General features: G+C 60.1%; 228 protein-coding genes, 1 tRNA gene, 2 pseudogenes and 3 riboswitches. Of the genes and pseudogenes, 21 read left to right on the top strand and 210 right to left on the bottom strand.

Annotation, left to right across the window (positions count from 1 at the left end):
- From I8J29_RS08380 to I8J29_RS08270, 23 genes and pseudogenes are all read right to left on the bottom strand, one after another.
- Positions 1-607 (bottom strand): annotated as a pseudogene (locus tag I8J29_RS08380) (hypothetical protein); the annotation flags it as partial.
- 266 nt (positions 608-873) lie between these two features.
- A complete protein-coding gene (locus tag I8J29_RS08375; protein ID WP_208847138.1) occupies positions 874-1,488 on the bottom strand; it encodes a ribonuclease HII in 615 nt (204 codons plus the stop codon).
- A gap of 412 nt (positions 1,489-1,900) precedes the next feature.
- A complete protein-coding gene (ylqF, locus tag I8J29_RS08370) occupies positions 1,901-2,773 on the bottom strand; it encodes a ribosome biogenesis GTPase YlqF (RefSeq protein ID WP_208847137.1) in 873 nt (290 codons plus the stop codon).
- Between the two features lie 14 nt (positions 2,774-2,787).
- The gene (lepB, locus tag I8J29_RS08365) at positions 2,788-3,489 is read right to left on the bottom strand and encodes a signal peptidase I (RefSeq protein WP_090637674.1); all 702 of its coding nucleotides are present in this window, start codon (positions 3,487-3,489) and stop codon (positions 2,788-2,790) included.
- A 208-nt stretch (positions 3,490-3,697) separates the two neighbouring features.
- Positions 3,698-4,039 carry a 50S ribosomal protein L19 gene (gene rplS / locus I8J29_RS08360; protein WP_090637675.1) on the bottom strand — a complete coding sequence of 114 codons (342 nt, stop codon included), beginning with the start codon at positions 4,037-4,039 and terminating at the stop codon, positions 3,698-3,700.
- 160 nt (positions 4,040-4,199) lie between these two features.
- Positions 4,200-4,970: a tRNA (guanosine(37)-N1)-methyltransferase TrmD gene (trmD, locus tag I8J29_RS08355; protein ID WP_208847136.1), complete on the bottom strand. Its 771-nt coding sequence runs from the start codon at positions 4,968-4,970 to the stop codon at positions 4,200-4,202.
- A 3-nt stretch (positions 4,971-4,973) separates the two neighbouring features.
- Complete coding sequence (gene rimM, locus I8J29_RS08350) at positions 4,974-5,492, bottom strand: ribosome maturation factor RimM (protein WP_208847135.1); 519 nt, start codon at positions 5,490-5,492, stop codon at positions 4,974-4,976.
- Between the two features lie 81 nt (positions 5,493-5,573).
- Entirely contained in the window at positions 5,574-5,804 is a 231-nt protein-coding gene (locus I8J29_RS08345) for a KH domain-containing protein (RefSeq protein ID WP_090637681.1), read from the bottom strand.
- A 27-nt stretch (positions 5,805-5,831) separates the two neighbouring features.
- Positions 5,832-6,104: a 30S ribosomal protein S16 gene (rpsP, locus tag I8J29_RS08340; RefSeq protein WP_208847134.1), complete on the bottom strand. Its 273-nt coding sequence runs from the start codon at positions 6,102-6,104 to the stop codon at positions 5,832-5,834.
- Positions 6,105-6,151: 47 nt separating this feature from the next.
- The gene (gene ffh / locus I8J29_RS08335) at positions 6,152-7,525 is read right to left on the bottom strand and encodes a signal recognition particle protein (RefSeq protein WP_208847133.1); all 1,374 of its coding nucleotides are present in this window, start codon (positions 7,523-7,525) and stop codon (positions 6,152-6,154) included.
- A gap of 23 nt (positions 7,526-7,548) precedes the next feature.
- A complete protein-coding gene (locus I8J29_RS08330; protein WP_208847174.1) occupies positions 7,549-7,917 on the bottom strand; it encodes a putative DNA-binding protein in 369 nt (122 codons plus the stop codon).
- A gap of 108 nt (positions 7,918-8,025) precedes the next feature.
- The gene (gene ftsY / locus I8J29_RS08325) at positions 8,026-9,030 is read right to left on the bottom strand and encodes a signal recognition particle-docking protein FtsY (protein WP_208847132.1); all 1,005 of its coding nucleotides are present in this window, start codon (positions 9,028-9,030) and stop codon (positions 8,026-8,028) included.
- Between the two features lie 102 nt (positions 9,031-9,132).
- Entirely contained in the window at positions 9,133-12,708 is a 3,576-nt protein-coding gene (smc, locus tag I8J29_RS08320) for a chromosome segregation protein SMC (protein WP_208847131.1), read from the bottom strand.
- 206 nt (positions 12,709-12,914) lie between these two features.
- Positions 12,915-13,607: a ribonuclease III gene (rnc, locus tag I8J29_RS08315; protein ID WP_090637691.1), complete on the bottom strand. Its 693-nt coding sequence runs from the start codon at positions 13,605-13,607 to the stop codon at positions 12,915-12,917.
- A complete protein-coding gene (fabF, locus tag I8J29_RS08310) occupies positions 13,597-14,838 on the bottom strand; it encodes a beta-ketoacyl-ACP synthase II (protein WP_208847130.1) in 1,242 nt (413 codons plus the stop codon). The genes rnc and fabF overlap by 11 nt, the downstream gene beginning before the upstream one ends.
- Positions 14,839-14,986: 148 nt before the next feature.
- The gene (acpP, locus tag I8J29_RS08305; RefSeq protein ID WP_090637695.1) at positions 14,987-15,223 is read right to left on the bottom strand and encodes an acyl carrier protein; all 237 of its coding nucleotides are present in this window, start codon (positions 15,221-15,223) and stop codon (positions 14,987-14,989) included.
- Positions 15,224-15,318: 95 nt separating this feature from the next.
- On the bottom strand, positions 15,319-16,068 hold the full coding sequence (gene fabG / locus I8J29_RS08300) for a 3-oxoacyl-[acyl-carrier-protein] reductase (protein WP_208847129.1): 750 nt from the start codon (positions 16,066-16,068) through the stop codon (positions 15,319-15,321).
- Between the two features lie 100 nt (positions 16,069-16,168).
- Positions 16,169-17,095, bottom strand: coding sequence for an ACP S-malonyltransferase (gene fabD / locus I8J29_RS08295; RefSeq protein WP_208847128.1), 927 nt, complete (start codon positions 17,093-17,095; stop codon positions 16,169-16,171).
- A gap of 60 nt (positions 17,096-17,155) precedes the next feature.
- Complete coding sequence (locus I8J29_RS08290; RefSeq protein ID WP_208847173.1) at positions 17,156-18,142, bottom strand: beta-ketoacyl-ACP synthase III; 987 nt, start codon at positions 18,140-18,142, stop codon at positions 17,156-17,158.
- A 14-nt stretch (positions 18,143-18,156) separates the two neighbouring features.
- Entirely contained in the window at positions 18,157-19,146 is a 990-nt protein-coding gene (gene plsX, locus I8J29_RS08285; RefSeq protein WP_208847172.1) for a phosphate acyltransferase PlsX, read from the bottom strand.
- Positions 19,130-19,747, bottom strand: coding sequence for a transcription factor FapR (gene fapR / locus I8J29_RS08280; protein ID WP_208847127.1), 618 nt, complete (start codon positions 19,745-19,747; stop codon positions 19,130-19,132). Before fapR ends, plsX begins: the two co-directional genes overlap by 17 nt.
- 265 nt (positions 19,748-20,012) lie before the next feature.
- Entirely contained in the window at positions 20,013-20,186 is a 174-nt protein-coding gene (gene rpmF, locus I8J29_RS08275; protein ID WP_090637702.1) for a 50S ribosomal protein L32, read from the bottom strand.
- A gap of 55 nt (positions 20,187-20,241) precedes the next feature.
- Positions 20,242-20,754 carry a YceD family protein gene (locus I8J29_RS08270; protein ID WP_208847126.1) on the bottom strand — a complete coding sequence of 171 codons (513 nt, stop codon included), beginning with the start codon at positions 20,752-20,754 and terminating at the stop codon, positions 20,242-20,244.
- Positions 20,755-20,866: 112 nt separating this feature from the next.
- On the opposite strand from I8J29_RS08270, the gene I8J29_RS08265 reads away from it, so the two are divergent.
- Both I8J29_RS08265 and I8J29_RS08260 read left to right on the top strand, forming a co-directional pair.
- Complete coding sequence (locus I8J29_RS08265; RefSeq protein WP_208847125.1) at positions 20,867-22,111, top strand: nucleotidyltransferase; 1,245 nt, start codon at positions 20,867-20,869, stop codon at positions 22,109-22,111.
- Between the two features lie 96 nt (positions 22,112-22,207).
- Complete coding sequence (locus tag I8J29_RS08260) at positions 22,208-23,386, top strand: nucleoside recognition domain-containing protein (protein ID WP_208847124.1); 1,179 nt, start codon at positions 22,208-22,210, stop codon at positions 23,384-23,386.
- Here the strand turns inward: I8J29_RS08260 and coaD are convergent.
- The 20 genes from coaD to I8J29_RS08160 all read right to left on the bottom strand — a co-directional run bounded on the left by coaD (position 23,383) and on the right by I8J29_RS08160 (position 40,547).
- A complete protein-coding gene (gene coaD / locus I8J29_RS08255) occupies positions 23,383-23,922 on the bottom strand; it encodes a pantetheine-phosphate adenylyltransferase (RefSeq protein ID WP_208847123.1) in 540 nt (179 codons plus the stop codon). The genes I8J29_RS08260 and coaD overlap by 4 nt on opposite strands.
- A 3-nt stretch (positions 23,923-23,925) precedes the next feature.
- Positions 23,926-24,507, bottom strand: a complete 582-nt coding sequence (gene rsmD, locus I8J29_RS08250) for a 16S rRNA (guanine(966)-N(2))-methyltransferase RsmD (RefSeq protein WP_208847122.1) — start codon at positions 24,505-24,507, stop codon at positions 23,926-23,928.
- Positions 24,508-24,705: 198 nt separating this feature from the next.
- Positions 24,706-25,671, bottom strand: coding sequence for an ABC transporter ATP-binding protein (locus I8J29_RS08245; protein ID WP_208847121.1), 966 nt, complete (start codon positions 25,669-25,671; stop codon positions 24,706-24,708).
- Positions 25,668-26,666: an ABC transporter ATP-binding protein gene (locus tag I8J29_RS08240; RefSeq protein ID WP_208847120.1), complete on the bottom strand. Its 999-nt coding sequence runs from the start codon at positions 26,664-26,666 to the stop codon at positions 25,668-25,670. The genes I8J29_RS08245 and I8J29_RS08240 overlap by 4 nt, the downstream gene beginning before the upstream one ends.
- Positions 26,667-26,690: 24 nt before the next feature.
- Positions 26,691-27,608 carry an ABC transporter permease gene (locus tag I8J29_RS08235; RefSeq protein WP_208847119.1) on the bottom strand — a complete coding sequence of 306 codons (918 nt, stop codon included), beginning with the start codon at positions 27,606-27,608 and terminating at the stop codon, positions 26,691-26,693.
- Positions 27,605-28,540 carry an ABC transporter permease gene (locus tag I8J29_RS08230; RefSeq protein ID WP_090637720.1) on the bottom strand — a complete coding sequence of 312 codons (936 nt, stop codon included), beginning with the start codon at positions 28,538-28,540 and terminating at the stop codon, positions 27,605-27,607. The genes I8J29_RS08235 and I8J29_RS08230 overlap by 4 nt, the downstream gene beginning before the upstream one ends.
- Positions 28,541-28,627: 87 nt before the next feature.
- Positions 28,628-30,250 (bottom strand): peptide ABC transporter substrate-binding protein, encoded by a 1,623-nt coding sequence (locus I8J29_RS08225; protein WP_208847118.1) that lies wholly within the window; start codon positions 30,248-30,250, stop codon positions 28,628-28,630.
- Positions 30,251-30,515: 265 nt separating this feature from the next.
- Positions 30,516-31,718: a peptidylprolyl isomerase gene (locus tag I8J29_RS08220; RefSeq protein WP_240545975.1), complete on the bottom strand. Its 1,203-nt coding sequence runs from the start codon at positions 31,716-31,718 to the stop codon at positions 30,516-30,518.
- Positions 31,719-31,873: 155 nt separating this feature from the next.
- Positions 31,874-32,563, bottom strand: coding sequence for an LrgB family protein (locus I8J29_RS08215; protein WP_208847117.1), 690 nt, complete (start codon positions 32,561-32,563; stop codon positions 31,874-31,876).
- Complete coding sequence (locus tag I8J29_RS08210) at positions 32,553-32,897, bottom strand: CidA/LrgA family protein (protein WP_208847116.1); 345 nt, start codon at positions 32,895-32,897, stop codon at positions 32,553-32,555. The genes I8J29_RS08215 and I8J29_RS08210 overlap by 11 nt, the downstream gene beginning before the upstream one ends.
- A gap of 25 nt (positions 32,898-32,922) precedes the next feature.
- Entirely contained in the window at positions 32,923-33,885 is a 963-nt protein-coding gene (locus tag I8J29_RS08205) for a D-2-hydroxyacid dehydrogenase (RefSeq protein WP_208847115.1), read from the bottom strand.
- Positions 33,886-34,360: 475 nt separating this feature from the next.
- Positions 34,361-35,614: a phage major capsid protein gene (locus tag I8J29_RS08200; RefSeq protein ID WP_208847114.1), complete on the bottom strand. Its 1,254-nt coding sequence runs from the start codon at positions 35,612-35,614 to the stop codon at positions 34,361-34,363.
- 2 nt (positions 35,615-35,616) lie between these two features.
- Positions 35,617-36,090, bottom strand: coding sequence for a helix-turn-helix domain-containing protein (locus tag I8J29_RS08195; protein ID WP_208847113.1), 474 nt, complete (start codon positions 36,088-36,090; stop codon positions 35,617-35,619).
- Positions 36,091-36,341: 251 nt separating this feature from the next.
- Positions 36,342-36,800 carry an NUDIX domain-containing protein gene (locus I8J29_RS08190; RefSeq protein WP_240545974.1) on the bottom strand — a complete coding sequence of 153 codons (459 nt, stop codon included), beginning with the start codon at positions 36,798-36,800 and terminating at the stop codon, positions 36,342-36,344.
- Between the two features lie 412 nt (positions 36,801-37,212).
- Positions 37,213-37,581 carry a hypothetical protein gene (locus tag I8J29_RS08185; protein ID WP_208847112.1) on the bottom strand — a complete coding sequence of 123 codons (369 nt, stop codon included), beginning with the start codon at positions 37,579-37,581 and terminating at the stop codon, positions 37,213-37,215.
- On the bottom strand, positions 37,578-37,943 hold the full coding sequence (locus tag I8J29_RS08180; protein ID WP_208847111.1) for a hypothetical protein: 366 nt from the start codon (positions 37,941-37,943) through the stop codon (positions 37,578-37,580). Before I8J29_RS08180 ends, I8J29_RS08185 begins: the two co-directional genes overlap by 4 nt.
- Positions 37,940-38,869 carry a DnaA ATPase domain-containing protein gene (locus I8J29_RS08175; RefSeq protein WP_208847110.1) on the bottom strand — a complete coding sequence of 310 codons (930 nt, stop codon included), beginning with the start codon at positions 38,867-38,869 and terminating at the stop codon, positions 37,940-37,942. Before I8J29_RS08175 ends, I8J29_RS08180 begins: the two co-directional genes overlap by 4 nt.
- Complete coding sequence (locus tag I8J29_RS08170) at positions 38,769-39,554, bottom strand: hypothetical protein (protein WP_208847109.1); 786 nt, start codon at positions 39,552-39,554, stop codon at positions 38,769-38,771. The genes I8J29_RS08175 and I8J29_RS08170 overlap by 101 nt, the downstream gene beginning before the upstream one ends.
- A 405-nt stretch (positions 39,555-39,959) precedes the next feature.
- Positions 39,960-40,301, bottom strand: a complete 342-nt coding sequence (locus tag I8J29_RS08165) for a helix-turn-helix domain-containing protein (RefSeq protein WP_208847108.1) — start codon at positions 40,299-40,301, stop codon at positions 39,960-39,962.
- A gap of 33 nt (positions 40,302-40,334) precedes the next feature.
- Positions 40,335-40,547 (bottom strand): helix-turn-helix domain-containing protein, encoded by a 213-nt coding sequence (locus I8J29_RS08160; protein WP_208847107.1) that lies wholly within the window; start codon positions 40,545-40,547, stop codon positions 40,335-40,337.
- 237 nt (positions 40,548-40,784) lie between these two features.
- Between I8J29_RS08160 and I8J29_RS33695 the strand changes: the two are divergent.
- Positions 40,785-41,015, top strand: a pseudogene (locus tag I8J29_RS33695) (helix-turn-helix domain-containing protein); the annotation flags it as partial.
- An 807-nt stretch (positions 41,016-41,822) separates the two neighbouring features.
- Complete coding sequence (locus tag I8J29_RS08150) at positions 41,823-43,019, top strand: tyrosine-type recombinase/integrase (RefSeq protein WP_208847105.1); 1,197 nt, start codon at positions 41,823-41,825, stop codon at positions 43,017-43,019.
- Between the two features lie 612 nt (positions 43,020-43,631).
- Here the strand turns inward: I8J29_RS08150 and I8J29_RS08145 are convergent.
- A complete protein-coding gene (locus I8J29_RS08145) occupies positions 43,632-43,946 on the bottom strand; it encodes a WGxxGxxG family protein (RefSeq protein ID WP_240545973.1) in 315 nt (104 codons plus the stop codon).
- Positions 43,947-44,139: 193 nt separating this feature from the next.
- Between I8J29_RS08145 and I8J29_RS08140 the strand changes: the two genes are divergently transcribed.
- From I8J29_RS08140 to I8J29_RS08125, 5 genes are all read left to right on the top strand, one after another.
- Complete coding sequence (locus I8J29_RS08140) at positions 44,140-44,706, top strand: CBO0543 family protein (RefSeq protein WP_208847104.1); 567 nt, start codon at positions 44,140-44,142, stop codon at positions 44,704-44,706.
- Entirely contained in the window at positions 44,646-45,329 is a 684-nt protein-coding gene (locus I8J29_RS08135; RefSeq protein ID WP_208847103.1) for a hypothetical protein, read from the top strand. Before I8J29_RS08140 ends, I8J29_RS08135 begins: the two co-directional genes overlap by 61 nt.
- 2 nt (positions 45,330-45,331) lie before the next feature.
- Positions 45,332-45,460 (top strand): hypothetical protein, encoded by a 129-nt coding sequence (locus I8J29_RS34165; protein WP_276316264.1) that lies wholly within the window; start codon positions 45,332-45,334, stop codon positions 45,458-45,460.
- Between the two features lie 28 nt (positions 45,461-45,488).
- Positions 45,489-45,971: a hypothetical protein gene (locus I8J29_RS08130; protein ID WP_208847102.1), complete on the top strand. Its 483-nt coding sequence runs from the start codon at positions 45,489-45,491 to the stop codon at positions 45,969-45,971.
- A gap of 131 nt (positions 45,972-46,102) precedes the next feature.
- Complete coding sequence (locus tag I8J29_RS08125) at positions 46,103-46,420, top strand: metal-sulfur cluster assembly factor (protein ID WP_208847101.1); 318 nt, start codon at positions 46,103-46,105, stop codon at positions 46,418-46,420.
- Between the two features lie 92 nt (positions 46,421-46,512).
- On the opposite strand, the gene I8J29_RS08120 is transcribed toward I8J29_RS08125, so the two are convergent.
- Both I8J29_RS08120 and I8J29_RS08115 read right to left on the bottom strand, forming a co-directional pair.
- A complete protein-coding gene (locus tag I8J29_RS08120; protein ID WP_177222031.1) occupies positions 46,513-46,680 on the bottom strand; it encodes a hypothetical protein in 168 nt (55 codons plus the stop codon).
- 18 nt (positions 46,681-46,698) lie between these two features.
- Positions 46,699-46,772, bottom strand: a riboswitch (cyclic di-GMP riboswitch).
- 27 nt (positions 46,773-46,799) lie between these two features.
- Positions 46,800-47,033, bottom strand: coding sequence for a hypothetical protein (locus I8J29_RS08115; protein ID WP_208847100.1), 234 nt, complete (start codon positions 47,031-47,033; stop codon positions 46,800-46,802).
- A gap of 362 nt (positions 47,034-47,395) precedes the next feature.
- Between I8J29_RS08115 and I8J29_RS08110 the strand changes: the two genes are divergently transcribed.
- The 3 genes from I8J29_RS08110 (at position 47,396) to I8J29_RS08100 (ending at position 49,086) form a co-directional block, all read left to right on the top strand.
- Positions 47,396-47,866 carry a hypothetical protein gene (locus I8J29_RS08110; protein ID WP_208847099.1) on the top strand — a complete coding sequence of 157 codons (471 nt, stop codon included), beginning with the start codon at positions 47,396-47,398 and terminating at the stop codon, positions 47,864-47,866.
- A gap of 31 nt (positions 47,867-47,897) precedes the next feature.
- A complete protein-coding gene (locus I8J29_RS08105; RefSeq protein WP_208847098.1) occupies positions 47,898-48,062 on the top strand; it encodes a hypothetical protein in 165 nt (54 codons plus the stop codon).
- Positions 48,063-48,645: 583 nt separating this feature from the next.
- Complete coding sequence (locus I8J29_RS08100) at positions 48,646-49,086, top strand: hypothetical protein (protein WP_208847097.1); 441 nt, start codon at positions 48,646-48,648, stop codon at positions 49,084-49,086.
- A 183-nt stretch (positions 49,087-49,269) separates the two neighbouring features.
- On the opposite strand, the gene I8J29_RS08095 is transcribed toward I8J29_RS08100, so the two are convergent.
- A complete protein-coding gene (locus tag I8J29_RS08095) occupies positions 49,270-50,037 on the bottom strand; it encodes a glycoside hydrolase family 73 protein (RefSeq protein WP_208847096.1) in 768 nt (255 codons plus the stop codon).
- 171 nt (positions 50,038-50,208) lie between these two features.
- Between I8J29_RS08095 and I8J29_RS08090 the strand changes: the two genes are divergently transcribed.
- Positions 50,209-51,606, top strand: coding sequence for a hypothetical protein (locus I8J29_RS08090; protein WP_208847095.1), 1,398 nt, complete (start codon positions 50,209-50,211; stop codon positions 51,604-51,606).
- Between the two features lie 112 nt (positions 51,607-51,718).
- Entirely contained in the window at positions 51,719-52,465 is a 747-nt protein-coding gene (locus I8J29_RS08085; protein WP_208847094.1) for an MBL fold metallo-hydrolase, read from the top strand.
- Positions 52,466-52,653: 188 nt separating this feature from the next.
- Here the strand turns inward: I8J29_RS08085 and I8J29_RS08080 are convergent, their stop codons facing one another.
- From I8J29_RS08080 to I8J29_RS07945, 28 genes are all read right to left on the bottom strand, one after another.
- The gene (locus I8J29_RS08080; protein WP_090637744.1) at positions 52,654-53,097 is read right to left on the bottom strand and encodes a Fur family transcriptional regulator; all 444 of its coding nucleotides are present in this window, start codon (positions 53,095-53,097) and stop codon (positions 52,654-52,656) included.
- Positions 53,098-53,320: 223 nt separating this feature from the next.
- Positions 53,321-54,139 (bottom strand): TatD family hydrolase, encoded by an 819-nt coding sequence (locus I8J29_RS08075; protein ID WP_208847093.1) that lies wholly within the window; start codon positions 54,137-54,139, stop codon positions 53,321-53,323.
- A 34-nt stretch (positions 54,140-54,173) separates the two neighbouring features.
- A complete protein-coding gene (locus I8J29_RS08070; protein WP_420831101.1) occupies positions 54,174-54,950 on the bottom strand; it encodes an ABC transporter ATP-binding protein in 777 nt (258 codons plus the stop codon).
- Positions 54,947-55,723, bottom strand: a complete 777-nt coding sequence (locus I8J29_RS08065; RefSeq protein WP_208847092.1) for an ABC transporter permease — start codon at positions 55,721-55,723, stop codon at positions 54,947-54,949. The genes I8J29_RS08070 and I8J29_RS08065 overlap by 4 nt, the downstream gene beginning before the upstream one ends.
- Complete coding sequence (locus I8J29_RS08060; protein WP_090637752.1) at positions 55,713-56,015, bottom strand: thiamine-binding protein; 303 nt, start codon at positions 56,013-56,015, stop codon at positions 55,713-55,715. Before I8J29_RS08060 ends, I8J29_RS08065 begins: the two co-directional genes overlap by 11 nt.
- A gap of 3 nt (positions 56,016-56,018) precedes the next feature.
- Positions 56,019-57,110 carry an ABC transporter substrate-binding protein gene (locus tag I8J29_RS08055; RefSeq protein WP_208847091.1) on the bottom strand — a complete coding sequence of 364 codons (1,092 nt, stop codon included), beginning with the start codon at positions 57,108-57,110 and terminating at the stop codon, positions 56,019-56,021.
- Between the two features lie 259 nt (positions 57,111-57,369).
- Positions 57,370-57,479: riboswitch (TPP riboswitch) on the bottom strand.
- A gap of 122 nt (positions 57,480-57,601) precedes the next feature.
- Complete coding sequence (locus tag I8J29_RS08050) at positions 57,602-58,315, bottom strand: DnaD domain protein (RefSeq protein WP_208847090.1); 714 nt, start codon at positions 58,313-58,315, stop codon at positions 57,602-57,604.
- A gap of 54 nt (positions 58,316-58,369) precedes the next feature.
- Positions 58,370-59,665 carry an asparagine--tRNA ligase gene (gene asnS, locus I8J29_RS08045; protein ID WP_208847089.1) on the bottom strand — a complete coding sequence of 432 codons (1,296 nt, stop codon included), beginning with the start codon at positions 59,663-59,665 and terminating at the stop codon, positions 58,370-58,372.
- A 26-nt stretch (positions 59,666-59,691) separates the two neighbouring features.
- Positions 59,692-60,900 (bottom strand): acetate kinase, encoded by a 1,209-nt coding sequence (locus tag I8J29_RS08040; protein ID WP_208847088.1) that lies wholly within the window; start codon positions 60,898-60,900, stop codon positions 59,692-59,694.
- Positions 60,897-61,772: a 3-hydroxyacyl-CoA dehydrogenase family protein gene (locus I8J29_RS08035; protein ID WP_276316263.1), complete on the bottom strand. Its 876-nt coding sequence runs from the start codon at positions 61,770-61,772 to the stop codon at positions 60,897-60,899. Before I8J29_RS08035 ends, I8J29_RS08040 begins: the two co-directional genes overlap by 4 nt.
- 93 nt (positions 61,773-61,865) lie before the next feature.
- Positions 61,866-63,386 carry an AAA family ATPase gene (locus I8J29_RS08030; RefSeq protein ID WP_208847087.1) on the bottom strand — a complete coding sequence of 507 codons (1,521 nt, stop codon included), beginning with the start codon at positions 63,384-63,386 and terminating at the stop codon, positions 61,866-61,868.
- A complete protein-coding gene (locus tag I8J29_RS08025; RefSeq protein ID WP_208847086.1) occupies positions 63,379-63,915 on the bottom strand; it encodes a hypothetical protein in 537 nt (178 codons plus the stop codon). The genes I8J29_RS08030 and I8J29_RS08025 overlap by 8 nt, the downstream gene beginning before the upstream one ends.
- A 121-nt stretch (positions 63,916-64,036) precedes the next feature.
- Positions 64,037-64,525 carry a cell wall elongation regulator TseB-like domain-containing protein gene (locus I8J29_RS08020; RefSeq protein ID WP_208847085.1) on the bottom strand — a complete coding sequence of 163 codons (489 nt, stop codon included), beginning with the start codon at positions 64,523-64,525 and terminating at the stop codon, positions 64,037-64,039.
- Between the two features lie 32 nt (positions 64,526-64,557).
- Entirely contained in the window at positions 64,558-65,859 is a 1,302-nt protein-coding gene (locus tag I8J29_RS08015) for an amidohydrolase (protein WP_208847084.1), read from the bottom strand.
- Entirely contained in the window at positions 65,840-66,499 is a 660-nt protein-coding gene (locus I8J29_RS08010; RefSeq protein ID WP_208847083.1) for a redox-sensing transcriptional repressor Rex, read from the bottom strand. Before I8J29_RS08010 ends, I8J29_RS08015 begins: the two co-directional genes overlap by 20 nt.
- Positions 66,496-69,390 (bottom strand): ATP-dependent DNA helicase DinG, encoded by a 2,895-nt coding sequence (dinG, locus tag I8J29_RS08005; RefSeq protein WP_208847082.1) that lies wholly within the window; start codon positions 69,388-69,390, stop codon positions 66,496-66,498. Before dinG ends, I8J29_RS08010 begins: the two co-directional genes overlap by 4 nt.
- 158 nt (positions 69,391-69,548) lie before the next feature.
- Positions 69,549-70,316, bottom strand: coding sequence for a tetratricopeptide repeat protein (locus I8J29_RS08000; protein ID WP_208847081.1), 768 nt, complete (start codon positions 70,314-70,316; stop codon positions 69,549-69,551).
- A gap of 132 nt (positions 70,317-70,448) precedes the next feature.
- Complete coding sequence (gene panD, locus I8J29_RS07995) at positions 70,449-70,832, bottom strand: aspartate 1-decarboxylase (RefSeq protein ID WP_208847080.1); 384 nt, start codon at positions 70,830-70,832, stop codon at positions 70,449-70,451.
- The gene (panC, locus tag I8J29_RS07990) at positions 70,783-71,715 is read right to left on the bottom strand and encodes a pantoate--beta-alanine ligase (RefSeq protein WP_208847079.1); all 933 of its coding nucleotides are present in this window, start codon (positions 71,713-71,715) and stop codon (positions 70,783-70,785) included. Before panC ends, panD begins: the two co-directional genes overlap by 50 nt.
- Positions 71,712-72,626, bottom strand: a complete 915-nt coding sequence (gene panB / locus I8J29_RS07985; protein WP_208847078.1) for a 3-methyl-2-oxobutanoate hydroxymethyltransferase — start codon at positions 72,624-72,626, stop codon at positions 71,712-71,714. The genes panC and panB overlap by 4 nt, the downstream gene beginning before the upstream one ends.
- Before the next feature lie 351 nt (positions 72,627-72,977).
- Positions 72,978-73,964, bottom strand: coding sequence for a biotin--[acetyl-CoA-carboxylase] ligase (locus tag I8J29_RS07980; RefSeq protein WP_208847077.1), 987 nt, complete (start codon positions 73,962-73,964; stop codon positions 72,978-72,980).
- On the bottom strand, positions 73,961-75,382 hold the full coding sequence (locus I8J29_RS07975) for a CCA tRNA nucleotidyltransferase (RefSeq protein WP_208847076.1): 1,422 nt from the start codon (positions 75,380-75,382) through the stop codon (positions 73,961-73,963). Before I8J29_RS07975 ends, I8J29_RS07980 begins: the two co-directional genes overlap by 4 nt.
- 33 nt (positions 75,383-75,415) lie before the next feature.
- Entirely contained in the window at positions 75,416-76,576 is a 1,161-nt protein-coding gene (gene bshA, locus I8J29_RS07970; RefSeq protein ID WP_208847075.1) for an N-acetyl-alpha-D-glucosaminyl L-malate synthase BshA, read from the bottom strand.
- Positions 76,577-76,685: 109 nt separating this feature from the next.
- Complete coding sequence (gene bshB1, locus I8J29_RS07965; protein ID WP_240545972.1) at positions 76,686-77,381, bottom strand: bacillithiol biosynthesis deacetylase BshB1; 696 nt, start codon at positions 77,379-77,381, stop codon at positions 76,686-76,688.
- Entirely contained in the window at positions 77,381-77,797 is a 417-nt protein-coding gene (locus tag I8J29_RS07960; protein WP_208847074.1) for a methylglyoxal synthase, read from the bottom strand. The genes bshB1 and I8J29_RS07960 overlap by 1 nt, the downstream gene beginning before the upstream one ends.
- 67 nt (positions 77,798-77,864) lie before the next feature.
- Positions 77,865-78,671, bottom strand: coding sequence for a 4-hydroxy-tetrahydrodipicolinate reductase (gene dapB / locus I8J29_RS07955; RefSeq protein WP_208847073.1), 807 nt, complete (start codon positions 78,669-78,671; stop codon positions 77,865-77,867).
- 4 nt (positions 78,672-78,675) lie between these two features.
- Positions 78,676-79,221: a tetratricopeptide repeat protein gene (locus I8J29_RS07950; RefSeq protein WP_208847072.1), complete on the bottom strand. Its 546-nt coding sequence runs from the start codon at positions 79,219-79,221 to the stop codon at positions 78,676-78,678.
- 55 nt (positions 79,222-79,276) lie between these two features.
- Positions 79,277-79,612: a nucleotide pyrophosphohydrolase gene (locus tag I8J29_RS07945; protein ID WP_256252586.1), complete on the bottom strand. Its 336-nt coding sequence runs from the start codon at positions 79,610-79,612 to the stop codon at positions 79,277-79,279.
- Between the two features lie 150 nt (positions 79,613-79,762).
- Here I8J29_RS07945 and I8J29_RS07940 point away from each other — a divergent pair, with 150 nt between their 5' ends.
- Positions 79,763-80,629, top strand: a complete 867-nt coding sequence (locus tag I8J29_RS07940) for a YitT family protein (RefSeq protein WP_371263642.1) — start codon at positions 79,763-79,765, stop codon at positions 80,627-80,629.
- A 52-nt stretch (positions 80,630-80,681) separates the two neighbouring features.
- Here the strand turns inward: I8J29_RS07940 and I8J29_RS07935 are convergent, their stop codons facing one another.
- The 59 genes from I8J29_RS07935 to I8J29_RS07645 all read right to left on the bottom strand — a co-directional run bounded on the left by I8J29_RS07935 (position 80,682) and on the right by I8J29_RS07645 (position 128,353).
- Entirely contained in the window at positions 80,682-81,602 is a 921-nt protein-coding gene (locus tag I8J29_RS07935) for a sporulation protein YpjB (protein WP_208847071.1), read from the bottom strand.
- A gap of 42 nt (positions 81,603-81,644) precedes the next feature.
- The gene (locus I8J29_RS07930; protein ID WP_338113089.1) at positions 81,645-82,280 is read right to left on the bottom strand and encodes a DUF1405 domain-containing protein; all 636 of its coding nucleotides are present in this window, start codon (positions 82,278-82,280) and stop codon (positions 81,645-81,647) included.
- A gap of 84 nt (positions 82,281-82,364) precedes the next feature.
- Positions 82,365-83,255, bottom strand: coding sequence for a menaquinol-cytochrome c reductase cytochrome b/c subunit (locus tag I8J29_RS07925; RefSeq protein WP_090637799.1), 891 nt, complete (start codon positions 83,253-83,255; stop codon positions 82,365-82,367).
- A gap of 22 nt (positions 83,256-83,277) precedes the next feature.
- Positions 83,278-83,949 (bottom strand): menaquinol-cytochrome c reductase cytochrome b subunit, encoded by a 672-nt coding sequence (gene qcrB / locus I8J29_RS07920; protein ID WP_090637800.1) that lies wholly within the window; start codon positions 83,947-83,949, stop codon positions 83,278-83,280.
- A gap of 17 nt (positions 83,950-83,966) precedes the next feature.
- Complete coding sequence (locus I8J29_RS07915; protein WP_090637802.1) at positions 83,967-84,494, bottom strand: Rieske (2Fe-2S) protein; 528 nt, start codon at positions 84,492-84,494, stop codon at positions 83,967-83,969.
- 256 nt (positions 84,495-84,750) lie between these two features.
- Positions 84,751-85,170: a DUF2487 family protein gene (locus I8J29_RS07910; RefSeq protein ID WP_208847069.1), complete on the bottom strand. Its 420-nt coding sequence runs from the start codon at positions 85,168-85,170 to the stop codon at positions 84,751-84,753.
- Positions 85,171-85,397: 227 nt separating this feature from the next.
- The gene (locus I8J29_RS07905) at positions 85,398-85,580 is read right to left on the bottom strand and encodes an IDEAL domain-containing protein (RefSeq protein WP_090637806.1); all 183 of its coding nucleotides are present in this window, start codon (positions 85,578-85,580) and stop codon (positions 85,398-85,400) included.
- Between the two features lie 298 nt (positions 85,581-85,878).
- Positions 85,879-87,126, bottom strand: a complete 1,248-nt coding sequence (locus tag I8J29_RS07900; protein ID WP_208847068.1) for a hypothetical protein — start codon at positions 87,124-87,126, stop codon at positions 85,879-85,881.
- A gap of 203 nt (positions 87,127-87,329) precedes the next feature.
- Positions 87,330-87,923, bottom strand: a complete 594-nt coding sequence (locus I8J29_RS07895; RefSeq protein WP_208847067.1) for a histidine phosphatase family protein — start codon at positions 87,921-87,923, stop codon at positions 87,330-87,332.
- 79 nt (positions 87,924-88,002) lie between these two features.
- Positions 88,003-88,605, bottom strand: a complete 603-nt coding sequence (locus tag I8J29_RS07890) for an anti-sigma factor family protein (protein ID WP_208847066.1) — start codon at positions 88,603-88,605, stop codon at positions 88,003-88,005.
- Positions 88,602-89,198: an RNA polymerase sigma factor gene (locus I8J29_RS07885; protein WP_090637813.1), complete on the bottom strand. Its 597-nt coding sequence runs from the start codon at positions 89,196-89,198 to the stop codon at positions 88,602-88,604. The genes I8J29_RS07890 and I8J29_RS07885 overlap by 4 nt, the downstream gene beginning before the upstream one ends.
- A gap of 461 nt (positions 89,199-89,659) precedes the next feature.
- Positions 89,660-90,751: a prephenate dehydrogenase gene (locus I8J29_RS07880; protein WP_208847065.1), complete on the bottom strand. Its 1,092-nt coding sequence runs from the start codon at positions 90,749-90,751 to the stop codon at positions 89,660-89,662.
- Between the two features lie 4 nt (positions 90,752-90,755).
- The gene (gene hisC, locus I8J29_RS07875) at positions 90,756-91,853 is read right to left on the bottom strand and encodes a histidinol-phosphate transaminase (RefSeq protein WP_208847064.1); all 1,098 of its coding nucleotides are present in this window, start codon (positions 91,851-91,853) and stop codon (positions 90,756-90,758) included.
- Between the two features lie 249 nt (positions 91,854-92,102).
- Positions 92,103-92,924: a tryptophan synthase subunit alpha gene (trpA, locus tag I8J29_RS07870; RefSeq protein WP_208847063.1), complete on the bottom strand. Its 822-nt coding sequence runs from the start codon at positions 92,922-92,924 to the stop codon at positions 92,103-92,105.
- Positions 92,924-94,120 (bottom strand): tryptophan synthase subunit beta, encoded by a 1,197-nt coding sequence (trpB, locus tag I8J29_RS07865; RefSeq protein ID WP_208847062.1) that lies wholly within the window; start codon positions 94,118-94,120, stop codon positions 92,924-92,926. The genes trpA and trpB overlap by 1 nt, the downstream gene beginning before the upstream one ends.
- Positions 94,117-94,809 carry a phosphoribosylanthranilate isomerase gene (locus I8J29_RS07860; protein WP_208847061.1) on the bottom strand — a complete coding sequence of 231 codons (693 nt, stop codon included), beginning with the start codon at positions 94,807-94,809 and terminating at the stop codon, positions 94,117-94,119. The genes trpB and I8J29_RS07860 overlap by 4 nt, the downstream gene beginning before the upstream one ends.
- Complete coding sequence (trpC, locus tag I8J29_RS07855) at positions 94,806-95,603, bottom strand: indole-3-glycerol phosphate synthase TrpC (protein ID WP_208847060.1); 798 nt, start codon at positions 95,601-95,603, stop codon at positions 94,806-94,808. The genes I8J29_RS07860 and trpC overlap by 4 nt, the downstream gene beginning before the upstream one ends.
- A complete protein-coding gene (gene trpD, locus I8J29_RS07850; protein ID WP_208847059.1) occupies positions 95,593-96,645 on the bottom strand; it encodes an anthranilate phosphoribosyltransferase in 1,053 nt (350 codons plus the stop codon). Before trpD ends, trpC begins: the two co-directional genes overlap by 11 nt.
- A 7-nt stretch (positions 96,646-96,652) precedes the next feature.
- Entirely contained in the window at positions 96,653-98,203 is a 1,551-nt protein-coding gene (gene trpE / locus I8J29_RS07845) for an anthranilate synthase component I (RefSeq protein WP_208847058.1), read from the bottom strand.
- A 297-nt stretch (positions 98,204-98,500) separates the two neighbouring features.
- Positions 98,501-98,869, bottom strand: coding sequence for a chorismate mutase (gene aroH / locus I8J29_RS07840; RefSeq protein WP_208847057.1), 369 nt, complete (start codon positions 98,867-98,869; stop codon positions 98,501-98,503).
- Entirely contained in the window at positions 98,866-99,978 is a 1,113-nt protein-coding gene (gene aroB, locus I8J29_RS07835; protein ID WP_208847056.1) for a 3-dehydroquinate synthase, read from the bottom strand. Before aroB ends, aroH begins: the two co-directional genes overlap by 4 nt.
- Positions 99,978-101,147, bottom strand: a complete 1,170-nt coding sequence (gene aroC, locus I8J29_RS07830) for a chorismate synthase (protein WP_208847055.1) — start codon at positions 101,145-101,147, stop codon at positions 99,978-99,980. Before aroC ends, aroB begins: the two co-directional genes overlap by 1 nt.
- 197 nt (positions 101,148-101,344) lie before the next feature.
- On the bottom strand, positions 101,345-101,512 hold the full coding sequence (locus I8J29_RS07825; protein ID WP_177222035.1) for a hypothetical protein: 168 nt from the start codon (positions 101,510-101,512) through the stop codon (positions 101,345-101,347).
- 85 nt (positions 101,513-101,597) lie between these two features.
- Positions 101,598-102,380, bottom strand: a complete 783-nt coding sequence (locus I8J29_RS07820; RefSeq protein ID WP_208847054.1) for a CheR family methyltransferase — start codon at positions 102,378-102,380, stop codon at positions 101,598-101,600.
- Positions 102,381-102,422: 42 nt separating this feature from the next.
- Complete coding sequence (ndk, locus tag I8J29_RS07815; RefSeq protein WP_208847053.1) at positions 102,423-102,866, bottom strand: nucleoside-diphosphate kinase; 444 nt, start codon at positions 102,864-102,866, stop codon at positions 102,423-102,425.
- 22 nt (positions 102,867-102,888) lie between these two features.
- Complete coding sequence (locus I8J29_RS07810) at positions 102,889-103,863, bottom strand: polyprenyl synthetase family protein (RefSeq protein WP_090637843.1); 975 nt, start codon at positions 103,861-103,863, stop codon at positions 102,889-102,891.
- Positions 103,860-104,735 (bottom strand): menaquinone biosynthetic enzyme MqnA/MqnD family protein, encoded by an 876-nt coding sequence (locus tag I8J29_RS07805; protein ID WP_090638744.1) that lies wholly within the window; start codon positions 104,733-104,735, stop codon positions 103,860-103,862. The genes I8J29_RS07810 and I8J29_RS07805 overlap by 4 nt, the downstream gene beginning before the upstream one ends.
- Positions 104,725-105,354, bottom strand: a complete 630-nt coding sequence (locus I8J29_RS07800; protein WP_208847052.1) for a UbiX family flavin prenyltransferase — start codon at positions 105,352-105,354, stop codon at positions 104,725-104,727. The genes I8J29_RS07805 and I8J29_RS07800 overlap by 11 nt, the downstream gene beginning before the upstream one ends.
- On the bottom strand, positions 105,348-106,223 hold the full coding sequence (locus tag I8J29_RS07795; protein WP_208847051.1) for a UbiA-like polyprenyltransferase: 876 nt from the start codon (positions 106,221-106,223) through the stop codon (positions 105,348-105,350). The genes I8J29_RS07800 and I8J29_RS07795 overlap by 7 nt, the downstream gene beginning before the upstream one ends.
- Positions 106,220-106,939 (bottom strand): demethylmenaquinone methyltransferase, encoded by a 720-nt coding sequence (locus I8J29_RS07790; RefSeq protein ID WP_208847050.1) that lies wholly within the window; start codon positions 106,937-106,939, stop codon positions 106,220-106,222. Before I8J29_RS07790 ends, I8J29_RS07795 begins: the two co-directional genes overlap by 4 nt.
- Before the next feature lie 11 nt (positions 106,940-106,950).
- Positions 106,951-107,823 (bottom strand): heptaprenyl diphosphate synthase component 1, encoded by an 873-nt coding sequence (locus I8J29_RS07785; RefSeq protein WP_208847049.1) that lies wholly within the window; start codon positions 107,821-107,823, stop codon positions 106,951-106,953.
- A 78-nt stretch (positions 107,824-107,901) separates the two neighbouring features.
- Positions 107,902-108,435 carry a hypothetical protein gene (locus I8J29_RS07780; protein WP_090637857.1) on the bottom strand — a complete coding sequence of 178 codons (534 nt, stop codon included), beginning with the start codon at positions 108,433-108,435 and terminating at the stop codon, positions 107,902-107,904.
- A 77-nt stretch (positions 108,436-108,512) separates the two neighbouring features.
- Complete coding sequence (gene mtrB, locus I8J29_RS07775; protein ID WP_090637859.1) at positions 108,513-108,737, bottom strand: trp RNA-binding attenuation protein MtrB; 225 nt, start codon at positions 108,735-108,737, stop codon at positions 108,513-108,515.
- Between the two features lie 131 nt (positions 108,738-108,868).
- Positions 108,869-108,945, bottom strand: a tRNA-Pro gene (locus I8J29_RS07770).
- Between the two features lie 163 nt (positions 108,946-109,108).
- Positions 109,109-109,384 (bottom strand): HU family DNA-binding protein, encoded by a 276-nt coding sequence (locus tag I8J29_RS07765; protein WP_090637862.1) that lies wholly within the window; start codon positions 109,382-109,384, stop codon positions 109,109-109,111.
- A 323-nt stretch (positions 109,385-109,707) separates the two neighbouring features.
- Positions 109,708-111,186 carry a stage IV sporulation protein A gene (gene spoIVA / locus I8J29_RS07760; RefSeq protein WP_090637865.1) on the bottom strand — a complete coding sequence of 493 codons (1,479 nt, stop codon included), beginning with the start codon at positions 111,184-111,186 and terminating at the stop codon, positions 109,708-109,710.
- Positions 111,187-111,523: 337 nt separating this feature from the next.
- Positions 111,524-112,255, bottom strand: coding sequence for a hypothetical protein (locus I8J29_RS07755; RefSeq protein ID WP_208847048.1), 732 nt, complete (start codon positions 112,253-112,255; stop codon positions 111,524-111,526).
- Positions 112,256-112,270: 15 nt separating this feature from the next.
- The gene (locus I8J29_RS07750) at positions 112,271-112,618 is read right to left on the bottom strand and encodes a 2Fe-2S iron-sulfur cluster-binding protein (protein ID WP_208847047.1); all 348 of its coding nucleotides are present in this window, start codon (positions 112,616-112,618) and stop codon (positions 112,271-112,273) included.
- Between the two features lie 30 nt (positions 112,619-112,648).
- Complete coding sequence (locus I8J29_RS07745) at positions 112,649-113,224, bottom strand: nucleotidyltransferase family protein (protein ID WP_208847046.1); 576 nt, start codon at positions 113,222-113,224, stop codon at positions 112,649-112,651.
- Positions 113,225-113,241: 17 nt separating this feature from the next.
- A complete protein-coding gene (locus I8J29_RS07740; RefSeq protein WP_090637873.1) occupies positions 113,242-113,538 on the bottom strand; it encodes a 2Fe-2S iron-sulfur cluster-binding protein in 297 nt (98 codons plus the stop codon).
- A 44-nt stretch (positions 113,539-113,582) separates the two neighbouring features.
- A complete protein-coding gene (locus I8J29_RS07735; protein WP_208847045.1) occupies positions 113,583-113,762 on the bottom strand; it encodes a DUF2768 family protein in 180 nt (59 codons plus the stop codon).
- Positions 113,763-113,938: 176 nt separating this feature from the next.
- A complete protein-coding gene (locus tag I8J29_RS07730) occupies positions 113,939-114,220 on the bottom strand; it encodes a stage VI sporulation protein F (protein ID WP_208847044.1) in 282 nt (93 codons plus the stop codon).
- Positions 114,221-114,320: 100 nt separating this feature from the next.
- The gene (locus I8J29_RS07725) at positions 114,321-115,343 is read right to left on the bottom strand and encodes an NAD(P)H-dependent glycerol-3-phosphate dehydrogenase (RefSeq protein ID WP_208847043.1); all 1,023 of its coding nucleotides are present in this window, start codon (positions 115,341-115,343) and stop codon (positions 114,321-114,323) included.
- A gap of 13 nt (positions 115,344-115,356) precedes the next feature.
- A complete protein-coding gene (gene plsY, locus I8J29_RS07720; RefSeq protein WP_090638746.1) occupies positions 115,357-115,956 on the bottom strand; it encodes a glycerol-3-phosphate 1-O-acyltransferase PlsY in 600 nt (199 codons plus the stop codon).
- A gap of 143 nt (positions 115,957-116,099) precedes the next feature.
- Positions 116,100-117,422 carry a ribosome biogenesis GTPase Der gene (gene der, locus I8J29_RS07715; RefSeq protein WP_208847042.1) on the bottom strand — a complete coding sequence of 441 codons (1,323 nt, stop codon included), beginning with the start codon at positions 117,420-117,422 and terminating at the stop codon, positions 116,100-116,102.
- A 153-nt stretch (positions 117,423-117,575) separates the two neighbouring features.
- Complete coding sequence (locus I8J29_RS07710) at positions 117,576-117,761, bottom strand: capping complex subunit for YIEGIA (RefSeq protein WP_090637886.1); 186 nt, start codon at positions 117,759-117,761, stop codon at positions 117,576-117,578.
- Positions 117,754-118,692, bottom strand: coding sequence for a YIEGIA family protein (locus I8J29_RS07705; RefSeq protein WP_208847041.1), 939 nt, complete (start codon positions 118,690-118,692; stop codon positions 117,754-117,756). The genes I8J29_RS07710 and I8J29_RS07705 overlap by 8 nt, the downstream gene beginning before the upstream one ends.
- A 3-nt stretch (positions 118,693-118,695) precedes the next feature.
- A complete protein-coding gene (locus tag I8J29_RS07700; RefSeq protein WP_208847040.1) occupies positions 118,696-119,325 on the bottom strand; it encodes a YphA family membrane protein in 630 nt (209 codons plus the stop codon).
- A 163-nt stretch (positions 119,326-119,488) separates the two neighbouring features.
- Positions 119,489-120,748, bottom strand: coding sequence for a 30S ribosomal protein S1 (gene rpsA, locus I8J29_RS07695; protein ID WP_208847039.1), 1,260 nt, complete (start codon positions 120,746-120,748; stop codon positions 119,489-119,491).
- A 107-nt stretch (positions 120,749-120,855) separates the two neighbouring features.
- On the bottom strand, positions 120,856-121,431 hold the full coding sequence (locus tag I8J29_RS07690; protein WP_208847038.1) for a lysophospholipid acyltransferase family protein: 576 nt from the start codon (positions 121,429-121,431) through the stop codon (positions 120,856-120,858).
- 3 nt (positions 121,432-121,434) lie between these two features.
- Entirely contained in the window at positions 121,435-122,136 is a 702-nt protein-coding gene (cmk, locus tag I8J29_RS07685; protein ID WP_208847037.1) for a (d)CMP kinase, read from the bottom strand.
- Positions 122,137-122,269: 133 nt separating this feature from the next.
- Positions 122,270-122,446 (bottom strand): hypothetical protein, encoded by a 177-nt coding sequence (locus I8J29_RS07680; protein WP_208847036.1) that lies wholly within the window; start codon positions 122,444-122,446, stop codon positions 122,270-122,272.
- A 126-nt stretch (positions 122,447-122,572) separates the two neighbouring features.
- Positions 122,573-123,226, bottom strand: a complete 654-nt coding sequence (locus I8J29_RS07675; protein ID WP_208847035.1) for a flagellar brake protein — start codon at positions 123,224-123,226, stop codon at positions 122,573-122,575.
- A gap of 107 nt (positions 123,227-123,333) precedes the next feature.
- A complete protein-coding gene (gene ypeB, locus I8J29_RS07670) occupies positions 123,334-124,674 on the bottom strand; it encodes a germination protein YpeB (RefSeq protein WP_208847034.1) in 1,341 nt (446 codons plus the stop codon).
- 102 nt (positions 124,675-124,776) lie between these two features.
- Complete coding sequence (locus tag I8J29_RS07665; RefSeq protein ID WP_208847033.1) at positions 124,777-124,935, bottom strand: hypothetical protein; 159 nt, start codon at positions 124,933-124,935, stop codon at positions 124,777-124,779.
- 68 nt (positions 124,936-125,003) lie between these two features.
- Positions 125,004-125,702, bottom strand: a complete 699-nt coding sequence (gene prsW, locus I8J29_RS07660; protein ID WP_208847032.1) for a glutamic-type intramembrane protease PrsW — start codon at positions 125,700-125,702, stop codon at positions 125,004-125,006.
- 65 nt (positions 125,703-125,767) lie between these two features.
- Positions 125,768-127,018, bottom strand: coding sequence for a Glu/Leu/Phe/Val family dehydrogenase (locus tag I8J29_RS07655; RefSeq protein WP_208847031.1), 1,251 nt, complete (start codon positions 127,016-127,018; stop codon positions 125,768-125,770).
- A 148-nt stretch (positions 127,019-127,166) separates the two neighbouring features.
- Positions 127,167-127,772, bottom strand: coding sequence for a genetic competence negative regulator (locus I8J29_RS07650; protein ID WP_090637911.1), 606 nt, complete (start codon positions 127,770-127,772; stop codon positions 127,167-127,169).
- Positions 127,773-128,038: 266 nt separating this feature from the next.
- Complete coding sequence (locus tag I8J29_RS07645) at positions 128,039-128,353, bottom strand: hypothetical protein (RefSeq protein WP_208847030.1); 315 nt, start codon at positions 128,351-128,353, stop codon at positions 128,039-128,041.
- Between the two features lie 186 nt (positions 128,354-128,539).
- Here I8J29_RS07645 and I8J29_RS07640 point away from each other — a divergent pair, with 186 nt between their 5' ends.
- Positions 128,540-129,547 carry a polysaccharide deacetylase family protein gene (locus tag I8J29_RS07640; protein WP_208847029.1) on the top strand — a complete coding sequence of 336 codons (1,008 nt, stop codon included), beginning with the start codon at positions 128,540-128,542 and terminating at the stop codon, positions 129,545-129,547.
- Here I8J29_RS07640 and I8J29_RS07635 read toward each other — a convergent pair.
- Genes I8J29_RS07635 through I8J29_RS07625 form a run of 3 tightly spaced genes read right to left on the bottom strand, consistent with a single transcriptional unit; the run spans position 129,489 to position 131,258 of the window.
- Entirely contained in the window at positions 129,489-130,361 is an 873-nt protein-coding gene (locus I8J29_RS07635) for a metallophosphoesterase (protein ID WP_208847028.1), read from the bottom strand. The two genes, I8J29_RS07640 and I8J29_RS07635, sit on opposite strands and share 59 nt — an antisense overlap.
- Positions 130,362-130,413: 52 nt before the next feature.
- The gene (locus I8J29_RS07630) at positions 130,414-130,668 is read right to left on the bottom strand and encodes a hypothetical protein (RefSeq protein ID WP_240545969.1); all 255 of its coding nucleotides are present in this window, start codon (positions 130,666-130,668) and stop codon (positions 130,414-130,416) included.
- The gene (locus tag I8J29_RS07625; RefSeq protein ID WP_208847027.1) at positions 130,665-131,258 is read right to left on the bottom strand and encodes a CPBP family intramembrane glutamic endopeptidase; all 594 of its coding nucleotides are present in this window, start codon (positions 131,256-131,258) and stop codon (positions 130,665-130,667) included. Before I8J29_RS07625 ends, I8J29_RS07630 begins: the two co-directional genes overlap by 4 nt.
- A 114-nt stretch (positions 131,259-131,372) precedes the next feature.
- Between I8J29_RS07625 and I8J29_RS07620 the strand changes: the two genes are divergently transcribed.
- Positions 131,373-132,299 carry a hypothetical protein gene (locus I8J29_RS07620; protein ID WP_208847026.1) on the top strand — a complete coding sequence of 309 codons (927 nt, stop codon included), beginning with the start codon at positions 131,373-131,375 and terminating at the stop codon, positions 132,297-132,299.
- Between the two features lie 27 nt (positions 132,300-132,326).
- Here the strand turns inward: I8J29_RS07620 and I8J29_RS07615 are convergent, their stop codons facing one another.
- Complete coding sequence (locus I8J29_RS07615) at positions 132,327-132,653, bottom strand: rhodanese-like domain-containing protein (RefSeq protein WP_208847025.1); 327 nt, start codon at positions 132,651-132,653, stop codon at positions 132,327-132,329.
- A gap of 264 nt (positions 132,654-132,917) precedes the next feature.
- Between I8J29_RS07615 and serA the strand changes: the two genes are divergently transcribed.
- The gene (gene serA / locus I8J29_RS07610) at positions 132,918-134,510 is read left to right on the top strand and encodes a phosphoglycerate dehydrogenase (protein ID WP_208847024.1); all 1,593 of its coding nucleotides are present in this window, start codon (positions 132,918-132,920) and stop codon (positions 134,508-134,510) included.
- A 280-nt stretch (positions 134,511-134,790) separates the two neighbouring features.
- Here the strand turns inward: serA and I8J29_RS07605 are convergent, their stop codons facing one another.
- From I8J29_RS07605 to ald, 33 genes are all read right to left on the bottom strand, one after another.
- Positions 134,791-136,209 (bottom strand): HAMP domain-containing sensor histidine kinase, encoded by a 1,419-nt coding sequence (locus I8J29_RS07605; RefSeq protein ID WP_208847023.1) that lies wholly within the window; start codon positions 136,207-136,209, stop codon positions 134,791-134,793.
- Positions 136,210-136,926 carry a response regulator transcription factor gene (locus I8J29_RS07600; protein ID WP_090637935.1) on the bottom strand — a complete coding sequence of 239 codons (717 nt, stop codon included), beginning with the start codon at positions 136,924-136,926 and terminating at the stop codon, positions 136,210-136,212.
- A 94-nt stretch (positions 136,927-137,020) separates the two neighbouring features.
- Positions 137,021-138,280 carry a cytochrome c biogenesis protein CcsA gene (gene ccsA, locus I8J29_RS07595; RefSeq protein WP_208847022.1) on the bottom strand — a complete coding sequence of 420 codons (1,260 nt, stop codon included), beginning with the start codon at positions 138,278-138,280 and terminating at the stop codon, positions 137,021-137,023.
- A complete protein-coding gene (gene resB / locus I8J29_RS07590) occupies positions 138,277-139,941 on the bottom strand; it encodes a cytochrome c biogenesis protein ResB (protein ID WP_208847021.1) in 1,665 nt (554 codons plus the stop codon). The genes ccsA and resB overlap by 4 nt, the downstream gene beginning before the upstream one ends.
- Positions 139,942-139,960: 19 nt before the next feature.
- Complete coding sequence (locus tag I8J29_RS07585; protein ID WP_208847020.1) at positions 139,961-140,488, bottom strand: redoxin domain-containing protein; 528 nt, start codon at positions 140,486-140,488, stop codon at positions 139,961-139,963.
- A 95-nt stretch (positions 140,489-140,583) separates the two neighbouring features.
- Entirely contained in the window at positions 140,584-141,324 is a 741-nt protein-coding gene (locus I8J29_RS07580; protein WP_208847019.1) for a pseudouridine synthase, read from the bottom strand.
- Positions 141,325-141,490: 166 nt separating this feature from the next.
- Positions 141,491-142,027: a spore maturation protein gene (locus I8J29_RS07575; RefSeq protein ID WP_276316261.1), complete on the bottom strand. Its 537-nt coding sequence runs from the start codon at positions 142,025-142,027 to the stop codon at positions 141,491-141,493.
- Complete coding sequence (locus I8J29_RS07570) at positions 142,020-142,724, bottom strand: nucleoside recognition domain-containing protein (RefSeq protein ID WP_208847018.1); 705 nt, start codon at positions 142,722-142,724, stop codon at positions 142,020-142,022. The genes I8J29_RS07575 and I8J29_RS07570 overlap by 8 nt, the downstream gene beginning before the upstream one ends.
- A 41-nt stretch (positions 142,725-142,765) precedes the next feature.
- Positions 142,766-143,911 carry a D-alanyl-D-alanine carboxypeptidase family protein gene (locus I8J29_RS07565; RefSeq protein ID WP_208847017.1) on the bottom strand — a complete coding sequence of 382 codons (1,146 nt, stop codon included), beginning with the start codon at positions 143,909-143,911 and terminating at the stop codon, positions 142,766-142,768.
- Between the two features lie 140 nt (positions 143,912-144,051).
- Entirely contained in the window at positions 144,052-144,510 is a 459-nt protein-coding gene (ytfJ, locus tag I8J29_RS07560; RefSeq protein ID WP_208847016.1) for a GerW family sporulation protein, read from the bottom strand.
- A gap of 82 nt (positions 144,511-144,592) precedes the next feature.
- Positions 144,593-145,291: a DUF2953 domain-containing protein gene (locus I8J29_RS07555; protein ID WP_208847015.1), complete on the bottom strand. Its 699-nt coding sequence runs from the start codon at positions 145,289-145,291 to the stop codon at positions 144,593-144,595.
- 70 nt (positions 145,292-145,361) lie between these two features.
- Complete coding sequence (gene scpB, locus I8J29_RS07550; protein WP_208847014.1) at positions 145,362-146,066, bottom strand: SMC-Scp complex subunit ScpB; 705 nt, start codon at positions 146,064-146,066, stop codon at positions 145,362-145,364.
- On the bottom strand, positions 146,032-146,814 hold the full coding sequence (locus tag I8J29_RS07545; protein WP_208847013.1) for a segregation and condensation protein A: 783 nt from the start codon (positions 146,812-146,814) through the stop codon (positions 146,032-146,034). Before I8J29_RS07545 ends, scpB begins: the two co-directional genes overlap by 35 nt.
- Before the next feature lie 103 nt (positions 146,815-146,917).
- Positions 146,918-147,388, bottom strand: coding sequence for a 6,7-dimethyl-8-ribityllumazine synthase (gene ribH, locus I8J29_RS07540; RefSeq protein WP_090637965.1), 471 nt, complete (start codon positions 147,386-147,388; stop codon positions 146,918-146,920).
- Between the two features lie 41 nt (positions 147,389-147,429).
- Positions 147,430-148,686 (bottom strand): bifunctional 3,4-dihydroxy-2-butanone-4-phosphate synthase/GTP cyclohydrolase II, encoded by a 1,257-nt coding sequence (locus tag I8J29_RS07535; RefSeq protein ID WP_208847012.1) that lies wholly within the window; start codon positions 148,684-148,686, stop codon positions 147,430-147,432.
- Between the two features lie 45 nt (positions 148,687-148,731).
- A complete protein-coding gene (ribE, locus tag I8J29_RS07530) occupies positions 148,732-149,406 on the bottom strand; it encodes a riboflavin synthase (RefSeq protein ID WP_208847011.1) in 675 nt (224 codons plus the stop codon).
- A gap of 52 nt (positions 149,407-149,458) precedes the next feature.
- The gene (ribD, locus tag I8J29_RS07525) at positions 149,459-150,595 is read right to left on the bottom strand and encodes a bifunctional diaminohydroxyphosphoribosylaminopyrimidine deaminase/5-amino-6-(5-phosphoribosylamino)uracil reductase RibD (RefSeq protein WP_208847010.1); all 1,137 of its coding nucleotides are present in this window, start codon (positions 150,593-150,595) and stop codon (positions 149,459-149,461) included.
- A gap of 152 nt (positions 150,596-150,747) precedes the next feature.
- Positions 150,748-150,954: riboswitch (FMN riboswitch) on the bottom strand.
- 148 nt (positions 150,955-151,102) lie between these two features.
- A complete protein-coding gene (locus tag I8J29_RS07520) occupies positions 151,103-151,534 on the bottom strand; it encodes a peptidylprolyl isomerase (protein ID WP_208847009.1) in 432 nt (143 codons plus the stop codon).
- A 25-nt stretch (positions 151,535-151,559) separates the two neighbouring features.
- Complete coding sequence (gene lysA / locus I8J29_RS07515; protein WP_208847008.1) at positions 151,560-152,888, bottom strand: diaminopimelate decarboxylase; 1,329 nt, start codon at positions 152,886-152,888, stop codon at positions 151,560-151,562.
- Positions 152,889-153,038: 150 nt separating this feature from the next.
- Positions 153,039-155,087, bottom strand: coding sequence for a spore germination protein (locus tag I8J29_RS07510; protein WP_338113083.1), 2,049 nt, complete (start codon positions 155,085-155,087; stop codon positions 153,039-153,041).
- Between the two features lie 48 nt (positions 155,088-155,135).
- The gene (locus tag I8J29_RS07505) at positions 155,136-155,576 is read right to left on the bottom strand and encodes a stage V sporulation protein AB (protein ID WP_208847007.1); all 441 of its coding nucleotides are present in this window, start codon (positions 155,574-155,576) and stop codon (positions 155,136-155,138) included.
- Complete coding sequence (locus I8J29_RS07500; protein ID WP_208847006.1) at positions 155,569-156,243, bottom strand: stage V sporulation protein AA; 675 nt, start codon at positions 156,241-156,243, stop codon at positions 155,569-155,571. Before I8J29_RS07500 ends, I8J29_RS07505 begins: the two co-directional genes overlap by 8 nt.
- Before the next feature lie 139 nt (positions 156,244-156,382).
- Positions 156,383-157,138 carry an RNA polymerase sporulation sigma factor SigF gene (gene sigF, locus I8J29_RS07495; RefSeq protein WP_090637986.1) on the bottom strand — a complete coding sequence of 252 codons (756 nt, stop codon included), beginning with the start codon at positions 157,136-157,138 and terminating at the stop codon, positions 156,383-156,385.
- 20 nt (positions 157,139-157,158) lie between these two features.
- Positions 157,159-157,605, bottom strand: coding sequence for an anti-sigma F factor (spoIIAB, locus tag I8J29_RS07490; protein ID WP_090637988.1), 447 nt, complete (start codon positions 157,603-157,605; stop codon positions 157,159-157,161).
- On the bottom strand, positions 157,602-157,955 hold the full coding sequence (gene spoIIAA / locus I8J29_RS07485) for an anti-sigma F factor antagonist (protein ID WP_090637991.1): 354 nt from the start codon (positions 157,953-157,955) through the stop codon (positions 157,602-157,604). The genes spoIIAB and spoIIAA overlap by 4 nt, the downstream gene beginning before the upstream one ends.
- 202 nt (positions 157,956-158,157) lie before the next feature.
- Positions 158,158-159,342: a D-alanyl-D-alanine carboxypeptidase family protein gene (locus tag I8J29_RS07480; protein WP_208847005.1), complete on the bottom strand. Its 1,185-nt coding sequence runs from the start codon at positions 159,340-159,342 to the stop codon at positions 158,158-158,160.
- Positions 159,343-159,511: 169 nt separating this feature from the next.
- A complete protein-coding gene (locus I8J29_RS07475; RefSeq protein ID WP_208847004.1) occupies positions 159,512-160,840 on the bottom strand; it encodes a pyrimidine-nucleoside phosphorylase in 1,329 nt (442 codons plus the stop codon).
- 49 nt (positions 160,841-160,889) lie between these two features.
- The gene (locus I8J29_RS07470; RefSeq protein WP_208847003.1) at positions 160,890-161,066 is read right to left on the bottom strand and encodes an aspartyl-phosphate phosphatase Spo0E family protein; all 177 of its coding nucleotides are present in this window, start codon (positions 161,064-161,066) and stop codon (positions 160,890-160,892) included.
- Between the two features lie 119 nt (positions 161,067-161,185).
- Entirely contained in the window at positions 161,186-162,004 is an 819-nt protein-coding gene (locus I8J29_RS07465; RefSeq protein ID WP_208847002.1) for a purine-nucleoside phosphorylase, read from the bottom strand.
- A gap of 78 nt (positions 162,005-162,082) precedes the next feature.
- The gene (deoB, locus tag I8J29_RS07460; RefSeq protein WP_208847001.1) at positions 162,083-163,258 is read right to left on the bottom strand and encodes a phosphopentomutase; all 1,176 of its coding nucleotides are present in this window, start codon (positions 163,256-163,258) and stop codon (positions 162,083-162,085) included.
- 125 nt (positions 163,259-163,383) lie between these two features.
- The gene (locus tag I8J29_RS07455) at positions 163,384-164,283 is read right to left on the bottom strand and encodes a tyrosine recombinase (RefSeq protein WP_208847000.1); all 900 of its coding nucleotides are present in this window, start codon (positions 164,281-164,283) and stop codon (positions 163,384-163,386) included.
- 115 nt (positions 164,284-164,398) lie between these two features.
- Positions 164,399-164,635 carry a DUF4227 family protein gene (locus I8J29_RS07450; RefSeq protein ID WP_208846999.1) on the bottom strand — a complete coding sequence of 79 codons (237 nt, stop codon included), beginning with the start codon at positions 164,633-164,635 and terminating at the stop codon, positions 164,399-164,401.
- Between the two features lie 199 nt (positions 164,636-164,834).
- On the bottom strand, positions 164,835-165,977 hold the full coding sequence (gene ald / locus I8J29_RS07445) for an alanine dehydrogenase (RefSeq protein WP_208846998.1): 1,143 nt from the start codon (positions 165,975-165,977) through the stop codon (positions 164,835-164,837).
- Positions 165,978-166,194: 217 nt separating this feature from the next.
- On the opposite strand from ald, the gene I8J29_RS07440 reads away from it, so the two are divergent.
- Positions 166,195-167,466: a S8 family peptidase gene (locus I8J29_RS07440; RefSeq protein WP_338113095.1), complete on the top strand. Its 1,272-nt coding sequence runs from the start codon at positions 166,195-166,197 to the stop codon at positions 167,464-167,466.
- A 65-nt stretch (positions 167,467-167,531) separates the two neighbouring features.
- On the opposite strand, the gene fur is transcribed toward I8J29_RS07440, so the two are convergent.
- The 4 genes from fur to I8J29_RS07420 form a co-directional block, all read right to left on the bottom strand.
- On the bottom strand, positions 167,532-167,999 hold the full coding sequence (gene fur / locus I8J29_RS07435; protein ID WP_090638015.1) for a ferric iron uptake transcriptional regulator: 468 nt from the start codon (positions 167,997-167,999) through the stop codon (positions 167,532-167,534).
- A gap of 91 nt (positions 168,000-168,090) precedes the next feature.
- Positions 168,091-168,744, bottom strand: coding sequence for a stage II sporulation protein M (gene spoIIM, locus I8J29_RS07430; protein WP_208846996.1), 654 nt, complete (start codon positions 168,742-168,744; stop codon positions 168,091-168,093).
- A gap of 108 nt (positions 168,745-168,852) precedes the next feature.
- Positions 168,853-170,085, bottom strand: a complete 1,233-nt coding sequence (locus I8J29_RS07425; RefSeq protein WP_208846995.1) for an endonuclease Q family protein — start codon at positions 170,083-170,085, stop codon at positions 168,853-168,855.
- Positions 170,085-170,642 (bottom strand): NUDIX domain-containing protein, encoded by a 558-nt coding sequence (locus I8J29_RS07420; RefSeq protein ID WP_208847163.1) that lies wholly within the window; start codon positions 170,640-170,642, stop codon positions 170,085-170,087. The genes I8J29_RS07425 and I8J29_RS07420 overlap by 1 nt, the downstream gene beginning before the upstream one ends.
- 129 nt (positions 170,643-170,771) lie before the next feature.
- On the opposite strand from I8J29_RS07420, the gene mciZ reads away from it, so the two are divergent.
- Positions 170,772-170,930 (top strand): Z-ring formation inhibitor MciZ, encoded by a 159-nt coding sequence (mciZ, locus tag I8J29_RS07415; RefSeq protein ID WP_208846994.1) that lies wholly within the window; start codon positions 170,772-170,774, stop codon positions 170,928-170,930.
- A 208-nt stretch (positions 170,931-171,138) separates the two neighbouring features.
- Here the strand turns inward: mciZ and I8J29_RS07410 are convergent, their stop codons facing one another.
- The 6 genes from I8J29_RS07410 to lpdA all read right to left on the bottom strand — a co-directional run bounded on the left by I8J29_RS07410 (position 171,139) and on the right by lpdA (position 178,166).
- Positions 171,139-172,272: a M20/M25/M40 family metallo-hydrolase gene (locus I8J29_RS07410; RefSeq protein ID WP_208846993.1), complete on the bottom strand. Its 1,134-nt coding sequence runs from the start codon at positions 172,270-172,272 to the stop codon at positions 171,139-171,141.
- A gap of 127 nt (positions 172,273-172,399) precedes the next feature.
- A complete protein-coding gene (lipB, locus tag I8J29_RS07405; RefSeq protein WP_208846992.1) occupies positions 172,400-173,149 on the bottom strand; it encodes a lipoyl(octanoyl) transferase LipB in 750 nt (249 codons plus the stop codon).
- A 17-nt stretch (positions 173,150-173,166) separates the two neighbouring features.
- On the bottom strand, positions 173,167-174,549 hold the full coding sequence (locus I8J29_RS07400) for a dihydrolipoamide acetyltransferase family protein (RefSeq protein WP_208846991.1): 1,383 nt from the start codon (positions 174,547-174,549) through the stop codon (positions 173,167-173,169).
- A 45-nt stretch (positions 174,550-174,594) separates the two neighbouring features.
- Entirely contained in the window at positions 174,595-175,578 is a 984-nt protein-coding gene (locus tag I8J29_RS07395) for an alpha-ketoacid dehydrogenase subunit beta (protein ID WP_208846990.1), read from the bottom strand.
- A 1-nt stretch (position 175,579) separates the two neighbouring features.
- On the bottom strand, positions 175,580-176,614 hold the full coding sequence (locus I8J29_RS07390) for a thiamine pyrophosphate-dependent dehydrogenase E1 component subunit alpha (protein WP_208846989.1): 1,035 nt from the start codon (positions 176,612-176,614) through the stop codon (positions 175,580-175,582).
- Between the two features lie 127 nt (positions 176,615-176,741).
- Positions 176,742-178,166 (bottom strand): dihydrolipoyl dehydrogenase, encoded by a 1,425-nt coding sequence (gene lpdA / locus I8J29_RS07385; protein WP_208846988.1) that lies wholly within the window; start codon positions 178,164-178,166, stop codon positions 176,742-176,744.
- 167 nt (positions 178,167-178,333) lie between these two features.
- Here lpdA and I8J29_RS07380 point away from each other — a divergent pair, with 167 nt between their 5' ends.
- On the top strand, positions 178,334-178,630 hold the full coding sequence (locus I8J29_RS07380) for a DUF2627 domain-containing protein (protein WP_208846987.1): 297 nt from the start codon (positions 178,334-178,336) through the stop codon (positions 178,628-178,630).
- 252 nt (positions 178,631-178,882) lie between these two features.
- On the opposite strand, the gene clpP is transcribed toward I8J29_RS07380, so the two are convergent.
- From clpP to I8J29_RS07235, 29 genes are all read right to left on the bottom strand, one after another.
- Positions 178,883-179,476 carry an ATP-dependent Clp endopeptidase proteolytic subunit ClpP gene (gene clpP, locus I8J29_RS07375; RefSeq protein ID WP_090638041.1) on the bottom strand — a complete coding sequence of 198 codons (594 nt, stop codon included), beginning with the start codon at positions 179,474-179,476 and terminating at the stop codon, positions 178,883-178,885.
- Between the two features lie 21 nt (positions 179,477-179,497).
- Positions 179,498-180,214 (bottom strand): RNA polymerase sigma factor, encoded by a 717-nt coding sequence (locus tag I8J29_RS07370; protein WP_208846986.1) that lies wholly within the window; start codon positions 180,212-180,214, stop codon positions 179,498-179,500.
- A gap of 84 nt (positions 180,215-180,298) precedes the next feature.
- Positions 180,299-181,498 (bottom strand): MFS transporter, encoded by a 1,200-nt coding sequence (locus I8J29_RS07365; RefSeq protein WP_208846985.1) that lies wholly within the window; start codon positions 181,496-181,498, stop codon positions 180,299-180,301.
- Positions 181,499-181,623: 125 nt separating this feature from the next.
- Complete coding sequence (spo0A, locus tag I8J29_RS07360) at positions 181,624-182,433, bottom strand: sporulation transcription factor Spo0A (protein ID WP_208846984.1); 810 nt, start codon at positions 182,431-182,433, stop codon at positions 181,624-181,626.
- Positions 182,434-182,771: 338 nt separating this feature from the next.
- A complete protein-coding gene (gene spoIVB, locus I8J29_RS07355) occupies positions 182,772-184,097 on the bottom strand; it encodes a SpoIVB peptidase (RefSeq protein ID WP_208847162.1) in 1,326 nt (441 codons plus the stop codon).
- 122 nt (positions 184,098-184,219) lie between these two features.
- Positions 184,220-185,920: a DNA repair protein RecN gene (recN, locus tag I8J29_RS07350; protein WP_208846983.1), complete on the bottom strand. Its 1,701-nt coding sequence runs from the start codon at positions 185,918-185,920 to the stop codon at positions 184,220-184,222.
- Positions 185,921-185,972: 52 nt separating this feature from the next.
- A complete protein-coding gene (gene ahrC, locus I8J29_RS07345) occupies positions 185,973-186,422 on the bottom strand; it encodes a transcriptional regulator AhrC/ArgR (RefSeq protein WP_090638056.1) in 450 nt (149 codons plus the stop codon).
- Between the two features lie 17 nt (positions 186,423-186,439).
- Positions 186,440-186,901: a hypothetical protein gene (locus I8J29_RS07340; protein WP_208846982.1), complete on the bottom strand. Its 462-nt coding sequence runs from the start codon at positions 186,899-186,901 to the stop codon at positions 186,440-186,442.
- Positions 186,902-187,116: 215 nt separating this feature from the next.
- Positions 187,117-187,935, bottom strand: a complete 819-nt coding sequence (locus I8J29_RS07335; protein ID WP_208846981.1) for a TlyA family RNA methyltransferase — start codon at positions 187,933-187,935, stop codon at positions 187,117-187,119.
- Between the two features lie 21 nt (positions 187,936-187,956).
- Entirely contained in the window at positions 187,957-189,855 is a 1,899-nt protein-coding gene (dxs, locus tag I8J29_RS07330; RefSeq protein WP_208846980.1) for a 1-deoxy-D-xylulose-5-phosphate synthase, read from the bottom strand.
- A gap of 105 nt (positions 189,856-189,960) precedes the next feature.
- Positions 189,961-190,872: a polyprenyl synthetase family protein gene (locus tag I8J29_RS07325; RefSeq protein WP_420831100.1), complete on the bottom strand. Its 912-nt coding sequence runs from the start codon at positions 190,870-190,872 to the stop codon at positions 189,961-189,963.
- On the bottom strand, positions 190,869-191,141 hold the full coding sequence (gene xseB, locus I8J29_RS07320; RefSeq protein ID WP_208846979.1) for an exodeoxyribonuclease VII small subunit: 273 nt from the start codon (positions 191,139-191,141) through the stop codon (positions 190,869-190,871). The genes I8J29_RS07325 and xseB overlap by 4 nt, the downstream gene beginning before the upstream one ends.
- A 3-nt stretch (positions 191,142-191,144) precedes the next feature.
- Positions 191,145-192,497 carry an exodeoxyribonuclease VII large subunit gene (gene xseA / locus I8J29_RS07315; RefSeq protein ID WP_208846978.1) on the bottom strand — a complete coding sequence of 451 codons (1,353 nt, stop codon included), beginning with the start codon at positions 192,495-192,497 and terminating at the stop codon, positions 191,145-191,147.
- Positions 192,498-192,507: 10 nt separating this feature from the next.
- The gene (gene folD / locus I8J29_RS07310; protein ID WP_208846977.1) at positions 192,508-193,368 is read right to left on the bottom strand and encodes a bifunctional methylenetetrahydrofolate dehydrogenase/methenyltetrahydrofolate cyclohydrolase FolD; all 861 of its coding nucleotides are present in this window, start codon (positions 193,366-193,368) and stop codon (positions 192,508-192,510) included.
- A 113-nt stretch (positions 193,369-193,481) separates the two neighbouring features.
- A complete protein-coding gene (gene nusB / locus I8J29_RS07305; RefSeq protein WP_090638075.1) occupies positions 193,482-193,934 on the bottom strand; it encodes a transcription antitermination factor NusB in 453 nt (150 codons plus the stop codon).
- Positions 193,935-194,130: 196 nt separating this feature from the next.
- Positions 194,131-194,361 carry a DUF2273 domain-containing protein gene (locus I8J29_RS07300; RefSeq protein WP_420831099.1) on the bottom strand — a complete coding sequence of 77 codons (231 nt, stop codon included), beginning with the start codon at positions 194,359-194,361 and terminating at the stop codon, positions 194,131-194,133.
- A gap of 11 nt (positions 194,362-194,372) precedes the next feature.
- The gene (amaP, locus tag I8J29_RS07295; protein ID WP_208846975.1) at positions 194,373-194,936 is read right to left on the bottom strand and encodes an alkaline shock response membrane anchor protein AmaP; all 564 of its coding nucleotides are present in this window, start codon (positions 194,934-194,936) and stop codon (positions 194,373-194,375) included.
- Positions 194,937-195,087: 151 nt separating this feature from the next.
- Positions 195,088-195,498, bottom strand: a complete 411-nt coding sequence (locus I8J29_RS07290; protein ID WP_090638082.1) for an Asp23/Gls24 family envelope stress response protein — start codon at positions 195,496-195,498, stop codon at positions 195,088-195,090.
- A gap of 126 nt (positions 195,499-195,624) precedes the next feature.
- Positions 195,625-196,995, bottom strand: a complete 1,371-nt coding sequence (gene accC / locus I8J29_RS07285; RefSeq protein WP_208846974.1) for an acetyl-CoA carboxylase biotin carboxylase subunit — start codon at positions 196,993-196,995, stop codon at positions 195,625-195,627.
- A gap of 57 nt (positions 196,996-197,052) precedes the next feature.
- Positions 197,053-197,547: an acetyl-CoA carboxylase biotin carboxyl carrier protein gene (gene accB / locus I8J29_RS07280; protein WP_208846973.1), complete on the bottom strand. Its 495-nt coding sequence runs from the start codon at positions 197,545-197,547 to the stop codon at positions 197,053-197,055.
- A gap of 229 nt (positions 197,548-197,776) precedes the next feature.
- Complete coding sequence (locus I8J29_RS07275) at positions 197,777-198,553, bottom strand: SpoIIIAH-like family protein (protein ID WP_208846972.1); 777 nt, start codon at positions 198,551-198,553, stop codon at positions 197,777-197,779.
- 38 nt (positions 198,554-198,591) lie between these two features.
- Complete coding sequence (gene spoIIIAG, locus I8J29_RS07270; RefSeq protein ID WP_208846971.1) at positions 198,592-199,236, bottom strand: stage III sporulation protein AG; 645 nt, start codon at positions 199,234-199,236, stop codon at positions 198,592-198,594.
- A gap of 16 nt (positions 199,237-199,252) precedes the next feature.
- Positions 199,253-199,984, bottom strand: a complete 732-nt coding sequence (gene spoIIIAF / locus I8J29_RS07265; protein WP_208846970.1) for a stage III sporulation protein AF — start codon at positions 199,982-199,984, stop codon at positions 199,253-199,255.
- A gap of 13 nt (positions 199,985-199,997) precedes the next feature.
- Positions 199,998-201,269 (bottom strand): stage III sporulation protein AE, encoded by a 1,272-nt coding sequence (gene spoIIIAE / locus I8J29_RS07260; protein WP_208846969.1) that lies wholly within the window; start codon positions 201,267-201,269, stop codon positions 199,998-200,000.
- A gap of 5 nt (positions 201,270-201,274) precedes the next feature.
- Positions 201,275-201,670 (bottom strand): stage III sporulation protein AD, encoded by a 396-nt coding sequence (gene spoIIIAD, locus I8J29_RS07255; protein ID WP_090638100.1) that lies wholly within the window; start codon positions 201,668-201,670, stop codon positions 201,275-201,277.
- Between the two features lie 39 nt (positions 201,671-201,709).
- Positions 201,710-201,913, bottom strand: coding sequence for a stage III sporulation protein AC (gene spoIIIAC / locus I8J29_RS07250; protein WP_090638103.1), 204 nt, complete (start codon positions 201,911-201,913; stop codon positions 201,710-201,712).
- 15 nt (positions 201,914-201,928) lie between these two features.
- Complete coding sequence (gene spoIIIAB, locus I8J29_RS07245; RefSeq protein ID WP_208846968.1) at positions 201,929-202,447, bottom strand: stage III sporulation protein SpoIIIAB; 519 nt, start codon at positions 202,445-202,447, stop codon at positions 201,929-201,931.
- Positions 202,440-203,453 (bottom strand): stage III sporulation protein AA, encoded by a 1,014-nt coding sequence (gene spoIIIAA, locus I8J29_RS07240; RefSeq protein ID WP_208846967.1) that lies wholly within the window; start codon positions 203,451-203,453, stop codon positions 202,440-202,442. The genes spoIIIAB and spoIIIAA overlap by 8 nt, the downstream gene beginning before the upstream one ends.
- Positions 203,454-203,574: 121 nt before the next feature.
- The gene (locus tag I8J29_RS07235; protein WP_090638110.1) at positions 203,575-203,841 is read right to left on the bottom strand and encodes a YqhV family protein; all 267 of its coding nucleotides are present in this window, start codon (positions 203,839-203,841) and stop codon (positions 203,575-203,577) included.
- Between the last annotated feature and the right edge of the window lie 204 nt (positions 203,842-204,045).

Here is a 204,045-nt window from a genome sequence, read left to right as displayed (position 1 = left end):
GCTCCGCGCCCGTGCCGCGCCAAGCGGCAAGCCCGGCCTCCAGCGCGTCCAGCAGCGCGTGCGCCGGCGGCCCGGCAAGCACCTGCTGAAGCGCGCCGATCGTCGCGCCCGTCATCGGCAGGCCGCGCTTGAACGCCAGCGCGGCCGCCCGCAGCCAAGACTGCGCATCGCCGCCGGCAGGCAGGGCGGCCAGCGCGGCTTTGAATTGACTCGCCGCGTCGCGGGTCAAGGCGAGCCCGTCATTCCGCAGCTCGGCGACCAGCGACGCGGACGCTTTCGTATCCGGCAGCCCGAGCGCCTGGATCCACGCCTTGACGCTCGCCTCAGGCGCCGGGCCGGCATCCGGCTCCGCCTGCTTCAGCACGAGCGCGCCGTCAGCGGATTCCGGCTGCACCTGGAGCAGCACCGCCTTGCCGGGCTCGAGCGGCGCGTCCAGCTTCGCCTGGACGGCCACGCCGTTGATTTGCACGATGCCTTCCTGGTCGCCGGTCATCTTCACCAGCACGCCGCGCACCTTTTGCCCCGCCTTCAGCTCGAGCGCGCGGACGTCCCCGGCCTGCGCATCGCCGACCAAGCCTTTCATTAATTGTCCGATCGACATCGACATGTGCCGCACTTCCTTCCGCTTGCGCAAAACCTATAGCCCTTTTATCGGCCAAACCGCCGCCCGGCTGAACCCCCCGCCGCATGCGCGGCAAATCAATGGCCGAATACGCGTCGCGCAACGGTCTACTGCACAGAGCCTATGAGATCGGCCGCAGAATCCAAGCCTACGACCACCATCACGCAATTACGCAATCATCCCTTCACGCAATCACCCAGCGTGCCATCGTTGCATCCGCATCGCTTAAGCGCCGTCTTTCTTCCGGCTCCTTAAAACAATGCCTGCTGCTCCGCAAACAGCTTGCCGAGGAAGCTTTGCCGGTGCATCGGGCTAGGGCCGTAGGCGAGCAGCTTCTCGCGGTGCAGCTTCGTGGCGTACCCTTTATGTATCGCAATGCCGTAGTCGGGATACAGCTTATCCCATTCGTCGCAGCACAGCCGGTCCCGCGTCACCTTCGCGAGAATGGATGCCGCGGCGATGGATTGGCTTCTTGCGTCCCCTTTGACGATCGCCTCCTGCGGCACGTCGACGTCCACCTTCTCGGCATCGACGAGCAAGTAAGCCGGTTGAACGCCCAGCGACGCGACGGCTTGCTTCATCGCCAGCCGCGCGGCCTGTTTTATGTTGATCGCATCCACCGTCGCGGCGTCGACGCGGGCGACCGACCAGGCTTCCGCGCAGTCGACGATCTGCCAATATAAGGCCTCCCGCTTCTTCTCCGTCAGCTTCTTGGAATCGTTGACCCCTTCCAGCACCAATCCTTCCGGCAAAATGACGGCAGCCGCCACCACGTCGCCGAACAGGCATCCCCGTCCCACCTCGTCGATGCCGGCGATGCCGCGGATGCCTTGCTCCCATAACGGCTTCTCGAATTCTTCCAACATGCCGTTCTCTCCTCCCTCCACCAACGCGACGCCTAAGGGCCGCGTCTGCATGTCCCGTCCATCCGGCGGATCCCGATAGATCTCTCCCCATGCCTGCCGGATCTTCGCTATATCAATATCCGAAAACGCTTCTCCAAGCAATTATGTACGGTACACGGGCAAGCGGTTTCGCGTTCCTCTATTATCGCAAGCGCCGCCTCGTTTGTCATGACCTTGAGCTTGAATGATGGCTGGCAAATCCGCGCAAACGAACAAGTAGCTAAAGCTCCCTGGGTCGCTTTCGGCCCGCTTCTTAGATGCCTTAATGCGCTTGCCTCCATCTCCAAAGCTGCTTCTTGCTTCTCGCGCCGCCTTTCAACTCCGCATGCCAACAAAAAACGGCCGCCCCGTCTATACAAGGCAGCCGTTCTCCTTAACGCGCATCTTCCGGCGACTCGAGCGTGATGCGGCCCAAGTTCCCCGCGCGCAGCTCGCGCAAAATAATGCCCGACGCTTTCTCCAAATCGACGCGGCCGCCGCTGACGAGGCAGCCCCGCTTGCGCCCGATGTCTTCCATGACGCGCACGAGCTCCTGATTATCCTCCGGATCCCGCGGCGGCTCCGTCAGGCCGAAGCGTTCCGCGAGCGCGTCCCAATAGCGGCCCGCCAGCTCCTTGATCGCGAAGAACGCCACGTCCTCCACGTTCAGCACCTGTTCCTTGATCGCTCCGGTCATCGCCAGCTTGTAGCCGACGAGCTGATCCTCGAACTTCGGCCACAAAATCCCCGGCGTATCGAGCAGCTCCATTTCCGTGCCGACCTTGATCCACTGCTGGCCTTTCGTGACGCCCGGGCGATCCCCGGTCGCCGCGATGTTCCGGCCCGCGAGCCGGTTGATCAGCGTCGATTTGCCGACGTTCGGGATGCCGACGATCAGTCCGCGCACCGCGCGCGGCGTCATGCCTTTGGCAATTTGCCGGGCAATCTTCTCGTGCAGCAGTTCTCGCACCTTGGCCGGAATTTCATTCACCCGGCTGCCCGTCGAAGCGTCGATCGCCAGGCTGGCATAGCCTAAGTTCGCAAAATGCGCCCGCCACAGCTCCGTCGTCCGCGCATCGGCCAAATCCGCCTTGTTCAGCAGGATCAACCGCGGCTTGCCGTGCAAAATCTCGTCCACCATCGGGTTCCGGCTCGAAAGCGGTACGCGGGCATCCAGAAGCTCGATCGCGATATCGATCAATTTCAGCTTCTCTTGGATTTCCCTTCTTGCTCTCGTCATGTGGCCGGGAAACCACTGTATCGTCATGCCGAACATTCACCTCATCCTTGTTTCACGAAAGCCAATTTATCGAGCGGCCAAAAAATAACGTCCGCCCGGCCGACGATCTCTTTGTCGTCGACGAAGCCGATAATCCGGCTGTCCTTGCTGTTGCGGCGGTTGTCCCCGAAAGCGAGCACGTGGCCCGGAGGCACGACGTCCGTGTCGAAATTCGAATTCGGGAAGTTCCGTTCTTCCCCGCCGTTATTGTTGAATATCTCGCCCTTCGCCTTCGCGGCCGCGATCGATTCCTTCAAGTACGGCTCGTCGACGAGTTTGCCGTTCACGTACAGATTGTCGTCCTCGTACTTGATCTTATCCCCGGGAACGCCAATGACGCGTTTGATGAAATCGCGGCCTTCTTCCGGCACGTGGAATACGATGACTTCTCCGCGCTTCGGCTTGCGCAGCTCGAAGATCGCCTTGTCGACGATCAGCCGCTCGCCGGTGTAAAAGTTCGGTTCCATGGACGGCCCGTCCACGATGAACGGCGCGAACAGGAAGTAGCGGATGACCAGGACGAGAATCGCCGCGATGGCCAGCGCCTTGACCCATTCGAACAGCTCCTTCTGCGCCTTGCCTTTGACCGGAGGCTTGTTCGGCGAATCGGGGGCATCCGTGCCGTCAACGACATCCCGATGCTCCTCAGGCTTTACGCTTTCCTGCTCGACTTGCTGTTCGTCATTGCGATGTTGTTGGTCCATGATTACACCCTCTTCTGTGCAGGAATATTAGCCTTGCTCGCCGATGCGATACAATGGTCAGCTATGTAAGAAATAAACGGATTTTCGGCGCGGCAAGTTTCGCCAGGCTGGATTTGCCTGCTTTTTTGCCGCCGGCCGCCTTCCGAAATTTAAACGTAAAAAAGCGAAAAGGGACTTGTTTGCGCAAGTCCCCCTCTTGTCGTGTGCATTAGCGAATTTCTTTGATTCTCGCAGCTTTGCCGCGAAGATTGCGAAGATAGTACAGTTTCGCGCGACGGACTTTACCGCGGCGAGCAACCTCGATCTTCTCAATTTTCGGCGAGTTCACTGGGAACGTTCTTTCAACGCCAACGCCGTACGAAATTTTACGTACCGTAAAAGTAGCGCTGATGCCGCCGCCGCGACGCTTGATGACGACGCCTTCGAACAGCTGGATCCGTTCGCGGGATCCCTCGATGACTTTTACGTGTACCTTAAGCGTATCGCCCGGGCGAAAGCTTGGAAGGTCAGTACGAAGATTTTCTTGCGCAATAGTTTGCAAAAGATTCATTTGATTTCAACTCCTTCCACCATAGACGTTCTTATAAGCTACCGGTTTCGCTAGGAAGGCCGGATCTTCGCTTATAGCGGACCGTCCGAGTTAACAAAGCAACATCTGATATATTAACACAATCCCGCCTAGAACACAATAACGAGATCCGCCGAATCCCTTATTTTTCTGCATCGGACGCGGACTGCGCCTGAAGCTCCCGCTCCTTGATGCGTTCCGCCAGCCAAAGCCGTTCTTTTTTGCTCAACTCCGCGGTTTCGAGCAGCTCGGGACGGCGTTCCAGCGTCCGCAAAATGGATTGTTGGCGCCTCCAGGTCTCCACGTTGGCATGATGGCCGGACGTCAGCACCTCCGGCACCTCCCAGCCCCGGAAAACCGCTGGGCGCGTATAGTGCGGATGCTCCAGCAGCCCGGTGCTGAAGGAGTCCGTCACGGCTGAATTCTCGTTGCCGAGCGCGCCGGGAAGCAATCGGACGATGCTGTCGATGACGACCATGGCCGGCAGTTCCCCGCCGGTGAGCACGTAGTCGCCGACCGAAATTTCGTCGGTCACGAGATGCTGGCGAATCCGTTCGTCGTAGCCTTCGTAATGGCCGCAGACGAACACCAGATGCTCGCTTGCCGACAGCTCCTCGGCCTTCCGCTGCGTATAGGGCTCGCCTTGCGGGCAGAGCAGGACGACGCGCGGCTTCGCTCCGCCTTCCGGCACGAGATCCTCGACCGCCGCGAACAGCGGCTCGGGCTTCAGCACCATGCCCCCGCCCCCGCCGTACGGATAGTCGTCCACCGTATTATGCTTATTGTTCGCGTAATCGCGAAAGTTAACCGCGTTCAGGCTGACGATTCCCTTTTCCCGGGCTTTGCCGAGAATGCTGGCGCCGAAGACGCCTTCGAACATCTCCGGAAACAGAGTCAAGACGTCGATGCGCATGTCTTAGATCAGCCCTTCCATCAGATGAACCTTGACCGTCTTGTTCGGCACGTCGACGTCCAGCACGACCTCGTCGATGACGGGTATCAGGACCTGCTTGCCCTTCTTCGGCTGAACCACCCACACGTCGTTCGCGCCAGGCACCAAAATTTCCGTAATGACGCCAAGGTCGGCGCCTTCGTCCGTCACGACGGCGCAGCCGATGATTTGGTGATGGTAATATTCGCCTTCCTCCAGCTCGACCATGTCTTCCTTCGGGACCTTCAAGGCCCAGCCTTTATATTTCTCGACGTCGTTGATGTTGTCGTAGCCCTTCAGCTTCAAGAAGTACATGCCCTTATGCTCTCTTGCGCTCTGTACTTCCACGTCCAGCTGCTGCCCGTTCTCTTCGTTCAAGAGCGTCAGCTTGGACTTCGGCGCAAACCGTTCCTCGGGAAAGTCGGTTTGGGAGATGACCTTCACTTCGCCGCGGATGCCGTGGGTGTTGACGAGCTTCCCGACCGATAGCCATTGTTGATTCATGCGTTGTCTCCTGCCTTATTCGTATTTTGCATCGAAAAAGAGCTAGGATAGCCATCCTAGCCCTGTCTCGATGCACGATCGCTACGAAATGATATCGACCATGACGCGCTTCTGCGATTTGACGGCCGCCGAAGCGACGACCGTTCTCAGCGCTTTGGCGATCCGCCCCTGCTTGCCGATCACTTTCCCGACGTCGTCGGGATTGACCGACAGCAGGTAAACGGTGCCGCGATCGTCTTCCTTCACGTCGACGCGCACATCCTCCGGGTTATCCACTAAAGCCTTCGCTATGACAAGAATCAAGTCCTTCATCACAATAGGCCCCCCGCACCGAGTAGGTTATTTTTGAAGTTTCAGCTCGTGAAGCTTCGTCATTACGCCCGCTTTGGAAAGCAGGTTGCGGACCGTATCGGAAGCTTGCGCTCCGTTTTGGAGCCATTTCAGAGCTTTCTCTTCATCGATGCTGACTTGAGCCGGTTGAGCAACCGGATTATAAGTCCCGATTTCTTCAATGAAGCGACCGTCGCGCGGGGAACGGGAATCGGATACCACTACGCGGTAGAAAGGCGCCTTGTGCGCACCGATGCGTTTCAAACGAATACGTACTGCCATGAGAATTCACCTCCTTCAAAGAATTTCGCCTGTCCGGAACCAAGCGGTCAGAACGGGAATTTCATCCCTTTGGGAAGCATGCCCTTGAGCCCTTTCAGGCCGCCCTTCGGTCCTTTCGGCCCCATCATGGACGAAAACTGCTTCATCATTTTTTTCATGTCGTCGAACTGCTTGATCAGCCGGTTGACCTCCGCGACGGAGGTTCCGCTGCCGAACGCGATGCGCTTGCGACGGCTATGGTTGAGAATTTCGGGCTTGCGCTTCTCTTCCTTCGTCATCGATTTGACGATCGCTTCGACGCGGCCGATCTGCTTCTCGTCGACTTTGAAGTTCTTCATGTCCTTCATCTTGCCCATGCCCGGCATCATGTCGAGCAGTTGGTCGAGCGGTCCGAGCTTACGCACTTGCTCCATCTGCTCGAGGAAATCCTCGAAGGTGAATTCCGCCGTGCGCATCTTGCGCTCCATCTCCGCGGCTTTCTCGGCGTCGATGGCGGTCTGGGCCTTCTCGATCAGCGACAGCATGTCGCCCATGCCGAGGATCCGGGACGCCATCCGTTCCGGATGGAACGGCTCGAGCGGCTCGATCTTCTCGCCCGTCGCCGCGAATTTGATCGGGCAGCCGGTGACGGCTTTGACCGACAGCGCCGCGCCGCCGCGCGTATCGCCGTCGAGCTTCGTGAGCACGACGCCCGTCAGCTCGAGCTGGCTGTGGAAGCTCTGGGCGACGTTGACGGCTTCCTGGCCCGTCATCGCGTCGACGACGAGGAGCACCTCGTCGGGCTTGGTCGCTTCGTGGATGTCGCGAAGCTCCGTCATCAGCGCCTCGTCGATGTGCAGCCGGCCCGCCGTATCGATGATGACGTAGTCATGGCCGTTATCCTTTGCGAGCTGAAGCCCTTGGCGGGCGATCTCGACCGGCGACGTCTGGTCGCCGAGCGTGAAGACCGGCACGCCGATCTGTTCGCCCAGCACCTGCAGCTGCTTGATGGCGGCCGGACGGTAAATGTCGCCCGCGATCATGAGCGGCTTATGCTTTTCTTTAAGGAGCAGCTTGGCGAGCTTGGCGGACGAGGTCGTTTTGCCCGCGCCCTGCAAGCCGACCATCAGGATGACCGTCGGCGGCTTGTTCGCTTTGGCGAGCTTCGTGTTCGTGCCGCCCATGAGCTCCGTCAGTTCTTTATTAACGATGTCGACGACGACCATGCCGGGCGTGAAGCTCTTCGTCAATTCGAGGCCGATCGCGCGTTCTTTCACCTTCGCGATGAAATCCTTGACGACCTTGAAGTTGACGTCGGCTTCGAGCAGCGCCAAGCGCACCTCGCGCATCGCCTCGTTGACGTCATCCTCCGTCACTTTCCCTTTGCCGCGCAATTTGCCGAACACGTTCTGCAGCCTGCTGGATAACCCTTCGAATGCCATGGACGTCACCTCCTGAAAATAATTTATGTAGCGCTTCCGCCTTCGCCGCGAAGCCCCTGCGCGATGGCCAGGAGCTCGGCGCGCATGTCGCTGTCTCCCGCGATCCGCTCCGCCATTTGATCCAGCTTGGCCAGCCACCGCTCGGCCGCTTCATGCTTGGCGAGCAGCTGCAGCTTGCTTTCGCAGCTCTCGAGCACGGCCTCCGCGCGCTTGACATGCTCGTAGACCGCTTGGCGGCTAATATCGAACTCGGCCGCGATCTCGCCGAGCGAGTAATCGTCATGAAAATAATATTTCAGAAACGTCTGCTGTTTCTCCGTGAGCAGCGTTTCGTAAAAATCGAACAGCATGTTGATCCGGTTCGTTTTCGCCAGGGCATCGGTTTCGTGCATGTTCATGCGATCCGCTCCTTTGCGTCAAGGCAAACGCCTTTACACCATTTCCACGACGACTATCATAGCGCAGCGGCCTATGCCCTGTCAAGCTGAATTCCTTGTCACCTAATTCCGGTCCGCTTCGGCTTCGTCCTCTGCGGCTTGCAGCAGCCCGCCGAACAGCGCGTGCACGAACTGCTCGGAATCGAATTCCTGCAGATCCTGCATCTTCTCGCCCAAGCCGACCAGCTTCACCGGCAAATCCAGCTCGTTGCGGATCGCGATGACGATGCCGCCCTTCGCCGTGCCGTCGAGCTTCGTCAGCACGAGGCCCGTCACGCCGCTCTTCTCGCCGAACAGCTTCGCCTGGCTGAGCGCGTTCTGGCCGGTCGTCGCGTCGAGCACGAGCAGCACCTCGTGCGGCGCGTTCGGCACCTCGCGCTGGATGACGCGGAAGATCTTGTTCAGCTCTTCCATCAAGTTATGCTTGTTCTGCAGCCGGCCCGCCGTGTCGCACAGGAGCACGTCGACGCCCCGCTGCTTCGCCGCGTGGACAGCATCGTACATGACCGCCGCCGGATCCGCGCCGGATTCCTGCTTGATTACGTCGACGCCGACGCGCTTGCCCCACACCTCGAGCTGCTCGATGGCGCCGGCTCGGAACGTATCTCCCGCCGCCAACAGGACGGATTTGCCTTCGGACTTGAATTTATGCGCGAGCTTGCCGATCGTCGTCGTCTTGCCGACGCCGTTGACGCCGACGAACAGAATGACGGTCATCCCCTGATCCGCCATGCGCAGCGACGTCGCCGCGTTTCCCTTCAGCAGCTCCACCAGCTTCTCGGACAAAATCGGCTGCAGCTCGGACGCTTCCTCGATTTTGCGCTTCTTCACTTCCGCGCGCAGCTCGTCGATCAGCTGCATGACCGTGTTCACGCCGACGTCCGCGCCGATCAAAATCTCTTCCAGTTCTTCGTAAAACGCTTCGTCGATCTTCTTCCGGCGCAGGATCAGCTCTTCGATTCTGCCGACGAACGCGGTCCGCGTCTTGGTCAAGCCTTCCTTGAAAATGGACGTGACCGCCTCGGTCTTCTGGGCGATGCTTTCTTTCAAACGTTTAAAAAAACTCATGTTTGGACCTCCATCCCTTTACTCGCAAAAGCCGGGCCATGCGCGGCATGCGCAGGCTCCGGCTTCTTGTATACGTTCGAAACGGTTGTTCGGGTGCAGCAATTACGCGGAGACCGGTTCGTCGTCCTCCAGGCGGACGGACACGAGCTTCGAGACGCCGCCCTCTTCCATCGTGACCCCGTAGAGCACGTCGGCTTCCTCCATCGTGCCCTTGCGGTGCGTGACGACGATGAATTGGGTCAGTTCCGAGAATTCCCGTAGATACTGGGCGAAACGCGCCACGTTCGCTTCGTCGAGCGCCGCTTCGACTTCGTCCAGCACGCAGAACGGTACCGGCTTCACCTGCAGAATGGCGAACAGCAACGCGATCGCCGTCAGCGCGCGCTCGCCCCCGGAGAGCAGCTGCAGGTTTTGCAGCTTCTTGCCCGGCGGCTGCGCGACGATATCGATGCCGCTATCGAGCACCCGATCGGGCTCTACCATGATCAGGTCGGCGCGCCCGCCGCCGAACAGCTTCGCGAAGACGACGACGAAATGCCCGCGGATCGCCTCGAACGTCGTCTTGAACCGGCGGCTCATCTCGTCGTCCATCTCGCGGATGACCTGATACAGCGTCGTCTTCGCCTCGATGAGGTCGTTCTTCTGGTCGTTCAGGAACGTGTAACGCTCCTTGACGCGCTCGTATTCGTCGATCGCGCCGAGATTCACTTCGCCCAGGCCGGAGATGCGCCGCTTCAAATCGCGCACTTCGTTCTGCAGCGCGAGCACGTCCTCCGGAACGGGATAGCGCTCCTTGGCGAGCTCGTAGCTGAGCTCGTACTCTTCGCTCAGCTTGCGCAGCAGGTTGTCGAGCTCGACGTCGAGCCGGTTGACCGCGATCTCGATCTGGCGCAGCTGGTCTTCGACGCTGCGCAGCTGGGCCCGCTGCTCCTTCGTCTCGCTCTCGCCCTGCTCGAGCTCGCGGGTCAGCTCCGCGCGCGCCGCGCGCTTCAGATCCGTCTGCTCGGCGCAGCCGTCCTTCTTCAGCTTAAGCGCGTTCAGCTGCTCGAGCTGCTTGGCGCTCTCTTCGCCGTGGAGACGCAGCTCCTCGTCCTGCCGCTGCAGCATGTCGCGGATGCCCGACAGCTCCTGCTTGGCCCGTCCGATATCGGAACGGATCCGGGCGGCTTGGTCCTCGAACGACATTTTCTCCTGGTCGGTCTTCGCGAGCGAAATCTTCAGATCCGTCAGCTGATCCTGCAGCTGCTCCTTCGCGGATTCGCCGGCCTTCCGCCGTTCTTCCGCCTGGCGGATCGCTTCTTGAAGCCGCGCTTCCTCCCGCGTCAGAGCCTCGAGCCGCTCTTCCGCCGCTTTGGCGGAATGGCTCAGCTGCTGCTGCTCGGTCTTATGGCCTGCGCTGTCCGCTTGGAACAGCTGCGCCTGCTCGTCCAAAATCCGCTTTTCTTTGTCCACGGACTGCAGCTCCGCGCGCAGATGCTGCTCGTCGATGCGCAGCTTCTCGCCCAGCTCGCGCAGCTCGTCGACCTTCTGGTTGCGGATCGACTGCTCCTTGCGCAAATCGCCGATCTTGTCGCGCAGCTTCGCGAGCTGCTCGTCCGTCGTTTTGATTTCCTCGTCCAACTGCTCGATTTGGCGCTGCCGGCCGAGCAGGTTGGCGCCTTTCTTCTGAATGCTGCCCCCGGTCATGGAACCGCCGGCGTTCACGACGTCGCCTTCCAGCGTCACGACCCGGAACCGATATTGAATCCGGGAAGCGATTCGGTTTGCCTGCTCCAGCGTCTCGGAGATGAGCACGTTGCCGAGCAGGTTCTCCACGATGTTCGCGTATTTCGCGTCGCAGGACACGAGCTCGGACGCGACGCCGACGAAGCCTTCCAATCCCGCGATCGTCCGGCGGTCATGGTCCGGAATGTTCCGGCTGCGGATGACGTCGAGCGGCAGGAACGTCGCGCGGCCCAGCTGGCGCGACTTCAGGAACGCGATCGCCGCCCGCGCGCTGCGCTCGTCGTTCATGACGACGTGCTGCAACGCGCCGCCGAGCGCGGTCTCGATCGCGAGCTCCACTTTCTCCGGCACGCGGACGAGCTCCGCGACCGCGCCGTGCACGCCTTCGACCCCGCCCGTCGTGCGGCGCGACGCCTTCAGGATTTCCCGGACGCCGTGCATGAAGCCGTCCAGATCGTCCTGCATTTCCTTCATCGTATCGCGGCGGGACGTCAGCGCGTCGAACTTCTGTTCCCACTTGCGCGCGGCCGTCTGCGATTCTTCCAGCAGCTTCTGGCCGTTCTGCAGCCCTTCGGCTTCCGAGATGTAGCGGTTCCGCATCTTGTTGATGTCGGCAAGCGTCGTCTCGAGCTTATCGTTCAGTTCCGTTCGCCTTGCCGTCAGCTGCGCGTGCTGTTCCTGCCACTTGGCATGCTCGTCTCCGAGCCGATCCATGCGGCGCTGCAGCGCTTCTTCCTGCTGCATGGCGTAGCGGATCTCGTTGCGCAGCTGCGCCATCGTGCTCAGCACGTCCAGCAGCTCGCCCTTGAGCGATTCCTCCGCGTCGCCCGAAGCGGACGCGTTCGTGCCGAGCAGCTGCGCCTCTTCCGCGACCAGCTTCTTCCGCAGCGCCTCGAGCTCGTTGTCGAGCAGCGCGGCCTTGCTGCGGAACTCCGCCTCTTCCTTGGTCAAGGCGGCGATCCGCTCGTTTTGCGCCGCGAGCGATGCATCCAGCTGCGCGCGGTTGTGCTCCAGGTTGCGCTTGCGCTCCTTCAGCACCTCGCCGTAACCTTCGCATTTCTCGTATTCCTCGCTGTACTGCAGCATCGCCTCGTGCAGCCGGTCGAGCGACTCTTCCAGGTCGCGCAGCTTGAGACGGTCCTTCTCCAGCGTGGCGTCGTGCTTGCTTACGACCGTGGACAGCGCCAGCTGCTCTTCCTGCAGCTTGCCCATCCGCGCGTTCGACTCCGTCCACGTTTTGTGCACCGACTCGATGTTATGTACGTACATGGAGATTTCCGCGGTTTTCAGTTGATCGCGCAGCTGCTTGTACTGAATCGCCTTCTCCGATTGGACGCGAAGCGGTTCCACCTGATCTTCGAGCTCCGTGACCAGGTCGTGAATGCGCAGCAGGTTGGATTCCGTGTCCTCCAGCTTCTTCTGCGCCTCGCGCTTGCGGGACTTGTACTTCACGATTCCGGACGCCTCTTCGAAAATCCCCCGGCGATCCTCGGAGCGCGTGCTCAAAATCTCCTCGATCCGGCCTTGTCCGATAATGGAATACGCTTCTTTCCCGATTCCCGTATCCATGAACAATTCCGTTATATCCTTCAGTCGGCACGACTGCTTGTTGATCAAGTATTCGCTTTCGCCGCTGCGATGCACCCGGCGCGTCACGGTCACTTCGTTGTAATCGAGCGGAAGCGCCCCGTCCCCGTTATCCAGGGTCAGCGAAACTTCGCCGAAATTGACCGCCTTGCGCGCGTCGCTTCCCGCGAAGATGATATCTTCCATTTTGCCGCCGCGCAGGCTCTTCGCGCTCTGTTCGCCCAATACCCAGCGGATGCTGTCGCTGATGTTGCTCTTTCCGCTGCCGTTCGGGCCGACGACCGCCGTAATGCCGCGGACAAATTCCAGCTCCGTCTTGTCGGCAAACGATTTAAATCCAGCCAACTCTATCCTTTTCAGGAACATCGCTTACCTTCACCTCAACGCCTATTGTACCATACTTGCCGCTTCAGGGCAGGTCGAAATCCGTCGAAACCCTTGTCGAACGCGCCGGTCAGCGGTCGTTCCCAACCCCATATTTGGGAGTAAAACCCAAACATTCAAGATCGCTTGAAAAATGAAAAAATCCCGGCACCAGGGGTAACCAGAATTTTCAACATGCCGCTATTCCGTTACTTCGACAGTTTCCGCCATGCTTCCGCCGCCGCCTGCTGCTCGGCTTCCTTCTTCGTCCGTCCGCTGCCGGAGCCGTACGCCGTCTCGCCGATGAAGACTTCGACGACGAATTCGCGGTCGTGCGCGGGTCCGCGCTCCTCGACGATGCGGTATTCGATCGCGCCCATGCCCGCTTGCTGCGCCTTCTCCTGGAGCGTCGACTTGAAGTCCTTGCCGACCATGACGCCGTCGTTGTCGATATGCGGAAACAAATGCAGGGCCAGAAACGACCGGACCGTGTCCAATCCTTGATCCAAATAAATCGCGCCGACGAATGCTTCGAACAAATCCGCGAGCAGCGCGGGACGCTGCCTTCCGCCGAGCTGTTCCTCGCCGCGCCCGAGCAAAATATGCTTGCCGAGGTCGAGCATCTCCGCGAACCGCGCGAGCGACGCCTCGCACACGATCGAGGCGCGCATGCGGGTCAGCTGCCCTTCCGGCCGATCCGGAAACGTCCGGTACAAATACTCCGATACCGTCAGCTGCAAGATGGCATCCCCGAGAAACTCGAGCCGCTCGTTATGCTCCGTGCCGCTCTGCCGGTGCTCGTTGACGTACGAGGTATGCGTGAACGCCTGCCGAAGCAGCTTATTCGCACGAAAACGGAGCTGCAGGCGTTGCTGCAGCTCTTCGAAATGATCATGCTTCATATTTCTTCATCACGATCGTCGCGTTATGGCCGCCGAAGCCGAACGAATTCGACAACGCGATCTTGACGTCCGCTTGGCGCGGCACGTTCGGCACATAATCGAGATCGCATTCCGGATCTTGATTGTCCAGGTTGATCGTCGGCGCGATAATGCCGTTCGTCAAGGTCAAGCCGAGAATGACGGCTTCCACGCCGCCGGCCGCGCCTAGCAAATGGCCGGTCATCGATTTCGTGGAGCTGACCGCCAGCTTGTACGCATGCTCGCCGAACGTTTTCTTGATCGCCGTCGTTTCCGACCTGTCGCCGACCGGCGTCGACGTGCCGTGCGCGTTGATGTAATCGATCTGCGACGGTTCCAGTCCGCCGTCGCGGAGCGCCTTCGCCATGCAGCGGGCCGCGCCGTCCGGATCCGGCTCCGTCATATGATGGGCGTCGCCGCTCATGCCGTAGCCGATGACTTCGGCGTAGATGCGGGCGCCGCGCTTTTGCGCGTGTTCCAGCGATTCCAGCACCAGGATGCCGGAGCCTTCGCCCATGATGAAGCCGTCGCGGTCCGCGTCGAACGGACGGGACGCTTTCTCGGGCTCTTCGTTACGCGTCGACATGGCGCGCATGGAGCAGAAGCCCGCCAAGCCCGTAGGCCGGATCGTCGCTTCCGCGCCGCCGCAAATCATCATGTCGGCGTCGCCGCGCTGGATCAATTTATAGGAATCGCCGATGGAGTGCGTTCCCGTCGCGCACGCCGTGACGGCCGTGCTGTTCGGGCCTTTCGCCCCCGTAGTCATGGACACTTGGCCCGACGCCATGTTCGCGATCATCATCGGAATGAAGAACGGGCTGACGCGCTTCGGACCCTTCTCCAGCAGGATATTGTGCTGGTCCTCCCACGTGCCGAGGCCGCCGATGCCGGAGCCGATCATGACGCCAATGCGTTCCGCGTCGACGTCCGTACCGATGCCGATGCCGGCATCCTTGACGGCATTCTGGCTCGCGACGACCGCGAATTGCACGAAGCGGTCCATGCGGCGCGCTTCTTTCTTGTCGATCCCGTAATCTTCCGGGTTAAAGTTCTTGATCTCTGCCGCGATGCGGGTCGGATATTCGGTCACGTCGAACGCTTCGATCTGCGAAACGCCGGACTTCCCTTCCATCAAATTGCCCCAAAACGTATCCAGTTCGGAACCGAGCGAAGTCATAACCCCCATGCCCGTAACGACTACTCTCTGTTTCATGTCTATTCACCTCGAAATGGGGACTCGAAAATCCCTGCTCTATCTATAAAAACGCTAATGCGCTTTCAGCTGTTAGGAATGCAAAATCTTTCGCATCGCACCAATATGGAGAGAAGTCCCGCTTTGCAACGGGACTTGTCATTTTTTATTACTTCGCCAGAGAAGTTATGTAGTTAACGACTTCCCCTACACTCGTAATTTTCTCTGCATCTTCATCAGAGATTTCCATATCGAATTCGTCTTCCAGTTCCATGACCAATTCGACGACGTCAAGAGAGTCCGCTCCGAGATCTTCTTTAAACGAAGCTTCAAGCGTCACTTCCGACTCGTCAACGCCAAGGCGGTCGACAACGATGCGCTTTACACGATCATATACATCGGACATCCGGTTCACCTCCTCCATGGTATTATACGAGAATTGCGGACAAAATGCCATACATCAAACGGCTCGCCCGCTTTTACAGGCCATGTGCGAAAAAACTACATGTACATGCCGCCGTCGACATGAATCGTCTGGCCGGTCATGTAGGCAGCCGCCTCCGACGCCAGGAAACGGACCGCGGATGCGATATCCTTCGGATCGCCGAGCCGGGCGAGCGGAATGTCCGCCTGCAGCTTTTCGCGCATCTCCTGCGGCAGCTTGTCCGTCATGTCCGTCTGGATGAAGCCCGGCGCGACGCAGTTGACCGTGATGCCGCGCGAAGCCAGCTCGCGCGCGGACGCCTTCGTCAGACCGATGACGCCGGCTTTCGCGGCGACGTAGTTGGCCTGGCCGGGATTGCCCAGAACGCCGACGACGGACGAGATGTTGATGATGCGGCCGGAACGCTGCTTCATCATTTGGCGCGTCACGGCCTTGACGCCGTTGAACACGCCCTTCAGATTCGTCTCGATGACTTGGTCGAACTCTTCTTCCTTCATGCGCATGATTAGGTTGTCACGCGTAATGCCCGCGTTATTCACCAAAATGTCGATCGCCCCGAACGTTTCGACGACTTGCTTGACCATGCCGTCGAACTCGTCGGCTTTGCCGACGTTCCCTTTCAGCACGAGCGCGCGGCGTCCGAACGCCTGCACCGCTTCCGCGGTTTCGGACGCGGCCGCTTCGCTGCCGGAATAGTTGATCGCGACGTCCGCGCCGGCTTCCGCCAAGGCGATCGCGATCGCGCGGCCGATGCCGCGGGACGCGCCCGTGACGAGCGCGGTTTTGCCTGTAAGATCTGCGAACACTGTGATTCTCCTTCCCCCTAAATCCCCCTTCCCAGGAAGGGGGACCCCAAAGGACTCCGTCCTCTGGACACCTGAATGGTATAACGTTGGCGTGGCCGAGCTACAGCGCGGCGGCTTTCAGTGCTTCCAGGCTGTTGATCGAGACGACGCTGACGCTCTTGTCGATCTTCTTGATCAAACCGGCGAGCACCGTGCCCGAGCCGATTTCGACGAAGGCGTCGACGCCCTGCTCGATCAGATAGCGCACGCTGTCTTCCCAGAGCACCGGCGAGTAGACTTGCTCTTCGAGCAGCCCCCGAATGTCGGCGTTCGCCGTTACCGGGCGCGCCGTGACATTGGCGATCACCGGCACGGACGCATCCCGCATGGCGACGTTCGCCAGAACGTCCTTCAACCGCTCGGCGGCCGGCTTCATGAGCGAAGAGTGGAACGGTCCGCTCACCTCCAGCGGGATGACGCGCTTGGCGCCGGCTTCCTTGCCGCGTTCGACCACGGCTTGTACTCCCGCAGCCGTGCCCGATACGACGATTTGGCCCGGGCAGTTGACGTTCGCGAGCTCCACCGCGCCGGCGTCGGCCGAGACCGATGCGCACAGCGCCGCCAGCGCTTCGCGTTCGGCGCCGAGCACCGCCGCCATGGCGCCTTGGCCGCTCGGCACCGCCTGCTCCATGAATTCCCCGCGCGCGCGAACCGTGCGCACCGCGTCCGCGAAAGACAACGCGCCGGCCGCGACGAGCGCGCTGTATTCGCCGAGCGAATGGCCGGCGACGAAGTCCGGCTTCAGCGGGCCGTCCTTCAGCGCCTCGAGGAACGCGACGCTAACGGCAAGCAGCGCGGGCTGCGTGTTGACCGTTTGCTTCAGCTTCTCCTCCGGTCCTTGGAAGATCAGCTCGCTCAGCTTGAAGCCGAGCGCTTCGTCGGCGGCTTCGATTACGGCCCGGGATGCGGGAATCGCTTCATAGATATCCTGCCCCATGCCGACCGCCTGCGCGCCTTGGCCGGGAAATACGAATGCGGTTTTGCCCATCGATAAACGACCTCCGACTTTAAAATTCTGCGAATAAGATAACCGATGATTGGTCGATGATTACCAAACCAGGACCGACGCGCCCCACGTCAACCCGCCTCCGAAGCCGACCAGCACGATCGTATCGCCTTCGCCCACGCGTTGCTGTTCGACGGCTTCCGCCAACGCGATCGGAATGGACGCCGCCGAGACGTTGCCGTATTTATCGAGGTTGATCATGCACTTCTCCTGCGGCAGGTCCAATCGGTTCAGCGCCGACTGGATGATCCGGATGTTCGCCTGATGCGGCACGAGCAGGTCGATCTCGCTCTTGTCGACGCCCGCTTTGCGAAGCGCCTCTTCCGCGGCGTTGCCCATGATCCGCACGGCGAACTTGTACACCTCGTTGCCGGCCATATAGATGAAGTGCTGCTTGCCTTCGACGCTGTCCGCGGTAGACGGCATCCGCGAGCCGCCCCCGCACACGCGAAGCAGTTCGCCGCCTCCGCCGTCCGCGCCGAGCTCGAACGATTTGAACCCGCGGCCTTCGGGCACTCGGCCCAAGACGACCGCGCCCGCGCCGTCCCCGAACAGGATGCACGTGTTGCGGTCGGTATAATCCGTAATCCGTGACAAGCATTCCGCGCCGACCACCAGCACGTGCTTGTACATGCCGGTCGCGATCATGTTGCTCGCCGTCGCCAGGCCGTAGATGAAGCCCGAGCAGGCCGCCGACAGATCGAACGCCGCCGCTTTCCGAGCGCCGAGCTTATCCTGCACCAGGCAGGCGGTCGACGGGAAAAACATGTCCGGCGTAATCGTCGCGACGATGATCAAGTCGATATCCTCGGCCGTCAGCCCGGCCGCCGCGATCGCCTCGAGGGAAGCCTGGTACGCGAGGTCGGAGGTCGCCTGCTCCGGCGCGGCGATGCGCCGCTCCCGCATGCCGGTCCGCGTGACGATCCACTCGTCGTTCGTCTCCACCATCTGCTCCAGGTCTTTATTCGTCAAAATGCGTTCGGGCACGTATTTGCCGGTGCCGATGACGCCTACGGGGTGCAGCTGCATGTTCATGCTTCCACTCACTTCCTGCTAATTTCGGCGGCGATCGAAGCCACCAGGTTGCTTTCGATCGCCAATTTCGCTTGGCGGACCGTGTTTTTGACGGCTTTGACGTCGGACGACCCGTGACATTTGAAGACGAGTCCGTTGATGCCGAGCAGCGGCGCGCCGCCGTGCTCGTTGTAATCCATCTTTTTGCGGAGCAGGCGGAGCTTCGGCATGACGACCGCGGCCGCCAGCTTCGACAGCAGCGAGCTGGAAAAGACGTCGCGAAGCGTCTTGAACAACGTGCCGGCCGTGCCTTCCATCGCTTTCAGCATGATGTTGCCCGCGAAGCCGTCGCAGACGAGCACGTCGCAGTTGCGCAGCAGCACGTCCCGGGCCTCCACGTTGCCGATGAAGTGAATCGGCGCGGCTTCCAGCAGGTCGTACGCCGCCTTCGTGAGCTCGTTGCCCTTCATCGCCTCGGTGCCGACGTTCAACAAGCCGACGCGCGGCTTGTTCAGTCCGTTCATTTTGGCCCGGTAGATGCTGCCCATGATCGAGTACTGCAGGAGATGCTCCGGCTTGGCATCCATGTTCGCGCCCAGATCGAGCGCGAGCACGCCTACGTCGTCCATCGTCGGCAGCATGGAGACGAGCGCCGGGCGCTCGATGCCCTCCAGCCGTCCGACGACGAGCAGGCCGGTCGTCATGAGCGCGCCGGTGTTGCCCGCCGAGAGCATGGCTTCCGCCTTGCCTTCGCGGACCAACTGCCCCGCCATGACCATCGACGACGACTTCTTGCGGCGCACCGCCTTCACCGGCTCGTCGTCCGGGCCGATGACGTCGTCCGCGTGAACGATCTCGATGTTCGGCGGCACCTGCGCGCCGAGATGCGTCTTGATTTGTTCCGCGTCCCCTACGAGCAGGAGCCGGACGCCGGGCATTTCCGACGCTGCTTCCAAGGCGCCCTTAACGATAAGCGAGGGGGCATGGTCGCCTCCCATCGCGTCAATTGCGATCCGCACCATCCAATCCTCCTTCGATGACCGACTCGCCAGCGGAACGATAAATGAGAAAGCTGCCCTGGAACACCATTTCGTCGCTTACATAAGAAATGACTTCGACCTTCGCTTTGCTGCGGCCGCCGGAAATGGACCTTACGTATGCTTTGGCAATGCATTTCTCGCCAAGCTTGACTTGCCGGACGAAGCGGATGTCCGCTTTCGCCGTCAAGGCGATTTCATCGTTGATGACCGCGACCGCGAGCGAATTCGCCTGCGCGAACACGTGATGGCCGCGGGCGATGCCGGTTCTGGAAAAAACATGCTCGTCTTTGATTTCGAATACGGAAATGCCGCTGCGATCCAGCTGCAAATCCACGATATCGCCGATCACTTCGTGCAGCGGCAGGGAACGGACCGGATCGTACGAACGTTCGGCCATCAGCTTCATCCGCTCCCGCAGCTCGGGAATGCCGAGCTCCAGCCGGTCGAGCCGCACCGTCTGGATGCTGACTTTCAGCCTGCGCGTCAGCTCTTGGTCCGTTATGAAAGGATTGTCTTCGATCAGCGACGTCAACAGCTGGTGACGCTCTCGTTTGGGAAGCCGTTCGATGGTCCGCACCACCTTTGCCTGTTGGTCTAAGTATATGGCCCCGGTCCGCGTTCATACGCGGCGAGACCGAACCGGCGCCCGTACCCGGGAAAGACAACCGCGTTACAATCAGCTATTATAACCAGGTACTAACAGTATATAGAAGAACGCCGCTCCGCGCAATGTCGGACGGACGGCCGGCATAAAAATAGCACTTCATCCGACGATGAAGTGCCGCTCGCGCCTGCCATCAAGAAATAGCACCCCATCTTGCGATGAAGTGCTATTCGCGCTCAAACTATTGTTTGATGATTTCTCTCGATTTGTAGGTTCCGCAAACTTTGCATACGCGGTGAGCCAGTTTCAATTCTCCGCATTGATCGCATTTCACCATGCCCGGCACCGCCAGTTTGAAATGCGTGCGGCGTTTGTCACGACGCGTTTTGGACGTTCTACGTTGTGGTACTGCCATGTTTCCCACCTCCTTAACAGAATTGCATCGAACCGCGCCCAGGAGCGAAGACTCCTTAGGACTGCGAATCCTTAAACAAGTCCTTCAATGCGGCAAGCCTCGGATCGATCCGATCGTTCGAACATCCGCAATTGTGCTCATTCAGATTGGTTCCGCACGTATGGCACAGGCCCTTGCAGTCCTCGCCGCAGAGCGGCACGAAGGGCAGCGCAAGCAGCAGCATCTCTTCGAGCATCGGCTCGAGCTCCAGCTTGTCCTCCTCCACCGGCGTGACGTCTTCCGGCTCCGACCCGTCCATGCTCGCTTCCAACTTGAAGCGCTCGTGGAACGGCAGCACGACGTGCTCCTTGGTCGGCTCCAAGCAGCGGGAGCAAGACAATTCCACGTCGAGGGACAGTTCGCCCTCCACATGGGCAATCCCTTCTTCGCCCCACGCCTTCGCGTTCACGTCCATCGGACTCGCGCTCAGGACATCCTTGCGCACTTGCTTCAGCCAATCGGTGTCCAAGCTGGTCTTGAACGTCGTCGCCGTCGGTTTGGCGGCCACTTCCCGTACATGAATCTCCATGGTATCACTCCAAACAAACAAAGTTTATTATATCGATTCTCGGATCGTTTTGTCAACATTTTCACGTCGTGCTATAGTGAAAAAGATACGAAAAACGGACGGAGGTCGGACGATGCGCACGGTCGGCATCATTGTCGAGTACAACCCGTTTCACAACGGTCATCTCTATCATTTGCAGCAATCGCTGAAAATAACGAATTCCGACGCCGTGGTCGCGGTCATGAGCGGCCATTTCCTGCAGCGGGGCGAGCCCGCGCTGCTCAACAAATGGACGCGCGCCGAGATGGCGCTGCGCGGCGGCTGCGACGTCGTCATCGAGCTGCCCGTCGCCTACTCCACGCAGGCGGCGGAATGGTTCGCCTACGGCGCCGCGGCGCTGCTCGACGCGACCGGCGTCGTGGACGCGCTCTGCTTTGGCAGCGAAGCGGGCGACATCGCGCCGCTGCGCCGGGTCGCGCGGCTGCTCGCGCGCGAGCCGGCCGCCTTCGCCGGGCTCATGGCGGCCGAGCTGCGCACGGGAGCGAGCTATCCCGGCGCCTACAGCGCCGCCGTCCGGCGGTTCATGGCCGAGGCGGGCGACGCGGAAGCCGCGGACTTCCCGTTCGAGCAGCCGAACAATACGCTCGGGCTGCATTATCTGCTGGCGCTGGAGCGGCTGGGCAGCGCCATCGAGCCCTTCTCCCTGCGCCGGGAGAAGGCCGGCTACGCGCAGACGACGATTACGGACGCGCAGATCGCGAGCGCGACGGCGATCCGCAAGCTCGTCGCGGAGTCGGCATCGCCGGCGGGCGCCGCGCCGTTCGTGCCCGCCTCGACGCTCGAGCTGCTGCTGCGGGACGACGCGCTCGGCAGAGGCCGAAACGGCTGGGAACGGTACGCCCTGCAGCTGTTTCACAAATTGGCGGGCGAGCCGGCGGACGTGCTCGGCCGCTATCACGAAATGAGCGAAGGACTGGAGCACCGCGTCAAACGGCTGCTTCCCGAGCTCGATGCCGTCGCCTTCGAGCCGCTGCTCGAGCGGCTGAAGACGAAGCGCTACACGCGCACGAAGCTGCAGCGCGCCCTGCTCGCCGTCCTGCTCGGGCACGGCAAGGAACAGCTCGCGCCGGACCGGCTGCGAAGCGGCGTGCAGTACATCCGCGTGCTCGGCTTCAGCCCGCGCGGCCGCGAGCTGCTGAAGCGCATGCGCACCGCCGCCAAGCTGCCGATTCTGAACAGCGCCGCCGGAGCGCCGGGCGAATATCCGTATTTGACGCTGGACGTCCAAGCCACCTCGGTCTATGCCCTGGGCTGGCCCAACGCCGCGCCCCGGGATCTGTTCCGCGATTACTACGAGAAACCGGTCACGATCGGCTAGCGCGGAGCGAAGCAGGTCTATCCGCGCACAGACAAGCGTACACATGTAATGGCCCTGGCATGGCCAGGCCCTACCCTGTACGTGGAGCGTGGTACGATGAAACGCACCGTAACGCTTGCCCTATTATCCATCCTGCTCGTCGCGGCCATCATCATGAAGCCGGACGAAGCGTTCCGGGCCTCGCTGCAAGGCTTGACGGTCTGGTGGAATATCGTGTTCCCGGGATTGCTTCCGTTCCTGACGCTACTGGAGCTGATGACGGCGTTCGGCGTCGTCCATGCCTTCGGCACGCTCCTGCAGCCGCTGATGCATAAGCTGTTCCGCCTGCCAGGCGAAGCCGGCGTCGCCGTTGCCTTCGGATGGACCGGGGGATTCCCTTGCGGCGCCGAAGCGACGTCGTCGCTGCGCAAAAGCGGCGCCTTGACCGCCGCCCAAGGCAACCGCCTGCTGGCGCTGGCGCATATGCCCAACCCGATCTTCATCATCGTCGTGGTCGGGACGGGTTTCCTGCATCGCCCCGAGCTCGGCGTCGCCATCCTGCTCGTCGTCTGGCTCGCGGCGCTCGCGCCGGCGCTCGCGCTCGCAAGATTGGCGAAGCGCGAGCGGGCCGAGTCGGCCTCCCCGCCGCCGGCCAATCTCCTTCGCCGGGCCGCGGCCGCGATGCGGGACGCCCGAAAGCGCGACGGCCGCTCGTTCGGCAAGCTCCTGGGCGACGGCGTCACCGCCGCCGTCTACAAATTGATGGCCGTCGGCGGCTTCATGATTTTCTGCGCCGTGCTCGTAAGGCTGCTGGCGCCGGCGATTCCCGGCATCGTGCCGGCCTACGCGCTCCCCGGCTTGATCGAAAGCCACATTGGCTCCTATGCCGCCGCAACCGCTTCGTTCGCCGGCGGGCTGCCTTGGAAAGCCGCGGCGGCGGCGGCGGTGCTCAGCTGGGGCGGCTTCAGCGCCATGCTGCAGGCCGGCGCGGCGGTCATCGGCGCCGGTCTCTCCCTGCGGCTGCTGGCCGTATCCCGCGTGCTGCAAAGCGCGATTGCGTTTCTGCTTATGCTGCTGGCCTGGAAGCCAATCTCTCGGCTCACGGACGGCATCGCGCCGGCTTTCTCGGCGTTCTCCGGGCGAGAGGCGACGTCCTTCGTTCCTTCGGGCGCCGTACGCGCGTCCGAGCTGCATACGCTATGGCCGTACGCGCCCGCCGTGCTGCTCGCGTTCGTCGGCGCGCTGCTCTTGCTGTCCGCCCTCTCCGCGATCGCGGCCAAGCTGCGGCTTCGTTAGCCTTGCGGTCCGTTCGCGCCCGCGCTTTCCGAGAACTTGGCGATCAGCGCCCGCTGCACTTCGGGCGGCACCAAATCCTGCACGTTTCCGTGGAACATCGCGATCTCTTTCACGATGCTGGAGCTTAGATATGAATATTTCGGATTCGTCATCATGAATATCGTTTCGATGTCGCCGTCCAATTGATGGTTCGTCGACGCCATCTGAATCTCGTATTCGAAATCCGTCACGGAGCGGATGCCGCGCACGATAACGTCGGCCTGCCGCGACTTCATGAAATGGACGAGCAAATCGCGAAAGCTGTCGACGGTCACGTTCGGCAAATCCTGCGTCACCTCCGCTAACAGCTGCTTGCGCTCCTCGACGCTGAACAGCGGCTTCTTGCTCGTATTGTTCAGCACCGCCACGATCAAGTGATCGAACTGCTTCGCGGCACGCCGGATAATGTCCAAATGCCCGCACGTGACCGGATCGAAGCTGCCGGGATAAACCGCCACGCGGCCCCCGGGCGATCCGGTTGTTGGTGTTGCTTCCATGATTCAATCCTCCGTTGGCTCTTGCCCGTTCTCCGCTTCGTAGCGGTAAATCGTAACCGCGGTGTCGCCGTAATGCGTATGTTTGATTTGGCTGTAATGATCCATCGCTTCGGGATACAGATGCTCCGCGTCGTGCTCCACGACGAGCTTGGCGCCATCCTCCAGCAGCCCGCGCTCCGCCAACTCCCCCATCAGGACGTCCATGTCCTTCATTCGGTACGGCGGATCCAAGAACACGAGCGCGAACTTTAACTGCCGCTTGGCCAGCGCCTTGACGGCCCGCACGGCGTCGGTTCGATAAATTTCCGCGCGATCCGACATGCCCGCCGCCTGCACGTTCTGCTTCACGACTTCGATGCTGGCCCCTTCCAAATCGACGAACACGGCCCTGTCCACTCCCCGGCTCAGCGCCTCGATGCCCAATCCGCCCGTGCCGGCGAACAAATCGAGCGCCAAGCCGCCGTCGAAATACGGACCGATCATGCTGAAGATCGCTTCCTTCACTTTATCGGTCGTCGGGCGCGTGCTTTTGCCCGGCACCGCTTTTAAAGACCGGCCTTTCGCCGTGCCTGATATGACTCTCAATGCCGCGACTTCCCCTTTCCTCTGCAACCAACCCGCATACGCTAGATATCGTATCACAATTCGACCGGCAAATTAAAGAACGGGCGGTCCCGCAGCCCTAAAAAATCCGCCTCCGCCTCCGTCGCCGTTCCCTCGGTCAAAAATTAAAAAGCGTTCCGCCGAACGGCGGAACGCTTTTCTACTATAATAAGGGCGGAATTACGCGTAATGGCAAGCTGCCCAGTGGTTCGGTTCCACTTCGCGGAACGCCGGCACCTCCGCGGCGCACTTCTCCGTCGCGAACGGACAGCGCGTGCGGAACGGACAGCCGCTCGGCGGATTGATCGGGCTCGGCAGGTCGCCGGACAGGACGATGCGCTCCTTGTGATCGGCGACGTCGAGATCCGGTACCGGAATCGCCGACATCAGCGCCTTCGTGTACGGATGCTTCGGGTTCGCGTAGAGCTCTTCGCTCTCCGCGAGCTCCACCATCTTGCCCAAATACATAACGGCTACGCGGTCGCTGATGTGCTTGACCATCGCCAGGTCGTGCGCGATGAACAAGTACGTCAGGCCGAAGTCGCGCTGCAAATCCTGCAGCAGGTTGACCACTTGCGCTTGGATCGACACGTCGAGCGCGGAGATCGGCTCGTCGCAGACGATGAATTTCGGATTGACCGCGAGCGCGCGGGCAATGCCGATCCGCTGGCGTTGGCCGCCGGAAAATTCATGCGGATACCGCGACGCATGCTCCGGACGAAGTCCGACGCGGTCGAGCAGACGCTCAACCTGCAGACGGCGGTCCTTGCTTCCGTTCGCCAGGCCGTGAATATCCAAAGGTTCGGCGATCAAATTCTCGACCGTCCACCGCGGGTTCAGCGACGCATACGGGTCCTGGAATACCATCTGCATTTCGCGGCGCAGCGCCTTCAGCTTGGAGCCTTTGGCTTTCATGATGTTCTCGCCTTTGAAATTAACGGCGCCGTCCGTCGGCTCGTACAGCCGGAGAATCGTACGGCCGGCGGTGGATTTGCCGCAGCCGGACTCCCCTACCATGCCGAGCGTTTCGCCTTCGCGAATGCCGAAGCTGAGGTCGTTGACGGCTTTCAGCGTCTGATTCCCGCCGACTTGGAAAAACTTTTTCAAGTGATCGACTTCGATCAACACGTTGTCTTTCTTGCTCATGCGCTCGCACCCTCTTTCATGGCCGGGTCATGGAGCCAGCAGCGCGCCGTTTGCGTCTCGCTGATCGTGTAGTTGACCGGATCGTTGTCGACGCAGATGCGCATCGCTTCGTCGCAGCGCGCACAGAACGCGCAGCCCTTCGGCGGAGCGGACATATCCGGCGGCGTCCCGACGATCGGAATGAGCGGCTCGTCCTTGCTGTGGTCCAGGCGCGGCAGGGAACGCAGCAGGCCTCTCGTGTAAGGATGCTGCGGGTTTTTGAAGATTTCGTACTTCGTGCCCGTCTCCACGACTTTGCCGGCGTACATGACGACGACGCGGTCGCAGGTTTCGGCCACGATGCCGAGGTCATGCGTGATCAGGATGATGGACGTGCCTGTTTTCTCCTGCAGCTCTTTCATCAGCTGCATGATTTGCGCTTGAATCGTCACGTCGAGCGCGGTCGTCGGCTCGTCGGCGATCAGCAGCGCCGGGTTGCACGCGAGCGCGATCGCGATCATGACGCGCTGGCGCATGCCGCCGGAGAACTGGTGCGGGTATTGGCGCACGCGGTCTTTGGCGTTCGGGATGCCGACCAACGTCAGCAGTTCGATCGCGCGGTCCGTCGCCTGCGATTTCGTCATGTTCTGGTGCTTGATCAGCACCTCGCTTATTTGGCGCCCGACCGTGAGCGTCGGATTCAAGGACGTCATCGGATCCTGGAAAATCATGCCGATTTCATGGCCTCGGATCGCTTCCATTTCCTTCTCGGATTTCTTGAGCAAGTCTTCGCCCATGAATTCGATGGAACCTTGCTTGTATTCGCCCGGAGGCGTAGGGATCAAGCGAAGAATCGATTGGGCCGTGACGCTTTTGCCGCTGCCCGATTCGCCGACGATCGCTACGGATTCGCCGCGTTTGACATCCAGAGTGACGCCGCGCACAGCTTGTACTTCTCCACCGCGCACATGAAACGAGATATGCAAATCGTTGATGCTTAATATCGGATCGTTCATAGAGCTCACTCCCAGCGCTGAAATTTATTTTTTCATTTTCGGGTCGAATGCGTCCTGCAGACCGTCCCCGAAAATATTAAAGGCAAGCATCATGATGCTAAGCAGGGATGCCGGAATAAACATCGTCCATGGATAGAGCGTCCAGGACGAAATGGCTTCGCCGATCAAGGAACCGAGCGACGCGGCCGGCGATTGTACGCCCAGACCCAAGAAGCTGAGGAACGCCTCGGAGAAAATCGCCGACGGCACCGACAGGGTGACCGTAACGATGATCGGGCCGAGCGTGTTCGGAATCAAGTGCTTGAACAGGATGCGCGCGTTGCTTGCGCCCATCGACTGCGCCGCCAGGACGTACTCCTGGTTTTTCAGCTGCAGGATCTGGCCGCGGACGATCCACGACATCGTAATCCAGCCCGTAATCGACAACGCGATGATAATGGTCGTCAGGGACGAGCCCATAACGACGCTGAGCAGGATGACGACGAGCAAGTGCGGAATGGCGTAGAGCATTTCCGCGATTTTGTTCATGGCGCCGCCGATCCGCTTGCCGGCGTAGCCCATGATGCCGCCGTAGATAATGCCGATGATCAGATCGAACAAAGCGGCCGCGATGCCGACCGTAAGCGAGATGCGAACGCCCAGCCAAGTGCGGGTAAATAAATCACGGCCCAGATTGTCTGTTCCGAACCAGTGCTTGGCCGACGGGGCCGCGAACGTATCGTCGAGGTTATTCGTGTACGACGTATACGGCGACAGCATCGGACAAACGATGGACAGCACGGCAATGACGATCAAAATATACAAACCGGTCATGGCCCAGCTGTTGCTGCGGAGCCGTGCCCAAGTAATTTGCCAAGTTGAACGGCTCTCGGTTACGATAACCTCGGCCTCGGTATGCTTTTTTTCCAAACGTTCGAACGGAGACGGAGCAGTTTGACTCATGATTTAACTACACCTCCGCTCAATTTAATGCGTGGATCCACAAAGATGTACAGGATATCCGTAACGAAGCGTGCGGCCATCAGAATGACGGCATAAAAAATCGTAATCCCCATGATAAGCGTATAGTCACGGTTCATGACGCTGTCCACGAAGTAAGCGCCCAAGCCTGGGAGTCCGAAAATTTGTTCGACGACGACGGAGCCGGTAATGATGTTCGCGGTCATAGGTCCCAAATACGTCACGACGGGCAGAATCCCGTTGCGCAGGCCGTGCTGCCACAAAATCGCCCGCGGCGTCAAGCCTTTGGCCTTCGCGGTGCGAATATAGTCGGACGTAAGCACTTCCAGCATGGTCGAACGGGTCAGACGCGCGATAAACGCGATCGGAAGCGTACACAACGCAATCGTCGGAAGCACGTAGTCCAACGGACCTTCCAAGCCCGCAACGTGAAAAATCGGCACTTTAACCGCCAAAAAATATTGAATGATCGCGCCGATAACGAAGTTCGGCACGGAAATGCCGATAACGGCAAGAAACATCGCCGTATTGTCGACGAGCCCGCGATGCCGAAGCGCGGCCATCATGCCCAAATAAACCCCGATAATGACAGAAACAACGACCGCGATCGCACCGACTTTCGCAGACGTTCCGAAGGAATCCGATATGATGCTGGTCACCGTACGGTTTTGGCTTTTCATCGACAATCCGAGATCGAATTGAAACAGCTTCTTCATGTAGATCAAGTATTGCTCGCCCAGCGGTTTGTCCAAACCGTAGTGCGCCATGATGTTCGCCTTAATTTCCGGTGGAATAGCCTTCTCTTGGGTGAAAGGGTCCCCAGGGACTGCTTTCATTAAAAAGAAGGTTGCGGTGGCTAGAATCAGAAGGGAAAACACGATGTTGATAAGCTTACCACCCAAGTACCGAACCATCCTAAGCACTCTCCAATCATAGAGAAGGGATATATATGGGTATACCACATATATCCCTATGTCCCCTGAATTCTTATTGCTTATTTTTTATTTTTCGATCGTGATGTGCGAGTAGTCGATGTTGCCGCTGTAGTCGACTACGTAGTTCTTCACGTAAGGTTTGATCAGCTGAGCGGACGAGTAGTAGTAGATCGGCATGATCGCCATGTTGTCTCCGATCAGGATTTTCTCCGCTTTCGCCATCGCGTCTACGCGTTTTTGTTGATCGTTCGTGCTGTACGCTTCTTTAACAAGCGCATCATACTCCGGATTTTTGAAGCCGATGTCATTGTTGCCGCCTTTCGACGTGAACATGTCGATGAACGTCATCGGATCGTTGTAGTCGGCGCCCCAGCCTGCGCGAGCGACGTCGTAGTTCAGGCTTTGACGGTTTTTCAGGAACACTTTCCATTCCTGCAGCTCGAGTTTGACGTCGATGCCGAGGTTTTCTTTCCACATGTTCGCGATCGCTTCCGCAACCGTTTTATGCAGGCCTTCGTTGAAGGAAAGCGAGAATGCCGGCATCGATGTCATGCCTTCTTCTTTCAGACCTTCCGCGAGCAGTTCTTTCGCTTTCGCTACGTCTTCTTTGAAGTAGTCGTCCTTCACTTCGGAACGGTACTCGCCGCTCACGCCGTGGATACCGGTCGATACGAAACCGTAAGCGGGAACTTGTCCGGCTTTCGTGACTTTGTCGACGATGTCCTGACGGTTGATCGCCATCGAGAGCGCTTCGCGCACCTTGACGTTGTCGAACGGTTTCTTCGTGTTGTTGAAGTTGTAGTAGTACGTGCTTGCGATGCCTTTGATGGACAGCTCTTTGCTGTTTTCTTGACGGTACTTGTCCAGCTGTTCGGCCGGAATGCTGCCCGTAGGCGCGCCAGCCCAGTCGAGTTGGCCGGTTTTGTACATGTTCAGCTCGGTGTTCGGGTCTTTAACCATCGAGAATTTGACGCTCGTCAGCTTGATGTTGTCTTTATCCCAATAGTTTTCGTTCGGCACGAGCTCGATCGAGTCGCCGTGTTTCCACGATTTCATCTTGAACGGACCGTTGCCGATGTAGCCGTTTGCTTCCGCGAAGTTCGCGTCTTTTTTCACCGGATAAGCCGTGAAGAACGCCGCGATGTTCAGGAAGTAAGGCGTAGGGTTTTCCAGGTCGACTTCAAGCGTCTTGTCGTCGAGCGCTTTGACGCCGAGCTGGCTCGGATCCGTGATGTGGTTCGGATTGTCCGTCGCGATGTTGTAGTTCTGGCCGTTCTTGATGTAATAGAGCTGGTAAGCGTAAGGCGCTGGCGGGTTGAGCTTCGGGTCGAGCGTGCGTTTCCACGAGTACTCGAAGTCTTGCGCCGTTACCGGGTCCCCGTTGGACCATTTTGCATTGTCGCGCAGATGGAACGTGTATTTTTTGCCGTCCGCGGAAACGTCCCATTTCTCGGCAACGCCCGGTACGATGTTACCGTCGGCGTCCATGCGCGTGAGACCTTCGAAGAGGCCCGAAAGTACCGTAAACGATACTTGGTCTTGCGCTTGCGAGACGTCAAGACTAGGCGGTTCGGACGTCAGGTTCATCCGGAACGTTTCGCCGGAGCCCGATCCGCTCTTCCCGCAGGCAGCCAAAACTCCTGTCAGGACCAGCATGAGTGAAACTAAAAGCAGCATTTTCTTTTTCATTCTTCAGAGCCCGCCTCCATGCAAAATGTATAATTTTTTAAATCCTGTAGCCAATCATACATCCTTTTTTACAATTTGTAAAACACAATTTGAACGCTTGTAAAGATTTACTATCCCTTTATGTCAACTAAGTTGACATTTATGTAACTGGTAGCGGATTCATGGTTGATACGCCTCAGTTTCCTTATCATTATATCCGTAACGCAAAAAAGCACCGCAGGCCAAATTATGGCTTGCGGTGCTTCTACTTGCTTAATTGGCGAGCTTATTTGCTCGTCGTCGCGTTGCCTGTCGCAGCGTTGCCCGTCGGGACGTTGCCGGTCGCAGCGTCGCCCGTCGCGGCCGCGTCGGTCGAGAGCGTATTCGTGATTTGCGATTTCTTCTTCAAGTCGTCCAGCCATGCCGTCGACAGGTCGGAGACTTTCGACTGGATCAGCTGTTCCTTGATCTCGTCTTTCTTCTCGGCCAGCGTCGCCGCTTTGGCTTCGTGACGGTCCGTGACCTTGATGATGTGGTAGCCGTATTGCGATTTGACCGGCTCCTTCGTCATTTCGCCGACCTTCAGCGCGAACGCCGCTTTCTCGAAAGCCGGATCCATGGCGCCTTTGCCGAAGAATCCGAGGTCGCCGCCGTTGTCCTTCGAGCCCGTATCCGTCGATTTCTCTTTGGCCAGCGCCGCGAAGTCCGCGCCGCCTTCGAGCTGCTTGATGATCGCGTCGGCTTCTTCTTTGGTCGCGACGAGAATATGCGACGCTTTGACTTCTTCCGGCTGATCGTATTGCGCTTTGTTCTGGTTAAAATAATCTTCGACGTCCTTCTCCGTCACTTGCGCCTGCGGCTCGAGGATTTTGCGGATCCGCAGCTGCATCGGCGTTTGCGCCTTCAGGTCGTCCAGCGACATGCCGCTTTGCTGCAGCGCGCTTTCGAACTCGGCTTCCGACGGGAAGCGCTTCTTGATGTTCTCGATTTCCTTGTCGACGTCCGCATCGGAGATGGTTATGTTCTTCTTGTCGGCTTCCTGCTTGATGAGTTCGTCCTGGATCAGGTTGTCCATCGTTTGCGCGCCGCCGAGCTTGGCCATCGCGTCATAGAGCTGATCCTTCGTGATCGATACGCCGTTGACGGAACCGACCGCCTGCTTGCCCGAGCTGCCGCCGAACGGAGGCTTGATCAATACGACGATCAGAATCAGCGCGAGACCCAGGGAAATATACATCCACGCCTTGCCGCCGCGGGACGGCTTCGAGACGAATGCCGCAGGCGCCGCCCGGCGCGCGTCGTCTTCCCGCTCTTCTTCGTCCCGATCGAAAGGCTCGTCCTTATGATCGTCCGCGTCCGCGAACTCGGCCTCGTTCGCCGCTGCTTCGCGTTCGCGCGCGGTTTCTTCGGTATCTGCGCTCGCTTGGGTGGTGTCTTGCTCCAACGATTGCTCGTTGTCCTGCTTCAATTCTTTCTCTTTGTCGTTCAACTTGAAATCTCCCTTCCGGCAATTGGCTGTCGTCTTATCTCTACTGTGTCACTATAGCAGAAAAAATATCGACAAACCTTAAGAAAAGATAAAAGTTGACTCGACAGGTTTCGATCGCGGTTCGTTCGCGATCCGTTCGCGATCCGTTCGCGCGTTTAAAGCAGCCACGCATGCACGGGAAGCAGCAGCACCGGCGTAAATACCGCGCTCGCCGCCATCGCGAAGCCGCTGAGTCCGCCGCGTTCCTCCGATTCCGCGATCAACCGCGCGGAACCGATGCCGTGGGCGGCGGCGCCGATCGCAATGGAGGACGCGATCTTGCCGGAGACGCCGCACAGCCGCATCAGCCACGGCCCCGTCACGCTGCCGAACAGGCCGGTCAGCACGGTCAGCGCCGCCGTCAATGCCGGCGAACCTCCGAGCCAGCCGGACAAATCCACGGCCACCGCCGAGGTGACAGACTTCGGCAGCGCCGAGCGCAGGAAGGCGCCGGTGCCGCCGAAAGCGAGCACGCACGCGGCATTGACGAGCAGACCTAGCGCGCTCCCGGTCAGAGCGCCGAGGAGCAGCGACGGCAGCATCGCCTTCAGGCGCATGGCGTGCTTGTACAGCGGGACCGCCATCGCCACCGTCGCCGGCCCGAGGAAGAACGACACGAGATCGCCGCCGATGCGGTACGCGTCGAACGAAATGCCCGCAATCCGGAGGCAAAGGTAGACGATCAAAGGCGCGCCGATCAGCGGATGGAGCCACGGGAGCCTCCGGTATGCGAAGACGGCCGCCGCGTATGCCGCGAGCGTAAGCGTCGTTCCGAGCAGCGGATCGGCGAGCAGATTATCGTTCATGCCGCGCCGCCTCCCTTTTCTCCCGCCCGCGCATCAGCCATTTCATCGCGAGCCCCGTTCCGAACATCACGGCCGACGTGCCGGCCGTGAGGCCGACGAGCGCCGCCAGCCACGATTCTCCCAGCATCGGCGCGACCGCGGCGGCTCCCGCGAGCAGCGGCACGAAGAACAACATCATGTGCTTGGTCAAAAACGCCGCGCTGCCCTCGACCCATTCCAGCTTGATCACCCGCAGGAACAGCGCGGCCGTCAGCAGCAGCAGCCCGAGCACATGCGACGGCAGCGGCACGCCGGCCGCTTGGTGAAGCAGGAAGCCGGCCCCGTCAAAGCCCATAATGATGCAGAAGCCCCGCACGCCGTCAATTCACCCGGTTGACGGCGTTCCCGCGCAGGAACGACCGCACGTTGTTCGCGGCGACCGCCATGAGCCGGCTCCGCGCTTCGACGGTCGCCCAGCCGATGTGCGGCGTGACGAGGCAATTCGCCGCCGCGAGCAGCGGATGGCCGGGCGCCGGCGGCTCTGCGCCGAGCACGTCCAGCCCCGCCCCGGCAATGCGCCCTTCGTTCAGCGCGTCGGCCAGCTCTTGCTCGACGACGTGAGCGCCGCGCGCCGTATTGACGAGCAGCGCGTCCCGCTTCATCAGTGCCAGCGTATCGCGGTTCACGATCCCCTGCGTGTCCGGCGTGAGCGGACAATGCAGCGAGACGATATCCGCCTCGCGGAATGCGTCCTCCTTCGTCACGAACCGGACGGCTTCCAAGCCCGCGACGTCCTTCGGCGTGCGGGTATGTACGATGACCTTCATGCCGAACGCCAGCGCGATCCGCGCGACTTGTTGGCCGATGCTGCCGAATCCGATCAACGCGAGCGTCTTGCCGGCCAGCTCGCGCAGCGGCGACAGCGTGAACGTGAAATCCGGCCCGGCTGCCCAGCGGCCGCCGCGGGCGGCGTCGCTGTGAACGCCCACGCGGCTCGCGAACTCCAGCAGGAACGCGAAGACAAGCTGCGCGACCGAAGCGTTGCTGTAGTCCGGCACGTTCGCGACGACGATCTCTCTTGCCGCCGCCTCATTCAGGTCGATGATATTGTAACCGGTCGCCAATACGCCGATATAAAGCAGCGACGGCAGTTCCCGGATAATCTCCGCCGGAAGCGGCGTTTTATTGGTTAAGACCAACTCCGCCCCCGCCGCGCGGGATACGATCTCCTCGTACGAGGTGCGGTCGTATACCGCCAGTTCCCCTAATACGCTGATCTCGTCCCAGCTCAAGTCGCCCGGATTCAGCGTGTAACCGTCCAACACCACGATCTTCTTCTGCATGCGATCCCCTCTCCGCTTCCAAGTCTGGCCGTGCTCTAAGAAGATCATACAACAGGAATTCGGAAGCCGTAACGCATTTCGGGAAAAATGATTTCCAACCCGAGGTATAAGTCGCCGCAATCTGGGTATTCTGAAGATATCGGCGTCGCGAGATGCCGTAGACAACCGCGGAGAAGACTTACGTTTCCCCATAAGCTCTTCGTCCGGTTTCTCCTCTCCCATGAAAGGGGCCCTTCGAAAGAAGGGCCCCGGATTTTTAATTACCCCAGTAATATCAAGCTTTTTATCACTTTATGTTTTAACATCATCACAAAATAAATCAAATTGATGACGAATTGATGACGAAGATAAAATAAAAACAAGGGCTCAGCTGCTCTTAGATAATCGCACCTGGCCACGATTGTTCTCGCTTTCCTTCAATATAAGGTACAGACAAAAGGCCCGCACATCTTGTGCCGGCCTTGGCATGTTTTGTTTAAGCTGGAACGATTCCCTCAATGGCTACAAAGTGATTTGGCTTGGACGCCAGTACGTCTGCACGGAGGTAAGCCCTAATGACTACTTGGAGCTTACCAAACGCCCCTTCAGCCTCTCTGCTCGTTTCTAAGGTAAGGTTAGTGCGGGTACCAATGTAGAGCTTCGACCAGTCCCCCAGAAGCGCCACGCTCGCGTTATTTGTGGTACCATGTGCAAGGTTGATGGGGACTTGATTGGTCGAGTATTTCTTAAGGCTCTCAAACGACGCTGGAGCCTTCAGAGGCTGTCCCGAAGTGTCCGTAAGCCGATCTACAGCACCGGCTGTTCTCGGGGCCCATATGACCCCTGTAGCTTCTCCGTTGACATTCTGGATCATTTCAGCCGCTTGGGAAAACGGGAAATACCCTTCCAACTTGTCACCGTTAACGCCCATATCAATCTTTTGCAATCCGGAGGTACGGTACAGTCCTAGCGGTTCATCATCGATTCCAGTACCGAACAATGTGGCGCGATCCAATTCTAGGGCGAGAGCTGCCGCAAGTTCTTGTTCTATAATAGAATCAATGTTTTCCGCATCCTCGAACAATTCTACACTTAAACGCACCATTCCAACTAGCGTCTTAGCCTTCAGGTCAGCTGCACCAAAAGTTACGTCAGATTCAGCAATAGGAGCATTTTCAGCTTTCCATGCAACTGCTGGTCCGTTAATAACCTTGGCCAGCGTCAATGCATTGGATTCCATTGGGATGGTTAATGCGCCTGCCTGGATAACCCTAGCTTGGTTGCGCGCCAGGTCGATTACCTCTGTAGAAAGCAATTCCGGCACAAGTACGCCACCGCCGGTAAGTACGTTCTCGGACATTGCACGACGCTCCGCTTCTGCATTCGTCCAGTTTCCGGTTACGATCCCCTTAACGTACTTCCCTAAAGAAAGCGTGCGCTTCTGCCCGTCCATCATATAGGGCTTCGCAAGTGTACTCATACGTTGTTCTCTTTTCAGAGACCGGGTTTCGTTTAGAGCTCCTGCAGCTGGTTCGCCTCCAAGCGGATCTACTTTAGAATCGTTTGAAATTCGGCCCTGATCTACATTGTCCAATTCTTCCAGCGCTTCAATTTGTTCTTTTAAGGTGCGCATTTCTGCGGAAATTGCTCGCACCTCTTCAAGTTTATTTTCATCTGCCATCTGATTTGCCAAAGTTCGTTTCTCGGCCATTTGCTGTTTCAACGCATTAATTTTCTTCAAGTTTCTCATGGTTACACCGCCTTATTGTTTCTAGATTCGAGTACGTTTACAAGCAGTTCAAGCGATTCGAAAGATTCATCGTTATACGTACCTGCTAATGACATTACTTTGCGAATGAATGAGGATACGGAATCAGTTTCGTCCAAGCGTGTAATAACTTTTTTGAAATCAGAAATAATTGTCTCTGGTCTTGCGTTGCCACTCTTAAATGCTGTTACTGCCTTTTCTGCTACTTCGATCAGTTCGAGAAAAGTGTTTTTATAGCTGTTTTGATTAAGCGGCTGCAATACATCGATTGCGCCCCCCAGCTCCATGGCCCTGTCACCACGTTTGATTGACTCGTTAAGCATTTGGTCAATCTGCTCGTCTGATATTTCCCATGCTCCATGGTAGTTTTTCGTTGCCTTGAGACGCCCATCATCAATCATGTTGTAAATCGTTCTTGGATGCACCTTGAGTGTTTCTGCCGCTTCCCTTACTGTCATTTCATCACCTTCCTGAACATTTTTTCTACATGGATAATGCTATCATTGGTGTTTGGACAGGAAGCGGACATCGTACAGACATTTCTTCTGGATGCCGCTTGGGGACTTTTTTTCACGCTAGAGGGGGACGCGGTCTGTGGACATCCCTTCATTTTTTTGCAGCCCGCGGGGGGAAAGGCCCTGGAAAGATAAAAAGGTAGCCGACTAAAAACGTCGGCTACCTTAAATCTTTGTTAAACTATCGTCTCCCGTTAGCGTAATGCCTTACACCATCTAAGGACTGCCTCGTCAACTTCATCGATATAACCTACATTATCGGTAAAATTCCAAAATAAAATTTTGTCTGTTTCATCATTTTCTTTAAACGGAACTACCTTATCTAATTCTGCATAATAAATTGGGTTATACTTCATTGTTCCATCTGGTTTTCTAACTTTCAGTAAGCCCCTAAGCTCCATATCCTTAACGACCTGCCCTGTTTCCTCATAAAGCTCCCGAATCGCACATTCCTTCGTCGTTTCATTGCCATCTCTTCCTCCAGCAGGTACTTCCCACTGTTTTCTCAGTGTATTAAAACAAATCAGATACTTACTATCGAATCGAACTACGGCGTATGAACCTGCCAGCGGTGAGTAATGATTTAGTTCGTGTTCATTCAATGAGATGCACTCTACAAACTCGTAGCCATCTTTATTAATAATAGCTGTCAATTCGAGCCCTCCTTCCCTCAAATTGTACCATAATGTTACAGGAGACTATTAAGCAAATCTGCCCGTTAGTTTAATGCCACCCTTTAATTTTACAATATTCCCACCTATCCAGGCAGAGTAATTTTTGAAGAACGAATTACACATATCTTATATTTTGTGAAATTCGCGGCATATCGCCAAACGCTTGGGAATACTGGGTTTGAGCCGATTTCAGAAAATGAATTTCACCTATCCTGCAAATGAGTAATTGAGCGAATGAGACGTAAGTTCCACTCGTTCAATTACTCCATTTTCTAGGAGATTGGGTTGGCCATACCGGACATTCTGTTCAACTCGCTCGACTTCGCAAACGCTTAGGAATATTGATCTTTTCCTTTTTTTTTAGAACGAGTTGCACATACCCGCAATATGTTCAACTAGAGATTAAGAACTCAAAATTTCCTGTGACCTTCGCCGCGATTATCAGTTCTGTAATTCCAGTTATTATTCGCCTATCAATGGTTGAGTCAGAATACATGCCCGCAAAATGTAAAACAGTAATTTTGTGAGGCTGCCCTTTAAGATACCTGAAAGCTATGATTTTCTTAATCTCTTCATCTCCGATCAAATCGATTAAGCTTTCAATCATTTGAACTTTCTTATTAAGTTTCTCGTATTCAGCAGAATTGTTCTCACAATGCGCTTCAAAAAAACCTAATAAGGATTTGTTTTTCCGATACTGCTCCAAAGTTATTTTCATTTGGCGATATTCTGCCTTCGAAACTTCAAGCGTTTTAGTCATGCTAATTCACCCCACATTTTAAACGATCTTGCTATATCGTTAATACCTTCAGTTATCTTGCGAAGCAATGTTCTCTCGGTGTAAGCAAGCCCACTAAAGAACAACATGGTCTGAGCATAAGATTGGCCTTTTAAGTACCTATGGGTTAGTAGCCGTTTGATGTCCTCGTCCAGTATCAATTCAATTGCTCTTTCAACCAATTCAAGTAAGCGACTCATTTCAACATAAGCGGGTATTGTTTGAAGATTCTCAGGAAGTTCATGTTTTTCGAAATCTTTAACAAAGGCCTTCGTTTTCGGGATAGTCTCCAAAATAGATTTCATTTTGTTGTATTCAACTTTAGTTACCTCGTAAGTCATCATTCCGTTTCGATTCCCCTCTTCCAGATATAATCACGATCAATGGAACGCCGCCGATCCGGCCCAACCATTTCAATAAATTCGGATTGACCGGTGATACGGCTAGAAATCTTCCCGCCATTGAATGGCAGCCGGCTTTTAATCCTACCTACAGCGTAATTGCTCGAAAAAATGGTTATTCGCTTCTTCCTCCACCGCTCATCCAAAATGCCAAACAATTTACCTTCGGCCCATTCTGTGTATTGAGCCGAAAAAATATCATCGATCATAAGGATAGGCACCTGATAATAACGATGTAAAACTTCCCTTTCACTTTCAACGTTCTTTCGTTCATATGTAGCTTTAATGTCCCCGAACAACCGCTCTTCGTTCACGAAAATTCCAGGTTGTTTTCGATGTGCCAGAGCATTGGCTATACACTGCATGAGAAATGTTTTACCTGTACCGAATGCGGACATCTCTTTTACTTGCTTGTTCAAGGATTCCGCCCTTTGTGCTTCTTTGACTTGCTTGCTTAAATAATCAGCTCTGAGTTCGTCACCGAAAACGTAAAGCCATGTGCCGTTATTGATATGAGCATCCAGATTCCGAATGAATGAAATTGCCGCTTCGAATTGCTTCATGTTGTCATCATCAATCAATGCGTTTTTGAAAGTGTGGCGCAATTCCTTATTAGTAAAATCCTCTGAAGGATTAAACTCTTTAAATCGTCTTTCTTTAACGCAGCTACATGGCTCCATGCTTGAGATATAAGTTTTGGTTTCATCAGTAAATTGATAAATCACTTCATTGTCCGAGCATATCGAACATTTATATAAGCTTTGCTCTTTAGTTGTAGAGGTCTGCGTATGGATCTTCATCTGCTCGATACGGTTCGCCAGCATTCTTGCTATCTTTTCTCCTTCGTTCGGCCATTCGATTTTCTTCATGGTGCTTGGCTCCCTTCAACTCATCTTGACGTACACGATCTATGACCCAATTGAGAACGGCCCGGTAATCGCTCTTATACACTCTGCCTGAAGCTCCCTTATAGTTATCCAGTGTGCTAATACACCGCTTAGTAAAATCTTCTCCTTCCGCTTCACAAAGCTTCTGATATTCTGCTTCAGTTAATGAGACGAATTCAGAAAAATACTTCTTTATCTCTTTTTTCTTACCATTCTTTTCATTCTTATCATTCTTTACATTCTTGTTTGTGCTCACTAGCTGCTCATTTGTTGATCGTTTGTTGCTCATCGATTGCTCAAATGACTGCTCATTCTGTTGCTCGTCATTTTGGTAAAAAGACCAATTAACCACGGTAACAATGGAGAATTTGTTGCTCGAATTGATGCTCACTAAACCATGCCTTTCTAAGGTCTGTAACCATCTCCACACCGTATACTCCGCAACTTGGTCGCTTCGCTTTAATCCTCTGTTATACATGCCATGAAGGTCGAATCTACCTGTTACAAATTGTCCTGGACTGAGTGAAACTGTTTGTCTTCCGACTGGTTGTTGATGCTTTTTATGACTCGCTTCAAGTAAACAAATGCTCCACAATCTATATAGCTGAAGATCATTAAAAATTGGATTTTCCCTAATTTTTCTATGAAGCTTAATCCAACCTTCCATCCTCACTTCCTCATTTCAAGTCGTTGAATAATTGATATACTTCAACTACAATTAAGGTTGAACAATAATGATTTACTTTGCAGGTTGCCTCTATTCGCAGTAGGGGCAACCCAACTTTTTTCGATTTCCTCAACTATGTCGTAAAAGAATTTCCCACGCATGATCCTCACACCACAACAAGAACCTGATTTCGTGCATATTGGAAACACGTAAGTCCGTTCTCCAAGAGTTTGAATCATCCTCTCAGAGCAAATTTCTGCAACGTATGTCATCATGCCAAATATCACTTCCAGCTTTTCGACAGATTTCATTTCTGAATCTGTCCGAGCTAAGTTTACAAATGTCTTTATTGCGGTACGAACTCCAACTTTTTGGATGACGATCTTAACGTTACTTTTAATTTCATTATTTGAGCATCGGTTCATTTTGTACCGCTCCCTCTCCCCATCCGATACAATTTTCTTTTTCTTGTTCATGCATCCACTTATCCAAACTTCCAGCTCGGAAAAATATTTTTGGTTTTTTTGAATTTGCAGCCCCACCCCTGTAATGGGGTATTTGCTTTTGTTTACAGAGAGTATAAATCGTATCTTCAGAGAGGCCAGTATAGCGTGCAGCATCTGGAACCGTTAGACAATGATGGTACACTTCGGTGTAAATGATCGGCAGAAGCTCCCCTCGAATTTCTTCGATCAGCTTCTGTTTAATTGATTTAAAAAAATCAGATGTTTCTTTTTCAAATTGCATGAATCTTTCTCCCTTCCTGATACCTTTTGGCAATTATTTATTTAAATGAAACAACTTCTTTAGACTTGTACTTTTAAAAACGCTGATTAGGCCTGCAATAAACTCATTACCAGGCGCTCTTTGACCACGAAAGACACGGTATACTTGCGTCCGCGAGACACCAATTTCGGCTGCTAATTTCTTTTCATCCCAGCCTTTCTGCTCCATAATTTGCCTAATGGTTTCTATGTTTAAATTTAGCCTCATACCCCTTAACCTCCTCTCCACTTTGTTACCATAAGGCAACATTACCTTATGGCAATAATATAAATCCGATTAGCCAAAAGGTAAAATTGACTAATAGATGATTTTCTTGATAAAAACATATGTTCTCTCACATATACTTGCTATTGCTATCTCATTCATCATTTTTCATTTTGCCAAATGGCAACAAAAATGATATTATGCCTTTAGGTAAAGATATAACGGGAGGAGTACAAAATAATGGAGAACAGTTTCGGGGATTACCTTAAAGAACTACGGTTATCAAGAAACATGAGTATCAATCAATTGGCAGAAGAATCGGGGATCAGCAATTCGCAAATTTCAAGGATAGAAAACGGGTTGCGTGGAATTCCAAAACCTGAAACGATCCGGAAAATTGCAGATGCTTTAAAGGTTGAATACGAAGTGCTTATGAATGAAGCTGGTTATTTGCCTGATAAAAAGGACATAAATACAATAATTGAAACTGGTAAGCAATATATAGATAAAGCCAGAAGCGACGCATTAATATCATCGGAGTTTTTAGATGAAACAGAAAATATGTTAAAGCGCGTTATAGAAATTGATAGTTTTATTGAAAACAACCCAAACATTGATGTAGAAACAAAATTTAATAAATACCTGGAATTGCAAGGATATATTGAGAATGCAATTTATGGTATGGAACGTATCAATAAACGAGTTTTGATTTCGATGAACCGATCACAAGGAAATGGGCAAGTACCTGAAAACTTGAGGACTATTTCTCTAAAATATTTGAACTTAGCCAATGTACAATTAAATAAGATTCGTCCGTTTAGAAACAATACCAAAAGTGAGAATGATGAAGCTGATTATGACATCATTGTTGATTTGTGGTTAGACGATATCATCCCCTATATCTCGTTTGATGAATCTAGATTCTTCCCAGTCGTAAAGGAAGAAATTGACGATATCCTTTTTGAAGTAGCTCCAGAGATTCGAGATCAGATCGAAATTACGCCTCAAGGCTTACCTAGATCCTTAAAATCGATAGTAAAAAGTGACAGTAAGATAGTCGACAAAATCCTAAATCCTCTCAGGTTAATTGGATTCAGATATAAAGCAAATGCAATCGACAATCCAAGTTCAAAAAAATATACTCTCGATCTTGAAAAATGGTTAAAAGAAGGTTCAATTATGTATCACAATATAATTCTAAATGAAGATCAGAAGCAGCATTTATTACGGACACTAAGCTTTATGGTACAAGATGACACAAGATAAGGGGGAGTCTAGGTGGCATCGTTTCAGAAACGCGGGAAAAATTCGTGGTATATGTACGTTGAGGTAGGTACAGACTCTTCTGGCAAGCGAATTCGAAGAACACAAACTGTAAAAGTAGATGATTCACAATTATTGAAGTCGCCAAAGAAATTAAATGCATATTTGAATGAAGAATTATTAAAGTTCAAAATGCTTATAGAGTCTGGTCAGTATATAACCCCTGAAAAAATGAGTGTATCAAAATTTATTGATATATGGATTGATAAATTTGTAAACAAAAATCTTGAAGAGACAACAGCCTTCAATTATTCTTATCATGCAAATAAACGTATAAAGCCTTATTTCGGGGAAAAATCAATTGAAAAGATAAAGACTATGCATATAGTCGATTTTCTAAATGAACTTGCTGAAAACAATGTTGGAGCAGCTACACGTGTGTATATTTTCCGCGTCCTTAGAAGCATTTTTATAAAAGCTCAAGAGTGGAAGGTTATTCCTCAAAATCCGATGGAAGGTGTTTCCAAACCAAAAGAAACGCCTCAAGAGATGTCTGTATATAACGAAGATGAGGTTTTATCTTTACTAACCTCTCTCCAAACAGAAAGTATTCGTTTGAGAGTAATTATTACTTTAGCTCTTACAACTGGAATGAGAAGAGCGGAAATTCTTGGATTAGAATGGAAGCATATTGATTTAGAAAATGGAACTATCGATATTAAGCAAACTATACCTATGTTTAAAAATGGTCTCCCTATAATAAAGGGCCCAAAAAGAAAAAGCTCATTCAGAAGAATCGTTATCCCCACTTCCCTAGTATCTGAACTTAAAGCTTATCAAGCCCATATGATGAAAGTCAGATCAAACTCAGAAGTGCCTTGGAAAGGTGGGGAATACTATTTCTTATTTGCGAGTGAAAACGGTGTACCACTCTACCCGAAAACAATTAGCGATAACTGGAGAGAATATATTAAGCGCATTCCAGGAATGAAATATATACGATTTCATGATTTAAGACATACATCTGCAACTTTACTAATCAATCAAGGAATTCACGCGAAAATCATTTCGAATCGACTTGGGCACTCAAAAATCTCCACTACTATGAATGTTTATGGTCATGTTATTGAGTCTGCTGATAGGGCTGCAGCAGATACTTTTGATGCCTTATTATCAGCAAAATCAAAAAAAGCAAAACAAGAATTTCGATGACTAGGTTGATGACAAATTGATGACTTAATACACAATACATATGCCGACAACACCCAAATATACAGACTCAGTTACTTCAGAAACCCATATTTATCAAGGTTCTAAAGAATATATCGGCAATCAACAGAAATGAAAACACACATCTCCCATGAAAGGGGCCCTTCGAAAGAAGGGCCCCGGATTTTTTTTAACCCCCGAAGATCACCGCTATTTTCGAATTATTTTCGCAACCTCGGCTTCCGCTTCATCATTTCACTGCACGCTATCGCCCCATGAGCTAACTGCGCGGCGCGGCGTTAAAGCTAACCTTCGCTCGAACGTTTCCGAGTTAACGGGAGTTACGCTTATTACTGGAAATATTTCAATCCGCTGGTTTATGTCTTCTATATAAAGGATAATGAATTTACGAACGAACTCAGGCAAGCGCAACTTGCGGCCAGACGTTCGCTTTCAGGCTCATGCGCGCCCCGAACCGGCGGCCGCCGTCTGCCAGGTTCGCGTAAAGTGCCGGTCACCTAACCGGACAGCAGGCCTTCCTTTGCAAAAAACGAAAGCCCCGGCGTAAATTCGCCAGGGCTTTTATTCTTGTTGCTTGGAATCGTTAAACGCTTATTAGCTGCGTTCCGGGTGACGGTCATGGTTACGGCTTCTTAGGCCGGCCAGACCGATCAATCCCAACAATCCCAGCCAACCCCAATCAAAATCGTTGTCGTTATCCACGGCGTTGGCGCGGTAATTGCCGCCCGTCGCGGTCGAGGTCGCGTTGTAGCTGTTCGTATTCATTCCGCGCCCGTCGTACGACTGGTTATTCATAACCCCGTTGTTACTTTGGTTCGTGGCCGTTCCATGAGCGTCTAGGATGCCGGTGCCCAACATGAAAGCCAAACAGCCGACCAGCAGCGTTGCCAATCCGAATTTCTTTTTCAACTCCATCTAACTCCTCTACAGGGTAGTTTATATTTCTAACATTGGTTTTCCCGCAGCCGAGTTGAAATATTTCGGGAAATACTCCCATTCGTTTGCCCGCGTCGACTACTTGAGTAGTCGGCGCCGCATCCCATTGCATGAACGGAAAGAAACGGGAGCATAGTAAAGAAAAGCATGTTTTGAAAGGAATATTATGGATATTCCGAAATTAAACGAAATCAAAGCGCTCGAGCGTTTGCTCACGAAGCTGAAGATGCAATACCTGGTTCACGATGATTTGTTCTCCTTGCCTTGGTGGGTGCTCCTCGTGACCTTGATCGTGCCTTGGCTGATCTGGTGGAAGCTGGTGGACAAGAGCCGGATTGCAATCGTTTTGGTTTTTGGCTTATCCATTAGTCTGCTTGTTTCCCTGATGGACGAGATCGGAACCGCGTTCGGCTTGTGGTCCTACCCGACCCAGTTATTGCGGATTCTGCCCCGCTTGTATCCCGTCGATTTCTCGTTTCTTCCCGTGGTCCATATGCTGCTGTTCCAGTACTTCAAAAACTGGTGGCCGTATCTGATTTCCTTAGCCGTCGTCGGCGCCGTGTTTTCCTTTCTTGGCGAGCCGCTCTTCGTCTGGCTAGATATTTATCAACTGGATCATTGGAAGTATTATTATTCGTTTCCGATCTACATCGTCAAAGGATTATTGTTAAAATGGCTGGTCGAAGCGCTAATGGCCAAAGCCGGGAAACAGGCCGGAGGGATGAATTCGTGAGAAGGAACCCGGAGCATCGCGCGGAGAACGGAAACCGGCAGGTCAGGCGGCCCAAGCTTTCGATGTCGCCCTTCAACTCGAATAATCTCATGGTGCAGAATCCGTATATGGTGATGTGGTGGTCGGCCGCTATGCCGGGGGCGGGGCATATCATGGTCGGCAAGATCGTCAAAGGGTTCGCGCTGTTCCTATGGGAATTCGTCGTCAACACCCAGTCGAATCTGAACGAAGCCATCGGCTATTCCATGCTCGGCCGCTTTCCGGAAGCAAAGGCGTGCTTGGACTTGCGCTGGTTTTTCATGTACGTCCCCATCTTCATCTTCGCTTGCTGGGATTCTTACCGATTGACCACCGAGGTGAACCAATTCGCCGTATTGGCATACCGCGAGCAATCGCCGATTTCGGCCATGAAAGTCAATTCGATCGAAATCAATTATTTGGCGAAAACGAATCCCTGGGTTGGCGTAGGCTGGTCGCTGCTCGCTCCCGGGGTGGGCCACCTCATCGCCCGCAATACGTATCAGGGTTGCTGTGGTATATCGTTGTCGTCTACCAATCCCACGCCTTGGAAGCTCTCTATTATACGTCGGTCGGATTGTTCGGCGAGGCCGCTCGGATTCTAGACATGGAATGGGCGTTGTTCTTCCCTTCCATCTTCGGCTTCGCCGTCTGCGACTGCTACCACCGCATTATCGAAATGAATGAATTGTTCAAGCTCGAGCAAGCCCGGTTCTTAGAGGAGCATTATGCTTAATTATGCCGATTCAAGGAGAGTAACCCGCATGTACGTGGTATCGATATTCGAGCATTCGCTAAAACTGGAGTTGGCCATATCCGAGCTGGAGCAGCACCGCGTCATGCGGGAGGACATCGTGGCCGTTCCGATGAATAAACAAGCGCGCGAGAAAAGCTATTTCGATCCCTATAACACGGACGGGCTTAACATGTTCCTCGTCTCGGTTCTGGCTACCATCATGATGCTGCTCGGGGTTATTTACGGCTTCCGTCTGTATTGGGGACCGATTCTATGGGGCATGATCGGATTGGCGAGCGGTACCGCGATCGGCTTTGCGCTCGATAAAGCCGTAAAGACGGCTTCGCGCAAAAAGAAACTCAAAGCGAACATTCGCGACGTCATCCTGTTGGTCAAATGCGGAGAAAAGCATGCGCGTCTGATCGAGGACATTTTGATCTCCCACCAGGCATTGAGCGTCGCGGTGATCGCAAACAACCGTCTGGACTTGGAGGCGGCCGAATCTGAATGAAACTCGGTTCGCCCTTCGCCGCTATCCTTGTTCTTCGGAAGATCGGTCTGCGGGATAGAACGGCGGCGATAGCTTCGCATCGCCCGGGGCATGCTATAAGGTAATCGAGGAGCAAAGGAGCGGGGTACCCGATGAACAAGGAAACGGCGATCTTGTCCGCGCTGGAGGAAGTCAAGGATCCCGAGGTCGGCGCGAATATCGTGGATCTGGGGCTGGTCTACGGCATCGATGCGGAGGCGGACGGAACCGCGGTCATCCGAATGACGCTGACCATCCCGGAATGCCCGCTCGCCGGCGAAATCGTGCGGGACGTGAAAAACGCGGCATTGTCCGTGAGCGGCGTCAACGACGTGCGGGTGAAGTTGGTGTGGGAACCGAAGTGGACGCCGGCGATGATGAACGACAACGCCCGGGAAGAGATTCGCGCGCTTCGCCAGGCGGGGCACTGATTAAGCCCGGCTTCATGGAAGAACAGCTTGCCGCGGTATTCCGCCGCAGGCAAAACAAAAGCCGCCTTCCGGTCAAGCCCGGTTTGGCGGCTTTATCGTTTCGCGTTCAACTCGCTTCGGAGAAAGGCCAGGAACCGCAGCGCTTCTTCGCGCGTCAACTCCCGTTCGCCCAGCGCAAAATTGAATTGCTTCAGAATGGTCTCATCGTCCAAATGAAGCGCGTCGACTAGGTCCTGAATATGCTTGTCGATGTCAACCACGGCCAATTTCCCTCCTCATCCGGCAGCTGGCTGGCATTGAAGCCCCTATAGCTTTGCGTCACCATTTTTCAATGGTTTTGCCTTGACTTGCTTACGTTTGATCGGGAAGCGATGAATGCTTAAGGAAGACGGAGTCGTTGCGCTAACGAACGGCCCGGATTCGCGGGATAGTCATCCGGGATCTGATCGGCATTGCCCTCGCAAGTCTCTTCGTCCATGCTTATCGCAAACGCCTGGCCTTCTGTCTCTCTTGGGCCTGCTTCAACATCCAGTTCGGCGTCTTTCCACGCGTTGAATTTAACTGAACTAATCCCGAGCTGCTGTATTATATCACTTAAATCCAACTTCATCAATTTCCCTTCCTCCCATCCGCCTAAGGCATTCATGACGAACCAACGTCATTAACCATAGCAAGAATCGGACGAGGAAGTTGTCGAACGAGGTCGGCGATTTTTGTCGAAATCAACTTCATTTACCACATCGAATTTTTATTGACAATCCACCGCTTCTGTGTTCTCGAAAATATTCGCTTTTGGCGGAAAGTTCCGATCCGCGAGGCGCCCGGCTTTTTTCGGCGAGAATGCCGATTCGACAAAACAAACGGCCGCTCGCCCCTGCGGTTCGACTTACTTTTTAGCCGAGATTTAATAAAATGCTGTTATTCCGAAAACATTCATGATCAATGATACGATCAAAGGAGATTACAACCCGTCCTATGAAAACAAGAGAATGCTCCTCCCAAGCGACGTTCGAAGCACTTATTTCGCGCATGGTCATTGCGAGAACGAAAAAAGAAGCCGTCGAGAAAGCAGCCTACGAATTGAACGCGCATAACGCCGACGCCGACCGGATCACGCTGCGCGGCGAACGGGGCGAACCGTTCCTCTTCATCGTCGACAAGGTCGAACTGCTGGATTGGCATGACGCGGACCTGACGGATTGCTGCCATCAATTCAAGGTTTTCGGCCGGATGCGCTTGGCGCTTCGGCCCCAGCAGACCGCGTTCGATCCAAGCGGCGAAGGAGAACGCGGAGCCTTCCGCCTGCCCGTCACGTCCGTCGGCGACAACCCCGTGTTCGTGCTGCCGAACGGATCGGAGCCTTGTTTCTTGACGGTGCTGCAGCAAAGCATGTCCTGGGAATCTTCGCGCATCAAAAGCATCGCTCACCTTAGCAAGCTTGCTTGAACCCGAAATCATTCATCGAGGAGATGGTAACATGCGGACGATCTACGAAAACTACAGAGGCTTTACGATTTTCAAGCAAACGAACAATTACAACGCGGTCAAGAACAGTACGGACGACAATCCAAACGAAATCGTGTTCTGCCACCGGCAGCTGGGCGAAGTCCTGAACACGGTCGATAAGTATATCGAAGAATAACCGGCAGCCGGAACGAATCATCCCGCCCATGACGGATACGAATCCCATAAAGCAACCCGCGATCGCAAAGCAACCCGCGCCCGGCAGCCGTATACCGGACCGGGTTGCTTGTTTGCCTTGCGTCCCTTCGCCGAGGCGGCGTCCGGCTACACGCGCTTTCAGGCGGTTCGGAGGTCCGGCATGACGGCCAGAATCCGCGCGACGCGAAATACGCGAGGCGCCCGTTTCTCCATATCGAACGCATTGACGCGATCCCCTTGAACCGCATCCACCCGAATCCGGCGCTGCGTTATCCGGCCGGACCGATCACAGTATATCATCGTCACGACCGTACCCACGTACTTTTCGGGCATCTCCGATCCCTCCTGATCCGTTTCCGTCTTTTTCTACAGTATAGAACAGAACGCTTGTTCCTATCAAGCGTCAAACTCGTTCGTCCGTCCGGGAATTACCGGAAATCCAATTATGAATTATTTTTTCCATATTTTACTATATTAATTTTTATTATTTCGGAAGGAAAACGTTTCTTGGCAAGGAAATCATGTAGAGCGATGCAATCATGACCAGAAAGGAATGTTCGAGGTTGAAAGCATTCCATCTTGACCGGACGGGTTCGATTCGGGAACATGCCGAAATCGGGCTGTTGAAGGCGCATGGTTTGGCGGAGCCGGCCATGGCGGAGACCCTGCGCGCGCATTACCCGCACGGCCTCTCGTATCACGGACGAGCCTATTTCACGGAAAACCCGCTGCACGGCCAATTCGGAATCGAAGCGATCTTCGAATACGAACGACGCCTGCATTTCCCGGCGCTTCCCTCCCGGTTCGAATCGTTCTTCGCCGCGGCTACGCTCGAGGAGCTGATGTTTCAATGGTTCCCTCGCTTGGTGCCTCCCTACGAGAACGGGCATGTCTGGGAAATCGAGTTCGAGCATGCGTACTGGAGCGGGGAACGCAGCGATGCGCCGATGATGGAAATCATCGTCAAGCCTCCGCTTACGGCGACCCGGAAAGTGCGGTTTTAAACCGTTCGCCGGCTTAACCTGAAAGCGCTTCAACGACGAAGGACCCGCCTGGCGCCTCTTTGAAACTCGAAGCGGCCGCCGGCGGGTCCTTTTCGTATTCATGTTGCCTGCCGCGCCCGCGGCTCGCGGACGCGGGTGCTGCACCGGATTCGATAAGCGATGCGTTCTGCCGGATAACGCCGATCAGATCAATTTCGCCCGGCGCAGCACGGACAAGATCCGGTAAAAATCGTAGCTGGCGCCGTTCGGCGAATCCACCAGCTTCTCCTGCACCGCCGCCGCTACGGCCTCCTTCGCCCAAGCGGGAATCTCCTTCACCGCGTGCAGCGCTTCCAGCTGCGCCGTCCGGTCCCTGAGCGCCTGCATCGCGCCGTTCTGCTCGTCGAGCTTGCCCTGCAGCGCCGCGTTGTCCGCCGCCAGCTTCGCGACGGCCGCTTGAAGCGCGTCGAACGCCTGCCTTTCCTCCGCCGTCATCGGCTCTCCCTCCTCGCCTCTCGCGTCGCTGTCCTTCAGCCGGTTGTCGCTGATGATGCGGATGAGCTTGTCGGCATAAGCCGGATCCGTCGCGTAGCCGCTGGCCTGCAGCATCCGCGCCTGCGCCTCCGGCGTAGCGGCGTTCCGGACGGCGTCGTACCGGCTTCGCGCGTAGAGCAAATCCTGGTCCTTATAAAAATCGCCGACGCTGTCGTACGCCCGGAACGACGCCACGACCTCCACCCGCCTGCCCCCGACCGTCTCCCAGGTGCGCTTGTTCACGACGTCGCCTTTCCAATACCCGTTCGGAACGCCGCCGGCCGCTTTCAATCCGCCGAGGTTGTTCCAGGCCGGAATCGTGCCGCCGGTCTCGAGCCAGCTCTGCGCCAGCCGCACCGACGGGAAGATCGGGGAGCCTTCGGCATACAACCGCCGCGCGATCGGCCGCAGCAGCCCGAAAAACGATTGTTTGTCCATCGCGAGCCTCCCTCCGGCTTATACAAGCCTGCGGCATGTATATGCAGCCCGCGGCGCGCGCGGCACCGCTGGCGCCCGCAAGCGCCGGCCGTACGGACGAACGCCCATCTCCGCCGCTGCATACGATGTAGCACGAACACCAGGGTTTCGACTCGAAGGAGAGGGTGACACGTGGAATTGCATTTGGTTCCGCTGCATTGGGTTTACCTCGCGTTTATCGTGCTTATACTCGGCGTGCTGATCAAACGCCGGGATACGACGCTCGTCTGCGTCGTCGGCATTTTCGCTCTCGGGCTGATCGCGACCGACAGCCTGAGCGGCTCGGTCAGCGGCATTTTCAACAGCTTTATCTATGCGACGACGCAGCTCATCGGCACCATCTTCATCATCTCCGTCATCGTGGCCATGAGCCGCGTTCTGATCCGCACCGGCATCAACGAAATGATGGTCGAGCCGCTGACCCGCTTCATGCGGACGCCCGCTCTCGCGTTCTGGGGCATCGGCCTGATCATGATGGTGACGTCCTGGTTCTTCTGGCCGTCGCCCGGCGTCGCGCTCATCGGCGCCGTGCTGCTGCCCGTCGCGGTCCGCGTCGGCTTGCCCGCGCTCGGCGCGGCGATGGCGATGAACCTGTTCGGCCACGGTATCGCGCTGTCCGGCGACTATATCATCCAAGGCGCGCCGAAGCTGACCGCCGACGCGGCCGGCCTGCCCGTCGCGAGCGTCATGGAAGCGAGCATCCCGCTCGTCGTCGTCATGGGCGTCGTCACGACCGTCGCCGCTTTCTGGATGATGCGCCGCGACATCGCGAACGGCAAATGGCGCGACGGCCTCGTGGCCGGGGGCAGCCCCGCCGCGTCCGCCGGGGAAGACCGGATCGTCCTTCCGAAACGATGGATGCGGGCGCTCGCCGTGCTGATTCCGCTCCTCTTCGTGCTCGACGTCGCCGGCATGTTCGCGCTGAATCTGCAGGGCGGCGACGCGACCGCGCTCGTCGGCGGCACGGCCATCTTCATCCTGCTGCTCGTCACCATGCTCGCGCACCGGAACAAGGGGCTGGAGCAGACGACCGAATACCTGATCGAAGGATTTCAGTTCGGCTTCAAAGTATTCGGGCCGGTCATCCCGATCGCGGCGTTCTTCTACCTCGGCGACTCCGCGTTCGCGACGCTGTTCGGCGACGTGCTGCCGGCAGGCTCGCAGGGCATCGTCAACGATCTCGGCGTCGCGCTTGCCCATCACGTGCCGCTGAACCAAGCGGTCGCCTCCGTCACCCTGACCGTGACCGGCGCCATCACGGGCCTGGACGGCTCCGGCTTCTCCGGCATCTCGCTCGCCGGCTCGGTCGCCCAGCTGTTCGCGTCGGCCATCGGCTCCGGCGCGGCCACGCTGACCGCGCTCGGCCAAGTCGCCGCGATCTGGGTCGGCGGCGGCACGCTCATTCCGTGGGCGCTCATTCCGGCCGCCGCGATTTGCGGCGTCAGCCCGTTCGAGCTGGCGCGCCGCAACCTGAAACCCGTCCTTATCGGCTTGGCGGCGACGACGATCGTGGCGATGTTCCTCGTTTAGGGGTATTGACAAATAATTATTTTTATGCTATAATTAAGAATTATGTTATTGACGAAACCTTTTCCCCTCGGCTAAGATGGTCTTCGAGACTTTCTAAGCGGAGGGATTTTTTATGTTCATCGCAAACGGCATTGCCATGCTCGAACTTCGTGCCGTCGTCATGGGCCGGACAACCGCGATCCATCCGGCCTTGATCTGGCGGGACGACCGCGTATTGCTCGTCGATACCGGTTATCCGGGACAGCTGCCGCTGCTGCGGGAAGCCATGGCGGAAGCGGGGCGCCCGCTTGAATCGCTGACCGACGTGCTGCTCACCCACCAGGACATCGACCATATCGGAGGGCTTCCGGGGCTGCGCGACGGCTTGCCGGCGCGTCCCGTCACGTGGGCGTCGGCGTTCGAACGGCCCTACGTTCAAGGCGAGAAGCTGCTCGTCAAAATCACGCCGGACGCCGTCGATGCGGCCGTCGCCGCCCTGCCGCCGGAAGTGCCGGACGACAAGCGCGCCGCCTTCCGCCAGGCGCTGCTTCATCCGCCGAGCGGGCCGGTCGACCGCCTGATCGGCTACGGACAAGCCGACGCGCCTCTCGTGGACGTCGAAGCGCTGGATACGCCGGGCCATACGCCCGGGCATGTCAGCTTGTATCACCGGCCCAGCGGGACGCTGATCGCCGGCGACGCGCTCGTGCTCGAGGACGGCCGCCTGCAGCTCCCGGACGCCCGGCTGAACAGCGACCACGAGCAGGCGCGCCGTTCGCTCCGGCAGTTGGCCGGGCTCGCCGTCGAGGGCGTCGTCTGCTACCACGGCGGCTATTTCAAAGGCGACGTGCAGGCGCAGCTCCGCGAGCTGCTCGCTTGAACCGGACGCCGCGGCGGAGCGTTCGGCCCCGGTGCGTCACGACCGTCGATGGCGCGCAGCGCAAACAGCGCCGCGGTTCCTTCCCTGAGAAAGGACCGCGGCGCTGTTTTGCCTTGCCTATTCGGTTGAGGATTCGCAAGCAAGACCGGATGCCGGCTCCGCTTCCGAACCCGCCTGCCGCCGCGCGCCTATTCCTTCCGGCACGCCTCGCAGACGCCGAACACCTCGAAGCGGTGGTTGATGATTTTGAAATTGCCGGGCAGGTCGAGCGGCTGCTCCATGGGGCAATACTCGAACGTCAGCGTTTTCTCGCAGTTGATGCAGATCAGATGGTGGTGGTGATGATCAAGGCAGCTGGCCCGGAACTTCAGCCCGCCGTCCATGAAATAAAACTGCTCGAGCGCTCCCATCTCGCTCAGCAGCCGCAAATTGCGATAAACCGTATCGAAGCTGACGCCGGGGTGGGCGACCGCCATTTGATCGTAGACGTCCTTCGGGGACAAGTACCCTTCCGCCCGAGAGAAGATTTCCGCCAGCTCCCGCCGCTGCTCCGTGATCCGCCAGCCGTTGGCGGTCATGATCCCGATCATCTGCTTCACGGGATCCTGGTGCTGGTGCTGTGAATCGGCCATTTTCCTCGCCCTTCCTGTACGGACCGCCGGGTGGCCGGCGACCGCGTCATTAGACTGATAGTGCTAGTTTAGCATATTTCCCCGAAGATTCATCATTTTTTGACCAAATCGCGGAACGCGCGCACAAAAAAGCCCTTCCCGGACCGCCGGAAAGAGCATAAAACAGGCCTGGTCCGCGCTATGGCACGTTGCCCTTCCCCCGCCCCCGCCGCGACGGGCAGGCTCAGGACAAGCCGTAGAACGTCAGCGCGTTGGCCAGCAGCCGTTCCTCGACCTCCGGAACGGGCAAGCCCTTGACCGCCGCGATCTCTTCCGCGACGCGGCGCGTCATTTCCGGCGCCGTGCGGCGTCCCGCGAACGGACCTTCGAACGGCCACGGACCGTCCGTTTCCGTCATCAACAGCCCGAGGGGATACGCGCGGACCAGCTCGCGGATCTCCGCTTCGTAGAGCACGTCCGGCGTGACGGATACCGCGTACCCGTTCGCGATCATGCGCCGCACCGTCGCTTCCGGCCCTTTGAACCAGTGGAAATGCGCGCGCCGGACGCCGTAACGTTCCAGCAAGTCGCACGCCTTCGCCGCATCCTCGTAGACCGCGTGCAGGACGATCGGCCGGCCCAGCTTCGCGGCCAGCCGGACGAACCGTTCGAGCAGCGCGGCGTACGGCGCTTCGTCGAAGCGGCGGCCCGCCTCCTCGGCTTCCGTCCGCGCGTAATACGGCAGCCCGACCTCGCCGACCGCGAACGCTTCGCCCTCCGCCGCGCGCGCCTCGATCCAGGCGACCAGCGCGTCCAGCTCCGCCTCCGGCGGCAGCGGCTGCTCGGGATGAAACCCGTACGCGGGATGGACGCGGCCGGGATGCAGCCGCGCCAGCCGGCGGTTCGTTTCGCAGGAGCCCAGGTGCATCGAGACCGCGACGACGGCCGCTATGCCGCCTTCGCCAAATGCGCGCCTCAGCAGCGGTTCGCGTTCGTGCTCCTCGTACAAATCCAGATGAATGTGGGCATCCGCCCATCGCCCGTATCGCCGCAAGCGGCTCATGGCGCCGCCCCCTTTCCGATTCTTCCCCAGAACGTTAACCGCGCGCCGCGTCGGGCCGCAGCATGTCGTACAGCTCCTGCTTCAAGCGAATGAACGCCGCATCGCTCCAGAGCGCCTCCGAACGCGGCCGCGGAAACGGCACGGCCACTTCGCGCACGATCGACGCCGGCGCGGCCGACATCACCAAGATCCGGTCGGAGAGCAGCAGCGCCTCCTCGATGCTGTGCGTGACGAACAGCACGGAGCGGCGGTTGCTTTCCCAGAGCGAGAGCAGCCAGGCTTGCATGTGCTGCCGGGTGAGCGCGTCCAGCGCGCTGAACGGCTCGTCCAGGCACATGAGCCGCTGCGGCGACAGCAGCGCCCGCAGGAAGGACACCCGCTGCTGCATGCCGCCGGACAGCACGTCCGGGTACTGGTCCGCGGCCGCGTCCAGCCCGATCCGGGCCAGCCAGTCGCGGGCAAGCCCGCGCGCCTCGCGCTTGCCGAGGCCGGCGATCGTCAGCGACAGCTCGATGTTCGCCGACACGGTGAGCCACGGCATGAGCGACGCCTGCTGCGGCATGTAGGCGATATGGCCGCGCGCGCCGACCGTGCTGCGGCCGTGCAGCAGAATATCGCCCGAAGTCGGCAGTTCCAAGCCGCCGATCAGGTGAAACAACGTCGTCTTGCCGCTGCCGGACGGACCGATCAGCGTGACGAACTCGCCGTCGTCCACGCGGAACGACACGTTGTCCAGCACGGCCTTCTCCGGCGTTCCCCGCTTCCCGGGGAACCGCTTGGACAACGCGCTTACTTCCAGTACGGCGCTCACGACGGCCGTCCCTCCCTTCGCCCCTGCGCCGCGCCGCGCGCGAGAAGCCGCTCCGCGAGCGCGATGGCGCCGAACAACGCCAAGCTGAGCAGCACGATCACGCCGATGGCGGCGAATACTTTCACGGTCTCGAAGCCGTGCTGCGCGATCAGCATGAAATACCCGAGGCCGCTGTCCGCGCCGATCGCCTCCGCGTAGATGGCGCTGATGACGGCATAGGACGCGGCGATCTTGAGGCCCGAGAACAGATGCGGCACCGCCCCGGGCAGCTCCAGCCGCCAGAACAGCTGGCGCCGCGAGGCGCCGATCATGCGCATGTAGTCGTACAGCTTGCCGTCGCTCTTCGACAGGCCCGTCATCATGGCCACCGCGACGGGAAAGAACGTCACGAGCGCGATCAGGATGACGCGCGGCAGGGCGCCGAAGCCGAACCAGAGGACGAGCAGCTGGCCGATCGCCATGACCGGCACGTTCTGGCTCAGGACGAGCAGCGGGTAGAAGCCCGCGCGAACCCAGGGCAGCGCGTGCAGCAGCGCCGCGATCAGGAATCCCGCCGCCGCGCCGATGCCGAAGCCGAGCAGCGTGATACCGAGCGTCGCCCGCATATGATGCGCCAGCAGCGGCGCGGAGTCGATCGCCTGCTTGGCGATGGCGGACGGCGCGGGCAGGACGTACGCCTCCGTCCCGAAGAGCCAGACCGCCCCCTGCCAAAGCAGCAGAAAAGCCGCCATGACGATCGCTGGCGGCAGCAGGAGGGCGCGTTTATTGCCCATCCGGGTATTTCTCCAGCAGGGCGTCCATCGACGCGGTGCCTGCCGGCACGTAATACACTTTGATCTGCGAGATGATTGACGGGCAGCCCATCTCCGCCATGGCGGCGTTCATCTCCTGCACGACGGCGAGCAGCTTGTCCAGCTCGCCCTCCATCGTCGTCTCGAGCGGCGCGACGCGGTACGGCACCCCGGATGCCTTGATGACGTCGATGGCGCGGTCGACGTACGGAATGACGCTTTCCCCGTTCGGGGTGCGCGGTAAAATTTGAATGCTCAGCAGTGCGTTAGCCATGAATCAGTTCTCCTTTTCCGGCAGGAAGTCGTTGGTGAAGGCTTTCTCGGCGTCGAGCGGCTTGTCGAGCAGCTTATGGTCGTACATCCAGTCGGCGTAGTTTTTCCACACCGCCAGCTTCTGCTCGCCCCAGCGCGGCGCGTCCGCTTGGTAGCGCGGGCTCAGCCATTCCTGGCTGGCGCGGACGAGATCCGCGTTCAGCTCGGGCACGGCCTTGATCAGCACGTCCGCGGCTTCGTCCGGATGGTCGATCGCGAATCGGTAGCCTTCGGCCGCGGCCGCCATGAACGCTTCCACGGTGTCCTTGTGCCCGGCGATCATCTTCTCGTTCGTCGCCAGCACCGGCGTGTAGTAATCCAGCTTGTCGCTGTAGTCGGTCAGGTAAACCATGTTGATCTTCTCGCCCTTCAGCTCCGCCGCGACCCCGTCCCAGCCGTAGAAAATCCAGGCGAAGTCGATGTTCTTCTTCGTCGCCGTGAAGAAATCGGCGTCGCCGATGTTGGCGATCTTGACCTTCTTGAAGTCGCCCTTGTCTTCTTCCATCAGCGATTGAATGACCGCCGGTTCCGCGGGCGAGCCCCAGCCGCCGTACGTCTTGCCTTCGAACGCCTTCGGCGACGTGATGTTCTTGTCCGCCGGCGACGCGAAGCCGGAGGTGTTATGCTGGATGACCGCCGCGAGCGACACGAGCGGCACGCCTTGGATCCGCGCCTGCGTGACGCCTTCCTGGTAGCTGACGCCGAAGTCGGCGGCGCCCGTCGCGATCATCGTGTCCGCGCCCGCTTCGCCCGGCTGGATGATATCGACCTTCAAGCCGTGCTGCTCGAAGAAGCCTTTGTCGCGGGCCACGTACAGACCCGTATGATTGGTGTTCGGCGTCCAGTCGAGCACGACCTTGATCTCCTTCAGCGCGTCTCCGGCTGCGGCATTCCCGCCGTTTGCGGCCGCGTTCGTACCGCCGTTCCCCGCGCCGTTCGCGGCGCTGCCCGCGTTCCCCTCGTCGTTCTTGGCGCCGCAGCCGGCCAACGCCAGCGCCGCGATCAGCACCGTCGTCAGCGCGGCCGTCCAGCCGCTCCGTCTAATTTTGTGTACCATGTCTCGTTTCTCCCCTCGCCTGCCCTCTTGCCGGACCGCGGATAATCTGCGAATCATGCTGCCCCGAATCGTGATCTGCGCCTCTCGGACGCCCGTCGTCTGCCACCTATCGTGCCCCGAACGCCGATGCGGCATCAGGCCGCGCTTGGCGGTCGCGTGCGCCGCTCGTCCCCGAACGAACCAAAAAGGCATCCCCCTTCCGGAGGATGCCTCTATCAGCTGCTTACGGCTTGCCACGACGCCGTGCCGCGGCGTGCGCCAAGCAATAGTACGCGGTTCCTACGCTGGCATTATCCAGATCAGGTCTAGGGTCGAGATCGTGCGGAATCTCCTCTCAGCCGGCCATGCCCAGCTCCCCGTCGCTATTCGATTGGTTGCAACGAGCTTATTATAGCAGACCTTCCCGTAAAATGGCACCCCCTCCGGGAAAAAAGCCCCGCGAAGGGGATCGGGCGAGCGGAAGCCGCGCTCGCGCATGAAAAAACCGGGGGTTAAAACCCCCGGCCGTTGCGAAATTTCTGCGTATGCGCCTTCGCCTCGTCGGTATTCGTGACGCGGTTGCGGCTCCATTCGATCAAGATCCGGTCGATGTACCGGAAATGCAGCTTGCCGGCGAACACCGCTTCCTTGAGCGCGAACCGGATCAGCTCGTCCGGATACCGGTCCTGGTCGACCCAAGCGCTGATCGTCTCGCATTCCATCGGCGACAGCGGCCGGCCGAACTCCTGCTCGAACGCCGTATACAGATCCGCCGGCTTCGTCCACTCCGCCGCGTCCTGCGCGGCCGTCGGCGATCGCCCGGCTTGCGGCTCCCGTTCGGCGCCGACCGAGCGGCGCGCTTCGTCCGCCAGCCATTCGGCGCCGCGGATCAGGAAGCCCGTCCAGTTGTACCGTTCGATGACGATGCCGCTGACGGGATCGGCCTCTTCGTCGATCGCGAGCAGCCCTTCCTTGATCAAGCGGCCAAGCTGGCCGTGCGCCGTCTTCGGCGCGATGCCGAGCCGTTCCGCCAGCTGCTCGGGCGTCGGGAAATCGACGCCCTCCGCCTGCCGGAACAGCATCAGCTGCAGCATCAGCATCATGTCCGCGTCGGACAGGCCGACGCCGCGGTAAGCGCGCAGCAGACCGGCGGGAACGACGACGCTGCCGCCGTTCATGGCCGCCGCCATCCCGCGCGCGTACGCTTTCCACATGTCTTGTTTCACCGGCCGTATTCCTCCCCCTTGCATAGCCTGACCGTTGCCCGCCGCCTCCGGCGATTACGGATACAGGCGGTACAGCATCCGCGGGAACGGAATCGTCTCGCGCACGTGATCGAGCCCGCAAATCCAGGCGACCGTCCGTTCGAGGCCGAGGCCGAAGCCGGAATGCGGCACCGTGCCGTACTTCCGCAGGTCGAGGTACCATTGATAGGCCTCCGTGGACAGTTCATGCTCCGCGAAGCGCTCCGCCAGCAGCTCCGGATCGTCGATCCGCTGCGAGCCCCCGATGATTTCGCCGTACCCCTCCGGCGCGATCATGTCCGCGCACAGCACGACTTCCGGACGGTTCGGATCCGGCTTCATGTAGAATGCCTTGAACGACGTCGGGTAGTGCGTAATGAACACCGGACGGTCGTACATCTCGGCGATGGCCGTCTCGTGCGGCGCGCCGAAGTCCTCGCCCCACTGGATCTCGTGTCCCTGCTTCTGCAGATACGCGATCGCTTCGTCGTACGTGATGCGCGGGAACGGCGCCTGAACGGCCTCGAGCTTGCTCACGTCGCGGCCGATCGTCTCCAGCTCCTTGCGGCAGTTCTTCAGCACGTTCTGCACGACGAAGGAGACGAACTGCTCCTGCACGCGCAGGTTCTCTTCGTGGTCGACGAACGCCATCTCCGGCTCGATCATCCAAAATTCGATCAAGTGGCGGCGCGTCTTCGATTTTTCCGCCCGGAACGTCGGTCCGAACGAGTACACCTTGCCGAGCGCCATCGCCGCCGCTTCCATGTAAAGCTGGCCGCTTTGCGTCAGATACGCGTCTTCGTCGAAATATTTCGTATGGAACAGGTTCGTCGTGCCTTCGCACGAGGAAGGCGTCAGCACCGGCGGGTCCACCAGCGTGAAGTTCCGCTCGTCGAAGAACTGCTGGATCGAGCGGATGATTTCCGCGCGGACGACGAGAATGGCGCGCTGCTTCGGCGCGCGCAGCCACAGGTGGCGGCGGTCCATCAGGAAGTCGACGCCGTGCTCCTTCGGCGTGATGGGGTAGTCGTGCGAAATCTGAATGACCTCGATCCCTTCCACCGTCAGCTCGAAGCCGGATTGGCTCCGCGGCTCTTCCCGCACGACGCCCTTCACGTACAGCGAGCTCTCCTGGGTCAGCTCCTTCGCGGCGTCCCACGCGTCCTCCGCCACTTCGCTCTTCACCACGACGCCCTGCACGTAGCCCGTGCCGTCCCGCAGCTGCAGGAATTGGATCTTGCCGCTCGAGCGCTTGCCGTTCAGCCAGCAGCCGATCCAGACGGACTGGCCGACCGCGTCTTTCAATTGTCCGATCGTCGTTAAAGTTTTCATTCTATCGTCCTCCGTTCGATTAAACGCTATGCCTTGTCTTGCTTCGCCAGCCGGTACGTGTCGCGGGCGATCAGCAGCTCTTCGTTCGTCGGCACGACCAGCGCTTTGACGCGGGAGGCGTCGGTCGAGATGAACCGCGCTTCCTTCGAGCGGGCCGCGTTGCGCGCCTCGTCGAGCTCGATGCCGAAGAACGAGAGGTTCTCGCACACCGCCTTGCGCACCGCCGCGGAATTCTCGCCCACGCCCGCGGTGAACACGACGGCGTCGAGGCCGTTCATGCCGGCGGCATAGGCGCCGATGTACTTGCGCAGCCGGTACGTGTACATGTCGAACGCCAGCTTCGCCTGCTTGTCGCCGTCTTCCATCGCTTCGACGATCTCGCGCATGTCGCTGCCGATCCCGCTGATCGCGAGCAGCCCGCTGTGCTTGTTCAGCATGGAGTTGACCTCGTTCAGCGTCAGCTCTTCCTTGTTCATCGTGAACGGCACGATGGCGGGATCGAGATCGCCGCTGCGCGTGCCCATCATGAGCCCTTCGAGCGGCGTCAGCCCCATGCTCGTATCGTACGACTTGCCGTGCAGGATCGCCGCGCAGCTCGCGCCGTTGCCGATGTGGCAGGTCACGAGCTTCAGCGTCTCGAGCGGCCGGCCGAGCGTCTCTGCCGCCGCCTTGCTGACGTAGTCGTGGGACGTGCCGTGGAAGCCGTAACGCCGGATTTTATGACGGCGGTAGAGCACCATCGGGATGGGATACAGGAACGTCTCCTGCGGCATCGATTGATGGAACGCCGTATCGAACACGACGGCCTGCGGCACGCTCGGCAGGTTGTATTCCACCGCGGCGATCCCCATCATCGCCGGCGGGTTGTGCAGCGGCGCCAGGTCGAACAGGCGGCGGATCTCCTTCTTCACGTCCTCCGTGACGAGCGTCGACGCCTTGAAGCTTTCGCCGCCGTGCACGACGCGATGGCCGACGGCGTCGATCTCCTTCATGGACAGCAGCACGCCGTGCTCCTTATGCGTCAGCATGTCGATCAGCCGGCGCACCGCCGTGTTATGGTCCAGAATCTCGCTCACTTCGTTCACTTCCGGACGTCCCGCCGGCTCGTGCACCAGAATCGACGCGTCCATGCCGATCCGTTCCACGCGGCCCTGGGCCAGCACCGCTTCTTCTTCCATATTATACAGCTGGTACTTCAGCGAAGAACTGCCGGCGTTCATGACAAGAATGATCATATCCGTCCACCGTCCTTGTCGTATTCGAAAAAGCCGCTCCCGCTCTTCACGCCGAGCTGGCCGCCGCGCACCATCTTTTTCAGGATGAACGACGGCCGGTATTTCAGCTCCCCGTATTCGCGGAACATCCGCTCCAGCGCGGCCAGCACGGCATCGAGCCCGAACCGGTCCGCCATCTCGAACGGCCCGTGTTGGAACGCGTAGCCGATCCGCATGGCGCTGTCGATGTCTTCCGCCGACGCGACGCCTTCCTCCAGCACGTGAAGCGCCTCGTTGATGAACAGGCAGATCAGCCGGGTCGTGACGAAGCCCGGCGATTCGAACACCATGACGCCTTTCTTATGTATCGTCGTCTCCACGAACCGCTTCGTCCGTTCGAACACGTCGTCGCTCGTCTTCAGCCCGCGCACGATCTCCACGAGATCCGCCCGGTTGACGGGATAGACGAAATGCATGCCGATGACGCGGTCCGGGTTGGACGTCACGCTCGCGAGCTCCGTCAGGCTGAGCGTCGACGTGTTGCTCGCCAGGATGACGTCGGGCAGGCAGACGGCGTCCAGTTCCTTGAAAATCGCCAGCTTGCTGTCCAAGTCTTCCGTGATCGTCTCGATGACCAGCTCGCAGGACTGCAGCTCGTTCAGCGACGACTTCGGATGGATGCGGCTCAGCACGAGCTTCTTCTCCGCGGCCGTCACCGCCCACCGTTCCATCTGCTTGTCCAAGCTTAATTCGATCATGTTCAGGGCATGCGCGAGCCGTTCTTCGTTCTGCTCGGCCATATACACGTCAAGCCCATTGGCGGCGAGCATCTCGCAGATGCTCTGCCCCATCGTTCCGGCGCCTACGACGCCGACTTTACGTACTGCAGTCAATCGTGCACACCTCCAAATTTCATCTTCTAGTATACCGTTTTTGCGCGCAAATAAGAAGGCGGATGTCCATCCGCCTTCTTATCGGAACAAGTGTCATTGCGCCAGCGCCCCTGGACGCTCCGCGGTCAGCTGCCGCAGCAGCGCGCGGAACCGGTCGCCGCTCAGCGTTTCTTCCTTCACCAGCACGTCGAGCGCCGAGAGGAAGACGTCGCGGTGCGACTCCAGCAGTCCTTTCACGCCGTGCATCAGCTCGTTCAGGACGTTGCCCGTCACGGCCGCCCATTTGTCCGGCGTCATCATGGAGCCGTCGACGATGCCGAGCTCCGTCAAGCCGGATTCCACCATCGAGCGGACGATGTTCATCGCCTGCTCGAAGTCGCCGCGCGAACCCGTGCTGCGCTCGCCGTAAAACATCTCTTCGGCCGCGGCGCCGCCGAGCGCGATCATGATCTGGCCCTCGAGAAACTGCTTCGTGTACAAATACTTGTCCTGCTGCGGGTTGTGGCGGACGTAGCCGAGCGCGCCGCCCCGCGGCAGCAGCGCGACCTGCGAGACGCTGCCGGGACGGACGAGCTCCGCCGCGATCGCGTGGCCGAGCTCGTGGAGCGCGACGCGCTCCCGCTCCTCGTTCGTCGCCTCGCGGTCCGTCCGCTCGCCCATCATGACTTTGTCGATCGCCATGGACAGATGCCGCTGGCTGATCGTCTCCCCGTCCTCGCGCATCGCGTAAATCGCCGCTTCGTTCATGACGCTCTCGAGCTGCGCGCCGGAGAAGCCGAACGACTCCTCCGCGATCTTCCCGAGGTTCACGCTGACCGGATCGATCGGCTTGTTGCGGGCATGCAGATTCAGAATATGCTCGCGGCCTTTCTTATCCGGCAGGTCGACGGCGATATGACGGTCGAAGCGGCCCGGCCGAAGCAGCGCCGCGTCGAGCATTTCCTTGCGGTTCGTCGCGCCGATGAGCAGGATGCGCGGCGAGTCCGACGTGTGGATCCCGTCGAGCTCGGTCAGCAGCTGGTTGAGCGTCTGGTCGTATTCGCGCTGCTGCCCGCCGTCGCGCTTGCCGCCGATGACGTCGATCTCGTCGATGAAGATGACGGCGCTGGTCTTGCCCTGCTTGGCGGCCTTCTGGCGCGCTTCCTTGAACAAGTCGCGGATCCGGCTCGCCCCGACGCCGACGTACATCTCCACGAACTCCGAGCCCGACGCGCCGAGATAGACGGAATCGGTATAATTGGCGGCGGCTTTCGCCAGCAGCGTCTTGCCCGTGCCCGGAGGGCCCGTCAGCAGGATGCCCTTCAGCGGGCGAATGCCGAATTTGGAAATCTGGTCGACTTGCACGAGAAAATCAAGCGCTTCGATCAGCTCCTGCTTCGCCCTGTCCTGGCCGCCGATCTCTTCGAATGACATCGGCTTCAGCGGACGCGGCTTTCCTTTTCGCTCGCCGCCGACCGTCGCCAGATGGCCGCGCGAACGCGCCATGTAGATCAGCCCGCCGGCGATGACGGCCAGCATCACGAGCGGCATGACGTTGATGCCTGCCGCGAATTGCAGAAACAAAATCAAGACCGGGACGAACCCGATCAGCATTTCCTTGCCGTATTTAAGCATTTGGCCACGCTCCAATCGTATTCGCCTCTCGCGGAAGCACGACGTATTTGACCGACTGGCCGTCTTTCAGCGTAATGTAGACGTTGGCGTCGTCCATCTCGGAACCGGCTTGAATGCCGGGATGGTCGGCTTGCGCCTGCGTCATGGCGGCCGGAATCGCCGCGTATTCGCGGTGGTCCATCGCCTGGGCGACTTTGAAGAGCATGGAAGACCAGACGTCGTCCAGCTTCGCGGACGAGCCTGAAGGCTCGATATTCAGCTTAAGCGTTTTGGAACCGATGATGGCATCGCCTTTCGTGGCGATCGTATCGTATATATGCCGGAGATTCGCATCCCCGCTCAGCGTCAGATTCACGGTCACGGCGTCGCGGCCGATGACGGGCTTGGCGTTCACGACGCCGGGCGCGCCGGTCGCGATCCGGTCAAGCGGCTTCAGGTCGGCTTCGTTGCGGTACATGAACCACCCGCCGGTAAGCAGGGCGGCGGATATGACAGCCGTCAGCGCGATCGGCAACGGACGTATTTTCATGGCAAAAAGCTCCCTTCATCCTAGGATTCGCTATCCTTTCGTCTATCCATGTCGCTATACGAAAGTATATCATAATCCGTAGATTCCAGGAGCCGGGGAATGCTGGCAGGCTTGCCTGCCGCTATTGGGCCGGCAGCTTGTACATGACGAGCAGCGAGCCGTCGCGATACCGGTAAAAGTCATAAAAATGATAAACGGCGCCGCTTTGCTTGCGCGCGTAGAACACTTCCCACACCGGCTCGCCGCCGAACAGGCCGAGGCGGATATGGGCGATATCGGCATCCGGCTTCTGCTGCAGGAATGCCGTCTTGATCTCGGCTTTCGTTCGGCCTTCGCTCGCCTTAAGAGTGATGGTCGCCTCCTTCTTGAGCCAGGCGTAAGCGGGCGCGCCGCTCTCGTCCTTGCCCTTGACGACCCATACCGGCTCATCCCAGACGTACGCATACGAGCCGGTGATGTCTTTCAGTCCGCTGCGCTGCTTCGCGTCCGCTTCGGCGGACTCCTCCGCCTTCCATACCGGCGCTTGCACGTAACGGTAATACGCGTTGAACGCCACGAGCAGCAGCGCCAGCACGACGACGATCAGCGCGATCCAGCGGCCCGTCGTCATGAACGGCGCTCTCTTGAACCGGTTGACGCGCATCAGCTCGTCGACAGCCTTTCAAAGCAGCGCTGCGCCTCGGCGCGGATCCGCGCCTCGTCCAGGAAGACGCAGGCTCCGTCCTTGACGACCCGTTGGCCGTCGACCCAGACGTGGCGCACGTCCCGTCCCGTTCCGGCGTACACCAAATGCGAGACGAGATCGGTCCGCGGATAGAAATGCGGCTGTTCGATATCGAGCGCGATGAAGTCGGCCTTCATGCCTTCCTTCAGCCGGCCGATCCGGCCGTCCTGCCAGATCGCGCGCGCGCCGTGGACCGTGCCGAGCTTGAGCGCTTCCCATGCGGGAATGGCGGTCGGATCGCCCGAGACGCCCTTGTGGATGAGCGCCGCCAAGCGGATCTCGTCGAACAGGTCGAGGTTGTTGTTGCTGGCCGCGCTGTCCGTTCCCAGGCCGACGGTCACGCCCGCGCGCAGCAAGTCCGGCACACGCGCCACGCCGCTTGCCAGCTTGAGGTTGCTCGCGGGGTTGTGAGAGACGCTGACGCCGCGCTCGGCGAGCAGGGCGATCTCGCCGTCCGTCAGATGTACCGCGTGCGCTACCAGCGCCGGCCGCGAGAAGAAGCCGAGCTTGTCCAGGTGCTCGACGGGACGGCAGCCGTAATCGTTGACGTTCTGCTGCACCTCAGCGGCGGTTTCCGACATATGGGTGTGCAGCGGGAGATCCAGCTCGTGCGCCGCTTCCACGATCCGCGCGATGTAATCGGGCGGGCAGGTATACGGCGCGTGCGGGGACAGCATCGTCCGAATGCGGCCGTTCGCCCGGCCGTTCCATTCCTGCGCGAATCGCTTCGCTTCGTTCAGCTTGGCGGTTTGCGCGTCGGGCGGGCACAAGCCGATGACGCCGCGGGTCAGCAGCGCCCGAATGCCGGACTGCTCGGCCACTTCGGCGACCAGGTGCATCCGGTCGTACATGTCGACGAACGTCGTCGTGCCGGAGCGAAGCATCTCGCTGACGGCCAGCGCCGTTCCCCAACGGGCGTCTTCGTCCGTATATTTGCCTTCCATCGGCCACATCTTCTGCTCCAGCCAAACCTGCAGCGCTTCGTCGTCGGAATAACCGCGCAGCAGCGACATGGCGGCATGGCCGTGCGTATTAATGAGGCCGGGCATGAACGCATAGCCCCGTCCGTCGATGATTTCGGCGCCTTCCGGCACGGGGTCCGGCGTCTCCTCGCTCAGGTACAGGATGGTATCGCCCTCGACGACCATGTGGCCGTACACCACGGGACGGGCGTCGTCCATCGTGACGAAGGCGCCGTCTTTAATCCAGATCCGCTTCATTCTCGTTCTCTTCTCCTTCTTCGTCCAAATAATACGCGAGGCTCATCAGCTCGGTCGTGAAATTCGCATAGTGGATCCGCACGGCATCCTGCACGCGGAGGATGGTCGGGGCGAAATTCAGAATGCCGTCGACGCCGGCTTCGACGAACTTGTCCGCGACGTTCTGGGCTTCGATCGCCGGTACCGTGATGATGCCGATCCGGATGTGGCGCTCGACGATCGTCTCCTTCAGCTTCTCCATCGGCAGTACGGTCAGCCCGTTGATGGACGTGCCGATCATGGACGGATGCACGTCGAATACCGCCGTGATTTTCATATTATCCTTCAAGTACGTATTGTAATTGCACAGCGCCCGGCCGAGATTGCCGGCGCCCACGAGCGCGACGTTGAGCGGCTGGTCGAGCTTCAGGATTTGCCGGATCTTCTCGATCAGGTACGTCACGTCGTAGCCGATCCCTTTGCGGCCGAAATCGCCGAAATACGCCAGATCCTTGCGGATCTGGGCGGGATTGAGATCGAGCCGGTTGCCGAGCTCCTGCGATGAAACCGTCTGGACATCCCGCGCGCTCAAGTCGTTCAATACCTGCAAGTACACGGGAAGTCTGCGAACGACGGCCTCGGAAATTTTCATCGGTTTCATGTTTCCACTCCTTCTTCGCGCGGGGTCAGCCACTCGTGCATCCGGGGCACGATTTGGTCCACGTGCATCGTTTCGATCTTCGGACCCGGAAGCGAGTACAGAAAGTATTTGCCGTAATACGTATCGATGACGCGCGTATCGTAAATGAGGACGATGCCCCGGTCCTTCGCCGTCCGGACCAGCCGGCCGAAGCCCTGCTTGAAGCGAATGACCGCCTGCGGAATGGACAGCTTCATGAACGGGTTCTGCTTCTGCTCCTGCAGCAGCTCCGACTTGGCCTCCACGAGCGGGTGGTTCGGCGGCTGGAACGGCAGCCGGACGATGGCGAGGCACGTCAGCGCGTCGCCGGGAATGTCGACGCCTTCCCAGAAGCTGCTCGTGCCGAGCAGGATCGAAGCGGCCTGCTGCTGGAAGCGGCGCGTCAGCTTGCTGCGGTTGCTGCTGTCGATGCCTTGTCCCAGCACCTGAATCCCGTGTTCCGACAGCGCTTCTTTCAGCGGCTCGTACGCTTGCTTCAGCATTTTGTACGACGTGAACAGGATGAGCATCCGGCCATGCGTGCCGATGGCCGCCTCCGTCAGCGACGCGACGAGCTTCTCCATGAACATCGGGTCGCCCGACGCGCCCTTCAGCACCGGGAAATTGCGCGGGACGATGACGAGCGCTTGTTCCCGGTAATTGAACGGAGACGGCAGCTGAACGGTTTTCAGCCTGCCCGCTTCTTCCTCGCCGGCCAAGCCGAGCTGCTCGCAAGCGTACTGGAACGATTTCTGCACGGACAGCGTGGCCGACGTCAGGATGACGCTGCGCTTCGTATCGAAGAAATAGGTCCGCAGCTGGCTGCTGACGTCGGCGGGCACGGCGTACAGCTGCACCGACTTCGCCCGCGAATTGGCATTGGCCTCCAGCCAATATACGGTGTCGGTCTTATCCGCCTTGATGAATAGGCGCAGATCGTCCCGCGCGCGGGCCAAATCCTTCACGGTCCCGCTCAGATCGGTGACGAGTGCCGCGATGGCGGGATCGTCGATGTCCTCCTTGATGGCGGCGAACACCTTGTCGAGCGGCCGGATGATTTGAGTCAGGTAACCGTGCACCGCCTCCTCGATCAGCTGGGCTTCTTTCCACAGCTCCGGCAGCTTGCCGCCCCGAAGCCGCAGCACGAACTGTCCCGCCTCGCCGCCGGGCGAATCGGCCGCCCCGCTTCTCGCCCCGCCGCTCGCGCTCGCGAGCGCGTACAGCAGCTCGAACAGCCGGTCCCACTCGTCGCGCAGTTCGCCGAATACCGGCACCACCTCGTCGATTTCTTCGCGCCACTTCTGCGTCTGCTCGACGTTCTCGTGCGCCAGCCGGCTGTTCAGCACGATCAGCTGGCCGTTCCGGGCATCCTTGCATAGCCGGAACACCGGCTGCTGGATCCCGTAATAGGACAGCTGCGTCCCGAGATGCTTGCCCGCGACGTCCTCCAGATGATGCGCTTCGTCGAGAATGAGATGCTCGTAGCCCGGCAGCAGGCGGTGATCCGCGCGGATGTCCGTGAACAGCATGGAGTGGTTCGTGATGACGACGTCCGCGATGTTCGCTTCCTGCTTCGCGCGGTGGTAATAGCAGCGCTTGAACCACGGACAGCTTCGGTTCAGGCAGGAATCCGCGTCGCTCGCGACCGCGCTCCAGAAGTCCGCGCCCCGGTTGCCGAAGTTCAGCTCCTCCTGATCGCCGTGCTCCGTCTCGCTCAGCCAGACGACCATCTGCGAGGCCGTGATCCGATCCTCGGCCGGCGCGCCGAAATCGCCCATGTTCACTTTGCCCTCGAACTTGCGCAGGCATAAGTAGTTGCCGCGTCCTTTGAAGACGGCGGCTTTGAACGGATACGGCATGACGGCGAGCAGCAGGGGCAAGTCCCGAGACCGCAGCTGTTCCTGCAAATTGATCGTATGCGTGCTCACGACTATCTTCTTGTTGTGCTGGACACCATAGTAGAGAGCCGGAATGAGATAACCGAGCGACTTGCCCGTGCCCGTGCCGGCTTCGATGAGCAGATGCCGCTCTTCCTCGAGCGCGTCGATGACTTCCCGGAACATCATGTTCTGCGGTTCCCGTTCCTCGTAGCCCGGAATAACCGCGGCGATGCCTTGCTTGAGGTGCTCGAGAAAGGCGGGGAACGTCCAATCGGCGGCGGAAGCGGCCGCCTCCTCGTCGCTGCGCGGATGCTGCTCCTCCGTCCAGTCGCCGGCCTTCATCGCGAACTGACGGAAATACGCAAACGCATCCATGTCGATCGCCGAGGTCATCTCTTTGCGGGTCGCGAATTGCGAAACGAACCAGCCGAGATCGTCGATCTCGTCGCCGAGCAGCTGCGCAAGCCGCTGCAGCGTCAGCAGCGGAAGGCCTTCCAGTTTACGGCAGCACGCAGCGAACAGCTCCGCCGTGGCCATGGCGTCGCTGTCCGCTCGGTGATGCTGATCGTGTTCGATGCCGAATAGTTCCGTCACCGCGCCGAGCTGGTAGGTCGTCAGCGTCGGATACAGAATGCGCAGCAGGTCGATGGTGTCGAGCCGGCGGCCGTCGAATGCCACGTACCCGCTGCGGTCGAGCGCCGCGTTCAGAAACCCGGCGTCGAAGCTGACGTTATGCGCGACGAGCACCGCGTCGGAGAGCAGCGGCACGACTTCGAGCAGCACTTCCTCCAGCTCCGGGGCGTCCGCCACCATCGCTTCTTCGATGCCGGTCAGGCCCGTAATGAAAGCCGGGATCGGAATCGTCGGCTTGACGAACGAGCTGTACGTCCGCACGACCTTCATGTCCTCGTCCATCAGGACGAGTCCGACCTGTATAATATCGTCTCCGGCGCCGTGGCCGGTCGTTTCCAAATCCAATACGGCGTAATTCATCCGGTACGTATCCTCCCCAAACAAGCAAAAACGCTGCTCCCGGCAATGGCGGCGCGTAGCCGGTCAGCCCGGCCCGCGCCGCCCGGGCGCAGCGCGTTTCGTTTATAGAACGTTCAGCGAGGACCGATAGTTTCCCCTGCTCACTTGACCGTTCGAAGTTACAGCTGGCCGCTTCCGAAATAAAGCGACAGTTGGCCCGCGTGCTGCGCGCAGGATTGCATGTTCGCGAGCGGATCGGTGAAATTCGGGTCGGCTTGATGCGCCTTCTCGAAATATACGGCCGCCTGCTCCAAATTCATGCGTACCGCTTGAATGCAGCCGAGCGCGTTCAGCCCGAGCGCCCGCCATCTCGGATGCTCCGTGATCTCGACCAGCAGCTGGAAGTGCCGCTGGGCGTCATGCCATTCCTGCAGATGCATGAACGTCATGCCGAGGAACAATCGCGCTTGGTTGTTCTCGGGCGACCGGTCGACCGCCTCTTCGAAATGCGACGCCGCTTCCCGGAACATCAGCAGCTTGAAGTAGCCCTGACCCTTCGACATGGACCGGTGAAACGCGGCCGAGGCCTCCCATTCCTCGTCGTCCGCTCCCGCCAAGCCGACCCCGGCCACCGCAGGTCCCGCCGCTTGCTGGGCGGCCTGAGGCACCGCGGAAATGATTTTCGGGTACGCCGTCTCCTTGGGGCTGGCCCCGGCCGGTTGGCTTTCGCCGGCGGCCGGGCCATACCCGAACTGCTGCTGCATGTCGCGGAAGTCGGCCATCTTTTCCTCGAATTGCAGCCATTCTTCGATAAATTGATCGCTGAATTGCTTCAGCTTCGCTAACTGCTCATCCAATCGCTGGCGCTCTGTGTCGTTGGCATGCGGATAATGAATGATGATGTCTTGAAGAATGTCCTGCATCGTGTTGAAAACATGCTTGAACATGATACGCCCCCACCTTCACGCCGTAATGTAGAGAATGAAGCGAGTGTTATGCTCATTCTTTGCCCGGGCACCGCTTTTCATACTACAACCCAGACGTTTCACAGCGTTGGCATCGGGATTAGGGCGCTTTCGTTACAGCACGGTCGCGTGCAGCTCTTCGTTCGTCAATTGGACGGGCTTGTTGGCCGCGTCCAGGATGACGACCTTCGGCTTGTAGGCTCGCGCTTCCTCTTCCGTCATGACCCCGTACGAAATGATGATCACGTTGTCGCCGGGCTGCACGAGCCGCGCCGCCGCGCCGTTCAGGCAGATGACGCCGCTGCCCCGGGGGCCGGTGATGACGTACGTCTCCAGGCGCGCGCCGTTATAATTGTTGACGATTTGCACTTTCTCGTTGGGCCAAATGTCGGCCAGCTCCATCAAATCTTCGTCGATGGTGATGCTGCCCACGTAATTCAGGTTCGCTTCAGTGACTGTGGCTCGGTGAAGCTTCGATTTCATCATTGTTCTGAACATGGCGGCCACCTCCAGTCGGTTGAAATAAACGGTTATCGATCAATCGCGTGGCGCCGAATTTGACGGCGAGCGCGAGAATCAGCTGCGCGTCGGTTTCGGCAAGCGGCAGATCCGGATCGAGCGGATGCAGCGAAGGATACGTTAGCAGCTCCACGTAGTCGATCTCGGCCAGCGGCGCCGTTCGGATGCGCGCCGTCGCTTCGGCGACCAGGCGGCTTGCGGTCATGCCCGGCTCGGTCAGCAGCTTCCCCGCATCGCCGAGCGTCCGCGACAGGACGAGCGCCTGCACGCGCTGCTCCGCGTTCAGGTAGACGTTGCGGGAGCTCATCGCCAGGCCGTCCGGCTCGCGGACCGTTTCGCATGGCACGATCTCGACCGGAATGTTGAGGTCGTTCACCATTTGCTGGATGACCGCTACCTGCTGGGCGTCCTTCATGCCGAAGTAGGCGCGGCCGGGTTGAACCAGATTGAACAGCTTGCTGACGACCGTGCCGACGCCGTCGAAATGGCCGGGCCGCGAAGCGCCGCACAGCTTCGTCGTCACCTCGCTGATCAACACGCGGGTAAGCGGCTTCGCCGGGTACATCTCGGCGACCGAAGGCGCGAAGAGGAGCGCGGCGCCGTTCTTCTCCGCGAGCGCGGCATCCCGCTCCAAGTCGCGGGGGTAGCGCTCGAAATCCTCGTTCGGCCCGAACTGCAGCGGGTTGACGAATACGGATACGACCGTGAACGCGCCGTCGTCGGCCGCGCGACGCATCAGGCTCGCGTGGCCTTCATGCAGGTAGCCCATCGTCGGCACCAGCCCGATCAATCCGTTCGGCGACTGGCCGCGCCGCCTGGCGAGCTCGGCCTTCAATTCGGCGATCGTCGCGCAGATGATCATGACTGTCCGCCTCCTTTGGGCGCGCCGGCCTGATCGCGCCGCGAGCCGTTCTCTTCGGCGTTATCGGCGGCGCCGCCGTACAGCCGGCGGAGCGCTTCCTGCTCCATCGGGAAGGCATGCGCCTGCTCCGGAAACGCGCGCGACTTCACGTCGGCGACGTAAGCGCCGATCGCGCCGCGGATCGTCGTCCCGAGATCCGCGTACGTCTTCACGAAGCGCTTCTCGTAATAAGGCGAGGCGTACTGCAAAATATCGTGATACACCAGTACTTGCCCGTCGCAGCCCCGGCCCGCGCCGATGCCGATCGTCGGAATGGACAGCGCCGAGGAGATCGCTTCCGCGAGCGGCTCCGTCACGAGCTCCAGCACGACGCTGAACGCCCCGGCCGCTTCAAGCGCCTTGGCGTCGTCGATCAGCCGCTGCGCTTCCTTCTCCAGCTTGCCCTGCACTTTGTAGCCGCCGAGCTGATGCACCGATTGCGGCGTCAAGCCGATGTGCCCCATGACCGGGATGCCGGCCTTCACGAGAGCCGCGACTTCGTCCGCGACCTCCGCGCCGCCTTCCAGCTTGACGGCGTGGGCATGGCCTTCCTGCAGCAGTCTTGCCGCGTTGCGAAGCGTCGTTTCCTTGCCGAGCCGGTAGGTCATGAACGGCAGATCGGCCACGATGAACGTATGTCGAGCGGCGCGGGCGACCGCGCGCGCGTGGTACACCATATCGTCTAGCGTCACGGGAATCGTCGTGTCGTACCCCAGCACGACGTTGCCGAGCGAATCCCCGACGAGCAGAATGTCGATGCCGGCTTCCTCCGCGAGCTTGGCGGATGGATAGTCGTAGGCGGTAAGCATCGAGATCGGCTCTCCGTTTTGCTTCATTTTTTTCATCTTCGTAATCGTCAACGGTTGGGTCATGGGCTTCGTCCTCCTTAGAATTGGATGGGCGTCCGCGAGGTTCGTCATGCTAAGTTAAGCTTTCACGATCGGCGTTCGTCCTATGTGATCAACACAAAAAAACCTTCTAGCCGCCGCTAAAAAGGTTCCAATCCAAAAAGGAACATCCTGGCTAAAGCGGGCTTCCTTCTGTCTCGGTCCCTGGCGGCTCAGAGCAGAAATGCGCACTGCCTTGCAAACGAAGCGGATGATGTCATTCCGGTCCGCCGCATTGTCCCGGGTGCGGTTCGCGCGCTGCGCGATACCGCCCCATCGATGAGCATGACTGGTAAGGCGAGTATATCATTAAATCGGCGAACCGTCTATGAACGGTTACCCCTGCGGCGGCACCTGCTCGGCGGAAAAAAGCGGCACGACGGCGCCGTCGTCCATCCGCACGAGCAGGGCGCCTTGGTCGTTCAAGCCGATCGGCGTGCCCGTGGTTGCCTTGCCGCCGACGATGAGCCGCGTCGGCTTGTGCAGCGTGACGGACAGCGCCTCCCAGATCGTCTGAATGGGCGCGAAGCCTTCCCGCTGATACACGGCGTACAGCTGCTGGAATTGCGCGAAGAACGACGCGACGATCTCCGCTCTGTCGAGCTCCCGGCCCAGCTGGATGCGCAGCGACGTCGCGATGTCAAGGAGCTCCGGCGGGTAATCGTCCTCGGTTAAGTTGACGCTGATGCCGATGCCGGCGATCACGTAGCGCAGCCGCTCCTCCTCGGCCGTCGTTTCCAGCAGAATGCCGCTGATTTTGCGGCCGCCGACGAGCAAATCGTTCGGCCATTTGATGCCGATGTCGAGCGGCGCGGCTGCCGCGCGCAGGGCGCGGCACAGCGCGACGGCCGTCAGGAGCGTCAGCTGCGGCGCGAAATGGATCGGCATGCCGGGACGAAGGATGAAGCTCATCCAGATGCCCTTGCCCGAAGGCGATACCCATTTGCGTCCCATTCGGCCCCGTCCGTTCGTCTGCTGCTCGGCGATGACGAGCGTTCCTTCGGGCGCGCCTTCTTCCGCCAGCCGCTGCGCGATGTTCTGGGTCGAATCGACCTCGTCGAACAAGCGGATGCCGCCGATCATCGCGACCCCCTTCTCCCCGAGCTTGGCGCCGAGCTCGAGCGCCGTCAGCTTGGACGGACGGTCGATCAGCCGATAACCGAGCCTGCGCGACGCTTCGATTCGATAGCCCGCGGCTTCCAGCTTCTTGATCTGCTTCCAGATCGCCGTCCGGCTGACCTGAAGCGCTTGGCTCAGCTGTTCGCCCGATATGTAATGTTCGCTTCCCTGCTGCTCCAGCAGCTCGAGCAGGCGATTGTTCATGAATGGTCACCTCGCGTTTTTTGCGGCTTGTCGATTTGCGCAAGCCGGTCCGCCGCTTCGGCGAGCAGCGCCGCTTTCTCGTTCGGCACGCCCCCGAGCGCCGCGGCTTCCAGCAAGCCTTGAAGCAGCTGCCCCAGCCACGGACCCGACGGCCTGTCCGCGAGGGCCAGCAGCTCCTTGCCCTTCACGGCCAAGTCGCGGATCGCGCCCGCGGGCATGCCCCGCACCGTCGCCTCCAGCGCTTGCGCGTAAGGGCCGAGACCGGCATATCGCTGCTCTGCGGTTTGTCCGCCCGCCGCGATCAAATCCGGCATGCGCTTGACGATGCCCGTCCAGGCAAGCGCGGCGGCTTGTCCGTGACGCAGCGCGGCAAGAATCCAGCTGCGCCGCGTATCGTCCGGCAACCGCGCGGCCGCAGCGGCGTTCTCGGCCGCCGGCGAACCGGCGAGGCCGAGCAGGTCTCGTTCGGCCCGCTCCGCCATGGCGCCGTGAACGGCCAACACCGCCGCGAGCCGTTCGCCGCGGACCGCCGCGTAGCGCAGCGTCCCGAACAGCTTCGCGCCTTCGTCCCCGCCGAGCCCGAGCAGCGCGCAGAGCGCGGCCCAACGGTCCTCGGCGTCCGGGATACCGGCCAGGCCGCGGAAGCCGCTCGTCTGCGGCGCCGCTCCGGACCTGCGGCGGGCGGGCAGCGCCGCGTAAGCCGCCGCCGCGGAAGCGAAGGCTTCCGGAAGCGGCTCTTTCGTGCAGCCCAACAGCCCGCTCGCCGCGAGCAGCGCTCCGGCCCGTTCCGGTCGGCTGCCGCCGATCATTTTGTCGAACTCGAGCCCGATCCGTTCCATCGCGATATGCGCGAGCAGCCCGCGATGCCGCCGGATCGCGCGCCACGTGCCGGGGGCGATCCGCAGGTCGTAGGCCGCCGCGAACCGGACGGCCCGCACGATGCGCAGCGCGTCCTCCTGCAGCCGCGCGTCGGCCTCGCCGACGCAGCGCAGGATGCCGCGCTCGAGATCCCGGCATCCGCCGAACGGATCGACCATCGTCCCGTCGGCGCGCATGGCCATCGCGTTGATCGTGAAGTCCCTGCGCTGCAGGTCTTCCTTCAATTCGGTCACGAACCGTACCTCGGACGGCCGGCGAAAGCGTTCATAAGCCGATTCCGTGCGGAACGTGGTGATTTCGTAGGTGCCGCCTTCGTGCACGACCGTGACGGTGCCGTGCTGCAGCCCGGTCGGAATCGTCCGCGGAAACGCCGCGATAACCTCTTCGGGCGAAGCGGAAGTCGCGATGTCCACGTCCTTCAGCGGCCGACCGAGCAGCGTGTCCCGGACGCAGCCGCCCACGAAGACGGCTTCGAATCCGCGCGCTTCCAGCGCGGCAAGCAAAGGGAGCGCCTTCGTCAGCGCTTCGCTCATCGACATGGCCCTCCCTCCTTTCCTGCTATGGGTGTTGGCTTACTCGCAAACCGGCTCCGGAATATCGGCTTCGATGCCGAGCGTCTTATAGTAGATTCGCTCGTATTCGGCCGTGATCAAATCGTTGCAGAAGCGGGTTCTGGCCCGGTGCAGGCACGCTTCGCGAACCTTCCGGTAGAGCCCTTCGTTGCGCAGCAGCTGAATCGCGTTGTAGGCCATGTCGTCCGTGTCGCCGATCGGCGACAGATAGCCCGTTTCGCCGTGGGACACCAGCTCGGGAATCCCGCCGGCCGTGGAGCCGATCGTCGGCACGCCGCAGGCCATCGCTTCCAGCGCGACGAGCCCGAAGCTTTCCTTCTCCGACGGCAGCAGCATGACGTCCGCGATCGAGATGACCTGCGCGACGTCGTCCTGCTTCCCGAGGAAGTGCACGCGGTCCTGCAAGCCGAGCTGGCGGACCCAGGCCTGCACCTTCGGCAAATCCGGCCCTTCCCCAACCAGCAGCAGCCGGCTCGGCACTTCCCGGACGACCTTGGCGAATACGTCGACGACGTCCTGCAGCCGCTTCACCGGCCGGAAGTTCGAGATATGCATGAGGATTTTCTCGTCGCCCGAAGCGAAATCGCTCCGCAGCGAGCTGCATTCCCGCGGAAAGTAAACGCGTTTGTCGACGAAGTTATACGTCAGCTCGATCGGTTTGTCGATGTCGAGCAGCTCCCGCGTTTCGCGGATCAGGTCCTTGGATACCGCCGTGACGGCGTCGCTCTTGTTGATGCCCATGCGGATCAGATCCTTGAGCGACTCGTCCTGGGCCAGCACCGTGATGTCCGTGCCGTGCAGCGTCGTCACCGTGCGAAGGCCGTCGCCGACCATTTCCTTGGCCAAGTAGGCGCAAACCGCATGCGGCACCGCATAATGGACATGAAGGATGTCCAGCTCCTGCATTTTCACGACCTGCGCCATTTTGCTGGCAAGCGACAGATCGTAAGGCGGATATCGGAAGACGTAATAGTCGTTGACTTCGACTTCGTGATAGAAGATGTTCTTCTGGAATTGGCCCAGCCGGAACGGAACGCTGTGCGTAATAAAATGAATTTCATGCCCTTTCTCGGCCAGCAACTTGCCGAGTTCCGTCGCGACGACGCCGGAGCCTCCGAGCGTCGGGTAGCAGGTGATGCCGATCTTTAAGCGTCTAGCCATGCGCTGCACCTCCGATTCTTTCGTTACCTATGCCTATGCCTATGCGGCGAGCGACGGCTCAACGCGGCTTCATCAAGATATAATACGCTTGACAAGACGGGCGTTCCGTTTAAAACAACGTTACCGCATGCGGCTTCCGGAATGCAAATCCTTCGGCGTATGCCCATCCCCGCGTTTGGCCGAGCAGCATGTCCCGCGCTTCCACGCGCTGGATGTACCGGTCGGTCAGCGGCGTCCGCACCCGGTCTTCGCCTTCGGCCGGCGGCGCGAATTGCGAGCGGTAAGCCTGCAGCGCCGCGAGTTTCGTGCCGATATGATCGCTGATATCGGTGACGAGACTGACGTCCCCGCTGTCATTGATATAGTAGAAATACGTTTGCTCCACCTGAACGGGCGGCAGCTCCGGCATATAATTGCGCAGCTTCGCGTTGAAGACCGCTTCTTCGATCAATCTGCTGCAGTTGACATGGTCCGGATGGCGGTCGTTCCAATACGGCGCGAAGACGAGCCGCGGCCGCAGCCGGCGAATTTCGGCCACGATCGCCCGGATCTGCTCATCCGAACCGGTTAAACCCCGATCGGGCAAACGCAGTACGGAACGATGCGATAAACCAAGCACCGCGGAAGCGTCGGCGGCTTCCTGCCGCCTCGTTTCCACGGTGCCGTTGGAGGACATCTCGGCTTCGGTCAGGTCGCAGATCGCGACGCGGTATCCTTGCGCGACATGCTTCGCGATCGTGCCGCCCATGCCGATCTCGACGTCGTCCGGATGGGCGCCGAAGGCCAATAAATCGACGGCCTCCATTATGCCTCACCCGGCTTGTACTTGTGCACGAGCTCGCGCCACGCGAAGTCGCCGCGCTGCAGCGCGCGGACGAGCAGCTCGCCCGTCGCGACGTTGGTGGCGACCGGAATGCCCTGCACGTCGCAGAGACGCAGCAGCGCGATGATGTCCGGTTCGTGCGGCTGCGCCATAAGCGGGTCGCGCAGGAAGATGATCAGGTCCATTTCGTTCTGCGCCACGAGCGCGCCGATCTGCTGATCGCCTCCGAGCGGACCGGACATGAACCGGTGGATGTTCAGCTTCGTCTGCTCCATGATTCTAGCGCCCGTCGTCCCCGTCGAATACAAGGAGTGGCCTTGGAAAACGTGTTCGTATGCGATGACGAAATTGACCATTTCGTCTTTCTTTCGGTCGTGCGCGATAAACGCGATGTTCACCCTTGCTGCACTCCTCTCCTGTGTCCTCAAGCTCTCTTCCGCCTTGGCGGCCGGCTTGTCCGGACAGCTAGTCCATCAAATGTTCGAATCCGTAGATGAGTCCGGTATAGGTCATGATTTTCTTGCACGCGACGCTCACGCCGGGCATATACCCCGCGCGCTCGTAGGAATCGTGCCGGATTTTCAAGGTTTGGCCGTAGCCCCCGAAGACGACTTCCTGCTGGGCGAATACGCCCGGCAGCCGTACGCTATGTATGCGAAACCCGTTATAATACCCGCCGCGGGCACCCTCGATGATTTCCTTCTCGTTCGGATTGCCCTGCCGCAGCTCCTGCCGCGCCTCCGAAATCAGCTCCGCCGTTTTGATCGAGGTGCCGGACGGGGCGTCCAGCTTCTGGTCGCCGTGATATTCGATGATTTCGACGTGCGGCATATACTTGGCGGCCTGCGCGGCGAATTTCATCATCAGGATCGCGCCGATGGAGAAGTTCGGCGCGACCAGCGCGCCGAGCCCTTTTTCCTTGCAGAGCTCGTCCAGTTCGGCCATTTGCTCCGGCGTCAGCCCCGTCGTGCCGATGATCGGGCGTACGCCGTGCGCGATCGCGAGGCTCGTGTTGCCGTAAGCCGCGTGCGGAACCGTGAAATCGACCAATACGTCCGCTTCGGCGCTTTTAAGCGCGCTTTCAAGATCGGCTTGTACGTTAACGCCGCAGGGCGGCAAGCCGACAAGCGTTCCCGCGTCGACGGGACCGGCGGATGGGCTGACCGCCGCCGCCAGCGTCAGTCCTTCGTCCTGAAGCACCATCTTGACGACTTCACGTCCCATCCGCCCGTTTGCTCCCGTTACTGCTACTCGAATTTGTTCCGCTGCCATTGGGTCACCTGTTCCTTTTCCGTTTACTTCGCAGGCTGTACGCGCGAAGGGCCCTGCCCTTTCGTCTCAGCTCGGCATACAGCGATCGCGCCGCGGCATGCTCGGGATCGAGCCGTACGGCCTCCCGCGCGTAAGCCGCGCCTTCATCGTACCGCCGCAGCGAAGCGTAAGCCGAACCCAGCAGCAGCAATGCCTCCAAGTTCAGCGGATCCATCCGCGACGCTTCGATCAGCATCGTTAGCGCGCGGTCTATATCCGCTGGCGATTGCGTCAGCAGCTGCGCCGCTTCGCTGACCAGGGCTTTCGCTTTCACCGTCTGCAAGTGATAGCCGTACTCCTCATGGCCGGCATCCAACTGCACGGCCTTCTCCGCGTACTGCAGCGCCTTTTGCCATTTCCCGCTGCGAGCGCACGTAATCGAGCATTTATAATATACCGCGCCGTTATCCGGTTCCAGCTCGATCGCTTCCTCGAACCGCTGAATCGCCATCTCGTAATCGCCGTTCAGGATGGCTTCGTAAGCTTTCTTCACGCAGCTCTCTACGTCCATCCGCCCATCCTCCTTGTACACAGGTTGATGGTAACAGCATATGTAGGAAGCCGGATTACGGTTCGACGTTTTTTCTCGTCCAGCGGTCGGCGTCGCGCGTATTGAATTTATGCATGACGCGGTCATGGGCTTCCGCCAGGTCGATTCCGAGCGAATTGGCGAAACAAACGACGATGAACAAAATATCGCCGAGCTCCATCTCGATGGAATTGTCCGCCTCGTCCGCTTTCTTCGGCTTTTCCCCGAAGCGGTGATTGACTTCCCTCGCCAATTCTCCCACTTCCTCGCTCATCCGGGCGAGCATCGAGAGCGGGCTGAAATACCCTTCCTTGAACTGCGATATGTATGCGTCAACCTCTTTCTGTATGTCCGCGAGCGACTTTTGCGACACCGTCCAAGCTCCTCTCTGTGCATGAGGTTTCCCTACATATGTTATATCAAACCGTTTCCGAACACAATGCTTTTGACTTTCCCGGGAAAGAGACATACTATGTTATAGCCTTCATCTTTGCACCATTCCTCGAAAGGAGCCGGGTTCCCGTTGAAAACGAACGTTACGCAGCTGCTTCGCAATCTGATCCCGGTTATGCTGGGGACCGCGATTTACGCGTTCGGCTTGCATTATTTCCTGCTTCCCAATCAATTGATGGAGGGTGGCGTCACCGGCATCGCGATCTTGCTCAATTACGCGCTCGGCTGGCCGTTGTCGATCTCGACCTTCGTGCTGAATATCCCGCTCTTCATTATAGGCTGGCGCATTCTGGGCCGTTCCCATACGGGCTACACGGTGTTCGGAGCCATCTCGCTCTCGGTCTTTCTGGCGCTCATGGAGAAGTTCATCGCGCTGGGGTGGATCGTACCGTTCCGCACGTCGAACGATTACATACTCGCGGTGCTCTATGCCGGCGTCACGCTGGGCGTCGGCCTTGGCATCGTGTTCCGCTTCGGCGGGACGACCGGCGGCGTCGACATCGTCGCCCGCATCGCCGCCAAGCTGAAGGGCTGGAGCATGGGACAAGTCATCCTCACGCTCGACGTGGCCATCATCGCCTTGTCGCTGCTCTATATCCCGAAAGAAAAGGTATTGTACACGCTCGTCGCCGTCTTCATCGCCTCCAAAATGATCGACTTCATCCAGGAAGGCGCCTACGCGGCGAAAGAATTCACGATCATCACGGAGTTCGGCGATGAGATCGGCCGTAAAATCACCCAAGAAATGGATCGCGGCGTCACGCTCTTCCCGGCCAAAGGGGCGTATTCGGGCAAGCCGAAACAGGTCGTCTACTGCATCGTGGCGCGGCACGAAATCCGGCTGCTGCGCGCGATCGTCCGCGGCGTCGATCCGCGCGCGTTCATCGTCATCAACGACGTGCACGACGTGCTCGGGGAAGGCTTCAAAGAAGAATAACCGGCCCAGAGGGCCGGTTATTTTTTCATTCGCCGATGCAGCGACATGCCGTTTAAAATTTGTTGCGCGAGTACGGAATGCTTCCGTTTCGATCGTTCCGATATTTGCGCCAGCCGATGAACCCGAGCACGCCCATTACGAAAGCGGCAATGAACATTTCCCCGATCAGCATGGAGCCATGCCTTTGCTGTCCCACGGTCATGCCGGGCGGAAGCGCTTCCGCAGCAGCGGCCTCGCCGATCTCATTCGGATCGCGGAACAGCGCGCTCGCGGCCGACGTCAGGCCGTCAAGCGCCGATAAGACGGATTCCGGCCGCATCTGGCCGTTTTCCACGGCCGTCACGACCCCTTTGATATACCCGATGCGTTCCTTGACCGTTTCGATCGAACCGGGATCCCGCTGCATGAGCGCCGCTACCTCCAGCCGGTCGACATGCTCGCGGTAAATTCCGATTGCCGCTTCGGCCGCCAAGGCCCGATCCTCGCTTTGCGATTGCCAACTCGTCCGAATCCGCTGCGCATCATCCTTCAAAATCTCTTCGTATTGGAGCCATAACGGCGACTTCGGACGAAAAACGGCATCGCTGGCCAGCTTCAGCCGGGCCGCTTCCGTATACCAAAGCGTGGTCGTTCCTTTTTGGGGCATCGCCTTCTTGGCCGCCTGCAGGCTGAGGTCGAACGCCTGCCAGCCGACCGGCGTGCCGGTGCCGCGTACTTCGGGCACGGCGGCCAAGCCTTCGATGCGCTGCAGCAGTACGTACGCTTCCTGCCGGTTCGAGCGGTTCGCCGCCGCATAAAAGGCATCCGACCACGCGCTGAGCCGTTCCAGCGACGAATTGTTGTCCGCGTCCGCGCTTTCCGGACTTGCGTCGGCAGCCGACGCGGCGAATTGCGCGGGTTTCAGGCTGCAACCCGACGCCAGAAGGAAACAAATCCCGGCGCAAACCAGCGCAATGAACGATGATGCCTTCATGACCATCCCCCCTATTACCATCGTATGGGGGGATGTCCCATCTTAGACCTTGCGGTAGGCGATTAATAGCCATGTGATCAACAGACTGAACACCGACAACCCCATCGTGAACGTCTGGATGGCGGACAAATCGTTTTCGAGCACGTCCGGCAGCCAGGGAAACACGAAAAAGGTATAGTCGATCGTATCGTTGAGCAGCAGCCACAGCAGCGCCAAGAACGCCATGAACCGTCCGAATACCATATAACGGACGAACAGCATTGCCTCGAACGCCATGCCGAGATGGGAAACGATGAGCATATAATGCTCCCACTGCAGCTGATCGCCCTGCGCGCCGCCCGCCATGATCATCGTGACCGCCCAAATGCCGTATTTGATCGACGTGACGACGCCGAGCGCTTCGATGATCGAACGGACCGTCAAGCCTACGGTACCGGAACCCGAGAGCCGCGGGAATAATAAGAAGAGCAAGGACAGCGTAAAAAACAAGCTGGCGGTAGGACTGTCCGGTACGAAGACGACCTGCCAGGCGGATTGCGTCTCCACCGTATACGCCATCTGATTGCCATACCAGTAATAGCCGTATAGGGTCCCTAACGTGTTGACGATAAAGAGAAGCCACAATATCGTGCGATTGGTCAAGAAATCGCGGCTCCACGGCAGAACGGCTGCTTTCACGTCAATCCTCCTCGTCCTGAACTCAGGCATTGTTGCAAAAAAACCTGATCGTGGGAACGATCAGGTTTTGGATCTTTCAATGCCTTATTTTGCAGGCGCTTTTTGTTTCGCGAGCCAAGTCGTCAATTGATCGATCTCATCGGCGGTCAACTTATCCTTGAAGGCCGGCATGTTGTTCTTGCCGTTCGTCACGATGTCGACCAGCTCTTCTTTGCTGAACTTGTCGCCGATGCCGTGGAACGACGGGATGCCCGAGCTTTCGTTGCCTTTCAAGTCCGCGCCGTGACACATGACGCATTGCGCTTTCTGTTCGACCAGCGAGCTTACGACCGGATCCTTGGCGTCGACCAGCGGAATTTCCGGCGCGGGTTCGCCTGCCGGACGGCCGGCTTTCGCCGCTTCTTCCGCGGCTTCGCGCGCTTTCTCTTCCCGGAGGATTTGTTCCGGAATCGTGTTCGTGATCTTCAGCTCGTGCTGGTAGTGATCCCACGACTGCTTCGTCAGGTAGAAGCAAGAGATCAGCGACATGAACATCAGCAGCGACGCGATCGGACGTCTGTAGAAGCGGCGCTCTTTGCCCGTGTCCAGGAACGGCGCCAGCAAGAGCGAACCGAAGGCGATGCCCGGAACGCCGACCGTACCGAGCACGACGTAGCTGCCCGACACGTATTGCAATTTCAGAAATTGATACAGGAACAGGAAGTACCAGTCCGGCATCGGAATAAAAGCCGCGTTCGTCGGGTCCGCCGGATAGCCGAGCGGAGCCGCTTCGGAAATCGTCAGCACGAGGAAGCCGACGAGCACCACGACGCCGACCATCCATTCCTTCAACAGGAAGTTCGGGATGAAAGCTTCCGATTTGCCTGGATAAGAAGAATAATCCGGTGGGGTCACGGGGCCGGGAGCCGACTTCTTACGAACCCGGGAGTCACCGACGAATACGACTTTTTCGTTCGATTTATGACCGTGTGCCATTCGCAGAATGCCTCCTTTCGGCTTAGAGTGGTCCCGAAATCCCTTGCTTTCGGATCATAAAGAAGTGGGCCGCGAGGAGCGCGAGCAGCGCGCCAGGCAGGAAGAAGACGTGAATCGCGAAGAACCGCGTCAGCGTTTCCGCGCCGACGATCTCGCCGCCTTGCATTAGCTCTTTAATGTATGTACCGATCCACGGCACCGATTCGGCGATTTGAATGCCGACCTTCGTCGCGAAGTAGGCTTTGTTGTCCCACGGAAGCAGGTAGCCCGTGAAGCCGAGACCCAGCATGATGAAGAAGATCAGCATGCCGACCACCCAGTTCATTTCGCGCGGCGCTTTGTAGGAGCCCGTGAAGAACACGCGCAAGGTGTGAAGGAACATCATGACGATAACGAGACTCGCGCCCCAGTGGTGCATGCCCCGCACGATGCCGCCGAACGCAACCTTGTGCTGCAGGAAGTCAACGCTCTTGTACGCATTGATGATATCCGGCACGAAGTACATCGTCAGGAACATCCCGGACAAAATTTGAATGACCGTAATGAAAAACGTCAAGCCGCCGAAGCAATACACGAATGCGGAGAAGTGATGAGCAGGGTTGACGTGCTCCGGTACTTCGTGGTCCGCGACGTCCCTCCACATCGGCGTAATATCTAGACGTTCGTCGATCCAGTTGTAGATACCTTTCATCATCTGATTGTTACGCCTCCTTATACCCGTGTATTGGCTTTGATCGGACCGAGGTAAACCCAGCCGCTCTCGACCTTCAAGTCGTATTCGTCCAGCGGTTTAGGCGCGACGACCAAATTCTTGCCGTCCTTGGTGTAGTGGGCGCCGTGGCATGGGCAAACATACTCCTCGTTCTTCTCCGTGTTCCAGCCGATCGTACAACCAAGATGTTTACAAACCGGAGAGAGCGCGAACGGTTTGCCGTCTTGCCCTTTGGAGATCCAGGCCGTCAGCTCAGGGTCGCTGACATACCAGCCGTCCACCTGGTGGATTTTGAACTTGAATTCTTGAGGTTCGTTCGTAATTTTTGTTTCTTCTACGACTTTAATCCACGTACCGGCCGCTTTTTTTTGCAAGATCGGATCTACCGCAAAGCGGATCATCGGAAGCGTCATACCCGCTGCCATGAAAGCGCCTGCGCCGCCGAGCGTATACGACAAAAATTGACGCCGCGACATCCCGTTGCGTTTCACCGCGCCGTGCGTGTTATCGTGTTCATGGTTACTCATCTTCTGTTCTACCCCCTTTGCTGAGCCATATCTTGTGTTCTGCCGGAGAAGGCAAAACAAACGATGAACTAGGACATTACTTATAATAGCCTAGGTGATATGGAGCGTCAAGAATTTGCCAATCGAATATATGGACAGTTCAAATTGGGATTTGTCAATTGTTATCAATTTGTCACAATTGACCTTGTCTGGAATTTGTTTTACCCAATCCGCTGTCACCTTATGCAAAACGATGCAAGCTTGTCCAGCCGATGAATCAGGCGCGACCGAGCCAAAGCTTGCGAACGGACTCGCTGACGGCTCCCGGTTCTGGCGATTCGCCGTCCTCGTCCGGACCGACGGACAGGTCCGCGCCGCATGCTTCGGCGGGCGGTAGCGGAACGGCCGAGGCCAGAATGATGTATGTAAATCCGGCCGTACGCAGATTGCCGCATACCTCTCGGAGCTGTTCGGCAAGCTCGGGCGACCGCGCGCCGTACTGGATGGCGGGGTACGTGACGATTCTTCCTTTGAACGGCTGTTCGATCGTAAGCAGCACGTCGCGGAGACGTTCGAGCTTCCGCGTCGCTTCGTGCGGCATTTCCGCGCCCGTCAGTCCCGTTACCGGCAGCACCGCCGTATCGAGATACGGTTGAAGCTCCGCCCACTGCTCTGCGTTTAATTCGCTGAATTTCATTTGTTTTCCCGCTCCTCCGGTCATTAGGATATGTATGTTCGGCAAAATCCATTCTATTCAATATACCATAGGTATCCCTACTATAATGAAAGAAAATTTCCGCGCCTTCCCCGCCGGGCCCTCGGAGCAAAAAATGCCAGGACCATCGAAGCTTTCGCCCCGACATCCTGGCATCATGTAATCGATCGGCCTGCTTGCGCTGCGCGCGGGGCGCGCCGCCATCGACATCAAACGTGCAGCGACTTCAACTCGTCCGTCAACCGCTGAAAGGTATCCTTGTCGCCGGAGGCCAGCGCCGTATCGATCTCGGCGTACAGCTTATCCATGCGAAATTTGAGTACGGCTTCGTCCAGGAGCATTTCCGCGGCAAGTCCCAGCATGACTTCGTAAGAGAGTTTCATTTTGTCCATAGGATACACCTCCACCTCCAACTGAGCGTTTAAGAGATCCTATATTCCTTTCCTTACGCCTCTTGCTTCCCAATCGTCTTCTTTTCTCCGTGCCGATCGTCTAATCTGTCCGTGCCGACGACTCCCGCAGGCGACCAAGTGAAAGCATATAGGTGGTTCAAGTAAGTGCGATTCTCCCGTTCGGGGAGGGTATCGGCTCTACTAAATCATATTCAACGTACTTGAAAGAAGCTAAGGACGTTGGCCCGCCGCCGAACGAATGTGCTTCAGCCCGGCGGCATCCGTCACGCCCCGGCGGCTAACCGTTCAGTACGATCGCCTCGTCGTCGAGGCTTTGTCCCGCCACGATCGTCCGGCCGAGCGGCGTCATCCGCAGCACTTGCCCGAACTCGGCGTGCTCGCCGATGCGAAGCAATCCGAGATGCAGCATCATGCCGATGAGCCGCTGCTCGAGAATCGTTTCGGGCTGGTCGTAATAGAACGGCTTCACATAGGGCTTCAGCGTCGAGAGGACGGTGTCGATCTTCACCCATTTATTCCCCAGCTTGTCGATCCAATAAACGAGCGAGCGAATATTCGGGATCGGTCCCCTGTACAGCCGCAGCCAGAATTGATACAGCTTGTCCGGCGGCTCCGCCGACCGCAGCGCCTGGCGCTCCTTGCCCGCCGGCGACAGCTCCAGCACCTCGTTCTGCTCGACGATCCAGCCTTTGTAGTAACAGTAGTCGTACAGCAGGGACAAGCGGTTCGGGTACTCTTTGATTTTCCGCCCGTAGCCGAACCGCCATTCTCCTTTGCCCGGCAGCGGCTCCTTGACCCCGAAGAGCTCCAGCAGCTGCATGACGCTTCGCTTGTACATCGTGCCTTCCGTCGTGAGGGCGACTTCATTTAAATGGATGTACGTTAGCAGCTGCGCCACGTCATCCCCCATCAGCATCTGTTCGTCCCGGTAGGCGTGGGGCTCGTCGTCCGCGTAGACCGCGCCCGCGATCAAGCGGCGCTCCAGCGACTGCTTGAACCGCTCCTTCAAGTCGCTCGGCACTTGAAAGAGGTAGCGCTCCGGGCCGGCATAGCCGTTGAACAGCCAGCCGTATTGCTTGAACCGGGAAATCGTCTCCCGCGGCCCGGTTTCCGGTTCGGGCCGGTCCTTCGCCGACGTCTTCGATTTTGCCGGCCGCTTGCCCGAAGCTTGTGACTTCGCTGCCGGTTTCTTGGCGGCCGGCGCGGACTCGTTCGCGCTGGGCGCGGCACCCGAGGACGCCTGCTGCCCGGCTGGCGAACCGAACCGGCTCAGTTGCACCCGCGCGACTAATTCCTCCAGACTGAAGGCATCCCGCGCATCGAACAGCAGCGAATTCATGAACCTCAAATCCTCGAGCTTCAAGGCGCCGATTTGCGCTTCGAACACGTCGCGGCGATTGACCGTCGACAGAATCGACTGGATTAACTCGTGTTTCGAGTTTCCGTTGCATTCGCATTGATAGGTTGTCGCGATTCGGCTCAGTTGGCCGATGTCCGCATAACTAAGCATGTCCGCTAATTTCATCTGCCGCCCTCCGTTCCCATCTCTCTTGCAGGTGTACTACCATTATGGGAACATTGCCGTTTTTTATAACCCCGGTTGGGAGAAAAGTTCATGCCGCGCGCTTCCCGCGCCAGCGTTTCGCCTTGAACGCGCGGCCGATCGCAACGAAAAAACAGCCGCCAATCTCGCTCCGTTGCGAGAATAGCGGCTGTCGACAAGAGAACTTATCGGCAATCTTGCAGTTGTTCCAAATGCTGCGTGCAATTATGAAGCAGCGGGATCCACCCGAGACCCGAACGTTCCATGATCGAAAACGAAAGATTGTGAATCGGCTTATCCTCCAAGTCCGCGTACATCGCCCGCAGCAGCTGCGACAGCAGGCTGCCGTGGGTCACGACCAGCAGGTCGCGATCCGGCATCGAAGCGGCGGCTTCCTCGACGAACGCCAGCGCGCGAGTCCGCAGCTGCTCATCGTTCTCTTGGCCGTGGTCGAGCTTCTTCCAGTCCGCGCCCCAACGCGACAGCCGGTCCGTTTCCGTCGTGCCTTCCACGTCGCCGTAATACCGCTCGCGCAGCCGCGCGTCCGGTTCGAGCAGCGGTATGCCGAGCGCCTCCGCGATGATTTCGGCGGTTTGCCGCGCGCGCATGAGATCGCTCGAGACGACCGCATCCCACTTCAACGGCTCCGTCGTCAGGCGGTTTGCAAGCGCCCGCGCTTGCCGAACCCCTTCCTGATTGAGCGGAATATCGGTTTGGCCCTGGATTTTGCCAAGCTCGTTCCAAGCCGTCTGACCGTGGCGAATGAGTCCGATTCGCAAACCGTCTACCTTCCTTCAATGAAGATCTCCGGCGCGGAACGCCGGAGTCGAGTTCTTGCCCGTATTCAATATGTATGCGTCAGCTGCGCGTTCGTGAAAACCAGTTTAAAATGAGCAGCGTCATAATGATGCCGAGCAGCGATAACGCAACATAGTATTGCGGAACCGTCGGCACGATATTCAGCACGATGGGATCGCTGATGCTGGCGACCGGCACGTCGGCGTAAAACGCGTTCTGAATGATGTCGGGGTCGCTGGCGGCGTCCGCCGGTTCAATCAACCCGGTCAGCTTGGCCACGTTCACGGTGGACGCATCGTGATTGCCCGTTACGACGTAGAACAATCCGACCACGAACATCGCCAGGCAGCACGCGATAATCGCCGTGACGTTCCGGCGGAACGTCTTGGAAAATTGATAGGTTCGGTTCGTCACCGGCATGAACCAGGACTGTTCCGAATAAATGCGGTCCATGACGCCATGGTTGACGTGATCGACGGGACCGATCTCGTCGGCATCTTCCGAGAAGACGCGAATCAGCTGTTCGCTCTCTTCCCATATCCGAAACTCCTCCCTGCACGCCTCGCAGGTTTGGAGATGCAAATCCACGAGCAGACGTTCGCTGTCGTCTTCGGCCAAATCCCAATAGACGCCGAACGATTCCTGTACATCCTGGCAGTTCATCGCATTTTCATCCCCTCGTACTCTTCCAGCATTGGCGATTCGCCGAAATACGGTTCCAGCTGAACCTTGACGCTGCTGCGCGCACGAAACAGAAGCGATTTTACGGAGCTGACGGTCTGGCCGAGGATATTAGCGATCTCCTGATAATCCAGTTGATCGTACTCGCGTAAAATAAGCGCCGAGCGCTGCTTCTCCGGCAGGCTGTTGATGGCTTCCCGCACCATCGACATCCGCTCGTTCTTCAGCAGCCGTTGTTCCGGGACGGCATCAGGCGGCGCGACCGGGGTAAATCCGACTTCTTCGAAGGATACGTTCCCGGCCTTCTGTTTTCTCAGCTCGCTGAGCACCGTATTTCTAGCGATGGTGTACAGCCATGTTGAAAAGGAAGCATCGACTTCCCTGAACGAATGGAGGCTGCGATACGCTTTGTAAAACGTTTCCGAGCAAAGGTCTTCCGCCAGCAGTTCGAGCTTCGCGCTCTTCAGCATGTGAAAGATGAAGGCAAGGATTTTTCGTTGGTAGCGCCGCATCAACTCCGAGTACAGCTGTATGTTGCCATCCTTGATTTCGCGTATAAGCTGGGAATCGGTCATCGCGGGCGACCCTCCTTGGCCATAGGAGTGCTCCCGGATCGGTTATACATTGTACCGACACGGGAGGAAAAAGTTGCGCGATCGTAAAAATTTTGTGATCCGTGCTATTTTCTCTATCTATTTCGAGGAATGAAACCAAATTCCTGCTTCTTTCGACACGTTTCATTTCCCCACATTTTTACATAAACAACATCGATTGTAACATGCGGCGAAAGGTCGTGGGGTAAAAGTTTCTCAAAGATCCCGTAGTCCGGATGGCCCGGCACTGGTAATCGACGTAACGAACCGGCGAAAGGTTTCAATTAAGCTAATAAAAGACAAAAAAAAGACCGCCCAAGGGCGGCCCCGCAAAGATCTGCGATGGATTTGGATAGGAGTGGAGAGAAACCATACTGTACCTTTATTATATGTATCCGTTTTCATTTTGTCAATAAGCGTTTTCAAATGATTTACGATTATTTTTAAAAATGAACGGCGTAGCCGATTTCGCCCAGACGCTCCACCGCGCGGTCCAAATCTTCCTGCTTCCGGAAGCTCAGGCGCAGTACTCCGGGCACATCCTCGCGGCTCTCGATGATTTGCACGTTGCTCAGGTTGATCGCGCTGTTGCCGAGCTCCGTCGCGACCTTCCCTATAATGCCGGGATGATCGGGCACGTCGATGTAACATTCGTAGACCGAATGGATCATGCCTTTCCGCCGTTCGGGAAGCTGGCTTCGGAAGATCCCGGCTTCCCGGAAAGCCCGCTCCACCGCTTCGCCGTTCTCGCCTTCGAGCATGCCGACGAACCGGTCCATGCCCGCCTGCCACGCTTTCAGCAGCTCCAGCAGCACGTCGCGGTTGTTCATAAGAATGTCGCGCCAGACGACGGGGTCGCTGGACGCAATGCGCGTGATGTCGCGGAATCCGCCCGCGGCCAGCTGGCCGTACAGCGGGTTGTCCGCGTTGAAGCCGCGCACGAGATTCACGAGCGCCACCGCGATGATATGCGGCAGATGGCTGATCGCGCCGACGATCTCGTCGTGCTCTTCGGGATTGACGTGTACGATGTTGGCCTTCGTGTACGCGAGGAGCTGCGTCAATTGATCGACGTACTGCCGCGGCGTCGACGGATCAGGGGTCAGCACGTAGAAGGCGTTCTCGAACAGGTAGAGCGACGCGGCTTCCACGCCCGCCCGTTCCGATCCGGCCATCGGATGCCCGCCGATGAACACCGCGTCGCCGAGACGGGCTTGTCTGGCGGCCGAAGCGACCGACGCCTTCGTGCTCCCGACGTCCGTCACGATGCAGCCCGGCTTCAACTTCATCCGGCTTAAATCCTGCACGTACTGGTCCAATGCGCCCACGGGCACGCACAGAAAAATAAAGTCCGCCCCTTCTGCCGCCTCGCGAAGAGACGTCGTCGCATGATCGACGACGCCCCGCTCGAGGTATTTGGCTGCGGAAGATTCGCGCACGGAATGGCCGACGACCGTAATGCCCGGCTTGCCTTTGAAGCAGAGCGCGAGCGAGCCGCCGATCAAGCCGACGCCGAATATCGCGATTTTCGTCATGGCGTTACCCCAGCACCGCCGCTTCGGTCAGCACGGCCTCGAGCGCCGCGACGAACGCTTCGTTCTGCTCCGGGCTGCCGATCGTAATGCGGATGTAGGTCGGGTGATGCGCCCAGCGCGCGCGGGAAATCACACCGCGGCGCAGCAGGCCGTCGAATGCTTGGGCGGAAGGCATTTTGACGTCGACCATGATGAAATTGCCGTGCGCTTCGAAGTAATGCAGACCCAGACGGTCGAATTCGTCGTATAGGTAAGCTCGGCCCGCCGCGTTGCGGTCCCGGCAGCCGCCGACGAAATCCGTGTCGGCAAGCGACGCCGCGGCCGCGGCTTGCGCCATCCGCGTCGTATTGAACGGTTCCCGCACTTGATTGACCATGCGGATCAGATCGGCATGAGCGGCGCCGTAACCGATGCGAAGCGACGCGAGACCGTGAATTTTGGAGAACGTGCGAAGCAGAATCACGTTCTTGAATTCGCGCATCAGCGCCAGGCTGTCCGGGAACGCCTCGTCCGTCACGTATTCGATGTACGCTTCGTCCAGAGCCACGATGACGTTCGACGGCACTTGGCGGACGAACGCTTCCAGCTCGGCATGGCGAACGATCGTGCCCGTCGGGTTGTTCGGGTTGCACACCCAGACGATCTTGGTCCGTTCCGTGATCGCCGCGAGCATCGCGGTCAGATCGTGCACGCCGTCCTTCAGCGGCACTTCGACGATCGTCGCGCCTTCGATGACCGCGTTGTGGCGGTATTGCGAGAATGTCTCGTCCGCCATGACCGTCTCGTCGCCCGGCGTCAGGAATGCCCGCGCGAGCATCAGAATGACTTCGTCGGAGCCGGCGCCGAAAATGATCTGGTCCCGCTCGACGCCGAGGTAGGCGGCGACCGCGGCGGTCAGGTCCGTGCTGAAGCTGTCGGGATATATGCTGATGTGTTCAAGTTCTTTCATAATAGCGGCTTTCGCGTGCTCCGAAGAGCCGAACGGATTTTCGTTCGATGCCAGTTTAATGACTTCCTTCAAGCCCAATTCGCGTTTGACTTCTTCGATCGGTTTGCCGGGCTGGTAGACAGGCAGGCTGACGATACTTTGTTTCGGTTGCATTTCTATCACCTCGTCAATGTGGTTCACTGCTCAACATTTCAACATTGTCTCATAAGTCGCCCGTATTTAAAAGAGTTTCCCGGGAATTTTCTTTCGCGCTTTTAAGCTTTTATGCGCAGAAGCGTTAATTTTACCAAAATCCGTTTTCCTCCGCCTCGCGCGTTCTCTCGCCCTCGTACGGACGAACGCCAAAAAACCTCCGACAGCCGCGAAGCCCCGGAGGTTGGATCACGTTCGAAAGCCGTCCGCTCAGCCTTTCAATTCGCGGACGAAGTCGCGGATTTGCGCAAGGCCTTCCTGCTTGGTGCCCGGCGATTTGAGCAGCGGCAGCGCCTCCTCGATCTTGCGGACGATGGCGCTTCCGACGATGACGCCGTCGGCCTGCTTGCCGAACCGCTCGACCTGTTCGCGGCTCGAGATGCCGAAGCCGACCGCGATCGGCGTGTCCGTCGCGCGGCGAACCGTCGCCAAGAACTCGTCGATGCCCTGATGGAAATCGGACCGGACGCCCGTTACCCCAAGGGACGACACGCAGTACACGAAGCCGCGCGCTTTGGCCGAGATGCGCGTCACGCGGTCGTTCGACGTCGGCGCGACGAGCGGGATGAGATGGATGTTCGCCGCCTCGGCTCTCGCGCGAAGCTCGGCGTCTTCTTCGATGGGAAGATCGGGAATGATAAGTCCGCTGATGCCTTTGGCCGTCACGAGCTCGAAGAACCGGTCCAGGCCGTACTGCAGCACGGGATTATAGTACGAGAACAAGATGAACGGCAGCTTCACGCCCGCGTTGCGCGCGTTCTCGGCGACCTGAATGCAGTCCGCGAGCGTCACGCGCCCGCCGGCGAGCGCCCGCTCCGAAGCGCGCTGGATGACCGGTCCGTCGGCGAGCGGGTCCGAATACGGCACGCCGAGCTCGATCATGTCCGCGCCCGCCTGCTCCAGCGCGGCGATAATGTCGACCGACGTGTCCAGGTCGGGGTCGCCGATCGTCAGAAACGGAATGAGCGCGGTGCTCCCTTCCTCGCGCAGGCGGCCGAACGCCTCGTCGATTTCATTGAGACGGATCGCCATTATGCCAAGCCTCCTTCCAGATAGCCCATGATGGCTTGGACGTCCTTGTCGCCTCGGCCGGAGAGGTTCACGACGACGATCTGGTCCTTGCCCAGCGTCGGCGCCAGCTTCATCACCTGCGCGATCGCATGCGCGGATTCCAGCGCCGGGATGATGCCTTCCGTCCGCGACAGCAGCTGCAGCGCCTCCAGCGCTTCCGCGTCCGTGATCGGCACGTACGTCGCGCGCTCGGAGTCTTTCAAGTACGCATGCTCCGGTCCGATGCCCGGGTAATCGAGACCCGCGGAAATCGAGTGCGCCGGCTGCACTTGGCCGTACTCGTCCTGCAGCACGTAGCTGAGGGAGCCTTGGAACACGCCGTGACGGCCCTTCGTCATCGTCGCCGCGTGCTCCTCGGTGTCAACCCCGCGACCGGCCGCTTCTACGCCGATCAGCTTCACGGAAGCGTCTCCGACGAACGGATAAAACATTCCCGCGGCATTGCTGCCGCCGCCGACCGCGGCGACGATGTAATCCGGCAGGCGGCCCGCTTCCTTCTGGATCTGCTCGCGCGTCTCGTCCCCGATGATGCGCTGGAAGTCGCGGACCATCATCGGATACGGGTGCGGCCCCGTCACGGAACCGAGGATGTAGTACGTATCGTCGACGTGGCTGACCCAGTAGCGGAGCGTCTCGTTGCACGCGTCCTTCAGCGTGCGCGTGCCGGACGTGACCGGCACGACCTCGGCGCCGAGCAGCTGCATGCGGAATACGTTCAGCTCCTGCCGCTTCGTATCCTCTTCGCCCATGAACACTTTGCACTCGAGGCCGAGCAGCGCCGCCACCGTGGCCGACGCGACGCCGTGCTGGCCCGCGCCGGTCTCGGCGATGATTTTCGTTTTGCCCATCCGCTTGGCCAGCACGCCTTGACCGATCGTATTGTTGATCTTATGCGCGCCGGTATGGTTCAAATCTTCGCGCTTCAAATAGATTTGCGCGCCGCCGAGATGCTCGGACAGCCGCTGCGCGTGATAGAGGGACGTCGGACGTCCCGAATATTTGGTCAATAAATAACGGATCTCCGCGATGAAATCCGGATCCTTGGAGTAATGCTTATACGCCTCCTCCAGCTCGATCAGCGCGTTCATCAGCGTCTCTGGCACGTATCGGCCGCCGAATTTGCCGAAGCGCCCGTTCTCGTCCGGAACTTGCGTCATACGCCTTGCACCCTTTCCGCAAAAAGTCTGATTTTCGTCATGTCCTTCAGGCCCTCCGTCTCAACGCCGCTCGATACGTCCACGCCGCCGGGCGAATAACGCCTCACTAACTCTACCACATTATCGGGCTGAAGTCCCCCCGCGACATAGAGCGGAACGCCGCCCGCCGCCTCCTGGTAGCGGTCGATGACGGGCCACGCGAACGTCTTGCCCGTTCCGCCGCCCGCCGTGTCGATCAGGAACGCGTCCACGCTGCCGATGTACGGCCGCAGCCGCCTTGGGCCGTCCGAGTCCGGATCGGCGCCGTCTTCCGGCGTGACGGAAAGCACCTTCCACACCGCGATCCCGAATGCCGCCTTCGCCTCCTCGCAGAACGACGGCGATTCCTCTCCGTGCAGCTGCACGACGTCGAGCGGGGCGATCCGCAGCGTCTCGCGCAGATCGTCGAGCGTCGGATTCACGAACACGCCGACCGTCCGCGGCGCGATGCCCTCCGCGTTGCGCAGCCGCCGCACGCCGGCGATCAGCTCCGCGGCCAGCTCCGGCGCGACCTGCCGCCGGCTCTTCGCGAAGATGAAGCCGACCTCGTCGATCGGCAGTCCGTCCATCGCCCGCACGGTCGCCGCGTCGCGCAGGCCGCAAATCTTGACGCGCGTCCTGCGCGCGCTTCCTTGCTCCGGTTCCGTCATCCTGCGCTCACCGGCCCCATGAGCCGCTCGACCGCCGCGCCGACGTCCGCCTGGCGCATGAGCGACTCGCCGACGAGCACGCCTTTGGCGCCGCACGCTTGGACGAACGCGATATCTTCCGGCGTCCCGATGGCGCTCTCGCTGATGACGGTCACGCCGTCCGGCACGAGGCGGATCAGCCGCTCCGTCGTCCGCAGGTCCGTCTCGAACGTATGCAAGTTGCGGTTGTTGATGCCCACGAGCATCGCCTTGCCCAAGCCGAGGACCTCCTCCAACTCCTCTTCGTCATGCACCTCGATCAGCACGTCGAGCCCGATCGAGCGCGCGATGTCGTAGAACTCCGACAGCCGCGCCGGACGCAAGATCGCCGCGATGAGCAGGATCGCATCCGCCCCGATGAGCCGCGCTTCGTAGATTTGCCGGTAGTCGACCGTGAAGTCCTTCCGCAGCAGCGGAACGCCGACGGCGCCGGACACCGCGGTCAAGTACTCGTTGCGGCCTTGGAAATAATCCGCGTCCGTCAGCACCGAGAGGCAGTCCGCTCCCGCTTGCGCGTATGTCTTCGCCAATTCGACGGGCTCGAAATCCGCCCGGATCAGCCCTTTGGACGGCGACGCCTTCTTCACTTCGGCGATCAAGCCGACCGGCCGGTTCGTCCTGCCGGCCAGCGCGCGCTCGAAGCCGCGGGTTGCCGGAAGCGCGGCGATCCGGCGCTCGGCCTCGGCCAGCGAGAACGCTTCCGCCAGACGCTCCACTTCGTTGTTCTTGGTGGCCACGATTTTATCAAGAAACATAGCTCATCGCTCCTGTCGTTTCAATCAATTGGCGCAGCTTCGCCGCCGCGCCGCCGGAATCGATCACCGTCTTCGCCGCCTCGACGCCTTCGCGGAGCGATCCCGCCCCGCCGCCGACGAAGATGCAGGCGCCGGCGTTCGCGAGCACGATGTCGCGGTAAGCGCCGTATTCTTCGCGATCGAAGATCGAACGGATGATCCGCGCGTTCTCGATCGCGTCCCCGCCGATGATGTCGGACAGCGCGTGCGTGCGCAGCCCGAGCTCCTCCGGCGTCAGCGTGTAGGTCCGCACGGAACCGCCTTGCAGCTCCGATACCTGCGTCGCCGACGAAATGCTGATTTCGTCGAGGCCGTCATGGCTGCTGACGACCATCGCGCGTCTCAGGCCGAGATCGCCGAGCACCGCCGCGATCGTTTCCGTCTTGGACCGGTCGTAAATGCCGAGCAGCTGCCGGTCCGCGCCGGCCGGATTCGTCAGCGGGCCCAGCATGTTGAAGATCGTCCGGAAGCCGAGCTCCCGGCGCGGCGCCGCCGCATGCTTGAGGGACGGATGATACAGCTGCGCGAACATGAAGCAGATGCCGATCGCGTCGAGGCAGCGGGCGGCCTGCTCTTCGGTAAGCGCAATGTTGACGCCGAGCGCCTCGAGCGTGTCCGCGCTGCCGGATTTGCCGGACATGGCCCGGTTGCCGTGCTTCGCGACGCGCACGCCGGCGGCGGCCGCGATGATCGCCGATGCCGTGGAAATATTGAACTTATGAATGCCGCTGCCGCCCGTTCCGCACGTGTCGAGCAAGCCGTTCCGTTCGGTCGCCACATGGCGGGAATGGGCGCGCATCGCTTCCGCGAAGCCGGTAATTTCGTCGCGCGTCTCGCCTTTGAAACGAAGCGCCGTCGCGACGGCGCCGATTTGCGCGCCGGTCGCCTCGCCGCTCATGATCAGGTCCATCACGCCGCGCGCCTCTTCGCGGGACAAGTCGGCGCCGCCGATCAGCTGATTCAGCGCGCGCTGCATCGTCATGATTTCATTTGTCACCGTCATCGTCCGCTCATCCTTTCGCGTTCGCGTAATAGTCCATGTTGATCATGCTCGCCTGGCGCCCGGGCTGCGGGAAAGCCGCTTCGGCCACGCGGACCGCTTTCAGCAGCGCCATCGCTTTGTTCATCGTTTCCGTGTATTCGTTTTCCGGGACGGAATCCCAAACGATCCCCGCGCCGGACTGCACGTACGCCTTGCCGTTCTTGAAAATCATCGTGCGGATCGTGATGCACGTGTTCAGGTTGCCGCCGAAGCCGAGGTAACCGATCGCGCCCGCGTAGGCGCCGCGCGCTTCGTTCTCGAGCTCGGCGATGATTTCCATCGCCCGCAGCTTCGGCGCGCCCGACACGGTACCCGCCGGCAGGCACGAGACGAACGCGTCGAAAAAGTCGCGGTCCTCTCTTAATTTGCCTGATACGTTGGAAACGATATGCATGACGTGCGAATACCGCTCGATTTCCATGTAAGCGTCGCAGCGGACGGTGCCGAATTCGGAGACACGGCCGATATCGTTGCGGCCGAGATCGACGAGCATGAGGTGCTCCGCGCGCTCCTTCTCGTCGGCGAGCAGCTCCTTCTCCAGCGCCAAGTCCTGCTCCGGCGTCTTCCCGCGCGGCCGCGTGCCGGCGATGGGCCGCGTCTCGACGCGTTCGCCGTCGACCTTCACGAGCGCTTCCGGCGACGTGCCGACGATGACTTCGTCGTCCATCTTCAGGTAATACATGTACGGGGACGGGTTCATCGTGCGCAGCACGCGGTAGACATGAAGCGGATCGACGTCCGTTTCGATGCTGAAGCGCTGCGACAGCACCACCTGGAAGATGTCGCCGGCGCGGATGTATTCCTTCGACTTCTCGACGTTCGCCAAGAATTGCTCCTTCGTCAGGTTGGATGAAATCTCGCCGAGCTCCGGCTCGGCGGGAATCGCGCCGCCCGCCATCAGCGTCGTCGGGGTCGGCTGCTGCAGCCGCTCGATCGCCGCCTCGATCCGTCCGACCGTTTCCGCATAACGCGCTTCGATGACGGCATCCGTCGCGCCCTCCGGAATGTGCACGTTGCCGATCACCTGCACCTGCTGCTTGAAGTGGTCGAACACGATGACTTGGTCGCAGAACATGAACTGCAAGTCGTTCATCTGCAAATCGTCGATCCGGTGGGCCGGCAGCTTCTCGTAATATTGCAGCAGGTCGTAGCCGAAAAATCCGATCGCGCCGCCCGTGAACGGCGGCAGGTCCGCGACAGCCGGGCTGCGGTACGCGCGCAAATGCGCCTTCAGCAGTTCGATCGGCTTCTCGCGAAGCACCGTCGTTTCCCCGTCCCGTTCGATTACCATCTCGCCGTTCTTCCCGCGGATGAACATGAACGGATTCGTGCCGATGAACGAGTAACGGGCCCACTTGACGCCGCCCTCCACGCTTTCCAGCAGAAACGCGCGGTTCTCGCGGTAGAAATGCTGAAAGATCCGAATCGGCGTCTCCGTGTCCGCCATTACATGCCGCACGATCGGAATGAGGTTGTACGTCCCGGCCTGCCGGATGACGTTTTGCAGCTCGTGGTTCATGTCCCGTCTCCCCTTTTCTCTCCGAAAAAATAAAAAACTCCTGCTTTCGCAGGAGTTAACGTGTGTTGGAAGATGGTAAAATGAGTGTGAACGAAATAGGGAAAATAAGCGCAGGCATGATAAATCGCCCCTGCACGCTATCTTCAACGCTCTCGCTCAACTAAACTACGCTCATCTCGGCTCTACTCATCTCAACTCACTGTACTGCTGCTCGGCTCTACTGGGTACTTCACTAATCTGCTATTAACTATACAATAGCGTTCTTGCTGCCGTCAATCCCGAAAATCCCGCCGCTGTTTAGGCTTTGGCCAAATCCGGGCGAAGCGCCTTCGCGCCGCCCAAATACACGTGCTCGACCTGCTCCTGGGTCAACTCCGTGTTGACGAGCACCATCAGCCGGATGCATTTCTCCAAGCTTCCTTGCACCGGCACTTCCAACGCGCACATCAGCGGTACGAGGTCCCAGCCGTCCATCGCGCGGATGGCCCGGGCCGGGAACGTCGCGTCCAAGTCGCCGGTCACCGTGACGAACACGCTGGCGATTTCGGCCGGCTCGATGCGGTTGGCGCTCACGATGCCGTTCAATAATTCCGCCGTTGCCTCAAGGATCGGCTGTTCTTCGTTGACGACCACCGTAATGGCGCCGCGTATTCCTCTTACACTCATGCCTCGACGGCCTCCTGTTTCAGCTCTTCCACGATCTCGCGAATGAGGGCGGTCGATACCGATTTATTGATTTCCACCTTGCCGACGGCGACGGGCACGATGAACGTGATCGCGCCTTCTTGAAATTTCTTGTCGTGCATCATCGCGCTCATGATCGCGTCCGTGTCCAGGTGCGACGGCAGCCGGACGGGCAATCCGACGCGCGCGAGCACGCGCTTCGTCACGCGGTAGACGTCTTCCGGCGCGCCGAGCCGGACCGCCAGACGGGCCGCCCCCACCATGCCGATGGCGATCGCTTCGCCGTGCAGCAGCTCGCCGTAGCCGGCTACCGCCTCGAGCGCGTGGCCGATCGTATGGCCGAGGTTGAGAATGGCGCGCAGGTCGTTCTCCCGCTCGTCCTTCGACACGACCGCCGCCTTCACGCTGCAGCCCTTGTAGAGCGCGTATCCGAGCGCCTCCGGATCCAGCGCCAGCAGCTTCTCCGCGTTGGCGTCGCACCACGCGACGAACTCGGCGTCCCAGATCAAGCCGTGCTTCACGACTTCGGACAGGCCGGCCTTCACTTCGCGTTCCGGCAGCGTCTGGAGCGTATCCAGATCGTAGAGCACCAGCTCCGGCTGGTGGAACGCGCCGATGATGTTCTTCGCGAGCGGATGATTGACGGCGACCTTGCCGCCGACGCTGCTGTCATGCGCCAGGATCGTCGTCGGAATTTGGACGAACTTGATCCCGCGCATATACGACGCGGCCACGAAGCCGGCCAAATCGCCGACCACGCCGCCGCCGAGCGCGACGACCGCGGACTTGCGGTCGAGCCCGCGCTCCAGCGCCGCGCCGACGAGCTCCTCCAGGCGGCTGAGCGACTTCGACGCTTCGCCGGAAGGAATGACCGCGGAAGCGACCGTGAATCCGCTCTCGCGCAGCAAGGCTTCCAAGCGTCCCAAATGCCGCTCCGCGACACGGTTATCCGTCACGATCAGCAGCGGCGATTTTTTGCTGATTCCGTGCTCGGCGAGCCGCACGCCCGCTTCGTCCAACAGTCCTTCGCCGATGTAGATCGGATAGGACCGTTCGCCGAGGTCGACGGTCAGCTTGCGCGCGCCGCCCATTAGTAACGCCTCACTTGCGCAAGGTAGTTGTCGTAGTTCGCGCGGATTTCTTCCATCGAGTCCCCGCCGAATTTCTCCAGGAACGCCTTCGCCACTTCCCACGCCACGACGTGCTCCATGACGACGCTCGCCGCGGGCACCGCGCAGCTGTCGGAACGTTCGACCTGCGCCGTGAACGGCTCCTTCGTGTCGATGTCCACGCTTTGCAGCGGCTTGTACAGCGTCGGAATCGGCTTCATCACGCCGCGCACGACGATCTGCTCGCCGTTCGTCATGCCGCCCTCGAAGCCCCCGAGCCGGTTCGTCCGGCGATGGTAGCCCCGCTCCTCGTCGTACAGGATCTCGTCGTGCACCTGCGACCCGCGGATCGTGCCCGCCTCGAAGCCGATGCCGATCTCGCAGCCCTTGAACGCGTTGATCGACACGACGGCTTGCGCGATTCGGCCGTCCAGCTTGCGGTCGTACTGCACGTGGCTGCCGAGCCCGACCGGCACGCCTTCCACGATGCATTCCACGATCCCGCCGATGGAATCGCCCTCCGCTTTGATTTGGTCGATGTACGCGGTCATTTTCGCTTCCGTTTCCTTATCGACGACGCGGACCGGCGATTCCTCCGTCAGCCGGATCAGCTCGTCCAGCGGGAGATCGTTCGCCGGGGCTTCGATTTCCCCGATGCGGATGACTTGGCCGCCGACTTTGATGCCGAACGCCGCCAGGAACTGCCGGGCGACCGCGCCGACGGCGACGCGCGCCGCCGTTTCGCGCGCGCTGGACCGCTCCAGCACGTTGCGCAGATCCGTCAAATTGTATTTCAAACCGCCGTTCAGATCGGCATGGCCCGGACGCGGCCGGTGCACGCGGCGCTTCTCCTCGTCGCTGCCCTCGATCGGTGCGATGTTCATGACGCTCGTCCAATGCTTCCAGTCGTTGTTCTCGACGACCAGCGCGATCGGCGCCCCCGTCGTGCGGCCGTGGCGCACGCCCCCGACGATGTTGGCCGCGTCCTTCTCGATCTGCATCCGGCGCCCCCGGCCGTGGCCCTTCTGTCTCCGCTGCAGCTGAAAATCCAGTTCTTCGAAGTCCAGCTGCAGGTTGCTCGGCATCCCCTCGATAATGGCCGTCAGCTGCGGGCCGTGCGTTTCTCCTGCCGTCAAATAGCGTAAACTCAACGTAAAGCTCCTCTCTCATCCCGAACGCCGCGAAGCCCGATCTCGGAACTACATGGTCTCCCTCGAATATCTTTGCTCATTATAGTATAGCGTCCGCGGTTTGACAAGAAATCGCAACGGGCGCCAAAAGGCCGCCGAAACAGCAAAAAACCGCCCGAAACGCCTCTTGGGAAGGCGTTCGGACGGCCGGTGCCGGCTTATCCGTTGGCGGATTGTTTGCCACGCAAAGCTTGCGGATCCGCGGACAATTCGGGGTCGTTCATGAGCCCCTTCATTTGCCCCGTGTCGATGCCAAGGATTTGGGCGCATTCCTGGACGGTGATAAACCCGCGCTTGTACGCCAAAATCACTTTGCGTTTGTCCATGCTGCACCTCCTATGCGAATGGATTGCGATACGCATAGTATTGGTGAAGCTGGAAATTCCTATACCCGTCCGGAAGACGCGCGTCTTACGCCCGCCGCCGGTAGAAGAACGTCTCCGCCGATTCGAGCTCGTACTGCCCCGGCGAGAAGATCTGCTCCGTGCTCCCGACGAAGAGCAGCCCGCCGGGCTTGAGCGCCCGCGAGAACTTCCGGTACAGCCCGTGCTTGGCTTCCTCGGTAAAATAGATCATGACGTTGCGGCAGACGATGATATCGAAGCCGCCGTCGAACGGATCGTTCAGCAGGTTTTGCCGCTTGAATGCGACGATCGTCTTCAGCTTGTCCGCGACCGCGACTTCGCCCCGGCCGTGCGGCACGAAATAATCGGACCGATACGCATGCGGCACGTCGCGGACGGACCGCTCCGGATAGACGCCCTGTACCGCTTTCTGCAGGACGGCGCCGTCCAAATCCGTGGCGAGAATGGAGACCCGGTCCTGCGCGCCGAGCGCATGCACGATCATCGACAGCGTGTACGGCTCTTCCCCGGTCGAGCAGGCGGCGCTCCAGATCTTCACCCGTCCGCCCTGCTTCAGCAGCTCCGGAAGAAACTTCCGCTCCATCGCTTCCCAGCGGCCGGGATTGCGCCAAAATTCGGACACGTTGATCGTCATCCGGTCCAGAAATTCGTCCATCAGCTTGCCGTCCCGTTCCAGCTCGCGATAATAGGTTTCGAACGTCTCGAAGCCGTATTTCTGCCGAAGCGTCGTCAGCCTGCGCTTCATCTGCGCTTCCTTGTAGAGCGACAGGTCGATGGCCGTCTTCCCCTTAATGCGTTCGATAAAGAGCGAAAAGTCCTTGTCTTCCAAGGTATGATCCCCCGTGAATGCAGAAAAATCGGGCAGGTAGGACTACACCCACTGCCCGATCGTCTGCGTATAATCTAACAGCTCGTGCGGCTCGAAGAAGATCCCGATCTCCCGCTCGGCGCTTTCCGGCGAATCCGAGCCGTGAATGAGATTGAAGTTCGTGTGCACGGCGTAATCGGACCGGATCGTGCCGGGGGCCGCTTCCAGGGCGTTCGTCTTGCCGATCATGGCGCGCGTAAGGCCGATGACGTTATCCCCCTGCCACACCATCGCGAAAACGGGGCTCGACGTCACGAACTCGACGAGCGGCGGATAGAAGGGCTTCCCGACGTGCTCGGCATAGTGGCGTTCGGCGATTTCCGGCGTGATGCGCATGAATTTGGCGGCAACCAGCTTAAGTCCCTTGCGTTCGAAGCGCGATACGATTTCGCCGATCAAGCCGCGCTGCACGCCGTCCGGCTTGACCATCAGAAATGTTCTTTCCACTCGAGTTCCCTCCCAGGCGCGTTCAGTAGTTTCGTTTTCCCACGAAATGCGCGATATCGGTCAAATTCTTCTTCGCCGGAATGTTCGGCAGCCCGGCGAGCGCTTCGATCGCCTTGGCGATGTACCGCGTCGCCAACTTGTCGGCGATCGCGATGCCGGCGCTCTTCCGTATAATGTTCAACGCGCGCTTCGTTTCCCCTGCTCCGTTCGAGGACTGGATGTTGTCGATCTCCGCCTGGAGCTCCTCGGCGTTCGCCGATTCCCTCAGCGCGAGCAGCACGGGCAGCGTGATGTTGCCCTGCCGGATGTCCGAGCCCGGCGGCTTGCCGATCTGCTTCTCGGTGCCGAGCAGGTCGAGGAGGTCGTCGCGGATTTGGAACGCCATGCCGACGTTGTAGCCGAACCGGTACAGGGCGTTCGCGGTCTTGCGGTCCGCGCCGGAAGCGATCGCGCCGAGCTGGCAGCTGATCGCGAGCAGGATCGCCGTTTTGCGGCGGATGCGGAGCAGGTAATTCCGGACGGACTGCTTCGTGTTGAAGAAGTCTCGGATCTGCTCCATTTCCCCGATGCACATCTGCACCATGGCGCCGGACAAGATTTGGTGGATTTGCGGGTTTTCCAGCTCCGTCACGATGGCGAGGGCCTTGCCGTATATGTAATCCCCGGTATACATCGCGATCCGGTTATCCCATTTGGACTTGACCGTCAGCTGGCCCCGCCGGGTTTCGGCGTTGTCGATGACGTCGTCGTGCACGAGCGACGCCATGTGGATCAGTTCGAGCGGCACCGCAACCCGCTCCAGCACGCTCAGCTCGTACGTGCCGAACTTGCCGGACAGCAGGACGAACACGGGGCGGATGCGCTTTCCGCCCGCTTTAAGCAAATGCGTGGAGGTATCGGTCAGCAGCGCGTGGTCCGACGTGACGCTGCGCGCCAGCTGGCCTTCGATCGCGTCCAGGTCGCCTTTCATTTTGGCGTAAATGTCCAGTAGTTTCATTCGTTCTTCACCTTAAGAGCCGCGTGGTCCTCGAAAAAACGCATCCGTACTTCGTGCGGCAGCAATCCCAGCTGGTGCGCGTAATCGAAGTACAGCGACAGGCCCGCCTGCTCGTCCGATCCGAAATTGTAGTGTAACTCGCGAAAATAGCGGTCCCAATAAGAAGGCTCTCCGCCCAGCTGCGCGCACGCCTTGTCCACGAGCGGCTTCAGGTCGCGCAGGCTCCGCTCCTTGCTCGCGGTCAAGGCGCGAAGCACGTCCGTTACCGCTTCGGGATCGCGTTCGGCGACCTCTTTGCGCACCGCGACCAGCGCGAAGGTCATCCCGTAGCCGGTCCAGCTGTTCCAGAGCGCCCCGAGATCGATGACGGCAAGCCCCCTGTCCTTCCTTTTGTTGGCCCAGGAAGCGTGGATCGCCGTATCGCCGATCAACAGCGCGGCGTCCGCTTCGGCCAGCATGTCGTCGAGGGAAGGCTCCATCGTCACGTAGGACGGTTCGGCGCGGTAATACAGCTTCATCAAAATTTTAAGCAAATTGACCGACGTGGCGGAGGTCGCCGTCATGGCGATCCGGCCCGTCAGCACGTCCTCGAGCGGTTTCTTCAAAAAGAGCAGGATGGAATTGACGCGGCCTTTCGCGCTGACGGACAGGTCCGGCAGCAGCAGGTACCGGTCCGCATGCTCCGCGTAGGCGAAGGAGGACATTGACGTAATGTCGATCTCGCCCTGCTTCAAGGCGCGATTGAGCGCGGCCGGCACCCGCTTCTCGATGCGGAACCGCTCCGTCGGCAGCCGCTCCTCCGCGTAATGGAAGATCGGCCATACGTTCGCGTAGTCGATGCGGCCGACCGTAAGCGGGCGGCTAGTCTCCATGCCGATCATCTCCCCATCTTCTGTACAGCTCGTGCTCCAACGGAATTTGATCCAGCACTTTCCCGACCATGAAGTTGACCATCTCGTCCATGCTCTGCGGACCGTAATAAAACGCCGGCATCGCCGGGATGATTTTGGCGCCGAGCTTGGCCAGCGTCAGCATGTTCTCCAGATGAATGGCGTGCAGCGGCGTCTCCCGCGGGACGATCAGGAGCTTGCGGCTTTCCTTCAGCATAACATCCGCGGCGCGCGTCATCAAATCGTCGGAGATGCCGTGCGCGATCGACGCCAGCGTCCCCATCGAGCAAGGCATGATGATCATGCCTTCCACGCGGAACGAGCCGCTCGCGATGGAGGCGCCGATGTCGGCGTTCGGATGCAGCGTCAGCGCCCGCGATTCCGCCGCTTCGGGGAAATGCGCGGCCAGCGCGGCCTGGCGCTTCGTCGTATCCCAGCCTTGTTCTTCCTTCAGCACCCGCCAGCCCGCTTCCGTCACGACGAGATGCACGTCGACGCCGCAATCGAGAAGGCTGCGAATCAGCCGGATGCCGTAGACGGAGCCGCTCGCGCCCGTTATGCCGACGACCCAGCGCTTGCGGGGCTTTGTTTCGGTTACCATGGATGCAGCACCACCAAATCCAACAGCGTGAACGCGAACATCGTAATGCTGAGCCAGCCGTTCATCGTGAAAAATGCCGTTTGCACCCGACTGATATCGTTGGGCTTCACGAGCATATGTTCATACCAGAGGAAGCCGACCGATGCGATCGCGCCGATCAAATAAATCCAACCTAGATCCGTCAACCAATATAACGAAATGAATCCGGCCGCGGTCAATAGATGAAAGCCGCGGGCGATCTGCAAGCCGCCGGCCAGCCCGAAGCGGGCCGGAATGGAATAGACGCCTTCGCGGCGGTCGAATTCGAAGTCTTGGCATGCGTAAATGATATCGAAGCCGGCAAGCCAGCAGACGACCGAGCCGTAGAGCACCCAGACCGCCGGATCGAACGCGCCGGTAACGGCGATCCACCCGCCGAGCGGCGCGAGGCCGATCGTGATGCCGAGCACCACGTGGCACAGCCAGGTGAACCGTTTCGTGTACGAGTAGAGCACGAGGAACAATACCGCGATGGGCATGAGCTTCACGCACAGCGAATTGAGCTGCGAAGCCGCGATGAACAGCACGACAAAGGACACCGCGATGAACACGACGACCTCGCCGGCTTTCAGCAGCCCGGCCGGAATCGCCCGTTTCGCGGTGCGCGGGTTCTTGGCGTCCATCACGCGGTCGACGACCCGGTTAATGCCCATCGCCGCGCTGCGCGCACCGACCATCGCGAGCAGAATCCAGAAGATCTCCGCCCAGCTCGGCAGCCGGTGCTCCATCATCACCGCGCCGATCAGCGCGCCCATGAAAGCGAACGGCAGCGCGAACACCGTATGTTCCACCTTGATCATTTCCAATATGATGCGAGTTTTGCGTATCATCCCTTGTCCGTTCCCTTCGTCCCCGTGTGTAATGCCGCGATGCCTCCCGTCAGCGGATAAGCATGCACGTTTCGGAGACCGATGTCACGGAATTTATCCGCCAGCTGGTTGGAATCCGGGAACGCCTTAAGCGATTCCGGAAGCCATTTGTACTGTTCGTACCGTTTGGCGAACAGCTTGCCGAGCGCCGGCAAAATACGTTCGAAATAAAAATAATAGACCGATTTGAAAGGCTGCCAAATGGGCTTGGACAATTCCAGGCATATGACTTGGCCGCCGGGCTTGAGGACGCGCTTCATTTCGCGCAGCACCTGCTCCAGGTCCGGCACGTTCCGAAGGCCGAAGCCGATCGTCGCGAAGTCGAACCGGTTGTCTTCGAACGGAAGCGACATCGCGTTGCCCTGATGCAGGGAAATTTGCCGGTCGAGTCCTTCCTTGCGAACCTTCTGGGCGCCGACGTCAAGCATGTTTTGGCTGAAATCGAGACCGACGATCGCGCCGCTCCCGCTGGCGCGGGCGAGCGCGATCGTCCAGTCGCACGTGCCGCAGCACAGATCGATCGCGGTCTGGCCCGGCTGCACGTTCATCTTGCGCATCGTGAAGGCGCGCCATGCCTTGTGCCTGCGAAAGCTGAGCAGGTCGTTCATCAGATCGTACTTCGGCGCGATGCTTTCGAACACGTCGTGCACGTGTTGTTCTTTCGATTTGGATTGCACAGTCTGTCACCTTACCTTCTCTCGTTGAGGGCGGAAGCCGAAGCCGCCGGGAGGAGCGGACGCAGGAACGTCTCTCCGATCTGCTGAAGTTCGCGCACGAGCTTGTCGGAATCCAGGCGCGCGATGACGGATTGCACGGCCGCGACGGACTGCCGCAGCTTCTCGGCCAGCTCCGCGCGGATATCGTACGCCGCGAGCAATGACGCCGCGAGCGACGGCTCCTGCGGATCGTCGGCCAGCTTGCGCTTCTCTTCGTCCGTTCCGACGTGAAGCACGTGCCAATACCCCCAGCTGCCGCCGAAGCGTTCCGGCTTGTCGCTGCGCTTCAGCTCGTCCAGGACGACCTCGCAGCGGCCCACTCCCTGCAGCAGCTCGGTCCAGACGCGCGCCATCCGGTCGTCCAAAATGTCCGTAAAGACCGTGAAAAGCTCCGTCCTGATCTGCGCGCATTGGTTCAAGTAGTCTTCGGCCGTCAGCTTCAGCTGCTTCATCTTCATGTAGAAGTTGACCTTCAGCCGGTTCACTTCGCAGACGCCGTTGCTGATCCGGCGGATCATGCCGACTTGGCCGGCCTGGGCCAGCAGCTGGTAGAACCGGCTGCTGTAATAGTCGCCCGCGAGCACCTTCAACTGGCGCGAGCGCATTTCCTTCTCGGCGACGCGTCCCGATTCGTCGATCAAGTCGTGGGTGTCCATGCCCAGCTGCACCAGCGAGACGACCAAGGTGTACAGTTCGCTGTGAAGCAGCGGCGTACGTTGATTCGAAAGAAACGTAAAGAGCAGCCTGGCCCGCGAATCGGGAAACGCCGGCAGCTCCGTATGGGCTTGAATCATATCGTAATCGACGTACTTTTTGGCGATCTCGGGAACTTTGTAAGGTTTCATTGGCCTAGCCTCCGGACAAACAGCAAAGGTTAGCTGCTTTATAATCTAAATAATTATAGCACTATGTTTGTCGTTTCGCTACAACTGCGACCCCGACAAACGCAGGCGCTGGCGCCAGATTTCGTCCTGAAACGGCCTCGCGGCGCTTAAGTTTGACAGTTCTGTGGACAACCAGGCGTCCGTGCGCCGGACATCCACCGCCGCGACCACCCGGACGTCGCTCCGCGCCTCGTCCGACTCGGGCTGAAGCGGCGCCACGAACCGGACGAGCACCCGGCTCACGTTATCGGTCCGGTTGAACGCGAACTCGAACAGGCGCCGCAGGTCGTCCATCCCGCCGTCTACAGCATTCCCATATTCTTCATCCGCTAAATCCACGGTGAGCACGGACCCGTTCCATGCTACCTTCTTCACCTTCAGCGACAAATTCAAACCGAGCATCGTATCGACGATGGTGTCGGAACTGAGCCGTTTGACCGGCACGGGCCGGAACACGGAAACGTCGCCCGCCCCTTCCTTCATCCGGCGGTCGGCCGCCGGCAGCGCGGTGATCAGCAGCGTGACGGCAAGCGTCGCGGCGCAGGCCGCGAGCAGCCCTTTCCATTGCGGCATGTGGCATCCGTCCTTCGCACACAGAATATCCTGCTTCTTTTAGTGTACAAACTAAAAAAGCAGGCTATGCCTGCTTTTCACTCGACGTCCGTATCCACCGTGCCGTATTTGGTCATAATGGTCGCTTTGCCGCGGATCTTGATGGCCGACGTATGGTCCGTGAACTGACAGATGAGCACTTCGCCCTTGTCGAGCTTCTCGGTATGATGGAATTTCGTATCCTGTCCGCGCGTCAGGCCGATGACCTGCACGCCTTGCGCCTTGGCTTTCACGACGATATACTCGTCATTTCGTTCCGACATCTGGACGGGCCTCCTCTTATTCGGTGAATCTTATACTGCGGAACGCGCAAAGCCCCCGTGTCCCCGGTATTTAAAAAACTGCCCTCGAACATGGCAATTCGAGACGGCAGCCGTCGCTTGCGTATGAGAATTGGTCGGGTGTACCGGATTTGAACTGGCGACCTCTACCACCCCAAGGTAGCGCTCTACCAAGCTGAGCTAACACCCGACAAGTCTTACGGCCGCCCCTACCGGGAACCGCAAAACACAGTCTACTGGAAATGCTTACACTTGTCAATAGATCGTCCGCGGCGAAACTCGGCGCGTCCGCGGGACGAGAAACGCCCGAATGCTTGAGCATTCGGGCGTCAGCCGACGGCATTGGCCGTACCTTATTTGGAAACCAGGTCTTTCAGAGACTTGCCGGCTTTGAAAGACGGGATTTTGCTGGCCGGGATGTCGATCTCTTCGCCCGTTTGCGGGTTGCGGCCCTTGCGCGCTTCGCGGCTCTTCACCTCGAAGTTGCCGAAGCCCACCAGTTGGACTTTGTCGCCGCCTTGCAGCGAATCGGAGATCACGTCAAATACGGCGTCAACCGCTTTGGACGCGTCTTTTTTGGAAAGGTCGGTCAATTCGGCTACTTTCGCAATCAGTTCCGTTTTGTTCAATTCTTTCACCTCCCCCGTCGGCAGTTAAAAGGCACATCATTATCATTCTGTTTTACCGAAACCCCGGAAATTATACCTGCAGGCGACGGTGAGAAGAAATTCCGGTATGTGCAATTCCTGCATGCTGAACCTAGAACAGATTTATAGTAATACAGGTGCCTATCCGATTTCAAGAGGAATCGCGCGTTTCCGCGGAAGAATCGCGGCATTTGCGCGGTTTTTTCGCATTTCGGACGCGTTTCCCGGTAAAACTGACAATGAAAGGAATCTCGGAATCCCGGACAACGCAAAAAGAGACACGCCGGCTGCGTGCCTCTTCGCGCTTACAGGATGATGGCGATCAAGCCGCCGGATCCTTCGTTGATGATTCTGCCGAGCGTCTCTTGCAGCTTGTAACGGGCGTTGTCCGGCATCATGGCGATCTTGCCTTGGATGCCTTCCCTGACGATGGAATGGAGCGACCGGCCGAATATATCCGATTCCCAGATCTTGATCGGGTCGTTCTCGAAGTCCTGCATCAGGTAACGCACGAGCTCCTCGCTCTGCTTCTCCGTGCCGATGATCGGCGCGAATTCGGACTCGACGTCGACGCGGATCATGTGGATGGACGGCGCCGTCGCCTTCAGGCGGACGCCGAAGCGGGAGCCCTGCCGGATCAGCTCCGGCTCGTCGAGCGCCATCTCCGCCAGCGTCGGGGCCGCGATGCCGTAGCCCGTCGTCTTGACCATTTCGAGCGCTTCCGCGAACCGGTCGTATTCCCGCTTGGCATGGGCGAAATCCTGCATCAGCTGCAGCAGGTGATCCTTGCCGCGGATTTCGACGCCGACCACTTCCATGAGGATTTGGTCGTACAATTCATCCGGCGCGTACAGATCGATTTCCGCCACGCCTTGGCCCATGTTCATGCCGCTTAGGCCTGCCCTCGCGATGAACTCGTATTCCATGAACTGCGAGACGACGCGGTCCACGTCGCGCAGGCGGCGGATGTCCTTGACCGTGTCGCGGACGGAATTCTCGTAATTCGAGCGCAGCCAGTGGTTGTCGTTCAGCACCATGACCCAGCTCGGCAGGTTGACGTTGACTTCGTGCACCGGGAACTCGTAGAGCACCTCGCGGAGCACGGACATGACTTCTTCTTCGCCCATGGACGCCACGCTGAGCGTGATGACCGGGATATCGTACTTCGCCTGCAGCTCGCTGCGCAGTTGAAGCGCTTCGTCGCTCTTCGGACGCGTCGAGTTGACGATCAGCACGAACGGCTTGCCGACTTCCTTCAACTCGTTCACGACGCGTTCTTCGGCTTCGATGTACGAGCTTCGCGGAATTTCGGCGATCGTGCCGTCCGTCGTGACGACGACCCCGAGCGTGGAATGTTCTTGAATGACCTTGCGCGTGCCGATCTCCGCGGCTTCCTGGAACGGAATCGGCTCTTCGAACCACGGCGTCGTGATCATGCGCGGACCGTTCTCGTCTTCGTAGCCCTTGGCGCCGACGACGGCATAGCCGACGCAATCCACCAGCCGGATGTTGACGTCGAGCCCTTCGGCCACGCGCAGCTGCACCGCCTGGTTCGGCACGAATTTCGGCTCCGTCGTCATGATCGTCTTGCCCGCCGCGCTCTGCGGCAATTCGTCGATAGCGCGCACCCGATCGGCATCGTTCGTGATGTTCGGCAGCACAACCGTCTCCATGAACCGCTTGATGAAGGTTGATTTGCCCGTGCGGACCGCACCGACGACGCCGAGGTAAATATCCCCGCCGGTTCGTTCGGCAATGTCCTTGAAAATGTCCACTTTCTCCACTGAATATCCCCTCCCAATCGTATTTCGCCTGTACATGGACGTACCGTAACTGCTGCTTTCCTCCTGGTGGTTGTCGTCAGGTTTCGCCGCTACCCGCCTGCCGATGGCCCAAGGCAAGCGACGCAACTCGTACATGATTTTGGACTAGTAATAGCTTATTGCGACTGTCTCATGTTTATGACGACCGGAGAGTGAAATCTTTCGATTTTCGCGAGCTTCGCGCGGATTGACCTTCCAAGATTGAGATATATGAAAGTACGGCCTAAGCTATGCCTGGACGGCAAAAAAACTCCTGCCGCGAGAGCAGGAGCGAGTCGTTGCGCGATGGGAGCTTGGGCTATTTCAGGACGGCTTGGGGCTCGCCGTTCACGAGCTTGTAGAGAGGCGATTTGACCGGCACGAAATCCGACCCGTCGACGAGCAGCGGCCGCAGATCCGCGTTCGGCTCCGGCTTTTCGCCGCCCGGGAGCTTGCCCAACTGCTGCGTGAGATCCGGACCGTAATCCAGGTAGACGGTACCGTCCGGGTCCGTCATGGCCGTCAGGACGCTGCCGGTGAAGACGCTTCGCAGCTCGGGGTCTTTGACGCCCAGCGCCTTGAAGTCGATGGCCGCGAACGACGGATACAGCTGCTGGCCCGCGGGCAATTTGCCGCCGTGGGCGCCGGCGTAAGCTTTGACGGACGCCTGAAGGTCGTTGACCTTCTGATAGATTACGAGATTCATCAGCTTGACGGTCGGGTCTTTCTCCTCGTTGATCACGAGATAGTAGTAGCTTCCGCCCTTCTCGTACGCCGAAGCCGGAACCGCGGACAGGTAGTTCATCCGCTGCAGCTTGTCGAAATCGACTTTGAATTTCTCGTAAACCGGCGTCTGCTCGTCGCTGTTCTGGATCGGCAGGAGCCCCGTATCCTTCTGAAATTGATCGACGATCGTTTGCACGTTTAAAATGGCGTCTTTCGGCGGCTTCTGGTTCTGCTCCAGCCGGTCCCGCGGATACAGGCAGCCGGACAGCAGAACGGCCGTGCAGACGAGCACGAGGGCCGCCGCCGCGCTTCTAAAGCCTTTCATGATCCGTTTATCCTCCTACCATAATTCATCGTCTTCCGCTTGGCGCATCATCTGTTTCCGGACGGCTGCGCGAAACGGATCTTCAGGCACTTCGACGATTGCGCGCCCGAATACCCGGGTCTGGCAAGCAAGCCTTGTCCCCATGCGGTCGAGTCCCGCCAGCTTGCGGCGCTCGTTGTCGTTCGGAGGCGTCAGCCCGGCCGAACTGTGGGGAAGCGCCACTTTGCACATGAGGCAGGCCGCCTTGCCGTCGCAGCGCGTGCGGATCGGCACGCCTGCTTTCCTGGCCGCGTCCAGCACGGTCGTGCCCGCGCGCACCATGACGGTTCGTCCGGAAGGAAGGAACGTAATTTCCACATTCACCGGAATCCCTGCTTCCCTCGTTCATCTCGTTCACATCAGTAGCTGCGATACGTGTTGCCGCAATTCCGCAGACAAGCGATTCCTGGAGGCAATCAGCCTGAGGGCATCCGTATGAAGGTCTTGTTCCTTCCGCATGCGAGCGGCGATCAGCGCCACCCGGTCTTCTCTTGCCCGCAGCACGTTGAACCATAGCTCGTGCGCCAGCGGCGCCACGCCGACCGTATAAGGGCCGACCGCGACCGGCGTCCGCAGCGGGTTCAGCACGTTCTCGACTTCCACGGCGTAGCGGTTCGGGCCTGATTCGACGACAAACCCGCCGACCAGCTCGACTTGTACGCCCGACACGTTATAATGGCTGAGCACCGAACGATAGATCGGGCTCACGCTTAATTGCGGTTCGTCCACGGCGTAAGCGCGAAGCGCCTCGTGCATGATTCCGGCCGCTTCGTCGTCCGCGTAAAGATCCAGGTCCCGGGGCGGCACCGTGAGCTCCAGCCCCCGCAGCAGCAGCCCTGTACTGCCGCCGATCAGCCATCGCGCGCCGGCAGGCGCCGCGGCGCGGGCGATGATTAAGATTGCTCGGAGGAGCGGCTCGGCGTTGTCCATCGAAGCCCGCCCTTCCATTAAAAGTACGGCCGGTTCGCCGCTTTAATGGAGCCGGCTCCGGCTTTCACGACGGCTTGGCAGGCCAGCCGGTAGCCTTCCTCCAGTTCTTCCGGCTCCAGGCGGTCCCATTCCTCGTCCGTGACCTCTTCCAGAAACTCCGCGCCTTCTTCGACCAGGCAGCGGCATCTGGCGCACGTTCCCCGCGTGCAGGAGAACGCCCAGTCCAAATTATGCTTGATCGCGGCGTCGAGCAGGGTCAAGCCCGCTTCCGCCTCGACCGTCATGCTTTTCGTGCGGCTCTTCAATTCCAGCATCGGCCCATCTTCCTCTCTTCTCTCCGTAAGTTCGTTGCGTGCGGCTACATGATGGAGATCAGTCCGAGAAATCCGCCGATTACGAGGAACAGAAACGCGGCCAGCGACAGCGCCATCCGCAAAAAGCCTTTGGTCTTGAAACGGGCCAGCGTCACCAGAACGGCGGCCGCCGCCATCAAGCCGATGCCCACGAGCGACACCCACATCTTCATCATTGGATCCATGACAACTTCTACCACCTTGTACACCCGATATTCGCTTTATTATACACTAGCGGCGATGAATGGGCTACTTTTGCGCCGGGCGAACGATGGGCATACCTAGAAAAAAGACTCCCGTCCAACGCGATGGCGGCACTGCACGCGGCAATGCCGGTCGCCTGTTGCGGAAGTCCGAAAGGTTACTTCTTGAGCATAAGTTTCATCAGCATTTCCATGTTGGTGATGCTCATGCCGCTCGCTTTGACGGCACCCACGATGTCGTTGATCGTTTTTTCCGAGACGGGGACTTTGGCCATCGTCGAGACGGATTTAATCAGCTTGCGCAATTCGTCTTCGTCCTGCATCGTATTTTCATTGACGCCGTTTGCAAGCTTCTTGACCGCGTTCTCGGTAATGTTCTTGCCGGTCTTCTTGTTCACGGCGCTCAGTACGTCCTTGGCTATATCCTTCTTGCCGCTCATCGTTTCCCTCCTCCACGCTTCTGACGGCGTAAAAACTCGCGTGCCACCTGCAACAGGTTGCTGCTAGCAGTTTATGAAGGAGGGCCAATGTTGGTGTAGGCTATATGCCCGCGGATTCTTCGGTCTCGTGCGTGCGGCCTCTGCCCATCAGCGTTTCGACCGCGTCGCGCGCCGGCTTCCGCGCGAACAGCACCTGGAAGAGCTGCTCCGTGATCGGCATCTCCACGCCGTACTGCTGCGCGATCTCGCGGGCGACGCTCGTCGTCCGGACGCCTTCGACGACCATCCCCATCCGGCTCAGGACGTCGTCGAGCGACGTGCCTTCCGCCAGCATCGCGCCCGCGCGCCAATTGCGGCTGTGCCGGCTGGTGCACGTCACGACGAGGTCGCCGACGCCGGCGAGTCCCGCGAACGTGAGCGGATTGGCGCCCATGGCGATGCCGAGCCGGCTGATCTCCGCCAGACCGCGCGTCAGCAGCGCCGCCTTGGCGTTGTCGCCGAAGCCGAGGCCGTCCGACAGGCCGGCGCCGAGGGCGATGATGTTCTTGATCGCGCCGGCGACTTCGACGCCGACGACGTCCCTGTTCGTGTAGACGCGGAAATGCGGGGTGATGAACGCGTCCTGCACGAATTCGGCCGCGTCCAGGCTCGCGGACGCGACGACGACGGTCGTCGGCAGCCGGCGGACGACTTCCTCGGCATGGCTCGGGCCCGAGAGGACGACGAGCCGTCCCACGTCGGTCTTCAGCTCTTCGGCCAGCACCGTCGTCATGCGCTTGAACGTACCGGACTCGAAGCCCTTCGTCGCGTGCGCGACGACCGCGTCCCCGCGAAGATGCGGCGCGGCCTGCTTCGCCACGTCCCGCATGGCGGCGGACGGCGCCACGAACAGCACCAGCTCCGCCCCGCCAACGGCTTGCGCCATGTCCGTCGTCGCCGCGATATTCGCCGGCAGCTCCGCATCCTTCAAGTAACGGCCGTTCGTCCGGCGCGTGTTGATTTCGTCGGCTTGCGCCTCGTTGCGCGTCCACAGGGCGACGTCGTAGCCGTTGTCCGCCAGCACGGAGGCCAGCGCCGTTCCCCAGCTGCCGGCGACGAGTACCGCCGCTTTACGTTCCGTCATATGCGCGCCTCCCTTACCCTTTTCTAGCGCCGAGCTTGTTCTCTTTGCCCTGCAGCAGCTTCACGATGTTCGTCCGGTGGCGCACGAACGCCAGTAGGCAGACGACAAGGCTCGCCCACACGTACGTGTGCGGCTTGTCGCCGAAGTTCCAAATGAAGATCGGAAGCAGCAGCGCGAAGATCAGCGAACCGAGCGAGACGAAGCGCGTGATCGCGATCGACGCGATGGCGACCGCCCCGGCGATCAGCGCCGGCACGATCGCGAGCGTTGCCATGACCCCGACCGTCGTGGCGATGCCCTTGCCGCCCTTGAAGCCGAACCAGACCGGCCAATTATGCCCGGCGATCGCGGCTAGTCCACACAGCACCGGTCCCCAGTCGCCGCCTGCGACGTACAGGCCGAGAATGACGGCGACGACGCCTTTCGCGATATCGAGCAGGAAGACGGCGATGCCCGGGCCTTTGCCCAGCACGCGGAGCGTGTTCGTCGCGCCGGCGTTGCCGCTGCCGTGATTGCGGATGTCGATGCCCTTCACCCATTTGGCAATAAGGATGCTGAACGAAACCGAACCTAATAAATAACTGATGAGTACTACCAGCACGGTGACCACGATAATCTCGCCTCTTTCAACGTTGTCCTGAACGGGCCGCCGGACGGCCCTTTCCTTGCGGTGACAGGGAAACTGGTGCCCCCACGGCTCGGGCACCAGCTTCGCTTGGCGGCGAAGCCCGGGCTTCGCGGCGCTTGCGCGCCGGCCTAGTCTTCGTCGGATTTTTTACGGGTGAAGATCCGTACGGGCGTGCCTTCGAACTGGAAGGCGGCCCTGATTTTGTTTTCCAAGTACCGTTCGTACGAGAAATGCATCATTTCCGGATCGTTGGCGAACAGCACGATCGTCGGCGGCTTGACGGCCACCTGCGTCGCGTAGTTGATCCGCAGGCGCCGGCCTTTGTCGGACGGCGGCGGGTTGATCGCGATCGCGTCGGAGACGACGTCGTTCAGCAGATGCGTCGGAATGCGCATCGCGTGCTGCTCGGACACGTGCACGACGACCGGGAGCAGCTTGTGGAGCCGCTGCTTCGTCAGCGCCGAGAGGAAAATGATCGGCGCGTACGTCATGAACAGGAAGTGGTCGCGGATCTTCTGTTCGAACTGATGCATCGTCTTGTCGTCCTTCTCGACGGCATCCCATTTGTTCACGACGAAAATCGCCGCCTTGCCCGCTTCGTGCGCGTAGCCGGCGATATGCTTGTCCTGTTCGATGATGCCTTCTTCGCCGTTGATGAGCACGAGCACGACGTCGGCCCGCTCGATTGCCTTGAGCGCGCGCATGACGCTGTACTTCTCCGTCGTCTCGTACACTTTGCCGCGCTTGCGCATGCCTGCCGTGTCGATGAGCACGTATTTCTGACCGTCCCGTTCGAACGGGGTGTCGATCGCGTCGCGGGTCGTGCCGGCCACGTTGCTGACGATGACCCGCTCTTCCCCGAGCAGCGCGTTGACGAGCGAGGACTTGCCGACGTTCGGACGCCCGATGAGCGCCACGCGAATGACGTCGTCCTCGTACGGCTCCTCCACGAGTTCGGGCAGCTTTTCGACGGCCGCGTCGAGCAGATCGCCGATCCCCATGCCATGGGAGCCCGAAATCGCGATCGGTTCGCCGAATCCGAGATTATAGAATTCATAGATATCGTCTCTACGATTCAAATTGTCGACCTTGTTCACGGCGACGACGATCGGCTTGCGCGAGCGCAGCAGCATCTGGGCCACTTCGTCGTCCGCGTGCGTCAGCCCTGACTTGGCGTCGACCATGAATATGATGACGTCGGCTTCCTCGACCGCGAGCTCGGCCTGCATCCGGACGGATTTCATGATCTCGTCCTCGCCGTCGATCTCGATGCCGCCAGTGTCCACGATGCTGAACGCCCGGCCGTTCCATTCGCCGGAGCCGTACAAGCGGTCGCGCGTGACGCCAGGCTTGTCTTCTACGATGGCCAGCCGGTCGCCGATGACCCGGTTGAAGATCGTAGACTTACCCACGTTAGGCCGCCCAACGATGGCGATAATGGGTTTAGACATAGTTTCACTCCTTACTATTTAAACGGTTTCGCACCGTTGTCGTGAGCGTGCGTTCGTCGATCGCTGCTGAATGGCATCGCTAAGGCCATGAAGGGGCTTTCTTCACACTCACGCCTTTCATCATAGCAAAAAACAGCGGGAATGGCTAACATTTCATTCCGCGCTGTGGTCGACCAGAATAAAGTTGCCGTCTTTCATGTCATGCGCGACGGCGTCCAAAATCTTCTCGAGCAGGAATGCCGTCGATTCCCGTTTCACTTTGTCGGTTTCGACGAATATCGGCGCGCCGCCCCCGACATGGTCGCGGCTGTCCGTCACGATCGCCACGATTTTAGCCATGCTGCCGCTCCTTTCCCCGGTTCACCCCGGCCTCGGTCGGCATTCTTACCGCGGATTCCAGAATCGGCACCCGCTCAACGACCGCCTTCGCCTTCTCCGCGTCCTTCTCCTGCGGCAGCAGGAAAACCGCGAGCCGGCCGTCCTTGATGTCCAGCTTCGCCATCGGCACGAGCGCGGGCTCTCCGTCGTCCCGATAGACGCCGAGAATCGTGGACAGGTCGAACAGAATCGCCTGCCGCTGCCCCAAGTTGCTGAGCGTCGCCTTGGCGTTCGGATTGACCGGGTGAAGAATGATCCCGAGTCCCCGTTCCGAGATGATCTGCTGATTGGACGACAAGCCCACGTTCATGATGTAGATGTCGCCGACGTACAGATCGGGTCCGTCCACCTTCACGTCAGCGATTTCGGCGCGCGCGATGTGGGAGAGGGACTTGCCCGACTTGAGCCGATAGACGAGCAGCAGCGCTAGAAAGCCCATGACGACGCCGAACGGCAAGCCTAACGACAAGGACGCGAGACTGGTGAGGAGCGAAGTCAGGATGACGAGGTAATTCCGTCCTTCGAACACCATCGCGATGCCTTCGATATACGTCGATCCCCGCGAGACCAGCTCCATGCTGTCGATCTTGGACAGCGTCTGGCGCTCCATGTTGCGCACGTCGCGAAACTGCTGGGCGGCCAGCGTCAGGAACGTGATCGCGGTAAAATCCTTCTTGTACAGCGCGGGCACGGCCACGGCGCCGAGCGCCGCGGCGATGACGCCGAGCGAGATGTGAATGATGCGTCCATGGGGATATGTAGGGTATTGCCGGTAGTCCGTCCGCAGCATCATGAGCCGCGAGCCTAGGCCGAACGCCACGCCGAGCATGATGCCGTACACGACGTGATGCGGCTGTCCGGACTTCAAATGCGTCCAAAGATGTTCCCACATCGGTTACGAGCTGCCTCCTTGTTCGCCGGATCGGCTGTCGAGTACGCCGAGCGCTTTCTCTTTGACGAACGCCTTGACGGCGGACGTCAGTCTTGCGGCCGTTAAGGCGATGATCAAGCCGTCCCACCACGACAGGGACCCGATGAACAGCACGCCGTCATGCGCCGCCGGGCCTAAATAGGCTTGGCCGAGCGCAACGACGGCGCTAAGCGCGGCGATGACGAAGTGGGTGCGGAAGCGATCCGCGAGCAAGCCCGCGAACAGCCCGGCCAGCAGCGGACCGTCCCATGCCGGATGCACGACCACGAACACGGGATCCATGCTGTAGATATAGCCCATCCACATCCACATGAAGCCGGTGAGCAGCGCGGAGAAGAGCGTAAAGAAGATCGCGCCGGGCTTCCGCATGATCACGAGAAGCACAAGCGCCGAGCCGATCGCGAGCGCGGCGCTCCCGGTAATTTCGGCCTGCCCGCGAACCGTGACGGACATCGCGTGCAGCACGCATGTCGCGCCGATGAACGCGCCGAGCGTGCGAAGCGGCAGCCCGTCGGCGACCTGCCGCTCCCAGCCAGTGAAATAAAGAATCGCCGCCATCGATAAGAGCCAAATCGCAATAAAGCCGTCGTTCACCGCTTGATCCCTCCCGTATGCCCTTATTATGCGCTTCCGGCCCATGCAATACTCCCGGGCGACTCGCCGATCGGCGGATACGAGCACGAAAAAACCGCTCGTTCCGCGGCGATGCCTGCGGAACGAGCGGTTTGATGACGATGCCGATTCCGGATGGAATCGATTATTTCAATTTGCTCAGCTTGTCGCCGAAACGCTCGGCCAGCGTGAAGCTCATGCTTTCGTTGCTTAGGCTGACGTTCGGGTTGTTCAGCTCTACTTTCGGTCCGCGGTCGCGGCGCTCGCCACGGTCGCGGCGCTCGCCGTGTTCCCGTTCAGGGCGGGCAGACTGCTCCGGAGCTTCTTCCGTTTCTTTGATGCTCAGGCTGACGCGCTTCTCGCCCGGGTTGAAGTCGAGAATTTTCGCTTTGACTTCTTGGCCTTCCTTCACCACTTCGTTCGGCGTTGCCACGTGGCGGTGCGCCAGCTGCGAAATGTGCACGAGGCCTTCGACGCCCGGCGCGATTTCGACGAACGCGCCGAAGCTTACGATGCGGCGGACCGTACCCGTGACGATTTCGCCGATGTTGAAGCTGCCCGTCGCCGTTTCCCAAGGACCCGGTTGCGCGGCTTTGATGCTGAGGCTGATCTTGCCTGCGGCCGGATCGACTTTAAGCACTTTCACGCGAACGGATTGGCCTTCGGAGACGACATCCTTCGGATGCGCCACGTGCTGCCACGACAGCTCGGATACGTGAACCAGCCCATCGATGCCGCCGATGTCGACGAACGCGCCGAACGGCGTCAAGCGTTGTACCGTACCGTCGATTTCTTGGCCGATTTGCAGGCCGCTGATGATCGATTGCTTGTTTTGTTCGAACTCCTGGTCCAGCACTTCTTTCGCGGACAGGATAACTTTATTGTTTTCGCGGTCGATTTCTTTGACTTTGACGCGGATCTTGCGGCCCTTGTAGTCGCTGAAATCTTCGACGAAGTGGCGCTCGACCATGGAAGCCGGGATGAAGCCGCGTACGCCTACGTCAACGACCAGGCCGCCCTTCACGACGTCCGCAACCGTGACTTCGAGCACTTCGCCGGCTTCGAACTGCGCCTGCAGCACGTCCCAAGCCTTCTCGCTGTCGATGGCTTTCTTGGAAAGCACGAGACGTTCTTTCTCGTCGTCGATGCTAACGACTTTCAGCTGTACTTCTTGGCCGACTTGCACGGCGTCCGCCGCGCTGTCGATTTGAACCGAGGAAAGTTCACGAAGTGGAATAACGCCGTCATATTTATATCCAAGGCTAACGGTCACTTGGTTATCTTCGATTTTGACGATCGTACCATTCACGATGTCCCCTTTTTTCAAGGACACGAAATTATCCAAAGCATCTTGGCTGATTGCCTCCGCGGACGCGGATTCTTGAACTTTTGTTTCTTCTGACATTTGAAATAACCTCCTCAATTCATACCCCAACTTTATTTAAACGTGAAGCCGTTGTTTGAAACGCGTTCAACCGGCCCACCGTTTAAAACATGAATAACGTGAAATGATTACCCTTCTTTGACCATGTTGCGGATCTCGCGCATGATGACATCGGTCACTTGCTCCAGCACATCGGATGATGAATTTTGTATGAAGGCCGACAAATCGATGGGCTTGCCATACTTGATGCGCATCTTGCGAAAGATCTTGTAACGGCCGATAATGGCGACCGGTATGACTGCGGCCCCGCTTCGCAGCGCGATCATGGCCGCGCCCTTCTTGCCCGCGCTATCCCCCGCCGATCTGGAACCTTCCGGGAAGATCCCCATCACTTTGCCTTCCTTCAGCAGGCCGATCGCGTTGCGTATCGCTTCCTTGCTGACCCCTCCCCGCTTGACCGGGAAGGCGCCGAGCGACCTGATGAACGGGCCGAACAGCGGGACGGCGAAGAGCTCCGCCTTCGCCATGTAGTGCACCATGCGGTTCACCGGCGTGCCGACTGTCGGCGGATCGAGCAAGCTGATATGGTTTGAACAGAGGACCACGGGACCGGTCGGCGGAATGTTCTCCAGCCCGATCGCTTCAAAACGGAACAGGACGGCGTAAATGATCCGCAGCAGGCTGCGGCAAATGCTATATAGCATAGTTTACTTCGCCTCCACCGTTTTGGTTCGGCATAAGTCCAGAATTCGTGCGACGACTTGATCGATCGTCAGCTCCGTGCTGTCGATGACTTCCGCGTCGTTCGCGCGAATCAGCGGCGAAATTTCCCTGCGCTCGTCGCTTTGGTCGCGTTCCGCGATCTCCCGCTCCAGCTGCTGCAGCGGCACGGCTTCTTTGCCGCTCAGCTCTTGAAAACGCCTGAGCGCCCGCACCTGCACGCTGGCGACGAGAAAAACTTTCACTTCGGCATTCGGAAGCACGTGCGTGCCGATATCGCGGCCGTCCATGACGATGCCCTTCGAATCCGCCAGCTCCCGCTGCAGCTGCACCAGGTTCAGCCTCACGGCTTCATGGGAGGCGATTTGAGAGACGATCAGCGTCACTTCGCGCGTTCGGATGGCCGCGGTGACGTTCTCGCCGTTCAACCAAACCGTCTGACCTTCACCGCCGGGCGCAAGCACGATGTTCAACGTTTGAACGAGCCTTCCCAGCTTGTCCGAATCGTCAGGGGTGATGCCTGCACCGATTGCCGCGTAAGCGACGGCCCGGTACATCGCGCCTGTATCAATGTAAATGTAACCCAGTTGTTCAGCGACTTTGCGGGCGACGGTACTCTTCCCGGCGCCTGCCGGGCCGTCGATCGCCACGTTAATGCGTCCGCTGATGGTTCCCCCATTCTTGCCCAAGCGGTGTTTGACCTCCTTGAAAGTCGGGCAGCGGCTGCCACCATGCTGTAATAATCATTAAAAAAGCAGGCATTGCCTGCGATAGTAAAAATTATACCACAGCCGCCGAGGAAGTGCAAAGAACGCAAACCTGCTAAAAAGGCGTGCCTTCGAGCCGGTCCACGCCCGTGACCCACATCCGCACCTGCGGAATTTGGAGCGCCAGCTGACTGGCCGCGAGCGCGACGAGCAGCGCGATCACGGCGATCTTGAGCGCCCGGGTCACCCGGTCGGCAAGGTCCAAATAGTCGTTCTGGGATTTACGCGGCATGTCGCAACCTCCTTGTCCGAGCGCAGTCTGCCAGGCGCGCCGCGGCCGGATCGGGCCGCGCGGACAAGCCTCGGATAAGGCTAGTTTTTCCACGAAAGGAATCCTTATTCATTCCCGCGCGCGGAATTATTGTTTCCGGAAATCGAGCTGCCGTTCGAAGCAAAAGCGGATGATGCGCTGCCGTTCGCCGTCCGCGATCTTCGCGAATTTTGCCATGATTTGGTGTTTGCCGTTCTCGAGCGGCTTCACGCGGACGACCTCCGCCTTGAACTGGGCATGGTCGACCGATCCGTTCCGGTACGGCACGAGCAGCCAGCAGTCGAGCTCCGTTCCCGTCTTGATCGGCCATTTGGCGTCCGCCATGAACGAAATGCCCCCGCCCCCCACGTCGTCGGTTACGCCGATGAAACGGACGCTGCCGGAAAGCGTGATCGCGATTTCGAGCTCGGCCGCTACCCGCAGGAAATGCCTGCGCTGGATTTTGGTGACGGAATCGGGTTCCGGCTTGCGGATCCGGACCAGCCTGACCGCGTCTTCCCTGAAGCCCAGCACATGCGTGTTGAAGTAGTGCTTTACGCCCTCTTGCGTCATATAATAGGCGGAAATTTCATCCCCCAGATACAGACGCTTATAACGCCCGGTCCCTTCCAATATCGGAATGTCGATGAGCAGCTCGTCCGCGGCGCTGTCCGCGATTCTGGACTTGTATTCCAGCGCGGCTTCTTCTTCGTCGGACGAAGCGATTTGCAAGTATAAAAACTGATTGATCGTTGGCAGCATCGGCTTTCCTCCCCCATTGCACGATTATAGCACAGGCTGTCGAAAATTGGGGAGAGAGGCATAGGCGCGCAAAAAGGACGTGCGTCTCGGGACGCACGTCCTTTCGGTCAAGCCGGCAGCTGTTCGATGGACTCCTCGACGCCGCTGTCGGCGTTGATATAGATTTTGTAAACCGATCCGTTGATCTTGCCGACGAACTCGTAGCACAGCACTTCCTTGTCCTCGTCGTTGTCGATCAAGGCCATTTGCTGCCTGCTCACCTTGAAATCGGGATTAAGCGCCGCCTTCGCCTGCGCGCTCGTCAGCTTCGCCTTCGGCAGGTTCCGCTTGCGGTGCTCGTAGACGTAATCGCCGGCTTGAATCGCCACGCCGTCGCCGTTGTCCCGCGCGATCTTGACGGTCAGCTTGGCGGGATAGATCAGTACGCCGTCCTGGGTATCGACGAAGGTAAATACGGCCGCGTCGTTGCCGTCGTCGTAGGAAATCGGCCTCATGCCTTCGTAGCCATGATTCTTCAGGAACTCGCCCGCCTTGCGCTTCGCTTGCCCGATGCTTACGGCCTGCTTGCCGATATCGCGCGGATTGGTAAACCAAATCAGCTTGGCGCCCTTCTGCGTGTAATCGATCTCGATCGGATTGTCCGCTTTGTTCGCTTTATACGTGGCCGAGAAGGAGGCGTATTCGGTGCCTTTGCCGTTCTCGACGACCCGGATGTTTTTCGCCTGCGCCGGGCTTAAGCCGAGGAATTTGGCCGCGCGGTCCCGAATCTCCGCCGGCGTGCTCATCTGGCCGGCGAGCATCGTGACGGTCCGCTTCTGGTACATGCTCGCGACCGAAGGGCCCCAGTTGATCTCCGGGTATTCGCTGACTTTCTTATCCACCGTCTTGAACCCGTCGATGATCGTGTTGTCCCGGTTCGATTTCTCCGTGGCGAGCGCGACTTCGACGTCCATCCAGCGCAGATTGTTCGCCAGCACCTTTTCCTGCACGCCGTTCAGCGACTTGGAGATGTCCTCCGAGTCGGAGTAGAGCGTCTTCAGCGTCTTGAATTCATCCGGAGACAACGGCTGCTTGCCCAAATCCCGGACCGACGTTTTATACGAGAAGTTCGCGATTTTGGACAGGAATTCTTCCGTCTTGTTGAACGGCAGCAGCGTCAGCGGCAGCTGGTTGATCTCGTTCTGCGCTTCGCTTGTCAGCCGCCACGCGTTCACCAGTCCTTTGCGCTGAAAACTTTGCGACGCGCTGTTGACGGCCAGCGTATTTCCGAGCTGGCGGTGCAGCTGGTCGACATGGTACGACAAATCGTGAAAGGCGCGCTGGTATTGGCTCTCGGCCTTGATTAAAATGGAATTTTTCTCCTGGTGCTCCTGGTAGCCCCAGTACATGGAGCCGATGAAGAACAGCGTCATGACCGGGAAAAGCACAGCGCTTAAGCGACGATACATAGCAAAAGCTCCTTTCGTATGCAAAACCTGGTGTTAGTTTGGTTTGCCGAAAGGAGCTTTATGCATGTATGGCGAAGTTTTCCTCGCGTTTGGCGGCGCGCGTTAGAGCGCCAATTCTTCGATGTCGAAATCGTCGACGTTGTTGCATAAGCATTGCTTGAAGCCGGTGTCGATCCGGTCTTTGTCCCTGCGTCCGCGGAGCACGAACTTCTCCCCGCACAAATTGCAGCGGATGGCTATTTTCACGCGAGCCGTTTCCATTGCGGTCCTCCCCTAGGTTGGCCGGCCCGGTCCGGGCTGGCGTTCTTTACCTAGTATGGACGGAAATGCTACAGCTTAACCTCTTCCTCGCGGCCGATCAGCCTGAACGGCGACCGCGCGTTCGCCCGGTTGATCCGGCGCACGCCTTTGTACCACAAGTAAGCCATGAGCGGCATGATGAACCATGCCCAATAAGTCGAGCCGGAACCCATGATATAGTCGTACAGCCCATGCTCGAGCAGCGGCAGGCAGGCCGCGAGAATCAGGAAGCGGATCTTCAGCTTGGACGCGCTCGCGAATCTGGCCTTCCCGAGGTAGTAGCCCATGGTGACGCCGAACAGCGCGTGGCCGGAAACCGGCAGCAGCGCCCGGATCAGAAGCGAGCCTACCGTCATCGGCTGGAAAACCGCGTAGAGCACGTTCTCGACGGTCGCGAACCCGAGCGAGATCGCGACCGCATAGACGATGCCGTCATAGGGCTCGTCGAATTCCGTGTGATTATATATGATATGGTAAAGGACGAACCACTTCATCAGCTCTTCGACGCCTGCCGAGACGGCGAACGAGAACACGACCGGCCCGCTTCCCAGGCCAAGCTCGAGCCCACGCTGGATGACCATGATCGGAAGCACGATCAGTACGCCCATCAGAAAAACCCGGATGACCATATGAATTGGCTCCGCTTCGTAGCGGTCCTTCAAATAAAAGTAGGTTAGCAGCGCGATGCCGGGAGCGACCGCGGCCGTCAAAATCGAAAAAAGCAGCATTTATCCGTGTCACCTTCCAGAAGGAAACCGATCCGCCGCGGAAGAAGACCGGACAGCCGTCTTCGTTATACCCATCCCCGCAGGCGAACCGCTTCCGCCAATTTGCGAACGCCGACCATGTACGCGGCCAGGCGCATGTCGACTTTCTTCGTCCGATGCACCTCATACACGTTTTCGAAACCGCGCACCATCATGAGCCGCAGCTTCGCGTCGACTTCTTCTTCCGTCCAATAGTAGCCTTGGTTGTTTTGCACCCATTCGAAATAGGATACGATCACGCCGCCCGCGCTTGCCAGCACGTCCGGGACGAGCAGAATGCCGCGGTCCGTCACGATGCGGGTCGCTTCCAGCGTCGTGGGACCGTTCGCGGCCTCCACAATGATTTTAGCACGAATCCGGTCCGCATTGCTTGCCGTTATTTGGTTCTCGATCGCGGCCGGCACGAGCACGTCGCATTCCAGCGCCAGCAGTTCCTCGTTCGAGATCGTGCTCTTGAACAAGTTGGTGACCGTCCCGAACGAATCGCGGCGGTCCATCAGGTCGGCGATGTCCAATCCTTGTTCATTATACAATGCGCCGTGCACATCGGAAATAGCAATCACTTTCGCGCCCGCGTCGTACATGAACTTCGCGAGGTAGCTGCCCGCGTTGCCGAAGCCTTGAATGACGACGCGGGTGCCTTGCAGCGGGATGCCCAGCTTCCCCATCGCCTCGTCGATCATGATGGCTACGCCGCGTGCCGTGGCGCTTTCCCGGCCATGCGAACCGCCCAGCACGAGCGGTTTGCCCGTAATGAAACCCGGCGCGTCGAATTCCCGGATGCGGCTGTATTCGTCCATCATCCAAGCCATGACCTGCGAGTTCGTCATGACGTCCGGAGCCGGGATGTCCTTGGTCGGCCCGACGATCTGGCTGATCGCTCTTACGTAGCCGCGGCTTACCCGTTCCAGCTCGCGGAACGACATTTTGCGAGGGTCGCAAATGACGCCGCCTTTGCCGCCGCCGTACGGCAAATCCGCGATGCCGCATTTCAAGCTCATCCAGATCGACAGCGCCTTCACCTCGGCTTCATTAACGCCGGGATGGAACCGCACGCCACCCTTCGTCGGGCCGACGGCGTCGTTATGCTGGGCGCGATAGCCGATGAAGACGCGGGTCTTGCCGTCGTCCATGCGCACCGGAAAGCGCACGGCGAGCATGCGCATCGGTTCCTTCAGCAAATCGACCATTTCGTCGCCGTAGCCCAGCTTGCGGAGCGCCTCGTCGATCACGATTTGCGTCGAGGTCAATACGTTGTCGTTTTCCATTTCTGTCATGGAAATGTTCACCGCCTTTGCCTTCAGTATGATCGGGCGCGAGAGCAACTATGCGACGGGCGGCCGCGACGAGCCGCGCCGGAATAAACAAAAAGCACCAGACATGCGGATATCCGCTGCTGATGCTTTCAGTAGCAAAGCGACGATTTTAGAAATGAGTGCAAATTTCAAGCACCGCTTTGGCAGGTACGATCACTTTGCCGTATTCTTCGAGAACCGCGGTCGTAATCGACGTGGCTTCGCCGTACTCCGCCAACAGGGCGATGATGGCGTGGTAGCGGGGCAGCTCGATGCCGACCGGCTCGAATGCAAGCATATATTTGCCGTTGTAGGCATAGAGACGTCCGTCTTCGATCAATTCAGCCGCTTTGAGCTGCTTGCTGACGGAAATGACATCTTCGATGTCCTTGAACGCGTAAAGCACGATATCGCTCTGCTCCAGCGTGACTTCCATCTCGTAAACGTCCTCGTCGTTTTCTTCTTCTTGCAGCTGGTCGTCCGATTTTCCGTTCACTTTGCCGCGCGTCACGATGACGACCATGCCTTGAGCAGGAAGCGCAAACACCTCCACGGCCAACGGGCCGCTGGCATCGAAGCCGAGCTCGCTGTAGGCTTGATCCATCATTTCGCTGAACAGCTCATGGACTTTCGGAATTTCGCGCCACATGTCTTCCTTCTGGATCCCACGCTCCAGCAAGTCGTCGAACGTCAGGAAGATTCGGATTTTGTCTTGATTGAGCCGTTCGATTTTCATGATAGGATCCTCCTTTTCGAAAAGCATCTGCTTCGTCTATTCGGAGCAAAAACCTTCGTCGAAAGCGATTGAACGCGGGTAACATTTGTTATACACAGCGTATGTAGACGCCGTGGTTTGGTGAATAAAATGTACTTATTGCTATGTTAGCATGTCTGGGATCGGAATGCACTACCGCGCCAAAAAAAGAATCGCCTCCGCTCCCAACTGTATATACGCAGCCGGGAAGGAAACGATTCGTTTTTGTCCACATTTCGTGTCTCGCTTTAATGCGTCTTCGCTTCGGATTTGATCGCGTCGACCTGATGCTTGAGACCGGGGTCGCTGTTCAGCATCATTTCAATCTGTCCCCAAGCGCCCGCGGAATCTCTCGCGGCGCCTTCCTTATGCGCAGCGGAAGCATGACGCGCTTCGCCGAATTTGCGGCTCACGACCGCTCCCATCGCTCTTCTCGAGACGCCCGACATGGCCATTCCGGCCGCGCTGGTCGCCCATGCGAACATTCCGGGTCTTCTTTTGGCGACATAAGCCGCGGCGGCGGCGCCGGCCAGACCCCCAAGCAGAAATACAGACCATTTCATCGGGAAAAGTCCTCCTCCAACTTGCTGATGCGTTTCGGTTCGCCCATAGTGTGACCCGCTCCGCCGGCGGCCATCCCACCACAAATTTAGGAAAGCGGAAAGATCGGGCGCTTGGCCATAATATGCTACAATGAGGGCAATCCTCGGGGCACGTCCGGTGCTTTCGACCAAGGAGGTTCGCTGAACATGAAACCGCGAAACGCAATTCGAACGACGACGACGATCCTGCTGGGGCTGGCGCTCGCGCTTGCCGCCGGCTGCGCGACCGCGCAAAATTCCACGGCGCCGAAAGAGCCGAAACCGTCCGCCGAGCAGGCCAATCCCGGCAGCGCGAATAAGCCGCAATCGCTGCCCGGCGCGAGCGAAACGAACGGGGGCGCCGGCTCGAACGCGGCAGCCGGCGGAACGAAATCCGGCTCGGCCGAAGCTCCCGGCGGCGCCAACGGGGGCGGCCAAACGAACGCGGGCAAGCCTTCCTCGCCCGCGCCGACCGCGCCTTCCGGCGGCGCGAACCCCGCCGGGCATGCCGTCAAGAAGCTGTACCGCATGAACGCCGTTTACAGCTTCGTCCCTATCGATAAAGCGGCTGCTAGCGCCAAGGTCGTCCTGCTGACGTTCGACGACGGGCCGAAAGCGGATAAGACGGTCACGTCGCTGCTCGATACGCTGGATAAGCACAAGGCGAAAGCGATCTTCTTCGTGAACGGCTACCGCGTGAAGAGCCATCCGGAGCTGCTCAAAAAAATCGCCGACCGCGGCCAAGCGATCGGCAACCATTCCTGGGATCATATTGATTTGAAGAAAGAAAAAGAAGCGACCGTCCGAAAGCAGATCGTCGACGTCCAAAGCATCGTGAAAAAAGTCACCGGCAGCGCGCCCGTCTTCTTCCGGCCGCCGTTCGGCTCGGGCAACGACTCGGTCAAGCGCATCGTGCGCGGCCAAGGCATGCTGTACATGACATGGTCGAACGGCTCGCTCGACTGGGACGCGGGCTCCCGCGACAAACCGGACAAAGTCATCGCCAACGTGCTCGAGCAGCTTCATCCCGGCGTGAACATACTCATGCACGAGCTGCCGTGGACGACCGAAGCGCTCGATGCGCTGCTGACGAAGCTGGAAGCGAAAGGCTACGGCTTCATCGACCCCGCTTCGATCGATCTTGGTCTGGATGCGCCCCCGAAGAACGTAAAGTGATCCGGTGCAGCTGCGGCTCCGTCAAGAGCCGGATCGGCAGCCTCGACGTCCCGAAGCCGCAGCTGACGAACAGCCGCATCTTCGGGACGCCCCGCGCCGGCCGGTCGAAATCGAACCAGCCCCGCCAATAGCCGGAATCGCCTTCCCCGCGCCAAAGCGGGCCGATCACCGGCAGCGCCACCTGTCCGCCGTGCGTATGTCCCGACAGGACCAAGTCTATGTACTCGTCGCCCTTCAGCCGTTTGGCGATGATGGGATCGTGCGACAACAGTATCGTGAACAGTTGGCCCCGGCCGTCCTCCATGTCGGCGAGCGCCAGATCGGGCCGCTCGTGATCGGTGCGCGGATCGTCGACCCCGGCGAGCCGGATCCGGCTTCCGTCCTTCTGCTCCAGCACGACAGACTCGTTCGCGAGCAGCCGCACGCGTTCTTCCTCCAGCAGCACCTCGAACGGGCGAATATCCTCGTCATAATCGTGATTGCCGTGCACCATGTACATCGGCGCGATCCGCGACAGCCGCCGCAAATTTTCCCGGATGCGCGCATCCGGCACCTTCTTCTCGCGCAAGTCGCCGCCGATCAGCACCAAATCGGCGCCGCCGGCCTGCGCGAACGCGTCGATGAGCCGGTTCGGAATGACGCGCCGGTGAACGTCGCTGATAAACAACAGCGCCGTGCCGTCGAACGCTTGCGGCAGCCGCTCGAACGCGGCTTCCTGCACGTCCAGTCTGTACCGGTACGACGCGCGTACCATATGCCCCAAGGCCAACAAGCCGAATATTGCGACGGCAGCCGCTATCCATATGAATGTCATGATTCCCGCTTGCACCTCCGAATGGCGTTCCCCTTACTCTTGCGCAACGTCTCTAATAGTCGAACTGCCTTCCCCACCACAGCAAACCCGCGAGCAAGAGCAGGAACAAGAAGATGAGCAGCCGGTAAAACCAGCGCGTCAGCTGCTGCTTGCTTGAAGGGTGGGACGCCCGCCTCGGCGGCAGGGCCGGTGCTTCCTCGCCGTCCTTCTCGAGCCCCCATTCCGCCTCCAGCGCCGCGGCGGTCTCGTCGTAGAAGTCGTCCAGCGGCTTGCCGGTCCGTTTGCCGAATTTTTTGACTCTGCTCATGGTTCCCTCCGAAACCGGATCACGAGCCCCATGACCAAATCGATGACGAAATGCGCGAGAATCGGCGCCAGCAGCGTTCCGGTCCGAATATAGATCCAACCGAGCGCGTAGCTGATCACGAATACGAGGCCCGTCGGAATCCAATGCCGCAAATAACGGACGTGGATGGTAGCGAATACGATGCTCGTCCAGTACGGTCCGATGTGATGCTGCACGGCCCCGCGAAACAGCGTTTCCTCGCAGATCGCCACGACGAGCGACAGCAGCGCGATGTGCCAGATCGGCCGCGTCCGGAAGATCCGGTCGTTCACCCCGCCGTCGTCGTTCGCTTCGTCCGGCACGAAGCGTGCCGCGAGCATGTCGAGCAAGACGACCGCCGCGGCCAGGCCGAGGCCCCAATAGAGAAATTGCCAATCGTTCTCCGGCGCGTACAAAGAAAATGGATTGCGGCGCTGAAATAACAGCCAAACGAAACCGATAATGAAAGTAATCGCCTGCGTCGCGTACAAATTGATCAGGAGCATCCGGTCATCGATATCGTCGATGCGCGTCGTTTTCAGCCTGATTTTGCGAAGATCGAATTTTTTCATGTCCTGCTCCTGCCATGGTAGGTTTATATTTCCTTTTACTAGGATTTATCCTATACTAGTAGGACGGTTGCGAGAAATTTGTCGAAAAAAGTATAGAATATGAAGGGGATTAACATGGAGAAACGGCTAACGCGCACCGAAATGCTTTTTAGTCTCGGCTTTCTGTTCATGCTCGTTTTCGCGGTCGGCGCGTTTTTCTACGGCGTCAAAATCGGATCCGAAAAAACCGAGGCTCGGCTGGTCGAGCCCGCGAAACATCTCAGCGGAAGCACGAAAGGAAACGCGGATGCCTATCAGCAGCAGGATCTCGTTTCCTTCTATCATACCGTATATTTGCCCTATCGTGAATTTCAAAACGAATGGTTCGCCACGTTCCGCAAATTGACGGCCGGCCAGTTGGCCAACGCCGGTTCCGCCCTGAACGATCTGTCGGGCACCGCCGAGCAAACCTACAAGGAAGCCGAACGCGCGTCCGTGCCCGCCAACTCGCCGCTGCTGGAAACCGCGCAGCTTCAGCTGCTCAAAAGCCTGCGCATGTTCGACGAAGCCGCGTCGCGCGGCGCCGGCTCCGTCAAGGACATGGCCGGGGCCGAGCTGGCTCAGGCGCTGGAGAAAGACGCCTATTACGCCGATGCCGTGAAATACGCGCTCGGCGGCCAGCAGGACTATTACGCGGCGATGCTGAAATGGAGCGCCTCCGTCAACCCGGCCATTCCGGGCGAATACGAAGCGCCGGGCGGGCTCAGCCTCGCGGATTGGAAGAAGCTCCCGCTGACGGTCAAGAACAAAGTGGCCGCGGACCAGTTGAACGCGCGCAAGTCGCTCGCCGCCTTCTACCCGCAGGACCTCGCTTCGCGCGTGGACGAGTTCATCCATTCCGGCCAGGCGAGCTCCATGAAGATGCGCACGGTCGATGCCGTCATCGACCTGCTCGTCAAGACGGAGGCGGTCCGGGCCGGCGATTTCGGAGGCAGCAAGGACGAACTGTATCCGAAGGAACTGCTGCCGCAGCTTCCGTTTTTCTTCCCGGAGGAGGAATAAATCCGGACATGCGGCCCCGATGCGCGTTTAATCATAACGAAAGCCGTCATGAAGGGATACCGCAGCCATGCCGCCGACCACGTTGGCGAGGCCGCCGTATCCCTTCTCGCTTAAGAAGCGGCAAACCGCCTGGCTGCGCACGCCGTGCGCGCAAATCACGTAAACCGTTTTGTCCGCCGGTACCTGCGTCCACGTATCCATGAAGGACGAAAGCGGCAGCAACGTGCTGCCCTCCAAATGATAATAGTCCCACTCCTCGGGCTCCCGCACGTCTATGATTTGATCCGGCTCAAGCTTCCCTTCCCGCGCCAATTGCCAGAAAGCGTCCGGTTGAATGTCGCGCCAAACGTCCATTTCGATAACCTCCCGTTTACGGTCGATCATAACGAAATTTTCACATTTGAGCAAGTTTTAAGCATTGCAATTGCTTTTCAGCTTGCTATAATAGGGGAAACATAAATCAGCCCGAAATTGCCGTTCCACAGGATTCGTTCATAGCCCGATGTGTGATCGCGCGAACAGACTCTCGCCTTTGGCGCCGCCGCGTGCGGCGGATGGACGGGGGTCTTTCGCTTCTACTATATATCCATCATACAAACGCTCAGGAGGCAATCCAACATGTTCAAAGTTTTGGTCTCAGATCCGATCAGCGATTTAGGCATTCAGAAGCTCGTGGATGCGGAGGACGTGACGGTCGACAAGAAGCCGGGCCTCAGCGAAGACGAGCTTGTCGCCATCATCGGCGACTACGATGCCCTGCTCGTGCGCAGCCAGACGCGGGTCACCGCGCGGATCATGGACGCCGGCAAGTCGCTTAAAGTCGTCGGACGCGCAGGCGTCGGGGTCGACAACATCGATTTGGAAGCGGCCACGCAGCGCGGCATCATCGTCATCAACGCGCCGGACGGGAACACGATCACGACCTGCGAGCACACGTTCGCGATGATGATGGCCGTCGCCCGCCACATCCCGCAGGCCTACCTGAAAACGGTCGGCGGCGAGTGGGACCGCAAGTCCTTCCTCGGCGTCGAGCTGCGCGGCAAGATCCTGGGCGTTCTCGGCATGGGCCGCATCGGCAGCGAAGTGGCCAAGCGGGCCAAAGCGTTCGGCATGGAAATTTGGGGCTATGACCCGTTCCTGACGGAAGAGCGCGCGGAGAAGCTCGGCATCCGGATGTCCAGCGTGGACGACATCGTGCGCAACGCGGATTTCATGACGGTGCACACGCCGCTGACGCCGGAGACCCGCCACATGATCTCCCGTCCGCAATTCGAGGTCATGAAGAAAGGCATGCGCATCGTGAACTGCGCCCGCGGGGGCATCATTGACGAGCTCGCCCTCGTGGAAGCCGCCGATCAGGGGATCGTCGCCGGCGCCGCCTTCGACGTGTTCGAGGTCGAACCTCCGGCTGCCGACCATCCGTTCCTGAACCATCCGAAGATCATCGTCACCCCGCACCTCGGCGCCTCCACCGTGGAAGCGCAGGAGAACGTCGCGATCGACGTCTCCGAGCAAGTGCTGAACATCCTGCGCGATAAGCCGTTCCTGAACGCCGTGAACATGCCTCCGATCCCGGCGAACGTGCTGAACAAGCTGCAGCCGTACTTCGGCCTCGGCGAGAAGCTGGGCAGCTTCGTCTCGCAGCTGATCGAAGGCGCCGTCGAAGAGATCAGCGTGAGCTACGCCGGCGAGCTGGCCGAAGTCGACACGCAGCCGCTCACCCGCTATATCGTCCGCGGCGTGCTGTCGCATCACCTCGGCGCGGAGCAAGTGAACGTCGTCAACTCGCTGCATCTGGCGAAGGGCCGCCACGTGAACATCGTCGTGAGCAACTCGCATGCCGCGCGCGACTTTACGAACTCGATCACCGTCGTTCTCCGGTCCAAGACGGCGACGCGCCTCGTGACGGGCACGATGCTGACGGGCTACGGCCCGCGGATCGTCCAAATCGACCGGTTCACGGTCGACGTGGCGCCGCAAGGCAACCTGATCCTGGTCTCGCATAACGACAAGCCGGGCATCATCGGCAGCGTCGGCACGCTGCTCGGCGACAACGGCGTCAACATCGCCGCGATGCAGGTCGGCCGCGAGCTCGAAGGCGGCGCCGCGATCATGGTGCTTACCGTGGACAAAGGCGCCTCGAAAGAGCTGATCGCGAAGCTCGTCGAGCTGCCGGATCTGAACAAAGCGAAAGAAATCAACCTGTACTAATCCTCGCCGCGGTACTGCGGCCGGATGCCGAAAGAGCGCCTTCCTCTCGAGGAAAGGCGCTCTTTTTAGCCCATTTCGGCGTTTACGGAAATAAAATGTTTCACGACCAACAAGATTAGTCTACTTCCTTCAACAAGATGCGACGCGAATGGCGGTCGGTGGCCGCGCGGCTCCGGCGCATGAATCGAGTTCGTCGAAAGAACGGCAAAGGCGCTTCTCGTACGGAGAAGCGCCTTTGCCATTCGCTCGCGGAGATGATTCGCTGCGTCGCGAACGCTTATTATAGCGGTTCGACGGGCAGCAGCAGCGTGAACGTCGTGCCGACGCCGACCGTGCTTTCCGCCCGGATCCGGCCTTTATGCGATTCGACGATGTTCTTCACGATGGCGAGGCCGAGCCCCGTCCCGCCGCTCGAAGCCCCGCGCGTGCGTGCTTTGTCCGCCTTATAGAAGCGCTCGAAGATGAACGGCAGATCCTCGTCCGGGATGCCCTCCCCTTCGTCGCGAACCTGGATCTCGACGTACGCCTTCCGGTCCGCGACCGTCTGGCGGGCGCCGATCCGAATATGCGCTTCCGCCGGCGTATGCCGGAGCGCGTTGCTCAGCAGATTCGTGAGCACCTGCTCCAGCCGGTCCTCATCCGCTTCGGCCAGAACGAGCGGCTCCGCGGCCATCTCGAGCTCGAGCTGAATGTTTTGCTCCTTCGCCAAGCCTTGGAACTTGCGGTGCACGCGCCGGAGCAGCCCGGTCAAGTCCGTCGGCTCCAGCTTCATCTCCAGATGGCCCGCTTCCATTCGCGCCAGGTCCAGAAGATCCTTCACCAGCCGGCCCATCCGCAGCGATTCCTCGTAGATGACGTGGGCCATCTCCTTCCGTTCTTCCGGCGAAGCCGCGATATCGTCGAGCAGCGCTTCGCTGTAGCCTTGCAGCATGGACAGCGGCGTGCGAAGCTCGTGCGAGACGTTCGCGACGAAATCGCGGCGAAGCTTCTCGAGCTTCGACTCTTCCGTCACGTTGCGCATGACCGCGACCGCGCCGCGCACCGTCTCATTCGACTTGAGCGGCGCCATGACCACCGACCAGACGCCGCTCTGCACGTGCACCTTGTCCGTCAGATCGCGGCCTTCCCGCAGCACCTTGCGATACAGATCGAACAAGGGCGCGGGCACCTTGGAATGCGCCTTTTGTTCCTCGGACCATTCCAGCTCGTTCCAGCGCTCGATGAGCTGCTGGCCGTGAGGATTGGCCAGGATCACCTGGCCCGCCGCGTCGAACGTCACGACGGCGTCCGCCATGCTCCGGTGCACGCTGGCCAGATGCTCTTTCTCGTGATTCAGGTCGCGGATCAGCGTATCGAGCTCGGCCGCCATATTGTTGAACGTATTGGCCAAATCGCCGATTTCGTCGGAGGATCGGATCGGCACCCGGGTCCGGTATTCGCCCTGGGAGATCAGATCCGCCGCCTTCTTCATCTGCAGCAGCGGCTGCGTAATCTTGGTGGACAGGAAGAACGCGAAAAACGTGGACAGCAGGAAGCCGATAATCGCCGTGTAGACGAACAGCACTTTAACGGCATGGGAATTATTGAACGCGATATCGATGTACTGCAGCAGGAACATGCCCAGAATAAGCAGCACCGCCGCCACGAGAGCAATGATCGTGAGCCAGAGCTTGCCGACTACGCTGCGCCAAATGACCACTTATTTGGACACCTCGAGCTTGTAGCCGACGCCCCATACCGTCGTGATCATCATGGCCGCTTCGGGCGACACCTTGTTCAGCTTCTCGCGCAGCCGCTTGACGTGGGTGTCCACCGTGCGCAGGTCGCCGAAGAACTCGTAGTTCCACACGTCCTTCAGCAGCTCCTCGCGGGAAAACACTTTGTCCGGCGAAATGGCGAGGTAATGGAGCAGCTCGTACTCCTTCGGCGTGAGACTCACTTCCTGGCCGCCGGCCATGACCCGGTGCGCGTCGTGCTCGATGATGAGATGCGGGAACACGATGTTGTTGCTCGTCATCGTCTCCTTCGTCAGGAACGCCGTCGCCGACGAACGGCGCAGGATCGCCTTGACGCGGTAGATCACCTCGCGCGGGCTGAACGGCTTGACGACGTAGTCGTCCGCGCCGACCTCGAAGCCCTGGACGCGGTTCATCTCCTCGCCCTTCGCCGTCAGCATGATGACCGGCGTCGACTTCACCTGGCGAAGCCGCGTGCAGACTTCGATGCCGTCGATGCCGGGCAGCATGACGTCGAGCAGGATCAAATCGAACTCGCCGTGCGTCGCCATTCGGAGCGCCGTTTCGCCGTCCTCCGCCTCCTCGATGCGGTAGCCTTCCTTCTCCAAGTACATTTTGAGCAGCCTGCGGATCCGTTCTTCATCGTCTACGACGAGTATGCGGTGAAGTTCTTCGGACATGGAGCATGTCTCCTCTCGAATGGCGAAGAATCGCCTGTAATCGTGCCGCAGGCGCGCGCCTGAAGAGACGCGCGCCTGGCATTCCTTGCTTCTATTATACACCCGCGTACGAGTGCAAACCGACCAGTACGAGATTAACCCCGATTAGCGTGAACATAACCACGACGAAGCCGATTACCGCGAGCCAAGCGGACTTGGAGCCGTGCCAGCCGCGCGACAGGCGAAGATGGAGATACGCCGTGTAGTACAGCCAGGTGATCAGCGCCCATACTTCCTTCGGGTCCCAGCCCCAGAACCGCGACCACGCGATATACGCCCAAATCATGGCGAAGATCAGCGCGCCGAGCGTGAAGATCGGGTAGCCGATCGCGATGGCGCGATAGCTGATTTCGTCGATATCGTCCTCGTCGATGCCGTCCATGAGCGGATGGATGGCCGCCCCGACCCGCTTGCGGAGGATCAGGCGCAGGAGGCCGTACAGAATCGAGCCGTTGATGACCGACCAGGTGATCGTGTTCAGCTTGCGCGCCGCGTCGACGCCCTTCATCCAGTGCGGCGTCTCGAACAGCGGCTTGTCGAGGCCGAGGAACGAATCGATCGACACGACTTGGCTGTTGTACGGCTTGAAGATCGGCGGGAGCGAGTACTCCACCGTGTTGACCGTCGAGTTCTCGACGCCGCTGTCGTCGATCGTGACCGTCTCCTGCTTGAAGCTCGCTTCGTAGCCCGCGCCGCGGAATCCGAAGACGGAGCCGATGAAGGCGATGATGACGATGATGACGTACAGCGTGAACTCCACCCAGCGCTGCTCGCGCTTCGCTTTCTCGTCGGTTTTGCGGAAGTCGACCGTGCGCAGCAGGTACATGAGCCCCGCCGCGAAGCCGACGGCGAAGAATGCTTCGCCCGTCGCGGCCGTCGTAACGTGGATCTTGAGCCAGTACGACTGGAGCGCCGGGATGAGCGGCTGCACCTCCTGCGGGAAGACCGCCGCATAGGCGACGATGATGACCGTGAGCGGCAGCGTGAACAGGCCGAGCAGCGGCTTGCGGTAGATCGCTTCGACGATGATGAACGCCGCCATGATCGCCATCGCGAGGAACGACATGAATTCATACATGTTGCTCGTCGGGATATGGCCGCCGCCGGCCCAGCGAGTGAAGAAGAACGTCAGATGCGCGGCGAAGCCGAGCAGCGAGACGCCGAACGCGATGCGTCCCCACTTCTTGACATGCTCTTCCGGGCTGCGCTTGCTCCACTTTTTGCCCAAGGCGGATACCCCGTAGAACAAAAATCCAAAGCAGTATAGAAAGAATGCGACGATGAACGCGTCGCTGCTGAAATCAAGCAAACTCACGTTTTGTTCCTCCCGTTATCGAGCGACTTCGGCTCTACGACGATGCCCATGCCGCGCAGGGCGGACGCGAGCTCGGCACGCATGCCGTAATTGTTCTTGTTCGTATGGGCGCCGAGCGTGACGCGGCCGCCGTCGAGGCGCAGCCAGATCCGGCGGTGCTGCCAGTACGAGCCGATCAGCAGGCCGAACATCGAAATGCCGGCGCCGACCCATATGTAAGGCATGGCGCGGTCGTAGCGGATGTTGAGCGAGCTTTCGACCGGCGCGAATTCGACGCCGTCCATCGTGCCGACCTTCAACTCGAAGCGATCCGCCAGCTTGCCGTTGATGACGTCCTGGCTGAACCGTTCCTTGTCCGTCTGCTTCGGGAAATACATGTACGGCTCGCCTTGCGCCGGCAAATCCGGTCCCTTCAGCACGAAGACGAACGCCGGCGCGTTCGGTTCCCGCGATTTCGTCGTCGGCTGGCCCTGATCGTTCAGCGCGAAGTCCATGTAGGATTGACGCAGGTCGAGCGTATACGGCCCAAGCGCGTAGCTGAGCTGCGGATTGCGCATGTCCAGCCTGAACGGCCCGTACGTCTTGCCCGTCTTCTTGTCGACCAGGACGGGATTGACCGCTTTCAATTTCGGCGTGTCGTCGAAGCCGAATTGATATGCCTTGAGGCCTTTATACGTCAGCGGATCGTTCACGAGAATGTCGTGGTTCGCCACGGCCGTCAGCTTCGGCTGCTTCGACGGATCGTCGCAGTCGGCCGAGCAGGTGTAGAGCACGGCTTTCGTCTTGTACAGCTTCGCGCGCGCCGTCCCCTGCAGTTCCTTCGGCAGCTCCGCGTCGGTGTAGTAGTCGATGGTGAACTTCTCGTTCTTGATGTAGTACGCCGTCTCCGGCACTTTGACCGTTTCGCCTTCCGGCACGGTGACGTAATTGTCCATCTCCCAGCTCGGCAGCGTCCGCAGCAGCACGGCCAGCAGGAACACGATCAGCCCGATATGGTTGATGTACGGTCCCCAGCGGCTGAACCGGTTCTTCTCCGCGAGCAGCGCGCCGTCTTCCAGGTGCACCTTGTACCGCTTGCGCTTCAGCTGGGCGGCCATCGACGACGTCCATGCATCCGCCGGACCTTCGGCCTCCCCCGCGTACACCGTTTTCTGACGGGTCAGAAACTGCGCGTGCTTGCGGATCTGCTGCTTGTTCAGCGCGCGGTACAGCGGCAGGACCCGGTCGAGGCTGCAGATGACGAGCGAGGTGCCGATCATGACGAGCAGGCCGATAAACCACCAGGATTCGTACGTATGGGAAAAACCGAGCTTATAATACCATTTGCCGATCCAGCCGTACCGTTGCTCGTAATACGTGCTCGGATCGAACGAGATGAAGGCGTTCTCCTGCGTGAAAATCGTGCCGATCATCGCCGCCAGCAGCGTGATGACGATAAGCCGGACGGCCACCTTCACCGACGAGAAGAAGTTCCACACGCGGTCGATCGGCGACGGGTTGCTCTTCTGCGAGCGCCGGGCGATGCCGTCGTAGCGCATCTCGAGCGGGGCGTCGCTCTTCTCCTCTTCGGGATCGAGCGGATAGCCGCAGTTCTCGCACAGCACGGTCCCGGTAGGATTCTGGTGACCGCACTCGCATTTCGTGTTCTCAAAAGCCGACAATGCCAAAAACCTCCTCCGACTAGGACGCCAGCAGTTTCGTGATGCGCTCGTCCATGTCCTGCTTGCCCATCGGTCCGATAAAGACGTCCATAATCGTACCGTCTGGCTTCACGAAGAAGGTGGTGGGATACGACCGAAGCCCGTATGCGCGTTCAATCTGCCGGTTGTCGTCCTGCAAAATCGTATAACTGACGCCGTATTGTTCGATGAAATTGCGGATCGCCAGCTTGTCCTCGCTCAGATTGACGCCGACGATTTCGAACGGCTTGTCCGCATGCTTCTTGTACTGTTCTTCCAAATCCGGCGTCTCCGTCACGCAGCCCGGGCAGAAGGTCCCCCAGAAGTTCAGGACGAGCGCCTTGCCCTTATAGTCCTCGAGACGGTGCGTCTGGCCGTCCAGGTCCAAAAGCGCGAAAGAAGGCGGCGTCTGGCCCTTGCCGGGCAGTCCGCCGCTGTTCGCGAACAGCGAGTTGCCGATGGCATAGCCGCCGAGCACGAGAACGCCGAGGAAGATCAGCACCTGAATGAGTCTGCGGTTCTTTTTCATTGCGTTTCACCGCCTGTTCCTTAGCTGCAATGCTGCTGTTTGTCGTATTTCCATTATAACGAAAATCGGACGGCAATCGAGATTGCCGCCGCCCGTTATTTTTGAACTTTATGTGTCTTGACGGCCGCCGCGCGGAGGTCCTGCACTTCCTTCGGCGTCAGATGCCGGAACTTGCCGCGGGCCAGTCCGTGCAGGCCCAGTTCGCCGAAACGGATCCGGCGGAGCAGGATGACGGGATGATGGATGGCGTCGAACATGCGGCGGACTTGGCGGTTGCGGCCCTCGTAGATCGTAATGGTCACGGTCGCCTGATTCTTCTCCGTGTCGACGTCGTGATATTCGACCTCTGCCGGCGCCGTCATGCCGTCCTCGAGCAGGATGCCCTGCTGCAGGCGCTCCAGCGCGGAGCCGTGGGGGACGCCCTTCACGGTCGCCCAGTAGGTCTTCGGCACGTGATGGCTCGGGTGCGTCAGCAGGTTCGCGAACTCCCCGTCGTTCGTCAGCAGCAGCAGTCCTTCGGTATCGTAATCCAGCCGGCCGACGGGATAGACCCGCTCCTTGATGCCCGGCAGGTAGTCGGAGACGATTTTGCGGCCCTGCGGGTCGCTCGCGCTCGTGATGACGCCTTTCGGCTTATGCAGCATCAGGTACAGCTTGCTTTCGCTTTTGATCCGCCGGCCGTTGACGGTAATGACGTCCGTCGCGGGATCGGCTTTGGCGCCCAAGGTCGTCACGGTCTCCTCGTTGACCTGAACCTTGCCGGAGAGGATCAGCTCCTCGCATTTGCGGCGCGACGCCACGCCGGCCTGCGCCAAAATTTTTTGTAAACGTTCCACTCGATTCACCTCACCCCCCATCATACCCTAAATCGACACCGGAAAGAAAGTGCGCGGACGCCGCGGACTTCTTAGTCCCATGCAAAAAGCCCCGCGCGCTCGGCGTCCGGAGGCGGACGCCGGTTGCGGCGGGACTAGCGCGCGGGTATGTAAATTCTCGGTGGCGTTACGGGCCGAAGACGAACAAACAAATGATGATGGCGGCAAAAAATCCGACCAGATCCGAGAACAACCCGACTTTCAACGCGTATTTGCTCTTGCGGATGCCGACCGCGCCGAAGTACACCGTCAGCACGTAGAGCGTCGTGTCCGTGCTGCCTTGAATCGTCGACGAGATCCGGCCGATCAGCGAATCCGGGCCGTACGTCTTGATCAGCTCCGTCGTGAAGGCGAGCGAGCCGGCTCCCGTCAACGGCCGCAGCAGGCCGAGCGGAAGCACCTCGCTCGGGATGCCGAGGCTGTCGAACAGCGGACGCAGCAAGCCGGCCATCATGTCCATGGCTCCGGAGGCCCGGAACATGCTGATGGCCACCATCATGCCGACGAGATGCGGGATGATGTTGATGGCCGTGCCGAACCCGTCCTTCGCGCCGTCGATGAACGACTCGTAGACGGGCACGCGCTTGAACGCGGCGTACAGCGGGATGAACACGATCATGAACGGAATGAGCCACGCGGAGATCGCCGTTACCCACTCATACAACGGCCTCACCCTTTCCTTGACCGAAGCTTCGCGCCGCCGTTCCCGGCGGGGGCTGCGGCAGGCCTGCGCCTCCGCCGCGCGCCGGCGGGCCGTCGCGGCCGATATCCTTCGGCGGCTTGCGGTTGTACCGGTGGCGGTACCAGCGGTCCGCCGCGATCGCCGCAACCGTCGCGACGAGCGTCGCCGCCAGCGTCGTGCCGACGATCTCGGCGGGATTGACGGAGCCGTACGTCATGCGGATCGCGATGAGCGTCGTCGGCACTAGCGTGATGCTCGACGTATTCAGCGCCAGCAGCGTGCACATGGCGGCGGAAGCCGTCTCCTTGTGCGGATTCAGCTTCTGCAGCTCCTGCATCGCCTTGATGCCCATCGGCGTCGCGGCATTGCCGAGCCCGAGGATGTTCGCGCTCATGTTGCTCATGATATAGCCGAGCGCCGGATGGCCCTTGGGCACGTCCGGAAACAAAAACCGCACGGCGGGCTGCAGCAGGACGGCGATCTTGCGAAGCAGTCCCGCATCCTCGCCGACGCGCATGAGCCCGAGCCAAAACACCATGACGCTGATCAGGCCGAAGCTGACCGTCACCCCGCTTTTGGCGCCTTCGAACGCCGCTTCCGTGAGCGCGTCCATGCGCCCGTTCAAGATGGCGGCAACGAAGCTGGCCGCGATGAAGAATAGCCAAATGAAATTTACCATCCGCCGCCTCCTTCCCCAAAGTCGCGACGCGCGGCAAAACCTTACCGGATGGCTCCGGTCTCTCCATGTCCGGCCGCGCGCAAAGCCGCGCGTTCGCCCGCCGCCCACGCCGGCTTATCCGGCAGGCCGATCCGCGCGCCGTTCGGATCGTACACGGGCGTCGAGCCGATTTTCTCGTCGCCGACGAACCAATCCAGCGTGCCGCGTTCGCCGAGCAGGTACGCCGCGGAACCGGCGCTTACGAGCGTCAGCTTGCTGCGCAGCTGCTCCTTCTCGCCTTCGGCGAACGGATAGCGCAGCGTCCGGCCGACGGCGAGCGGATGCCCGCTGACGGGTTGTCCCTTGTGCGCGATTTCGCTCAGCGGGTAATGATCGAAGCCGAAGCTCAGCATCCGCTGATGGTCGTTCCAGTCGTCGCGATCCCGCAGCGTGACGGCGACGAGCTGCTGGCCGCCCCGCGACGCCGAGCTGACCAGGCAGCGAAGCGCCTTTTTGGTATAGCCGGTTTTGACCCCGTCCGCGCCTTCGTACATCGACAGCATTTTGTTTTTATTTTTCCACAGGTAATCCCACTGGTCGTTCGGGTTCGGCGCCGATTTGTGCTTTGTCTTGACGATTTCTTTGAACACCGGGTTTCTCAGCGCGTAGGCGGTCAGCTTGGCCAAGTCGTTGGCGGAGCCGTAATGGCCCTCCGCGTCGAGGCCGCTCGGATTCATGAAGTGCGAATTCGCCAGCCCCAGCATTTCGGCCTTGTCGTTCATCAGATGAACGAAGCCCTCCTCGGATCCGCCCACATGCTCCGCGATCGCCGTGGCCGCGTCGTTGCCGGAGCGCAGCATCAGCCCGTACAGCAGGTTATGCAGGCTCATCTTCTCCCCGCGGCGCAAATAAATCGACGACCCTTCTTTGCCGGCCGCCCGAACGCTCGTCTCGACCATGTCGGACAGATTGCCGTGTTCGATCGCCACGATGGCGGTCATGATCTTCGTCAAGCTGGCGATCAGCATCGGCTTGTCCCCGTTGTGGCTGTACAGGATGCGGCCGGACTCCACGTCGATCAGCGCGGCGCCCTCCGCTCCCGTCTTCAACTCCGGCGCCGGTTCGGCGGCCGCCGCCGCCGCCGGAAGCAGCAGCATGACGGACGCCGCGACGGCGGCGAGTCTGTTCCTGATGCAGGCGAGCCTCATAGATGTCCTCCTTCGGATGTCGGTACTCGTCTTGTACAAGTATATGAAGCGGTCCAAGATATATCCCATATCGCGGCTAAAAAAAGAAACCGCCCCGAATCGGACGGTTAGTCGGTAAAGCCGAAGCCCGCCGCCCGCGATTAACGGACGTCCATGCTGTCGATCAGCACGGAATCGACCTCGGCCGCGGACACATGGTCTTTCTTGAACATGGTCTGGATCTTATCGAACACTTGCGGCGCGGAATCGATCACCCGCTCCATGAGATGCGTCTGGTTGTCGAGCGGCACGATCCGGACCCCGTGGGTGCCGACGACCAGGAACGCGATCGGAGTGATCGACACGCCGCCGCCGCTGCCGCCGCCGAACGGCATTTGCACGGCCGCGTTGTGCATGTCGGTCCCGCTCATTTTGTTTTGCTCGCCCATGCGGATATCGCTGCCGCCCGCCACGAAGCCGAAGCCGACCTTGGAGATCGGCATGATGACGCTGCCGTCCGGAGTTTGGACGGGATCGCCAACTATGGTATTTACGTCCACCATTTCCTTGATGTTTTCCATCGCCGTCTGCATCAGGCCTTGAATCGGATGGTCGTTCATCGATAAAGTCCTCCTCGGTTCGAAAATCGGTATGCTCTCCTTGCCGTTTCTAGCGTGCCCCCGCCGGGACCGCATTATGTAATCAGCCGCGCAGCAATATCCGCTGCCAACCGACGAGTCCCCTCGGCACGCCCTTGGCCACCTTTTTCATCTTGACCGCGAGCCGGATGCCGGCATAGAACGCGTAGCCGAACGTGATTTTGGCCGTAAACTGCCCTTCCGTGGAGAAATGCGCGCCTTGGTAGACGGGTTGCACCGAGAGCTCCGGATCCGTCTCGAGCCGAATCAGCTGCGACAGCACGCCGATCGCGGTCGTCTTCACGGACCAGGCCGTGCCGGTCGCCATCGCCGTCCACATCGCATCGCCCGTGCCGACCGCGCTCGCCCATTTCCATTCCGTGATCCGCACGTGGTTCAGCGTCCGGCGCACCCAGCCGAGCAGATCGTCCGTATGCCGCAGAATCGCCTGCGTCCAGCTGATCGAGGCCATAAAGCTCTTCGGATTCACGTGCGACGTATCCGTGTTCGAGTCGACCCCGCCGATGTTGGCGGCGGTCAGCTCGCGCTTGAGCTCCAGGCCGATGCCCTTCGCCTTCACCTCCGGCAGCTGCCAATGGTAATGCACGAGGCCCATCAACGCGCGAATGCGCAGCTCGGCGTCGTCGTTCTCCCCCACCCGCTTGATATGGCCGCTAATGACGACCTGCGAACTCGCGATAACGAGCAGAAGCAAAAAAAAGAGACCTGCCGCGATCATCCATCCGAACGGGTAGCCGAGCATGGCGTTTTCCCCCATTTCCCTACTTTGGTCGGATATAGTATGACCTTGCGGACAAATCTCATTCGGGTTGTTACGTTTCGGACGCCGGTTCCGGTTCGCGCTCCGGCTTCGGTTTGGGCTCGGGCTCATCGGGCTCGTCGCGGTCATCGTTGCCCAGCTCCGCCTCGAGATCGGCCATCGTCATGTCTTCGATCGTCATCTGGCGGCCCTCCAGCCGCTCGAACAGCAGCTGGGTCTGGTCCTCCAGATCGTCGACCGCGATGGACGAAGGCTCCGGCAGCGCGTCGAGGCCGGACAAACCGAAATAATCGAGGAACGGCTTCGTCGTGCCGTACAGAATCGGACGCCCGATTTGCTCGGCCCGGCCCACCTCTTCGATCAAATCCTTGCCGACGAGCGACTGGATCGCCCGGTCGCATTTGACGCCGCGGATTTCTTCGATCTCCACGCGCGTGATCGGCTGCCGGTACGCGACGATGGACAGCGTTTCGAGCGCCGCCTGGGACAGGCTCGAGCGCGTGGGCGAATACGCCATCCGTTCGAAATACGCCGCGTGATCGGGATTGGTCGTCATCCGGTACGCCCCGGCGACCAGCGACACCTGAATGCCGCGCTTCTTGGACCTCAGGTCCTTCGTCAGATCCTTGGCCAAATCCGCGGCGACCCCGGCCTCCAGCTGCAGGATGTCCGCGAGCTGCTTGGCCGTCAGCCCTTCGTCCCCCGCCATGAACAATAACCCTTCAATAATCTGCTTCAACTTCGAATAATCCGCCATCAGCCGCTTCTCCCCTCCAATGCACCACAATATCATCAAATAGGCCGTGCTGGAAACAGCGAATATGCTTCATCTTCATCAGTTCAAGCAGCGCCAGGAACGTCACGACGATCTCGTGCCGGCTCATGTCCTCCCGGATCAGCTTCGAGAAGCGGACGGTTTCGAACTCCCGCAGCACGTCCACGATGTCGCGGATCCGGTCCTTGACCGATATTTCGTCGCGATGGATCGTCGCGATGACGTTGCGCCGGGACGCCTTGCGCAGCGCCTTCTGGAACGCCGCGATAAGGTCGCCGACGCTGAGCCCCTTGACGGGGTTCTCCGGCACGACCTTCATGAACGGCGTCATGTCCTCCGGCTCCTTCGTGTAGACGAGGCTGCGCTCGAATTCCTGCTCCCGGAGCTGTTCCGCGATTTGTTTGTATTTGCGGTATTCCACGAGCTTCGCGATCAGCTCGTCGCGCGGGTCGAGGCCGTCGTCCGGCCATTCCTCGAAGTAGTCGTCCTCGATGACCGGCGGCTTCGGGAGCAGCTGCTTGCTCTTCATCGACAGCAGCGTTGCCGCCATGACGAGGAATTCGCTCGTGACCTCCAGCTCCAGCTCCTGCATCGCATTCAAATAGTCCATGTACTGATCCGTAATCTCGCTGACGGATATTTCGTGAATGTCGATTTCGGCTTTGTCGATCAAATGAAGGAGCAAGTCCAGGGGTCCTTCGAACGATTCCAGTTTGTACGTCACCGTCATGCTGCAAGCCACTCCCGCCAATGATTAGTTAAAGATCGGCCGTATTGCCGCCGCGCCTCGCGACCGGCCTTGCGTCCGTTCGGCCCGCCGGCCGTCGCGCGGCTTAGCCTTGAAGCGTCTTCGTCAAGTTCGCCATTTCGATGGCGGTCACGGCCGCTTCCCAGCCTTTATTGCCCGCTTTCGTGCCCGCGCGCTCGATCGCCTGCTCGATGGAGTCCACCGTCAGGACGCCGAACACGGTCGGCACGCCGGTTTTGAGCCCGACGGCCGCCACGCCTTTGGCCGCCTCGTTGCAGACGTAGTCGAAGTGCGGCGTGGATCCCCGGATGACGGCGCCGAGGGTGATGACAGCGTCGTATTTGCCGCTTTCGGCCATCTTCTGGGCGATCAGCGGAATTTCGAACGCGCCCGGTACCCAGGCGATGTCCACTTCGTTGTCTTCCGCGCCGTGGCGCTTGAACGCGTCGAGCGCGCCGCTCAGCAGCTTGCTGGAAATAAACTCGTTGAAACGCCCCACGACGACGCCGTATTTCAGTCCCTCGGAAATTAAATGTCCTTCGAATACGTTTGGCATGATGCTGTCATCCTCTCTGAATTAGACCGCTATGGGCCATGTTATCGGTTATTCGGGATATCGTCAAATTTGAGCAGGTGCCCAAGCTTGTCTTTCTTCGTGTGCAGGTACTGGTCGTTGTCTTCGTTGGCGTCCATTTGGATCGGCACGCGCTCGACGACTTCGAGGCCGTAGCCTTCGAGCCCGCGGATTTTGCGCGGATTGTTCGTCAGCAGCCGCATTTGGCGGACGCCGAGGTCCTTCAGGATTTGCGCGCCGATGCCGTAGTCGCGGAGATCCGGCGCGAAGCCCAATTTAATATTCGCGTCGACGGTATCCAACCCCTGCTCCTGCAGCTGGTACGCCTTCAATTTGTTGATCAGGCCGATGCCGCGGCCCTCCTGGCGCATGTAGAGCAGCACGCCATTGCCGGCTTCGTCGATCTGCCGCAGCGCCGCCTCGAGCTGCGGGCCGCAGTCGCAGCGGTGGGAATGGAACACGTCGCCGGTGAGGCATTCGGAGTGGACGCGCACGAGCGTCGGCTTGGTCGGATCGATCTCGCCCTTGACGAGCGCCACGTGCTCCTTGCTGTCGACCTCGTTCGTGTAGGCAATCGCCCGGAACACGCCGAAATCGGTCGGCATCTTCACGTCGACGGCCCGCACGACCAGGTTCTCCTTCTCGTTGCGGTAATGGATCAGCGACTCGATGGAAATCAGCTTCAGGCCGTGCTTCTCCTTGAACTCGATCAAATCCGGCAGGCGCGCCATGGAGCCGTCTTCCTTAATGATCTCGCAGATGACGCCCGCGGGGTCGGCGCCGCACATCCGCGCCAAGTCGATGGCCGCTTCCGTATGGCCGGCGCGGCGCAGGACGCCGCCCTTCTTCGCGATCAGCGGGAAAATGTGGCCCGGCCGGCGGAAGTCGTGCGCCTTCGTCTTCGGATCGATCAGCGCCTTCACGCTGAGCGAGCGCTCGTAGGCGGAGATGCCCGTCGACGTCGTCACGTGGTCGACCGACACGGTGAACGCGGTGCCGTGATAGTCGGTGTTGCGCTGCACCATCGGCGGAAGGTCGAGCTCCTCGGCGCGCTCCTGCGTGATCGGCACGCATACGAGCCCGCGCGCTTCGGTAATCATGAAATTGATGACCTCCGGCGTCGCCTTGCTCGCCAGCGCGATCAGATCGCCTTCGTTCTCCCGGTCTTCGTCGTCGACGACGATGATCGGCTTGCCAAGCATGAGATCATATATGGCCTCTTCGATGGCGTCGAAGACGGGTTTGTCGTCCGGCAGGTTTCTTGCTCCCAGATTGCTCATCGCGATCCGCTCCTTTGGCAGGCGGCTTGCCTGCCTTTGTATGGTTTAGAAAAATCCGTTCTCCGCCAGAAACGCGGCGGTGATTTTGCCGCCGCCGTCCGGCTTGTCTTCCTTCGCCTCGTCGCCGCCTTTGTAATGAAGCAGGTGGTCGACGTACTTGCCGAGGACGTCGCATTCCACGTTGATGACGCCGCCCGCGCCCTTATGCTGCAAGGCCGTCTCCTTCAAGGTGTGCGGAATGATGGAGACCGCGAAGCTGTTCCGGTCGGCCGTCGCCACCGTCAGGCTGATGCCGTCGAGCGTGACCGAGCCCTGCGGAATGACGTAGCGCATCAGCTTCTCGTCGTGCGGCCGGATCGTGAACACGACCGCGTTGGCATCGCTGCCGCGCGCGACGATGTCGGCGGTGCCGTCGACGTGGCCCTGCACGAGATGGCCGCCGAAGCGGCCGCCCGCCATCATCGCCCGTTCGAGATTCAGCGGCTCGCCGGGGCGAATGTCCTTCAGGTTGGAATGGCGGTACGTCTGCGGCATGACGTCGACCGTGAACGAACGGCTGTCGAACGCCGTGACGGTCAGGCAGACGCCGTTGACCGAAATGCTGTCGCCGAGGGCGACGTCCTTCAGAATGCGGTTCGCCTCGACGACGAGCAGCATCGCCTCGCCCTGCTTGAACGACCGCTTCAGGGCGCCGATTTCTTCGATAAGTCCGGTAAACACGTGGTTACTCCTCCTCTCCTCCGCGCGTTTGCGCAGCGGCCCGTCGGGACCGCTATTCGGCTCCGCCGGCGCGGTCGCCCGTCCCGTATTCGGGATAGCCGCTCACGAAGATATCGGCGCCGATCCGTTCGACCTGCACGTCGCGGAACGGAATCGCCTGCGCCATCTTCTCGAAGCCTTCGAACTGGAACACGCCCGGCGCGCCGGCGCCGCCGATGACCTTCGGCGCCACGAACAGCAGCAGCTTGTCGATCAGCCCGAGCTCGAGCATGGCGCCGTTCAGCTTGCCGCCGCCCTCGAGCAGAATCGAGCCGATCTCGCGTTCGCCGAGCTTGCGCATGGCGAGCGCGAGGTCGACGCGGTCGCCGTCCCCGCAGTCGATGACCTCGGCGCCGGCCGCCTTCAGGGCGGCTCGCTTGCCGGGATCCGCGCCTGCGACCGTCAACACGATGACCGGCGCTATCATCTCCCGCAGCATGCGGGCCTCGGGCGGCAGGCGCAGCTTGGCGTCGACGACGATGCGGACGGGGTGCACCGCCGGCACGGACAGGCGGGTCGACAGTTCCGGATCGTCGACGATCGCCGTCTCGGCGCCGACCATGATGCCCATGTGCCGATGGCGCAGCGTGTGCGTCATCTCCCTGGCCCGCGGCCCGCTGACGTAGCGGCTGTCGCCGCTCTTGGCGGCCAGCTTGCCGTCGAGCGTCATCGCCGACTTCATCGTGACGAAGGGCATCCGCGTGACGATGAACTTGTTGAACATTTCGTTCATCCGCAGCGATTCTTCCTCCAGCAGGCCGACCTCGACGGCGATGCCCGCTTCGCGGAGGCGGGAGAGCCCGCGGCCGGCGACCTGCGGGTTCGGATCCGTGCAGGCGACGACGACGCGCGCCACCTTCGCTTCGATGAGCCGTTCGCAGCACGGCGGCGTCCGGCCGTGATGGCTGCACGGCTCCAGCGTGACGTAAGCCGTCGCGCCTTCCGCCTGTTCGCCCGCCATGCGCAGCGCGTGCACCTCCGCGTGGCCTTCGCCGCGCCGCAGATGGGCGCCGAGCCCGACGATGCGGCCTTCCCGGACGATCACGCAGCCGACGACGGGATTGATTTCCGTCTGTCCCTGCGCCTTGGATGCCATATCGAGCGCGAGCCGCATGTACGACTCGTCGTTCAGAACATCGATTGTTGACATAATAAAAATCACCCCTCGGCCAAATATCGCCAACGGGGTGATGAGAGAGTATGCGAAAAAGGACGCGTCTGAAGACACATTCAAACAAACTCGGCAACCTTGTGAAAAAAAGAACAAGGTCGGCAAGACATGAAAAAATGGAATTCACGAGCCCTCTCCTTCTCCCATCCAGACTATACTGTCGGTCCCGGATTCGCACCAGGTCCACCGTCAAGCAGCCATGCATGCCCAGGAGGGACCTGCACGCTTGCGAGCCGGGTCACGGACTGACAAAGGAGAACAGCCGCCTGTCGCGCAAGCGGAACTGCAGCCCTTTGATCACCGCCGGTTGGGAATTTCACCCTGCCCCGAAGGATTGTCGTAAATACGTTTGTGGAAATGGTACCACTTCGGACTTGAAAATGCAACTTGTTTTGTAGGCTTAATGTCGAACCCGGTCCTTTCGGCCCGCGAGGCCCATAAAAAAAGCAGCGCGCGGATGGATTCCGCGCGCTGCCGGGTTCAAGCTCACACTTCCAAAATTTCGACTTTCTCCATGCGGTCGCGGCCTTGGAACGCGTCGACGTGCTCCATGCCTTTCGCGACTTTGCCGAACACCGTATGCTGACCGTCCAGATGCGGCTGCGGCTGGTACACGATGTAAAACTGGCTGCCGCCCGTGTTGCGTCCCGCGTGCGCCATGGCCAGCGCGCCGCGCTCGTGCTTGTTCGGGTTGATCTCGCAGTCGATCGTGTAGCCAGGACCGCCGGTGCCGGTGCCGTTCGGGCAGCCGCCTTGCGCGACGAAGCCCGGGATGACGCGGTGGAACGTCAGGCCGTTATAGAAGCCTTCGTTCGCCAGCTTCTCGAAGTTCGCGACCGTGTTCGGGGCGTCCTTCTCGAACAGATCCAGATAGACCTCGGCGCCGTTCGCCAAAGTGATTTTCGCTTGTTTTGCCATTGATGGTGGCCTCCTGTCGAAACTGTTATTTCACTGCCGAGGTTTGCAAACGCGCCGGAATGACGTCGTTGCCGATGATGTCGTCGAGCGATTCGCGCTTGACGGCGACGTCCGCGGCTCCGTCTTTCACGAACACGACGGCAGGACGGCGAATGCGGTTGTAATTGCTCGCCATGGCATAATTGTACGCGCCCGTGCAGAATACGGCAAGCAAGTCCCCGTTATTCGCCTTCGGCAGCTCCAAGTCGATGATCAGTTTATCGCCGCTCTCGCAGCATTTGCCCGCGACCGTGACGGTCTCTTCGAGCGGTTCGTTCGCGCGGTTGGCCAAGACCGCCTCGTACTTGGACTCGTACAGCGCCGGACGCGGATTGTCCGTCATGCCGCCGTCGACCGCGATGTACTTGCGCACGCCCGGGATGTCTTTGCTTGTCCCGACGGTGTACAGCGTCGTGCCGGCGTCGCCGACCATGCTGCGGCCCGGCTCGACCCAAATTTCCGGCAGCGGGTAGTTCGCCGCGGAGAAATTGGTCTTGATGGCGTCCGTGATCGCCTTGACGTACTGCGCGATCGGCAGCGGCGTGTCGCCTTCCACGTAGCGGATTCCGAAGCCGCCGCCGAGGTTGATGACGCGGAACGTCACGTCCAGCTCGTTCTTGACCTGCATGGCGAAGCCCGCCACTTTGGCGGCCGCCATCGAGAAGCCTTCGACTTCGAAGATTTGCGAGCCGATGTGGGAGTGGACGCCGAGCAGCTCCAGGTTCGGCTGGGCGATCGCTTCTTGAATCGCTTTATACGCCGTGCCGTTGCCGAGGTCGAAGCCGAACTTCGAGTCGGTTTGGCCGGTGGAAATGTAATCGTGCGTGTGCGCCTCGACGCCCGGCGTGATGCGCAGCAGGATATTGACGCGCTTGCCTTTGTCCGCCGCGAGGGCGTTCAGCAGGTACAGCTCGTTGAAGTTGTCGACCACGAAGCAGCCGATGTTGGCGTCGAGCGCCATGTTGATCTCGTCCGGCGTCTTGTTGTTGCCGTGGAAGTGGATGCGCGCCGCCGGGAAGCCGGCTTTCAGCGCCGTATACAGCTCGCCGTCGGAGACGACGTCGAGCGACAGCCCTTCCTGCTCCGCGATGGAGCACATGGCCATGACGCTGAACGCTTTGCTTGCGTACGCGACTTGGAATTTCAGGCCCGAGGCGCGGAAGGATTCCACGTATTCGCGGGCTCTTTGGCGCACGAGCGCCTCATCTACGATGTAAAGCGGCGTGCCGAACTGCTTTGCCAGTTCCGTCGTGTCGACGCCGCCGATTTCCAAATGGCCTTGTCCATTAATTTTGCTGGTTCCATGTAAGTACATTAATTGATTCCCCTCCGCCTTCTGCATAAAAATGCCCAATCGTGAGATTTGCATCATTTAGCATCAGTATAACGCATTCGCTCCCCCGCCGAAATGGATAATTCCACATTTCATTTGCATTTTTAACTTGGGGCGGGAGCGGAAGGGACGTCAGTTCGGCATCTTGTCCCGCTGCTGCGCCTTCAGGTAGTTGGGGCGCTTGCGGTTTTGCAGGACGGGCACCCGGAGCAGGATGCCAAGCATGCCTTTGGCGTCGAACGGGACGAGCGGCCACATGTACGGCCGGTTGAACGACCGCTGCATGCACAGCATGACGAAGAAGAACGTCGTCGCGACCACGAAGCCCGGCACCTCGAACAGGGCGACCGCGATGATGAGCACGAGCCGGATGATCCGGTTGGCCAGGCCCAGCTCGTAGCTCGGGGTCGCGAACATGCCGATGGCCGAGATGGCCATGTACAGCACGACCTCGTTCACGAACAGGCCGGTCTTGACGGCGATGTCGCCGATCAGGATGGCGGCGATCAAGGACATCGCGGTCGCGAGCGGAGTCGGGGTATGGATCGCCGCCATCCGCATGAGGTCGACCCCGACCTCGGCCAGGATGAACTGCGCGACCATCGGCAGGTGCCCGGCTTGCTGCGCGCCGATGAAGCCAAGCCCCGGCGGCTTCAGCTCCGGCCGCAGCGTGAACAGGAACCAGAGCGGCAGCAGGAAGAGCGACGCGATGATGCCGAAGAAGCGGACCCAGCGCAAGTACGTGCCGATGAACGGCGTCTGGCGGTTCTCCTCCGCGTGCTGCAGCAGGTCGAAGAACGTCGTCGGCAAAATCATGACGCTCGGCGTCGTGTCGACGAAGATGGCGATGTTCCCTTCCATCAAGTGCACCGCGACGGTATCCGGCCGCTCCGAATAACGGACGAGCGGGAACGGGTTCCAGCCCCGCTGCACGGTCGCCTCCTCCAGCTGCTTGTCCGCGAGCGGCAGGCCGTCGACCTTGACCTGTTTGATTTTGTCCTTCATCGACTCCAGCATTTCCTTGTCGACGATGTCGTCGATATAGGCGATGCAGATGTCCGTCTGCGTGCGTTCGCCGACCCGCATGATCTCGTAGCGCAGCTGCTTGTCCCGCAGCCGCCGGCGCACCAGCGTCACGTTGACGAGCATCGTCTCCACGAACCCGTCGCGCGCGCCGCGCACGACCCGCTCCAGCGTCGGCTCTTCCGGGTTGCGGGCCGGGAACGCCTTGGCGTCGATCAGCAGCACCTTGTCGTCGCCTTCCACGAACATCGCGGTGCCGCCGGAGAGGACGTTCGTCATCATGTCGTCCCAGTCCTGCTCCTCGACGACCTGGATCGCCGGCACGTAGAGCCGGAAGAAGTCGTGGAACGACGCGGTGCGGTAATCCTCCGCCTGGAGGTACGTCAGCCGCTTGAGCACTTCGGTCAGGATCGTGTCCTTCGCGAACCCGTTGAAGAAGAAGAACGCGACCCGCCGGTCCCCGAACGTCATCTCGCGCAGGACGATGTCGAAGCTCGTCTTGTAGCCGACCTCCTCTTCGAGCTTCCGCTTGAAGCCGTCGAGCGAAGCCGGAATCGGGATTAGGTCCTTCTTCGCGTCCGCTTCCTTCGCTTCCTTCGCTTTCTTCGCTCCCTTCGCTTCGCGTCCGGGCTTCCGGTGCGCCGCGATCGGCTCTCCGGGGGGCTCGCCGGCGAGCTCGCCCGCGTCCGGGCGCTCCGCGACCCGCCGCACGGGGAGCGACTCCTCCTCATTCTCATGCGACTCTTCCGCATTCTCGGGCACCGCGAACCGCTGTCCGGAACCCTCGCCCGCATCCATGGAACTCGCCGACCGCGGCGCGTCGTCAGGCTCGTCGTCCGCGAACCATTCGCCTTGATGGTCCGCCCTGCGCAGCCTCGCTTCCGCTTTCACCCCGGCGTCCGTCCGCCCGACCGGCGCGTCCGCGTCCCAGCCGGGCTTGTCATGCCCGGGAGCCCGCTCCGCCTTGCGGGGCGCCGCTTCTTCGCGCTCCCGGGCGCCGTCCGCGGCAGCGGCCGCCCGATCGGCCGGGACCGCGCCGGCGCCCTGCTCCTCCGGCTCGTCGCCGAAGCCGTTCCCGTCGTCGTGCCAGAACACGTGAACCGGCTTTTTGAATTCGGTCGTGCCGGTCTCTCTATCGCCATGCCCGTTATCGCGCATCGTTTCCGCCCTTCTTTCTTCTCGTCGATTTTCGCCCTTCGCCTTGCCCTAAGGATCCATGTATTGAAAGACCAGCCAGTCGAACAGCGAGCCCGTCACCTTGCCGATCACCATGGCGTAGACGAGACTGACCAAGTACCGGCTCAGCCGAACGCGCTTGGCCAGGATCGGCAGCACGTTCATCACCTCGGTCAGCGCCGCGCCCAGCATGCCGACGAAGATGCCGTCGAACGTGCCGATGACGATCAAGGTCGGATGCTTCGGCAGCCACAGCCGCCATTCCAGGAAGTCGGCCAGCGACCAGAACAGCGCGCCGCACACGACGGCCGTCTCGAACCAGATGGACTTGCGGTACGCAAAGGCCAGCTGCGCCAGCCGCGGGATGATGTCCAGCACGATGAGCAGCGCCGCCAGCGCGCTGCCGACGCCGAGGCCGCCGGCAAAGCCCAGCACCGCCACGAACGAATTCGCCGCGAGCCCGCTAACCATCGTCTGTCCCGGCCTTCGGCCGCTTCCGCCCGGTCTCCTCCTCGCCCGGCTCGCTCTTGCGGCGCATCTCGTCGGCGATGACGTAGGCATTGACGTTCTCTTCGTACATGTACAGCTCCACCTCGAGCGGATTGGGCTCTTCGTTGAACCTCTTGCGGAATAGATGATTGAAGAAGACGAGCATGCCGACGCCGATGCCGAGCGAATACGGCACCTGAAACCAGAGCGGATGGTCGGTCTTCTTCCCCGTGACGAGCTCCGTGATCCGTTCGTGGACGTCCTTCATGCTCACGTCGGTATGAAAGTTCATGATCGCGAGCCCGGACCCGAAGAAGAGCAGCAGCCACGTGACGAACAGCACGGACTTCCGCGGCTCGCGCGGCGCGTCGGCGATGATGACCAGCACCTGCGGATCGCCGTACGCGTCCACGACGGCGCCGGGCGCCTCCTCGCGGATCGCGCGCACGATCTGGAGGAGGTCGATTACGACGCGGTTGCCGTCCTTCAGCGAATGGCGGTGCAGCACGAGCCGCTCCAGCCTCGCCTCCAGCTCCGGGTCGCTCGCGAACAGGCGCGAGGCGTGTCCCAGCGTGACGACGCCTTCCGGACGGATGCCGATCCGCTTGCGCAGGCGCAAGTATACGCTCGGCGCCATATCGTAGCTCATCGCGCACACCTCCTTGTCGTCATGATCTCCCTTAGTATGAGAATAACGGGCATGAAAATAATCGCAGGTTTGCCTGCGAATATAAAAAAGCCGGCCGCCCCGGATGGGACGGCCGGCTTCTCGAGCCGGACCGCGCCGCTCACTGCGCGATCTGGTCGCGGATGAGCTGCAATATTTTTTTCTCCAGCCGGGACACCTGCACCTGCGAGATGCCGAGGCGCGCGGCGACCTCCGACTGCGTCTGGTCGCGGTAGTAGCGGAGGAAGACGATGAGGCGCTCGCGCTCCGACAAGCCGCCGATCGCTTCGTTCAGCGCGAGCTTGTCGAACCAGCGCTCCTGCGAATCGTCGGCGATCTGGTCCATCAGCGTGATGGGATCGCCGTCGTTCTCGAACACCGTCTCGTGAATGGAAGTCGGCGGCTTGTTCGCTTCCTGCGCGAAGACGACGTCCTCGGGCGTGATGCCGAGCCGCTCGGCGACCTCCTTGATCGTCGGCAGACGGCCCAGCACCTTCGACAGCTCGTCCTTCGTCTTGCGCACTTTGTTGGCCGTTTCCTTCAGGGAGCGGCTCACCTTCAGCGTGCCGTCGTCGCGGAGGAAGCGCTGGATTTCGCCGATGATCATCGGCACCGCATAGGTGGAGAACTTGACCTCGTACGAGAGATCGAACTTATCGACCGACTTCAGCAGGCCGATGCAGCCGATCTGGAACAAGTCTTCCGGCTCGTAGCCGCGGCCCATGAAACGCTGCACGACGGACCAGACGAGCCGGATATTGCACTGCACCAGCGTGTCGCGCGCCAGCGAATCTCCCGCCTGGCTCAGCGCGATCAGCCGCTTGACCTCGGAATCATCCAGGTATGGCTGCGCCGTTTGTTTCATATCGACATCCATGCGGTCCAACCCCTATGCCCCTAATTGAAGAGCGCTTTTTTCGATTCGATGCGCTTCGTCATCGCGATGGCGGTGCCTTGTCCCGGTTCGCTCGACACGTCGAAGCCGTCCATGAAGTTCTCCATGATCGTGAAGCCCATGCCCGACCGTTCCATCTCCGGCTTGGAGGTATACAGCGGCTGGCGGGCCAGGTCGACGTCCTCGATGCCGCGTCCCTTGTCCTTCACGATGAGCCGCACGACGTCGCCTTCGATGGCGCCTTCGATCGTCACCATGCCGGCGGGATTGCCGTCGTAGCCGTGGATGATCGCGTTCGTCACCGCTTCGGAGATCGCCGTCTTCAAATCGTTGAGCTCGTCGAGCGTCGGATCCAGCTGCGACACGAACGCCGCCACGGCGACCCGGGCGAACGCCTCGTTTTCCGAACGGGCGGAAAAGGTAAGTGTCATCTCGTTTCTCTCGTTCATGAAACGACCTCCAGACTACTGAGCGCAAGCCGCTCGTTATCGTGAATCGGCAATATTTTGAACAAGCCCGACAGCTCGAACAGCCGGTAGACGCCCGTATTCACGTCGCAAACGACCATTTTGCCGCCCCTGGCCTTCAGCTGCTTGTAGCGGCCGAGAATGACACCGAGGCCGGAGCTGTCCATGAACTGGAGCTCCTTCAGGCTCAGAATCACGTGGTCGCTGTTGCCGCGAAGGATCGCTTCCTCCATCTTGAACCGGACGACGTCGGCGGTATGATGATCCAGCTCGCCGCGCAGCCTGACGATTAGCACGTTACGGTAATGTTCCAATTCCACCTGCAAGCTCATCCTCATGTTCACTCCTCGCGTTGAATTTGGGGAGCACGAGCCGGTCCCGGACCTGCCTGGGCGGCCGGCGCCGGGTTCGCGTTGAATGGAGGATTCTACGCCGCGTCCGCCGTTTCCTGCCCCGCGACAAAACTAGAAGCAGAGCGCTAAAGGCAGACAAAATGCGAGCGGCGCAGGCGGATTTTGCTTATCGGGCGGCGTTTTAGCCGAACAGGCTGCCCATGGAGCGCTTGAACAGCGTCCACCAGCCCGCGCGTTCGACGGAAGACGGGGCGTCGACGGCGAATTCCGTCAGCACCTGGTCGCCCTGGTACACGATCAGCTTGCCGATCGGCTGATTGACCGTGACCGGCGCCTTCAGCGGCTGCAGCTTCAGCTCGTAGCGGATGTCCTTGACGGTGGTGCCCTTCTTCAGCAGCACGCTGTAGGAATGCTTCGCCGTGAGCTGCAGCTCCGGCCGCATGCCCTTCTCGACCTTCACGGTGCCCATCGGGTCGCCCTTCTTGAAGATCGTATGGTTCATGTACTGCGCGAACGAATAATCGAGCATCTGCGACACTTCCGCGTTACGCGTCTTCGTGTTCGGCTCGCCCATGACGACGGCGATGACGCGCAGGTTGTCCCGGTGCGCCGTGGCCGTCAGGCAGAACTTCGCTTCGCTCGTGAAGCCGGTCTTCAGCCCGTCCGCTCCCGTATAGAAGCGAACCAGCTTGTTCGTGTTGACGAGCCAAAACGGCTTGTCGCTCGTCTTGCGCAGGTAATCCTGGTACACGCCCGTGTATTTCGTGATTTCGCCGTGCTTCAGCAGCTCGCGCGACATGACGGCGATGTCGTGCGCGGACGAATAGTGCTCCGCCGCCGGAAGCCCGTTGCAGTTCGCGAAGTGGGTGTTCTTCAGCCCCAGCTCCGCCGCGCGCTTGTTCATCATGTCGACGAACGCCGACTCCGTGCCCGCGATCTTCTCCGCCATGGCGACCGACGCGTCGTTGCCCGACGCCATCGCGATGCCCTTCAGCATCTCGTCGACGGTCATCTGCTCGCCCGGCTCCAGGAAAATTTGCGAACCGCCCATCGAAGCGGCGTATTCGCTCGTCGGCACCTTGTCGGTCAGCTTGATGCGCCCTTCGTCGAGCGCCTCCATGATCAGCAGCATCGTCATGACCTTGGTGATGCTGGCCGGCGGCAGCTTGGCGTGGCTGTTCTTCTCGTATACGATGGTGCCGCTGTCGGCGTCCATGAGAATGGCAGAACGCGCGGATGGCGCCAGGTCGGCCGCTCCCGCGCCTTGCGGTGCCGTTTTTTCTTCGGCCATGGCCGATACGGGTACAGAAAGCGCCAAAATCATCGTCAACGCCAGGATGACGAAAGGTTTCACGTTGTTTTTCATCGAAGTTCTCCTCCTGAGTGATGCCCGCGGCATAGCTAGACCGCTAAAACGGCTAAAATCTCATTCCTAGTGTGCACCGATTGGGGGTAAAATATTCCAGCCGTCCGGGCAAAAAAAGAAAGGCATCCGACCGAAATCGGATGCCTTTCCCGTAGAATTCCCGAACGCGCTAGAAGCGCGTCACGCCTTGCTCCGTCACGATCGAGAGCAGCAGCGGGGACGGCTGCGCCGGCTCGTCGCCGATCGCGTACGCGTCCTGAACGCGGCGCAGCACCGCCTGCGCCGCGTCGCCGTCCTCGCGCACGTGCAGCAGCGCGATCGTCTCGCCTTCGCGGACTTCTTCGCCGACCTTCCGCCGCAGCGTGATGCCGACCGCGTGGTCGATGACGGAATCCTTCATCGCCCGCCCGGCGCCGAGCAGCATGGCCGCGAGGCCGAGCTCCTCCGCCTGAATGGCGTGGACGTGGCCGCTCTTCGGCGCCGGCACTTCGACGAGCACGGGCGCCTGCGGAAGCAGCGCGGGATCGTCGCCGACGGCGGGATCGCCGCCCTGCGCCGCGACGAATGCCTTGAACTTCGCGAGCGCCTCGCCCGAACGCAGCTTCTCGCGGAGCGCCGCCTCCGCTTCCTTCAAATTCGCCGCCTGGCCGCCGAGCACGACCATATGCGACGCGAGCGCGATGCACAGCTCGGTCAGATCGTCCGGACCGCGGCCGTGAAGCGTCTGGATCGCTTCCCGGACCTCCAGCGCGTTGCCGATCGCGAAGCCGAGCGGCTGGTCCATGTCGCTGATCAGCGCGGCCGTGCGGCGCCCGACCTGCGTGCCGATCTCGACCATCGCCTTCGCGAGCCGCTCGGAATCGTCCAGCGTCTTCATGAAGGCGCCGCTGCCGGTCTTCACGTCCAGCACGATGGCGTCGGCGCCGGCCGCGATTTTCTTGCTCATGACGGAGCTCGCGATGAGCGGAATCGACTCCACCGTCGCGGTGACGTCCCGCAGCGCGTACAGCTTCTTGTCGGCCGGGGCGAGATCGCCGCTCTGGCCGATGATCGCGACGCCGATGTCGTTGACCTGCGCGATGAAGTCCTCGCGCGCCAGCTCCGTGCGGAAACCTGGCATCGATTCCATCTTGTCGATGGTGCCGCCGGTATGGCCGAGGCCCCGGCCGGACATTTTGGCGACGGGCACGCCGCAGGACGCGACGAGCGGACCGATGATCAAGCTCGTTTTGTCGCCGACGCCGCCGGTGCTATGCTTGTCCACCTTGATGCCGCGGATGGGCGACAGGTCGACCCGATCGCCGGATTCGGCCATCGCCAGGGTCAAGAACGCGGTCTCCTCCGGATTCATGCCTTGAAAATAGACGGCCATCGCCCAGGCGGACATTTGATAGTCCGGAATTTCTCCGCGGCTGTAACCTTGTATAAGAAACGACAGTTCTTCGTTCGTTAACGATCCGCCGTTTCGCTTCTTGTGAATGATGTCGACCGCTCGCAAGCCTGATGACCTCCTAATGCGTACTTCCCGGTCGCGCGTGACGGCCCGTTCAGCCTTGAGCCGACTCCGGCGTCCGGTTTTTTTCGCGCTGTGCTTTGACGATGAGCTGGTCGAGCGTCTGGCTGAGCAGCAGGACGTCGCGGTTCAGGAACGTTCCCTTTCCCATGGCGGCGCTTACCAGCTGACCGCGCAGACGCTCGAGTAAATGATAGCTTTGCTTGTCCATGAAAAAAATTCCCCGCTTTATGAAGGATGGTGGATTAATGATCACGGACATTATACGACGACCATGCGGTAAAGAATGTCACAATGAGTCGAGACCGATTGTTACAATTGTGTTACAAACTATACCGAAGGAATCAGTCCCGTCACGAGTCCAAGGAACCGGGTTTTCACGCGTTCCGTCGTTTCCATGACCTCGCCGTGGGACAGCGGCTGATCCAAAATACCCGACGCCATGTTGCTGATGCACGAAATTCCGAGCACTTCCATGCCGGAATGATTCGCCGCGATGACCTCCGCGACCGTCGACATGCCGACAGCATCCGCTCCGAGGACGCGCATCATGCGGATTTCCGCCGGCGTTTCGTAGGACGGGCCGAGCACGGCCAGGTAGACGCCTTCCCGGAGCGAGAAGCCCTGCTCCCGGGCGACGTTCGCCGCCAGCTCGCGCAGGCGCTTGCTGTACGGCTGCGACATGTCCGGGAAACGGACGCCGAGCTCGTTGTCGTTCGGGCCGACGAGCGGATTGCGCCCTTGGAAATTGATATGGTCGCTAATCAGCATGAGATCGCCCGGGCTGTAGCCCGTGTTCACCCCGCCGGCGGCGTTCGTGACGATCAGCTTGGACGCGCCGATCGCTTTCATGACGCGGACCGGGAAAGCCGTCAGCTCGGGACCGTAGCCTTCGTACATGTGGAACCGGCCGCGCATCAGCACGACGGGACGCCCGGACAACGTGCCGATCATGAGCTCGCCGGCATGACCTTCCACCGTCGACGCCGGGAAATGCGGAATGTCCTCGTACGGGATCACGACCGCGTCCTCGATATAGTCGCCCAGAATGCCCAGGCCCGAGCCCATAATCAGGCCGACCTCCGGCTTGAGCGAAATTTTCCCCAAAATATACTCCGCCGCTTCGCGGACTTGCGCTGCGTTCAACATCTCCCTGTTTCCTCCTTGGTTGGTCATGCCCTAGATCAGTCGCCTGCCGGTTGCCGCCCAGCGCCCGGGCAGAGGCCGTTACTTCAGCTCGCCGAGGAACGACGCGCCGTTCGGCGGCCGCTTCGCGCCGAAGTTGTCGGCGATCGTGGCCGCCACGTCGGCATACGTGGCGCGCACGCCGAGCGAGCCGGAGCGCTTCAGCGCCGGACCGTAGACGAGCAGCGGCACGTATTCGCGGGTATGGTCGGTGCCCCGGTAGGTCGGATCGTTGCCGTGATCGGCCGTGACGATCACCAGGTCCCGCTCCCCGAGCCGCTTCTCCAGCTCCGGCACCGCCCGGTCGAACTCCTCGAGCGCGCCGGCGTAGCCCCGCGGGTCGCGCCGATGGCCGAACAGCGAGTCGAAGTCGACGAGGTTCGTGAACAGCAGACCGCGGAACGGCTTGTCCAGCGCGTCCAGCGTCTTCGCGATGCCGTCCGCGTTGCTCTTCGTCGGCAGCGTCTCCGTGACGCCTTCGCCGCAGAAGATGTCGTTGATCTTCCCGACCGCGATCACGTCAAAGCCTTCGTCCTTCAGCGCGTTCAGCACCGTCGGCTCCGGCGGCTTCACGGCGTAATCGTGCCGGTTCGGCGTCCGCTTGAACGCGCCCGGCTCGCCGACGTACGGCCGCGCGATGACCCGGCCGACCGCGAAGCGCTCGTCCATCGTCAGCTCGCGCGCGATTTCGCAGGCCCGGTACAGCTCCTCGAGCGGAATCAAGTCTTCGTGCGCGGCGATTTGGAACACGCTGTCCGCGGACGTGTAGACGATCCACTTGCCCGTCTTCAGCTGCTCCTCGCCCAGCTCGTCGAGAATCTCCGTCCCGCTCGCGGACTTGTTGCCCAGCACGCCGCGGCCGGTCCGTTCCGCGAACGCGTCGATCAGCTCCGCCGGGAAGCCGTCCGCGAACGTCTGGAACGGCACCGTGATCTTCAGGCCGGCGATTTCCCAGTGGCCCGTCATCGTATCCTTGCCCGAGGACACCTCGGCCATCTTGCCGTAATAGGCCCTGGGGCCGCCTTCCGGCGTCCAATCGCCCAGCGCTTCGATGCGGTCCAGTCCCCAGCGCCGCAGCTGCGGCAACTTCATCTCCGGCACCTCGCGCAAAATATGGCCCAGCGTATGGGCGCCGGCGTCGCCGAACGCCGGGGCGTCGGGCAGTTCGCCGATGCCGACGCTGTCGAGCACGATGACTGCAATTCGGTCAAAACGCATACGTTCACTCCGTTCTGGTTTCTCTTCTCGTGATGGGACGATAATGGCTAAGAAATGTTGCCTGCTTCATTCTTCATGCCGATAGCCGAATGCATTTCGAATGCTTGCCGACCGGTAACGGCCGGCTATGTATGCCGCCCCGCGCGCGGGTGGGCTTGACGGTACACGTCGTTGATCCGCGCCTTCGCGGGCTGCGCGTACTGCAGCGTCGCCTGCAGGCCGGCGTGGCCCATCATTTCCTGGACGGACCGGAGATCCGCCCCGTTCCGCAGCAGATGGGCCGCGAACGCCTGCCGCAGCGAATGCGGCGTCAGCTCCCGCTCGATGCCGGCGTCCCGCGCGGCCTGCTTCAGGATTTTCCACAAACCCTGGCGCGTTATCCGGCCGCCCTGCAGGTTCAGGAAGAGGGCTTGTCCGCCCGCCTTCGCGAGCTGGGGACGCACCCGCTCCAAGTAGGCGGTCAGGGCGTCCGCCGCCGCGCCGCCGACCGGAATGATCCGCTCGCGGCCCCGCGCGTCGACGCAGCGGATGATGCCCAGCTCGAGCCGCACGTGCTCGAGGTCGAGCGCGACCAGCTCGGACACGCGCATGCCCGTCGCGTACAGCGTCTCCATCATCGCCGCGTCGCGCATGCCCGCGTCGGAGGCCGCGTCCGGCGCGGCGAGCAGCCGCTCGATCTCCTCCGGCTCGAGCGCCTCCGCCTTGCGCTTGTCCGGCTTCGGCGCCTCCAGTCCGATCGCCGGATTCGACGGGATGCGCCCGCTGGCGACCAGCCCGTGGAAGAACGACCGGACGGCGACCATCTGCCGCGCGACGGTCGCCGCGGCCCGCCCCTGCTCCCGCAGCCGGTTAAAATAGAGGGACAGCTGATGCTTCTGCACGTCCTCCGCCCGGTCGACGCCTTCGCCTCGCAAATACGCCGTCATTTGAAGCAAATCCCGCTCGTACGACTGGAGCGTCTGGGGCGACTTCGGGCGTTCGCCCTGCCGCAGCGCGTCGATAAAAGCTTTTACGTCTTCGTTCATGCCGCGTTCCTTTCCGGGACGTACGGCCGCCGCCGGTCCACATGACAACATTCCACGGCCGGCCGGCCATATCCTGCAAACCGGCGCCGAATCTGTCGAAACCAAGGCGGACGGCCTACTCGCCGTACCAATAAAACAGCCGCAGCCGCTCCGCGATGCTGCCGTTCTCCCCTTCCTGCTGATCCGCCGCCTTGAATACCTTCAGCGCGTGTCCCTGCGGCACGCGGTACGGATCGTCCGGCGCGATCCAGACCGCGATCAGCCGGCAGCCGCCGTACATCGTCACCGTGAACACGCCGAGCAGCAGCACGAACAGCAGCCGCCGCAGCCATCTGCGCACCGATACAACCATCGATCGCGTCCCCTTCCCATGCGAAAACGGACATGAGCCGCGGCCCGCTTCCCGGGGCCATGGTTGTCCTTTACATCACCATATGAGAAGAGCGCCCCGTTCATGCCTAGGCGGACCGGGCGTTTGCCGGCGGAAGGATGCGAACCGCCGGGCGGACGCTACGACGCGCGGAATGGCGGGCGGCGTTAGCGGCGGCGCTCTAGCTCAGCTTCTCGAAGCGGATGCTTTCGAGCAGCTGCTCCATGCTGACATAGGGCATGCCGACGGCTTCGGCGACCTGCGGATGCGTCACGCGGCCTTTGAACGTGTTGACGCCTTTGCGCAGCGGCTCGTTGTGCCGGACCGCTTCCTCGAGCCCTTTGCCGGCCAGCTCCAGCGCGTACGGCATCGTCGCGTTCGTAAGCGCGAGCGTCGACGTCCGCGGCACGGCGCCGGGCATGTTCGCGACGGCGTAATGCAGCACGCCGTGCTTCTCGTAGACGGGATCCTTGTGCGTCGTCACCCGGTCGATCGTCGCGATGGTGCCGCCTTGGTCCACGGCCACGTCCACGATCACCGCGCCTTTCTTCATGCTCTTGACCATGTCCTCGGTGACGAGATGCGGCGCGCGGGCGCCCGGAATGAGCACGGCCCCGATCAGCAGGTCCGCCTTCTTCACCGCGCTGGCGATATTGTACGCGTTGGACATCAGCGTCCGGATGCGCCCGCCGAACACGTCGTCGATGTAGCGCATCCGCTCGGCGCTCCGTTCGAGAATGACGACGCTCGCGCCCATGCCGAGCGCGATCCGCGCGGCGTTCGTGCCGACGATGCCGCCGCCGAGAATGATGACTTCCGCGGGCGGGACGCCGGGCACGCCGCCGAGCAAAATGCCGCGGCCGCCGTAGAACGCCTCCAGAAACTGCGACCCGACCTGCACCGCCATGCGCCCGGCCACCTCGCTCATCGGCGTCAAGAGCGGCAGACTGCCGTTCGCCAGCTGGATCGTCTCGTACGCGACGCCTGACACGTCCTTGTCGACGAGCGCCTTCGTCAATTCCGGCGCGGCCGCCAGATGCAGGTACGTGAAGAGCAGCAGGCCCTCCCGGAAGAAGCCGAACTCCTCCGGCAGCGGCTCCTTGACCTTCATGATCATCTCCGCCCGCGCCCAGACCTCCTTGGCGTCGTCGACGATCGTCGCCCCTTCGCCCTCGTACGCCTCGTCCGAAAAGCTGCTGCCCGCGCCGGCTCCGCTTTGAACGAGCACCTCGTGGCCGGCCGCCTTCAGCATCGCCGCCCCGGCCGGCGTAAGCGCGACGCGGTATTCGCTTGCTTTGATTTCTTTCGGCACGCCGATGATCATAACGCATCTCCCTCTCCTGTTTCCTTGCTTCATCATATACAGGCAGCGGACGGGTTGACAGTCCTCGCTGATACGATTTCCTCGGCTGACATAAATTATGTACCCCGGGAGGCGAATGCCCAAGCCCCCGTGCGGACGCCTCCATACACTGCAGTAATGGCTTCGCCACGCATCGCCCATGTCGTCTATCGCAAAAGGAGGTACTGCCTTGCCCAAGGTGGAGAAGCTGCTGCTCAGCTGTTCGTCGGCCCGCTCGTCCGCCCATACGACGCGGAAACTGATCGGCTTCAAGCGGCGCGGCCAATACGTGAGATGCATGAACCAACTGGCGAATTACGGCATTAAACCGATCAAAAGCATTCGGCGCGGCCGGCTGATCGTCTGCTATCTCGACAATCGCCGTACCGACAAGCTCCATTCGCTCGCGGCACATCCCGACGTCAAATTCATCGAACCGGACTCCAAAGTCCGCGCGCACGGCATCGGCCCGGGAACGGGGAGCGGCCCCGTCCGGATCCGAAGCTGCCGTCCGGCGTCCCCGTACGTGAAACGCAAGCTCCGCGCGAAAAGCGCCAAAGCCGGCGTGCGCTCGAACGATTCCGGCGGCTCGGCGCCCTGGAACGTCAAGCAGGTTCAGGCGCATGCGGTCTGGCCGTCGACGCGCGGCGGCGGCGTCGGCATCGGCATCATCGACACCGGCATCGGCAAAAACGCCGATCTGTACGTCTCCGGCGGCGTCAACACGATGGGCGGCAGCTCGTACGCGGACGACAACGGCCACGGCACGCACGTCGCCGGCATCGCGGCCGGACTCGGCAAGAACGGCTTGACCGGCGTCGCGCCCGGCGCCAAGCTGTACGCGGTCAAGGCGCTCGACGCGAACGGCGCCGGTTACATTTCGGACTTGATCAAGGGCATCGAATGGTGCATCAAGAAAAAAATTCCCATCATCAACATGAGCCTCGGACTCGAGGGCGAAACGAGCTCGGCCCTGAAGGAAGCGGTGGAACGCGCCCGGAAGAGCGGCATCGTCGTCGTCGCCTCGGCCGGCAACAGCGGCCCGTCGAACAATAACGGCATCGACCAGCCCGCGCGGTATTCCGACGCGATCGCCGTCGCGGCCACCACGAAGAGCGGCCGGATCGCCGAGTTCAGCAGCCGCGGTTCCGGCATCGACGTGGCGGCACCCGGCAGTTACATCAAATCGACGAAGCCGGGCGGCGGCTACGCCGTCATGTCCGGCACCAGCATGTCGTGCCCGCATATCGCCGGCGGCGCGGCCCTGCTGAAGGCGCTCAATCCGAGCCTCACGCCGTACGGCGTCAAGAAGCGCCTGCGCGCGTCCGCGAATAAGCTGTCCGGCTACGGCTCGAAGGTGCAGGGCTACGGCGTGGCCCAGCTGTCGGACGCCGCGGGCATCGAGCGCGAGGCCGAGTCGGCGCGGCATCGGAGCAAGGCGCGCGCGTCCGCCCGGCGCAAGAAGAAATAAGCGACAAAAAAACTCCCTTTAACAGCGGAGCCCAGTCGGTGGACTGTGCACCCTGCGGAAGGGAGTTATTGTTGGTCCGGTTTGGCCAGATTGTTTTTCGCCCTGCAATTTTTGCATACCCCTTGAAAATCAAGCCGGTGGTCGACAACCGTGAAGCCGTATTCCTTCTCCAACCGTTCCTCGAGCGGCCCGAGCCAATCTTCCAATATTTCGCTCATCGTGCCGCATTGGACGCAGATGAGATGATGGTGATGATGTTTGTTGTTATCAGTCCGCAAGTCGTACCGCGCGACGCCGTCGCCGAAGTTCAGCTTCTCCACGACGTGGAGCTCGCTGAGCAGCTCGAGCGTGCGGTAGACGGTGGCAAGCCCGATCTCGGGCGCTTTATCCTTAACGAGCATGAAGACGTCTTCGGCGCTCAGATGATCCTCTTCGTTCTCCAATAGCACGCGAACGGTCGCTTCCCGCTGCGGAGTCAGCTTGTACCCCTGCGACTGCAGCTGCTGCTTGACTTTATCAATCCGGGATTCCATGGCTTTCCCCCTCGCAACATGACTTCGGCTGGAACCGGTGTGGGTTTCAGCTTTAATTATAGGTGCTTCTATCGAGGAAAGTCAATTTTTTTTAGAATGATTCCAATTCAGCGGGAAGCCCCGCCACGAGCGGCGCGGCCCAGCGCAGCAGGATCGGCGTCACGTACGATTCTACCAAAGCCGCGGCGATCAAGAGAACGAGCATCGCGGCGGCCGTCGCCGTATACGCGAGCAGCGGGCGGCCCAGCGGGCCGAAGCGGCCGAAGAGGCGGCTCTTCGCGACGTGGACGGCGAACGTGACGGCGGAGACGCTGGCGATCAGGAAGGCCGGCACCGCGATCAGGTTGACCGGGGCCACCGACGCGAGCGAGAACGCGAGCCCCTTCCAGGCGAATTCCCGGACGAGCATGCCGATCGCGAAGCCGACGAGCACGCCTTTCAAGAAGTCCAGCGCGAGCACGAACGGCATGCCGACGACGGTCAGGCCGAGCACCCAGACGAGCAGCAGCCATTTGGCCTGAAACCAGGCCCGGTCCGCGAACGTCTCGCCGCCCTGCGCCATCGTGCCGTTCTGGATATGAAGAATGAATTGCCGGATATCGTCGGACAGGTCTTGCTGCTGGTCCAGCGTCAAGGCGTTGATCATCAGCGCGCCGAAAACGACGCCGACGACGAAGAGCACGAAGACGAAGACGTAGAGCGACAGCCGGTCCTTCACGGACGTCTGAAGCGCGGAAGTTCGCATGGCACATTCCTCCAACCTGGGTTGGTACAGTGTATGTCCAAGCGTCCCCGCCTATGCCCGCCGCCTGCCGGCGGCCGGACTTCATCAATCCGGCCCTCATCATCCGGTTCAGTCCGGTTGCACGACCTTGCCGTATCGGCCGCCGCCGCCCGCTTGCAGGCGAAGCCCGCCGAGACGCGCCGAGACGATCATGGCCGCCGCCTGCGCGCCCGCCGTCTCCGCGAGCTCGGCTTCGGGCGCGTCGTGGAGAATGGCCATCTCCGTGCCGAAGCGCGCCAACAGCTTGTCCAGCGTCTTCCGGCCGATGCCGGGTACGAACTCGAGCGGCACTTGATAGACGTATTTCGGCCGGTCCTCCGGCACGACGGACTCGACGCGTCCCGCCCGCTCCGCGAGCTCGAGGATCCGGTCCAACACGCCCCGGACCTGCTTCGGGCTGCCGCATTGGGCGCAGCGCTCGCCGTCCCCGTCCGCTTCGGCGAGCGAGCCGCAGTTCAGGCAGAAGGTCCGGTGATACTTGCCGAGCACGGGGTTGAGGCCGTAGTTGGCCGCGATGGCCCGGCCCTCTTCGCCGCGCAGGGCCATCGCGAGCTCGCGGAAGGACGGCTCGGCGAGCCGCAGCTCGTTATATTCGCGGCCGATTTTGGCCAAGGAATGCGCGTCCGAATTGGTCAAGAACGGATAACGGTCCAGGTCCGGCACGCAGCCCGCCATCCGGGTGTCCGAGCTCAAGCCGAGCTCGACGGCGTCGACGAGGCCGGGGTCGAGCGTGTCGGCCAACCGGTCGGAGCAGCTGCCGAACAAGCTCTTGTGCGGCGTGAACACATGCGCGGGCACGAATAAGCCGCCCCTGCCCTTCGCTTCCGCCTGCAGCTCGCGGCTCGGCGCGTACAGCCGCTGCGAGCTGAGCCGGACGTTGCGCATATGCTTCGCGAGCCATCCCGTGAAATCCCGCATCGCGGCGAGATCCGGCAGGAAGACGAGGTGATGCGCGGGGCCGAAGCCGGCGTCCCGCACTTCGATTTCGGCGCCGAGCAGGATGACCGTGTCCCGGTAGCGGATGCCGCCGCCCTCGGCCTCCGTCATCTCGCCGCGGTCCAGCAGCGCCTCGATGTCCTCCTGCACGCCCGGCGACTGGCAGTCGATGACGCCGAGCAGGGAGATGCCTTTGCGGACGGCCGCTTCGTGCGCGATGTTCCGGAACGTCAAGTCGCGGCTGCCGCTGATTTTAACCGGTTCCCCCCGCTCGGTCCGCCCGATGTGCAGATGCAGGTCGGCGAACACCCGCCGCAGCGGAGCCGGACCTTCGGCGCGGCCGGCGGTATCCGCTTGCCCGTTCATTAAATCTCTCCCGTCAGCCGGTATACTTGCCAGGCGTACACCGCAAGCACCGTCTTGGCGTCGCTGATGCGCTCTTCCCGGATATATTGCTGCGCCTGCTCGAACGTGATCGCCTCCACGGCCAGAAACTCATCCTCGTCCGGCGCGCTTTCCCCCTTGACGAGATCCTCGGCGAGATACACGTACAGCTTTTCGTCGGCAAAGCCCGGCGACGTGTAGAACGCGCTCAGCGGACGCAGCTTGCCCGCCTTGTAGCCCGTCTCCTCCTCCAGCTCGCGCGCCGCGGCCGCCATCGGATCCTCCCCGGCGTCCAGCTTGCCCGCCGGAATCTCGATCTGGAATTTCTCCATCGGCTTGCGGTACTGCTCCACGACGAGCATTTTGTCGCCGATCAGCGCCAGAACCGCCGCGGCCCCGGGATGGCGGACGATTTCGCGCGTCGCCGTGCCGCCGTTCGGCAGCTGAATCGTATCCACTTGCAGCGAAATGATTTTCCCCTGAAAAATCGGTTCGGTCTTCACCGTGACTTCCCGGTATTGCTCGGTCTTCTCCAGCATGGTCGCTTCTCTCCTCGCGAATCGGTTGGTTGGCATAACTTGTCCGCCCCCCGCATACCCTCTATCAAACGGAGCATTCGGTCGGAACGCGCGATCGGAATGACGAACGGTATCGAGGGGGCAAACGACATGAAACAATATCTCGAAAACGGTCACTTGACGCTCGTGGGCAAAGCGTGGGAAATTCGCCATCAACTGAAGCTGCTCAGCAAAGCCGGCGCGAAGAGCAATGCGGCGCAAAGCCCGACGCTGCGCGAGTGGCTGCAGGCGTCGGTCCGCGCGCGGTAACGCGGCCGCGCGCCGGTTCGATGCGGCAAAACAGTCGGAACCGCAACCGGCACCGGCCGGTCGAACCGTCCTAAACGAAAGAGGAAGGGGCAGCCCGGGCGTAGACGATGTCTACCGCTTCCCGGGCGCCCCTCTTCTGCTTGGCGCCGCCTCGCGAGCCCGACCCCATCCCCGTCCGAACGCCCGCGGCCCGCAACGCGGATTACGCTTACGCCTTGCGCTGCGCGGTCAACGCGATGATCGTCAAGACCAGCTCGGCCGTCTTCTCCAGGTCCGACGCCTTGATTTGCTCGTTCGTCGTATGAATATGCTCGTACCCGACGGCCAGGTTCACCGTCGGCACGCCGAAGCCGTTGAAAATGTTCGCGTCGCTGCCGCCGCCGGAGTGGAACGTGCGCGGCGCGGCGCCGATCTTCGCGATCGCTTCCTTGGCCAGCTCCACGACCGGCGCGTCGTCGCCATGCATGAACGCCGGATACGCGAGCCGATTGTCGAACTCCGCTTTCGCCCCGTACTCCTTCGTCACCGCGTCCACCGCCGCGCGCATCGCTTCGACCTGCTTCTCCAGCTTCTCGTTCGCGATGCTGCGCGCCTCGCAGTCGAGCTTCACGTAGTCGCAGACGATGTTCGTGGCGCCGCCGCCCTCGAAGCGGCCGATGTTGGCCGTCGTCTCGTGGTCGACGCGCCCGAGCGGCATCCGCGCGACCGCTTTGCTGGCCACTTGAATCGCGCTGATGCCGTCCTCCGGATTGACGCCGGCGTGCGCGGATTTGCCGTATATCTTGATGGTGATCTTCGCCTGCGCCGGCGCGGCGACCGCGATCGCCCCGACTTCGCCGTTCGAATCGAGCGCATAGCCGTAAGCGGCTTCCAGCTTCGACCGGTCAAGCGCCTGCGCGCCGACGAGCCCGCTCTCTTCGCCGACGGTAATGACGAACTGCACCGGGCCGTGCGGCAGCTGCCGCTCCTTCAGCACGCGAATCGCCTCGAACATGGCCGCGAGCCCCGCTTTGTCGTCGCTGCCGAGGATGGTCGTGCCGTCGCTTCGGATATACCCGTCGTCGTCCAGGCGCGGCTTGATGCCGTTGCCCGGCGTCACGGTGTCCATGTGCGAGGTGAAGAAGATCGTCGGCGCCCCTTCCGCGCCGCTGGCTTGCAGCTTGACGATCAGATTGCCCGCTCCGTGGCCGGTGATCGCCGCCGCGCCGTCCTCCTCCACCGACAAGCCGAGGTCGGCAAATTTCTTCGTCAACACGTCGCAGATGCGACGCTCGTTCTTCGTCTCGCTGTCCACCTGCACGAGCTCCATGAATTCCGCAATCAATCGGTTCCGGTCGATCATCGGCTTTCCTCCGTCCGTCGTTATCGTTTACAATAGGGACAGGTCTGATGGCATACCCTCTTATTTTACACGAAAGGAGCATCCTGCCATGCGTCCCAACGCCATGATGAAAGCTTTTATTTGGGTGCTAATCGCGTCCCTCTTGATTTCCACCCTGCTGATCGGCATCGGCTGGATTTTCGAGTAGCCCTTCCAGCCGCCCGACGGTCAGCCCGAACCGGCGGCAGAAGTAAGGCAGCAGCTCCGACGCGACCTGCTCCACGCTCCGGTGAAGGCCGGTCACGTCCGCGAGCGACGTCACGGCGTACTCCTGAATGCCGCACGGGATGATGCCCTTGAAGCCGTCCTGCGCGATGCCCGCCTTCACGTTCAGCGCGAAGCCGTGGCTCGTCACGAACCCCCGCCTCGTCCGCGCTTTATTGAATTTCACGCCGATCGCCGCGATCTTCTCGTCGCCGATCCAAACGCCCGTGTATTCGGGCTTGCGGCCGCCGACGACGCCGTAGCCGGCCAGCCAATCGATGATGACCTGTTCCAAATCCCGCAAGTATTGGTGCAAATCCAGATTCGCGCTGTCCAGGTACAGCAGCGGGTAGCCGACGAGCTGCCCCGGGCCGTGGTAGGTGATGTCGCCGCCGCGGTCGATCTGGAACAGGCCGATGCCGCGCTGCGCCAGCTCCTCCTCGGAATACAGCAGGTGCTCGGGATGCTTCTGCGAACCGACCGTGTAGGTCGGCGGATGCTGAAGAAGGAGCAGCGACTCGCGCCGCTCCCCCTTGTCGATCTCTTTCACGCAGGCTTTCTGCAGGTCCCAAGCTTCGGCGTAGCCCATCATGGGCACGTACCGCACATCGATCGCTTTCACGTTCGTTGTCATCGCTTGTTCGCCTCGTTTCAATACAGCTTCGTATCCAACGTGAAGCCTTCCAAATTTTCTTTGACGCGCTGCAGGAACCGTCCGCAGATGACGCCGTCCAAGATCCGATGGTCCAAGGACAAGCAGATGTTCGCCATGGAACGCACCGCGATCATATCGTTGATGACCACGGGCCGCTTGACGATGGACTCGAACGTCACGATCGCGGCCTGCGGATAGTTGATGATGGGATAAGACAGAATGGACCCGAAGGAGCCCGTGTTGTTGACCGTGAACGTGCCGCCTTCCATGTCGGCGAGCGTCAGCTTGCCTTCGCGGGTCTTGCGGGCGAGATCCTCGATTTCGCGGGCAAGCCCGGCGATGTTCTTCTGATCCGCGTTCTTGATGACGGGCACCTTCACCGCGTCCTCCGTGCCGACGGCCAGTCCGATGTGGATGTCGCGCTTGACGATGATCTTATCGACGGCCCAGACGGAGTTCATGATCGGGAAATCCTTGATCGCGTTGACGACGGCCTTGACCCAGAACGCCAGATAGGTCAGGTTGACGCCTTCGCGCTTCATGAAGTCTTCCTTCAGCTTGTTGCGCAAGGAGACGAGGTTGGTGACGTCGACCTCCATCATCATCCACGCGTGCGGGATTTCGGTCACGCTCTGGCGCATGTTGCGCGCGATGGCATTGCGCACCGGCGTCACGTCGATGAAATACTCGCTCCGGCCCGGCAGCTGATGCCCTTCGATCTCCACCTTCGGAATGCGCGGGGTCTCCGACAGGTGAAGGCCCGTCGAGCGCACCGGCTCCTTGGAGTTCAGGTTCGGCACGGCGGCCGGCGGCTGCGGCGCGGATGGCGCCGATGCCGACGGCTTGGCGCCGCGGCCGTTCTCGATGTACGCGAGCACGTCCTTGCGCGTGATCCGGCCGCCGAGTCCCGTTCCCTGCACGTACGTCAGATTGACGTTGTGCTGGACGGCCAGCTGCTGGACCGCCGGCGAGAACCGGTGGCGCATGCCGTCGTCGCCGTCCGTCTCGCCGCGGTCGGCCAAGCCCTGCGCGCGGACCGCGGCGCGGTCGCCGCTGCTCACGCTCGTCGCCGGCGCGGCCGTCGGCGCGTCCTCGGCGCCTGCCGGCGAGCCGCCCGTGTCGCCCGCGCCTTCCTCATCGGTCTCGATCAGGCAGACCGGCGTGCCCACCGGCACCGTTTCGCCGTCGCCGACGAGGATTTTGATCAGCCGGCCCTGCACGGTCGCGGGAAGTTCGGCGTTCACTTTATCCGTTAAAATTTCGCAGATCGGCTCGTACATGTCGATCGTATCGCCCGGCTGCTTCAGCCATTTGTCGATGGTCGCGGTGACTAGCGATTCGGCGAGCTGCGGCATGACGATTTCCGTCATTGTTTTCATTCCGACCACTCCTAAACGTATGCGTGATGTCGGCGCCTTCGCTCCCTAGTACACCGCCAGGCGCTTCATGGCTTCCTTCACTTTGTCCTTGTTCAGCATGAAAAACTTCTCGCCCGGCGGGTTGATCGGCATCGCCGGCACGTCGGGGCCGCACAGCCGCATGATCGGCGCGTCCAGCTCGTACAGCATCTCTTCGGCGATGATCGCGGATACTTCGGCGCCGACGCCGCCGAATTTGTTGTCCTCGTGCACGATCAGCACTTTGCCCGTGCGGCGCGCGGCTTCGAGGACCGCTTCCGTATCGAGCGGCTGCAGCGAGCGCAGGTCGAGGACATGCGACGAGATGCCTTCCGCTTCCAGCTCGGCCGCGGCTTCCATGATGAAATGTAGCGGCATGCTGTAGCTGATGACGGTAATGTCGTCGCCTTCGCGCAGCACGTTCGCTTTGCCGATCTCGACCGTGTAGTCGCCTTCCGGCACATCGCCGCTGACCAGCTTGTAGCATTTTTTATTTTCGAAATAAAGGACGGGATCCGGGTCGCGAACGGCCGCTTTCAGCAAGCCTTTCGCGTCGTACGGCGTATACGGCGCCACGATCTTGAGACCCGGCGTGCCGAAGAATACGGATTCCGGGCACTGGGAATGGTACAGGCCGCCGAATATGCCGCCGCCGATCGGCGCGCGGATGACGAGCGGGCAGTTCCAGTCGTTGTTGGAACGGTAGCGGATTTTCGCCGCCTCGCTGATGATCTGGTTCGTGGCCGGGAACATGAAGTCGGAGTACTGCATCTCGGCGATCGGCTTCATGCCGTACATCGCCGCGCCGATGGCGGCGCCGGCGATGGCCGATTCCGCCAGCGGCGTATCGAGCACGCGGTCCTCGCCGAACTGCTCCAGGAGCCCTTTCGTCGTCGTGAAGACGCCGCCCTTGTACCCGACGTCCTCGCCGAGCACGAACACGTCCTCGTCGCGTTCCATCTCTTCCTTCATGGCCAAACGGATGGCATCGATATAGTCCATTTTCGGCATGTCAGCGTCCTCCTCTGCCTGCGTCGTCGCCGTCGTAGACGTGATACAGGATGTCTTCCGGCTCGGGGAACGCCGCTTTGTCGCCGTAGGTCGTCGCTTCGTCGACGGCCGCCTTCACTTCCTGCTGCAGCAAGGCGTCACGCTCCTCGTCCAGGACGCCGCAGTCGATCAGATACTGCCTGAACTTCGGAAGACCGTCCTTGCCGCGGTGCATCTCGATCTCTTCCTTCGTCCGGTAAGCCGTGTCCTCGTCGGACGTGGAATGCGGCGACAGCCGGTACATGACGGCTTCGACCAGCGTCGGCCCTTCGCCGCGGATCGCGCGTTCGCGCGCTTCTTTCACGACGCGGTATACCTCGAGCGGATCGTTGCCGTCGACGGCGACGCCCGGAAAGCCGTAGCCGAGCGCGCGGTCCGCGATCCGGCCGCCGACCTGCTTGTGCAGCGGAACGGAAATCGCGTATTGGTTATTTTCGCACATGAAGATCACCGGCAGCTTGTGCACGCCCGCCATATTGGCGCCTTCATGGAAGTCGCCTTGGTTGCTGGAGCCGTCGCCGAACGTGACGAAGCTGACGAACTCCTTCTTCTTCATCTTAGCCGCGAGCGCGATGCCGACGGCGTGCGGTACCTGCGTCGTGACCGGGCTCGACCCCGTGACGATGCGAAGACGCTTGGAGCCGAAGTGGCCGGGCATTTGGCGGCCGCCGCTGTTGGGATCGGCCGCTTTGGAGAATAGGCTGAGCATCAGCTCGCGCAAGGTCATGCCGACCGAAAGAACGAACGCGTAATCGCGGTAATAGGGCAAAAAGTAATCCTGCTCGCGGTCAAGCGCGAAAGCGGCCCCGACCTGCGCCGCCTCCTGGCCGATGCCGGAGACGTGGAATTTGATCTTCCCCGCCCGCTGGAGCAGAAGACAACGCTCGTCGTAACGCCGGCCCGTCAGCATCAGCTTATACATCTCGATCACTTGTTCATCCGTGAGTCCAAGCGCCGCATGCTTCGGCTGCTTGACGGCGGATTCCGATTGAGTCATGAGGTTCGCCCTCCTTTTAGCTGCTATTATAACCAGGTACTAAGACTTGCCTATACCCATTATAACCGACTTCGGGACAAAAGGAAATGCTGCCTCGTTTTGCCTCTTTCCCGCGGCGCGTCCCGATTCAGAACGCCAGCGCCTTCCCGTCGACGGCGAGCATCGCTTCGCCCAGCGCCTCCGAGAGCGTCGGATGCGGGTGAATGACCTGCGCCACTTCCCACGGCGCGGCGTCGAGCAGCATCGCGAGCGACGCTTCCGACAACAGGTCCGTCGCGTGCGGACCGACGAGGTGGACGCCGAGCAGGTCGTTCGTCTTCGCGTCCGCGATCACTTTGGCGAAGCCTTCCGGCTCGCCGAGCACTTGCGCCTTGCCGATCGCCTGGAACGGCACCTTGCCGACTTTGATAGCATGTCCTTGTTTGCCGGCTTCGTCCTCCGTCAGTCCGATCGAGGCGATTTCCGGCTTGGCGTAGATCGCCCGCGGGATGCGGGCATGCTCCGGCGCCTGTTCGGCGCCGCCGAGAATATGTCCGACCGCGACGATCGCTTCGTGCGCGGCGGCGTGCGCCAGCTGCATCCCTCCCGTTACGTCGCCGACGGCGTAGATATGCGGCTCGTTCGTCTGGAAGAACGCGTTGACCTTGATCGCGCCCTTCTCGACGCGGACGTCGGTGTTTTCCAGGCCGATGCCTTCGACGTTCCCTTGCCGGCCGACCGAAACGAGCAAGCGTTCCGCGGTCAAGATGACGGGACCGTCGGCCGTATCCGCCGTAACGGAACCTACGCCGTCACTAAAGGTATACGTTTCCGGCTTCAATTGGATGCCGGTTAAAATCCGCACGCCCCGGCGCCGCAGCTGCTTGGTCAATTCGGCCGCCGCGTCGGCGTCCTCGCCGGGGAGCAGCCGCGCGGCGGATTCCGCCAGCGTCACCTCGATGCCGAAGTCGATCAGCATGGACGCCCATTCCACGCCGATAACGCCGCCGCCGACGATCAGCACCGACTTCGGCAGCTCGTCCATCTCCAGCGCCTCGTCACTCGACATGATCCGGCCTTCCACGGGCTCGAGCCCTTTCAAGATGCGCGGCCGCGAGCCCGTCGCGATGATGAGATGGGCCGGCACGACCGTCTCCATCTCGCCGTCCGCCAGCTCCACCGCCACGCTCCCGCTCTTCGGCGAGAAGATCGACGGGCCGATCACGGTCCCGCTCCCGTGAAGGACGGTGATGCCGTGCTTGCGCATCAAGTACTGCAAGCCCTTGTACAGATTTTCGACGGTACCGTTCTTGCGCTGCTGCACCTTGGCGAAATCAAGCGTGACGGCGCCGTCCACCTGAACGCCGAACGCGTCGGCCTTGCGCAGCGTGGCGAACACCTCCGCGCTCCGCAGCAGCGCTTTGCTTGGGATGCATCCTTTATGTAAACACGTTCCGCCGAGCTTCTCCTTCTCGATAACGACGGCTTTCTTTCCCGCCTGCGCGGCTTTGATGGCCGCCGTATATCCTGCGATGCCTCCGCCGATGATGGCAATGTCGCACGCGATCGTCATGGTCGTTCCCCTCTCCGTATGGTCAAGCTGATCCACTTCCTATTGTACCTGTTTTCGTTCCGCGGGAAAACTCCGGCGGTTTTTCCAAATGGACAGTCCTGCGCGGAAAAGGTATGATGATTACCGTAGAAGCGTTTTCCGCAAGGCAACGGGAGGTTCAAACAGAAATGAAGCAGGTACTCATTCGATTCATCGCGGTTCTGCTGCTCGTAATTCCGGGTCTCGGCGCCACGTACGGTTTTCTGCTCATGAAAGACGCGATCTTTCATTTCTTCGCTTCCTTCGGCGACGATGCCTCGGTCGCGCATCCGTTCGAATGGTGGCGCTTTATCGCCGGTCTGGCGTTATTTTTGCTCGGCGTCGGCTTCATCGGCGGCTGGACGTTCTTCCGCGACCGCAAGCGCAATTACGTCGCGACGCGTTTCCGCAAGAAGCGGCCTCGTCCGCCGCGGCCGCAAGCGTAATCTTACTCGGGTTAATGGACATGCGGGTCCGATCGGCGCAGCTTCTCGCGGCGAGCCTCGGACGGCAGCGCAAAAGGGCAGGCTCTCCTTGTTTCGGAGAACCTGCCTTTTTCATTTGCTTTAGCATTTGTTTTTTCATTTGCTTTTGCATTTGCTTTTCATTTGCTTTTGCATTTGCTCGTGCGCCTGTTCTGCTCATGCTCGCGGAATGGCTTGCTTCCGGTTCTGACTTCAAGCGCTTGGGCGGTCTGATCAGGATGCGGCTGCGTTCGGCGCGATGACGCGATCGACGATGCCGTACGCCACCGCTTCCTCCGCGCTCATGAACCGGTCGCGGTCGGAGTCCCGTTCGATCTGCTCCACGGACTGCCCCGTATGATGCGACAATAGCGCGTTGATTTTCGCCCGCGTCTTCAAGATCCAGCTGGCATGGATTTGAATGTCGCTCGCCTGCCCCCTCGCGCCGCCGAGCGGCTGGTGGATCATGACTTCGCTGTTCGGCAGGACGAACCGCTTGCCCTTCGCGCCGCCGGCGAGCAGAATCGCGCCGAAGCTGGCGGCGAAGCCGGTGCAGATCGTCGAGACGTCCGGCTTGATGAACTGCATCGTATCGAAGATCGAGAAGCCCGCGGTGACGGAGCCGCCCGGACTGTTGATATACAGCTGGATATCCTTTTCCGGGTCGTCCGCCGCCAGGAATAGCAGCTGCGCGACGATGGCGTTGGCCATATGATCCTCGATCTCGCCGCTGACCATGACGATCCGGTCCTTCAGCAGCCGCGAATAAATGTCGTAGCTCCGCTCTCCCCTGTTGGTCGTTTCGATGACGTAAGGCGTCAAGTTCATGCGCATTCCCTCCTCGTTCGGTTACGCAGCAAACCGCATCGTAACGGACGAGGAGGAGCCGGCATCCGAAGACGCGAACCGCTGACCGAGCCGGCTGACCGCTTCCACGGGATCGATGAGGTGCGCTTCGGCGTTCGCGAGAACGACGAGCGCCTGAGGATCGCCGTGCCTTACCGCGTTTACGTAGGCCTGCAGCAGGCCTTCGTCGACGGCGGCGTCCGGCGCGCCCGACCGGTCAGGGTCGCGGAACCGCGCGCCGAGCTTAAGCTTCTCGACGGCGCTACGCGCCCGGTGAAGCGCCGCCTTCACCGCGCCTTCCGACGTCGACAGCTTCGCCGCGAGCTCGCCGTTCTTGAAGCCGAACAGCTCCTTCAGCAGAAACACGGTCCGCTGCAGCGGCGATAAATGCCCGATCAGCATTCCGAGCATATCCGTCAGTTCCGCGGAATCGCTATAGAATCGGCTTAGCGCGGCTTCGCTGCGCTGCATGGCCGCCAGCGCCAGCTCGCCCCGCTTCTTCCGCCTCGATTGGTCGACCGCGATGTTTTTCGCGGTGCGGAGCAAATACGCCGTCGGATTCGGATGCGCCACCGATCCGTTCATGACCTGCAATGCCCGCAGGCAGGTTTCCTGCACGAGATCCTCCGCGTCCCAGGCGGAGCGGGTCAACGACAGACAGTAGCGGTACAGCGTGAACCGCAGTTCTTCCACGGCCGCGGACGGCTGAAGCTTCGTCATTTGGCGTGCACCTCCTTATCCGTATGGTTTGCTTACACTGCGTAAACGAACGGCCCTGCCAAAAGGATACGCCCCGGAAGCCCGTTATACAACCGAATTCGGATTGACCGCCGCTTCCCCGCCGGCGTTCCGGAATAACGGCCCGAGCAAGGCGAACAGCGTAAACGCGCCGCCCAGCAGCAGGAACACGCTTTGGGTCGATACGTATTGTATGCTGGCTCCCCCGATGCTCGGACCGAGCAAGCTGCCGATGCTGAAATGGATCGACGCGATGACGTTGGCCGACGGCAATACATGCCGCGGGAGCAAATCGCCCGCATACGCCAGACCGAGCGAGAAGAACGAGCCGACCAAGCCGCCGATGAGCGACAGCAGGACGAACAACAGCGGAACCTGGCCGCCGGCAAGCGGCACCGCGAAGAAGAGCAGGCCCGCCGATAACGCGCAGCCCATCAGCACGCGCTTGCGCCCGACACGGTCGCTCAGCATGCCGAGCGGGAACATGACCACCAGGCTGCCGATGCCGAGGGCGGGCAGCAGCATCGATATCGCTTCTTTGCTCAGCCCGATCCGAAGTCCGTAGAGCGGGAAGTTGCTGTTCATCGTCGATTCCAGCAAGCCATAAAGAATCGCCGGCAGCAAGGCGAACCACGCGAGACGGTAAATGAGCCAAAAACGGTTGCCGCTCTCGGCGGATGCTTTCGCCGTTTCCGGGTATTCGCCGCCGAGCGTCAGCACGAAGGCGGCGACGAGCACGAACAAGACGGCATTCAGAACGAACGGCATCCAGCTGCCCGCGTTCGCCAGATTGATGCCGATCGGACCAAGGCTGAAGCCGATGCCGTAAGCCATGCCATAGAGCGAAATGACCCGGCCGCGGCGCTGCGGCGAAGCGCTGCTGACGATCCAGAGCTGCGTACAGTAATGGAGCGCGCTGTCGCCGATGCCGACGGCGATCCGCAAGATGAACCAGATCCATAACGTGCCGGAGAAGACCGGGAACAGCAGCGTAGCCGCCCCCGCGAGCGCGATGCCCGCGAGGATGCCGGCCTTATAGCCGAACCGGCGAATCGGCTTTTCGATGAAGAACATCATGCCGAACGTCCCGATGTACAGCGCCATGGAATTGAGGCCGTTCATATCCGACGAGACGCCCTGCTGATCGAGCAGAATGGCCAGCAAGGGGAGCAGCAGCCCCTGATTGAAGCCCGCGATGAGCGTGACGGACAATAAGATGGTTAGTCGTTTCCATGAAGGAGCGGAAGTAGATGTCAACGATGCCAAAAGAAAACAATCCTCCTATTTGCTTGAACAACGCGAAACGCCACTGCCCGCGAGTGGCCTCGCGGGAGCGGCGCTCCATCCAATCGAATGAATCGTTCGTAAGAAGTTATCCGTTGCGTGTTGTCCTAAGATACTTTGTGCTCGATGCGCAGCTTGTCGGCGACCATGGCGATGAACTCGCTGTTCGTCGGTTTCGACTTGCTGATGTTGATCGTGTAGCCGAACAAGTGGCTGATGCTGTCGATGTTTCCGCGCGTCCACGCGACTTCGATCGCATGGCGGATGGCGCGTTCGACGCGGGAAGGCGTCGTTTTGAACTTCTCGGCGATCGCGGGATAAAGCGTCTTCGTAATGGCGCCTAAAATTTCGATATTATTGTACACCATTGTAATCGCTTCGCGTAAATATTGATACCCTTTGATGTGAGCGGGCACGCCGATTTCGTGAATGATGCTCGTAATATTGGCGTCCAGGTTTTTGCCTTTGGCGATCGGGACGACGTTCGACTTCGGAACGGACACGGAAGAAGTCGTGGTGTACGATGAAGAAATAACCGTCGGATTGCCGACCAGCTGGCGGATGCGGTTCGCCAAAATTTCCATATCGAACGGTTTCAAAATATAATACGAAGCGCCGAGCTGCACGGCTTTTTGCGTTATGTTTTCTTGGCCGAACGCGGTAAGCATGATGATCTTGGGCATCTGAGGCAGGTTCATTTCGCGCAGGCGTTCCAGCACGCCGAGGCCGTCAAGATGCGGCATGATGATATCCAGGATCAATACGTCAGGGCGCGTTTCTTCCAAAATGCGCAGAACTTCCTCGCCATTGTACGCGACACCCGTAACAACCATATCGGTTTGTTCAGAAATATACTCGGAAAGCAGAGTCGTAAATTCACGGTTGTCATCAGCCAACAAAACTTCAATTCTTTGCAAGGTATAGTCCTCCTTAGACTTAAATCCTCAATGTAATGGTTGAGACGCAGTATCTTTACGTCTTTCCTGCTTGTTAAACATTTTCGACATGGTGCATAAAATTCCTTCTGTCGAATAATCTTTTTCTTTATTTTTTATTCGATGTGATTTATAATGAATAATTTATTACATGATGCATCATGGTTCGAATTTATTCGACAAATCAATCGTTCGGTCTTGTCATATGTACATCACTTTATCTAACGTAAGCTATAGATTCACTGTAGATCCGTTGTAGATCCGCTAATGTCTCCTCCCACAAACACATATCCGCATGAAGCAAAAAATCTTAAGGTGGCTTAAGCCGCCTTAAGATTTAAGTTCGTCGTCTTGAGCAATACCCCTGCATCCTGCAGCATCCACTCGATGAAGCAGCCGTACCCCGAGGTCGGATCATTGACGAAAACATGGGTCACCGCACCGATCAGTTTGCCGTCCTGTATAATAGGACTCCCCGACATCCCTTGCACGATGCCTCCGGTTTGCTGCAGCAGGCGGCGATCCGTAATTTTGATGACCATTCCCTTCGTGGCGGGCGATTGCTGCCGGGTCACGTGCACGACCTCGACATTGAAGCGCTCGACCTTCTGCCCGTTCACGACGGTGAGCAGCTGCGCGGGACCTTCCTTCACTTCTTCCGCGAATGCGACCGGTATCGACTGCTGATTGTAGCTGTGCGCCGGTAGCTCCTTCATCTTGCCGAATATGCCGAAGGACGTGTTGCGCTCGATATTGCCCAGCACTTTGCTTTCTTTGATGAAATGCGCCCGTTTTTCTCCTGGTTCGCCGTTTTGGCTCTTATTGATCGACGTCACGTTCGACTGAAGAATCTGTCCGTCGCCGACCTCGATCGGCGTCTGCGTGTCCATGTCGGTTATAACGTGCCCAAGCGCTCCGTAGACGCCTTGATCCGGCGCATAGAATGTCAGCGTGCCTACGCCGGCCGCCGAATCGCGAATGTACAGGCCGAGCCGCCAGGCGCGGTCTTCCGCATCGTAGACCGGAGAAAGCTTCGTTTCGAACAATCTCGTGCCGCGTTTGACCGTCAGTTGAAGCGGTTTGTTGGCGGTTCCGGCTTCTTCGGCCAGCTTGGCCACTTTATAAACTTCATTGACATAATTGCCGTTGATGCGCACGATCAAATCGCCGAGCTGCAATCTAGCCGTTTCGCCGGGAGAAACCTTCGTTCCTTTATCGTTGACGACTTGATGATGACCCACGACCATGATGCCGGCGGATTTCACTTTGACGCCGATGGTTTGTCCGCCCGGAATGACTCTCAGATCCGGAACGACGTTGACTTTGACCGTCTTAAATGGAATTTTGCCGAATAATTTCAGTTTGAGCGTCGTTTCCCCGCTGCTTGACGATTGAATCGTGAGCGGTTTGTTCAAATTAATGGAGGTAGAGCGGCCGCTTGAACCGTTGATCCGAAGCAGCTGCGAATCGGATGTGACTTGCGCGTGTACGGGCATGCTGTAATCCAGCTGTTTCAATTGCCCCGAGAATAAGCGAACTTCATTCGGAAAGGCGGCGAAATGTTGGATTGGCGAGGATAGACCAAGCATGCAGACGATGATGACGAGGAGTAAACCAAGCCACCGCTTCCGCTGGTAGGCATTCAATGACTTCACGCTCCCTGCTGCTGAATCGCTTGACGAGAAAGGTGGTTCGCCATTTGCGTACCTTTAAGGTATCCCTGCCCTTATTGTTTTATGTCGCCAAAAACATTCCCTGAATGGTTCTCTTATGCTCCCTTCTGCTTGTAAGCCAGGTCAAGCATTTCTTGCGCATGGTGGCGCGTTTTTTCCGTTACTTCCACGCCGCCGAGCATGCGCGCCAGTTCTTCGATCCGATTCGAATGGCTGAGCTCGGTTACCCGCGTCGACGTCCGTTCTGCCACGATCGACTTGCGGATTTCGTAATGATGTTCCGCCATGCAGGCCACCTGAGGCAGGTGCGTGATGGAGAACACTTGGCACTGACTCGACAGACGCGCCATTTTCTCCGCGATCGCTTGCGCGGCGCGGCCGCTCACGCCCGTATCGACTTCATCGAAAATCAGCACCGGCACTTCGTCGATGGAAGCGAAAATCGTCTTCAGCGCAAGCATGATCCGCGACATCTCGCCGCCGGAAGCGATCTTGCTGATCGGCTTAAGCGGCTCGCCCGGATTCGGCGCGATCAGGAACGCGGCCTCGTCGATGCCGTTCGCATGGAGCTTGTACCCCTCGCCGGCCGGCGTCTGCTCCAGCTGGACGCGGAACGTCGTCCGCTCCATTTGCAGTTGGCGCAGTTCGCTCTCGATCGCCGACGCGAGCCGGTCCGCGGCTTTGCGCCGCAATCCGGAAAGCTGGACGCCGAGCGCCGTGCAGTCGGTCAAATGCTTGACGAGTTCTTGCTGAAGCCGGGCCAAATGCTCGTCGCGATTTTCGATTTTATCCGTTTCGGCTTGGATGTTGCCCAAATACGCGAGAATATCGGGGATCGTTTCGCCATATTTACGCTTCAGGCTGTTGATCAGGTCGATCCGGTCCTCGATGAACGTCAGCCGTTCCGGATCCGATTCAACGCCGTCCCGGTAATCGCGCAGCTGAAATACCGCGTCCTCAAGCTGGTAGAACGCCGACTGAAGCTGCTCCAGCAGCGGATCGAGAATTTGCGGGTCGTACTCCCGGATGTCGGTTACCTTGCTCACCGCTTTGCTGACCGCGTCGAGTCCTTTATTGCCGTTCAGCAGGCTGTAGGCCTCCGCCGCCAAATCCCGGCGCTTGACCGACGACATCAGCTTCTGGCGCTCCTCGGCCAAGTCTTCGTCTTCGCCCGGCTTCAAGCGGGCAGACGCGATCTCCTCGATCTGGAACCGGTACAGGTCGAGCATCTGCATGTTTTGGCGCGAGGTCTCTTCCAGGCTCTTCAGCTCCGCGCGAACCTTCTCGTATTGTTTGTAAACGACGCGATAAGATTCCAGCGTGCCCAGCACCGCGTCGCCGGCATATGAATCCAGCCAATCCAGATGCTTCTCGGTCCGGAGAAGCGACTGATGCTCGTGCTGGCCATGGATGTTGACGAGGCATTCGCCGACCTCGCGCAGCATCGACAGCGTCACGATATGTCCGTTGACGCGGCTAATGCTCTTGCCTTGGGAGGAAAGCTCCCGACGCACGACAAGCCCGTCCTCGTGCGAAGCCCGCAGCCCGAACGTCGTCAAGGTCGTCCAGACCGGGTGTCCGGCCGGAAGCTCGAACATGGCTTCGATTTCGGCTTTGTCGCAGCCGTAACGTACCATGTCGGATGCGCCTCTGCCGCCGACGACCAGACTGAGCGCGTCGATCAGAATCGATTTGCCCGCTCCCGTTTCCCCCGTCAGTACATGAAACCCGTCATGAAACTTTACAGATACCTGCTCGATGACAGCCAAATTCCGAATAGACAGCTCGCGAAGCATCGTCGCTCTCCTCCTTAGCGTGTTTAACGGTAATCGTTGATCGGTCGGTGCCTTAATTCATCAATCCGAGCAAGCGGTCCACGATCTCGGCGCTTAGCTCCCTATTGCGGCAGATGATCAGGATCGTGTCGTCGCCGCAAATCGTCCCCATGACTTCCACCCATTCCATGTTGTCGATCATGGCGCAGATCGCATTGGCCGTGCCCGGCAAACATTTCATGACGACCAGGTTGTCCGTAAAATCGATATGCAGGAAATGATCGGACAGCGTGCGCTTCAGCTTCGAAATGGAATGCGTGCGCGTCTCCTGCGGAATCGAATACTTGTACCGGCCGTCGTCGATGGGCACCTTGACCAGCTGCATCTCTTTGATATCCCGCGACACCGTCGCCTGCGTCACTTGAAGACCCGCATTGCGCAGCGAGTCGACCAGATCGTCCTGCGTTTCGATGATTTGGCTCGTGATGAGCTCGCGTATTTTCATTTGCCGAACGCTCTTCATGTACATCCTCCTCTGAATTAAGATCCGAACTTGAACGTAATGGTCCGGATGGCGGATTCCTTGTGATCCACGAACAGAACCCCTTCGCATTTCGGCATCAGCAGCGCGTACACGAGCAGGCGGTCCCGGACGCCGCTGCCCGTCCAATCGATCGGCATACGCTCGCGCGCCGTCTTCACGATATAATATTTGCCGTCTTTCTCGGCAATCAAGTCGATAAACAACCGGCTGTACAGCGTCGTTCCGTCCAAATCGATCGTGAGCGGAACCCGGTACTTGCCGTGCGTCACCTCGTAGCCGGCTTTCTCCAGGAGCTGCACGTTCACGTCGTCTTCCATGACGTCCTCCGCCTCGCTCAAGAGCAGCTTCGTGTTCAAGCCCGGCGGTTCGTGCAGCCAGCGGTAAAAGAGCCGATACAGCCAGTACACCAGCAGCGCGCCGGCGACGATCATGACCAACCAATCCCCGTAGTCTCCCATGTACGACCTCCCGCGATCGAAATGATTGCCATGTTATCATTTCGCGGTCCGCGGCCGAACTCCTGTCGATGGGAACATATGAGTCCCGAACATCTGTTTGCTTTTGTTCTTATCTTATCAAATAATGGGCCGCCTGCAAAGGGGGAGAACCGAATTCGGCGGTTATTTAGCAAAAAAAGCCTTTCATGCGGCCTATGCCTCACGAAAGACTTCTTCTAAGCGAATGCCGACGCGGCTTCCTCGACGAGCGCCGCGATCGCCGCTTCGTCCGGAACCGCGGCAGGACCGCCCGGCTCCCACTGCCAATACGCCAAAAATTCGATATTGCCTTCGCCGCCCGTAATCGGCGAGAACGTCAGCCGTTTCAGCTCGTAGCCGCTCCCCGCGGCAAACCCGAGCACCTGCTGCAGCACCTCGCGGTGCGTGGACGGCTCGCGGACGACGCCCGACTTGCCGACTTTCTCGCGCCCGGCTTCGAACTGCGGCTTGATGAGAGCGACGACGCCCGCTCCTTGCCCCAGCAGCGTGCCAAGCGTCGGCAATATCAATTTCAGCGAAATGAAGGAGACGTCGATGGTCGCGAACGTCGGACGCGGTCCCTTGAGATCCTCGGGAACCGTGTACCGGAAATTGGTCCGTTCCATGACGTTCACGCGTTCGTCCTGCCGCAGCGACCAGTCCAGCTGGTTATAGCCGACGTCGAGTGCGTAAACGTACGCCGCGCCGTTCTGCAGCGCGCAATCCGTGAATCCGCCCGTCGACGCGCCGATGTCCAGCATGACCGCCCCTTCGAGCCGCAGCCCGAACTGTTTGATCGCCTTCTCCAGCTTCAGCCCGCCGCGGCTTACGTAAGGATGCGGCGCTCCCTTGACCACGATGGAAGCAGTTCGCGGCACCTTCATGCCGCTCTTCTCGATGCGCTCTCCGTCCACGAGGACGAGGCCCGCCATGAGCGCCGCCTTGGCCTTGACGCGGCTGTCGTAGTAGCCTTGCTCGACGAGCAGCACGTCGATTCGTTCTTTTGCTATCGTCATCGGTTACAAATCTCCTGTGTTCTATACCTGTCCGGTCACGCGCTTGCGCACCCGCGGAAGCAGCGTGCTCAGCTCCGCCGCGACATGCTCGGCGGTCAATCCGACTTCCTGGCGCTGCTCCTTCACGGAACCGTGCTCGACGAAAATATCCGGCACGCCCATAATCCGCACATGCGCGTCGTCGCGGCGTTGCAGCGAGTAAAACTCCAGCACGGCGCTGCCGAGACCGCCCAGCTCCGCGCCTTCTTCCAGCACGAGCATCGGCAGCCCTTCGTCCGCGATCCGCTGCAGCATCGCTTCGTCGAGCGGCTTGACGAAACGGGCGTTGACGACGCGAACGCTCAATCCTTCGCGCTTCAGCAGCTCCGCCGCTTCCTCGGCGACCGGAATCATCGGGCCGATGGCGGCGATGACCGCGGACTCGCCTTCGCGCAGCACTTCCCACGTGCCGATCGGAATCGGCGTCATCTCTTCGTCGATGGCCACGCCGAGCCCGTTGATCCGCGGATACCGGACGGCGATCGGTCCGTCCTCGTAGTCGATCGCGGTCTTCATCATCCGGCGCAGCTCGTTCTCGTCCTTCGGCATCATGAGCACCAAATTCGGAATGTGGCGGAGGAACGGAATGTCGTAGACGCCTTGATGCGTCTCGCCGTCCGCGCCGACGAAGCCGGCCCGGTCGATCGCGAACACGACGTTCGTGTTCTGGCGGCAGATATCGTGCACGACCTGGTCGTACGCGCGCTGCAGGAACGTCGAGTAGACGGCGTACACCGGCTTCAGCCCTTCCATCGCGAGCGCCGCGCACATCGTTGCCGCGTGCTGCTCGGCGATGCCGACGTCGATCATGCGGTCCGGGAACCGATCGGCGAATTTCAGCAAGCCGGAGCCGCCCGGCATGGCCGGCGTGACCGCCACGATCCGTTCGTCCTTCTCGGCCAGCTCCATCAGCGCTTCGCTGAACACCTCGGTATACATCGGCGGACCGACGGCTTTGAGCATTTGGCCGGATTCGATTTTGTACGGCGTCGCGCCGTGCCACTTGAACGAATCCGCTTCCGCCGGCGAGTATCCCTTGCCCTTCACCGTAATGACATGGACAAGCACCGGTCCAGGCACGCGGCTCGCCTGCTCGATCAGCTCGGTCAGCTGGTTCAGGTCATGGCCGTCAACCGGGCCGAAATACGTAAAGCCGAACTGTTCGAATAAAATGCCGCTCACGAGCAAATATTTGAGACTGTCCTTGAGCCGCTCCGCGGTTTTGGCCAGCCGCCCGCCGATCGCGGGAATTTTGTTCAGGAACTGGTTCAGCTCCTCCTTCGCCTTCTGGTAATGGCGGTCCGTCCGGATTTTGCCGAGATAATGGTGCAGCGCGCCGACGTTCGGCGCGATCGACATCTCGTTGTCGTTCAGGATGACCATGAGATTCTTCTTCTCGTGGCCGATGTGGTTCAGCGCCTCCAGCGCCATGCCGCCCGTCAGCGCGCCGTCGCCGATGATCGCGACGACTTTGTTCTTCTCGCCCTTGAGGTCGCGGGCGAGCGCCATGCCCATTGCCGCGGACAGCGACGTGCTGCTGTGTCCCGCTTCCCAGACGTCGTGCGGGCTTTCCGCGCGCTTAATAAAGCCGCACAGCCCTTTATATTTGCGCAATGTATCGAACTGGTCCCTGCGGCCAGTAAGTATTTTATGGACGTACGATTGGTGCCCGACGTCGAAAATGAACTTATCCTTCGGGCTGTCGAACAAATAGTGCAGCGCCAAGGTAAGCTCGACGACCCCCAGGTTGGGAGCCAAATGTCCGCCCGTCGCCGACAGCTTCTCGATGAGGAAGGTGCGGATCTCGTCCGCAAGCTGCTCCAGCTGCGCGATCGACAAGGACTTCAAATCTTTGGGCTCGTTGATATGTTCAAGCAACACGATGTTTCCTCGCTTTCCCGGCCATACAGCCCTCGCTAACCGACATTCGTCAAACGTGGCTAAATTATATCATAATTCGTGGCAGAAACACACGCGTCCGGGTTCTTAGTGGTCTCGGCTCATCAAATAATCGGCGATCGCGAGCAGCGTATCCGGCGTTTCGAGCTTCGCCTCGGCCAACGCCTGCTTCGCCTCCTGCGTGAGCCGCACGACGAGCTTCTGGCTCTCTTCCATGCCGATCAAGTAGGGATACGTCACTTTCCGCTCCTCGACGTCGCTTTGCACCGGTTTGCCCAGCTTCGCCGCGTCGCCGACCAGATCCAGGATGTCGTCCTGGATTTGGAAGGCCAGCCCCAGCTTGCGCGCGAAGCGCTGCAGCGCTTCCAGCTGCTCGGACGACGCTCCCCCGATGCGGGCGCCGGCCAGCACCGAAAACACGAGCAGATCGCTCGTCTTGTGCAGGTGGATGTATTCGAGCTCCTCCAGCGACGTGACGCCCTGCTCCCCCTGCATATCCGCGGCTTGGCCGCCGACCATGCCCGGCGCGCCGGCCAATCTGGCCAGGTCGGAGACGATCGCCAGCACGGCTTCCGGCGGCGCGCCCAGCGAGACGGCCCGCGTAACCGCGAAGAAGGCGTGCGTCAGCAGCCCGTCGCCGGCCAAGATGGCCATCGCTTCGCCGTAAATCTTATGATTCGTCGGCTTGCCGCGGCGAAAATCGTCGTCGTCCATCGCGGGCAGGTCGTCGTGAATCAGCGAATACGTATGGATCATCTCGACGGCGCAGGCGACCGGCATCGCGAGCTTGCGCGCTTGCTCCGCGCGTCCGACGGCTTCCGCCGCGCTCAGCACGAGAATCGGCCGCAGCCGCTTGCCGCCGGCTTCCAAGGAATACATCATCGCCTCGCGCAGCTTGGGCGGAATGTCCCATTCTTCCGGAATGGCGCCGCGCAGCGCCTCTTCGATTTCCAGAACGGACCGGTTCAAGTAGTCGTTCAGCGAAAGTGAAGTTTTCACCTATCGTCCCCTCTGTCTTCGTTCGCGGGCGCAAACGGTTTTCGCTGCAGGCCGTTCTCGGATTCGATCAGCGTCTCGATCTTCCGCTCGACCTGTTCCAGCTTGGAGCCGCAAAGCTGCGACAGCTTCATGCCCTCCTGGAACAGCTCGATCGCCGTTTCGAGCGGCACGTCGCCGTTCTCCAGCTTGCCGACGATGTCCTCGAGGCGCTCCATGGCCGCTTCGAAGCTGAGTTCGTCCTGTACCGCGTCTTTTTCTTTCGCTGCCATCGCTTACGTCTCCCCTTTCATTCCCCATACCTGGCATTCCAGCTGGCCGTCCGTCACGTTCACCTTGACCAGATCGCCAAGCTGGACGTCGGCGACCGACTTGACCAGTTTCTTGCCCTGCTCGTCATAGACTAAACTATACCCGCGCGCCATGACTTTAAGCGGACTGAGCGCATCCAGCTGCCGCATCGAAGCGACGAGCTGCAGCCGCTTCGCCTTCAGCTCGCCGGCCATGCCCGCTTCCAGCCGCGCCGTCGCCTGCCGGAGCTGCTTCGCCGCGGTCGCCGCCCTGCTTCCGGGATGCGACCGGTTCAGCGCCGCCTGGTAGCGAGCGAACCGTTCGCGATTCCGCTCCGACAGCCGGATCGCGCGATGCCGCAGCCGCTCCCGCAGCACGTCGAGCCGCTGCGATTGCTGCAGCACGTACCGGCGCGGATTGACGAAGACCGGCGACCGGCGGACGCGCGACAGCCGTTCCTTCCGGCTTTGAAGCGTCTGGCGCAGCATGTGCGCGAGACGCGACTCGGTCCGGGCGAGCTGCGCCTTCAGCTCGTGCACGCTCGTCACCGCAAGCTCCGCCGCGGCGGTCGGCGTGGCGGCCCGCAGGTCGGCGACGAAATCGGCGATGGTGAAATCCGTCTCGTGGCCGACCGCCGAAATGACCGGAATCAGCGAAGCGGCGATGCTCCGGGCGACGGCCTCTTCGTTGAACGCCCACAATTCCTCGAGCGATCCGCCGCCGCGGCCAATTATTAATACGTCGACCTCCGCCAATCGGTTCATCGTTTCGATCGCCCGGACGATCGAAGGCGCGGCCCCCTTCCCCTGCACGGAAACGGGAAAAAGCAGCACCGGCACGGAAGGGTGGCGGCGCTGCAGCGTGATGAGAATGTCCCGCACGGCGGCGCCGGTCGCGGAAGTGATGACGCCGATCGCCTTCGGGAATTTCGGAATCGGACGCTTGCGCGCCGGATCGAACAGCCCTTCGTCCTGAAGCTTGCGCTTCAGCTGCTCGTACGCCATGTACAGGCTGCCGATTCCGTCCGGCTGCATCGTCGTGCAATAGAATTGGTAGTTGCCGTCCCGTTCGTAGACGGCTACGTTGCCTCTGGCCAGCACCTTGGCGCCTTCCTTCGGCATGAAGGCGAGGCGCTGGTTATGGGAAGCGAACATGATGCATTTCAGCCGGCTGTCCTTGTCTTTCAGCGTGAAATACATATGCCCGCTGGAGTGGTGCGTGAAATTGGAAATTTCGCCGCGCAGCCAGACATCGCTCAGAAGATCGTCCGATTCCAGCTTCATCCCGATGTAGCGGTTGATTTCTTTAATCGAAAAGACGCGCGTTCGGTCAGCCATCGTCCGAGATTCACCCCTTCGCCGCTTGCTGCCGCTTCGCGGCTTTCAGCGTGTTTTGCATCAGCATCGTAATCGTCATCGGGCCGACGCCGCCCGGAACCGGCGTAATGTAGCCGGCGGTGTCCAGGACGTTCGCGTAATCCACGTCGCCGACCAGCTTGCCGGTCTCGAGACGGTTGATGCCGACGTCGATCACGACGGCGCCCGGCTTGACGAAGTCGCGGCCGATGGCGTTCGGCTTGCCGATGGCGACGACCAGAATGTCCGCCGTCTTGGCGATGTCCGCCATGTTGGCCGTTCGGGAATGGCAAATCGTCACGGTGGCGTGTTCGCGGAGCAGCAGCATGGCGACCGGCTTGCCCACGATGTTGCTGCGGCCGATCACGACGGCGTGCTTGCCGGCGATGTCGACGCCCGTCCGTTTGATCAGCTCGATGACGCCCGCGGGCGTGCACGGGAGCAGGCTGTCGTCGCCGATGACGAGATTGCCGACGCTGACCGGATGAAAACCGTCCACGTCCTTCTCCGCGCTGATCGCGTCGATGACCGCCTTCTCCTCGATATGCTTCGGCAGCGGAAGCTGCACGAGAATGCCGTTGATCGTGCTTTGCCGGTTCAGCTTGTCAATGAGATCGAGCAGCGCTTCCTGCGTCGTCTCGGCCGGGAGCCGGTGCACTTCGGAGTAGAAGCCGAGCTGCTGGCAGGCTTTCTCTTTGTTGCCGACGTACACTTGCGACGCCGGATCTTCGCCGACGAGAACGACGGCCAGGCCCGGTACGATGCCTCTCGCCGCCAGCTTCGCCGTCTCTTCGGCGATTTCGATCCGGATGGTATCGGAAATGGCTTTGCCTTCGATGCGTTGTGCTGTCACTTCGATCACTCCTATGGTCGCGCCCCGAAGGGCAGTAGTATCGGAAACCCCTTACGCCGGATCGGCGCAAGGGGCTCATCTAGCTCATCTCTCCATGATGGCGAACGGCGCCGTTAAGCCTTCGGCTTGAGTTCGTCCAGCGCCTGCAGCAAGCGTCCGAGCACGCCGTTGACGAACTTGCCGGATTCGTCCGTGCCGAAATGCTTCGCCAGCTCGATCGCTTCGTTGATGATCGCCTTCGGCGGCGCGTCGTCCCGGAAGACCAGCTCGTAGCAGGCGAGGCGCAAAATCTGCCGGTCCACGCGCGACAGACGGTCGACCTGCCAGCCCGTCAAGTAATGCTGCAGCATGTCGTCGATCGCCGCTTTATGCTCCACGACGCCGTGAAGCAGGCTGCGGATATACTCGTCGACTTTGCCGACGTCCGCCGCGTCCGCTTCGATCTCGTTCTCGGCATGGACCTCGTCCACCAGCATGTCCACGGCGGACGACGCCGTCGCCTCTTCGTTCATTTCCATTTGGTACAGGCTTTGTACCACGATTTCCCGTGCTAACCTTCGTTTCATGTGTTCTCTGACCGCTCCTTAAAAATTCGTCAAGGCGCGACCGTTCGCCGTCCGTGCCGGGCGGCGCGCCGTCGCGCTGAAGCGAAATCCGAACGCAACCCCTCGCGCGCGAGCGGCCGATCGGACTTCAAATTATGATCTCCTCCCTGCCCCGAACGGCTGCCGCGTTGTCCGGGGTACGGAGGAGACCATAGCGTTACTTGAAAGGCCGCCAGCGCTCCGTCAGCCATTCCACGAGCTGCTGCCACGGTATAATCGGCCCCCGCTGCTCGTCCCTCATCTTGCCGATGGCATACCCGGCCCATAGCAGCAGGCCGAAAAACAGCATGTCCCAAAATCCGACGATAAAATAAAGAAGTCCGAGAATGACGCCGACGGACACGCCGGCGATCCGTCCGCCATAGGTTGTCCAAATTTCCTTCCACATCGGCATCACCCCTATTCGACCCGGCTTTTAAAGTTCGCGGTTTGGATGATGTTCGCCACGAAGACGGACACGTTCGCGACGGGAATGCCCGTGATTTCCTCGACATGGGATTTGACCGCGCGCTGAATGTCTTCCGTCAGCGTCGGAATGGAGCTCTCGCCGTCCGCGATGGCGCGCAGCGATACTTCGATGCCGGCTTCGCCGATGCGGATCCGCGCCTTCAGGTCCTTCACGCCGCGCTGGCGCGCCGCCGCCTTGAGCGCCAAGTTCTCGACCGTGTCGAGCGAGATGCGGATGTCGCCGAACTCCGTCCGCTGGTCGATGGACGGGGCGGACGCGTTGCTCGGCCGAAGCGAGATATAGAAGAACCGCAGGCTGATGAGGAAGACGACCGCCGCCGCCGTGACGACCGTCACCTGCAGCCAGCGCATGTCGCCGCCGTATAAATTATGTACGAGATTGCTCAGCCACTCTTCGGGAAACCAGTATACTCCCGCGCTGAACGCGACGGCCGCGACGGCTCCGATGGCGATACTGTAGAGAAACAACAGCAGCTTGTCCAACACTCTTATCAACGTCAGAAGCCTCCTTGGGCGGTTCTTCCCATCGAATGCGAGCAGCGCCCGACGATTCGGACAGGTGCTCCCATTCGTAGATAAAACCCCCTAGCGCCGAGCGGCAAGCCCAACCACTAGGGGGTATGAGTCATTCGTTTCTACGAGAGGATTATTTGAGCCGAAGCTGCGGGTCTTCCGCCTCGACGGTCTTCTCCGCGATTTTGAAATGAACGTCATGGATATGGACGTTGACTTCGACGACCTGCAGCCCGGTCATCGTTTCGATCGAGCGCTTGACGTTGCGTTGAATGTCCGAAGCGATTTCCGGAATCCGGTTGCCGTACTCCACGATAATGGACACGTCGACCGCCGCCTCGCGCTGTCCGACTTCGACCTTCACGCCCTTGGACAGGTTCTTGCGGCCCAGAAGCTCGGCGATGCCGCCGGCGAATCCGCCGCTCATGCCCGCGACGCCTTGTACCTCGATCGTCGCGAGACCCGCAATGATTTCGATGACTTCGGGTGCGATTTGAATAGTCCCCATGTCCGTTCTTTCATAGTCCGCTGCCAGCGTACTCATGGTTATCCTACACCTCCCGTTAAGTTGCGCGCCTCAGCCGCCAGCCGATAGCTTATCCGCTTCTTATTCCTATACTATAGCATTCTGGCGGAAATATGACAAACGCCGCGGAACTTGTTTCACGGCCTATTCCGGCGCGAATTCTTCGGGGTTGTCCACGCTGTGTTCCTCGAGGAACTTGATATCGAAGTTGCCCTTCAGGAACATCGGATGGTTCAGCAGCTTCAGATGGAACGGAATGGTGGTCCGGATGCCGTCGACCGCGAATTCCGAGAGCGCGCGCTTCATCCGCGCGATGGCTTCCTCGCGAGTCGGTCCCCACACGATCAGCTTGGCGATCATAGAATCATAGTGCGGCGAGATCGTATAGCCCGGGTACGCGCCGCTGTCCACGCGGACGCCCGGCCCGCCCGGCGCCAAGTAAAACTGGATCTGGCCCGGCGAAGGCATGAAGTTCCGCTCGGAATCCTCCGCGTTGATCCGGCACTCGATCGCCCAGCCGTTGATCTTCAAGTCTTCTTGCGTGAAGGAGAGCGGATTGCCCTCGGCCACGGAAATCATTTCTTTGATCAGATCGACGTTCGTGATCATTTCGGTGACGGGATGCTCGACCTGGATCCGCGTGTTCATCTCCATGAAGTAGAAGTTGCCGTCCGGCCCGAGCAGGAACTCGAGCGTTCCGGCGCCGGCGTAGTCGACCGCTTGCGCGGCGCGGACCGCCGCTTGTCCCATCCGCTCGCGAAGCGCCGGGCTGAGCACCGGGCAAGGCGCTTCTTCCACGAGCTTCTGGCGGCGGCGCTGGATCGAGCAGTCGCGCTCGAACAGGTGGACGGCGTTGCCGTGCTTGTCGGCCATGATTTGAATTTCGACGTGCTTCATGCCCGTCAAGTATTTCTCGAGGTAGACGCCGGCGTTGCCGAACGCCTTTTGGGCTTCCTGCTGCGCCGTCGTGATTTGCGATACGAGCGACTCCTCGTCCTCGGCGATGCGGATGCCTTTGCCTCCCCCGCCCGCCGTCGCTTTGATGATGACGGGATAGCCGATTTCGCGGGCTACGCGCACCGCGTCGTCCATATCCTCGACCAAGCCGTCCGAGCCCGGAATGATCGGCACGTCCGCTTGCTTCATGGTCGATTTGGCGACGGATTTGTCGCCCATTTTGCTGATGGCCGTCGGGGACGGTCCGATGAAGGTCACGCCGCACGATTCGCAAATTTCCGCGAAGTCGGCGTTTTCCGCCAAGAAGCCGTAGCCGGGATGAATGGCGTCGCAATTGGTCAGCGTCGCCACGCTCATGATGTTGGTCAGGTTCAAGTAGCTGTCCTTGGACGCGACGGGGCCGATGCAGTACGCCTCGTCCGCCAGGCGGACGTGAAGCGATTCGCGGTCGGCCTCGGAGTACACGGCAACGGTTTCAATGCCGAGCTCGCGGCAGGCGCGGATGATGCGAACGGCGATTTCGCCGCGGTTCGCGATCAGGATTTTGTTGAATTTCACGGGTAAAAGCTCCTCTCGTGTCCGATGTTTCCGGCGTCGTCCCGGCGCGGGAACGGCTTATTCCGGTTTGACAAGGAACAACGGCTGTCCGTACTCGACAAGTTGTCCGTTCTCGACGAGGATCTCGACGATCTCGCCGCGTACTTCCGCCTCGAGCTCGTTCATCAGCTTCATCGCTTCGAGAATGCAGACGATGGATTTATCGTTGATGCGGTCGCCCACGTTGACGTACGGCGGCTTGTCCGGCGAGGACGCGCGGTAGAAGGTGCCGACCATCGGCGATACGATCTGGTGATACCCGCTGTTCGCGGCGCCTTGCGCCGGAGCGGCCGGCGCGGCGTTCTGCGGCGCGGCATGCTGCACTTCGACGATGGGCTGGGAAACCTGCGTATATGTAGAAGCGAGAGGCGCGCCTTGCTGGATGTTCACCACTTCGGTTTTGCCGGGTTTGCGGATCATGAGACGCGCGCCGTCGTTTTCGATTTCGAGTTCATGGACCGAGGTCCCGTCGATCAGCTTGATCAGTTCTTTAATCTCGCTCAGTTTAAACATCGTTTCACTCCTAAAAGTTTTTGCATCCTCGCTGCGGGACGCTTCGTGATCGTTTGTATGTAAGCGCTTCGTTCGCGGCTGCCGGAAGACGTTTAACCCCTCCGTACCTGCGCATAGCAAATCATATTATAGCATAAATCCGGCAGAACACGAACCCCCCATTTTGCCGGGCCGCGATTCTAAAAAAAGCCCCGGCGCCGGGGAATCCGGCACCGGGGCTCGCCTGGCGTTACTTCACGTACTGGATCGTCAGCTGGTCCGGCGTCAAGCCGAGCTGGTCGATCGCCATCGTCAGGATGCTGTCGGCCTGGCTGCGCTCGAGCTTGTCGCTCTCCACGACGATCTTGTAGCGGTCGTTCGCGTCCGGCACGACGGCCGCGTTGCCGAACTGCTTCGAGAGCTCTTCCTCGAGTCCCGTGATCTTCGCGTTCTTGTCCTCGAGCAAGTCGAGCTGCTCCATCGAAGTAGCCGCGTCCTTGTCGCTCAGCTTCGTGTCGGACACTTGACCCATCAGCTTGTTGTACTCGTCGTAGTAGGTGTCGTCGCGCTCTTCCTGCAGCTGGCTGAAAACGCTCGCGGCCACGCCGCCCGCTTCGCCCAGTTCCTTCAGCACGTCTTCGTCCGACTTGGCCGCGTCCTTGCCGCCGCTTGCCGCGTTCGCCGCCGTGCCGTCGTTCGCGGCGGAAGCGTCGCCCGCCGCGTCGCCGGCCGCCTTATCGTCCGCGGAAGCGTTGTCCGCCGCCGCGTTGTCGGCCGCGTTGTCGGCCGCGTTGCCGGCATCCGCGCCGTCGCCGGTCACTTCGTTCGTGACGATGGCGTCGTTGCCCGCCGCGGAGCCGGACGCCTCGGTGGCATCGCTCTTCGCGCCCTGCTGCCCCGCGCCGTCCGTCGTCACGATGTCGTTCGACGGCGTGCTCACGTCTTCCGTGAACAGATAATACGCGGACAAAATCACCATTAAGCTGAGCATCGACACGAGCCAAATCGTTTGTCTTTTGTTATTCATTCCTGTACAGCCTCCCTTTTATTGTGATCCCTCGGAATCTATTGATGCTTGCGGGGAATGACCGAAATTCGGTTCACCGCAACGTTGAGACCCTTCTCCACGGCGTCGATGATGAGCCTGCGCACCGTGCCGTTCTCCGCGCCTTGGGCGACGATGAGCACGCCCCTGATCTTCGGCTGGATCCGCTTCACGATGATCGGCGCGCTGTCGCCGTTCGTATCGTACAGGACGACGTGTCCCTCTTTCGTGATCGAGGTGATCGTCCGTTTGCCGCCGTTCTTGTCCGTCTCGTTCGTAATCTGCTGCGCTTCCTTCTCGTCGATCTGCACGACCGCTTCTTCGGTGGAATCGACGGTGACCATGACGTCCAAGGGACCCACACCGACGATGTTTTCGAGCATCTCCTTCAAGCGGCTTTCGAGCGGCTGCTCGATGGCTTCGAAGGGATCGCCCGGATCGTTTCCGAGCTTCAAAGCCGGCTCGCTGGGCGGCGCGTTCGCCTGTGACCGATCCTGCTGCTGCTGCTGAGGCGGCACTTTCTGAAACGTCAGAAACGAATTGAGGAGCATCAGCGCGGCCCCGATGCCGCCGATGACGAGCAGCCAGCGCAGCGTGCGCACCCGCTTCGGTCCCCCGTTTCCTTTGCCGACGGTCGACTCCAGCCCGTCCAGCCATTTGGCCAACGTCGTTCCCCCCTTCCTATCGCGCGGCCGCCGCTTCCGGCGCCGGCTCCAGCACGTCGACGGCCGCCGGGTTGACGGACCAGCCTTCCCGCAGCGCCGTCCGGACCGCGGACGCGGACGCCTCCGGCGCGGGCTTCAGCTGCGCCTCGTCCCCGTCCGCCGCGGCGTTCCCGGGCGCCGTCGGCGCCACGTCGACCCGCACGGCTTCCACGTCCTCGACCGGCGGTACCGCCGACCCGCCTTCGGCCTCGCCCGCCGTTTCGCCGTCCGCCGGACCGCTCTGCCGTTCCGGCGCGAGCGTGACCCGGACGCCGCCGATCCCGGCGGGCTTCCCGTCCTTGCCGGCCGTCACACGCACGTCCACCGCCGTCACCCGCAGCCCGGTCGCCTGCTCGATGCCCGCCTTCATCGCCTCCGCGAGCTGACGCTCCGCCAGCGCCTCCGCCGACGCGGCGTCGCTGCGCTTCAGCTTCTCGGCCTCGCCTTGGATGTCCTGAAGCGTCGGCATGCGCAGCTCCTTCGCCGAGCCCGCTTGGACCCATTCCTGCACCTGCGCGTCCAGCTTGGCGCTGAAGTCGCCCTGGAGCACCCGGATGATCGGGGTCAGGATCGTCAGCAGGACGATCAGGCCGGCCACCAGCCGGACGTACCGCTGCATGCCCTTGTTCGGCAGCAGCAGGTCGATGAAGCCCGCCAGCAGCACGACCGCTATGATTTGCTGCAGCCATACGGCCAGCCACGTAAGCATCCCATCGCCTCCGCTACTTCATCATGATCGCCGCGTTGCCGGCCGTCAGTATGATGGTGATCGCCAGGAAGAACATGAGTCCGACCGCGGCCAGCGCGGCGAAGACGTAAATCAGCGTTTTGCCGATGGTCTGCAGGCAGCCGACGATCGGGCTGTCGCCGAGCGGCTGCATGACCGCCGCGGCGACGTTGTAGATGAGCGCCAGCGTGATGATTTTCACGGCGGGGAAGGCGCACAGGAACAGGATGATGACGACTCCCGCGAGGCCGATGGCGTTCTTCACGAGCATCGACGCCGACAGCACCGTGTCCGCCGCGTCGGAGAACGTCCGCCCGATGACCGGCACGAAGTTCCCGGTCACGAATTTGGCGGTCCGCATCGTCACCCCGTCCGTTACCGAGCCCGTCGCCCCCTGCACCGAGATGACGCCGAGGAACACGGTCAGCATGACGCCCATCAGCCCGACGCCGACGTTGCGGAGCACGTTCGCCAGCTGCGTCACCTTGAACCGGTCCGACAGCGAGCTCGCGATGTGCAGCACGGCCGAGAAGAACAGCAGCGGGAACACGATCGTGTAGATGACCGAGCCGACCGCGTGGATCATGAACACGATCAGGGGATGGAGCACCGTGACCGTCACCACGCTGCCCATCGTCGCCAGCAGCGTCAGAAGCAGCGGGACCATCGCCATCATGAACTGGATCATGCCGGTGATGGCGTCCTTCGCGTACCCGATCGCGACGTTGAAGCTGTTGACCGCGAGCACGATCATGACCATGTACGTGATGCTGTACGCCACTTTGCTGACCGCATTGCGTTCGAACGCCGTCTGCATCGTCTCCAGCATCATGCTGAACACCGTCAGGATGACGATCGTCACGAGCAGCTTCCCGTTGTAAAGCACCTCGTGAAGCATGTACCGCAGCAAGCCGGACAAGACCGTCGTCAGCTTCAGCCCTTTGCCGCCCGGCACGATCATCTCGACGAAGCTCGGGACGTCGCGATCGGGGAAGAAGCCGCCGTACTCGTTCATCAGCTTGCTCCAGTAGCTCTCCACCGCCTCCGTGTCGATGCCGTTCAGCTGCTCGTCCGCGAGTTGCTTGTTGACGGCCTCCGCCTGCCGCTCGTCCGGTTCGGACGCCGCCGGCGCGGCTCCGTCCGCCTGCGCCCCGTTCGCCGCGGGCTCGGTCCCGGGCGCCGCCGACGCGGCGGCCGGCAGCAGGAGGAGCAGCCCCCACAGGAGCAGCAACGGAAGGACGACGCAGCGGATGACGCGCTGCCGCATAAGCTTCAACTCCCTATCGGCAGTAGGCCGAGCACGGTTTCGACGATGACGCTGATGATGGGGACGGCCATGACGAGAATGAGAATTTTGCCCGCGAACTCGATTTTGGACGCGATGCTTTCCTGGCCGGCGTCCCGGACGATCTGCGAGCCGAACTCCGCGATGTACGCGATGCCGATGATCTTGAGCACCGTCTTCAAGTAAATCGACGGAATCCCCGAGCGGTCCGCGAGCTGCTCCAGCACGCCGATGACCGTCTCGATCTTGCCGATGACGAACAGGAAGATGAAGAGTCCCGTGAACGCCGCCAGGAGAAACGCGAACATCGGCTTCTGCTCCCGCACGACGAGCACGAGCACGGTGGCGACGAGGCCCAGGCCGACTATCTGGATGATCTCCATTACCTACTCACCGCCTGCCCGCCTGCGTTTGCGCCGGCTTCATTGGAACAGGAAGATCGTCTTGATCTCCTGAAACAGGTCGTTCAACAGCCGGATGACCATAAACAGGACGACGACGAAGCCGATCAGCGTTACCCAATGCGCCATGTCTTCCTTGCCCATCTGCTTCAGCACCGTATGAATCATGGCCGTAATGATGCCGATCCCGGCAATTTGGAAAATGGCGCTCACATCAATGTTCATGCTTCCGGCACCCCACTAAAGAATCAAAATGACGATAAGCGCCGCCGTGAGCACGCCCAAGCTACGCCACATCTTCGCGTACCTCGCGCTGTCCTGCCTCGCCGCCTCCTCCTCGAACGCCAGCTGCTGCGCCGCGAGCTTCAGATGCTTCAGCTGATCCTCGCGGTCGCTGATGCCGAGGTTATGGCCGAGCCGGACCAAGGCGGCCTGCTCGGGCTGCCGCATCGCCGTATTCGGCCAGATCGCCGCGACGGCCGCTTCCCAGCTTTCCCGGAACGAGGGTTCGCCGGCCCCGCCCAGCCGGCCGTTCACGTCCCGCAGGAGCGAGGCGGCCGGCTCCGGCACATGGGCCGCGCAGCGCGCGATCGCTTCCGGCAGCGGCGTGAAGCCGTAGCCGATCTCGGTCTCGAGCCGCTGGAGCGCGTGGATCAGCTGGCGGATCTGGTTCGGGCGGGCGGCGTAGCGGGCGGCCTGCAGCCAGCCGATCATGGTGCCGGCGAAGATGATGAGCGCCGCGCCGATGAGTTTAACCATGGCTTCCGCCCCCTTTCAGCGGTGTCGGTTCCCGCGCGGCCGGCGCCCGGAACGCGGCCGCCTGCACCGGCACGACGCGGGCGGATAATCCGCTGCCGCTTCGCTGCAGCTGCGCGCAGAGCCGGAAGGCGCCGGCGTCGAGCAGCCGCCCGAGTACCGGCCGGGCGCGCGCGTCTTCGAGATCGAGCGCGTGCGCGGTGGCGATCACCGCCACCCCGGCGTGGCTCGCGTCGAGGATGGCCGCGGCGTCTTCCTCGCGGCCGATCTCGTCCACGATCAGGATGTCCGGCGACATGGACCGCAGCAGCATCATCATCCCTTCCGCCTTCGGACAGGCGTCCAGCACGTCCGTGCGCGGGCCGACGTCGAAGGTCGGCACGCCCCGGACGCAGGCCGCGATCTCCGAGCGTTCGTCGACGATGCCGACCTTCCGGCCCGTCCATCCCGACGCCGCGGAATGCCCCCAGGCGCCGCTGCTCGCCGCCCGCGCCAGATCGCGGACCAGCGTCGTCTTGCCCTGCTGCGGCGGCGCGACGACGAGCGTGGACTGCAGCGTCCGCCGGCCGTGATCGAGCAGCTTGGGCAGCAGGCCGGCCGAGGCGCCGACCACTTCGCGGGCGATCCGCACGTTGAAGGCCGCGATGTCGCGGATGCCGCGGACCCCGCCGCCTTCCAGCACGGTGCGGCCGGCCAGTCCGATCCGGTGGCCGCCCGCGACGGTGATGTAGCCCCGCCGCAGCTCCTCTTCCATCGCGTAGAGCGAATGGTTCGTCACCCGCTCCAGCAGCTTGCGGCATACGTCCGGCGTCGGCTTGTACGCCTCGCCGGGCCGCGAAAGCGGCTGCCCCGCGGGCGACAGAAACCAAAATCCCCGCGAAGTGCCGATTTCGAGCGGCCGGCCTTCGCGGATGCGGATTTCCTCCAGTTCGGCTTTCATCGCGTCCGGCATGCGGCCCAGTATGTCGGCAAGCTCGGCGGGCAGCAGCTGCTGCACTCCAGTTAACATCGGGCATTCCTCCCCGGTTTCGTCGTCGGCCGTTTGCGGCGCGTTTTGCTAGCTTGCTAGAGCGACGGATTGTCCGATCTTTGTTCCCATTGTATGCGGGCTCGTCCCCGCGTATGCCATTCTACTTCCGCAGCGCGCCTATCAAAATGCACGCCACGCCGCCGACGATCCACAGCATTTTCCCGAACGACAGTTTGTCCGACAACCCGACGAGCCCGATCGTCGTGGTCGTGATGAGCACGATCGGCCCGACCAGGGCGAGCGACGAATTGACGACGAGCGCCTTGTCGATCTGATTCAGGCGAAGCATGATGAGCGCCGCCATGATTTCGAGCGTTCCCGAGAAGATGCGCAGCGACGCCATGCTGAGCACGATTTTATTGAGCATGCTATCCCTCTTTTCCTAGTAATCCGTCCCTCCGGCCGGACGCCTCCGGCAGCTTGGCCCTCTATCCTACTCTATGCGGGCCCGTCTCTCTTTCATTCGTCCAAAAATGGGCGCATGCCGGGTACCCGGCGCACCGACGCTGGGCGACCTGCATATATTGCTCGGGTGGTACGAAGAAACGGCCCTCCCCACGCGGACGGCGCG

The sequence above is a fragment of the Paenibacillus artemisiicola genome, from assembly GCF_017652985.1.
Lineage (GTDB): Bacteria > Bacillota > Bacilli > Paenibacillales > Paenibacillaceae > Paenibacillus_Z > Paenibacillus_Z artemisiicola.
The sequence above is the reverse complement of the archived record's forward strand: the minus strand, read 5'-3'. Positions and strand labels throughout refer to the sequence as shown.

Bases quoted from the DNA above. Each gene is read 5' to 3' on its own strand.
- dapB (WP_208847073.1), bottom strand. From the start codon at position 78,671: ATGGCAGCGGAACAAATTCGAGTAGCAGTAACGGGAGCAAACGGGCGG.
- lipB (WP_208846992.1), bottom strand. From the start codon at position 173,149: ATGACAACGAACGTGAAAGCGATCGATGTGCGGTACGTGCCCATGATG.
- ffh (WP_208847133.1), bottom strand. From the start codon at position 7,525: ATGGCATTCGAAGGGTTATCCAGCAGGCTGCAGAACGTGTTCGGCAAA.
- I8J29_RS07900 (WP_208847068.1), bottom strand. From the start codon at position 87,126: ATGAAATTAGCGGACATGCTTAGTTATGCGGACATCGGCCAACTGAGC.
- aroH (WP_208847057.1), bottom strand. From the start codon at position 98,869: ATGAGTGTAAGAGGAATACGCGGCGCCATTACGGTGGTCGTCAACGAA.
- nusB (WP_090638075.1), bottom strand. From the start codon at position 193,934: ATGAAACGAAGGTTAGCACGGGAAATCGTGGTACAAAGCCTGTACCAA.
- I8J29_RS08270 (WP_208847126.1), bottom strand. From the start codon at position 20,754: ATGGAGATTCATGTACGGGAAGTGGCCGCCAAACCGACGGCGACGACG.
- I8J29_RS07795 (WP_208847051.1), bottom strand. From the start codon at position 106,223: ATGATACGCAAAACTCGCATCATATTGGAAATGATCAAGGTGGAACAT.
- I8J29_RS08195 (WP_208847113.1), bottom strand. From the start codon at position 36,090: ATGACAGTAAGGGAAGCGGCAGAAACACTCAAGGTGCATCCAAGAACG.
- lysA (WP_208847008.1), bottom strand. From the start codon at position 152,888: ATGTACTTACATGGAACCAGCAAAATTAATGGACAAGGCCATTTGGAA.
- I8J29_RS07780 (WP_090637857.1), bottom strand. From the start codon at position 108,435: ATGCCGCAATGGAAAGGGCTGCTCGCGGCCTGCGCCGCGACGCTTGCC.
- sigF (WP_090637986.1), bottom strand. From the start codon at position 157,138: ATGGATGTCGATATGAAACAAACGGCGCAGCCATACCTGGATGATTCC.
- I8J29_RS07390 (WP_208846989.1), bottom strand. From the start codon at position 176,614: ATGACTCAATCGGAATCCGCCGTCAAGCAGCCGAAGCATGCGGCGCTT.
- der (WP_208847042.1), bottom strand. From the start codon at position 117,422: ATGTCTAAACCCATTATCGCCATCGTTGGGCGGCCTAACGTGGGTAAG.
- I8J29_RS07500 (WP_208847006.1), bottom strand. From the start codon at position 156,243: ATGAGCTACGATATGGCGCCGAGCGTATACTTGCGCCTGCGCAAGCGG.
- I8J29_RS08110 (WP_208847099.1), top strand. From the start codon at position 47,396: ATGAAAACAAGAGAATGCTCCTCCCAAGCGACGTTCGAAGCACTTATT.
- I8J29_RS08130 (WP_208847102.1), top strand. From the start codon at position 45,489: ATGTACGTGGTATCGATATTCGAGCATTCGCTAAAACTGGAGTTGGCC.
- I8J29_RS07680 (WP_208847036.1), bottom strand. From the start codon at position 122,446: ATGCCGCGTAAATCCCAGAACGACTATTTGGACCTTGCCGACCGGGTG.
- I8J29_RS07480 (WP_208847005.1), bottom strand. From the start codon at position 159,342: ATGAAAAACAACGTGAAACCTTTCGTCATCCTGGCGTTGACGATGATT.
- I8J29_RS07675 (WP_208847035.1), bottom strand. From the start codon at position 123,226: ATGCTGCCAACGATCAATCAGTTTTTATACTTGCAAATCGCTTCGTCC.
- I8J29_RS07520 (WP_208847009.1), bottom strand. From the start codon at position 151,534: ATGGCAAAACAAGCGAAAATCACTTTGGCGAACGGCGCCGAGGTCTAT.
- rpsA (WP_208847039.1), bottom strand. From the start codon at position 120,748: ATGTCAGAAGAAACAAAAGTTCAAGAATCCGCGTCCGCGGAGGCAATC.
- prsW (WP_208847032.1), bottom strand. From the start codon at position 125,702: ATGCTGCTTTTTTCGATTTTGACGGCCGCGGTCGCTCCCGGCATCGCG.
- I8J29_RS07735 (WP_208847045.1), bottom strand. From the start codon at position 113,762: ATGGATCCAATGATGAAGATGTGGGTGTCGCTCGTGGGCATCGGCTTG.
- I8J29_RS07455 (WP_208847000.1), bottom strand. From the start codon at position 164,283: ATGAACGAAGACGTAAAAGCTTTTATCGACGCGCTGCGGCAGGGCGAA.
- accB (WP_208846973.1), bottom strand. From the start codon at position 197,547: ATGTTTAAACTGAGCGAGATTAAAGAACTGATCAAGCTGATCGACGGG.
- lpdA (WP_208846988.1), bottom strand. From the start codon at position 178,166: ATGACGATCGCGTGCGACATTGCCATCATCGGCGGAGGCATCGCAGGA.
- spoIIAB (WP_090637988.1), bottom strand. From the start codon at position 157,605: ATGAACGAGAGAAACGAGATGACACTTACCTTTTCCGCCCGTTCGGAA.
- I8J29_RS07825 (WP_177222035.1), bottom strand. From the start codon at position 101,512: ATGGACAAACGCAAAGTGATTTTGGCGTACAAGCGCGGGTTTATCACC.
- I8J29_RS08055 (WP_208847091.1), bottom strand. From the start codon at position 57,110: ATGGTACACAAAATTAGACGGAGCGGCTGGACGGCCGCGCTGACGACG.
- I8J29_RS08000 (WP_208847081.1), bottom strand. From the start codon at position 70,316: ATGTTCAAGCATGTTTTCAACACGATGCAGGACATTCTTCAAGACATC.
- I8J29_RS07860 (WP_208847061.1), bottom strand. From the start codon at position 94,809: ATGACGGAACCGGAGCAAGGAAGCGCGCGCAGGACGCGCGTCAAGATT.
- I8J29_RS08140 (WP_208847104.1), top strand. From the start codon at position 44,140: ATGGATATTCCGAAATTAAACGAAATCAAAGCGCTCGAGCGTTTGCTC.
- I8J29_RS08235 (WP_208847119.1), bottom strand. From the start codon at position 27,608: ATGAGTCAAACTGCTCCGTCTCCGTTCGAACGTTTGGAAAAAAAGCAT.
- rimM (WP_208847135.1), bottom strand. From the start codon at position 5,492: ATGAATCAACAATGGCTATCGGTCGGGAAGCTCGTCAACACCCACGGC.
- I8J29_RS07620 (WP_208847026.1), top strand. From the start codon at position 131,373: ATGGAGAAACGGCTAACGCGCACCGAAATGCTTTTTAGTCTCGGCTTT.
- I8J29_RS08180 (WP_208847111.1), bottom strand. From the start codon at position 37,943: ATGATGACTTACGAGGTAACTAAAGTTGAATACAACAAAATGAAATCT.
- I8J29_RS08040 (WP_208847088.1), bottom strand. From the start codon at position 60,900: ATGATCATTCTTGTCATGAACGCCGGCAGTTCTTCGCTGAAGTACCAG.
- I8J29_RS08265 (WP_208847125.1), top strand. From the start codon at position 20,867: ATGCGCACGGTCGGCATCATTGTCGAGTACAACCCGTTTCACAACGGT.
- I8J29_RS07975 (WP_208847076.1), bottom strand. From the start codon at position 75,382: ATGTCGATGAGCGAAGCGCTGACGAAGGCGCTCCCTTTGCTTGCCGCG.
- trpD (WP_208847059.1), bottom strand. From the start codon at position 96,645: ATGACGGTGACAAATGAAATCATGACGATGCAGCGCGCGCTGAATCAG.
- I8J29_RS07925 (WP_090637799.1), bottom strand. From the start codon at position 83,255: ATGGCACACGGTCATAAATCGAACGAAAAAGTCGTATTCGTCGGTGAC.
- ribH (WP_090637965.1), bottom strand. From the start codon at position 147,388: ATGCCAAACGTATTCGAAGGACATTTAATTTCCGAGGGACTGAAATAC.
- I8J29_RS08135 (WP_208847103.1), top strand. From the start codon at position 44,646: ATGGCTGGTCGAAGCGCTAATGGCCAAAGCCGGGAAACAGGCCGGAGG.
- I8J29_RS07755 (WP_208847048.1), bottom strand. From the start codon at position 112,255: ATGAAAGGCTTTAGAAGCGCGGCGGCGGCCCTCGTGCTCGTCTGCACG.
- trpE (WP_208847058.1), bottom strand. From the start codon at position 98,203: ATGAACCACGAGCTGCAAAACGTCATCCGGCAGGCCGGGACGTACAAC.
- I8J29_RS07980 (WP_208847077.1), bottom strand. From the start codon at position 73,964: ATGAACAATCGCCTGCTCGAGCTGCTGGAGCAGCAGGGAAGCGAACAT.
- I8J29_RS08020 (WP_208847085.1), bottom strand. From the start codon at position 64,525: ATGACGACGGGCCGCTGGATCGCGCTGATCGTCGTCGTGCTGGCGCTG.
- I8J29_RS08245 (WP_208847121.1), bottom strand. From the start codon at position 25,671: ATGAGCAAGAAAGACAACGTGTTGATCGAAGTCGATCACTTGAAAAAG.
- I8J29_RS07740 (WP_090637873.1), bottom strand. From the start codon at position 113,538: ATGCTGGAATTGAAGAGCCGCACGAAAAGCATGACGGTCGAGGCGGAA.
- I8J29_RS08200 (WP_208847114.1), bottom strand. From the start codon at position 35,614: ATGAGAAACTTGAAGAAAATTAATGCGTTGAAACAGCAAATGGCCGAG.
- lepB (WP_090637674.1), bottom strand. From the start codon at position 3,489: ATGGACCAACAACATCGCAATGACGAACAGCAAGTCGAGCAGGAAAGC.
- mciZ (WP_208846994.1), top strand. From the start codon at position 170,772: ATGAAACAATATCTCGAAAACGGTCACTTGACGCTCGTGGGCAAAGCG.
- aroB (WP_208847056.1), bottom strand. From the start codon at position 99,978: ATGGGCGGCGCGCGCAAGCTGACCGTCGACCTCGGCGAACGGTCCTAT.
- trpC (WP_208847060.1), bottom strand. From the start codon at position 95,603: ATGTTTCTTGATAAAATCGTGGCCACCAAGAACAACGAAGTGGAGCGT.
- I8J29_RS08185 (WP_208847112.1), bottom strand. From the start codon at position 37,581: ATGACTAAAACGCTTGAAGTTTCGAAGGCAGAATATCGCCAAATGAAA.
- I8J29_RS07585 (WP_208847020.1), bottom strand. From the start codon at position 140,488: ATGAAAAAGAACCGCAGACTCATTCAGGTGCTGATCTTCCTCGGCGTT.
- I8J29_RS07410 (WP_208846993.1), bottom strand. From the start codon at position 172,272: ATGATCGACCGGAACCGATTGATTGCGGAATTCATGGAGCTCGTGCAG.
- I8J29_RS07910 (WP_208847069.1), bottom strand. From the start codon at position 85,170: ATGAAATTCAGCGAATTAAACGCAGAGCAGTGGGCGGAGCTTCAACCG.
- I8J29_RS07625 (WP_208847027.1), bottom strand. From the start codon at position 131,258: ATGAAAAAATTCGATCTTCGCAAAATCAGGCTGAAAACGACGCGCATC.
- I8J29_RS07275 (WP_208846972.1), bottom strand. From the start codon at position 198,553: ATGAATAACAAAAGACAAACGATTTGGCTCGTGTCGATGCTCAGCTTA.
- I8J29_RS08290 (WP_208847173.1), bottom strand. From the start codon at position 18,142: ATGCAGCTGCACCCCGTAGGCGTCATCGGCACCGGCAAATACGTGCCC.
- I8J29_RS07805 (WP_090638744.1), bottom strand. From the start codon at position 104,735: ATGGAGACTAGCCGCCCGCTTACGGTCGGCCGCATCGACTACGCGAAC.
- I8J29_RS08085 (WP_208847094.1), top strand. From the start codon at position 51,719: ATGTTCATCGCAAACGGCATTGCCATGCTCGAACTTCGTGCCGTCGTC.
- rnc (WP_090637691.1), bottom strand. From the start codon at position 13,607: ATGAAGCATGATCATTTCGAAGAGCTGCAGCAACGCCTGCAGCTCCGT.
- spoIIIAC (WP_090638103.1), bottom strand. From the start codon at position 201,913: ATGAACATTGATGTGAGCGCCATTTTCCAAATTGCCGGGATCGGCATC.
- I8J29_RS07425 (WP_208846995.1), bottom strand. From the start codon at position 170,085: ATGAACGGGCAAGCGGATACCGCCGGCCGCGCCGAAGGTCCGGCTCCG.
- spoIIIAA (WP_208846967.1), bottom strand. From the start codon at position 203,453: ATGTTAACTGGAGTGCAGCAGCTGCTGCCCGCCGAGCTTGCCGACATA.
- I8J29_RS07570 (WP_208847018.1), bottom strand. From the start codon at position 142,724: ATGGTAAATTTCATTTGGCTATTCTTCATCGCGGCCAGCTTCGTTGCC.
- I8J29_RS07370 (WP_208846986.1), bottom strand. From the start codon at position 180,214: ATGACGAAGCTTCAGCCGTCCGCGGCCGTGGAAGAACTGCGGTTCACG.
- I8J29_RS07300 (WP_420831099.1), bottom strand. From the start codon at position 194,361: ATGTGGAAGGAAATTTGGACAACCTATGGCGGACGGATCGCCGGCGTG.
- I8J29_RS08105 (WP_208847098.1), top strand. From the start codon at position 47,898: ATGCGGACGATCTACGAAAACTACAGAGGCTTTACGATTTTCAAGCAA.
- I8J29_RS07450 (WP_208846999.1), bottom strand. From the start codon at position 164,635: ATGGTTGTATCGGTGCGCAGATGGCTGCGGCGGCTGCTGTTCGTGCTG.
- trpA (WP_208847063.1), bottom strand. From the start codon at position 92,924: ATGGCGATCCGTCTCAATGAAATCGACGAGGCGTTCGGCCGCCTGCGC.
- I8J29_RS07640 (WP_208847029.1), top strand. From the start codon at position 128,540: ATGAAACCGCGAAACGCAATTCGAACGACGACGACGATCCTGCTGGGG.
- I8J29_RS07710 (WP_090637886.1), bottom strand. From the start codon at position 117,761: ATGGCTAAAATCGTGGCGATCGTGACGGACAGCCGCGACCATGTCGGG.
- dinG (WP_208847082.1), bottom strand. From the start codon at position 69,390: ATGAATTACGCCGTATTGGATTTGGAAACGACCGGCCACGGCGCCGGA.
- I8J29_RS07785 (WP_208847049.1), bottom strand. From the start codon at position 107,823: ATGAAACCTTACAAAGTTCCCGAGATCGCCAAAAAGTACGTCGATTAC.
- I8J29_RS08010 (WP_208847083.1), bottom strand. From the start codon at position 66,499: ATGAAACCGATGAAAATTTCCGAGGCCGTCGTTCGCAGACTTCCCGTG.
- coaD (WP_208847123.1), bottom strand. From the start codon at position 23,922: ATGGAAGCAACACCAACAACCGGATCGCCCGGGGGCCGCGTGGCGGTT.
- I8J29_RS07665 (WP_208847033.1), bottom strand. From the start codon at position 124,935: ATGGAAACGGCTCGCGTGAAAATAGCCATCCGCTGCAATTTGTGCGGG.
- bshB1 (WP_240545972.1), bottom strand. From the start codon at position 77,381: ATGGAGGCCGTCGATTTATTGGCCTTCGGCGCCCATCCGGACGACGTC.
- bshA (WP_208847075.1), bottom strand. From the start codon at position 76,576: ATGGCTAGACGCTTAAAGATCGGCATCACCTGCTACCCGACGCTCGGA.
- spoIIAA (WP_090637991.1), bottom strand. From the start codon at position 157,955: ATGAGCTTGCAGGTGGAATTGGAACATTACCGTAACGTGCTAATCGTC.
- I8J29_RS07745 (WP_208847046.1), bottom strand. From the start codon at position 113,224: ATGGACAACGCCGAGCCGCTCCTCCGAGCAATCTTAATCATCGCCCGC.
- I8J29_RS08240 (WP_208847120.1), bottom strand. From the start codon at position 26,666: ATGAACGATCCGATATTAAGCATCAACGATTTGCATATCTCGTTTCAT.
- I8J29_RS07810 (WP_090637843.1), bottom strand. From the start codon at position 103,863: ATGAAACTACTGGACATTTACGCCAAAATGAAAGGCGACCTGGACGCG.
- spoIIM (WP_208846996.1), bottom strand. From the start codon at position 168,744: ATGCGAACTTCCGCGCTTCAGACGTCCGTGAAGGACCGGCTGTCGCTC.
- I8J29_RS07600 (WP_090637935.1), bottom strand. From the start codon at position 136,926: ATGTCCGAAGAACTTCACCGCATACTCGTCGTAGACGATGAAGAACGG.
- I8J29_RS07505 (WP_208847007.1), bottom strand. From the start codon at position 155,576: ATGGTTAGCGGGCTCGCGGCGAATTCGTTCGTGGCGGTGCTGGGCTTT.
- I8J29_RS07950 (WP_208847072.1), bottom strand. From the start codon at position 79,221: ATGGACGTAGAGAGCTGCGTGAAGAAAGCTTACGAAGCCATCCTGAAC.
- I8J29_RS07380 (WP_208846987.1), top strand. From the start codon at position 178,334: ATGAAGCAGGTACTCATTCGATTCATCGCGGTTCTGCTGCTCGTAATT.
- I8J29_RS07565 (WP_208847017.1), bottom strand. From the start codon at position 143,911: ATGAGGCTCGCCTGCATCAGGAACAGACTCGCCGCCGTCGCGGCGTCC.
- I8J29_RS08165 (WP_208847108.1), bottom strand. From the start codon at position 40,301: ATGCAATTTGAAAAAGAAACATCTGATTTTTTTAAATCAATTAAACAG.
- fur (WP_090638015.1), bottom strand. From the start codon at position 167,999: ATGGAATCCCGGATTGATAAAGTCAAGCAGCAGCTGCAGTCGCAGGGG.
- I8J29_RS07915 (WP_090637802.1), bottom strand. From the start codon at position 84,494: ATGAGTAACCATGAACACGATAACACGCACGGCGCGGTGAAACGCAAC.
- hisC (WP_208847064.1), bottom strand. From the start codon at position 91,853: ATGCAACCGAAACAAAGTATCGTCAGCCTGCCTGTCTACCAGCCCGGC.
- rpmF (WP_090637702.1), bottom strand. From the start codon at position 20,186: ATGGCAGTACCACAACGTAGAACGTCCAAAACGCGTCGTGACAAACGC.
- panB (WP_208847078.1), bottom strand. From the start codon at position 72,626: ATGACCCAACCGTTGACGATTACGAAGATGAAAAAAATGAAGCAAAAC.
- trmD (WP_208847136.1), bottom strand. From the start codon at position 4,970: ATGCGCATCGACGTCTTGACTCTGTTTCCGGAGATGTTCGAAGGCGTC.
- recN (WP_208846983.1), bottom strand. From the start codon at position 185,920: ATGCTTCGCGAGCTGTCTATTCGGAATTTGGCTGTCATCGAGCAGGTA.
- I8J29_RS07725 (WP_208847043.1), bottom strand. From the start codon at position 115,343: ATGACGGAACGTAAAGCGGCGGTACTCGTCGCCGGCAGCTGGGGAACG.
- I8J29_RS07705 (WP_208847041.1), bottom strand. From the start codon at position 118,692: ATGTGGGAACATCTTTGGACGCATTTGAAGTCCGGACAGCCGCATCAC.
- I8J29_RS34165 (WP_276316264.1), top strand. From the start codon at position 45,332: ATGGAATGGGCGTTGTTCTTCCCTTCCATCTTCGGCTTCGCCGTCTGC.
- spoIIIAE (WP_208846969.1), bottom strand. From the start codon at position 201,269: ATGCGGCAGCGCGTCATCCGCTGCGTCGTCCTTCCGTTGCTGCTCCTG.
- ypeB (WP_208847034.1), bottom strand. From the start codon at position 124,674: ATGTATCGTCGCTTAAGCGCTGTGCTTTTCCCGGTCATGACGCTGTTC.
- deoB (WP_208847001.1), bottom strand. From the start codon at position 163,258: ATGCGTTTTGACCGAATTGCAGTCATCGTGCTCGACAGCGTCGGCATC.
- I8J29_RS07635 (WP_208847028.1), bottom strand. From the start codon at position 130,361: ATGACATTCATATGGATAGCGGCTGCCGTCGCAATATTCGGCTTGTTG.
- I8J29_RS08060 (WP_090637752.1), bottom strand. From the start codon at position 56,015: ATGGCTAACGCACTGCTGAGCATTCAAATTTTACCGCGCACCCCGAAC.
- xseA (WP_208846978.1), bottom strand. From the start codon at position 192,497: ATGGCTGACCGAACGCGCGTCTTTTCGATTAAAGAAATCAACCGCTAC.
- I8J29_RS07885 (WP_090637813.1), bottom strand. From the start codon at position 89,198: ATGACCGATTCCCAGCTTATACGCGAAATCAAGGATGGCAACATACAG.
- ytfJ (WP_208847016.1), bottom strand. From the start codon at position 144,510: ATGAACGACCATCCGATTCAAGGCCTGATGCAGACGGCGATGGAAAAC.
- panD (WP_208847080.1), bottom strand. From the start codon at position 70,832: ATGTTCAGAACAATGATGAAATCGAAGCTTCACCGAGCCACAGTCACT.
- I8J29_RS08015 (WP_208847084.1), bottom strand. From the start codon at position 65,859: ATGAAGCGGATCTGGATTAAAGACGGCGCCTTCGTCACGATGGACGAC.
- qcrB (WP_090637800.1), bottom strand. From the start codon at position 83,949: ATGATGAAAGGTATCTACAACTGGATCGACGAACGTCTAGATATTACG.
- mtrB (WP_090637859.1), bottom strand. From the start codon at position 108,737: ATGTCGGAACGAAATGACGAGTATATCGTCGTGAAAGCCAAGGCGCAA.
- I8J29_RS08375 (WP_208847138.1), bottom strand. From the start codon at position 1,488: ATGTTGGAAGAATTCGAGAAGCCGTTATGGGAGCAAGGCATCCGCGGC.
- I8J29_RS08080 (WP_090637744.1), bottom strand. From the start codon at position 53,097: ATGGCCGATTCACAGCACCAGCACCAGGATCCCGTGAAGCAGATGATC.
- I8J29_RS07730 (WP_208847044.1), bottom strand. From the start codon at position 114,220: ATGAGCGGCAAGAAGGATATAGCCAAGGACGTACTGAGCGCCGTGAAC.
- I8J29_RS08065 (WP_208847092.1), bottom strand. From the start codon at position 55,723: ATGGGCAATAAACGCGCCCTCCTGCTGCCGCCAGCGATCGTCATGGCG.
- I8J29_RS07935 (WP_208847071.1), bottom strand. From the start codon at position 81,602: ATGAAGGCATCATCGTTCATTGCGCTGGTTTGCGCCGGGATTTGTTTC.
- I8J29_RS08095 (WP_208847096.1), bottom strand. From the start codon at position 50,037: ATGGACAAACAATCGTTTTTCGGGCTGCTGCGGCCGATCGCGCGGCGG.
- I8J29_RS07645 (WP_208847030.1), bottom strand. From the start codon at position 128,353: ATGAAATGGTCTGTATTTCTGCTTGGGGGTCTGGCCGGCGCCGCCGCC.
- I8J29_RS08175 (WP_208847110.1), bottom strand. From the start codon at position 38,869: ATGAAGAAAATCGAATGGCCGAACGAAGGAGAAAAGATAGCAAGAATG.
- I8J29_RS08225 (WP_208847118.1), bottom strand. From the start codon at position 30,250: ATGAAAAAGAAAATGCTGCTTTTAGTTTCACTCATGCTGGTCCTGACA.
- ylqF (WP_208847137.1), bottom strand. From the start codon at position 2,773: ATGACGATACAGTGGTTTCCCGGCCACATGACGAGAGCAAGAAGGGAA.
- serA (WP_208847024.1), top strand. From the start codon at position 132,918: ATGTTCAAAGTTTTGGTCTCAGATCCGATCAGCGATTTAGGCATTCAG.
- I8J29_RS08075 (WP_208847093.1), bottom strand. From the start codon at position 54,139: ATGAGCCGCTTGCGGCGATACGGGCGATGGGCGGATGCCCACATTCAT.
- I8J29_RS07290 (WP_090638082.1), bottom strand. From the start codon at position 195,498: ATGAGTACGCTGGCAGCGGACTATGAAAGAACGGACATGGGGACTATT.
- fabF (WP_208847130.1), bottom strand. From the start codon at position 14,838: ATGAAACAGAGAGTAGTCGTTACGGGCATGGGGGTTATGACTTCGCTC.
- scpB (WP_208847014.1), bottom strand. From the start codon at position 146,066: ATGGCGGATTATTCGAAGTTGAAGCAGATTATTGAAGGGTTATTGTTC.
- I8J29_RS08260 (WP_208847124.1), top strand. From the start codon at position 22,208: ATGAAACGCACCGTAACGCTTGCCCTATTATCCATCCTGCTCGTCGCG.
- asnS (WP_208847089.1), bottom strand. From the start codon at position 59,665: ATGAAAACTTTAACGACGATCGGACAATTGAAAGACGCGGTCGGCCAG.
- I8J29_RS07650 (WP_090637911.1), bottom strand. From the start codon at position 127,772: ATGAAAATCGAACGGCTCAATCAAGACAAAATCCGAATCTTCCTGACG.
- I8J29_RS08230 (WP_090637720.1), bottom strand. From the start codon at position 28,540: ATGGTTCGGTACTTGGGTGGTAAGCTTATCAACATCGTGTTTTCCCTT.
- I8J29_RS07335 (WP_208846981.1), bottom strand. From the start codon at position 187,935: ATGACGATAGCAAAAGAACGAATCGACGTGCTGCTCGTCGAGCAAGGC.
- I8J29_RS07400 (WP_208846991.1), bottom strand. From the start codon at position 174,549: ATGAAAACAATGACGGAAATCGTCATGCCGCAGCTCGCCGAATCGCTA.
- clpP (WP_090638041.1), bottom strand. From the start codon at position 179,476: ATGAACTTGACGCCTTACGTCATCGAAACGACCAACAGGGGAGAGCGG.
- I8J29_RS07420 (WP_208847163.1), bottom strand. From the start codon at position 170,642: ATGCTGGAGAAGACCGAGCAATACCGGGAAGTCACGGTGAAGACCGAA.
- I8J29_RS08125 (WP_208847101.1), top strand. From the start codon at position 46,103: ATGAACAAGGAAACGGCGATCTTGTCCGCGCTGGAGGAAGTCAAGGAT.
- I8J29_RS07800 (WP_208847052.1), bottom strand. From the start codon at position 105,354: ATGGTAACCGAAACAAAGCCCCGCAAGCGCTGGGTCGTCGGCATAACG.
- ribD (WP_208847010.1), bottom strand. From the start codon at position 150,595: ATGTCAACAATCGATGTTCTGAACGACGAGTCGTACATGCGGCTCGCG.
- I8J29_RS07465 (WP_208847002.1), bottom strand. From the start codon at position 162,004: ATGTTGAACGCAGCGCAAGTCCGCGAAGCGGCGGAGTATATTTTGGGG.
- rplS (WP_090637675.1), bottom strand. From the start codon at position 4,039: ATGAATCTTTTGCAAACTATTGCGCAAGAAAATCTTCGTACTGACCTT.
- I8J29_RS07555 (WP_208847015.1), bottom strand. From the start codon at position 145,291: ATGCTCGGCTACCCGTTCGGATGGATGATCGCGGCAGGTCTCTTTTTT.
- I8J29_RS07905 (WP_090637806.1), bottom strand. From the start codon at position 85,580: ATGGACAAAATGAAACTCTCTTACGAAGTCATGCTGGGACTTGCCGCG.
- panC (WP_208847079.1), bottom strand. From the start codon at position 71,715: ATGATCATCTGCGCGACGATCGCCGAATTGAAGGCCGAGCTCGCCAGG.
- I8J29_RS07235 (WP_090638110.1), bottom strand. From the start codon at position 203,841: ATGCTCAATAAAATCGTGCTCAGCATGGCGTCGCTGCGCATCTTCTCG.
- fabD (WP_208847128.1), bottom strand. From the start codon at position 17,095: ATGGGCAAAACCGCATTCGTATTTCCCGGCCAAGGCGCGCAGGCGGTC.
- I8J29_RS07615 (WP_208847025.1), bottom strand. From the start codon at position 132,653: ATGGACGTTTGGCGCGACATTCAACCGGACGCTTTCTGGCAATTGGCG.
- I8J29_RS07655 (WP_208847031.1), bottom strand. From the start codon at position 127,018: ATGACAGAAATGGAAAACGACAACGTATTGACCTCGACGCAAATCGTG.
- I8J29_RS07890 (WP_208847066.1), bottom strand. From the start codon at position 88,605: ATGAACTGCCAGGATGTACAGGAATCGTTCGGCGTCTATTGGGATTTG.
- I8J29_RS07395 (WP_208846990.1), bottom strand. From the start codon at position 175,578: ATGCCGAAAATGGACTATATCGATGCCATCCGTTTGGCCATGAAGGAA.
- rpsP (WP_208847134.1), bottom strand. From the start codon at position 6,104: ATGGCAGTACGTATTCGTTTGAAACGCATCGGTGCGCACAAGGCGCCT.
- spoIIIAD (WP_090638100.1), bottom strand. From the start codon at position 201,670: ATGGAGATCATCCAGATAGTCGGCCTGGGCCTCGTCGCCACCGTGCTC.
- I8J29_RS08205 (WP_208847115.1), bottom strand. From the start codon at position 33,885: ATGCAGAAGAAGATCGTGGTGTTGGACGGTTACACGCTGAATCCGGGC.
- acpP (WP_090637695.1), bottom strand. From the start codon at position 15,223: ATGTCCGATGTATATGATCGTGTAAAGCGCATCGTTGTCGACCGCCTT.
- I8J29_RS08210 (WP_208847116.1), bottom strand. From the start codon at position 32,897: ATGGGCTTTGACGGGGCCGGCTTCCTGCTTCACCAAGCGGCCGGCGTG.
- ftsY (WP_208847132.1), bottom strand. From the start codon at position 9,030: ATGAGTTTTTTTAAACGTTTGAAAGAAAGCATCGCCCAGAAGACCGAG.
- I8J29_RS08330 (WP_208847174.1), bottom strand. From the start codon at position 7,917: ATGCACGAAACCGATGCCCTGGCGAAAACGAACCGGATCAACATGCTG.
- I8J29_RS07630 (WP_240545969.1), bottom strand. From the start codon at position 130,668: ATGAGCAGAGTCAAAAAATTCGGCAAACGGACCGGCAAGCCGCTGGAC.
- xseB (WP_208846979.1), bottom strand. From the start codon at position 191,141: ATGGCAGCGAAAGAAAAAGACGCGGTACAGGACGAACTCAGCTTCGAA.
- ahrC (WP_090638056.1), bottom strand. From the start codon at position 186,422: ATGAAGAGCGTTCGGCAAATGAAAATACGCGAGCTCATCACGAGCCAA.
- I8J29_RS08025 (WP_208847086.1), bottom strand. From the start codon at position 63,915: ATGAAAATACGTCCGTTGCCGATCGCGCTGACGGCTGTCATATCCGCC.
- I8J29_RS07535 (WP_208847012.1), bottom strand. From the start codon at position 148,686: ATGAGCAATCTGGGAGCAAGAAACCTGCCGGACGACAAACCCGTCTTC.
- I8J29_RS07340 (WP_208846982.1), bottom strand. From the start codon at position 186,901: ATGGGAGACTACGGGGATTGGTTGGTCATGATCGTCGCCGGCGCGCTG.
- I8J29_RS08160 (WP_208847107.1), bottom strand. From the start codon at position 40,547: ATGAGGCTAAATTTAAACATAGAAACCATTAGGCAAATTATGGAGCAG.
- I8J29_RS08030 (WP_208847087.1), bottom strand. From the start codon at position 63,386: ATGCTTAAATACGGCAAGGAAATGCTGATCGGGTTCGTCCCGGTCTTG.
- I8J29_RS07470 (WP_208847003.1), bottom strand. From the start codon at position 161,066: ATGGACAAGCAAAGCTATCATTTACTCGAGCGTCTGCGCGGTCAGCTG.
- I8J29_RS07510 (WP_338113083.1), bottom strand. From the start codon at position 155,087: ATGCGCGATAACGGGCATGGCGATAGAGAGACCGGCACGACCGAATTC.
- ald (WP_208846998.1), bottom strand. From the start codon at position 165,977: ATGATCATCGGCGTGCCGAAAGAAATCAAAGCAAGCGAATACCGCGTC.
- smc (WP_208847131.1), bottom strand. From the start codon at position 12,708: ATGTTCCTGAAAAGGATAGAGTTGGCTGGATTTAAATCGTTTGCCGAC.
- I8J29_RS08215 (WP_208847117.1), bottom strand. From the start codon at position 32,563: ATGAACGATAATCTGCTCGCCGATCCGCTGCTCGGAACGACGCTTACG.
- I8J29_RS07880 (WP_208847065.1), bottom strand. From the start codon at position 90,751: ATGACGAAAATCGCGATATTCGGCGTCGGCTTGATCGGCGGCTCGCTC.
- I8J29_RS07545 (WP_208847013.1), bottom strand. From the start codon at position 146,814: ATGACGGTGACGTACAAACTGGAATCGTTCGAAGGACCCCTGGACTTG.
- trpB (WP_208847062.1), bottom strand. From the start codon at position 94,120: ATGACGCAAGTTCCGGACGAGAACGGGCGCTTCGGCAAATTCGGCGGC.
- I8J29_RS08345 (WP_090637681.1), bottom strand. From the start codon at position 5,804: ATGAAGGACTTGATTCTTGTCATAGCGAAGGCTTTAGTGGATAACCCG.
- I8J29_RS08170 (WP_208847109.1), bottom strand. From the start codon at position 39,554: ATGGAAGGTTGGATTAAGCTTCATAGAAAAATTAGGGAAAATCCAATT.
- spoIIIAF (WP_208846970.1), bottom strand. From the start codon at position 199,984: ATGCTTACGTGGCTGGCCGTATGGCTGCAGCAAATCATAGCGGTCGTG.
- I8J29_RS07690 (WP_208847038.1), bottom strand. From the start codon at position 121,431: ATGCTATATAGCATTTGCCGCAGCCTGCTGCGGATCATTTACGCCGTC.
- spoIIIAB (WP_208846968.1), bottom strand. From the start codon at position 202,447: ATGGTTAAACTCATCGGCGCGGCGCTCATCATCTTCGCCGGCACCATG.